Origin of the sequence: Streptomyces sp. NPDC102360, from assembly GCF_044766085.1 — a bacterium.
Classification (GTDB): Bacteria; Actinomycetota; Actinomycetes; order Streptomycetales; family Streptomycetaceae; genus Streptomyces.
On the sequence record NZ_JBIWLG010000002.1, the window covers coordinates 519,044 to 747,295 of the forward strand.

Below are 228,252 nucleotides of genomic sequence, written 5' to 3' on the forward strand. Positions count from 1 at the left end.
CGGAGGCCGCGAAGACCGGTACGGCGATCGCGAAGGCGAGAACGAGGACGATGCCGAGCCAGAACGTCGGCACCGAAAGCCCAAGAAGGGCAAGGGCGTTGGCGATCCACTCGGCGGTCTTGCCGCGCCGCACGGCCGCGACGACACCGGCGCCGACACCCAGCACGATCGCCAACAGCAGGGAAAGTGCGGCCAGTTCGAGGGTGACGGGCAGCGCCTGCGCGATGGCGTCGGAGACCGGGAGCCCGGTCCGGGAGGAGTTGCCCAGGTCGCCCTGGAGCGCGTGCCCGATGAACCGGCCGTACTGGACCACGATGTTGTCGTCGAGCCCGTACGCGGAGCGGATCGCGGCCAGCGCCTTCGGGCTGCGCTCCTCACCGGCGAGCGCGAGCGCCGGGTCGCCGGGCAGCGCACGGATGCCGGCGAACACGACGATCGACACGAGGAACATCGTGATGACGGACTGCCGGATGCGGGTGAGGACGTACCCCGCCATCGGATGCCCGGCGAGCAGCCCGGACTTCTTCAACGGAGCTTTTTTCACTGCTACTTGAGCGGTCGTCACTTGACGTACCCCGCATCCTTGACTCGGACGAGGCCGTCTCCGAAGACGCGCAGGCCCGCGACGTCCTTTCCGGTGACGACGTAGTTCTTCTGGCGGTAGAGGTAGATCAGGGTGTGCTCGGCGTTCACCTTGTGGATCAGTTCGGCGTAGATCTTGTCGCGTGCGGCGGGGTCGGACTCGGTGCGGCCGCGCTTGATCAGCTCGTCGATCTCGGGGTTGCCCAGGCCGTAGGCGTTCATCGCACCCTTGGTCTGGAGGAAGCTCGCGATGTTGCCGTCCGGGTCGAGCCGTCCCGACCAGCCGCTCTGGAAGGCCTGGTACTGGCCGTTGTCGGTCTCCTCGAGCATGGTGGCGTACTCGGTGGGGCGCAGCGTCAGGGCGAAGCCGGCGTCCTTGACCATGGCCTGGATGACCTGGCCGATGCGGCTCCACTCGGGCGTCGTGGGGATCTTCAGCTCCACGTGCACGGCGCCCTTGACGCCCGCCGCCTTCAACAGCCGCTTGGCCTTGGGGACATCGCGCTTCGGGCACTGGGAGGACTTCACGCCGGGCGCGATCGCGGACGCCGGGGACATCGGGCCGCAAGCGGGCTCGTACATGCCCTGGAACGCGACCTTGTTGATGAGGTCGCGGTCGATGGCCAGCTCGAAGGCCTCGCGGACGCGGACGTCCTTCGCCATCGCGGTGTCGACCTTGCCGGGCGCCTGGCCGAGGCCCTTGACGTTGCCGACGTTGATGCCGATGCCCTGGTAGCCCAGCGAGGGCGAGTTGAAGAGCCGCAGCTTGTTGTCGGTGAGCGCGCTCTTCACGTCGACGGGGACCATCTGGTCGCCGACCTGGACGTCACCGGAACGCAGGTTGGCGAGGCGGACGCTGCCGTCGGGGATCGGCTTGTAGATCACCTTGTCCAGGTGGACGTCCTTGGCGTCGTAGTAGTTCGGGTCCTTGGCGACCACGATGCGGTCACCGCCGACGCGCTCCACGAACCGGTAAGGGCCCACGCAGGACGGATGGTTGGTGAAGCTCTTGCCGTACTTCTTCAGTGCGGCCGGCGACATCACCATGCCGGAGCGGTCGGCGAGCACCGCGGTCAGCGGCACGTACGGCTGCTTCAGGGTGAGCTCGACGCCGTACGGGCCCGTGGCCTTCGCCGACTTGAGCGGGGTGAGCTCGGTGGCGCGGGCGGAACCGGCCAGGTCGCGGTGGCGCAGCAGGGAGGTGACGACGGCGTCCGCGTTCAGCTTGGTGCCGTCGCTGAACTTCGCGTCCTTGCGTACGTCGAAGGTGACCGTGCGGCCGTCCTTGGAGACCTTGGGCAGCTCGGTCGCGAGCTGCGGCACGACCTTGCCCTGCTCGTTGACGTCGTAGAGCTTCTCGCACATGCCCGCGAAGACGGTGCGGCCCACGAGGGTCTGGGCGAGGGTCGGGTCGAGCTTGTCGGGGTCGGCGTTGAGGGCGACGGTCAGCGTTCCGCCGTCACGGACGGGACGGCTGTCGGACATCCGCTGCCCGCCCACCTCCGTGGCCGAGGACTGCAGGGAGCCGCAGCCCGACAGGGTGGACATCGCCAGGACAACTGCCGTCAGGGCAACCGCTGTTCGGCGCACGAGGGCGTACCTCCGCCAGGGATGAGGGGTGGGCGATCGATGCACGATCAAGGAATACGGAAGAACGTATTTCGCATACAGTCCGCACACAAGAGGGTTGTCCGGGATCCGGACAACCCTTGATGAAGATTGGATAACCACGACCGGCAAATGGGACGCCCACCCACAGACTGCCCACAGATGTGCTGCTCAGCTCACGTCAGTCCAGCGGAGCGAACTCCTCCCCCTCCACCGCGCACAGCTTCCCGAACCGCTCCCGAAGCTCCACCCGGCGCGCCCGGTCCATGGCGAGATTGACCAACTCGCCCGGATCCTCCTGGAGGTCGTACAGCTCGTGGTCGTTGTCGTCGAAGTCGGCGTCCGGGCCGTAGAGCATCGTCGAGGGCTCCGGCTTCTCTCCCAGGTCGGCGGGGAGTCCACCGCCGACGCCGAAGTAGCGGGCGTACTTGAACCGGCCGTCGAACATGCCGCGCACCGCGTAGCGCGTCCGCTGAATCCGGCGGGTGTGCGTGGCCTCGTGCGCGAACAGCACGTAGTCGCGCACCGACGCCCGCGGATCCCGGAACACGGGCGTGAGGTCCACTCCGCGGAACGAGTCGGGCGCGGGCACTCCCGCGAGCGCGCAGATCGTCGAGGCGAGGTCGACGTGCGAGGCGAGGGAGTCGCTGACCGTGCCGGGACGGGTCGTCCCCGGCGCCTTCACGTAGCAGGGCACGCGCATGATCTCGTCGTAGACGAAGGGCCCCTTGGAGCGCAGGCCGTGGCCGCCGCACATGTCGCCGTGGTCGGACGTGAAGACGACGATCGTGTCGTCCCAGCCACCGGACTCCTCCAGGGCCCCGAGGACCTTCCCCAGGGACTCGTCGGCGAGGCGGTGCAGTTGGGCGTAGTAGTCGAGCTGGCGCAGCCACGCACCCTTGTCCGCCGGGTCGATGCGGCCGTAGAGACTGTGCTGCTGGTCGTGGCGCCACTGCCGCTGGGTGTCCGGCTTGGTGTACAGATCGTCGTCGAAGTTGCCGGGCAGTTCGCTGAACACCTCGTCGTACGGCCGCTCGTAGGGCGGGATCGCCTGGCCGCCGCCCCAGTCACCGTCGAGGAACTGGCGGATGAACTCCATCGTCCGGGGATGCGCGCGCTGGTATTCGGGCTGGTCGATCGGGTACCACATCACGTCGTGCGGGTTGACGAGCGCGACGGTGAGGAACCAGGGATCGGGTGCGTCCGCGTTCCGGCGCAGCCAGTGCGCCGCGTTGTTCGCGATGACCGGGTCGAAGTGCACGCCGGTGCCCGCGAGGCCCATGAAGTGGTGGTCGTTGCCGTCCCAGTCCCCGTAGCCGTACGCCTCCATGTCGGGCCGCGCCGAGCGGGACAGATGCCATTTGCCGATGTACGAGGACCGGTAGCCGGCCCCCCGCAGCGCGCCGCCGATGGTGGGGGTCGCTGGGTCGAGCTCCGGCTGCCAGGGGAAGATGACGTTCTCGGCGACCTGGTGCTGGGTGACGTACTGGCCCGTCATCATCGTGGCCCGCGAGGGTGAGCAGGGCGAGGAGTGCGTCCAGTAGTTGGTCAACTCCATGCCTTCGGCGAGCAGCCGCTCGCGCCACGGAAGTTCGACCGTGGCGGGGAGCCAGTCCCGCTGGCGCTCCTGGTCGGAGACGACGAGGAGGATGTTGGGGCGCTTGCCGTTCGCACCGTGCGTCATGTCAACCGTCCTTCTCCGTTGGGGAGTTGGGATCTCGGGAGCGCGGCGCCCGCCGGCCGCAGGACGTACGTGGCGGTGCCGCGGCCTTCAAGTCGGGACGTGGCGGTCACGCTGACGTCTTAACGCGCTTGCGTTAAACAAGCAAGACAACCGACACTCTCCGCCATGGGCACCACGAACGGAACACGACGCCGCCTCATCGACGTGGCGGAGCGCCTCTTCGCCGAACAGGGCATCCACGCCACGTCGCTTCGGGAGATCGCCGCGGCGGCCGGCCAGCGCAACACCTCCGCGGTCGCCTATCACTTCGGCACGAAACGGGGCCTGGTCGACGCGATCTACGAGGACCGGCTCACCGCCACCACGGCGCGCCGGCTGGAGCTACTGGAGGCGATCGACGCACAGGGCCGCGGCAAGGAACTCCGGGCACTCACGGGGGTGTTGGTTCGCCCCATGGTCGAGCGCCTCGAGGATCCCGAGCGGCCCAGCCGATTCCTGCGGTTCGTCGTCAACGCCATGTACGTGGAGGGCATCGCGCCGAACGATCTCAGGGCCCATCCGTGGACGCGTGGCCTGCTGCGGCTGCACTCCCGGATCACGCACTGCATGCCCGAACTCCCGGACCGCGTACGGGAGAACCGGTGGGACTTCTTCATCGGACTGCTGCTGCACACACTCGCGCAACGGGAGCGCCTGCTGGAGGCCGGTACCGACCCCGGCGATCAGCGCCTGCTCGCGGCCGACCTGATCGACGCGGGCGTGGCGGTGCTCACGGCCGAGGTGTCGGACACCCCGTGGTGAGCGGAGGCGCGGTCAGCTGTCCACCCACCCGTGCTTGCGCCCGCTCTGCACCAACTCCCGGCGGATCGCCAGGATCTGCTCACCCGTCAGGGAGGGCGCCGAGCGCAGCAGCAGCTCCGTGACCTCGTTCGTGAACTCGTCGACGCGCAGCACATCGCAGAGCACGTCGTCGCCCTCGGCCGCGTGCCGGCCGGGCGCGGGAGCCGAGGTCCCCTCCGCGAGCTGCACCGACGAGGCCTTGGGCCCGCGGTCGCCGTCCTCGATGTCGAAGGAGACCTTGAGGCCCGTGCGGATGTACGACTCGGGGATCAGGAGGTCGTTCACATGCAGGAAGACGTCCTCGCCGCCGTCGTCCGGCGCGATGAATCCATAACCACGCGCTCCGTCGAAGCGCACCACACGACCAGCTACCACGCCGACCCCCAACCACCTCGGCGAACCCAGTGTTCGCGGCCTCCAACAACGTGAGCGGATCCTACCGGTCCGCCCCGGCAAACCCACGGACCCTCCGCCGCGACGCCCCAGCGTGATGTCACAGTGACGGAAGTGGCGGTATCCGCACACAGCAACTCATGTGAGACTGGCCGTCCCCCGCCCGCCCTGACGTAAGGGACGTACGCCGTGGGTTCTCTCCCGCTCCCGGTCACCCTGACCGCACGCCTGCTGCCCGTCGCCGTGCTCGCCTGCGCGGGCTGGGCCTATTCGGGGCCCATGGCGGAGCAGTCCGCGAGCAAGGACTCCGAGTCGGCGCCGCAGTCCTCCTCGGCGCCCGACGAGCCCGGCAAGGCCGTGGCCTCGAAGACCTTCGCGAAGCCGCCGGCCCCGTGTGAGTCGCTGCCCAAATCGACCGTCACGTCCCTCGTGCCCGACGCCAAGACGGCGGGCAAGGAGCTGTCGGCCACCGACGAGTCGGTCCGTCGCGGCTGCTCGTGGAGCGCCCTGAAGGGGTACGACTACCGCTGGCTCGATGTCTCCTTCGAGGTGAAGGACTCCGACGACCTGGCGAAGAAGGTGTTCGCGAACGGCGACGGCGAGAAGCGGACCAGCCCGCTCAAGGGCCTCGGGGACGAGGCGCGCGTGACGAGCTCGCTCACGACGAAGGACAAGCAGGACACCCGCGAGTCCGTCGTGACGGTCCGCGCGGGGAACCTGCTGCTGACCGTCACCTACAACGGCAGCGACTTCGGGTCGAAGGGCGCGCCGTCGAACGACACCGTGATCAGAGGCGCCCGCAAGGCCGCCGGGGACGCGGCGGCCTCGCTCGGCTCCGTCAAGGACTCCTCCGGAAAGGCCTCCTGAGTCAGCTCTGGTTCAGCCGGCCCTGGCTCGGTCAGCCTTGGCTCGGCGGCCAGTTCTTGAACCGCTTCGGGCGCGGCGGCGCGTACGTGCGCACCTTCGACGTGCTCAGGCCCATCCGTACGAGCGATTCGGCCACGGTCACGGCGGCGGCGACACCGTCGACGACGGGGACGCCCGTGCGCGCCTTGACCTCGTCCACGAGGCCCGCCATGCCGCCGCAGCCCAGGCAGATCACCTCCGCCCGGTCGTCCTCCACGGCCCGCGCGGACTGCTCGACGATGGCCTTGACGGCGGCGTCCGGATCGCGTTCGAGGTCGAGCACGGCGAGGCCACTGGCGCGTACGGAGGCGAGGCGGTCGGTGAGCCCGGCCAGCTTGAGGCGGTCCTCGATGAGCGGCACGGCCCGGTCGAGCGTCGTGACCACGGAGTACTTGTGGCCGAGGTACATCGCCGTACTGGCCGCGGCCTCCGTGATGTCGACGACCGGGACGTCGAGGAGTTCCTGGAGGCCCTCGCGGCCGTGCTCGCCGTAGCCCGCCTGCACGACGGCGTCGAAGGGCTCCGGGTAGGCGCGGACCGTCTCCATGACGGCGATCGCGGCCAGGTAGCTCTCGTAGTTGCCCTCGCAGGAGTCGGGGCCGAACGCCGGGGTGAGCGGCACGATCTCGGTGCCCGGCGAGGCCACGGCCCTGGCCTGCGCACCGATGCTCTCGGTCATGTCCTCGGTGGTGTTGACGTTGCAGACGAGAATGCGCATGGCGGGGTCACAGCTTTCTTGAGTTCTTACAGGTGGTGCGGGGAGGGTCAGGCGGCGGGCACCGCGATCTCCTCGCCGTCCACGTCGTTCGCGGTGCGGCTGCGGTCCGCGAGGGCGACGTAGAGCAGCGCGGCGAGTCCGGCGCCGATGAACCAGGAGAACCCGGAGAGCGACTTGAACGCGGGTACGAGGGCGATCACGACCGCGACGGCGGCGGACGGGGCGAACGCGCCGACGGCCCGCAGGTGGAACCCGGACCGGTAGTGGTAGTCGCCGTCGGCGGCGTCGGTGTAGAGGTCGGGGACGTTGACCCGCGTCTTGCGGACGAGCCAGTAGTCGGCCATGACGACACCGAAGGCGGGGCCGAGCAGCGCGCCGAGTCCGCCGAGGAAGTAGTTCACGACGGTCGGGCTGTTGTAGAGGTTCCAGGGCAGGATGACGAGCCCGATGACGGCGCTGACGATGCCGGCCCTGCGGAAGTTCAGCTTGCGCGGGAACAGGTTGACCAGTGTGTAGACGGGCGCGACGAAGTTCGCGAGCAGATTGACCGCGATGGTCAGGACGATGAACGCCAAGGAGGCGAGGACCATCAGCGGCGTGCTCGGGATGGTCGCGACGATGTCCTCGGGGCCGGAGATGACCGCACCGTTGATCTTGAACTGGCCGCCGGAGAGCACGACGACGATGCCGGCGAAGAAGAGCATGTTGAGCGGGATGCCGACCAGGTTGCCCGCGACGATGGCGCGGCGGCTCTTCGCGGAGCGGGTGAAGTCGCAGAAGTTCAGGACGAACGTGCCGTAGATGACGACCCACAGCGCGGCGGACTCGAGGATCTGCCGCCAGGCGTCGAGCCCGGTGGGCGCGGAACCCGTGGAGACCGCGATGGACATGTCCGCCTTGACGAAGATCCAGGCGGCGAGCGCGCACATCGTGATGAGGATGGTGGGCGCCGCGAAGGCCATGTACTTGCGGATGAGTTCCATGCCGTAACTGACGATCACGACCTGGACGACCCAGAGGACCAGGAAGGTGATCCAGCCGAGGGTGGACAGACCCAGGATCGAGTTGTGGTCGAGCGAGGCGGCGCCGGGCGCCAGCTTCTTGACCACGGCGCCGAGCACGACGGCGGCGAGATACGTCTGGATGCCGAACCAGGCGATGGCGACGGCCCCGCGCACGGCGGCGGGGATCTGCGCCCCGCGAATGCCGAAGGCGATCCGGCTCATCACGGGGAACGGCACGCCGGTCTTCTGGCCCATGTAGCCGGAGAGCGTGAGGAGTCCGAAGAGCAGCACGGAGGCGACGGCGAAGGCGATCAGGATCTGCCAGACGCTGAGCCCGAGCGCGAACAGGCCGACGGCGAAGGCGTAGTTGCCCAGGCTGTGCACGTCGTTGCCCCACAGCGTGAAGACGTTGTACGCGCCCCAGCGGCGCCCCTCCTTCTTGGTGGGGGCCAGATCGGGACTGTAGAGACCTGGACTGGTGCGAGCGGGTCCGTCGACACCGGCGGTGGGGGTCTGTTCGTGCACGGCAGCCATGACGCGCTCCTGGAGGTCCACAATTTCCGCGATGAGGAATCTCGTTTCCTCTTGGCGGGAAGACGCTACGGGCCGGTTTTGCGGTAATCAAGAGGTGTACGCGAAGAAAACACCGATTCCTCACGGATGAACTGACCGCCCGATTCGGGCATTTGGCGAGCCGCGAACGCGTCGGACCCGCACCACCAGTTTGGTATACCAAACCTGATGAAGTGCGGGTCCGTCAATGAGCCAGGTCACAGAAGTTGAGTTGGATCAGTCCCGTCGCTGCCCCACCATCAACACCACGTACAGCACGAGCGACGCCGCGAGGCCCACGGCCCAGCCGTAGTCGGCCAGCGGTTTGAGGAAGGGGATGAGGCCGTCCACGGGGAACGGTCCCGCCTTCTCGCCCTTCGCGTTCAGCGTCGAGTACGAGCCGCCGACGGCCAGCACGCCGCCGACCGTGAAGGCGAGGACGGCGCGCCAGTTCCAGCCGCCGCGGTACCAGTAACGCCCGTCCCTCACATACAGATCCGCGAGGTGCAGCACCGTGCGCCGCACGATCCAGTAGTCGGCGATCAGGATGCCGGCGACCGTGCCGAGCAGCCCGCCGACCACGCCGAGCCACGTGAAGATGTACAACTCGGGCGTCGACGTCAGCTTCCACGGCATGACCAGCACGCCCACCACACCCGTGATGATCGCGCCCGTACGGAAGCTGATGAGCTTCGGCGCCAGGTTCGCCAGGTCGTACGCGGGCGAGACCACGTTGGCCGCGACGTTCACCGAGATCGTCGCCACGAACACCGTGATCAGCGCGAAGAGCAGCCCGAACACGCTGTCCGTCTTGGCGGCCAGCGCCACCGGGTCCCAGATGGGCACCCCGTACACCTTCTCCGAACCGGCCGTCACCAGGACCGACATCAGCGCGAAGAGCGTCATGGTCGTCGGCAGCCCGAGAGTCTGTCCCCAGACCTGCGCCCGCTGCCCCTTCCCGTAGCGCGTGAAGTCCGGGATGTTCAGCGACAGCGTGGACCAGAAGCCGATCATGCCCATCAGGCCGGGGAAGAAGACCTTCCAGAAGTCCGGGCCCCAGCCGACCTTCGACGGCTCGTCAAGCAGCGGGCCGAAGCCGCCCGCCTTGTTCGCGATCCACACCAGCAGCACCACCGCGCCGACGAGCACGAAGGGTGCCGCCCAGTTCTCGAAGCGGCGCAGCGTCTCCATACCCCGGTAGATGATGGCGAGTTCGAGGATCCAGAAGAGGAAGAAGCAGAGCCAGAGGGTCCACGGATAGCCGCCGACCTCGGCCGCTCCCGTCCATCCTCCGAAGATCTTCCCGAGGAGGACGAAGATGCCCTGGCCGCCGATCCACGTCTGGATGCCGAACCAGCAGCAGGCCACCGCCGCCCGCACCAGCGCGGGCAGGTTGGCACCGCGGACACCGAAGCCGGCCCGCGCGAGGACCGGGAAGGGGATGCCGTACTTGGGTCCCGCGTGCCCGGTCAGCAGCATGGGGAGCAGGACGATGACGTTCGCGAGGGCGATCGTGAGGACCGCCTGCTTCCAGTCCATGCCCAGGGCGACGAGCCCGGACGCGAGCGTCCACGACGGGATGCAGTGCGCCATCCCGATCCACAGGGCCACGAAGTTGTACGTGGTCCAGCGGCGGTCGGCGAGCGGGACAGGGCGCAGATCCTCGTTGGCGTAGCGGCTGCCGGCCGGATAGGCGTCGGCGGCGAGCTCCACCGCGGGCAGGGGCGCTCTCGGGGCGGTGTCGGTCATGGGCAGTCCGTTCTGCGGAGGGAGACTCTGCGGAGGGAGACGGGAACAGCGGCCGTGCGGGTGCGGTGCCGTCAACTGCCTTGTTTGGTACGGGTTTTGCGCCGAACCTCAGATGTTGATCGCGGGGATCACGTCCCTGCCGTACGCGTCGATCACCGCCTCCTTCGCGTCGTGCATGTCGTACACGGCGAACTGGTCGACGCCCAACTCCCGTAGCGCCCGCAGCTTTTCGACGTGCGCGGCGGGTGGGCCGAGCAGACAGAAACGGTCCACGATCTCGTCGGGCACGAACGCCGTGTCCGGATTTCCCGAGCGGCCGTGGTGCGCGTAGTCGTACCCCTCGCGGGCCTTGATGTACTCCGTCAACGCGTCGGGGACCATGCCGGAGTGCGCGCCGTACTTGGCCACCAGGTCGGCCACGTGGTTGCCGACCATGCCGCCGAACCAGCGGCACTGCTCGCGCGCGTGGGCGAGTGCCTCGGGCGAGTCGTCGGCCGTGACGTAGGCGGGCGCGGCGACGCAGATCTTCACCGCGGAGGGGTCGCGGCCCGCCGCCCGCGCCGCGTCCCGCACCGCCTTCACCATCCACTCGGTGAGGAACGGGTCGGCGAGCTGGAGGATGAACCCGTCGGCCTCCTCGCCGGCCATCTTGAGCGCCTTGGGCCCGTACGCCGCCATCCAGACGGGGAGTTCGGCGCCCTCGCGCACCCAGGGGAGGCGGACGAGGGAGCCGCCGCCGAGGTCGGCCTCCTCGCCCCGCCCCAGCGCGCGGATCACCTTCATCGCGTCACTGATCCGCGCGAGGGTGTTCGGCTTGCGCCCGGCGACCCGCATCGCGGAGTCGCCGCGCCCGATGCCGCACACGGTGCGGTTGCCGTACATGTCGTTGAGCGTCGCGAAGGTCGAGGCGGTCACCTCCCACGTGCGCGTACCCGGGTTGGTGACCATCGGACCGACCGTCAGCCGCTCGGTCTCCGCGAGGATCCGGCTGTAGATGACGAACGGCTCCTGCCACAGCACACACGAGTCGAACGTCCACCCGTACGTGAAGCCGGAGCGCTCCGCGCGTTTCATCAGGTCCACGACCGCGGACGCCGGCGGGTCGGTCTGGAGGACGAGTCCAAAGTCCATGGGGAGCCCCTCGTTTGGAAGGGACAATCGTGGACCTCTCGTGGGGGCTTGGCAAGAGGTGCTCTACGCGCGTCCAGCATCTGTCACCGGTGCGCCGCAGCGCCGGCGATCATCGACGTCCGGGGACTGTCAGCCGGCGGCCCGCTCCCCCTCCCGGCCGGGGAAGGTGCCGAGGTCGCCGACGCGGTAACCGTTCGGGTAGCTGCGGATGTTGGGGCTCTGCCGGCCGAGGAGCGGGGTGCGCCTGGCCGGCAGGAGGCGGACGAAGCGGCCGCGCAGCCTGAGGCCGCCGCGCACCACTCGTTCGACGGCCGCGTTCGGGTCCGGGTAGCCGAACGCGGCCCGCAGCGGCGCATCCATCAGACACACGGAAGCCCGGCGCACCGCGCCGCCGAGCGGCCCGGGATACCAGGAGGCCATCAGGTCGAGCGTCGCCTCCGACACGGCGTGGCCCCCCGCGTCGAACCCGAAGTTCCGCCGCTCGTAGTCGTCCATGAGGCGCTCGAAGTCCTCGTACGTCTCGGGGATGTCCTGGATGTTCATGCGCCGGCCGAGCGCCTTGTAGTAGTTCGTGGTCGCGCGGACCTCGTGCGGCGAGTACGGGCGCCACGCGTAGTCGTCCATCCAGCGCTTGGGGACGACGACGAAGGTCGACAGGACGTAGCGGAAGTCGTCGTCGGGAATGTCGTACGCGCGGTGCATCTGGTTCATCCGGCGGATGGCCTCGCGCCCCTCCCCCGTGTCCATGCCGTGCTCCCCGACGGCGTCGAGGATGAGCGCGGTGTCGTCGTACCGCTTCTGCGTGCGCCGGGTGAACTCGCCGGTGCGGCCGAGGAGTTCACCGATGCTCGGCACGGCGTACGTGCGGTACAGGGCGAACCCGAGGGCCTGCATGGTGTCCCAGGGGAACTCGTGGGTGGCGCTGATCCGGTAGATCTCCTGGAAGTCCTCGTCGGGATCGAGCCGCCGGATCTGTCGGGTCCAGTGGTCGCGCCGCATGCTGGTCCTCCCCCGGGCCTTGGCACACGACGGGGCCGTGTCCCCGACGTGCCCGCCGACCCACCTTCGTACGCCCGCCTTCAAGGATCAATACCGACGACACCCGGACACGGGGCACGGGGTGACGGAGGTCACGGAGGCGTGTGGAGCGAACACGGAATGCGCGGGTCCGTCCCGCTGCTGCACGGGTTGTCGGCCGATCTCCGTCCCAGGGACCGGCCTCCCCGTTCTTCGAAAGGCTTCCTGCACCATGCCGCTGGCCCTGCTGGCCCTGGCTGTTGTCGCGTTCGGCATCGGCACCACCGAGTTCGCCACGATGGGGCTGCTGCCCCAGATCGCCGACGGCATCGACGTGTCGGTGCCGCACGCCGGCAATCTCGTCTCCGCGTACGCGCTCGGTGTCGTCGTCGGCGCCCCCGTCCTGACGGGCATCGGAGCGCGTATCCCGCACAAGCGGCTGCTGCTGCTCCTGTCCGGCCTCTTCGTGATCGGCAACGTCGCGTCCGCGCTCGCCCCGAACTTCGGCCTGCTCTTCGCCGCACGCTTCCTCGCCGGTCTGCCGCACGGAGCGCTGTTCGGTGTCGGCGCCGTCGTCGCGTCCCGGCTCGTCACGCCCGACCGGGCGGCCCGCGCCGTCTCGAAGATGTTCCTCGGCCTCACCGTCGCGAACATCGTCGGCGTCCCGGCGAGCACCGCCCTCGGCCAGCACCTGGGGTGGCGCTCCGCCTACTGGGCGGTCGCCGTCATCGGCGGTGTCGCCCTCGCGGCGCTCGCCCTCTTCGTCCCGCACCAGCCGCGTGGCGGGCAGACCGGGATCCGGCACGAGCTGCGGGCGATGGGCAACCGGCAGGTGGTGATCGGCCTGGCCACGGCCGTGGTCGGGTTCGGCGGCTTCTTCGCCGTCTACAGCTACCTGGTGCCCATGCTGACGAACGTCACGGGCATCTCCGACTCCTCGACCACCCTGGTCCTCGCGCTCTACGGCGTCGGCATGACGCTGGGCACGCTGATCGCGGGCCCGCTCACCGACCGGGCTCTGCGGCCCACGCTGTACGCGGGCCTCGCGCTGCTCGCCGCGGCGCTCGTGGCGTTCTACTTCGCGGTCCACAGCACGGTGCCCGCGCTCATCGTCATCGCCCTCGTCGGAGCGCTGGGCTCCCTCATCACGACGCCCGTGCAGATGCTGCTGATGGCCAAGGCGGAGGCGGCGCCGACCATGGCGGCCGCCTCCAACCACTCGGCCTTCAACCTCGCCAACGCGGGCGGCGCCTGGCTCGGCGGCCTGGCCATCTCCGCGGGCTGGGGCTGGACCTCCCCCGCCCTGGTGGGCGCGGCACTCGCCGTGGCCGGTCTCGGCCTGGCCTTCGCGGGAGGCTTCATGGACCGCGGCGGCCGCCACTCCGACGTGGTCGCCTCATCCACGCCCGAGCCGTCGACGCAGCCCGATCAGGTCACGCTGACGAAGCCGTGACCGCGCCGCGTCTCGCCTTGCCACCCCATGGGGCGCCGCAGTCCGGGGACTCGGCGCCATGGGGCGGCCGGGGCGCTTCATTCAACACTGCATTGAGCACGGCATTCAGTACTGAATGCCGTGCCGCGTTCAGTACCGCATTCAGTACTGCTCTGTTTCGATGAACCCGGTGTCCGCCTCCTCGTCGGCGCCGAAGGCGTCGGCGGCCGCGGTCGGGTCGAATCCGGGCGGGCTGTCCTTCAGACCCAGACCCATGCCGGCCAGCTTGGCCTTGACCTCGTCGATCGACTTCGACCCGAAGTTGCGGATGTCGAGCAGATCGGCCTCGGAACGGCCGACGAGCTCACCCACGGAGTGGACTCCCTCGCGCTTCAGGCAGTTGTACGAGCGGACGGTGAGGTCGAGCTCCTCGATCGGCAGGATCAAGTCGGCGGCGAGCGCCTCGTCAACGGGTGACGCGCCCATCTCGATGCCCTCGGCGTCGACGTTCAGCTCGCGGGCGAGACCGAACAGCTCCACCAGCGTCTTACCGGCCGACGCCATGGCGTCACGCGGACGCATCGCCTGCTTGGTCTCGACGTCGACGATCAGCTTGTCGAAGTCGGTCCGCTGCTCGACACGCGTGGCCTCGACCTTGTACGTGACCTTGAGAACCGGCGAGTAGATCGAGTCGACCGGGATGCGCCCGATCTCCTGACCGACCTGCTTGTTCTGCACCGCGGAGACGTAACCGCGACCGCGCTCGACGGTCAGCTCCATCTCCAGCTTGCCCTTGCCGTTCAGCGTGGCGAGGACCAGGTCGGGGTTGTGCACCTCGACACCGGCCGGGGGCGCGATGTCGGCGGCGGTGACCAGACCCGGACCCTGCTTGCGCAGGTACATCACGACCGGCTCGTCCTGCTCCGAGGAGACGACCAGCTGCTTGATGTTCAGGATGAGGTCGGTGACGTCCTCCTTGACGCCCGGCACCGTCGTGAACTCGTGCAGGACACCGTCAATACGGATCGACGTGACCGCCGCACCCGGAATCGATGACAGAAGTGTGCGCCGCAGGGAGTTGCCAAGGGTGTAGCCGAAGCCCGGCTCCAGCGGCTCGATCACGAACCGGGAGCGGAATTCGTCGACGACCTCTTCGGTCAACGAGGGACGCTGAGCAATCAGCATGAAGTGTGTGCCTCCAGTGTTCGGAGTCCGCAATATGACGCCATAGACCCTGCGAAGGGTACGGGCCAAACGGCCGAGTACTTGCCTAGGCGGCCACCGGCACGTCCAGATGTCGCCCGCGGACCCGGAAAACCGGCAGTCGTTCCTCCCGGCTGGAGCCCTTCCGGGACAGGTACCGGCACGTGCCCCGCGGCATGTACACACCACGCCCCCAAGACCCGTGAACTCGCGATCCGTCACGACGAGTTCGGCGCGCGACAGCACCGTTCGGACCCGTCCCGTGATCCGCTTTCTTCGTATGCCGAGTAGTGACATTCATGTGATGCGTCTCGGCGGAAATGGCCTGCTCGGCCGACGGGTCGTAGATCACAATGTTCGCGTCGGCGCCCGGCGCGGGCGTGCCCTTCTTCGGGTACAGGTCTTCGGGTACAGGTCCTCGGGTACAGGTCCTCGGGTACAGGCCGAACATCCGTGCCGGAGAGGCGCAGGCGATCTCGATCCAGCGGCGGCACGAGATGTGTCGTGCGCGGACCCCGCCAGAGCGAGGGACCTGCGGACCTCACCGCGGTAGCGCGGGATCGGTCTCCCCGCGAGCCGGCCGGGCACGCACGTTTCTCGGCGCTTCCGCGCACGGGCCAAACGCCCTCTCAGCCGCCGAAGGGGACATCCCGGCTGGTGGCCATGCGGCGGGTGTTCGGGTGCGCCTCGACGTAGTCCTGGATGTACGAGAGGGGCTCCCGTACGCCGCTGTCATTCGTCCCGCAGCCCTTCGGCCCGCTGACGCCGTCGGGATAGCAGGACATCCGGTTGCCGTAGATCAGCGCGTCCACGGCGGCGCCGCCGGCAGAGTCGGCGAGCAGGGTTTCGGTGCGCTCCCGGTCGCCCGTGCCCACGGTCCAGCCGACCGTGCGGGCGAGCTCTCCGCGGTCCCGGGCCCGACCGCCGGCCTCCAGCTCCTCTCGGATGCCGCCGAACTTGAGCGCCATACTGAACAGGCCGTCGTCCATCACCCGCTGGTTCCGCGCGATGGCCGCCCCGTGCTCGGCGTAGCCGCCTCGGACGTCCGCGTAGGTGCCGCTGTAGGCGACGCCCTCCTTGCTGGTCAGGCTGCCCGTCACATCCTTCCAGCCGCTGCCGCCCTCGGTCCCGTAGAAGCCGTAGAGCACCCGGATGCCCTGACTCTCCAGTTTGGCGCGGGCCAGGTCCCGCAGGGCGGCCGCGGAGCACTGCTTCCTGTCCGGATCACTGCTCTCGCACCAGTCGGGGTTCTTCATGTCCAGCCAGACGAACGACACTTGACGCCCCGCCCGGTGCTCCTTCGCGACCTGGTCGAACATGGCGGCCATCGTGTCGCCGTAGCTGGTGAGGGTGCCGTCGTGGTCCGCCCGCCAGCCTTCCTTCCAGGCCGTGGCGTCGACCTCCAGCGCGTTGGCGCCGTCCCGGAGAGCCGCGGTCACCCCCTGAGTGGTAAGGACCCGGTGGGCGATGGCCCAAGTGGGGCGCTGCCGGCCGGACTCCTCGGCGGGTGCGCCGCCCCGGGAAGCGGCTGCGGCGCCCGCGGTTCCCAGGGCGGCGGTGACGAAGGCCAGGGCCAGCGGAAGCAGTGTCCTGCGGCGTCTGCGTACGGCGCTCATCCGGACGGGGTCCTCTCTGTCGTTTCGGCCGTTGCGGGGAACAGCCCGCTTGCTGTGCCGCGCCTGTGGTGCGGACGAGGCGGGGCAGCAGGCAAAACTCGGAGGAGCCTATGCGGACTTACCGTTCGGTAACCAGCGAGTGTGACGTAAGTAACCGGCCAGTAACCTGGTCCTCGCGGTGCCGCCGGGATTCACTGCACCTCCCCAGCCCGTCCGGACCCCGTTCGCCTTTCCGAGATCGCGTGGGCATCCGACGACGAGGAGACGGAGACACAGGATGCAGTCGCAGGCAATCAGCAGGCGCGCGATGCTCGCGGGGGTCGGCGGCGTCGGCACCGCCGTCGCCCTTGGGGCCTTCGGTCGGCAGGCGCTGGCGGCCGAGGACGGCGTGGCCAAGTTCCCGATACCGGACAAGGCCGAGCTGAACGTGCTGATCACGGGGGACGCCGGCACCGGCGCGCCCGACCAGTTCGCCGTCGCGGCCGCCGCGCGCAAGCTGTGCGAGAAGCGCGGTGTCGACCTCGCGATCGGGCTCGGCGACAACATCTACGAGAACGGCCCCGAGGACGTCCTGGACGACGAGTTCAGCACCAAGTTCGAGGAGCCCAACACGGGCATCGACGTCCCCTGGCTGATGGTGCTCGGCAACCACGACACCAGCGGCGTCATCCCCGGCAGCGGCGGCCGCCCGTCCCGCGGCGACCACGAGACCGCCTACCACCGGCACTCCGCTCGCTGGTACATGCCCGACCGCTACTACTCCGTGGCCGTCCCCCAACAGGCCCCCGTCGCCGAGTTCTTCGCCATCGACACGACGCCGCTCTCCTCGTACGTCCTGCAGACCGACCCCGAGTACCACTGGGACGGTCCCTTCGCCCACAAGCAGCGCGCCTGGCTGGCCGATGCGCTCGCCGCCTCCCGCGCCCGCTGGAAGTTCGTCTTTGCCCACCACCCGCTGCGCAACAACGGCACGCACGGCAATGCGGGCTCGTACGAGGGCATCACCTGCGGCGACTACATGAGCGGGAAGCACGTCAAGAAGCTGTACGAGGAAGTGGTCTGCGGCAAGGCCGAGTTCATCCTCTCCGGCCACGACCACACGCTCCAGATCCTGGACACCGGCGCCGACCACCACGGCACCCAGCAGATCGTCTGCGGCGCCGCCGCGAAGACCAAGGGGAAGGGCGACCAGGCCGAGAACAAGGAGTTCTGGGCGGCCTACGACACCCTCGGCTTCATGACGCTCTCGATCAACGCCGACCGCGTGGTCACTAACGCGTACACCGTGGACCCGGAGACGTCCGACTACCGGCACGCGTACCGCCACACACGAACGGAACGCATCGGAGACTGACCCGGAAAAGGGGTCACCAGGGCCCCATGACGACCCACCTCACACCACGACAGCACGCCACCCGCACCTCCGCCGCCGTCGGCGTCACATCGCAGCGACGAACATCCTGAGACCGGCGGCGCGTGTCAGGCCGGAGGTCTGCCGACCGTCAGGAACAGCCTCGCGGCCGCGTCCCGTACCGGTGCCATACGGCGCGGGGGCGGATGCGGTGAACACGCCCGTTCAGTGGCACCCGCTCACCTATATGGTTCCCGCGGAGATGCGGGCGGCCTTCAACAGGGGTGATCTGTCGGTCATGGCTTCTCACGACGACAGCACACCGGCAGCGGACACCACACGGCGTCGCGTCCTCGGCCTGTCCACGGCCCTGATCGGCGGTGCGCTCACCATGTGTCTGGCGCCCGACGCCACCGCCCACTCTCCTGTTCCGGCCGGCATCGGGTCCGCCGGAACAGGAGCGCAGTCCGCCGGCTCCGACCACCAGCTCATGGGGCCACCCCGGCCCGCTGCCATGCCCCTCCGGCGGCGCTACCGCGTCTCCGCGCGCTACGGAGTGCGCGGCAACTGGCAGGCGGGGCACCACACGGGGATCGACCTCGCGGTTCCTCAGGGAACGCCGGTCTTCGCCGTCCGCGCAGGCACCGTCGTACTCGCCAAGCGGTCAGGTGACTACGGCAAGGCGGTGACCATCAGGATGTCGGACGGCCACTATGCCGTCTACGGACACCTCAGCAACATCCGAACCCGCAAGGGCGCCCGGGTCACCCCTGGCATGCGCATCGCGGACAGCGGCAGCACCGGACGCGCCACGGGTCCACACCTTCACCTCGAAATCCGTGCACGCCGCGGGTACGGCTCGGACGTGAACCCGGTCGCCTATCTGGCAAGGCACGGCGTCCGCCTCACGTGACACCGCACCTATCAGGCCAGATACTGGCATGTCCCCCGCGGCATATACACACCGTGCCCCGCACGCCCCGTGAACTCCCGCTCTGTCACGACCAGTTCGCCCCGCGAGAGCACCGTCTCGACCCGCCCCGTGATCCGCTTCCCTTCGTACGCCGAGTAGTCGACGTTCATGTGATGCGTCTCGGCGGAGATCGTCTGCTCGGCGTGCGGGTCGTAGATCACGACGTCCGCGTCGGCGCCCGGCGCGATGGTCCCCTTCTTCGGATACAGGCCGAACATCCGGGCCGGAGAGGCGCACGCGATCTCGATCCACCGGCGCCGCGAGATGTGCCCGTCGACCACGGCCTGGTGCAGCAGGTCCATCCGGTTCTCCACGCCCGGCATCCCGTTCGGAATCTTCGAGAAGTCGCCGCGGCCCAGCTCCTTCTGCCCGCTGAAACAGAAGGGGCAGTGGTCGGTGGAGACGACCTGGAGGTCGTTCGTGCGCAGGCCCCGCCAGAGCGCCGCCTGGTGTTCCTTGGGGCGGAGCGGCGTTGAGCACACGTACTTGGCGCCCTCGAAGTCCGGCTCCGCGAGGTTGTCCGTTGACAGGAAAAGATACTGCGGACACGTCTCCCCGAACACCGGCAGCCCCTCGTGCCGCGCCCGCGCCAGCTCCTCCACCGCCTCCTGCGCCGACACGTGCACCACGTACAGCGGCGCGCCCGCCACCTGCGCCAGCTTGATCGCGCGGTGCGTCGCCTCCGATTCCAGGAGCGACCTGCGGACCTCACCGTGGTAGCGCGGATCGGTCTCCCCGCGAGCCAGCGCCTGCTCGACCAGGACGTCGATCGCGATGCCGTTCTCCGCGTGCATCATGATCAGGCCGCCGTTCTCACCGGCCCGCTGCATCGCCCGCAGGATCTGCCCGTCGTCGGAGTAGAAGACGCCCGGGTAGGCCATGAACTGCTTGAAGGACGTCACCCCCTCCCCCACCAGCAGATCCATCTCCTTCAGCGTGTCCTCGTGCACATCGGAGACGATCATGTGGAAGCCGTAGTCGATGGCGCACTGGCCGTCCGCCTTGGCGTACCAGGCGTCGAGGCCCTCGCGCAGCGAGCGGCCCTTCGACTGGATGGCGAAGTCCACGATCGTCGTGGTGCCGCCCCAGGCCGCGGCCCGTGTGCCGGTCTCGAAGGTGTCGGCGGCGTAGGTGCCGCCGAAGGGCATCTCCATGTGGGTGTGTCCGTCGACGCCGCCGGGGACGACGTACTTCTGCGAGGCGTCGATGGCGCGCGCGTCCGTCCAGGACGCGGCGGTGTCGCTGCCGGTGGCCGCGAGGGCCACGACGCGGCCGTCCTCGATGAGGACGTCGGCGTGCATCTCGTCGGCGGCGGTGACGACGAGTCCGCCGCGGATGACCGTACGGACGGCGCTCATGTGCTCCTCCAGAGGTGCGGGGGGGGTCAGGGGCGGGTCAGCGGCTCGTACGCCTGCGGGGCGCGGTCGCGGTAGAACTGCCAGCGGTCGCGGACCTCGCGCAGCTTCGCCATGTCGAGCTCGCGGACGACGAGTTCGGGCGCCTTGTCGTCGGCGACCTCGCCCACGAACCGGCCCTCGGGATCGACGAAGTACGACGTGCCGTAGAAGTCGTTGTCGCCGTACTCCTCCACTCCTACGCGGTTGATGGCGGCGACGAAGTACTCGTTCGCGACCGCTGCCGCCGGCTGCTCCAGCTGCCAGAGGTAGCGGGACAGGCCGCGGCTCGTCGCCGACGGGTTGAAGACGATCTGGGCGCCCTCCAGGCCGAGCGCGCGCCAGCCCTCCGGGAAGTGCCGGTCGTAGCAGATGTAGACGCCGATCTTGCCGACGGCGGTGTCGAAGACCGGCCAGCCGCTGTTGCCGCCGCGGAAGTAGAACTTCTCCCAGAAGCCCTTGACCTGCGGGATGTGCGTCTTGCGGTACTTGCCGAGATAGCTGCCGTCGGCGTCGATCACGGCAGCCGTGTTGTAGAGGACGCCCGGCTGCTCCTCCTCGTAGACGGGGAGGACGAGAACGATGCCGTGTTCGCGCGCGAGGGCCTGGAAGCGCTGGACGACCGGCCCTTCCGGGACGGCCTCCGCGTACTCGTAGAACTTCGCGTCCTGCACCTGGCAGAAGTACGGGCCGTAGAACAGCTCCTGGAAGCAGAGGACTTGGGCGCCCTGGGCGGCGGCGTCACGGACCGCCTGCTCATGCACCTTGATCATGGACTCTTTGTCGCCGGTCCATGCGGTCTGGAAGATGGCGGCGCGGATCACGGGGCTCATCGGGACCTCCAAGACAAGACTCTTCGACGGCTCGGACGGTGCTGGGTCGGGTGGTGGCTCAGACGGTAGAGGGCCGGGGGCCCGGTGGCCGAGTCGCAGCGTGTCACGCGTGGCGCCGCGGGCGTTGCACGGTGTCACGGGCCCGACTGCGCGTCGTGCGCGAGCAGGGCCAGATGGACGGACGCGGCCTGCTCGAAGTCGTCGAGGTCGACGCCGAGCAGCGTTTCTATGGACTGGAGGCGGCGGTAGAGGGCGGGGCGGCTCATGTGGGTGAGGTGAGCGGTGCGGGACTTGTTGCGGCCGGTGGTGAGGTAGCCGCGCAGGACCGGGAGGAGCTCCGCGGCCTCCTCGGAGGACAGGATGGCGTCCAACTCCCTTTCCGAGAAGGCCTGTACGCGAGGGTCGTCGCGCAATTGCCGTACGAGGCCGCGCAGTCGTACGTCGCCGATACGGACCACGGAGGGGAGGCCGGGCGGCGCGCCGGTGACGGCGTCGGCGACGTGCAGCGCCTCGCGCAACGCCTCCGGCACGTCCTCCCAGGCGGTACTGGCGGGGCCTGCCGCGACGACGGCCCGCGCGTCGCCGGTCTCCGCGCGCAGCCGGTCGGCGAAGTGCGCGGCGAGGACCTCGGGTGCCTGGTCGCGGGCGAGGCTGAGGAGGACGGCGGTGGAGTGTTCGGCGAGTTCCGCCACGAGGCCCGTGAGGCCCAACAGGCGCAGGAGTCGGTCGATTTGGGCCGGTGACGTGTCGCGCACGACGAGAGGGAGGAAGGTGCGGCGGTTCACCGGGAGGCCCGCCGCGCGGGCGCGGGGCAGCAGGCCGCGGGCCGGTGCGCCGCCCGCGAGCAGGTCGGCGAGCAGACAGCGGGCCGACTGCTCCTCCCAGCTCGGCCCGGAGCCCGACAGCAGGTGGTGCAGCACCAGGGCCTCCGCCGCCCGGTCCGCGAGCAGCCGCCCGGACGCGCCGTCGCCGCGGTGCCCGCACAGGACGACGGAGCCCCAGCGTTCGCCGCGGCCGCCGAGGTCCGCGCGGATCCAGCCCTCGCCGTCGACGCCGCCGGGCTGCCGGGCGATGCGGTCCCAGTCGCGCAACACGTCTTCGACGGCGGGGTGTTCACCGGCGGTGGCGAGGACGCGGTGGGCGAGGTTGGTGAGGACGACCGGGCAGTCGCTGTGCGCGGCGATCTCGTCGAGCAGCCCCTGCAACGGGGCGCCCGCCGTGATGAGGCCGGTGAGTGCGGTACGGATTCCTTCGGAGAGGCTGACGGCCGCGAACTTCCTTCGTACCAGGCGGGATTGCACCTCCTCCGTCAACTCGGCGAAGGGGAAGGGGCGGTGCAGCACCACCATCGGCAGTCCGTGCCGCTCGGCGGCGCGGCGCATTCCCTCCGGGGAGGAGGGGAAGGCGCGGCCGAGGCCCAGGACGATGGCGGATGCCTCCGCGCGGTGCAGGGAGTTGATGTACTCGGCCTGCAGCCGCTCGTCGTCCGCGAGCAGGACGCCGGTGGTGAGGATCATTTCACCGCCGCTCAGCATCACGCCCACGTCCGCGGCCTCGGCCACGTGCACCCAGCGGACGGGGCGGTCGAGGTGGTCGGCCGCGGCGACCACCTCCGGTTGGCCGGCGGCGATGCGGTCCAGGTCGAGTATCTGGCGGACGGAGAGGGTGTGCGTGGACATGTGCGGGGTCTCCTCGTGTGGAGCGGCTACCCGGCGAGCGGTCGCGGGGCTCCGCCCCGGACCCCGCACCTCAAACACCGCAGAGGCTTGATGCGGGAGCAGTCACGGGAACCTCCCCGGAACCCGCACCTCAAACACCGCAGAGGCTTGATGCGGGAGCAGTCGCAGGAACCTCCCCGGGCCCCGCGCCTCAATCGCCGCAGGGGCTTGATTGGGCAGGGCTGGATTTGAGCGCCCGCTCCAAGATGCCCGCTCCCTCCTCCGCCTCCGCCACCGTCAGGGACATCGGCGGAGCGATCCGCAGAACGCTCGAATCGTGGCCGCCGCCCTTGCCGATCAACAGCCCCTGCGCCCGGCAGGACTCGATGACCTGCGCCGCGTCGGGACCGGGGCCGGGCGCCTCCAGCTCGACGCCGATCATCAGGCCGCGCCCCCGCACCTCCCGCACGCCGGGCGCGCTCGCCGCGATGGCACGCAGCCGCTCGATGAGGAGTCCGCCGACCCGCCGGGCGTTGCCCTGGAGGTCGTGTTCCAGAAGGTAGGAGAGGTTCGCGAGGCCCGCCGCCATGGTGATCGGGGAGCCGCCGAAGGTCGAAATGGAGTTGGCGTCAAGGCAGTTCATGACTTCGTCGCGGGCGACGACGCCGCCGATCGACATTCCGTTGCCGATGCCCTTGGCGAAGGTGAGGATGTCCGGCGGGCCGGACTGCGCGTGCGCCTGCCAGCCCCAGAAGTGCTCGCCCGTGCGGCCCCAGCCGGTCTGCACCTCGTCCGAGATCCACAGGATGCCGTGCTCGCGCAGGACGTCGCGGAAGGCGGCGTACAGGCCGTCCGGCGGGGAGGTGAAGCCGCCGACGCCCTGGATGGGTTCGGCGATGAGCGCCGCCACGTTGCCACGGGTCTGGCCGAGCATGTCCCGCAGGTCCGCGACGCAGGCGTCGGTGAACTCGGCGTCGGACAGGTGGGCGTAGGGGCCGCGGGCGCGCACGCCCCCGTGCACGTACAGCGTCTGGAGCGGGGACAGGCTCGTCGGCGACCAGCCCTGGTTGCCGGTGATGCCGACCGCGGAGAACGAGCGGCCGTGGTAGCTGTTGCGCATCGCCAGGATCTGGTTCGAGCGGCGGTACGCGGTGGCGAGCAGCAGCGCCGTGTCGTTGGCCTCGGTGCCGGACGTGGTGAAGAAGACGCGGGCGTCCGGGATGCCCGACAACTGGGCGACGCGCTCGGCGAGTTCGACCATCGGCCGGTTCAGGTAGAGCGTCGACGAGTGGACGATCCGGGAGGCCTGCTCGCTCACCGCCTTCGTGACCTCGGGCAGTGCGTGCGCCGTCATCGTCGTGAGGATGCCGCCGAAGAAGTCCAGGTACTTCTTGCCCTCGGCGTCCCAGACGTACCGGCCCTCGCCGTGCGTGAGCTCGATCGGGTCGTCGTAGTACAGGGCCAGCCAGTCCGGCAGGACATCGCGGTGGCGATCGTGCAGGGAGGCTCGGGAGGGGGTGGTCATCGGCAGCACTCCTTCTTCCTTACGTCTCTGCGCAGGCAGGTCTCCGCCGTCTCTGCGCAGGTACGGTTCCGCCGTATCCCTCTACGCACGTAGAACGGTCGTAGAGGCACGAACGTAAGCCTCATCGGAGGGCTTGCCAAGGGCATCGTCGGCAACCCGCTGGATCGGGGCGGCCCCGACACCCGGGCGGGTGACGGTTCAGGGGCCCAGGCCCGCGACGCGCAGCGCGTGTACCAGGTCCCAGTACCGCTCCTCGGAGACCCGCCGGGCCGCGTCCAGGAGCAGCGGGACGAGTCGGTCGGGGGCGTCGCGCGCGCTGTGGGCGGCCTCTTCGGGTGTGCGGCCGCGGACGTACGCGTCCAGGAGGGTGCGGACCTCGCGGTGCCGGCCGTCCGTGTCGAGCCGGTGCACCGCGGCGCCGAACTCGGTGGGCGGGCTGCCCGTGCCCTGACGCAGCAGCTGCTGCCCGTCACCGGTGCGGCCGGCCGCGACCAGCGCGTCGGCGGCGGCGACCAGCCGGTCAAGCGGCAGCGACCCGGCCTCCCACAGCAGGGTGGCCCAGTCGGCACCGAGCCCGGACCGCGTCAACTCGTGGGCGAGCAGCGGGAAATGGGCGGCAGGCCCGGCGGCCGCGTCCACGAGGACCATGTGTGCCTCGCCGCTGCGACCCTCGGCGCGGCGGCGGGCGAGGAGGGCGACCGTGGCGGCGACGTCGGCGTACGCGGTGGCGTCGACCAGGGGCGGGGCGGGGGCCGCCGCCTCGTCCCGCCCTGGCGCGGCACCGGCGAAACGGGCGCCTGTAGGGGTGGCGGGAGCGGCGGCCCGCGTGGCCGCGACCTCCGTCTCCGGTTCCTCGACGGGCATCCCCGCGAAGCGGGCGCTGCCCCGGGGTCGGCGTTTGCGCGCCTTGGCGGGAGTGGGATTCGGAGTGGGGGCGGCGGCCGGCGCGGGCGCCGGACCCGAGTCCGAGAGCGCAGGGTCGGGGCCCAACTCCTCCAGTCTCGCACCGAGTTCGGCGAGCCGCGCGGTCGCCCGCTCGTGGTCGTCGTGCGCCCATGCCAGGTCGAGGCGGAGGGCGTCCGCCTCCTCCTGGCCGGTGACGGAGTCGAGGCGGGCGCCGAGTTCCTGGAGACGCCGCGCCGCGTACCGCCGCTCGCGCTCCATCACGTCCATCCGGTCGGCGAGCAGCGCGCGCCCGCCCGGCCCGGCGTCGTGGACGCGCGCGGACGCGCGGTACAGAGCGCGGGCACGGGCCGCCTCGCGCTCGGCGTGCTCGGTGCCCAGCGTCGCGGCGAGATCCTTCAGCAGCGCCTCCACCACGTCCCACGGGGGCACCTCACTGCCGTCGAGACAGGCCCGCATGCCCTCGGGGTCCCGCCGCCAGAAAACGCCGCACCAACCGGCGCGCTGGTCGAGCCGGGCGTTGAGGCCATGCAGATATGCCGCGAAGTCCCTCACCCGGTCAGGGAGTTGTCCCACTTCCGCCACGCGCCCCGCCGATCGTCGCACCCTGGTGCCTTCTTGGAGCCTTACGCTCCGGAAGCAAACACCTCGCGTGTTACGGGGGTGCTACGCGCGCTTTTCGGGGTGCGCACCGGCACGCGTCAGGCGGGGATCAGCGCGCAGTGCGTCACCAGTTCGTCCATGGAAAGGCCCAGCTCGCGGGCGAGCGCGGCGACCGTGAAGAAGGCCGGCGTGGGCGCCCGGCCCGTCTCGATCTTGCGCAGCGTCTCGACGGAGACGCCCGCGCCCGCGGCCACCTCCGTCATGCTGCGCCCGACCCGCGCCTCGCGCAGCAGTCGGCCGAGGCGCTCGCCGCGCTCGCGCTCTTCGGGGGTCAAGGGGGTTCGGACCATGCCCCCATGCTACCCGAGACCCCAATTTTTGTACCGGATTTAAATACCGGTATAGTTATTGGAATGGTGGAACTGAAGACGGACACACAGATCGACGCGATGCGGGAGGCGGGGCGGGTCGTGGGCGACGCGCTCACCGCGGTGCGGGAGCACGCGGCCGTGGGCGTCAGCCTGCTGGACCTCGACGAGGTGGCACGCGAGGTGCTGCGCAAGGCGGGGGCGACGTCCCCGTTCCTCGGCTACCGGCCGAGTTTCGCGCCGACGCCGTTCCCCGCGGTGATCTGCGCGTCCGTGAACGACGCGATCGTGCACGGGATCCCGACCGGGTACCGGCTGCGGGACGGGGACCTGGTGTCGATCGACTGCGGGGCGGAGCTGGGCGGCTGGGCCGGGGACTCCGCGATCAGCTTTACGGTCGGCAGGGCGCGGGCCGAGGACGTACGGCTCGTCGAGACGGCCGAGCGGGCGCTCGCCGCGGGGATCGGGGCGGCGGTCGTCGGCAACCGGATCGGGGACATCGCGCATGCGATCGGGGCGGTGTGCCGGAAGGCCGGGTACGGGATCCCGGAGGGGTTCGGCGGGCACGGGATCGGGCGGCGGATGCACGAGGACCCGGGCGTGCCGAACGAGGGGCGGGCGGGGCGGGGCATGCGGTTGCGGCACGGTATGGCCCTGGCCATCGAGCCCATGGTCATCGGTGGTGGCGGGGACGGCTACCACGAGGCGCCCGACGGCTGGACCCTCCGCACGAATGACGGCTCCCGCGCGTCCCACGCGGAACACTCCGTGGCGATCACGGAGGCCGGCCCCCGCGTCCTGACGGCCCGCTAGACCGGGGTTGCGCCCTCGGGGCTCTGCCCCGGACCCCGCTGCTCAATCGCCGCAGGGGCTTAAAAGATCGCCTCAATCGCCGGCGGGGCTTGATCTATCAAGCCCCGCCGGCGATTGAGGCGCGGGGTCCGGGGCAGAGCCCCGTGGCGTAAGGGCGGGCTACCTACCGGGGGAGACGACCATCGCCGAGCCTCCGCCCCGGCGAACCTTCTCCGCCGCCGCGAGCCACTTCCCGCCAGGAAGGCGTTGCACGCCCGTCGCCGCCCCGATCTCGGGGTTCTCCTTGAAGGAGTGGCCGATGGCCTCCAGCTCGGAGCGCAGAGCGCTGTCGTACAGCCCCGGCTCCAACTCCGTCTGCGCCGCATTGCGCTGACTCGCCCGCGGCGCCGCAATCGCGTCGACCAGCGGCAGATCCCGGTCGATGAACCCCGTCAGCGTCTGCAACACCGTGGTGATGATGGTGGCCCCACCCGGTGAACCGACCGCGACCACGGGCCTGCCCGCCTTGTCCAGCACGATCGTCGGCGAGATCGAGGAACGCGGCCGCTTCCCCGGACCCGGCAGATTCGGATCGTGCACCTCCGCGCTCGCCGGCGCGAACGAGAAGTCCGTCAACTCGTTGTTCAGCAGGAAGCCGCGCCCCGGCACCGTGATACCGCTGCCGCCGGTCGACTCGATGGTGAGCGTGTAGGAGACGACGTTGCCCCACTTGTCGGCCGCGGTGAGGTGCGTGGTGTTCTCACCCTCGTACGTCGTGGGCGCCGCCTTGTCCCCGGCCTTGCCGCACGTGCCGGGGTGCCGCGGGTCACCTGGCGCGAGCGGGCTCTTCAGCACCGCGTCGTCCTTGATGAGGCACTCGCGCGAGTCCGCGAACTTCTGCGAGAGCAGGCCCTTCGTCGGCACGTCCTCGAACGCCGGGTCGCCCACCCAGCGCCCCCGGTCGGCGAAGGCCACCCGGCTCGCCTCGATGAAACGGTGCAGGTACTGGACGTCGGACGCCTTGGAAAGGTCGGTGTTCTCAAGGATGTTGAGCGCCTCGCCGACACTCGTGCCACCGGACGAGGACGGCGCCATGGAGTAGACGCCGAGGCCGCGGTACGAGGTCCGGGTCGGCGCCTGGAACTTGGCGCCATACGCCGTGAGGTCCTTCGCCGACAGCTTTCCGGGGCGCGCGTTGTAGCCCGAGGCCGGGTCCACCGGTGGCTTGTTGACCGTCTTCACGACGTCCGCGCCGATACCCCCACGGTAGACCGCTCCCACCCCCTCCCGACCCAACTGCTCGTACGTGCGCGCCAGGTCGGGGTTCTTGAACGTCGAGCCGACCTCCGGGAGCTTCCCGCCCGGCAGGAACAGCTTCGCCGTGTCGGGGAAGTTGCGGAACCGGGCCTCGTTCGACGCGGTCTGCGAGCGGAACGTGTCGTCGACGGTGAACCCGTCGCCCGCCAGCTTCGTGGCCGGCTTCAGTACCGAGCCGAGGCCCCTGCTCCCCCACGCGTCCAGCGCCGACTGCCACGTGGCCGGCGTCCCCGGCGTCCCCACGCTCAGCCCGCTGGTGACCGCATCGTTGAAGGCGAGCGGTTTGCCGTTCTCCAGGAAGAGGTCGGAGCCGGCCGTCAGCGGCGCCGTCTCGCGGCCGTCGATGGTGTGCACCTTGCGGGACTTGGCGTCGTAGTAGACGAAGTAGCCGCCGCCACCGACCCCGGACGAGTACGGCTCGGTCACCCCGAGGGCGGCCGCGGTGGCGACGGCGGCGTCCACCGCGTTGCCCCCGTGCTTGAGGACTTCGATACCGGCCGCGGAGGCGTCCGCGTCGACGCTCGCCACGGCGCCGCCGGAGCCGACCGCCACCGGTTCCTTCACGGGCGTACGCGAAGCGGACGAAGGCGAACCGGACGAAGGCGGAGCCGCGGCACCGACCGCCACCATGCTGCCAAGTGCGGCGAAGACCGACAGATTCCGCACAACTGAACGTCTCATCAGTACCTCCGGTCAACAGGCGTCAGCGCAGCGTAACTTGATCGGTCCGCGCCGTCAGGACCCCCGCACCCTCCCCCTCGAAGCCCGGTCGAACATCCCGCTAGAGTGCGCCCCCATGACTGAAGACGTGCGCAACATCGTCCTCGGCCTGATCGCGGCGGGCATCAGCGCCTCGCTGGGCTGGCTCGCCCGTACCTACCTGTGGAAGCGCAAGCTCCGCAGGAAGCAGGCCTTCTTCGGGCTGCCCGACAACTCCGAGTCGCTGCTCGTCGTGAACCGCGACGCGGGCGGCCCCGAGCTGACGGTGAAGCGCCACGACGTCTTCGCCCTCCTCGAACTCTCCGCGCTCATCAAGGACTGCAACGCGCACGCCCAGGTCGTCGCCCACGACACCGCGCAGCAGGGCTTCGGTGAGCGGACCGAGTTCTGTGTCGGCGGCCCGGCCTCCAACAGACGCATGGCCGCGCACATGGTCAGCCTGCTGCCCGGCATCCGGGTCAACACCGACCCCGAGCCGGGCCCGGACCGCGGCGCCTTCCAGATCGGCTCCGAGCGCTACCGCCTGGAGCCGAGCAGAACCGAGTACGTCCTCCTGGCCCGTCTGACCGCCGGTCCCGCCACCCCCGAGGCGAGGCCGGTCTTTCTGTTCTGCGGGCAGCTGCCGATCACCAACCAGGCCGCCACCCGCTATCTCGCCCGTCACCACGAGCGGCTCGCCCGCAAGCACGGCAACAGCTCCTTCGTCCTGCTCCTGAAGGTCGTGAACTCCGGGGCGTACGGGCCCGACGTCGTCGAGGTGGTCGCCGATGTCACAAAGGCGGCAGAGACCCCGCTGCCCGCCGCGCCGGCCAATGGCGGCGGCCGCGCCGCGCACCGCGCCAAGTAGGCCGTGCCGAAGGGCGCCCAAAACCAAGGAGAGCGGTGCCCCCTTCGCGTACGAATGCGACAAGGGCCCGCTCATCCTCGGCAAGCAGGCACGTCCCGACCGGCACGCGGCAGCTGACCTTCTTCTCGTACACCTGTCAGGCGCGAGCAGTGATCTCCGGCTGCCGCTGGGCGGGAACGGACCGTACTTTCCCTGGCTTCGGCTACTGCGTACCCGGCAGCAGCGTCCCTGGCTCGGCCGGGGCGACATCAGCCGCCTCCGTCTTGGGGTTGCGCCGCTGGCGCTTGGCCACCCGCTGGGCGAACCAGGACAGCACCATGCACATCCCGATGTAGATCGGCGAGATCACCATCACCACAGGGATGAAGGGCAAATCGTAGTCGAGGTTGGAAGCGATCAGTTTTCCGGCGTGGAGGAACTCCTCGTAGGTGATGAGATACCCGAGCGACGTGTCCTTCAGGGCCACCACCAACTGGCTGATGATGGCGGGCAGCATGGCCCGCACCGCCTGAGGGACGAGCACATGCGTCATGACCTGCGTCTTGCGCATGCCCAGCGCGTACGCCGCCTCGCGCTGCCCGCGCTCCACCGAGTTGATGCCGGAGCGGAACACCTCGGCGAGCACGGAGCCGTTGTAGAGCGTCAGGCCGGCGACGAGCGCGGCCAGCGGCTCCATCTTCAGCGCCACGTAGATGAAGAAGATCATTACCAGGACCGGCATGGCGCGGAAGAACTCGACGAACAGCGTCGCGATCCAGCGCACCGGCTTGTGGTCCGAGAGCCGCCCGACGGCAAGCAGCGTGCCGAGCACGAGCGACAGGACGGCAGCCATGGCGAAGGCCTTGAGGGTATTGCCGAGCCCGCGAAGGAGCAGCTCCTGGATGCCCGTGTACTCGAAGGGCATCCACTTCGTGTACGTGAACTGGTCGGTGTCGAAGAGCAGGTACAGGATCCAGCCGACCAGGGCGAGCACGATGAGCGTCGAGACGGCGCCGTACATCTTGTGCCGGCGTTCGGTCTTCGGGCCCGGGATGTCGTAGAGGGCGGTGGCGTCGTGCCGCAGGGCCTTCATCGGGCGAACCCCCAGCGCTTCTCGAGGAAGTTGAACAGGGCGCTGATGGCGAGGGTGATGATCAGGTATCCGATCGCGATCCAGATGAAGGTCCAGATGATGTTGTAGCCGAGCTCGCTGAGCGTCTTGTAGGTGCCGAGCAGCTCGACGACGCTGAAGGCGCCCGCGATCGCGGAGTTCTTGGCGAGCGCGATGAGCGTGGAGCCGATCGGCGGGATCACGGACCGGAAGGCCTGCGGCAGGATCACATGCGTCAGGGTCTGGCCGAACGTCATGCCGAGGCTGCGGGCCGCCTCGCCCTGCCCCTTGGGCACCGTGTTGATGCCGGAGCGGACCGCCTCGCAGATGAACGCCGAGGTGTAGCAGCCGAGCGCGAGGATCGCGAAGACCGTGAACGGCAGGACGAGCCCGAACCGCGGCAGTCCGAGAAGCACCGCGAAGAACAGCAGCGTCAGCGGGGTGTTGCGCAGCACGGTGACCCACGCGGTGCCGAAGGCCCGGAAGGAGCCGACGGGCGCGACCCGGAACGAGGCCATGAGGAACCCGAGCACCAGCGCCAGGATCGAGGCGAAGACGGTGAGCTCGACGGTGCCGAGGAAGCCTTTCCAGTACAGCTCGATGTTGTCGGTCAGGACATTCATGGGACGCCTCCTCAGTTCGCCGGGTAGCGGTCGATGGCGGGCGGTTTCGGGGCGGGCTCTCCGGACAGGCCGAGCGTCGCCTCGTACGCCTTCTTCCAGTCGCCGTTCCTCTGGCGGGCCTCGAGCGCGTCGTTGATGGCGAACCGCAGCGCGTTGTCCTTCTTCGGGACCCCGATGCCGTACGGCTCCTCGGAGAACGGCTTGCCGACGAGTTTCATCTCCTCGGGCACCTTGGCCGCGTAGCCGAGCAGGATCGCGTCGTCGGTGGTGACCGCGTCGACCTGGTAGGTCAGCAGGTTGTCGACACAGATCGAGTACGTGTCGTACGCGACGAGCTCGGCCTTCGGGTAGTCGGCCTTGATGCGCTGGTACGGGGTGGAGCCGGCGGCCGAGCAGACGCGTTTGCCCGCGAGGTCGTCGGGACCCTTGATGTCCTTCTCGTCGGTGCGCACGAGCAGCGACTGTCCCGCCATGTAGTACGGGCCCGCGAAGCCGACGATCTTCTTGCGGAGGTCGTTGATGGTGTACGTGCCGACGTAGTAGTCGATCTGCCCGTTCTGCAGGGCCGTCTCGCGGTTCGCCGACGCGATGGTCTTGAAGCGGATCTTCTTCGGGTCGAGGCCGAGGGAGGCCGAGACCATCTTGGCGATCTCGATGTCGAAGCCGGTGTACGTGCCGTCCGCGGGGTTCTTCTCGCCGAGGTAGGGCTGGTCCTCCTTGGCACCGACGATGAAGTGACCGCGCCTCTCCGCCTTCTTCCACGTCGGGGAGTCGGGCAGCGAGAAGCCCCGGGCGATCTTGTACTGGGGGAGCTCGGCGGCCGATGGGCCCTTGACGGGTGGGCTGCCCTCCTTGCCACAGGCGGTGGCGGCCAGGGCCGTCACCGCCAGGGCGGCGAGCAGCCGTAGCGACTTGGCGATCATGTGCTGGTGCCCTCCCCCGGTCAGTGCTTCAGGATCTTGGAGAGGAAGTCACGGGCGCGCTCGCTCTCCGGGTGGGTGAAGAACTCCTCGGGGCTGCGGTCCTCCACGATCTTCCCGTCCGCCATGAAGACGACGCGGTCGGCGGCGGTGCGCGCGAAGCCCATCTCGTGGGTGACGACGACCATCGTCATGCCGTCGCTCGCGAGTTGCTGCATGACCTCGAGGACCTCGTTGATCATCTCCGGGTCGAGTGCCGAGGTCGGCTCGTCGAAGAGGAGTGCCTTGGGATCCATGGCGAGGGCGCGGGCGATGGCCACGCGCTGCTGCTGTCCACCGGAGAGCTGCGCGGGGAACTTCTCGGCTTGCGCGGCGAGTCCGACCCGCTCCAGGAGTTCCCTGGACCGCTTGTCGGCCTCGTCCTTCTTCCGCTTCCTGACCTTCAGCTGGGCCAGCGAGACATTCTGCAGCACCGTCTTGTGCGCGAAGAGGTTGAACGACTGGAAGACCATGCCGACTTCGGCTCTGAGCTGGGCGAGCGCCTTCCCCTCCTCGGGGAGCGGCTGTCCGTCGAGCCGGATCGCGCCGGACTCGATGGTCTCCAGACGGTTGATCGTCCGGCAGAGCGTCGACTTGCCCGACCCCGAAGGGCCGATGACCACCACCACCTCCCCCTTGCCGACGGTGAGGTCGATGTCCTGGAGGACATGCAGCTCCCCGTAGTACTTGTTCACGTCTCGCAGCTCGATCAACGGATCGACGGCCATCGGCAGTCCCTGCCCACTTTCAGCTGTGTCGGTCCGCGCAAACTATCCACGCTTACATGGGACTTAACAGACGACACGCACTTATGGGCATTAACCGTATTTGAGGCTCAACTATGCGGCGACGTGCACGGGACTACGACTCGGCCGCCTCCGCGTAGAACTGGGAGAGCTCCGGGGCCCCGCTCGCCGCCCACTCGTGCCCGGCCTCCACGACGTCGATCTCGCGGCCCGACGCGAGCCGCACCACGGGCTGCCCGTTGCCCCAGATCACCCAGGTGGCGCCCGACACGTGCCGCACCATGACCGAGCCGAGGTAGAGACCCGCGTCGTTGCCCAGCCAGTGCAGCGTGTCCTCGTCCTCCCGCCAGCGCGGCACGAGTTGGTCGAGGGCCTCCAACGACCGGACCGACTCGTCGAGTTCGACCCCCGCGTCATCGGCCTGGGAACGCAACAGCTCGCACTCGGAAAGGAGTTCGACGAGCCCGCTCTCGCTCTCGTCGCCCTCGTCACCGGTCGGGAACACGGCGACACCGCGTGCCGGACCCTGCTTCTTGCGCCAATTCGCCGCGAAAGGGATCTTCATATTGCCCAGATTGGCATCCGGGCACCTGCCCGCACCACAGGCGCGCGGAGGCGGCGCCGCGCGGAGTTCAGGAACCGGACACCGGCCTTTCTCCCCCGTTTACCTCGCGGCACATTGACGGGCCATCACCCCATCCTTAGCTTCATGGCGCAACCACCACGGCGGACACACAAGCGGAGGGAGTCGGTCTTGCGCCGACGCATTTGGGGAGCCGCGTTCATTCTGGCCGTCTGCGCGGGGGTCACCCCTGTCGCCGCGGCCCACGCCGCACCCGCCAGACCCGGGCCGCTCCCCTTGGAGCGGCTCTTCGACAACCGGGCCGTCAGCGACGACACGGCGCCCGGCGAAGCGGACTTCGACGGCGCGGGCAGCTCCCTGTCCGCGCAGGACCTCACCGCGGCCGGCTGGACCCCCGGCCGCACCATGGAGATCGACCGGGCCCGCCTCACCTGGCCGCGGACGGCGGGGTACGGGCCCGACAACGTACGGGCGAACGGGCAGTCCGTGCGGGTGAACGGGCGCGGGGACGCGCTCGCCTTCCTGGTCGCCGGGACCGGCGGGGACGCTGCCGGGACCGGCGTCGTCCGGTACGCGGACGGCTCCCGGTCGACGTACCGGCTCAGCGCGCCGGACTGGCGCACCGGGCCGCTCGCCACGAAGTCGGTGGCGCTGCCGCACCGGAACACGCCGTACGGCCAAGTTCCCGAGAAGACACGGCTGTACGCGGTGACCGTGCCGGTGCGCAAGGGCCACCAGATCTCCTCCGTCGACCTGCCGAGGGCGAGCGGCGGGGCGCTGCACGTCTTCGGCCTGTCCGTGCGCGCTGCGACGTCCGGGTGGACGGGCACCTGGTCGGCCTCGCCCGCCGGGTACACCGCGGTGGGACCGTGGGCGGACCGCACCATCCGGCTCGTCGTGCACACGAGCACCGGCGGGCCCAAGGTCCGCATCCGCCTGGAGAACACCTTCGCCGCGACCCCGGTACGGATCGGGAGCGCGTCGGTGGCGGTGCAGGGAGCGGGGGCCGCGGCGCTCGGGAAGCCGGTGCCGCTGACGTTCAGGGGCTCCCCCGGTGCCCAACTACCGGCCGGTGGCCAGGTGTTCAGCGACCCGGTGGACTTCGACGTGCCGGAGAGCGCCAACCTTCTCGTGAGCTTCCATCTGCCGGAGCCCGTCACCGCGGCGCCCGTGCACAGCCAGGCCATCCAGCGCAGCTACATGAGCACGGCGGGCGATCACGCCGCTGAGGCGGACGGCTCCTCGTACAGCTCGACGATCTCGTACTGGCCGCTGCTCACCGGGGTCGACGTGGGCGGTGGCCCCGGTTCCGTCGTGCTGCTCGGCGACTCCATCACGGACGGCGTGAAATCGACGCTGGACGCGAACCACCGCTGGCCGAACGTGCTCGCCACGCGGCTCCTCGCCCAGTCGAAGGTGCCGCACTACGGGGTGTTGAACGAGGGCATCTCCGCGAACCGGGTCGTCGCCGACCGCTACCCCGGCGACGGGCTCTCCACCGACACGGGCGGGGTGAGCGCGCTGCACCGGCTCGACCGCGACGTGTTCGCGCAGACGTCCGCGAAGACGGTCGTCGTCTTCCAGGGCGTGAACGACGTGCGCTGGGGCGCGAGCGCCGAGCAGGTCGAGGCGGGCCTGCGGGAGATCCAGGCGCGGGCGCACGCGCGGGGCCTCAAGGTGATCGGGGCGACCATCACGCCGTGCGAGGGCGAGGCCCTGTGCACGGCGGCCGCCAACGAGCAGCGGGAGGCCATCAACTCCTTTGTGCGCAGCGCCGGTTCGGGCTTCGACGGCTTCCTCGACTTCGACGCCGTCGTCCGCGACCCGACCCATCCGGCGCGGATGCTCCCTGTGTACGACAGCGGGGACCATCTGCACCCCGGTGACCCGGGTCTGAAGGCGCTGGCCGACTCGATCGACCTGAACGTGCTCAGGCCGTAGCGTCGTCCGGCTTCCGGGCGATCAGGATTCCCTGCCGGGCCTGGGTCGCCCGCTCGTAGTCCTCGGGCTCGCGGACCAGACTGGCCTCCACCGGGAGGCCGGCCTGCTCCACGAGCCCGGCGACGTGCTCCGGGTCCAGCCAGTAGACGTCCAGCGAGAGATCGTGCCCGTAGGCGTGGTCCAGGTGCCGCAGCAGATCGCCCACCTTGAAGCCGAGCAGAAGATGACCGCCGGGGGCAAGGACGCGGTGGAACTCCGCGAACACCGTCGGCAGCAGCTCCGGCGGTGTGTGCACCGTCGAGTACCAGGCGACGACCCCGCCGAGGGAGCCGTCCGCCAGGTCGAGGCCGGTCATCGTGCCCTCATCGAACCGCAGTCCGGGGTGGGCACGACGGGCCTCGGCGACCGTCTTCGGCGAGAGGTCGACGCCGAACGCGGAGAGCCCGAGGGAGTCCAGATGGGCCGTCACATGGCCGGGCCCACAGCCGAGGTCGGCCACGGGCCCGCCGCCCGCCCGCCGGACTCGCTCGGCGAAGACGCCGAACATCGCGTGCGCGTACAGGTCCTGCGGGAAGAGCGGGGGCACGATCTCCGCATACGCGCCGGCGGCGGTGTCGTAGGCCAGTTGGGTCGAGGTCAGGTACGTCGTCAGATCCGTCACGGGCGCAGACGTTAGCGCCCGCCACTGACAACGGGGCCTGACCTGGCCCCACTCAGACGTCGAGGTCCACCACGACCGGCGCGTGGTCCGACGCACCCTTGCCCTTGCGCTCCTCGCGGTCCACGTACGCGTCGGAGACGGCCTTGGCGAACGGCTCGTTCCCGTAGACCAGGTCGATGCGCATGCCCTTGTTCTTCGGGAAGCCGAGGGCGCGGTAGTCCCAGTACGTGAAGGGGTGGTCGTACTTGAGGGGGCGCGGCACGACGTCGCTCAGGCCCGTCTCCCGCAGCGCCGTGAGTGCCGCGCGCTCGGCCGGGGTCACATGCGTCGCCCCGTCGAAGAGGGAGATGTCCCAGACGTCGTCGTCCGTCGGCGCCACGTTGTAGTCGCCCAGCACCGCGAAGGGGCGCGAGCCCGCCGCGTCGCCGGCGACCGCCGCCTTCAGGGCCTCGAACCACTGGAGCTTGTACGCGTAGTGCGCGTGGTCCACCTCCCGGCCGTTCGGCACGTACACCGACCAGACGCGGACCGGGCCGCAGGTCGCGGAGACCGCGCGGGGCTCCTCGGCGCCGTCGTACCCGGGGTCGCCGGGCAGGCCCTTGACCACGTCCTCCAGGCCGACGCGGGAGAGCAGCGCCACCCCGTTCCACCTGCCGTTCGCGTTCACCGCCGACTCGTAGCCCAGCTCCCGCAGCTCGTCAGCGGGGAACTGCTCGGCCGAGCACTTGGTCTCCTGGATGCACAGCACGTCCGTGCCGCTGCTCTCCAGCCAGGCAAGGAGGCGCGGCAGCCGCGCGGTGATCGAGTTCACGTTCCAGGTAGCAATGCGCATGTCCCACAACCTACTAGGCGGGACTGACAACGCCCCCGCCGAGCCACGCCCGTATCGACAGGCTGCCTTGCAAGTTTTCCTGTTAGACAGTTAGCCTGCCGAACATGACGATCAACACCCCCCTCGACGAGCGTCCCGCCCTCGTCCTCATCGACCTCCAGAACGGCATCCTCGGCCTGCCGACCGTGCACCCCTCCGCCGACGTCCTCAAGAACGGTGTCAGGCTCGCCGAGGCCTTCCGCGCCAAGGGCCTGCCGGTCGTGCGCGTGAAGGTCGCCTGGTCGCAGGACGGCGGCGACCTCCCGACCGGCCGGGCCGCCGCGGGCGCCATGACGCAGGCGCCGCCGCCCGCGTTCTCCGAGTTCCCCGACGAGCTCGGCCCGCTCGGCGACGACATCGTCATCACCAAGCGGCACTGGGGCGCCTTCACCGGCACCGAGCTGGACCTCCAGTTGCGCCGCCGCGGCGTCACGCAGATCGTGCTGTGCGGCATCTCGACGTCCATCGGCGTCGAGTCGACCGCCCGCTCCGCGTGGGAGCAGAGCTACCACCTGGTGCTCGTCGACGACGCGACGACCGACACGGACGCCGACTCCCACGAGCACAGCTTCGGCAAGATCTTCCCGCGCATCGCGGAGATCGGCTCCACGGACGAGGTCGTCGAACTCCTCAAGAAGTAGCCGTCAGACCTGCGCCGAGCCCCCCGGGGCGAGGCGCAGGTGCTCCGTGCCGCCGAGCGCACCGATCTGGTTGTCGTAGATCGGCCGGGCGAGGTCCGTGAGCAGCGCGTCGTGGATGTCGTACGCGCGGCGCGGCTTGACCTCCCGTACGTAGTCGATCACTTCGGCGATCTTGTTCCAGGGCGCCATGACGGGCAGCATCAGCGTCTCGACCGGGTGGTCGGGGACGGTGAGGGCGTCGCCGGGGTGGAAGACCGTGCCGCCGTCGACGAGATAGCCGACGTTCGTGATGCGCGGGATGTCCGGGTGGATCACGGCGTGCAGCTCGCCGTGCGCCTGGATGTCGAATCCGGCGGCCGTGAACGTGTCGCCGTGGCCCACCGTGTGGACGCGGCCCGGGAAGGCCGCCGAGAGCTGCTCCGCGACCGACTTCAGGGTCCAGATGTGCGCGCCGGGGTTGGCCTCCATCCCTGCGCGCAGCCGGTCCTCGCTGAAGTGGTCGGGGTGCTCGTGCGTCACGAGGATCGCGTCGGCGCCGACGGCCGCGTCCTCCTCGGAGAATCCGCCCGGGTCGATGACGAGCGTCTGCCCGTCCTTCTGGAGCCGGACGCAGGCGTGGGTCTTCTTCGTCAGCTTCATACGTCCCATCCTGCGCCCGCCCGCGCTCCACTTCACTCCTGGGGCGTGGTCTCCTCGCGGATCACCTGCTGGGCCACCTTGAACGCCGCGTTCGCCGCCGGTACGCCGCAGTAGACGGCGGTCTGCAGCAGGATTTCCTTGATCTCCGCGGCCGTCAGGCCGTTGCGCAGGGCCGCGCGCGTGTGGAACACCAGCTCGTCGAGGTGGCCGCCCGCGACCAGGGTCGCCAGGGTCACCGAGGAGCGCGTGCGGCGGTCGAGGCCCGGACGGGACCAGATCTCGCCCCACGCGTAGCGGGTGAGGAGTTCCTGGAAGTCGCCGGAGAAGTCGTCGGCCGTGGCCAGGGCCCGGTCCACGTGGGCGTCGCCGAGGACCTCGCGGCGCGTCTTGAGGCCCGCGTCGTGCGGGTCGGGCCGGGTCGCGGCCTCCGGCTGCTGCGCGGCCGCTATCTCCGCGCGCGGCGGGGCCGACGGGGGCGGCGGCGCGATGACCGGCTTGACCGGGGCGGCCTGGATGGCGGTCTGCCCGGTCTTCTCGTGCGCGGCGGGCCAGGCCGAGGTGAAGTGCCGTACGAGGAGGTCGGTGACGGCGGCCGGCTGTTCGACCGGGGCCAGGTGGGAGGCGCCGGGCACCACGGCGAGCCGGGCGTCCGGTATGCCGGCGACCAGGGTGCGGGCCTCGGCGGGGCCCGTGACGTGGTCCTCCGAGCCGACGAGGACGAGCGTCGGCACGCCGATGTCGGCCAGCTCCTCGCGGACGTCGAAGGCGGCGAGCGCCTCGCACGAGGCGATGTAGCAGCCCGGGTCCGTCGTGCGGACCATCTGCACGGCCCAGTCCGTGATCGCGGGCTGCGCGGAGGCGAAGCCGTGCGTGAACCAGCGCTCGGGGGCCGTACGGGCGATGGGGTCCAGGCCGTTGCTGCGCACGATGACGCCGCGCTGGCGGAACTCGTCGGCGGTGCCGAACCGCGGCGAGGCCGCGATCAGGGCGAGCGACGCGACGCGCTCCGGGTGACGCAGCGCGAGCTCCGCTCCGATCGCGCCGCCCAGCGAGCAGCCCGCGTAGCCGAAGCGCTGGATGCCCAGCTCGTCCAGCGTGGCGAGCAGCCGCTCCGCGAGCGCCTCGACGGAACCGGCCGGATGGGCGGGGGAACCGCCGTGGCCGGGCAGGTCGAAGCGGAACACCCGCCAGTGCTGGGCCAGCTCGGGCACCTGGCGGTCCCACATGTGCCACGTCGTGCCGAGCGACGGGCCGAGGATGAGCACCGGGGCGGAGTCGTCGTCACGGCCGTCGAATCGGTACTGCAGGCGCGGGGTCTTCGTGTCACTCACACCCGCCACGCTAGCCACTGTGTCTGAGCGATCTGGTGGCGGGTCCCCACAATGGACGTGACGTGTTCACTCCGGGTTCCTGGTGTGGACCAGGGGTGGGGACGGCGTGAAGAGCGGACGCCCGCGCGCCGGTCAGGGGCCGGGGACGATCACGGGTGCGTCATCGACACCACGTAGACCATGGGGTGGTCCGGGTTGGAGCGGTTCACCACGATGGTCAGGGTCGGCGACGGGTCCTCCTGGTGGTGGGTGAGGCCGTACCAGGGGCCCGGGCCCGTGAAGTCCCAGCCCGCGATCTTCCGGTCGCGCTCGCTGATCGCGAAGTCGTCGGTCGCCAGGTCGCCGACCGTGTAGCCGGCGTCGACCTCCTCCAGGAACTGGTCGAGGCCCTTGTTGCTGGTGAGGAACTGCGCGTACAGGCGGCTCACCTTGTAGTTGTTCGTCTCGTAGTAGGCGACGTTGCGCGAGTGCGGCGGGACCGGGATCTGGTAGAGGCGGCGCTGCACCTTGGACGGCCAGCCGACCGTGAGGCCGGTCACCGAGTACTTCGCCTCCTTGTCCTTGCCGCTGTCCCGGCTCTGGCCCGCGGAGATCACCAGGTAGCCGGCGGGGATGCCGATGAGCAGCACGATGGTCAGGAGCGTGAGGACGCGGCGTCGGATCACATGGCCGCGGTCCTCGGCCGGTCGCGGCGCTTCGTCCGCGGACGGGGGCTGGCGGGGCACGGTCATGGCTGGTTTTCCTGTCACTTTCTGCGGCATCTGCGGCCCTAAGCCTGCTCGGCCCCGTCGGCGGGCGCGCCCGGCGTGGGGCGGGTGCGGGCGTAGCGCTCGTACCGCTCGTGGCGCTCCACGCGGCGGCGCTTGGCGCGGCGGAAGCGGCGGGCGACGAGGCGGGCCAGGTCCGCGGCGCCGACCATGCCGGCCTCGGGGCCGAGCTGGGCGCGGGCGATGCGGGCCTCGGGGCGGTAGCCGCGGCCGGTGAGCTGGCGCTTGAAGGCGTCGCGGGCGGGCGCGATCAGCAGGTCGTCGGCGGCCGACACGCCGCCGCCGATGACGAAGCACGACGGGTCGAGGGCCGCCGCGAGGTTCGCTATGCCGACGCCCAGCCACTGGCCGATGTCCTGCAGCAGCTCGATGCACATGGCGTCGCCCTCGCGGGCCAGCTGCGTGATGAGCGGGCCCGTGATGTCGGGGATGTGCCCCTGGACCCGCTCGATGATGTTGTACGCGACCGGGGAGTCGGCCGCGGCGAGCTCGCGGGCCTCGCGGACCAGGGCGTTGCCCGAGCTGTACTGCTCCCAGCAGCCGCGGTTGCCGCACGGGCAGCGGTGCCCGCCGGGGACGACCTGCATATGGCCGAACTCTCCCGCGACGCCGAACTTGCCGCGCTTGACCTGGCCGTCTTCGAGGATCGCGCCGCCGATGCCGGTCCCGAGCGTGATCATGACGAGGTGGTCCTCGCCGCGTCCGGCGCCGAAGCGCCACTCCGCCCAGGCGGCGGTGTTGGCGTCGTTGTCGACGAGTACGGGGACCGCGAGGCGGCCCGCGAGGCGGTCCCGCAGGGGTTCGTTGCGCCACGACAGGTGGGGGGCGAACAGGACGCGGTTGCGGTCCGCGTCGACCCAGCCTGCGGCGCCGATGCCGACCGCGTGCACGTCGTGCCGGTCGGAGAGGTCGAGCACCAGCTCCGTGATCGTGTCCTCGACGACCTTGGGGCTCTTGGACTTGTCCGGGGTCTCCGTGCGGAGCGTCTCCAGGATGATGCCGTCCGCGTCGACCACGCCGGCCATCACCTTCGTGCCACCGATGTCGATGCCGACGGTGGGTACGCGCGGGGCCGTCGTGTGCGAGCGGCGCTCGCGGGTGCCGACCGTCCGCAGGACGGTGGCCCGTGCGCTGCCACGGTGTGCGAGGTCGCGGTAGGTGCTCATTGCGGCGATTCTGCCTCACGGGGCGGCTCCGCCGCATACCGGGTTTTACGCCGTGCCGCGGCGCGGCGGCGCAACTGTCAGCGCAGCGTGCCGCTTGCCGCGGGCGGCCGCCGGTCGCGTCGTTGGTCGCCTTCGCGCAGTTCCCCGCGCCCCTTTCAGGGGCGCGGGGAACTGCGCGAACGGGACCGGAGCAGGACCGGCGGCCGCCCGCAAGCGGTGTTGCGCCCACGCGGGCGCGGCACCGGGGCCGCTACTTCTCGGCTCCGTCAGCCGTGTGCCCGCCCAGGTGCGTAGGCACTGGCGCCCGCTCCAGCTCGTGACGGAGGTCGTCCAGCTCCGTGCCGCCGGCCATCTGCCGGGTGAGCTCGTCCAGCGTGATCTCGGACCGGTTGTGGCTGCCGAACATCGCGCCGCGCTTGAGCAGCACGAACCGGTCGCCGACGAGGTACGCGTGGTGCGGGTTGTGCGTGATCAGCACCACGCCGAGGCCCGCGTCACGTGCCGCCGCCACGTACTTCAGGACGACGCCGGACTGCTTCACGCCGAGCGCCGCCGTCGGCTCGTCGAGGACGAGGACCTTCGCGCCGAAGTAGACGGCGCGGGCGATGGCGACGCACTGGCGTTCACCGCCGGACAGTGTGCCGATCGGCTGGTCGACATCGCGCAGGTCGATGCCCATGCGGGCCAGTTCCTCGTGCGTCGTCCGCCGCATGAGGTCGACGTCCAGGCGCTTGAAGGGGCCCGTTCCCTTCGTGGGTTCGGAGCCGAGGAAGAAGTTGCGCCACACCGGCATGAGCGGGACCACGGCGAGGTCCTGGTAGACCGTGGCGATACCCCGGTTCAGGGCGTCGCGCGGGTTGCTGAGGCGGGCCTCCTCGCCCTCGATCGCGAACCGGCCGCCGTCGTGCCGGTGAAGGCCCGCGATGATCTTGATGAGGGTCGACTTGCCGGCGCCGTTGTCCCCGAGGACGCAGGAGATCTCGCCCGCGTTGACGACGAGCGAGACGTCGTCGAGGGCGCGGATGTTGCCGTAGAACTTGCTGACGCCGTCGAGTTCGACGAGCGGTGCGGGCGCCGCGTCCTCGGTCGTCAGTTGCTCGTCAGTCGTCATTTGCTCGCCTCCGCGCGCTTGCGGACCCACGCGTTGAGCAGGGTCGCGAGGAGCAGCATCGCCCCGAGGAAGAACTTGAACCAGTCCGAGTTCCATTCGGCGAACACGATGCCCTTGCTGGTCATGCCGAAGATCAGCGCGCCGATGGCCGCGCCGACCGCCGAGCCGTAGCCGCCGGTGATCAGACAGCCGCCGATGACGGCCGCGACGATGTAGATCAGCTCGTTGCCGACGCCCTCGCCGGACTGCACGACGTCGTAGGAGAAGAGCAGGTGCTGGCCGGAGATCCAGGCGCCGAACGCGACGCCCATGTAGAGGCCGATCTTCGTCTTGTTGACCGGGACGCCCACCGCGCGGGCCGAGTCGAGGTCACCGCCGACCGCGAAGATCCAGTTGCCGATGCGGGTACGGAGCAGGATCCAGGTGGCCACCAGGACGAGGGCGAGCCACCAGATGATCGTGATCTTGAAGTCGACGCCGCCGATGCTGAACGTGGAGGCGAAGACGGACTTGGCCGAATCGAAGCCCTCCATGTCCGCGATCGACTTCGTCGAGACGGTGCCGCTGATCAGCTTCGTGAAGCCCAGGTTCATGCCCGTCAGCATCAGGAACGTGCCGAGCGTGATGATGAAGCTGGGGAGTTTGGTGCGGGTCAGCATGACGCCGTTGAAGACGCCGATGGCGAGCGTCACGAGGAGCGAGACGCCGACGCCCACCCAGGTGTTCGCCGTCATCTGGTAGCTGAACATCGACGAGATCAGCGCCGAGGACGTGACCATGACGCCCGCCGACAGGTCGAACTCGCCGCCGATCATCAGCAGCGCCACGGGCACGGCCATGATGCCGAGGGTCGAGGACGCGTACAGGACCGTCGCGAGGCTCGTCGGCCGCAGGAAGCTGTCCGCGAAGATCATGAAGAAGATGAAGACGGCGACGGCGCCGATGACCGAGCCCAGTTCGGGCCGGCCGAGCAGCTTCTTCCACGGCGAGGCCTTGACCAGCCGCTCGTCGACCTTCTCCGTGCTTGTTGGAGTCGTCGCACTCATCGCGTCCCCCGCTTCGCGTACTCCTGAAGCTTGGCTGCCTGGTCCTTCGTGACGATCTCGGGGCCGGTCAGGACCGGCAGGCCGCCGCCGAGCACATTGGCGTTGTACCGGTAGAGCCACAGCAGGTCCACGGCCTGGTAGCCCTGGAGGTAGGGCTGCTGGTCGACGGCGAAGCCGAGGTCGCCGTCCTTGAGGCCCTGGGCGACCTTGTCGTTCAGGTCGAAGGTGTCGATCTCGGCCTTGCTGCTCGCGTCCTCCTTGGCCTTCACCGCGGTGGCGGCGAACGGGGCGCCCAGCGTGACGACCGAGTCGATCGACGTGTCGGACTGCAGCTTGGCCTCGATGGAGGACTGCACGTCGGGCATGTTGGTGCCCTCGACGTACAGGTTCGTCATCTTGCCGTCGAAGGTCTTCTTGGCGCCCTCGCAGCGCTGCTCGTGACCGACGTTGCCCTGCTCGTGCAGGACGCACAGCGCCTTCTTCTTGCCGCGCTTGTTGAGCTCCTTGCCGACGGCCTCGCCGGCGATGGTCTCGTCCTGGCCGATGTGCGAGATCGCGCCGTACTTCTTGTAGATCTCGGAGCCCGAGTTCACCGTGATGACGGGGATGCCGGCCTTCTCGGCGCGGGCCAGGGTGGACTTCATCGCGTCCGGCTTGGCGAGCGTGACGATGATTCCGTCGACCTTCTTGTCGATGGCCGCGTCGACGAGCTGCGCCTGCTGGTTCGCCTCCTCGTTGTGCGAGTAGAGGAAGTTGATGTTGTCCTTGGTGGCCGCCTGCCTGGCACCGTTCTGGACGATGTCCCAGAAGGTGTCGCCATCGCCCGAATGGGTGATCATCGCGAAGGTCCAGCGGGGTGTGTCCACCGCTGCCCTGCCCTGCGCGGCCTGGGACTTCCTGGCGTCCTCCGCCCGCTTGCCGCCGGTGCTGCTGCACCCTGCGAGCGAGAGGCCGAGAGCCCCCGCAACCGCGATGCTCACCCAGGTCCGAAACCGTGCCACGAGGCCGTGCCCTTCTTGGTCTGCTGCGTCATCGACCGGGATCGGCGGGCCGACCCCGGCGGACCGTACACCGGTCCATAAGGACCGCATTCCGGTCCCAAACGCACAAGTATGGGTCACGGGGATCATGCATCCATTCACCGGGTACCGCGCGCGGTGTACTTCTCCAGGCGCGGCACGTCCTTCTCGGTGACGATCGCCGGGCCGGTGAAGACCGGCTTGCCGCCGCCGAGCACGTTCGCGTTCGTCCTGTAGAGCCACAGTTCGTCCACCGCCAGATAGCCCTGGAGGTAGGGCTGCTGGTCGACGGCGAACGTGACCTCCTTCGCCTTCAGCCGGCGGACGACCTCGGCGTTCAGGTCGAACGTGGAGATCTCCGCCTTGCTGCCCGCGTCGTCCTTGGCCTTCACGGCGAGCGCAGCGATGGGGGCACCGAGCGCGACGACCGCGTCGATGTCCTTGTCGGCCTGGAGCTTCGCCTCGATGGACGACTGGGCCGAGGGGGCATTCGTACCCTCTACGTTGAGGTTCTCGACGCTGCCCTTGAAGGTCTTGCCGACGCCGGCGCAGCGCTGCTCGAGGGAGACGTTGCCCTGCTCGTGGATGACGCACAGGGTCTTCTTGCGGCCCTCTTCATTGAGTTTCGTGCCGACCGCCTCGCCGGCCACGCCCTCCTCCTGGCCGATGTGGCTGATCGCGCCGAACTTCTGCGAGAACTCCGAGCCGGAGTTGATCGAGACGACCGGGATGCCCGCGGCCTTCGCCTTCGCGAGCACGGGCTCCATGGCCTGCGGCTTGGCGAGGGTGACGACGATTCCGTCGACCTTCTTGTCGATCGCGGCCTGCACCAGCTCGGCCTGCCCCTTGGCCTCCTTGTCGTTGGAGTAGAGGAACTGGACGTTGTCCTTGTCTGCGGCCTGCTGGGCGCCCTTGCGGACGATGTCCCAGAAGGTGTCGCCCTCGCCGGAGTGCGAGACCATCGCGATCTTCATGCGGGGCGTGGTGACGGCCTTGCCGCCGCCTCCATCGCCGTCGGCCTTGTCCTCCGAGTCCTTGCCGCCCGAGCCACTGCAACCGGCGGCGAGCGCGATCACGGCAATAAGAGCTACAGAGCCTGCGGCCGTACGGCCTGTGCGGATCGTGCGCATGGTGGAGCCACCTCTCCTCCGGCCGCCCGGTGCGGCTGGAGGTGTTTGTAGCGGGGTCCCACCTCGGCGTCAATGACTTTGTCAGAACATTCGGACCGCGTACGTACGGGCTTCAGCGGCGCACAACGCTCAGGAACGTACGAGGAGTTGGAACTCGAAGGAGTAGCGCGAAGCCCGGTACGCGTGCGAGCCGAACTCGACCGGGCGGCCCGTGTCGTCGTACGTCGTGCGCTCCATGGCGAGCAGCGGCGCGCCTTCCTTCTCGCCGAGCCGCTCGGCCTCCGCGGCGGTGGCGGCGCGGGCGCCGACGGACTGGCGGGCGCTGTGCAGGGTGATGCCGGCGGACCGCATCAGGCGGTACAGGCCGGTCGCCGAGAGCTCCTCGTCGTCGAGCGCGAGCAGCCCTGTGGGCAGGTGGTTGCAGAGGTACGCGACCGGTTCGCCGTGCGCGAGCCGCAGCCGCTCGACGCGGTGCACCTCCTCGCCCTCCCCGACGCCGAGCGCCGCGGCCGCCTCCGCGGGGGCGGGCACGAGGGTGTTGGCGATGACCCGGGTCTCGGGGCGCTGGCCCGCCGCCTCCAGGTCGTCGTAGAGGCTGGACAGCTCCAGCGGGCGCTTGACCTGGCTGTGCACGACCTGGGTGCCGACGCCGCGGCGGCGCACGAGCAGCCCCTTGTCGACGAGGGACTGGATGGCCTGGCGGACGGTGGGCCGGGACAGGCCGAGGCGGCCCGCCAGCTCGATCTCGTTGCCGAGCAGGCTGCCGGGGGTCAGGGCGCCGCGCTCGATCGCCGCCTCCAGCTGCTGCGACAGCTGGAAGTACAGCGGCACCGGGCTGCCGCGGTCGACACCGAGGCCGAGGTCGGCGGTCGGTTCGGCTTGGGGTTTGGCCACGGGGCGAGGTTATCGGTGGGAGTGCCCCTTGCACATCAAGCCCCGCACTGTGAACGAGAGCCAGCGGGGTACGGGGCAGAGCCCCGATCTTTCCGGGGCGAAGCCCCGCAGCGGAGCACGGCAAGGCAGCCGGGTGCTTGTCAGGACAAACGATTGACACCCACCCGGGAGCGCGCCACCGTTGGATGCCATGCGCATCGGACTCATCGGAACGGGCCGCATCGGCACCTTTCACGCGGGCGTACTGGAGCGGTACCGGGAGGTCGGTTCGCTGGTCGTCACCGACGCGGAGCCCGCGCGGGCGGTCGCACTCGCCGACCGGATCGGGGCGACGGCCGCGCCGAGCGTCGACGAGATCTTCACGTGGGGCGTGGACGCGCTGGTGATCACCGCGGCCACCGCGGCGCACGCCGAGCTGATCGGGCGGGCGGCGCGGGCCGGACTCCCGGTCTTCTGCGAGAAGCCGATCGCGCTCGACCTGCCGGGCACGCTGGCCGCGCTCGCGGAGGTCGAGGCGGCGGGCACGGTGCTCCAACTCGGCTTCCAGCGGCGCTTCGACGCCGGGTACACGGCGGCGCGGGCCGCCGTGCGGGAGGGGAGCCTCGGCCGGGTGCACACGGTACGGGCGATGACCTCCGACCCGGCGCCACCCCCTGCCGCGTACCTCCCGCTCTCCGGCGGGCTCTACCGGGACTGCCTGATCCACGACTTCGACATGCTGCGGTGGGTGACCGGGCGCGAGATCGTCGAGGTGTACGCGACCGGGTCCGACGCCGGGCCCGCCATGTTCCGCGAGGCGGGGGACGTGGACACCGCGGCGGCGCTCCTGACCCTCGACGACGGGACCCTGGCCACGGCCACCTCCACGCGGTGCAACGGCGCCGGGTACGACGTGCGCATGGAGCTCTCCGGGGACCGGGACACGGTCGTCGTCGGCCTCGACGACCGGACCCCGGTCGCCTCCACGGAACCGGAGGGCCCGCGCGCCGCCACGAAGCCGTGGCCCGGCTTCCTGGAACGCTTCGCCCCCGCGTACGAGGCCGAGTTGAAGGCCTTCGTGGACGTCGTCCGCGGCGAACGCGCCAATCCGTGCGACGGGTGGGAGGCCCTGCGGGCGCTGCGGGTCGCGGAGGCGTGCGAGCTGTCGCGGGCGGAGCGGCGGGTCGTACGGCTCGAAGAGGTGGCCGGGGGCTGACTTCGGGCTATGCCGTCATGCCGAGGAGCCGGTCCAGGACCGCCGGGTCCGCCTTGACGCCGTCGTGGAGGTGGGTGTCGGAGACCCAGGGGTCGAGTCCCCGGACCAACGACGCGGTGTGCAGGGCCTGTTCACGGTCCACGAACATGTCGTCGCGGTAGACGGCAGCGGCGACCGGGACCTCGTTCGCGGCGAGGCGGTCGAGGTCGTAGAGGGCCGGCCAGTCCGTGCGGTGGGCGAGGGTGTCCGCGGCCGTCTTGAGCGGGACGAGGGCCGGGTCCTCGTCGAACATCCACGGGTACATCATCTCGCCGGTGAGGTGCAGCGGTCCGCCCTTCTCCGCGTCGAACTCGGGGAACTCCTCCCGGATCCGGTGCGCGGACCAGGCTGTGGCGCGGCCGCCCTGCGCGTAGATCGATTCGTGCAGCACCCCGTAGAGCGGGCGCGGGGCCAGCGAGACCACGGCGTCGACGCCACGCAGGAAGGGGTCGGAGAGGGCCGGCCGCCCTCCCGCTCCGGTCACGAACGCGCACTCCAACAGATAGTGCAGCGAGTCGATGGCGGCGGAGGTGCCGAACGAGATGCCGAGGCTCTGGAAGCGCCGCACGCTCAGCCGCTCCCCCGACGGCATCCGTACGTCGTGCTCGGCGAGGTGGTCCGCGACCCGGGCGGCGAGCTCCCGGTCGCGCGGATAGCGGGCGAAATAACGGGAGTTGGCGTCGATGGTGCGACGGTAGGCCGCGCGGTAGACGTCGTCCGCGTGGCCGGTGAGGGTGGGGAGGCCGCCGGTGATCAGGGCCCGGTCCAGGCCCTCGGGCGCCAGGCTCAGATACGTAAGGGTGCAGAAGCCGCCGAAGCTCTGGCCGAGCACCGTCCAGGGGCGGTCGCCCTGGAGGTGGCGGCGCAGCAGTTCCGCGTCGCGCACGATGGAGTCGGCACGGAAGTGCGCGAGATACGCCGCCGGGTCCGGGTGTCCTGCGAGCGTGGTGCGGTCGGCGGGGGTGGAGCGGCCGGTGCCGCGCTGGTCGAGGAGGACCACGCGGTACTCCTTCAGGGCGCGGCGCAGCCAGGCGCCAGCCGCGTTGGGGCGTTCCGCCCGGCCGCCGGGTCCGCCCTGCAGCCAGAGCAGACGGGGCAGGTCCCGCCGCCCCTCCAGCCCCTCGGCGACGACTTCGCGGGCGAAGACGTCGATGCGGGGGCCGTCCGGCCGGGTGTGGTCGAGGGGGACGTCGAGGGTGTGGTCGGTGCAGACGAGTCCGTTGTGGCGGTAGGTGGTCATGGGTGGATCGACTCCTGAGGTGGGACGGGGTAAAGATTGCGCAGTTCCCCGCGCCCCTTCAGGGGCGCGGGGAACTGCGCGACCGCAACGCCGGCTGGGCGCTTCAGTATCCGGCCACGCCCAACTCGCGGCAGATCTCCACCAGTTCAGGGTGGACGTACACCCCGTCCTTCTCGATGCACTCGCCGTCCAGGTAGATGGACGGGCCGAGGATCGACCCGTCGGTGTGCGCGGCGGAGACCCACGGCTCGCCCCCGATCCACGCCCCCTTCGTACCGATGCCGAGCTCCACGCAGCCGAAGACACGCTCGTCCTCGACGATGCGGCCGGTGGGCGCGGGCACGCCGGGGTTGAAGCCGAGCGACCAGTGGGCGACGCGGAACATGTTCGGGTCGTCCCAGGACTCCATCCAGCGGCGGAAGATCTCGGCGTCCTGGCCCTCGCCGTCGATCTTCGTGACGACGCCCTTCTCGACGATGCAGCGCACCGGGTTGCGCAGCAGGCCGAGCTGGTCCGGCGGCCACAGGGCGCCGTCGAAGACGAGGACGCCGTCCTGGGTCCCTTCGAGGGGGTTCCAGGAGATCTGGCCGGAGAGCATGACGGTCTCGCCGGGCTTCTCGGCGGGCTTGCCGCGCAGGTTGATCGGGCGGTCGCCGTTGCGGCCGGTGATGTCGGTGCCGTTCGCGGAGGTGATGCGGACCTCGTCGGCCTGCTCCAGGAGGCGGACGAGCGCCTTGCCGAGCTTGATGACGCCCTGGAAGTCGGGGCGGCCGACCGTCGCGACGAGCATGTGCACGTCCATGGCGGTGAGGTTGGTGTAGCGGCAGCCGTTGGCCATGGCGCGGCGGAAGGCGTTGGAGTGCATCACGTACGAGACGGCGAACTCGATCCATACGTCGGCGTCCGCGATGGCGCCCGCGACGGGGCGCGGCGGCTCCATCGAGGAGCTGGGCATGGTCTCTGACCAGACGACGACGGGGTGGGCGCCGGCGGCGGCGACGGCCTGCGCGGTGGCATCGACGACGCGGCGGTCGCTGCTGGTGTCACCGGTGAGGACGACGTGCTCGCCGGGCTTGACAAGCATGACCTGCTCGACCAACTTGCGTGCGGCGAGGGCGAGTTCGTAGCTGAGGTACTCGGCGCGGGGTTCGAGCCGGCTGAACATCTCCATGGTGGATCCTTCTCCTTGCGGTGGTGCGTGTGCGAGAGGTGGCTTGTGGGGTGGGGCGACCGGGGTGGCGAGGAGGTCAGCCCGCCTTGACGATCTGGGCGGAATCGCCGAGCGAACTGCCCGCGATGAGTCCGGCGCCGATCAGGTTCAGTTCCTCGTCGGCGCGGGGGCCGCGCCACTTGCGGTAGCCGACGCGGATCGCGAGGGCGGCGAGGACCAGCCAGCAGGCGTGCGGGGTGAGGATCAGCAGGCCGGTCGCGAGCATCACGCCCATCTGCCGCTTCGTGCCGCCGAGCAGTTGAATCAGGGCGCCGGGGATCGCCCAGATCAGCAGCGTGCGCAGCACTCCGGGCTCGCCCAGGCCGTTCTTGACGGTGTCGGCGTAGACCTTGGCGACGGGCGGGATCAGGCCCTGCCTGAAGTACGACTGCCAGAGCACGGCCACGACGACCAGCGCGGCGGCGAAGCCGATGAGCGCGGCGCGGAACTGCTCGCGGCGGCCTTCCCGCTCGAACGGGTCCCAGGGCTGGTGGTCGCGGCGCAGCAGCCAGCCCGCCTTGAGGTCGTAGCCCATGTCGGCGAAGGCGGGTCCGGTGGCGGAGACGTAGCCGACGAGCAGGGCGAGCGGGACGGACGGGATGCCGATCAGCAGCCCGAGGATCAGGAAGATCAGGGTGACCGCGAAGGACGGGAACCAGCCGGACTGCATGGCGGCGAGGCCCACGATCAGTTCGTGCACGAGGGCGGCGAACGCGGCGAACAGCACCCAGCCGACGATGCCGAGCGGGCTCATGTCGCCGATGAGGCCGCCGATCACGGCCAGCAGCACGGCGCCCGCCACGAACAGGGCGTAGCCCCGTACGAGAGAGCGGCGCAGCGACTTCTCGTCGACGGTGTACGCGGTGGTGGGGTCGGCCGGAGCGTCCGTGGGGGTGTCGGCGGGCGCGGGCTTGGCGGCCGAGCGGCGGCGCACGAGCATCACGACGGCCTGGCCGAGGGCGACGACGCCCGCGCCGACCATCACGCCGTGCGGTACGTAGCCGACCCCGAGGTCGGTGTGGAACAGGTCGGGGCTGAACTCCCGCAGGCCGAGGCCGACTCCGAACATCCCCAGCGCCCATACGTTGCCGAGGAAGGCGACGCCCGCGGCGGACAGCGGCAGGCTCAGCAGGGTGCCGCCGATGCCGACGACGGTGCCCGCGCCGAGGATCAGGGCGCGTTTGCCGCCCTTGTCGCCCGCCTTGATGGTCTCGGCGGCGGCCTGTCCGGGCGGCCAGGCGGCGTCGGCGGGCAGCAGCCGCGAGCCGAAGGACCGGTAGAGCACCCAGGTGTCGATGAGCAGCCCCACGAAGGAGCCGATGAGCATCGGCCAGACCAGGTCCTTGCGCCCGAAGACGTAGGGCACGGCGATCGAGGTGAGCAGCGCGTTGGCGGAGGCGAAGGTGGCGGCGGAGATGGCGCTCTGGGCGAGGTTCTGCCGGTGCACGGAGCGCATCGAGCGCAGTCCCGCGAGCGGGATCCGGCCGATCAGCATCGCGATGAGGGCGCCGACCACGGAGGTGTTGGCGGAGATGCCGAGCTTGGCGACGAGGTCCGCGCCGATGACCGCGCCGACCACGGAGAGCACCACGAGGACGACCAGCGTGACGGGTTCACGTACGCGGGGGTGGCCGGCGCCGGCCGGCTTGGTGCTCGGCCCCGGTCCGCCCGGTGGGGGCGGAGCGGTGGCGGCGGGCGAGCTGTGGTGCGACACGAGGTCACCTCTTGGCGGGTGGGCCCGTCCCTGGAAGGCGCAGCCCGTTGGAAAGGGCTGTCCCTGGAAGGGGCGGGACGGTTGTGGGCAGGCGGCAGCGAGCCGCGTACGGCGGGTGCGGGACCGTCGTCGTACGAGTGCCGGCGGGGGGTCGGCGGGCGGGTCGCCGACGGGGTCAGGAGCCGAAGGCGGCCGTGGCCTCCTCGGCTCCTGACCTGACGAGTTCGGTGATGCGGTCGGCGGCGCGAGTGACGCGGTGCGCGGGGCCGATGACGGTGAGCGAGGCCGCGACGGTGCCGGCCTGGAAGACCGGGGCCGACACGGCGGCGACGGCCTCGTCGTACTCGCCGTGGCTGACGCTGTGGCCCCGTGCGCGGACGTCGGCGTACAGGGCGAGCAGGGCGTCGAGGTCGGTGACGGTGTGGTCGTTGAAGCGCTGGAGCGGGGTGGCGCCGAACAGCCGGCGCAGCTCCGCCTCGGGGTAGTGGGCGAAGATCGCGTGGCCGGAGGCGCCGGCGTGGCCGGGCATGACGGCGCCGATGATCGCGGTGTAGCGGACGGGTCCCGTGCCGTCGACGGCCGCGGCGCAGCGGTAGCCGGCACCCTGCGGCACGTTCAGGACGACGCTCTCACCGGTCTCGCGCAGCAGTCCGGCGAGGATCGGGCGGACCAGCGAGGGCAGCACCCCGCTGTGCTCTCCGGCCCGGGCCAGCCGGGAGACGGCGGGGCCGAGCCGGTAGCGACGGGTGGTGGTGTCGCAGGTGAGGAAGGAGCGGGAGGCGAGGGTGGTGAGGATCCGCTGGGCGACGGCCTTGTCCCAGCCGTGCCTGCGGGCCATCTCGCTCACGCCCCACTCGGGCCGGCGTTCGGTGAAGGACAGCAGGACGAGCAGGGCGCGGTCGGCACCCTGAAGGACCCCGGGCTGCGGTGGAGCGAGGAAGTCCGCGGGGTCGACGGACTCTCCCTCGTGTGCGGTGTCGACGGCGGTCGTACCGTTCGCCTCGGCCATCGCCTCGCTCCTCTCCGTACCCTCGCTCGGTGCGCTGAGCGCAACGCCGTTGCGCTCAGCGGCGAGAACTATGGGTTCGGTGGGGCGGGAGTGTCAAGGGTGTTCTTCGGCACGCCTGCGCCCAGCGCTCGGCACACATCAAGCCCTGCGCACGCATCAAGCGCCGCCGGGTCACATCAAGCCCCTGCGGCGATTGAGCAGCGGGGTCCGGGGCGGAGCCCCGAGGCGTTCACCACGTGACCCGCAGGCTCCTCGTGCCCCGGATGAGCATCCCCGGCAGCCACGCCTCCGGCTCCTCCGCGAGGGCCAGCTCCGGACAGCGTTCCAGAAGGGAGCGGACGGCGATACGCCCCTCCAGCCGGGCAAGCGGAGCGCCCAGGCAGAAGTGGATGCCGTGGCCGAACGCGACGTGGCCGCGGGCATCACGGCGGATGTCGAAGCGGTCGGGTTCCACGAACCGGTGCGGGTCGTGGCTCGCCGTGGCGATGCCGATGAGCACCGGCGCGCCCGCCGGAATCACCGTGCCGTCGATGTCCACCGGCTCCGCCGCGAAGCGGTGCGTGGCCGTCTCGACCGGGCCGTCGTAGCGGAGCATCTCCTCCACGGCGCCATCCAGAAGCGTCATGTCGGCGCGCAGGGCCGCGAGTTGGTCCGGGTGCCGGAGCAGGGCGCGGACGCCGTTGCCGATCAGGTTGACCGTGGTTTCGTGGCCGGCGACGAGCAAAAGGAAGGACATGCCACGCAATTCGCTGGGCGAGAGACGGTCGCCGTCCTCCGCGGTGGTGCGGATCAGCGCGCTCAGCAGGTCGTCGGCGGGGGCCGCGCTCCGCTTGGCGTCGATCAACTCGTCGAGGAAACCGACCAGTTCGACATGCGACGCGTACGCCTCCTCCTCGCTGGTCGGCGCCACGACCTGCGTCGACATGCGGCGGAACCGCTCGCGGTCGATGTCGGGGACGCCGAGCAGTTCGCAGATCACCGCGAAGGGCAGCGGGAAAGCGAGCGAGCCGATCAGGTCGGCGCTGCCGCGCGGCACCATGTCGTCGAGCAGCTCGTCCGTGAGTTTCTGGATGCGCGGGGCGAGCGCGGCGACGCGGCGCGGGGTGAATTCCCGTGTGACCAAGGAGCGCAGGCGGCCGTGGGCCGGCGGGTCCGCGAAGAGGAGGTGCAGGCCCATCATGTCGCCCTCGATGCCCCACGGTGGGGTCTTGACCAGGCGGGGGTCGGTGAACGCGGCGCGGGCGGCCTCGTGGCCCACGATCAGGTAGAGGTCTTCGGTGGGGCCGGGGCCCGGTGTGCGGACGTGGTGGACCGGGCCGTGGTTGCGGAGGCGTTCGTAGACCGGGTAGGGGTCGGCGTGGAATTGGGGTGCTCCCCCGGCCAGTTCACCCAGGTCGACGATCTCAGCGCTGCCCGTCATTGCGTGCCTCCCGTAACCCGGTTCCGGCTTGCGTCCATCGTGTTCAACTCGCGCCGCATCCCGTGCGTTCCCGTCCCGGGGGTGACCGGGTGCGTTGCCTGCGTCGCGGGGCTCCGCCCCGGACCCCGCGCCTCAAACGCCGGCGGGGCTCCAAAAGATCGGGGCTCTGCCCCGGACCCCGCTGCTCAATCGCCGCAGGGGCTTGAATTGGTCACCCGCCGCGGGGGCTTGAAGTGCCGCCCGATTCCAGGAAGCGGGCCAGGGGGAGGGTGGCCGCGCCGACCGTGACCGCGTCGGGGCCCAGGTGGCCCAGGTTCACCGTGGTTTGGGTGAAGGGGTGGTGAAGGGCGTAGGACGCGGCGGCGGTGCGTATCGGGGCGAGCAGGCGGGGGCCGAGCATGAGGCCCGCCCAGCCGCCCACGACGATCCGCTCCGGGTTGAACAGGTTGACCAGGTCGGCGATGCCCGCGCCGAGGTATTCGGCGGTCTCCTCCAACAGGGCCGCCGTGGCAGGGGTTTCGTCGGCGAGGAGTTCGGCGAGCGCGCCCTCCTCGTCGGGCGCGGTCCACCTGCCGCCCGCCTCCCGCCAGCGCGCGAGGAGCGCCTCCGCGCCGACGTACGCCTCCAGGCAGCCGCGCGCCCCGCACCGGCAGGCCCGGCCGCCGACCCGCAGCACGGTGTGACCCCACTCCCCCGCGCTGCTGGACGCGCCCTGGTAGGGCAGTCCGTCGGCGATGACGCAGGCGCCGACGCCGGAGCCGATGAGCGCGATCACGGCGTTGCGGGCGCCGCGGCCCGCGCCGAACCACATCTCGGCGCGGCCGAGGGTCTTGGCCCCGTTGTCGAGGAAGAGGGGGAGCTGCGAGGGGAGTTCGGGCGGGAGGCCGTCCGGCGCGCGGAGCATGGCTTCCAGGGGGACCCCGTCCCAGCCGATGGTCTGGCCGTGCACCACCGCGCCGCCCCCGCCCGATGCGTCGACGATGCCGGGCACTCCGATGCCGACGCCGAGGAGGGAGCCCGGAGCCACCTCCGCGTCGGCCAGCACCCGTGTCAGTCCCGCGGTGATGAGGCGTACGACGTCCTTGGCGTCGCAGCGGCCGTCGCGCGAGGCTTCCGGCAACGGCTCGTCCACGCGCGCGAGTTGGCCGAGCGCGAGGTCGAACAGCTCCACGCGCACGCGGGTCTCCCCGACGTCCACGCCCACGAGGTGGCCGCAGCACGGGGCGACGCGCAGCAGGGTGCGGGGGCGGCCGCCGTCGGATTCGACCGAGCCCGCCTCCTCCAGGAGGCCGTCGGCGACGAGTTCCGCCACCACGTTGCTGATGGAGCCCGAGCTGAGCGCCGTGAGGGGCCCCAACTCCTGTCTGCTGAGCGGCCCGTCGAAGTACAGCTTGCTCAGGACCACGGCGCGGTTGCCGCGCCGCAGGTCACGTACCGTCCGCCGGCGTGGTGCCGCCATCCCCACCCCTTCGACCGCTCACATCGTTGAACGGTGCGAATTTACCCTGCGGGACCGACACCGACCGGCCACCGACCGACGCCGACCGACGCCGACCGACGCTCCTCAAGCGTCGTCCAGCAGCCCCGCGTCGTGGGCGAGCAGCGCGATCTGTACGCGATTGTTGAGGCCGAGCCGGGCCATGATGCGCGAGACGTGGGTCTTGACCGTGGGGACGCTCATGTAGAGCGTCGCGGCGATCTCCGCGTTCGACCTGCCGCGGCCCACCTCGACGGCCACCTCCCGTTCGCGCTCGGCCAGTTCGGCCATGCGCGTACGCGCGCGTGCCCTCCGGTCCAGGGCTGGGTCGTCGCCCGAGACCTTGGAGATGAGCTGCCGGGTCACGGTCGGCGAGAGGACCGGGGTGCCGGCCGCCACGCGGCGTACCGCCTCGACGATCTCGCCCGGCGCGGTGTCCTTGAGGACGAATCCGGCGGCTCCCGCGCGCAGCGCCCGCAGCACCTGTTCGTCCGCGTGGAACGTGGTCAGGACGATCACCTCTGGCGCGCCTTCACGCGCGCGTAGTGCCTCGGTGGCGGACAGGCCGTCCAGGGTCGGCATGCGCAGGTCCATGAGGACGACGTCCGGGTGCAGCCGGGCCACCTGCGCGTCCACCTCGCTGCCGTCGGCGGCCTCCCCGACGATCTCGATGTCATCGGCGGCGCCGAACATGAAGGTGAGCCCGGCGCGCACAAGGGGGTCGTCGTCGACGATGAGCAGGCGGATTGCGGTCATGGGGCCACCGTAGCGAGGGACGATCACCGCTGTGCGCACACCGGCGGCTTCCCCCGCGGTCCTCACTCCGGCCACGGCAGCCAGGCCCGCACCGCGAAACCGCCGTCCGGTTCCGCCCCGTGGGCGAGCCGGCCGCCCGCGAGCGTGGCGCGTTCCGTGAGGCCGATCAGGCCCTGCCCCGAGCCGGGGACGTGCGACACCGCGCCGGGCGGCGGCGGGTTGCGCACCGTGACCGTGAGGCCGTCCCCCGCGCTGCCCTCGACCGTGACCGCGACCTCGGCGCCAGGGGCGTGCTTACGGGCGTTGGTCAGGCCTTCCTGGGCGATGCGGTAGGCGGTGCGTCCGGTGGAGGCGGGCACGGCCTGTGCTTCGGGGACCCGGTTGTCGAGGTCGACCTTCATGCCGGCCTCGCGGGACTCGGCGACCAGGGCGTCGAGCGCGGCGAGGGTGGGCTGCGGCCGCCCCGACTCGTCGCCGTGGTCCGCCGCGCGCAGCACGCCGATGATCTCGCGCAGGTCCTGCAGTGCCTCGTGCGCGCTCTCCCGGATCACGCCCGCGGCCCGGGCGATCTCGGCCTGGGGCGCGTCGGGGCGGAACTCCAGGGCGCCCGCGTGCACGCTCAGCAGGGTGAGGCGGTGGGCGAGCACGTCGTGCATCTCGCGTGCGATGTCCTCGCGGGCGAGCCGCTGGGCCCGCTCGGCGCGGAGCTCGGCCTCGGTCTCGGCGCGGCGCGCCCGGTCCCGCAGGGACATCAGGAGCTGGCGGCGGGAGCGGACGAACATGCCCCAGCCGACGACCGTGATCGTGATGATGACGGTGAACGAGACCGACAGCAGGTACGAGGACTCGGGGTCGGGCCGCAGCCAGAAGAACAGCGGGATGAACGCGATGGAGACGCCCGCCACCCAGCCGATGTAGCGGAACGGGCGGTGCACGGCGAGCGTGAACATCGCGATCATCGACGCGCCGCCCGCGGTGTTGGACAGGAAGCCCACCGGGAGCATCGCCAGGGCGAGGCCCAGCGGCCAGCGTCTGCGCAGCCAGATCCCGGCGCAGGCGAGGGCTCCGAGCACCTGGTCGATCACCGCGAGGGCAGGCGGCGTGTTCGGGTCGTCCCAGACCTGCTGGGCGAAGATCAGGCCGAGGAAGACCGCGATCCCGAAGCAGCTGAAGTCGACGATCCAGTCGCGGGCCGTGCGCCGCCTGCGGCCCGGCCGCCCCTCGGGGTCCAGGTCGAGCTCGTCGGCGACGGCCGAGGGCAGCAGCCGTCGGCGCCAGCGCTCGGCGGGCGTGTCCGCCGGCTGCGGGGTTCCGGTCTGCCGCACTGCTTCCATGGTCGACAAATCTACGCACCCGAGGCGCCCGGCACCGCCCCGAGCGCCGCTTCCGCGACCAAAGTCGCACCCCCGTCGACTTTGGTCGCGGCCGGCGCCCCGCGCTCCGGTGGGGCCTGGCCCAAAAGACGACAGGCCCTGCCGGAGTCGTACGGGGCTCGCCCCGCGGCCGATGTGGGTGGGGGGTCCGCGGGGCGAGAGTCCCTGTGCGCGAATCAGGAGCCGGAGGGCTCAGCAGGCGTGGTCGACCAGGTCGAAGGACGCGTAGTGGTCCGCCGTGTAGTAGTCCACCTTGTCGGAGTCTCCGGTGACGATGCGGCGGGCGCCGCGGTCGTCCGAGCCCGGCGTGATCACCGTGTACTCGTGGTAGTAGCCGGACGACTGGTCGGGGAGGATGCCCTCCCTGTTGGAGAAGACCGTGCCGTCCTGCTCGTACGGGTACGGCCCGCCCTGCTCGATGAGGTCCAGCGTGTCGTGCGCCTCGGCGGGCAGCGCGGAGGCGCAGATGTCGCCGACATCGGCGGCCGAGACGGTGTGGGAGGCGACGGCCGGGGCCGGGGCGGCCTGCGCGGCGAGTGCGGTCGGGCCGCCCACGAAGAGGGCGGCGGCTACGGAGACGGTTGCGATGAAGCGTGGGGGAATCTTCATGCCCCACAGTGTGACGCGCGTAGAGGTGGTCATGTCAACACCAACTCCCCCACGTTCTCCTTGAGTTCACATCCTGCGCGCGCCGCCCACGACATCGACGTCCATTTGCCGCCAGCCCTCACCTGCGTGGATCGCTGTACTTGAAGCCACAACATCCGCTCCCTACAGGAGGCGACATGAACGGCAAGGTGGCTCTGGTGACCGGCGGCTCCCGCGGAATCGGCGCGGCGACGGCGCTGCGGCTCGCCCTCGACGGCTTCGACGTGGCGCTCACCTACGTACAGGGCAAGGAGGCCGCGGAGGAGGTGGTGCGGCGGATCGAGGCGCTGGGGCGGCGGGGGCTCGCGGTGCGGGCCGACTCGGCGGACGCCGTCGAGGCGGCGGAGGCGGTCGAGCGGACCGTGGCGGGGCTCGGCCGGATCGACGTGCTCGTCAACAACGTCGGCGTGGGGGCGCTCGGCCCGCTGGACGGCTTCTCCCTCGCGGACGTCGACCGCGCGCTCGACGTGAACGTGCGCGGCGTCTTCGTCACCTCGCAGGCCGCGGCCGCCAGACTCCCCGAGGGCGGCCGGATCGTCACCGTCGGCTCCTGCATGGCCCAGCACGTGCCGGGCCCCGGCGGCACGCTCTACGCCACGAGCAAGGCGGCCCTGATCGGCCTGACGAAGGCGCTCGCCCGCGAGCTGGGCGGGCGTGGCATCACGGCGAACATCGTGCACCCGGGCCCGACGGACACCGATATGAACCCGGCCGACGGTCCGTACGCGGCGGCGCAGGCCTCGGCGACGGCGCTCGGCCGCTACGGCACCGCGGACGAGGTGGCGTCGGCGGTCGCGTACCTGGCGGGCGACGGGGCCTCGTACGTGACGGGCGCCGAGTTCGCGGTGGACGGCGGGCACGCCGCGTAACGCCGGAAAGGGAAATGCGGGGCACACCGGTGCTGTCAGGCCGGTGTGCCCCGCAAGCCGAGCAGAGTAGGGGCTACTCACCCAACTCCGCATGGCGGGCCATCAGTTGAGACTCCTCGCGTCCCTGCGTTACTTGGCCCTCTCGAGCAGCTGTCCCTGCGGGGCGGTGAACTCGCCGTCGGAGACGATGCGTTCACCGCGCAGCCAGGTCGACTTCACGACGCCGTGCAGCGTCTTGCCCGCGTACGCGGTGACGCGGTTGCGGTGCTGGAGGGCGGCCGGGTCGACGCTGAAGGTGTCCTCGGGGGCGAGGACGGCGAAGTCGGCGTCGCGGCCGACCGCGATGGCGCCCTTGCGGTCGTCGAGGCCGACCAGCTTCGACGTGCGCTCGGACATCCAACGAACCACGTCCTCAAGGGAGTAGCCGCGGGCACGGGCGGCCGTCCAGATCGCCGATAGGCTGAGCTGGAGGCCGGAGATGCCGCCCCACGCGGTCGCGAAGTCGTCGGTCTTCAGGTCGGCCGTGGACGGCGAGTGGTCGGTGACGACGCAGTCGATGGTGCCGTCGGCGAGCGCCTGCCACAGCAGGTCCTGGTTGGCGACCTCACGGATCGGCGGGCAGCACTTGAACTCGCTTGCCCCGTCCGGGACTTCCTCGGCGGTGAGCGTGAGGTAGTGCGGGCAGGTCTCGACGGTCAGCTCGACACCCTCGGCCTTCGCGGCGGCGATCAGCGGCAGCGCGTCGGAGGACGACAGGTGCAGGATGTGGATGCGGGCACCGATCCGCTTGGCGGTGTCGATCAGGCCCTTGATGGCGACGTCCTCGGAGACGCGCGGGCGGGTCGCCAGGTAGTCGTCGTACTTGGGACCGCTGTTGTGCGGCGCCACGTCCAGCTCGTGCGGGTCCTCGGCGTGCACGATGAGCAGGCCGCCGAAGCCGGCGATCTCCGCCATGGAGGTGCTGAGCTGGTCCCGGTTCAGGTGCGGGAACTCGTCGACGCCGGACGGCGACAGGAAGCACTTGAAGCCGAAGACCCCGGCGTCGTGCAGCGGGCGCAGGTCCTTGACGTTGTCGGGCAGCGCGCCGCCCCAGAAGCCGACGTCGATGTGCGCCTTGGAAGCGGCCACGTCCTTCTTCGTACGAAGGTTGTCGACGGTCGTGGTCGGCGGCAGCGAGTTGAGTGGCATGTCGACGAGGGTCGTGATGCCGCCGGCCGCCGCGGCGCGGGTGGCGGTCCAGAAGCCCTCCCACTCGGTGCGCCCCGGGTCGTTGACGTGCACGTGCGTGTCGACGATGCCGGGCAGCAGCGCGTCGTCGCCGAAGTCCTCGAGGCGGGCCCCGGCCGGGACCTGCGCGTCGTGCGCGAGCACCGCGACGATCTTCCCCTGGGCGACCGCGACCGAGGCGGGGCGCGTACCTTCGGGAGTGATGACGCGCGTCGAGCGCAGCACGAGTTCGATCTGGACGTCGGGGTCCGACACGTGGGCCTCCTCAAGCTTCAACGTTCTGTTGAAGGAGTCTTCACTCAGACTTCGGGAACCGTCAAGACCCGGATGCGGGAGGCGCGAGCCCTAGACGTTTCCACAAAGTGAAATTAAGATTCCGGTACGCAGAACGTAGCTACCGACGAACTTCCCGGTCAAGGGATCTCTGGACAGGAACCCGCCGGTAGGCTGCGTATCTGCCTGCCACCCGAAAGGAACGCGCTGTGCCGACGTCCGACGCCAGCACCACTGATGCCGCCAAGTCCGCACCCACCGGCGGCGTCCAGTCCCTTGAGCGCGCCTTCGATCTGCTCGAGCGGATGGCCGACGCCGGTGGTGAGGTCGGCCTCAGCGAGCTCTCCGCCAGCAGCGGGCTGCCGCTGCCGACGATCCACCGCCTGATGCGTACGCTCGTCGCCTGCGGCTACGTACGCCAGCAGCCCAACCGGCGCTACGCGCTCGGTCCGCGGCTCATCCGGCTCGGCGAGTCCGCGTCCCGGCTGCTCGGCACGTGGGCGCGTCCGTACCTGGCGCGCCTCGTCGAGGAGACCGGGGAGACCGCGAACATGGCGCTCCTCGACGGCGACGAGGTCGTGTACGTCGCCCAGGTGCCGTCCAAGCACTCCATGCGGATGTTCACCGAGGTCGGCCGCAGGGTGCTGCCGCACTCGACCGGAGTGGGCAAGGCGCTGCTCGCGTACACGCCGGCGGAGGAGGTGCGGGCGTTGCTCGGGCGTACGGGTATGCCTGCCGCCACCGAGAAGACGCTCACCACGCCCGAGGGGTTCCTCGACGCGCTGGAGGATGTGCGGCAGGCCGGGTATGCCGTCGATGACAACGAGCAGGAGATCGGGGTGCGGTGCCTCGCGGTGTCCGTGCCGGAGTCTCCGACGGCTGCGGCGATTTCTATTTCCGGGCCGGCGGGGCGGGTGACCGAGGCGGCCACCGAGAAGATCGTGCCGATTCTTCAGCAGGTGGCGCGGGAGTTGTCGGTGGCGTTGGCCAGTTCCGGCCACAGCGCTTGACGTCGCGGGGCGCTGCCCCGGACCCCGCTGCTCAATCGCCGCAGGGGCTTGAAATACCGCCGTCGTGCATCTCGTGGATCTTGTCGGCCACCGTCAGGTGGTCGCGGTCGTGCGTTACCAGGACCGTCGCCGTGCCTCGCTCCCTCGTCAGCTTGCGCAGCAAGTCCAGTACCGACGCGCCGCGTTCGTGGTCGAGCGCGCTGGTGGGTTCGTCCACCAGGAGGACACGAGGGGCGTTGATCAGGGCGCGTGCGATGTTCACGCGCTGGCGCTGGCCTCCCGAGAGTTGGTGCGGACGGCGGTGCGCCTGGTCCGCCAGGCCGACGGCATCCAGCAACTCCCGTGCGCGCTCCCGTACTTCGCGGGGCTTGCGGCCGTCCAGGTGGGCCATCACCTGGAGTTGTTCCAGCGCGGTCAGCGACGGCAGCAGGTTCGGCTGCTGGAAGACGATGCCGATCGCGCGGCGGCGCAGTTCCGCCGATTCGGTGCGGGTCAGGGCCGTGGCCTCGGTTCCGTCGACGATCACGCGGCCGCTGTCGGGGGTGACGAGCGTCGCCGCCACCGCCAGGAGGCTGGACTTGCCGGAGCCGGACGGGCCCACCACCGCCGTGAGGCCGCCGGCCGGGACCTGGAGGCCGACCCGGTCGAGGGCCGTGAGGCGGCCGTCCCCGTCGGCGTAGGTCAGCGTGATGTCGTCGAGCAGCAGGGTCATCGGGCGCTCCCGAGTGCGATGAGGGGGTCGACGGCGGTGATCCGCCGGATGGACAGGGCGGCGCCCGCGAGGCCGAGGACCGTCATGACGGCGGCCGGGCCGAGCGCGGTCAGCGGGTCGAGGACGAAGGGCACCGTGTCCGGGACGAAGGCGCCGATGAGGGTGGCGAGGCCGGTGCCGACCGCCGTACCCGCGACCAGCATCAGGACCGCCTGGCCGAGTGCGTCCCGCAGGAGGTAGCGGGTCGACGAGCCGAGGGCCTTCAGGACCGCGATGTCCGCGCTGCGCTGGATCGTCCACACGGTGAAGAACGCGCCGACGACGAGCGCCGAGATGGCGAAGAGGAAGCCGCGCATCAGCTGCAGCGAACCGTTCTCGGCCTGATAGGACCCTATGGCGGACAGGGCGCCTTCGATGGTGGTGGTGTCCGTGCCCGCGGTCTTGTCGGCCGCCCGCAGGTCGGCGCCCGCTGCCGTGCGCAGGGCGATCACCGTCGCGCGTTCGCCCTCGCCTCCCGTGGGCGTGATGTGCTGCCAGTCGTCGAGGTGCGTCCAGACGACCGGGGTGTGGCTGTACGAGGCGTCGCCGGAGATGCCCGTGACCGTGAGGCGCGTGCCGCCGAGGGTGAGCCTGTCGCCCGTGGCGGCGCCCAGTTCCTTCGCCGCCTTGGTGGACAGGACCGCCGTGCCGGGCTCCGTCTCGTCGGGTGCGAGGCCCGATCCCTGGCGGACACCGAACGCGGAGACCGCCGCGGTCTGCCGGCCCGCCTCGGCGTTCACCGTGCCGATGCCGATCGGCTCCGCGCTCTCGACGCCCGGCCGCGCCGCGAGGTCGCGCCACTGCTCGGGGCGGACCGTGGACGCCGTGAACGACACCGACTGGCCGTCGGCGGGCCGCGCGAACGCGAGGTGGTCGGCGGGCAGCCCGGTGAGCGCCGACGTGTTGTCCCGCGCGAGCCCCGCCGTCAGTCCCGACAGCAGTCCCACGAGCAGCGTGATCAGTACGATCACGGTTCCCATCAGGGCGAACCTGCCCCTGGCGAACCGTAGATCTCTCCATGCAACGAACATGCCGCCAAGACTGCTGCTCCGGGGGCCGCGCGGGCATCGCGCCACAGCACGCTTCACCCGAATCGAAGGAGGGACGCGCCTTTCAAACTTTCGGTTGACGGGTTCCGGCCACCGGCTTCGTACGCTGGTGAGGGTATGGATCCACGTTCGCTCACCCCCGCGCTGCGCGCGCTGCGCCTCTGTCTGCATCTGCTGACGGCGGGCCTGCTCGCGCTCGTCGTCGTACGGGCCCTGACCGGGCGGTCCGAGGAGCCGGTCGCGGCGGTGGTGACGGTGGCCGGGGCGATGGGCGTCGTCTACGGGGTGGGCGCGGCGCTGCCTGTCGTACGGTCCACGCGGGCGGGCGCCGCGTGGTGGCTGGCCGTCCTTGGCACGGTGTGGGCGGTGCTGCTCGTGCTCTCACCCGACGCGCTGTGGCTGGCGTTCCCGCTGTACTTCCTGCTGCTGCATCTGCTGCCCGCGCGCTGGGGCGTGCCGGCGGTGGCGCTCGCGGCGGGGGCGGCCATCTGCTCGTACGTCGGTCATGACGGGGCGGTGAATCCGGGGGCGTTCATAGGGCCGCTGCTGGGCGCGGCCGTCGCCGTGGCGACGGTGCTCGGGTATCAGGCGCTGTACCGGGAGAGCGAGCGCAGGCAGGGGCTGATCGAGGAGCTGGTCGCCACCCGCGCCGAACTCGCGGCGGCGGAGCGCGCGGGCGGCACTCTCGCCGAGCGCGAGCGGTTGGCCCGCGAGATCCACGACACGCTGGCGCAGGGCCTGTCCTCGATCCAGTTGCTGCTGGTCGCGGCCGGGCGCGAACTGCCCGCCGGCTCCCCCGCCGCCGGGCACGTCGAGCGGGCCAGGGCCACGGCGCAGGACAACCTCGCGGAGGCCCGCCGCTTCGTACGCGCGCTCGCACCGCCCGACCTGGACGTCGGCTCGCTGACCGGGGCGCTCGACCGGCTGTGCGCCACGGCGCCGGGCCTGACCGCCCGCTTCACAGTGAGCGGCACCCCGCTCGAACTCCCCACGCCGTACGAGGTGGCGCTGTTGCGCATCGCCCAGTCGGCGCTCGCCAACACGGTGCGGCACGCGCGGGCGGGCCGCGCGGAGATCACCCTCAGCTTCATGGAGACCTCGGTGGCCCTGGACGTGGTGGACGACGGCGCGGGCTTCGACCCCGCGGCGGCGCCGGACGGCGGCGACGGCGGATTCGGCCTCGTCGCGATGCGCTCGCGGGTGAGCGAACTCGGCGGCACGTTCACCGTCGAGTCGGAGCCGGGCCGCGGCACGGCGGTCGCGGTGACGCTGCCGGTGCCCTCCGGGGTGCCGACCGGGGGCGCCGCGTGATCCGGCTGCTGCTCGCCGACGACCACCCCGTCGTACGCGCCGGGCTGCGGGCCGTGCTCGACGCGGAGGCGGACTTCGTGATCGTCGCGGAGGCCGCGACGGCCGAGCGGGCCGTGGAGCTGGCGGGGGACGTGGACGTCGTCCTCATGGACCTGCAGTTCGGCACGGGGACGATGCACGGCGCCGAGGCCACCGCCCGGATCGCGGCACTCGACGACGGGCCGCGCGTCCTCGTGCTCACCACGTACGACACCGAGGCGGACATCCTCGCCGCCGTGGAGGCGGGAGCCTCCGGCTACCTGCTGAAGGACGCGCCGCCCGAGGAACTCGCGGCGGCCGTCCGCACCGCGGCGTCCGGGCGCTCCGCGCTCGCGCCCGCCGTCGCCGACCGGCTGATGGGCCGGATGCGGGCACCCGCGGAGGCGCTGAGCCGGCGCGAGCTGGAGGTGCTGCGGCACGTCCGGGACGGCCTGTCCAACGCGGAGATCGCCCGCGAGCTGTTCCTGAGCCAGGCCACGGTCAAGTCCCACCTGGTGCACATCTACGCGAAGTTGGGCGTCGACTCGCGTACGTCGGCGGTGGCGCGGGCGACGCGGGACGGGCTGCTGCGGCGCCGCTGACGCGTCACGCCGACGTCCGTCAGCGCGTCACCTCGAAGTCCGCCGCCCGCACCCGCCGCAGCGCCCGCAGTTCCGCCCGTTGCAGCGGTCGCACCGGCACCGTGAGCACCGGGCACACCGCGTGCCGCCGTACGTGGCGGTGGGCGGCGCGGCGCAGGCTCCGTGGACGTACGCCGATGACCAGCAGGTCGTCGGGGCGTGCCGCGGCCTCCACCAGGGCGGGTCCTGGGCGGTCGCGCACCACGCGTGGCGTCACGTCGAGGTCGGGCGGCAGGCCGCCGAGCGCCTCGTCGAACGCCGCCGTCAGCCGGGCGCGGGCCTCCCCGTACCAGTGCCGGGCCCACGCGGCGTCCGGCCACCTCCGGTACATGGCCTCGCCCTCCGGCGGCTCCCACGCGAGCACCGCCACCAGGGGTCGCCCCGACCGTCGGGCCTCGGCGACCGATGAGCGCAACGCGGCGAGGCTCGCCGGGGAACCGCTGACCCCGACCACCACGCGACCACCGACCCGCTCGCCGTCGTCCATGACACTCCTCCTCGCACGCACACCGTGGCCGCCGACAGGCCACTTCCCACAGGCCACTTCTCACCGATCGAGCCCACTCTGTACGCTGATTGGCCTGGACAGCAGGGCCAATCACGGAGTGGTGGCATGGGTGACAAGACAGTGGTCCGCAGCGTGGACGGCGGTGGGCACGGGCTCGGCGGCAGGCGGCTCGGCGCGCTCGTGACCGGTGTGGCCGGGGAGCGCCCCGGCTACCGCGCGCTCGCGCAGGGCGTGCGGACGCTGCTGCTCGACGGACGGATCGCGCTGCACACGCGGCTGCCCGCGGAGCGCGAGTTCGCGGCCTCGCTCGGGGTCAGCAGGGCCACCGTCACGGCCGCGTACGACCTGCTCCGCGAGAGCGGGTACGCGCGCAGCAGGCGCGGCGCCGGGACGTGGACCGAGCTGCCCGAGGGCGCGCGCCCGACGGTCGTGGCGACGCCCGCCGCGGGGGAGGACGTGATCGATCTGGCGGTCGCCGCGCCCGGTTTCCTGGAGGACGAACTGTCGGCCGCGTACACCGCCGCGGCCCCGGACGTCGCCCGGCACGCGGTGACCAACGGCTACCACCCGTACGGACTGCCGGAGCTGCGCGCCCAGATCGCCGACCGGTACACGCGGCGCGGGCTGCCCACGATGCCCGAGCAGATCCTGGTCACGACGGGCGCCCAGCAGGCCGTGTCGCTCACCCTCACGCTGCTCGGAAGGCCCGGCGACCGGATCCTGGTGGAGAACCCGTCGTACGCCAACGCCCTTTCGGTGATCCGGCAGTTGGGGATGCGCACGGCGCCTGTGCCGGTCACCGAGGACGGCTGGGACGTGGAGCTGATCGGCGCGACGCTGCGGCAGTCGGCACCCCGGCTCGCGTACCTCATTCCGGATTTCCAGAACCCGACGGGCCGGCTCATGCCGAGCGAACAGCGGCGGCAGATCATCGCCGCCGCGCGGGCGACCGGCACCTGGCTGGTCATCGACGAGACGATCGCGGACATCGCGCTCGACGGGGTGAGCGAGCCGCCGTTCGCCTCCCTCGCCCCGCCCGGCGGGGGCGAACAGATCGTCACCGTCGGCTCGTTGAGCAAGGGGCACTGGAGTGGGCTGCGGGTCGGCTGGGTGCGCGCGGGCACCCGTCTGATCACCGAGCTGACGGCGCTGCGGGTCACAGCGGACATGTCGGGTTCGGTCCTCGACCAGCTGGTGGCGGGGCGGCTCCTCGACCGTGAGGAGAGCATTCTGCGCGGGCGGATCCCGGTGCTGCGCGAGCGCCGCGACCGCCTCGCCGAGGCGCTCGGCCGCGAGTTCCCTGACTGGCGCTGGCAGGTGCCGCCCGGCGGGCTCTCCCTCTGGGTGGACCTGGGGCGGCCGATCGCCTCCGCGCTGGGGCGGGCCGCGCTGCGCCACGGGGTGCGGATCGAGGGCGGGTCACGGTTCGGCGCGGACCCCGGCACGTTCGAACACCGGCTGCGCGTCCCGTACGTCCAGCCGGTCGACGTCGCCGAGGAGGCGGTGCGGCGGATCGCGGCATCCATCGACGACGCGGTCGGTGGACTCGGCGGGGCGGGCGAGGAGCCGGGGCGGCCGCACTGGGTGGCGTAGGGGCCTTATGAACGTACGGGGGCCGCGCCTGAACGTACGGGGGCCGCGCCGTTCGGCGCGACCCCCTCCCCGTCCACGAGAACGTCAGCCCTTCGCAGGCGGCCCTCCGAACAGTTCCACGGCACCCCTGACCTGGGTCAGCGCCGCGGACAGCGCGCTGACCGAGCCGATCGCCCCCGCCACGAGCAACAGCGAACGGCGCAGCCTCGGCACCTCGGGCCGGCCCCCGCCGGCCATCGCGTCCAGCGCCGCGAGTTCGTCCTCCGCGATCCCCCGGTCGGGAAACTCGACCGGGTGCGCGGCGAGTTCCCGGCGCAGCCGGGACACGGCGGTGCGCAACTCGTCCACCCGCGGGTCCTGGTCGCTCCCGGTCACAAGCCTCTGCTCCACACTCCGCAACACAGTTTGCTCCCCCTCGCACGTCCTTGTGCGTGTGTTGTCCCGCTCAGGTACTTCTCGTACTTCTCGATTGCTACTACCGCGTAACCCGGCCGGAGCGTCGGTCGGGCGTCCAACTCGGTTTTGTGGCCGCCCAGTTAACGCCACGCGCAAGCCTTTCGCCAGTCCGTTGCGCAAGGCAACTGTGAAAAAGTGAACGACTTCGATCGCACCCGGTGTGCGATATGCAAGGGGCATGACGACGAAGAGCACAGACGCGGTGGTGGCGGGGCTGCTGCTCGCCGCGGGTGGCGGGCGACGGCTCGGCGGCCGGCCCAAGGCACTCCTCTCACACCGCGGGCGGCCACTCGTGGAACACGCGGTACACACCTTGCGCGCGGGGGGATGCGATCCCGTGCACGTGGTACTCGGGGCGGCGGCCGGCGACGTACGGGAGCGGGCCGTACTGGAGGGGTGTCAGGTGACGGAGAACCCGGACTGGGAGGAGGGCATGGGGTCCTCGCTGCGGGCGGGACTCGCCTCGCTCGCGGACACGGGAGCAGAGGCCGCGCTCGTACTCCTGGTGGACCAGCCCGGGATCGGCGCGGCAGCGGTGGCGCGGGTGCGCGCGGCGTACCGCTCCCCCGCCTCGCTCGCGGCGGCCGCGTACGGCGGGGAGCGCGGGCATCCGGTGCTGTTCGGCCGGGACCACTGGGCGGGGATCGCGGCGAGCGCGAGCGGCGACTGTGGGGCGCGCGCCTACCTCAAGGAGCGCACGGGGGTGCTGGACCTCGTGGAGTGCGGGGACATCGCCGAGGCGTACGACATCGACACGGAAGCGGATCTCGGCCACCTTGAGTAACGGGGCGTGGCACGCAGAGCCACGTTCTGTCGACTCTGAGAATCTCGACGTCAACAAACCATTGAACTTCCACAATGAGGAAACTAATATCCACTGTTGAGAAGGGCCGGTCCCCCGAAGCGGGGCCAGCAGCCATACCCAGGCGGCCCCGGCACTCAGTGCCGCAGGGGCCGTTCGCTCGCTGAAGGAAGTGACAGCCACATGTCCGCACCAGCGCCGTCCCCGCTGGCCATCGTCGACGCCGAGACCCTGCCCGGACAGGGCGAGGTGCTCACCGAAGCGGCCCTCGCCTTCGTGGCCGAGCTGCACCGCCTTTTCACGCCCCGGCGTGACGAGCTGCTCGCCCGTCGCGCCGAGCGCCGCGCCGAGATCGCCCGCACCTGCACGCTCGACTTCCTCCCGGAGACCGCCGCCGTCCGCGCGGACGACACCTGGAAGGTCGCCGAGGCCCCGGCCGCCCTGAACGACCGCCGCGTCGAGATCACGGGCCCGACCGACCGCAAGATGACGATCAACGCGCTCAACTCCGGCGCGAAGATCTGGCTCGCCGACTTCGAGGACGCCTCCGCCCCGACGTGGGAGAACGTCATCGGCGGCCAGCTCAACCTCACCAACGCCTACAACCGCGCCATCGACTTCACCGACGAGCGCTCCGGCAAGTCGTACGCCCTGAAGCCCGCCGAGGAGCTGGCCACGGTCGTCATGCGCCCGCGCGGCTGGCACCTGAACGAGCGTCACCTCGTGGACGAGGCCGGCAAGCCGGTCCCCGGCGCGCTCGTCGACTTCGGCCTCTACTTCTTCCACAACGCGAAGAAGCTGATCGAGCTCGGCAAGGGCCCGTACTTCTACCTCCCGAAGACGGAGTCGCACCTGGAGGCCCGCCTCTGGAACGAGATCTTCGTCTTCGCACAGGACTACGTCGGCATCCCGCAGGGCACCGTGCGCGCCACCGTCCTGATCGAGACGATCACGGCCGCGTACGAGATGGAGGAGATCCTCTACGAGCTGCGCGACCACGCCTCCGGTCTGAACGCGGGCCGTTGGGACTACCTCTTCTCCATCGTCAAGAACTTCCGTGACGGCGGCCAGAAGTTCGTCCTGCCGGACCGCAACGCGGTGACGATGACGGCCCCGTTCATGCGGGCGTACACCGAACTCCTCGTCCGCACCTGCCACAAGCGCGGTGCGCACGCCATCGGCGGCATGGCGGCCTTCATCCCGTCGCGGCGCGACGCCGAGGTCAACAAGGTGGCCTTCGCGAAGGTCCGCGACGACAAGGACCGCGAGGCCGGCGACGGCTTCGACGGCTCCTGGGTCGCGCACCCGGACCTCGTCCCGATCGCCATGGAGTCCTTCGACAAGGTCCTCGGCGAGAAGCCGAACCAGAAGGACCGCCTGCGCGAGGACGTGTCCGTCGCCGCCGGTGACCTGATCGCCATCGACTCCCTCGACGCGAAGCCCACCTACGACGGTCTGGTCAACGCCGTCCAGGTCGGCATCCGTTACATCGAGGCATGGCTGCGCGGCCTCGGCGCCGTCGCGATCTTCAACCTCATGGAGGACGCGGCCACGGCCGAGATCTCCCGCTCCCAGATCTGGCAGTGGATCAACGCGGGCGTCGTCCTCGACAACGGCGAGCCCGTCACCGCGGAACTGGCCCGCAAGGTCGCCGCGGAGGAGCTGGCCGCCATCCGCGGTGAGGTCGGCGACGAGGCCTTCGCCGCCGGCAAGTGGCAGCAGGCCCACGACCTGCTGCTGACGGTCTCGCTCGACGCGGACTACGCGGACTTCCTGACACTCCCGGCGTACGAGCAGCTCGGCTGACGTTTCGCGGTGTGTGGGGCCCGGCGCCGGGGTGGCGCCGGGCCCCTACGCAATTCAAGCCCCGCCGGCGATTGAGGCGCGGGGTCCGGGGCGGAGCCCCGGCCTTTCAGGCCCCGCGACGGGTGGGCAAATCAAGCCCCTGCGGCGATTGAGCAGCGGGGTCCGGGGCGGAGCCCCGATCTTTCCAGCCCCGCCGGCGTTTGAGGCGCGGGGTCCGGGGCGGAGCCCCGTGGGCGGAGGACGGCTCACCCCACGTGGCGGGACCAGTCCTGCTCCGCCGAAGGCTTTCCGTGGAGGTCCGGCACCCGTTTCAGCCAGGAGGGACGACCCCGCTCCGTCGCCGCCGCGCGCTTCGCATCCGCCGCCGCCAGTTCGTCGCGGGACGGGAAGTCCGTGGGCAGCCAGGTGGCGGAGGCGCGGGCGCGGGCCAGGAGGTGGGTGACGTAGGCGTCCCGGGCCTCGTCCGGTGTGGCGAAGTCCGTGAGCCACGCGTCGGGGACCAGGGAGAGGATCCCGCGCAGCAGCTCCTCGGTCACCTTGGGCGCGAGTTCCGCGTCGGCCGCGCGCGTGTCGGGACCGTATCCGCCCAGCGCGTGGTGCCGGAAGTCGTACGCCTTCGCCGGGTCCGCGCCGTCCCAGCGGTGGTGGAAGACGAGCGCCGCGCCGTGGTCGATGAGCCACAGCTTCGGCGGGGCGACGCCGAGCGTGGGCCAGACCATGAGGTTCGAACTGTGCACCGTACGGTCGACGTTGACGGTGAGCGCGTCGAGCCAGACGATGCGGCCGGCCTCCAGCGGGTCGACCGGGAAGGACTCCGCGATCTCCGGCGTGAAGTCCACCGCGCCCGGCAGGAAGTCCATCCCGAGGTTGAGACCCGCGCTCGCCTCCAGGAGCTCCTTGACCTCCTGGTGCGGCTCGTCCGCACCCAGCGCCGGGTCGAACTGCGCGAGCACCAACTCCGGGAACCGCAGCCCGAACGCGCGCGCGAGCTCGCCCACGACGATCTCCGCGACGAGCGCCTTCACACCCTGCGCGGACCCGGTGAACTTGAGCACGTACGTACCCAGATCGTCCGCCTCGACGACGCCGGGTACGGAGCCGCCGGTGCGCAGCGGGTTCACATAGCGGGTCGCGGTGATTTCTCTCAGCATTTCCTCACCTCACCCCTCGATTGGCCTCGCAATCCAAGGTTCGTCTCGGAGGGGTGCGACAGCGCAAATCGCCTGTCACCAACCCTGGGGAGAATCTGGGGAGTTTCGACTGGCGTGCAGATCTCCGTGCCTCCCCAGCAGTCCGTCAATGGCCGCTCGCCCCTTGCTTCCGGCCTCCGGCATGAAGTGAGCATAGTAACCGAGGGTGATCGCCGGCGAGGAGTACCCGAGCCACGGTCACCACGGACTCTCCCGCCTCCAGCATGAGCGAGGCGTAGGTGTGCCGCAGCACATGGAATCCGTCCCTCGGTGTTGTCTCCCACTGCCAGTCCTTCGGCCCCTTCGCACGCGGCGGGATGATGCCGGCCTTGGCCGGCGCAGGCTTCAGCCATCGGCTTCATCAGGGGCCGTTGACCTGCCAGGAGATGGCCGGCTTGTTCGGCCTGGACGCGGTGCAGGCGAAGGTGGAGGCACTGCGGTCGAAGGCGAAGCGTCCGGTGGCCCGGGGCCGGCCGGCCGAACGACAGCCGGGGTCGGTTCACCCTCGTCACGGGGGTTGGCGGGCCAGGCGACGGCTTCGCATCAGGTGGACGAAGATCCGCTCGACGATCCACCGTTTGGGCAACGCCGCGAAGCCCCGCAGGGCGTGAGGGCGTCGGACGATCGCGAGGACGAAGCCGAACGCGGCGCCAGGCAGTGCTCGATGGGGTTGCCGGTGTAGCCGCCGTCAGGAAGCCCGCCGGCATCGCCCGCCACTTGATGCCGTTGTCGACGAGAGAGCGGATCGCGTCAAGGAGTGCCCGATGGCAGTACGCCCCGGCCCCGTAGCCGGCCAGGCCCCGGCAGCAGCGGCCGGACCCGAACCCCTCGGCTCTCGGCTTGGGAATGGCGGACCGGGGTCTTCGCCCTGTACGAACGACTCGGCCCCACCGTCACCCGCTCATGGGACGAGCGGGACCAACTGGTTCGTAGGAGGCGTCGTCCGAGCAGCCAGGCGACCGCTCCGGCGATCTCCTCGGGCCGGCCGGCGCGGCCCATGGGGAGGATCTCGGCCACCTTGGCCGGCCGCTGCGAGTCGGCATGGCTTCCCCCCTCCTGTCGACCAAAGTCATAGAGGCCCCCCACGCCCCGCTTCCCCCCAGCACGTCGAGCGACGGCAAGGGCGGGGCGCTCGCCTTCGAGGGGCTCAGGACCGGTCGCGGCGTCCCCAACGGGCCATCCACGCACCCGCGGCGATCAGGCAACCCGCCGCCGTTCCCCAGAGCCCGGCCGACGCCGCGGGGCCGGTCTCGGCGAGCTGACCGGAGCCGGGCCGACCGCCGTCCGCTGGAGAAGTCGGAGTGGGAGTCGGGATGTTCGTCGGAGTGGGGTTACCCCCTCCCGTGTCGGTGGGCGAGGGAGTCGGGGAATCTGTGGGCGAGGGGGTGGGCGACGGCGAGGGGCTGGAGCAGCCGTCCCCGCCGGCGAGGTCGTACGTGAAGGTGGCCACCCCGTCCCCGGCCCGGGCGCCGGTGGTGATGCCGGCCGCGGCGGGTCCGACGCTGGAACCGCCGCCACCACCGGCGCCGAGGGCGTTGGCTCCGCCACCGCCGCCTCCCCCGCCTTGCTGACCGCCGCCGCCACCTCCGCCGCCCTCGGCGCCGAAGCCCGAGTTCGCGCGGCCGGCTCCGCCCTCGCCGCCTCGCAGCAGCGAGCCGGCCGTGCCCGCGCCTCCCGTCGTGGTGGCGCCGCCCACGGTGAACTCGCCGCCCTCGCCCCCGGTCCCGCCCGTTCCTGAACTGCTGCCCCCGCCACCGGCCTTCGCGTACCCATTGCCGGTTACCTGCCCGCCGGACTGCCCGTCACGACCTCCGGCACCACCCTGCAGACCGCGGGCCCCCGGTGATGCGCCACCGCCGCCACCGGCCACGATCCGCAGGCCGCCGGAGCCGCTGACCACGGTCGCCCCGCCCCCGCCGGCTCCCCCGCCCGTGGAGCTGTCCGCCGCGCCACCCGCGCCACCGCCGTTGAAGCCACCCGCACCTCCGGCCGCGGTGGCGGTTCCCCCCTGGCCGCCCACGACCACCCCCAACACCTGCCCGGGTGTGACGTCCAGCGTGGCGGCCACAGCCGCCCCGAGGCCACCCGGGGCGGAGGCGCCGGATCCGCCCCCCGCGCCATTGGCCGTGACGCGCAACTGGCACACCCCGTCCGGCACCACGTATCTGTCCGGCAGGCCGGTGTAACCGATGTTCACGGTGGTGTCGGCCGCAGCCACCGGGGAGGACACGGCCGCCGTCAGAGCCAGCGAACCGAGGGCGACCGTCGGGACAAGGAAACAGGCTTTCAACATGCTTTCCATCAGATAGACCCCGTCGCCTTTCGGGTAGCGACATCCTCCTGGCGCGGCCGCACACCCACCAGCCGGCCTACAAAGGACTCTGCCCTGACGGCTGCCCCTGCGCCCGACGGCTCAGGTCCGGCGACGCGGCCCGCGATGGGCACGGCCAACGACGCGGCCGCCACGCCCGGCCGGTCTGGTCGGAGAAGCTCCGTTCGACGCCATCGACCGTGCGGGAACGGCTCCCGGCATTCCACGATGCCGTTTTCCGCAACCCAGCGGTTGCGCCAGATTGGAGTCCCAGCGGGGGGCGCACAGCCAGACGATGTCGCCGCGTGGACCGATGAGGGCGCCACGCTCTCCGTCGGCGATCAGCGCGTACTGCTGCGGTGAAGCCGCGGTGCGGGGCCGGCCGGGGTAACGGCCGCCGCTGCACAGGCGAGATCACGAGATGGTGTGCGGCTCGGGCTCCTGCTGGTTGCCGTCACGCACAGCTCGATCGTTGCGTGCACCGCCCCAGGCTCGGATCGTTCGCGCGATCGGGTTGCGCGGCAGGACGGCCTCGCTGCCTTGGCGCAACGGTCCTCGCCCTGAGGCGGATGGCAAGAGCCTCGCGGTGAGGCCCGTCAGACGAGTGGTCAGGCCGGGTGCCACGCCGTGCGCGAGCTGCGCCGCCTTGGCCGGCGCCGTGAGCGCCAGCCGCGCGCGTCGCTGGATCACGGCGCCCACGATCCGGCGGGCCGCCCGGTCGGCGTCGAGGGACAGCAGCGGAGCGACGTCGCCGCTGCGGGCGCGCTCCTTGTTCACGGTGCGCGCGGCGAACTCCTCGACCCGCTTTCGTGGACTCGCCGCGCTTCTTCGCGCTCTCCTTGACGTGTTCGTACTGTCGCTCTCTCTTGCGGTTCGCTCCTGCGGACATGACCGTTCCCCTCTTCGGTCAGCAAAGGTCCGCTTCCAGAGGCTCACACTGCTCATGGTGCGGCATCTCGCCACGTACTGAACAGCAAACGATTGCCTTCCTCTCTCCCCAGCTATTGACTCCAAGATCCGGCGCGTACAAGGATGCGTAATGCAAAGGATTGCGGAACATGAAGGAGAACCTCATGCACCAGCGGCTCCAGCCCGAGGGCATCTTCGAACCGGTCACCGGGCTCTACAGTCAGGTGGTCGCCGTCGCCGACGGCCCGCGTTTCGAGATCGCCGGGACCCTGCCGTACCACCCCGACGGCGGCCTGGACGACGACCTGGCACTTCAGGCCCAGGTGATGATGGACAACCTCGGCAAGTCGCTGGACGGTGCCGGCCTGCTGCGCTCCGACGTCGTCCGCATCCGGGTCTTCACCACGCGGATGGACGCCTTCCTGCGGGACGCGATGGAGACCGTCTTCGGTTGGTTCGGTGACGAACGACCCACCTCCACCTTGGTGGAGGTGAACCGACTGGCCAACCCACACATCCAGTTGGAGATCGACGCCGAGGCCGTGAAGGCGAACAGGGGCGGCGACCGATGATCAGCACACTGATCCGCGGCGGGTACCTCTACGCCGACGAACCCGAGGGCAACATCTACGAGCCGATGGCGGAGACCGGCGACGTACTGGTCACCGACGGTGTCATCACCGCCGTCGGCGGCGACATCGAGGCACCGACGGGCGCCGAAGTGGTGGACGCCGGGGGCAAGTTGATCGCCCCGGGCTTCGTCGACACCCATCTGCACCTCTGGCAGACCGCGCTCCGCGGCATGACCGCGGACCTGTGGGCGCGTGAGTACTTCCACACCGTCCACCCGATGTCGCAGTACTTCACCCCCGAAGACATCTACTGGGCGACCTACGCCGGTGGGCTGGAGCTGCTGTCTCACGGTGTCACCCAGGTCTTCGACTACTGCCACAGCGCCAACTCGCCGGAGCACGTCGACGCCTCGATCCGCGGCCTGCGGGACGCGGGGATCCGGGCGACGTACGGTTTCGCCCTGTTCGAGCGCGAGAGCTCCACCTACCGGGACCGCGCACACCGGCTGGAGGACCTCGCCCGAATCGCCCAGGAGACGAAGGGCGACGCACTGGTCGACGTCGCGCTGGCGATCGACCACAAGCACGACGGCCACGCCGTACAGACGGCCCGCGACCTGGGTCTGCGGATCTCGGTCCACGGCAACCCGGTCGGACTGCTGAAGGAGTTCGCCGACGCCGGCGACCTCGGCCCGGACGTGCTGTGGGCCCACGGAAACTTCGCCGGCGAGGCCGAGTTGGACGCGCTTGCCGCATCGGGGGCGTATCTGAGCCTCACCCCGGACATCGAGATGGGCATGGGCAAGCCGACCGCGATCTTCGAACGCGCTGTGCGCCGGGGCATCCCGGTGACCCTCGGCGTCGACGTCGTCAGCTACACCGCCGGCGACATGTTCAACCAAATGCACCTCGCGTACGCCCTGCACCGCGTGCTCGACGGTGACAAGGAACGCGCCCGTGGACACGTTCCGCCGCATCGGGACGTGGACGTCCCGGCCGTGTCGGCGCGCGACATCGTCGGCTGGGCGACCGCCAACGGCGCCGCGGCCACCGGCGCGGGGGCGAAGCGCGTCGAGGCCGGCGCACCCGCCGACCTCACTCTGATCGAGACCGAGCCCTTCGGCCTGTCCATGGGCGACCCGGCCGGTCACCTCGTGCTCCAGTCCACCTCGCGGGACGTCGACACCGTGTTCGTCGGTGGCCAAATGCGGTACCGGCGCGGGGAGTTGACCGGCGTCGACACGGCAGAGGTTTCCGCACAGCTGAAGCGGTCCCGTACAAGACTCTTCGAGGCGCGCGACCGCGCTCTCGTCAAGAACTGACTCACCCCCGGGCAACTACCGGAAACCATTGGAGATCTGATCACCATGACCACCGCACACGACAAGACCGACCAGACCACTCTGGAGCAACTCGAGCGGCGACTCTCGCTGGTCGAGGCGAAGCAAGACATCATCACGGTGCTCTACCGCATGGCGCAGACCGTCGACTACGGCGAGCACCCGGCGTGGCTGGACTGCTTCACGGACGACATCGAGTTCCAGATGGTCGAGGTCAGCTCCACCGACCGCGTCGTCCGCGTCCGGCACGAAGGACACCAGGCGCTGCGCGATTTCATCCCTGGTCACACCCATGCTCCGGAACACTTCCACAAGCACCTCGTCGGCGACCCGATCGTCGAGGTCGAGGGCGACCTGGCGACCGCGTCATCGTACCTGACCCGTATCGACCACGGGGAAACCGGACCGTACTTCTGGTCGTTCGGCCGCTACCTCGACACGTTCCGCCGCTGCGACGACGGCAAGTGGCGGGTGACCACGCGCGTCATCGAAGTCGAGTCGCGCGCAGCTCCGGTGAAGAAGTCCGACATCGGCGCCAAGAAGTAGCCGCGTGGACCGGGAACACGAGGCGGGCGGGCCGGACGTCGCACGGGACGCCGAAGTGGCCATGCGTGACGGTGTCGTGCTCCGGGCGGACGTGTTCCGCCCGGAGCACGACCCCTCACAGGTACTGCCTGTCCTGCTGCTGCGGACGCCGTACGACAAGTCGGTCTACGGCGCGCTCGGCGAGATGTGGGCGGCGGCCGGCTACGTAGCCGTGCTCCAGGACACCCGCGGTCTGCACGCCTCCGAGGGTGTCTGGGAGCCGTACGTCAACGAGGCGAACGATTCCGAGGACACGATCGCATGGGCCGCCGCGCTGCCGGGGACGACCGGAGAGGTCGGGATGATCGGCACGTCGTATGTGGCCGGTTGCGCCCTCCAAGCCGCAGTCCGCAAGCCGCCGGCGCTGAAGGCGCTGGCCATCGGGATGACCCCCGTCGACACCTACGAGAAGTTCTTTCCGGGTGGCCAGCTCGCCAAGGCGTTCACCGTCACCTGGCTGTTGCGCAACGTGGCACGTTCGGCCGCCGCGCGGCTGCCCGACGGCGACCAGCTGGTCCGGCAGATGGACCGCGACTACCTCGACCTGCTCACCGACGGGTACTTCCATCGTCCGTTGCGCACCTTCCCGCCGCTGCACCCGGATCGCCGGGAAGTCGCAGGCTACTTCTACGACTGGTTGGACGAGCACGCCCGGCCGGACGAGTACTGGGAGCGCACCAGTCTGCGTGGAAAGCTCGCGAACATCGAGGTGCCGGTTCTGAACGTGGGTGGGTTCTACGACGCATTCGCCGGTGCCACCGTCGAGACATCGGCCGAACTCGCCACCGCGCGCGGGGCCGACGCCCCGGACCATCGGCTGATCCTCGGGCCGTGGGCCCACAACCTGTGGGGACGTGGCGTCGGCGAGCTGGACCTCGGACCGGACGCCGAATTCGCCGTCCAGCGTGAGGCGTTGGGCTGGATGGACCGATGGCTGAAGGGCGGGCCGATCGCCGAGACGCCGCCGGTGCGCTACTTCAGCATGGGCGACAACACCTGGCGGTCGGCCGCGGCCTGGCCGCCACCGCAGTGCCGCGCGATGGGCCTCCATCTCGCCGAGGGCGGTCGGCTCACCGGCCGGGCCGAGGCCGACGCGGGGTTCGACGAGTACGTCCATGACCCGTTCGATCCGGTGCCGAGCGTCGGAGGCCACAGCTGCTGCTACCCACCGCAGTCCCCGATGGGGCCGTACGACCAGCGACCGGTGGAGAGCCGCGCCGACGTGCTGGTCTACACGGGGCCGGAGCTGGCACGGCCCCTGGAGGTGGCCGGCCCGGTGACCGTCGAACTGGAGGTCACCTCGTCGGTCGCCGACACCGATTTCGTGGCGACGCTGGCCGATGTCCGGCCGGACGGGCGCTCGATCAACCTCGCCGAGGGGATCATCCGCACGCAGGGGGAACCAGGCGTGCCGCGCCGGGTCTTGATCACGCTACAGCCGACCGCGGTCGTCTTCGGAACCGGCCACCGGGTGCGGGTCGACGTCGCCAGCAGCAATCACCCGACCTACCAGGTGAACCCCGGGACGGGCGGCGGTCCGGGCGACGACAGCGCCCCCGTGGTGGCCCGCCAGCGGGTGCACCACGGCGGCGGGGCACGCAGCGTGCTGACCGTTCATGTCGTCGACTGACTGCCTGACGGTGGCACTCCCCGACCGTGGAGAGTGCCACCGCGCCCGGTGTCTCGGTCCTGCTCGCGCAGGGCGACCAGGGCGGCGGCTCCGTTCACCAGGAACACCCCGGCCAGCGCCGCGACGAGCGAGGTTCGCAGCAACAGCGCGCCTGCGGCCGCACCCGCCGCGAGCAGAGCGACGACCACGATGCGCCGCAGCATGGCCCCTGCCCCTTGCTGCCGATCGGCGGCAAGACCGGTGACGGTCATGGTGACGACGGTCGTGGTGGCGTCCGGGACCTTCAGGTGTCGGGCGACCGCGTTCTGCGTGCCCATGGCGGTACCGAGCAGGCCGGTGATCAGGGGGACGTACGACGGCTCGACGACCCCGACCAGCAGAGCGGCGCCGGTGAGCACCAACTGGGCCAGCACAGCGACCGGCACCAAACGGTGGTGCGCCACGCGGCCGAGCAGGAACCGTCCACAGGCGAACGCACCGAGCAGGAACCCGAGTACGGCGAACGCGACAGTGCCGATGGCGATGCTGCCCTCACCTGCCGCGGCGAGACCGATGAACACCACGTTGCCGGTCATGTTCGCCACGAAGACGTGGTCGAAGTGGACGAAGCTGATGGCGTCGACCAGGCCGGTGCCGAAGGTCCACATGTACAGGCCGATGACCAGCGGGCTGGGGGCTGTCGGAGTGCGGAGCATGGCAGAAGTATTCACTCCATGCGCGACGTAATGCAAACGTTCGCATTGCGCGCCCCCACGGCTCGCCTACCAGAATCCCCTTAAGCCTTGACAGTTTCCGAGCTGTTCCGATTGCATCGAACAGCAATCGTTTGCATAGAAGGGTCAACATGAGCCAGGACAACGTCACTGTCGGTTGGATCGGCGCCGGCCGTATGGGTGCGGCCATGGCCGGCCGCCTGTCCCGGAGCGGCTACGACGTGCAGGTATGGAACCGCACCCGTGCCAAGGCGGAGGCCCTGTCCTCCGAGGGGTGCAAGGTCGCGAACGAACTGGGTGACCTGCGCTCGCGCCAGGTGGTCTTCACCATGGTGTCGGCCCCGAAGGACCTGCTGCAGGTCCTGCTCGGCGAGAACGGCCTGCTGGCCGACGCCGACCACCTGCCCGAGGTCGTCGTCGACTGCTCCACCGTCGACACCGAGACCTCACAGCAGGTGCGCGACGCCGCCGACCGGCTCGGCGTGCGGTTCCTCTCCTCTCCGGTGAGCGGCAACGGCAAGGTCGCCGAGGCCGGCGGCCTGAGCCTCTGCGCTTCCGGCCCGCGCGAGGTGTACGACCGGGTGGAGCCGCTGCTGGCCGCCATTGGGCGCTCCGTGACGTATGTCGGCGAGGGCGAGATCGCCCGCCTGGTCAAGATCGCGCACAATCTCTTCCTCGGCATCGTCACCCAGTCCATGGCCGAGGTCACCGTGCTGGCGCAGAAGAGCGGTGTCTCCCGCGAAGCCTTCCTCGGCTTCCTGAACGACTCGGTCATGGGGTCGGTGTTCACCCGCTACAAGACACCGGCCTTCGTCAACCTGGACTTCACACCGACCTTCACTCCGCTCCTCCTGCGCAAGGACTTCGACCTGGGACTGGCCGCGGCGCGGTCGCTCGACGTGCCGATGCCGCTGTCGTCGGCCACCGCCCAGCTGGTGCAGTCGAGCATCGGCGCGGGCCGCGTCGAGGAGGACTTCGCGGTTCTGCTCGAGCTGCAGGCCGCCGCGTCCGGGCTCGCGTTGGAGTCCGAGAACGCCGATGTCAGCGACGGCCTGGCCGCCCCGGACGAGGGTTCGGCATGAATCCACTGAGCGCCCCCGGCCACATGGGGGTCGACTACGAACACCGCGTCGACTTCGACCGGTTGCGCACCTACCGCCTCGACCGCGCCAAGGACGCGCTGAAGGCCAGCGGCTGCGGAGCGTTCCTGCTCTTCGACTTCTACAACATCCGCTATGCCACCTCCACTTGGGTCGGTGGGGCGCTGGGCGACAAGATGATCCGCTACGCGCTGCTCATCGGCGACCAGGACCCGGTGCTGTGGGACTTCGGCTCCGCCGTACCGCACCACAAGCTCCACTCCAACTGGGTGCCGTCGGAGAACCACCGGCCGGGCTTCCTGGGCTTTCGCGGGGCGGTCGCTCCGACCGTCGGCCTGATGGCCAACGCGGTGACCGAGATCAGGGGAATGCTGGAAGACGCCGGCGTGGCCGATCTGCCGGTCGGCGTCGACATCGTCGAACCGCCCTTCCTGTTCGAGATGCAGAAGCAGGGCCTGAACGTCGCAGACGCCCAACAGAGCATGCTCGACGCACGCCTGATCAAGTCCCAGGACGAGATCATGCTGCTCAACCAGGCGTGCGCGATGGTCGACGGCGTCTACCAGGACATCACCGAGGCACTCAAGCCCGGCATCCGGGAGAACCAGATCGTCGCCCTGGCGAACAATCGGCTGTACGAGATGGGCTCGGATCAGGTAGAGGCAGTCAACGCGATCTCCGGCGAGCGCTGCAATCCGCACCCGCACAACTTCACCGACCGCCTGATCCGCCCCGGTGACCAGGCATTCTTCGACATCATCCACTCCTACAACGGCTACAGGACCTGCTACTACCGCACCTTCGCGGTCGGCAGTTCCACGCCCGCGCAGCGCGACGCCTACGCCAGGGCACGCGAGTGGATGGACCGTGGCATCGCCGGCATCTCGGCGGGCGCCGGCACCGACGAGGTCGCCGCTCTGCTGCCGAAGGCGACGGAGTTCGGATTCCCGGACGAGATGGCCGCGTTCGGCCTCCAGTTCGCTCATGGCCTCGGCCTCGGGCTGCACGAGCGGCCGATCATCTCCCGCCTCAACTCGATGAAGGAGCCGGTCGAGCTCCAGGTCGGCATGGTCTTCGCGCTGGAGACCTACTGTCCGGCCTCCGACGGCTACTCCGCCGCGCGGATCGAGGAGGAGATCGTCATCACCGAGGACGGCCCCAAGGTGATGACTCTCTTCCCCGCGCAGGAACTCTTCGTCACCAACCCGTGCTGAGCGGCGATTTCACGTGCCGCAAGGAGTGAGCATGTCCCAGTCCCTGACCAACCAGCTCATCATCAGAGGCCGCCATGTGGACGCCGAGGGCGGTGCGACCTTCGAAGTGCTCGACCCCTCGACGGGGAAAGTCATCACGCGGGTCGCCAACGGCACGACCAGCGACGCGCTGCGCGCTGTCGACGCCGCGGAGGCGGCCGCAGAGGAGTGGGCCGGCAAGCCTCCTCGCGAGCGCGCCGAGATCCTGCGCAGGGCGTACGAGCTGATGACCGAACGCTCCGAGGAGCTGGCGCTGCTCATCTCCCGGGAGAACGGCAAGGCGCTGCGGGACGCCCGCGGCGAGGTGGCGTACGCGGCGGAGTTCTTCCGTTGGTACAGCGAGGAAGCCGTACGTGTGCTCGGCACCGTACAGACCGCGCCCAGCGGCGCGAACAACATCATGGTGCTGCACCAGCCGGTCGGCGTCTGCCTGCTCATCACCCCCTGGAACTTCCCGGCGGCGATGGCCACCCGCAAGTTGGCTCCGGCGCTGGCGGCAGGCTGCACGATGGTGCTGAAGCCGGCGAGCGAGACACCGCTGACCGCGCTCGCGGTGGCCGACATCCTCGCCGACGCCGGCGTGCCGGACGGCGTGGTCGGCGTGGTCCCGAGCCGCGCGTCCGGCGAAGTGGCCCACGCACTGCTGCACGACCCGCGGGTACGCAAGGTGTCGTTCACCGGCTCCACAGAGGTGGGTTCGAACCTCCTGCACGAGGCGGCCGACAACGTCGTGAACGCCTCGATGGAACTCGGCGGCAACGCGCCCTTCATGGTGTTCGCCGACGCCGACCTGAACGCGGCGCTGGACGGAGCGATGATCGCCAAGATGCGCAACGGCGGCTCCGCCTGCACCGCGGCCAACCGTTTCTACGTCGAGGAGCCGGTGGCGCGGGAGTTCGGTGAACGGCTGGCGCAGCGGATGGCTGCGCTCAAGGTCGGCAACGGCACCCACGAGGACACCGAGGTCGGCCCGCTGGTCAATGCGCGGACCGCGCAGAAGGTGCTCGACCTGATCGCGGGCGCGAAGGCGGAGGGGGCCACGGTGCTGACCGGCGGCACGGCCGGCGAACGCGAGACGTACGTCGTCCCGACCGTCCTCTCCGACGTGCAGCCCGGGGCGGCCATCCTGGGAGAAGAGATCTTCGGTCCGGTCGCGCCGATCGTCACCTTCACCACCGAGGACGAAGCGGTCGAGCTGGCGAACGACACGCGGTACGGCCTGGTGTCGTACGTCTACACCCGCGACCTGGCACGCGGACTGCGGGTCAGTGAGCGCATCGACAGCGGGATGGTGGCGCTCAACCGTGGCCTGGTCAGCGACCCGGCCGCCCCGTTCGGCGGCACCAAGCAGAGCGGCGTGGGCCGAGAGGGCGGCCACGAGGGCGTCTTGGACTACACCGAGTCCAAGTACATCGCGGTGGACTGGAAGGCGCAGTCGTGAGCGGCCGGGAGGGACCGATCAGGGGCAGTCGCGGGATCGACCACATCGGATTCACGGTGCCCGACCTGCGCGCGGCCACCGAATTTCTGATCGAGGTCCTGGGCTGCGAGTACATGTACACGCTCGGGCCGTACGAGGACCGCTCCGGCACCTGGATGACCGACCACCTCGGCGTACACAAGGACGCCGTCATGCGCTCGCTGAACTTCCTTCGCTGCGGGCCGGTCACCCTCGAGGTGTTCCAGTACGAGTCGCCGGAGCAGAACCCGGTGCAGCCGCGCAACTCCGACATCGGCGGCCATCATCTCGCGCTGTACGTCGACGATCTCGACGCCGCCGTCGAGCAGCTCGGGCGGCACGGTGTGGACGTCTTCGAGGGGCCGACCGCCAGCAAGGGCCCGAGCGAGGGTCAGCGCTGGATCTACTTCACCAGCCCGTGGGGGATGCAGTTCGAACTCGTCTCGTATCCCGGCGGCAAGGCCTGGGACAAGCAGCGGGAGGAACAGGGATGACCACTCACCGCGAACTCACCCCCGGGGCCGGCTGGACCGAGGTGCGCAGCACACTCAAGGACTGGGATGCCGCGGCGCCGGAGTTCCTGGTCAACGCCTACAGCCAGTTGGTTCTGATCCGCGCCTTCGAGCAGTACGTGCTCGACCTGTCGGCCGCGGGCAACCTGCACGGGCCGGCCCATAGCAGCATCGGTCAGGAGGGCGCGGCCGTCGGGTCGGTGCTGGCGCTGCGATCCACCGACACCGTCAGTGGGTCGCACCGGGGCCACCACCAGTTCCTGGCAAAGGCGTTGGGCCACCTCGCCCCCGATCTGGATCTGGCCGACCCACTCGAACCGGCCGTCCGCGACATGCTCCTGCGGACGCTGAGCGAGATCACCGGCCTGAAGACCGGCTGGAGCAGCGGCCGGGGCGGGTCGATGCACCTGCGGTGGCTCGATGCGGGTGCGACCGGCACCAACGCGATCGTCGGCGGCGGTGTCCCGATCGCCGCCGGATACGCCTGGGCCCACAAAGCCGCGGACCGTGGCGACATCGCAGTCACCTACTTCGGTGACGGCGCCGTCAACATCGGTTCCACGCTGGAGTCGTTCAACCTCGCCGCGGCGTGGAAGCTGCCGCTCTGCTTCTTCATCGAGAACAACCTGTACGCGGTGTCGACGCATGTCAGCGAGGTCACCGGCGAACCGCGGCTGTCCGCTCGCGGCCCCGGGTTCGGCATCCGGTCCTGGAAGGTCGACGGCCAGGACGTACTCGCCGTGCACGCGGCGATGACGGAGGCCGCGGAACACATGCGCGCCGGTGGCGGTCCGACACTGATCGAGGCGGACACGTACCGCTACCTTCACCAGAACGGCGCCTTCCCCGGCAGCGCGTTCGGCTACCGCGACAAGGACGAGGAAGCACGGTGGCGCGAGCTTGATCCGATCGACCAGGTCGCCGCGCACCTGACGCGCCGCGGCATCCGCTCGGCGGACGAGGTGGAGGCGATGGCCCGCGATGCTGCCGATCTGATGGCCGCCATCGGTGAAGAGATCCTCGAGGCCGACCCGGAGGGCAAGGCCGGAAGGAAGCGCATCCGCCCCGAGCTGTGGCCCGACCCGGAGTTCGCGGACGTCGGCGTCCGCGGCGACCTGTCGGAGTTCGGCGACGCGGCCTTCTGTGAACTCGGCGACTACGACGGTGAGATCAAGGACGAGAAGTTCGTCAGAGCGGTCGCGGCCGTGATGGACCGCCGGATGGAGACCGACGATTCGATCGTGGTGCTCGGCGAGGATGTCCACCGGCTGAACGGTGGCACCAACGGCGCCACCCGCGGCCTGTCGGACAGGTTTCCCGGCCGTGTCCTCGGTACCCCGATCGCGGAGAACGCGTTCACCGGCCTCGCCTGTGGGATGGCGCTGGACGGCCGCTACAAGCCGGTCGTGGAGCTCATGTACGCCGACTTCATGTGGGTCGCCGCCGACCAGTTGTTCAACCAGATCGGCAAGGCGCGGCACATGTACGGCGGCACCCGGGGCGTACCGCTGGTGCTCCGCTCGAAGGTCGCGATCGGCGCCGGGTACGGATCACAGCACTCCATGGACCCGGCGGGCGTGATGGCCACGAACCCGGGGTGGCGCATCGTGGCACCCTCGACCCCCTTCGAGTACGTGGGGCTGATGAACGCCGCGCTGAAGTGCGAGGACCCGGTGTTGGTCCTGGAGCACGTCGACCTCTACAACTCCACCGGACCGTCGCCTGTCGGCGACCTGGATTACTGCTTGCCGCTCGGCAGGGCGGCGGTCAAACGTTCCGGTACGGGTGCGACCGTGCTGACCTACCTGGGGATGGTCGCCCCGGCGCTCGCCGCGGCCGAGGCCGTGCCGGACGCGGACGCCGAAGTGATCGACCTGCGCTGGCTCGACCGGGCCAGCGTCGACTGGGACACCATCGGCGAGAGCGTCCGCCGTACCAACCGAGTGATCACGGCCGAGCAGGGGCCGCCCGGCACCGCGTACGGATCGTGGCTGGCCGACGAGATCCATCGGCGTTTCTTCGACCATCTCGACGCCCCGGTCCAGCGGGTGACCGGCCGCGAGGCGTCGCCCAGCATCAGCAAGAAGCTGGAGCAGGCGGCGATCGCCGGGCAGAGCGAAATGGAAACGGCGTTGCGACAGATCGGAGAGGTGTGACATGGCGCGTTTGCTGACGATGCCTGAACTCGCCGCCGCCGCGGGCGAGGCCACGCTGGACGAGTGGGCGGTGGCCGAGGGCGGCGAGTTCGCCTCCGGCGACGTGGTCGCCACGGTCGAGACCGACAAGGCGATCGCCGAGGTGGCCGCCGACGCCGCCGGGGTGGTCGTGCGCCACCTGGTCCCGAGCCGGGCGCTGGTCGACGTCGGCGCACCGATCGCGGTGCTTGGCGACCGGGGCGAGACGGTCGACGTCGACGCGTTCCTCACCACGCAGGGCGTGACGGACGCGGTCGGCCCCGAACCGCGGTCGGCGCAGCCGCCGCCGACGGATTCCACGCCCGCTCCGGCTGTGCCGGACGGGCCGGCGGCGGCACCTCGCGGGGGCGGGCACCGCATCTTCATCAGCCCGCTCGCCCGCCGGCTGGCGGCCGAGGCGGGCCTCGGCGCCGAGCAGATCACGGGAACCGGCCCGCACGGCCGGATCACCAGGCGCGACGTACTGCTCGCGCTGGAGGAGCGCGAGAACTCCCGGCCGCAGCCTGCGTCCACGGTTTCGGCCGCGGTGACACCCAACGCGGCGGCCGCCGGCTTTCGGGAGATTCCACACGACCGGATGCGCCGCGCCATCGCAGGGCGGCTCACCGCGAGCAAGCAGCAAGCGCCGCACTTCTACGTCAAGGCGACGATCGAGGTCGGTGAGCTGCTCAAGCTGCGCGCCACGCTCAATGAACGGTCCGCCCAGCGCATTTCGGTCAATGATCTCGTGGTCAAGGCAGTGGGGGGCGCCCTCGTGCGGGTCCCGGAACTCAATGTCGCCTGGTACGACGATGCCGTGCGGCAGTTTGCCCATGCCGACGTCGGCATGGCCGTGGCGACCGAGCGCGGACTGCTCACGCCGGTGCTGCGCTCGGTCGATTCGCTCGGACTTGCCGCGCTGGCGCACAACTCCGCCGAGTTGCGGGAGCGTGCCGAGAACGGGAGGTTGCGCCAGGGCGATCTGGAGGGCGGATCGATCTGCGTGAGCAATCTGGGCATGTTCGGTATCGAGGAGTTCACCGCGATCATCAACCCGCCTCAGGCCGCGATCCTCGCGGTGGGCGCAGTGCGCGAATCGGTGGTGGTCAGCCGGTCCGTTCCCGTGGTCGCGAAGGTCATGACCGTGGTGCTGTCGGTGGACCACCGGCCGGTCGACGGTGTGACGGCGGCACACTGGATGCGGGAGTTCACCGCCTTGATCGAACAACCGCAGTGCATGCTGCTGTGAGCGGTTCGCGGTCGGCCCAGGGCTAAAGTGGCCAACTCCGACGGTGGGCCGGAGGCCCTGAATCAAGAGGAAAGTGATGGCGGCGACACTACGTGACGTGGCGAAAGCGGTCGGTGTGCACCCGGGCACGGTTTCGCGGGCACTGAACCCTGCCACGGAGCACCTGGTGAAGGCGGACACCGTGAAACGCGTGCGCCGTGCCGCGAAAAAGGCCGGCTACGTTCCCAACCCCTTCGCGCGGAGCCTCAAGACTCAGCGATCGGGCACCCTCGGCGCGCTGATCCCGGACGTCACCAATCCGTTGTTCCCGCCGATCATCCGGGGGCTGGAGCAGATGGTGAGCCAGGACGGGTTCAGCGTGCTGATCGCCAACACCGACAACATGGCCGACCGGGAAGCCGGACAGATTCAGGACCTGCGCTTCCGCCAGGTGGAGGGCATGCTGGTCGCCACAGCCCGGGTGGACGACCCGGCGATCTCGGGATTGATCGAGGACGGCGTCCCGGTCGTCATGGTCAACCGCGTGTCAGGTGCCTCCCATGCCTCGAGCGTGGTCAGCGACGACGTAGCCGGAATCCGGCAGGCGCTGGAACACCTGCGCAGCCTCGGTCACCGGCGCATCGCGCACATCGCCGGGCCGCAGGACACCTCAACCGGTCGGATCCGCTTGCGCGCCTTCCGCAGCGAGATGACGGACCTGGGGCTCGAATTCGTCGAAGAGCTGGTCCGTCCTGAGAACGCGTTCCAGGTGGAGGCCGGCCAGCGGGCGATGGGCGAGCTGCTCGACCGGGGTGAGTTCACTGCCGTGGTGGCTGCCAACGACCTGCTGGCGATCGGGGCCTACGACGCACTGCGTGCGTACGGACTGGACTGTCCAGGAGATGTCAGCGTCGTGGGCTTCAACGACCTGCCGTTCACCGATCGGATCGATCCGCCCCTGACGACCGTGCGGGTACCGCACTTCGACCTCGGCAGGGAAGCGGGCCGGTTCCTCTTGCAGATGTTGCAGGACAAGCACGCCGGCAGGCCGCTGACCGTGAAGTCGCTCCTGCTGCCGACGACGTTGGAGATTCGAAGGTCGACCGGCCCGGCCCGTGGCTGAGTACAAAGATGTCATCGTCCGCGAAGCCGGGCGCGGGGCGCCGTCGGGCGTTTCTCGACGGCGCCCTCTCATGCGACCTGTACGCCTACGAGGTCACCTGCTCTTTGATGTCGTCTTGTAGAGGGCGGTGGCGTTGCCGGCGAGGATGGCACTGACCTCGTCGGGCGCCAGAGGGGCCTTGCGGATGTAGTCGAATGCCCTGACGTATTTGTCCTCTTGGAAGTACGGGTGGTCGGAGCCGGCCATGATGCGATCGGCACCGAACGTCTCCACGGTGAGTCGAAGCGACGGCGTATGGAAGTTCGCGGCGTCGAACCACATGGTGCGCAGGGTGTCGAGGGGCGAGACGGGAAAGGCCTGCCAGTCGGTGTAGTTGTCCTCGATCCGCTGGGCGAGAAACGGGAGGTCGCCGCCGAGATGTGCGATGTGGAAGCGCACATCTGGGAAGCGGCGCGGGATGTCCGCTTTGAGGATGTGAAGCACGCTGGTGGCATCCTCGACGGGCGCACCGTTCACCCATTCCAGCTGGTGTTCGGTGATCATCGACGACAGGGCACCGGATCCGGTGGCGTGGATGTTCACGATCGCGGCACGCTCATTGAGCGCCTGCCACACCGGGTCGAATCTGCGGTCGGCGGGAGAGAGTCCCCCGGGCAGCACCGTTGTCAGTGACACCCCGACCACCCCGAGGTCGTCGAAGAGGCGCGGGATCTCGGCGAGTGACTCCTCCACGTGCGGAAGCGGAAGGGTCCCGTAGGCGAGGAAGCGGCCGGCATGGCGCTGCACCAGGCCCGCGTACTCGTCATTGATCTGTCGCGCGGCGGCCAGCGATGACGCGCCGTCGGGACCGGACGGGACCTGGGGTGTCACGGCGATGATCTGCGTCTCGACATTTGCGCGGTCCATCCAGCGCAAACGGGCGGAGAGGTCTTCGTCGGTCGAGTCCGCACCGATCCCGCGGGCGATCGCGGTGGTGGACGCCGGGACGCCGATCTGCTCCAGCAGGTCGAGGTACTTCGCAGGGTAGACGTGCGCGTGAGTGTCGATCGCGCGACCTCCCGCCGCGTCGGTCGTCGGGGTCAGTGGTGCCGCCTGGGCTGAAGGCGCCGTCGCAGGGACAAAAAACGCGCCGGTCGCGGCTCCCGCTCCGGCGGTCAGCAGGCTGCGCCTGGTGGTCTTGGTCATTGGGTCTCCCTGAAGGGGGATGGTGACAAAGCGGGCCTGACGTGGCTGCGACATCACGGACACTGCAAACGTTTGCAACAATTGACTGAGCGAAGCACCGGAAGAGACATCAAGAGTCGCAGCGCACATGTGCAACCTGGGATGGAGCACTCAGCTTTCCTGCTGACCCCATCCCAGCAGAGCCGCCTCCGATTCGGTTGAGCAATGCACGAATGAGGCTTAACGTGGACCCCGTTCTTCGAATTCACGCACACACACAGGAAGTTCAGTGCTGACGCGTGCACGAATCCGGCACCTTCTTCAGGAGCTTCTTTGACCGCCGCGACCGGCGCTCCGGGCCCTGCCCGTCTCGATCTGCTGGACCGCCGGCTCCTCACCGTGGTGGACCGCGACCCAGCGGGCAGCCTCACGAGCTTCGCCGACCAGCTCGAAGTGAGTGCCCGAACCGTTGCCCGGCGTCTACAGCGCCTGCAGTCAGTAGGGATCGTTCGCATCATGGGACGAACACTGCCCGGCTTCGGCGGCCGCCTGGCTCACCTCGTCCGCGCGGAGGGCACCCCTGACAGGGTTGCCGCGCTGGCAAGGTCGATGGCCGAACAGGAACGCACCCGGTGGGTACGACTCGCACGCGAGACGACCGAGCTGATGTGCGGCTTCGTCGCCTCGGCAGCACAGGTGGACGACGCCTTCCAGCGCCTGGTGCACGACCCCCAGCTGCGGCGCGTCCGCGTGTACGAGCTGCTTCAAGTCTGGGGCGAAACCTCGCGCGCCGTCGTCTCACCACCCCGCGACCTCGACGACACCGATCGGCGACTCCTGGAACTGCTCGAGCGCGATGGCCGGATGGAGACTCCCGAACTCGCACGACGCCTCAACGTCGACCCCAGCACCGCGTCCCGCCGGCGCCGTCGCCTCGTCGACGACGGCATCCTCTACTTCGAAGCCGACATTCATCCTGCGGCATGGGGCACTGCCGCCGACGCCATGCTCTGGATACGTATGAGCCCCGGCCGCATCGGGGAGCTCGGCGCGGCCCTACGGCAGCTTCCCGACATTCGATTCACGGCGGCCACCAGCGGAGAGAGCTCCGTCGTCGCGCACGTCGTGCTGCCGGACGGTGGCACCCTCGTCGCGTTTGTCGACGAACATCTCAGCGGTTACGGCGTCCGGGACGTGGAGATCGTGCCAATGAGCCATGTCCTCAAACGCACCCTGTAGTCCACCGACGCCGGTGGACTCAAGCGCTTCGCCGAGCACATGCCTTCCGGGCCGCCTTCGCCCGTACCGGCGATCCGGGGGCGCTCCCCTCTTCGATGACCGCGCTCGACCGTTGGGCTCAGGCAGGTCGCAGGCGTGACAGCGCCGGCTGCTTCCCGTACAGGGCAAGGGCGTTGCCGGTGAGGACGGCGTACGTGTCGGTGTCGGTCAGCCGGGAGGTGCGGATGTAGTCGAAGGCCCGCCGGTACTTCTCGCCCTGGAAGTAGGGGTGGTCCGAGCCCGCCAGGAGCCGGTCGGTTCCGAAGGTCTCGGCCGCCAGGGCCAGCGACGGTTCATGGAAGTTGGCCGCGTCGAACCACATGCGCGGCAAGGTCTCCATGGGCGGCTCGGGAAACGCGTGCCAGTCCTCGTAGTTATCCTGGAGGCGCTGGGCGAGGAAGGGCAGATCGCCGCCCAAGTGGGCCACGTGCAGCCGGACATGAGGGAAGCGCCGCGGGATGTCCGCCTTCAGGAGTTGGAGTACGGCGATGGCGTCCTCGACAGGTGCCCCGTTGACCCACTCAAGACGGTGGCCGTTGATCAGATCCGAGCATGCGCCCGAACCCGTGGCATGCACATTGACGATGGCCGACCGCTCGTCGAGCGCCGCCCACACGGGGTCGAACCGGGCGTCCGCGGGGCCGAGCCCGCCGGGCAGCACGGTCGGCAGCGAGACGCCGACGAACCCCAACTGATCGAAGATTCGCGGGAGTTCGGTCAGCGCGGCGTCGACATGCGGCAGGGGCAGCGCGCCGTAGGCGAGGAACCGGGTCGGGTGAGCCTCGACGAGCCGCGCGTACTCGTCATTGATCCACCTTGCCGCGTCGAGCGACGGCTTCGCCGCACGTCCGCCCGGACTCTGTGGTGTCACGGCGAGGACCTGGACGGCGACGCCCGCGGCATCCATGCCACGCAGGCGTTCGGCGATGTCGGCGTCGGTCGAGTCCGCGGCGAGGTTCCTGGCGATCATGGTGGTCGCCGGGTCGACTCCGATGCCCTCCAGCCGGTCCAGATACGCCGCCGGATAGACGTGTGCATGGGTGTCCACGGCGTAGGCGTCCACCGCGTAGGTGTCTGTCATCGTGCGACCTCCACTCGCCGGTATCGGCGGCTGACCAGCGACGAAAACACCAGGGTAAGCAGACTGAATCCCACTCCGCAGGCGGAGACAGTCAGCAGGGCGGTACTGGTCGGCACCTGCGCGCCGTGTGCCTCGGTGGCCATGACCGTGCTGATCCCGGCTACGCCGGCGCTGGCGATGGCCGTGCCGATCGCCCGGAGCAGGGCGTTGAGACCGTTGGCCGCGCCGATCTCGCGTGCAGGGGCGTGCGCCGTGATGAGCATCGGCAGTGCCGCGTACCCGATTCCGACGCCGATTCCCACGACCGTCGTCCACACGACCGCCATCCCCGCGCTGGGCGTGACGATGATCCGCAAAAGGTAGCCGAGTCCGGTGACCGACGCCCCGACGGTCAGGACCGCGCGTGCGCCCAGCCGTTCCGCCAGGCGGGCGGTGAAGGGGGCCACGGCGAACATCGCGACCGCATTGGGGAGCATCGCGAGGCCCGCATCCCGCGCCGACCATCCGAAGCCGTTCTCGCTCGTCGGTCCCTGCAACTGCGAGGTGGTCAGCAGCAGGTTCGCGAACATCAACGTGCCCAGGGCCAGGGAAGCGAGGTTGGTGAACAGGATGGGTCGCCGGGCCGAGGCCCGCAGGTCGACCAGCGGCGAGGAGTGACGCAGTTCGTACCGTCCCCACGCCAGGCCCGCCAGGACGGCGACAGCGAGGGCCGCCAAGGTCAGGGGCGAGGTCCAGCCCCACGCGCCGCCCTGGGAGAGCCCCAGCAAGAAGGCGACGAGTGCGATCGACAGCAGTGCGGCACCGCCCACATCAAAGCGTCCCGCCGGCGCGGGCTCGTGACGAGGCACGACTCGGACGATGAGTGCGATGGACACCAGGGACAGCACCGCCGACAGCCAGAACAGCCACTGCCAGCTCAGCGTAGTGAGGATCACTCCTCCCAACGGAATGCCGATGCCGCCCCCGATCCCCAACGTCGCGCTGAGCACGGCCAGGGAGGGCCCGACCCGGCGGGCCGGGAGACTGTCGCGCATCTGCGCCATCGCGACCGGGACCAAGGCCGTCCCGACTCCTTGTAGCGCCCTGCCCGCGACCAGCGTGCCAAGCCCCGCGACAGGCGCGAGGAGCGAGCCGACCAGAACGAACAGCATGGACAGAACGAGCATCCGGCGGCGTCCGAACATGTCGGACAGGCGCGCGACGATCGGCGTCGCTATCGCACCGGTGAGCAGCGTCGCGGTGACCAGCCAGGCGACGGCCTCGGGAGAGTGGCCCAGAATCTTGGGAAATCCGGGAACGGCCGGCACCACGAGCGTCTGCTGCAGCGCCACGACCAAGCACGAGAAACCCGCCACGGCCACCAGTCCGTGCCTCGGCGGGGGCGAGGAAACTTCCGTACTCTCCGCACTTGCTGTGGCTGAGTTGTTTCCCTGGTATGGCATGCGACCTGCCCTTTCTGAACGCGAGCGCCGCCCTGTGGACGACTCTCGCCATGACACCAGGGCAGAGCATCAATGCGTGCGACAGCGCAAGGAACAGCAGAATCGGCCGGCAATACCCGACCGGACATGACGTGATCCGTATCTGAGTGCAAGGATCGTGAAAAGACATCCGCAACGCCTACTGACAGGGAGGACCCGTGGTCCGTAGAGCGGGAGCTGTGCTGCCGGTGGAGCTCGACCCGCTGGACCGACTCATACTGACCGTTCTGGACCGAGATCCGACCATCAGCTATGCCGGCCTCAGCAATGAACTGAACGTCAGCCCGCGCACCGTCGCCGACCGCCTCCTTCGCCTGCGCTCCCACGACATCGTGCGTGTGGTCGGCCGCACCCTCCCGGACTTCGACGGACGCAGCGCATGGCTGGCCCGCGCGCATGTGGCGCCGAGCGCGATCGGCGAACTCGCCGCCGAACTCGCACGGAACGACCGCAGCAGGTGGGTACGGATCGCTCGGGACCGCACCGAGATGATCGCCGGCTTCGTGACCCACTCCGCCGACGACAGCATCCTCACCCAGCTGGAGTCGGACCGCCGGGTCCGCTCCGCTCACACCTACGAGCTGCTGAAGGTCTGGAGCGGGCAGGAAGGCACCGTCACCCATCCATCACGGCAGCTCGATGCCATCGACAGACATGTCATGCGGTTGCTCGCCGAGGACGGGCGAATGCCGAACCGCGAGCTCGCCACGCGCCTCGCTCTGGACCCGAGCACGACATCACGCCGTCGCCGCAGGCTCGTCGAGGAGGGCATCCTCTTCTTCGAGGCGGACATCCACCCCGCGGCCCTGGACGCGAGCGGCGATGCGATGCTCTGGATCCGCGTCTCGCCGGGCGGCATCCGTGACCTCGGGCAGTGGCTCCGGCAGCAGCCCGAATGCCGGTTCGCGGCGGCCTCGAGCGGCGCAGTATCCGTCATCGCGCACGTCATGCTCCCCGACGCCGCAAGTCTCGTCGACTTCGTCGACGAGGGACTGGCCGGACGGAACATCGTCTCGGTCGACATCGTGCGCATGGGCGAAGTCCTCAAACGCAACGCCGGGGCTGTCCAAAGAACGCCCGTGTCGCACTTTCGGGATGCTGTCGGCGATCGTCATTCGTTCCGGTGAACGTACCGGTGACGGAAGCGCGGACGGTGACGAAGCATGTGCCCCGCTCCGCGTTGAGACCGCGCCGCCGGCAACTGCCACCGGCCGGGGAGGAACGAGCTCCTTGGAGAGCGCCTGGGGAGAATCGGCCACACAAGTCCACACGAACGATCTCTCTGAGCCTGGACACCGGGTCAGGCTCATACGGTCGGGTGGTCACGCGTCCCGGCGCAGCACCTGCTCCAGGAGCGAGATCAGCGTCTCCTTGCCGGACTCCCTGTCACGCGCGTCGCACAGCAGCACCGTGGTGTCCGGGCCGAGGTCGAGCGCGCGGGAGACCGCTTCAGAGGAGTGCGAACGGACGCCGTCGAAGCAGTTCACCGCGACGATGAATGGGATGCCGCGGCTCTCGAAGTAGTCGACCGCGGGGAAGCAGTCGGCGAGCCTGCGGGTGTCCGCGAGGACGACCGCGCCCAGGCACCCCGTCGCCAGCTCGTCCCACAGGAACCAGAAGCGGTCCTGGCCCGGCGTGCCGAACAGATACAGCGCGAGGTTCTCGCGCAGCGTGATGCGGCCGAAGTCCATGGCCACGGTCGTCGTCGACTTGGTGGTGACGCCGTCGAGGTGGTCCACGCCGCGCGAGGCGACCGTGAGGTCCTCCTCGGTGCGCAGCGGACGGATCTCGCTGACGGACTCCACCATCGTGGTCTTGCCGGCCCCGAAGCCGCCCGCGATCAGCACCTTCAGGGCCGTGAAGTCGGCGCGGGCGGTCGGGTCAGAGTGCGCGTAGGCCATTGATCACTTCTCGGAGGAGGTGGGCGTCGGGACGGGCGTAGGACGCGGGTTCGCCCGTTGCGGGGTCGGCGGCCGGAGCCCGCGGCGGCACGACGGTGACGAGGGACTTCGCCGCCAGGTCGCCGAGCAGGACGCGTACGACGCCCAACGGGAGGCCGGAGTCGGAGGCGAGGTCGGCCAGCGGGCGCGGGCCGCGCAGGCACAGGGCGAGCAGCTCGCGCTGTTCGGGCGGCAGCGGTCCGTCCGGCCTGGTGTGGGTGGGGCGGACGATGGCCATGAGGTCCATGCGTTCCGCGCCGTTGCCGGTGCGGGCACGGCCCGAGGTCATGGCGTAGAGCCGGACCAGGGGCCCCGCGTCCTCGTCGTAGCGGTCGGACCAGGCGTCCATGGGGTCTGGGGGTGGTGGCGTCACGGAGTATCGCCGTCCGAGCGGTTCGGTACGCCGAGGTGTTCGCGCACGCGGTCCACGAGCAGGGCCATCTCGTACGCGACGAGGCCGATGTCGGCGTGTCCGTCGGTGAACACGGCGAGGCAGGAGCCCTCGCCCGCGGCGACCACGAACAGGAAGCCGCCTTCGAGTTCGACCATCGTCTGGACGACGCCGCCCGCGGCGAAGTGGCGGCCCGCGCCCTTGGCGAGCGAGTGGAATCCGGAGGCGATCGCGCAGAAGCGTTCGGATTCGTCGCGGCCGAGGCCGGTGGAGGCGCCGACGCAGAGGCCGTCGCCGGAGAGCATGACCACGTGGCGGACTTCGAGGACGCGGGCAGCGAGCTCGTCGAGGAGCCAGTCGATGCCCATGGCTCCGCCGGTTTCGGGGTGTTCGCCGGCGGCGCCGCCCAGGTTGGTGACGTTGTACGTGGGGGTCATCGGGGTCCTCCGTCGTTCTCCTCGCGGGCGGCGCGGGCGCGTCTGCGGCCCGAGCTCAGCGAGGTCATGGTGGCGCGGGCGGCCTCCGGCGACCGGGCGCCGGCCCCCGCGGCGTCGCCCTGCGCGGGCACGTTGTCCCGCAACTCCGGACTGATGTTCGCCTGCCGCACGCGCCGCGGGAGGTCCTCCGTACCGGGGCCGAAGCTTTCCGTGCCGGGGGCGGGGCTCTCCGCGACGGGGCCGGGGCCTTCCGTATCGGGCGCGCCGCGCCGGGGTGCCGCCTTGCCCACCCTGCCGCCCAAGGCGGCAGATTGCCCAAGGCGGGCGGCCTGCGACTGCCCTTCCGCCCCGACGGGGTCCTGCACTTCAAGCCCCGCCGGCGGTTGAGGAGCGGGGACTGGGGCGGAGCCCCGGGGCGGGGGACGGTCGGCCTTCACCGTCGGGGTGGCGGTCCGCTGCGGGAGGGGGGCCTCCGGGACCGGCCGCAGGCCCGGGTGCGGGGCCTCCAGAAGGTTCTGCGGGATGAAGACGACCGCGGTGATGCCGCCGTAGATGGAGCGGCGGAGGGTCACATCCAGTCGCTGCCGCTCCGAGAGCCGGTTGACCACGAAGAGCCCGAGCTTGCGGGAGTCGAGCAGGTCGATGTCGGCCGCGTTGATACGCGCGTTGGCGTCCGCCAGCGCCTCGTCGCTCATGCCGAGGCCCCTGTCCTCGATCTCCAGACAGGCCCCCGCCCCGACCGGCTCACCGCGCACCACCACAGGCGTGTGCGGCGGCGAGAACACCGAGGCGTTCTCGGCGAGTTCGGCCACGAGGTGAACCACGTCGGCGACGGCCGAACCCGCGAGGGACAGCTCGGGGATGTCCTGGAGCTGGACCCGGTCGAAGTCGGCCGTCTCGGCGAGCCCCGCACGGACCGCGTCGATCAGCGGCACCGGGTTGCGCCAGGCACGCCCCGGAGCCGACCCGGAGAGGATCAGCAGCGATTCCGCATGACGTCGCATGCGCGTCGTCAAGTGGTCGATACGGAACAGGTCCTCGAGGTCGGTGGGGTCCTCCGTGCGACGCTCCATCGCGTCGAGGAGGTCGAGCTGGCGGTGCAGCAGCACCTGGCTGCGGCGGGCGAGCGACACGTACACACCGGACACACCCGTGAGAACCGCGGCCCGGTCCGCGACCGCGCGAAGCGCCGCGCGCTGCACGGTGGTGAGGGCCGCGCCGACCTGCCCGACCTCGTCGCTGTGCGGCGTCTCGTCGAGCGGCGCCTCCTTGTCGAGGTCGACGTCCTCGCCGTTGTGGATGCGCCGCATGGAGGCGGGCAGCCGGGTCGCCGCCATGTCGAGCGCGGCGTCGCGCAGCCCCGTGAGGTCGGCGACGAGGCCGCGCCCGATGCGTACGGAGAGCAGCAGCGACACGATCACACCGAGCAGACCGAGGAGCACGGCGATGCCCGAACTGCCCAGGGCGGAAAGGGAGTACGGCTCGGCTCCCGCGGCCTCGTCGATCGCCCGGGCCCCGGCCTTGTCCAGGGCGGCCAGGGTGTCCCGCGCATCCGCCTGCCAGCGCCCGGCGGGCACCGCGTCGGCGGCCTGCGAAGCGCCCGCGACGAGGACCATGTCCTGCACGTGGCTCAGGTCCTTGGCGCCGGCGGTGCCGAGCGCGGCACGGAACGCGGTGGCGTCGTCGCCCTTCAGGTCGGGCAGCGCGGCCTCGGTGAGGCTGCGCTGCACCGCCACGTCGCCCACGAAGTCGCGGTACTGGCCGGGCGTCATCTCCGTGTCGGCCGCGTGCACGGCGCCGAGCAGCGCGTCCTGGCGGCTCAACGCGTCGTGGGCGCGGGCGAGTTGGAGCAGCGTACGGGCCGTGTCGCTGTCGGCCGCGGCGAGTCCGGCCCGTACGGACAGGGCCCGCTGGACCGCGGTGTCGTAGCCGCCGATGGCCTGCACGGCGCCCCGCGCCCCCGCCTTCTGGCGCGGTCCGGACAGACTGTCGGCGCTGAACTTCAGCTTCTGGATGCGGTCGGGCAGCGACGCGTCGAGGTCGGCGAGGTCGGTGCTGATGGAGCGCAATCCCGCGTTGAGGGCGTCAACCGCCTTGTCGGTGCGGGCCGTTGCCTCCGTGAAGTCCTGCCGCGTGGTGGCGTCGTGGGCCACGCGGTACTTCATGGCGGCGGCGCGCTCGCCCTGCACGGCGCCGGTGAACCGCGAAATCGGCGTGACGAGTGCCGAGTTCACCTCTTTCAGCTGCTCCTTGTCGGATATCTGAGACGCCGTGGTCACCGCGGCATGACCCCACAGCGCCATCACGGAGACGACGGGGACCGTGAGCAGGGTGACGACCTTGGCTCTGATCGATTTGGAGCGCAGCCGTTCGGGCAGCGGAAAGCGCGCGGGCATGGGGCAGCTCCTCGGCCGGGCTGAGTGGTGTGTGTGTGGGGGGGGTGGGGTGGCGTACACCCAAGGGGCGCCGCGCCTGCGCGGCGGACCTGCCTGCGCGAACGTCGCGAGAGACGTGTCGCCCTACGTGGCGGGCAGTTCGACCTCATGCAGCGGGCGGGCCGCGGCCTCGCTCCGCGCGCGCTCGTCGGCCGTCGGCGACAGCGCGACGAAGGCGCAGGTGAGGAAGAGGAACGAGCCGAGCACGACGGCCAGCGGCAGGATGAACGCGGTCGCGGTGGCGCCGGACAGCGGCGTGGTTCCCGGATGCACGCTCACCTTCACGGCGGCCATTCCGGTGTAGTGCATGCTGCTCACCGCGAGGCCCATCACGAGGGCGGCGACGGCGGCGATCACGGGTCCGCGCACGGACAGCGCGGCCCACAGCGCGGCGGACGCGGCGACGACGGCGATCACCACGGAGACCGCCACGAGCACGGGGTCGTAGGAGAGGGACCCGTTGAGCCGCACGGCCGACATGCCGATGTAGTGCATCGCGGCGACGCCGAGCCCGGTACCGAGTCCGCCGAGCACGACGGAGAGGGCGCGGGACTTTCCGTATCCGGCGACGAACATGCCCGCGCCGACCACCAGGATCGCCACGAGCAGGCTCAGGAGGGTGAGCGGGATGTCGTAGCGGATCGCGGTGCCGTCGACGGCGTAGCCGAGCATCGCGATGAAGTGCATCGTCCAGATCCCGGCGCCGATCGCGACGGACGCGGTCAGCAGCCAGTTCCGCTTGGATCGCTGCCCGGCGGCCTGGGCACGCGCGGTGCAGCGCAGGCCCAGAGCGGATCCCACGACAGCCATCACGTACGACAGGAGCGGAGTGATCCAGCCGCCTGTCATGTGGTGCATGTGCCCCATATTCGCTACGGGTCCCTCTCACTCTTCACATCGGCCCCCCGGTCGACCGGGACGCTAACACGCATGAGACGGCCTGTTCAGAGCGGTAATTGGCCTGCACCAGAGGGGTTACCGACTGGTAGAACCTTGGCAGAGCCCGAGTTCATGGGGTCTTCACAAATTGGCACGTCCCGTGACCGCGAATGATGTTGCGACTCTTGTCACGCCGCGCCTCGGGACGGTCCGGACATTGCCGCCGTTCCTCGCGGGACGCCTATGAGGAGAGGTTTCAGGAGGTGCCGCCGCGCAGCGCCTTCGCCAGCGAACCCGCTCCGGTCACGGTGACGCGTCCGCCGCGCACCGCCTCGACCAGACCGACCGCACCGCGGGCGACCTCGCCGCACACCTCGGCCTCCAGGCTCAGCCGCGCGTCCGGCTCCCCGTCCGGGTACACGCCGTCCCCATATACGGGATATGCGGGATGTGCGGGGTGTGCGGGGTGTACGGGATCTCCACCCACCCGTACATGGAAGACGCCCTCGTCGACCCGGACCTCCACCGCGCCGGGCTCCCCCAGCGCCTCAAGTTGCCGTGCCAGCGGCAGCGCCAGCCAGTGCGCCCGCACCGCGTCGGTGGGCCGCCGTTCGGCGAGGCCCGGCGCGCCCCACTCCCCCAGCGCTTGCAGCACGGGCAGCAATCCGCGCCCCCGCTCGGTGAGTTCGTACACGTACGCCGAGGTGGGCGCGGGGAGCCGGCGGCGCTCGGCGAGGCCGTCCCGCTCCATGTCCTTCAGTCGCGTGGCCAGCATGTCCGTGCTGACGCCCGGCAGGTCGGCGTGCAGATCGGTGTAGCGGCGCGGCCCGGCGAGGAGTTCGCGCGCGACGAGGAGCGTCCAGCGGTCCCCGACGACGTCGAGCGCGCGGGCGACGGCACAGTACTGGTCGTAGCTTCGGCGTGGCATGGCGCGCAGTCTATGCAACTTGTTGGACTTTCCAAGCGTCCACTTGGTAAAACCAAGCAACAACGGTTCGGCACAGTGACACCTGGTCCGCCTGGAGGGCAAGCGCATGGAGTTCCGGCAGTCGAGCAAGCTGAGCGAGGTCTGTTACGAGATCCGCGGCCCGGTGATCGAGCACGCCAACGCGCTGGAGGAGGCGGGCCACAGCGTGCTGCGCCTGAACACCGGCAACCCGGCCCTGTTCGGCTTCGAGGCGCCGGAGGAGATCGTCCAGGACATGATCCGGATGCTCCCGCAGGCGCACGGCTACACGGACTCGCGCGGCATCCTCTCCGCGCGCCGCGCCGTCGCCCAGCGCTACCAGGCGCTCGGCCTCGACGTCGGGGTCGACGACGTCTTCCTCGGCAACGGCGTGTCCGAACTGGTCTCGATGGCGATCCAGGCGCTTCTGGAGGACGGCGACGAAGTCCTCATCCCGGCGCCCGACTTCCCGCTCTGGACGGCGGTCACGACGCTCTCCGGCGGCAAGGCCGTCCACTATCTCTGCGACGAGCAGTCGGACTGGTACCCGGACCTCGCCGACATAGAGTCGAAGATCACCGACCGCACGAAGGCGGTCGTCATCATCAACCCGAACAACCCGACCGGCGCGGTCTACCCGAAGGAGATCATCGAGGGCATCCTCGATCTCGCCCGCCGGCACGGCCTGATGGTGTTCGCCGACGAGATCTACGACCAGATCCTCTACGACGACGCGGTGCACCACACCGCCGCCACCCTCGCCCCCGACCTCGTCGTCCTCACCTTCTCCGGCCTGTCGAAGACGTACCGGGTGGCCGGGTTCCGCTCCGGCTGGATGGTGGTCACGGGCCCGCGGCAGCACGCGAAGAGCTACTTGGAGGGCCTGACCATGCTGGCCTCCATGCGCCTGTGCCCGAACGCGCCCGCCCAGTACGCCATCCAGGCCGCGCTCGGCGGCCGCCAGTCGATCCGCGAACTCACCGCGCCCGGCGGGCGGTTGCTGGAGCAGCGCGACAAGGCGTGGGAGAAACTGAACGAGATCCCCGGCGTCAGCTGCGTGAAGCCCAAGGGCGCGCTGTACGCCTTCCCCCGCATCGACCCCAAGGTGCACAAGATCGTCGACGACGAGAAGTTCGTCCTCGACCTGCTGCTCCGCGAGAAGATCCAGGTCGTCCAGGGCACCGGCTTCAACTGGCCGACCCCGGACCACTTCCGCATCCTCACGCTCCCGTACGCCGATGATCTCGATGCCGCGATCAGCCGGATCGGGCGCTTCCTGAGCGGATACCGTCAGTGACGTGATCACTTCGACAACGTGCGGTGCCTGTGGGCACTCCAGCCACACGCAGTTCGCGTCCCCCGACCTGGTCGGGCCCATCGTGTCCGGGCGCTTCGACCGGGCGCGGGATCCCGCGTGGCGGCAGTCGGGCGCGGCGACGGTCGAGGACTACGCGCGCTGGTGCGGGCATCTGTGCGGGGCGACGTGCCTGCGCATGGCGCTCGGCCCCGGCGCTCCCTCGCTCTTCGAACTGCGCGACGGGGCGCTGAAGTTCGGCGCGTACCGGGTGGACGCCGAGGGCGAGATCCGCGGCATGATCTACGCCCCCGCGGTGGGGTACGTACGGGAGGTGCACGGCGTCGACGCGGCGGTGCACCGCACCCTGCGCGCGGACGAGATCGGCGAACTGCTCGACGCGGGCCGCCTGGTCATCGCCTCCGTGCACTACGCGATCCGGCGCCCGCACGAGCCGGCCCCCGGTCGCGGCGGCCACCTCGTCCTCGTCACGGCCCGCACCCCGGACGGCTCCGGCTACCACTTCCACAACCCGTCCGGCACGAACGCGGCAACCCGCACGGCGAACCTGCCGGTTGAGCACTTCGAGCAATTCTTCGCCGGGAGGGGCATATCCCTGACCAACCGGGTCCTGCATTCAAGCCCCTGCGGCGCTTGAGCAGCATCCTTTAAGCCCCTGCGGGGGTCGGCCACTCAAGCCCCTGCGGCGTTTGAGCAGCGGGGTCCGGGGCGGAGCCCCGGCAGTCAGCCGCCGCCGAGCAGCGAGTCGAGCGCCGACACCGGATCCCGCCCCGGCTCCCCGCGGGGCCACCAGTCCTCACGATCCGGCTCCGACTCATATCCGTACCACCAGCCATCGCGGCCCAGACGCAGCTGGACGGAACGGGTCGACAAATGGTTGCGGTGGGGCCGGAAGTCCGGATGCCCCACGGCGAGAAGCGCGGGACGGGCCCGGTCGAAGGGCCCGGCCGGCGGGTCCCACTCCTCCTCCAGGACGGAAAGCCCCTGGGGCCCACCCTGACGCCAGGCGGCGACCGCACGCGCCAGATCCGTGGGCGTACGCCCCGTGCCACGGGACAGCGAGGCGTACAGCGCGCGGGTCGCCGCCGTGAGACCCGAGCCGGGGTGGGCCGCGGCGAGGCGGACCGCGTCCTGCCACGGGGTGAGCGGCGCGATCGGGTCGGTACCGGTGGTGAGCAGCGCGTGGGCGCGGACCCCCGCCTCCGTGGCGAGGAGGTCGAGCGCGAGCGGGTCGGGGGCGTCCGGCGCCTGCGGGTAGGAGGGCGGGCGTTCGGAGTACTGCGGCGGCGGGAACTCCGGTGGCAGCTGCGACAGTTGCCCGGCACCCGCACCCGCGCTCGCGTACGCGTCCTTCGCCGGGAGCGAGTCGAGCTCCGGGGCCCGCGCCTTGGAGCGCTCCTCCGCCTCGTGCACCGAACTGCGCCGGGTCAGCGCCCGCAGCAGCTCCTGCTCGCCGCGTCCGCGCAACAGGAACAGGACGAACGGGTCCTCGTCGAGGAGCCGCGCCGTCTGGTAGCAGAGCGCCGCCGCGTGCTTGCAGGGATGGCCGCGGTCCGGGCAGGTGCACTCGGGGGTGAGCTCGTCGACCGTGGGCAGCAGGTCGGCGGACGCCGCCAGCGCGTGCGGCACGTCCTTGTCGAGCAGCGACGCCAGGTGTTCGGGGCGGGCCGCGGCCGTACTCAGGAAGCGGTCCCACGCGTCGTCCGGCAGGGTGCGCAGGCGCAGTTCGGCCCGGTAGGGGCGGGGGCGCGAGCCGTGCACGTAGGCGATGACGCGGCCGGGGGTGACCGTGATCGCGTCGACGTGGCCACGGTCCGCGTAGGCGCGGCCGCGTGCGAGGCGGCCCTGGTCGAGGGCCGTGTCTTCGAGGGCGTCCACCCAGGCGTTGCCCCACCAGGTGAGGGCGAAACTGCCGCCGGGCTCGGCGCGGGGCGGCAGCGGCGGGAAGGTGCGGCGCGCGTCCAGGTGCCGGGCGCGCGCCTGCTCGTCGGCGCCGGCGCGGCCCGGCACGTGCGGCCGGGGCGTCCTGTGCGACCCCTGGGGCCTTCGCGTCGGGCTCACTGGTGCGCCTCCCTGCGCAGCGTCACGAGGTCCGTGAGCTCCCGGTCGGTCAGCTCGGTGAGCGCCGCCTCGCCGGTGCCGAGCACCGCGTCCGCCAAGGCCCGCTTGGTGGCGAGGAGTTCGGCGATCCGGTCCTCCACCGTGCCCTCGGCGATGAACCGGTGGACCTGCACGGGCTGCGTCTGCCCGATGCGGTACGCGCGGTCGGTGGCCTGCTCCTCCACGGCCGGGTTCCACCAGCGGTCGAAGTGGATCACGTGCCCCGCGCGCGTGAGGTTGAGTCCGGTGCCGGCCGCCTTCAGGGAGAGCAGAAAGACGGGCACCTCTCCGGACTGGAAACGGTCGACCATGCGCTCGCGCTCGACGATCGTGCTGCCGCCGTGCAGCAGCTGGCTGGGAATGCCGCGGGTGGTCAGGTGCATGGCGAGCAGCTTGGCCATGGACACGTACTGGGTGAAGACGAGCACCGAGCGGTCCTCGGCCACGATCGTGTCCAACAGCTCGTCCAGGAGGGCGAGTTTGCCGGAGCGGCCCGCCAGGCGCGGGCGGGAACCGTCGCCCTGGCCCTCCTTGAGGTACTGCGCCGGGTGGTTGCAGATCTGCTTCAGCGACGTGAGCAGCTTCATGATCAGGCCGCGCCGGCCGATGCCCTCGGCCTCCTCGATCTGCGCCATCGACTCGCGCACCACGGCCTCGTAGAGCGACACCTGCTCGCGGGTGAGCGGCGCGGGATGGTCGGACTCGGTCTTCGGGGGCAGTTCGGGGACGATGCCGGGGTCGGACTTCTTGCGGCGCAGGATGAACGGGCGCACCAGGCGGGCAAGCCGCTCGATCGCCTCCGGGTTCGTCCCGCCCTGGCCCTGGAGGGGGACCTCGCCCTCGACCACGCGCGCGTGCCGGGCACGGAAGGCCTTGAGCGGTCCGAGCAGCCCGGGTGTCGTCCAGTCGAGCAGGGCCCACAGCTCGGACAGGTCGTTCTCCACCGGTGTGCCGGTGAGTGCCACGCGCGCGGGGGCCTCGATCGTGCGCAGCGCCTTCGCCGTCGCCGAGTTGGGGTTCTTCACGTGCTGCGCCTCGTCCGCCACGACCATGCCCCAGGTGTGTCCCGCGAGTTCGGTGGCGCGGGTGCGCAGGGTGCCGTACGTGGTGAGGACGAAGCCGCCCTCGACGCCGGTCAGGGCGCGGTCCACGCCGTGGAAGCGGCGCACCGGGACGCCGGGGGCGAACCGCTCGATCTCCCGCTGCCAGTTGCCGAGCAGGGAGGCCGGGCAGACGACAAGCGTGGGCGCGGGCCGAGCGCGGCGCAAGTGCAGCGCGATGAGCGTGACGGTCTTGCCGAGGCCCATGTCGTCGGCGAGGCAGCCGCCGAGGCCGAGCGAGGTCATGAGGTCGAGCCAGGCGAGGCCCCGCAGTTGGTAGTCGCGCAGCGTCGCGTGCAGGCCCTCGGGCGGCTCGACGGTGTCGATGCCGCGGGTGAGCCGGTCGCGCAGCTCGGCGAGGCGGCCCGTGGGCACGGCCGCGACCCGCTCCCCGTCGATCTCGGCCTCGCCGGTCAGCGCGACCGCCAGCGCGTCGACGGGCTCAAGGAGGCCCAACTCCCGCTTGCGGGCCTTGCGGACGAGATCGGGGTCGACGACCACCCACTGGTCGCGAAGGCGCACCACCGCGCGGTGCGACTCGGCGAGCAGGTCCATCTCGCGCTCGGTCAGCGGGTCCCCGTCGAGCGCCACCTGCCAGTTGAACTTCAGCAGCTCCTCGCTGTCGAAGAACGGCGTCCCGTCGGTGGCCGAGCCGGGCGCGGCCTGCGCGCGCACCACGGCGGTCGCGGTGAGGGAGCGGGCGATGTCGCGCGGCCAGTGCAGGGTGACTCCGGCCTTGGCGAGGCGCGCGGCGCCGGGCCCGAGCAGATCCGTCAGCTCGCTGTCGGACAGCGCCAGCACGTCCGGCACGTCCTGTTCCAGGAGGCGGCCGAGCGGCGGCCAGGCGAGCGCGGCCCGCCGCACCGCGAGCACCGCGTCGATCCGGGCGCGCGGCCCGAAGTGCTCACCGGCCTCCCCCGCCCACAGTCCTGCGGCGTCGACCACGCGCGTGGGGTCGGCGAGGCTGTGCACCTGGACGATGGCGGCACCCGCGCGACGCGCTCCCGCGCGCTCCCCGGACCCCGACTCCGATTCCGGCTCTGGCGCCGCCTCCGGATCCGCCTCCGGATCCGCCTCCGGATCCGTCACGTCGTCCCCGTCGAACAACGCGGCCTGCGACAGGTCGAGCCGCAATGACACCTTCACGCCCGCGTCGAGCCCGGCCGCCGCCTCGACGGCCCAGGGGCGGGCCCGCGGAATGTGCTGGGCGGCGGCGGCCGCGAACGGCGCGCCCGCCGCGTGCGCCGCTGCCGGGGTACGGGGCAGCGCGTCGGCCACCGCGTCGAGCAGCGCCCTCACCAGCGCCTCCGGCTGCGGCACCCGCAGTGGCCTGCTCCCCGGCACCGGCGTCGCGTATCCCTCGGGCGACAGGGCGGCGGCGATGGCCCGCACCTGCGCCACGTCGTCCTCGTCGAGCGGGCCCGCGCGCCACGCGTCGTGGTCGGAGGCGGTGAGGCCCGGCAGCAGACGCCCCCGCGCCACCAAGTGCAGGGCGTGCGCCGCGGCCGCTCCCCAGGCGGCCGCCGCCGGGTGGGCGCCCCGGGTGCGGCGGGCCCGCAGCAGCGGCGGCAGCGCGTCGAGAACGGGCAGCACGAGCGCGGGAACCTTGCGGCTGCGCACACTGGAGCCGTGCGACCGTACGACGGTCAGCTCGCCGTCGGCGCCAGGAAGGGCCGGCCCACCGGCCCCGCCCCACTCGTCCGGCGTGTCCGACGCATCCGCGTCCGGGGACCAGAAGGCGATCCGCCCCGCGCGGGGCAGCGGATCGGGCAGGAAGACGGCGGCGGCGCTCAGCGGGACACCCGACAGCTCAGGCACGCTCACGCCACCTCCCTTTCCTCTCTCCGCTCAGGCCTCGATGACCCCTATGACCTTACGGGGCGGGTCTGACAATCCTTGATCCCATGCCCTGGAGCCGGTGCCCTGCGGGCGGGACTGCCCGGTCCGCCCAGCCCGCCGGGCCCGCACGCCTCTGCCCGGAGACAATGGCCTTACCTCTGCCAACCTCTGATCGAACAGGCGCGAACCTTGGGTGATCTGCTTCTCGTCCGGCACGGCGAGACCGAATGGGCCCTGACCGGACAGCACACCGGCCTCACCGACATCCCGCTCACCGACAACGGGCGGGAAGAGGCGCGCCGCGTCGCGCCCCTCGTCGGCAGCTACCACATCGGGGCCGTCTTCGTGAGCCCCCTCCAGCGCACCCGCGAGACCGCCGAGCTCGCGGGCCTCAAGCGCTACACCGTCGATTCGGACCTGCACGAATGGGACTACGGCGCGTACGAGGGGGTGACCACCCGGGAGATCCAGCGCACCCGGCCGGACTGGTACCTCTTCGACGACGGAGTGCCGCCCGGGCCTCCCGAGCACCCCGGCGAGACGCCGGAGGAGGTGGGCGACCGGGCCGACCGGATGCTGTCCAAGGTCGACGCGGCGCTCGCCAACTACGAGGGCAGCGTCGTCCTCGTCTCGCACAGCCACTTCCTGCGCGTCCTGACCGCGCGGCGCCTGGGCCTGCCGCCGTCGGGCGGCTCGCACTTTCTGCTGTCGACGGGCACGGTCAGCCGCCTCACCTTCGAGCACGGCCGACCGGTGATCTCCGGCTGGAACCTGCGCCCCTGAGCCCGGCTGATCCGTCAGAAGGGCCCTCGCCCCGGCCCGTTGTCAGACCCTTCGTGCACCATCGTCACCAGACGGGAGGCACGCCATGACGAGACCGCCGACTGCCGCACAGCGCCGCATCATCGAGGCCGCCGACCCGGAGACGGGCCGGCTCTCCGGCACGCCCGCCCAGCTCGACCGGCTCATCGTTCTGAAGCTGGCGTTCCGGCACCCGCGTCCCCCGCACGAGCACTTCCTGACCCCGGCGGGTCACCGGGTGCGCGAGGCCGGGGACGGGCCACCGGCCGCCGAGCCGCCCGGTGAACCGGCCGCGACAGGCGGCCTGTTCGCCGCCCGGCTCGGCGGGGAGCCGGAGACCGACACGGGCCCCGCGCGGGCGCGCGAGGTGCGGACGGCGTGGCAGGGCCTGTTGGAGATACGCCGGATGACCAACCCGGACGGCGCGACGGACCGGCCGTGCGCCTGGGAGCGGGGCCGGCTCGGCCCGTCCGCGGCGCTCGCCCTGGAAGCGGCCGGCTGCGCGCCGGCAGGCGAGACCGCCCCCGGCTACCGCGTGCGCGACACCCCGCAGCCGGAGGCCGTCGCCGTCCACCACTCGGAGCCGGCCGGGCTCGCGGCGTGTGCGGCGGCTCTGCGGGAAGCGGGCTGGCAGGTCAGCGAGCACGCGCGGGCGGGCGCCGGATCTCGCTATCTCCTGGCGTCGCCCAGACGTGCGTAACGCACCTCACGGCGGCCGGAATCCCCTCCCCGCCCGACTGTTGGCATGATCGGCACAACGCCCCCATCGAGAGGAACGTCGTGGCAGAGCAGTTTTCCGTGCCGGTCGAGGTGCGCGGGTACGAGATCGACGTCAACGGACACCTCAACCAGGCCGTCTATCTGCAGTACGCGGAGCACGCGCGCTGGTCGTTCCTGCAACACGCGGGACTCGACGACAAGGCGCTGCTCGGCAGCGGCGTCGGCCCGGTCGTCCTGGAGACGAACATCCGTTATCTGCGGGAGTTGCGCGCGGGCGAGGTCGTCGACGTGAGCTGCGCCTTCGAGTTCGGCGACGGCAAGGTGTTCCGCGTCCACCAGACGATCCGCAAGGCGGACGGCACGGTGGCGGCCGAGGTGTCCGCGGTGAGCGGTGTCATGGACCTCTCCGAGCGCAAGCTGGTGAAGAACCCGGGGGAGGTCTTCAAGGAGCTGGCCTCCGCCCCGGCCGTCCTCGGCCTCTGACCGTCCGCGCCGCCGCTCCCCCGCCATGGACATCCGCAGCCGTTCCTACGGGCACCCCGACGCCGTCTCGCTCAGCGACCAGGTGCAGGCCGAGTACCGAAAGCGCTTCGGCTACGACGACTTCACCGATCTGCACCCCGCGCACTTCGACCCGCCGAAGGGCCTGTTCCTCGTCGCGTACGACGCCGGGGATCCGGTCGCCTGTGGAGGCTGGCGCGCACAGGAGCGGGACGACGCGGGCTACGCGGACGGTGACGCCGAGCTCAAGCGCATGTTCGTCGTGGAGCGGGCGCGCGGCCGGGGCCTCGCCCGCCGGATCCTGGCCGCGCTGGAGGAGAGCGCGCGGGACGCGGGCCGCACGCGGATGGTCCTGGAGACGGGCGTGCACCTGCCGGAGGCCATCCGCCTGTACGAGGCCGACGGCTACCGCCCGACCCGCCCGTTCGGCCCGTTCCGCGCCTACGAGGACAGCCGTTTCTACGCCAAGTCCCTTGAGCCGTCCGAGCCGTCCGGGCCGTCCGAGCCGTCCGGGCCCTCGCGGGCATCGGAGGAGCCGGGGTCCTGACGGATCGGCACCGGAACCTGATTGAAGCCGTAGTACAGCGCGATGACACCGTGCGCGGCGAGCGTCCAGGGCGCCGAGACGAAGGCGAGCCCGACGGTCGCCGGGTACGCGAGGGAGCCGAGCGCGAAGCGGGCGCGGGTGCGTCGGGCGGCGTCGGTGTCCACCCGCGGGTGGAAGAGGTGCCCGGTGCGGGTCAGGTGCCACCACAGGGCCTGGAAGGCGAAGGCGGAGGCGACCATGGTGAGGCTGTAGACGGCGGCCGCGACATGTGAGGCGTCCTCCTCTCGCAGGTACTCGGCGAGCATCGCCGTGGGCCACGGCATGGCCGCGACGATCATCAGGACCAGCAGGTTGAGAAACATCAACGCGCGGTCGACGCGCACCACTTGGCTGAACACCTGGTGGTGGTTGACCCAGATGATGCCGATGACCAGGAAGCTGACGACGTACGCCGCGTACGAGGGCCATTGGTCGCCGAGCGCACTCCACAGGCTCTCGCCGTGCGCGACGTGCGGCACCTTGATCTCCAGGATCAGGAGCGTGACGGCGATGGCGAACACGCCGTCACTGAATGCCTCCAGGCGCGCGGAGTCGGTGCTGTCCCGACCGTCGTCCATGTCCCCCCACCCCGATCCGGGCGCACTCCCCAACTCGCCGGAGTGTGACCGTACTTGAGGCGGGTGGAGTACGCCACCGGCCGCTCGGACACACTCCCTTGCCGAGCCACGCGAAGATCGCTACGGTCCCTTCAGCCCTACTTTCTACGCGCGTCACATCACGCCCAGTGCCATCGCTTCGAGAGGCCCTTCCATGCAGTTGCGCCGCACGTCCCTGCTCGCCGCCACGTTCGTGGCCCTGGCCCTCGCCTCCCCTGCGGCACCCGCGGCACCCGCGGCACCCGCGACCGGGACACCCCGGGCGGGCGGGACCGCGCCCGGCGGCTGGCAACAGGTCGGCGACGACGCCAAGTCCGGGGTCAGCGGCCTCGCGCTCACCGGCCGGGCCGTGGCGGGCGGCGGCGTGGAGGCCCTCGTCGTCCACGACAACAAGAAGCCCGGCGAGCGGCGGATCAGCCGCGTCACCTTCCACCCGTCCGCCCCGAAGGCCACGACGGTCACTCCGCTGGTGTGGGACGGTGCGGAGCCCAAGGACCTGGAGGCGATCGAGGCGGTGCCGGGCACGGACGGCGAGTTCATGGCGCTCGCCAGCAGGGGCCTCGTGTACCGGCTGCACGTCGACGGGGGCACCGCGCGGGTGCTCGACCTGGCGCCACTGCCCGCGATCCCCGAGGGCGCGGACTTCGAGAGCTTCGCGCTCGGCACGTCTGCGCACGGGAGGACGGTCGCGGTGTGGGCGGACCGGGGCGCGGGCGCGGACCGCCCGGCGACGGTCTTCGCGGCGCCGTTCTCCTTCAACGAGTACGGGGAGGCCGAGTTCGGGAGCGTACGCAAGGCGGAGTTCCGCGCGGCCTATCCGAAGGGGGACGTGCGGCATGTCTCCGACATCTCCCTCACCAAGTCCGGTCGGATCATGGTGAGTTCGGCCTCGGACGCCGGGGACGACGGGCCGTTCGCCTCGGCGGTGAGCGAGGCGGGACGCGTGTCGCTGAACGACTCGGGCACCCGGGCGACGCTGCGGTTGGCCGCGCGGCGGAGCGCGCCGGACAGGTTCGACGGCCGCAAGATCGAGGCGGTGGAGTGCGTGCCGGGCGCGAACGGCACGGCACTGCTCGGCACGGACGACGAGAATCTCGGCGGGTACCTGAAGTCGGCGCCCGTCTGCGGCGGGTGAGACACGGGCGCGCGCGAGACGCAGGAGGTGGAAACACGCGCGTGCGAGACGCGGGAGGTAGAGACGCGGGAGGGTGAAAGCGCGGTCCGGGGGTGGCGCCCGCCGACCGCGCCACCCCCGCCGCGCCGCTCAGTGCGCGCCTGCCGCCGTCGGCTCGGAGCGCTGTCCCGCGATGTCGCTGCCCGACTCCATCGGATGCGTGACGTCGTCGGCGTCACGCCCCTTGCCGATGTGGTTGAACAGCAGGTTGAGCACGACCGCCGCGACACAGCCCGTCGAGATGCCCGAGTCCAGGATGATCTTCGCGTTCTCCGGGAACGCGTGGTAGAACTCCGGCACCGCGATGGGGATCAGGCCCACGGCGAGCGAGACGGCGACGATGAGGACGTTGTTGTCCTTGTCCAGGTTGGCCTTGACCAGGGTCTGGATACCGCTGGCCGCGACCGAGCCGAACAGCACGACGCCGGCTCCGCCGAGCACCGGGCGCGGCACGACGGCGATCAGCGAGGCCGCCATCGGACACAGGCCCATCAGGACGAGGAAGCCACCGCCGGCCGCGACCACGTACCGGCTGCGGATCTTCGTCATCGCGACGAGGCCGATGTTCTGGGCGAACGCACTGCACATGAAGCCGTTGAACAGCGGGCTGATGGCAGTGCCGAGGGTGTCGGCGCGCAGACCCGCCGCGATGGTCTTCTCGTCGGCGGGGCGGTCGACGATCTCCCCCAGGGCGAGCATGTCCGCCGTGGACTCGGTCATCGAGACCACCATGACGACGATCATCGAGACGATGGCCGCGCCCGCGAACTGCGGGGCGCCGAAGTGGAACGGGGTCGGGAAGCCGATGACGTCCGCGTCGCCGACCGGCGAGAAGTCCGTGGCGCCGAACGGGATCGCGATGACGGTGCCGATGACCAGGCCGAGCAGGACCGCGATCTGCTTGACGAAGCCCGACGTGAAGCGGCGGATGATCAGCACGATCACGAGTGTGATCCCGGCGAGTGCCAGGTTCTCCATGGAGCCGTAGTCCGGCGCCTTCGCGTCGGGCCCCTGCGCCCAGCCGAACGCGACCGGCATCAGCGAGACACCGATGAGCGTGATGACCGTGCCGGTGACGACCGGCGGGAAGAACCGGACCAGCTTCGAGAAGAAGGGTGCGGCTATGAAGCCGAGCACACCCGCGACGATCACCGCGCCGAAGATGATCGGCAGCGCGTCGTCCTTGTCCTTCGTCGAGCCGACGACGGCGAGCATCGGAGCGACGCCCGCGAAGGTCACACCGTTCACGAACGGAAGGCGGGCGCCGATCTTCCAGATGCCGAGCGTCTGCAGGAAGGTCGCGAGGCCCGCCGTGAACAGGCAGGCGCCCGTAAGGAAGGTCAGGTCCTTCGGGCTGAGACCGATAGCCGCGCCGACGATGAGCGGGGGCGCGACCACGCCCGCGTACATCGCCGCCACGTGCTGCAGACCCGTCGTCGCCATCTTCAGCGGCGGCAGCTTCTCGTCTACCGGATGTTTGGTATGCCCCGCGGCCACTTCCTCGGGCTCGTCGGGGGTCGTGCCTTGCTTGGTGAACCTGGGCTTCGACGCCACTACGGCTCCTCCGGTTGTTTTCCAGCCCCGGCAGGCCGCCGGCGCTTTTCGCTTCTGGGAGGTGGTGCAAGGTGCAAGGTCGTACTGGTGGTGCTGTTCCGTTGTTCAGTTGTTGTGCGCCCAGGTATTACTGGCCGCCCCGGCAACGTGAAGCTTTGGGCCACGTCCCCGGGGCGGCACTCGAGCTGCCCGCTCGGCAGCTCGAGCCCCCGGTCAAGGGCCGTCCCCCCTGACCGGAGTCTCAAAAGGTCAGCTCTCGGCGGTGATTCGCGCGAGTCGCTGCGCCTCCGCCCGCGTGGAGCGGGCGATGGCGTCCTCGTCGACGTGCAGCAGGCGGCCGTCCTCGACCACCGGGCGCCCGTTCACGAGGGAGAGGGTGACCGGTGCGGCCGCGCCGAAGACGAGCGCGGTCACCGGGTCGGCGATCGATGCGTGGGCGAGGGTGTCCATCTTCCACAGCACCAGGTCGGCCAGCTTGCCGGCTTCGAGCGACCCGATCTGGGGTGCCCGGCCGAGGACTTGGGCCCCTCCGTACGTCCCGAGGCGCAGCGCCTGACGGGCGTTCAGGGCCGCCTCGCGGTGCGCGCCGAGGCGGTTGATGAGGAGGGCGTTACGGAGTTCGGTGTGCAGTTCGCCCGACTCGTTGGAGGCGGTGCCGTCGACGCCGAGACCGACCGGGACGCCGGCCGCGAGCATGTCGGGTACGCGGGCGATTCCCGCTGCCAGTCGGGCATTTGAGGACGGGCAGTGCGCCACGCCCGTCTTCGTGCGCCCGAACGCGGCGATGTCGGAGTCGTTCATGTGGACGCTGTGCGCCATCCACACGTCCTCGCCGAGCCAGCCCGTCGACTCGAAGTAGTCGGTCGGGCCCATGCCGAACAGCTCGTGGCAGAACTTCTCCTCCTCGACGGTCTCGCTGCCGTGGGTGTGCAGCCGTACGCCGAGCGAGCGCGCCAACTCGGCGCCCTGCTTGAGGAGTTCCGTGGACACGGAGAACGGGGAACAGGGGGCCACGGCCACCTGCGTCATCGCGTCGAAGGAGGCGTCGTGGTGCTTCTTGACGGTCTCCTCGGTCGCGGCGAGCGCGCCGTCGAGGGTCTCGACGGCGAAGTCGGGCGGCAGTCCGCCGTCCTTCTCGCTGCGGTCCATGGAGCCACGCGCCAGGGTGAAGCGCACGCCCATCTCGGAGGCGGCCCGGATGATCGATCCGGACAGGTCGCCGGTGCCCTTCGGGAACACGTAGTGGTGGTCCATGGCGGTGGTGACACCGCCGCGGGCCATCATCGCGAGGGAGCCCTGCGCCGCCGCGTATGTCATCTGCTCGTCGATGCGCGCCCACGTCGGGTACAGCGTCACCAGCCAGTTGAACAGGTTGTGGTCCGTCGCCAGGCCACGGGTGATCCACTGGTAGAAGTGGTGGTGCGTGTTGACGAGGCCGGGTGTGGCCAGGTGGCCGGTGCCGTCGATCCGGCGGACGACATTCTCGAGTCCCTCGGGCGCGCTGCCCGCGCCGATGGACTCGATCTTGTTGTCCGCCACGACGATGTGGCCCGAGGCGTACTCGGTGTCGTGCGCGTCGACCGTCGCGATGGCGACGTTCTCGATGACGATGCGGTCTGCCGTGGCAGGAGCCATGGTGCTGCTTCCTTCAGTCGGTGTGACGTGTGGGCACGGCAGGACCCTAGGAAGATTTGAGTGCCGCGGCAGGTGCGCCACGGGTGCCGAGATGGTGGAAGAACAGATTGAGCGAGACGGCGACGAGCGCGCCCGCGCTGATGCCGGAGCCGAGCACGGTCTGTGCCCAGGCCGGGAAATCGGCGTAGAAGCTCGGTGCGGCGAGCGGGATGATGCCCGCGCCGAGCGAGACGGCCACCAGGATGATGTTGGAGCTGTCGTCGAGCCCTGCTTCGGAGAGCGTACGGATGCCGCTGACGGCGATCGAGCCGAACAGCACGATGCCCGCGCCGCCAAGGACCGGCATGGGGACCATGGAGACGACCGCGCCGAGCATCGGGAAGACGCCGAGGATCAGGAGGGTGCCGCCGGCGACGGCGACGACGTAGCGGCTGCGCACCTTGGTCAGCGAGACGACGCCGACGTTCTGGGCGAACGCCGAGGTCGGCAGGCCGCCGAAGATCGGTCCGATGAAGGTGGCGATGCCGTCGGTGCGCAGCCCCCGGGTGATCGTCTTTCCGTCGCACTCGCGCTCGCAGATCTCGCCGATGGCGAGCATGCCGGCGCTGGACTCGGTCATCAGGACGAGCATGACGAGGCAGAGCGAGATGATCGCGGCGGGCTGGAACTCGGGGGCGCCGAAGGCGAACGGCGTCGGGAGCGCGGCGACCGGCGCCGACTTGAGGGAGCTGAAGTCCGCCATGCCGAACGGGATCGCGGCGAGCGTGCCGATCAACATGCCGAAGAGCAGGGCGACTTGCTTGACGAAGCCCTTGCCGAAGCGCTGGATCAGCAGGATGACGACGAGCGTGAAGGCGGCGAGTGCGAGGTAGCGCATGTCGCCGTAGTCGGAGGCGGTCTTGTCGCCGCCTTGTGCCCAGCCGACGGGTACGGGCATCAGCGTCACACCGATGAGGGTGATGACGACGCCCGTGACGAGCGGCGGGAAGAACCTCAGCAGCCGCCCGAAGAACGGGCCGATCGCGAGACAGAAGACGCCCGCGACCATGACCGCCCCGTAAATGGCGGGGAGTTGGTCGCCTTTGGCGTTCGTCTCGGCGATGGCGAGCATCGGCGCGATGCCCGCGGAGGACGCGGCGTTGACGAAGGGCAGCCGGTTGCCGACGAAGCCCTTGACGCCGAGCGTCTGGAGCAGGGTGGCCACGCCCGCGATGAGCAGCGACGCGGCGATCAGCCGGGTCTGGCCCGCGGTGTCGAGGCCGACGGCCTGGCCGATGATGAGCGGCGGGGTGACGACACCGGCGTACATGGCGGCGATGTGCTGGAGTGCGGCGGGCGCGAGCCGCGACGGGTGGAGCTTCTCGTCCACCGGGTGCACCCGCGAACCGGTGGACTCCGGTTCGGTGCTTCCCGATGGGGTGGAACACGGGCCCTCGGCTTCAGCCGGCCCTTTTGCTGGCACTGCCATTGCTATGTTCCCTCCGGTGCGGCGCACCCCCGCCGACTGCGGGGTGACGGGGGTGCGCTACCGCGTCCGTGAACGCCTGATGCGGCGTCAGAGGTTGGTCATGTCGACCGGGATGCGCTGGTCCGCGCCGTCCCTCAGGATGGTGGCCTCGATGAGGCCGTAGGGGCGGTCGGCGGCCCAGTACACGGCGCCGTCCTTCGCCTCGTTCTCCAGACCGAAGGCCGAAAGGTCCTGCCGGAAGTGGTGCTTGTTCGGCGCGGAGAAGCGGATCTCGTCGATCTCGCTGCGGTTGTTGATGACGCGCGAACCCATCTGGAAGAGGGTCTGCTGCAGCGACAGCGAGTACGTCTCCACGAAGGCCTGAAGAATGTGCTTCTTCGACTGCTCGTAGGACTTGTTCCAGTTGGGCGTGCGCTCGTCGTCGACGCCCGTCCAGTTGTGCCGCCACCAGGTGGACAGCGACGTCGCGAGGATGCGGTCGTAGTCCTCCTTGAGCGTCGTGTACTTGTCCTTGATGTAGCCCCAGAACTCGGAGTTCGTGGTGTTCATCACGGTCAAGTCCTTGAGTCCGCTGAGGACTTCGAACTTCTCGCCGTCATAGGTGACCTGGACGAGGCGCGTCTCCTGGCCCTTGCGGACGAAGGAGTGCTTGACCTCGTCGGAGCCGATGAACTTGGAGCCCGCGTCGGATCCCGCGATGCGCTCCCACGAGTACTCCTCGATGCGGATGCGCGCGCGGTGGATGGACGGCTGGCTGTCGACGAAGTGCCGGGCCAGCTCGATGCCGTAGCCCTCCGCCGACTCGATGCCGTGTTCCTTGGCGAAGGCGAAGCAGGTGTTCTTGGTGGTGTCCGTCGGCAGGCAGTTGGCGTTCGACCCGGTGAGGTGGACGTCGTCGAGGTCACCGCTGAGGGCGACCGAGACGTTCAGGTCCTTGATGTGGTGGGTGTCGCCGTCCCGCGTGATCTTTACGACCCGGTTCTCGGCCTTGCCGTACTGGTTGGATCCCAGAATCGTGGGCATGTCTGCTAGCTCCCTCGGTAAACGGAGTAGCCGAACGGGTTGAGCAGCAGCGGCACGTGGTAGTGCTCCCCCGGCTTGACGGCGAATGTGATCGCCACCTCCGGGAAGAACGCTCCGGTCGTGTCGCTGTCCCGATTCGCGGGGGCGTCCTGCTGCGCATCGGCTTGCTGGTTCTGCGTGTTGGCGGTCTTCTTCGCGAAGTACGCCTCGGTCTCGAAGTCGAGGCGTACGTGGGTGGTGCCCTCCGGCAGCGCCGGCAGGTCCTTGCAGCGCCCGTCCGCGTCGGTGGCACTGCCGCCGAGCGCCTGCCACTCGGCGCCCGAACCGGCGCGTGCCGCAAGGGAGATGGCGACGCCCTCGGCGGGGCGTCCGATGCTGGTGTCCAGAATGTGCGTGGACACCGAAGCCGTGGTCTCGGTGCTCATCAGGCGTTCATTTCCTGTTCTTACGGTGCTTCTACGATGCGGGTCAGGCGGATGCGGTTGATCTTTCCCAGTTCGGTGCGGACGATCTCCCGCTCCTCCTCGGCCGTGTGGCCGATCCGGGTCCTGAGCGCATCGAGCATCTGCTCCGCCGTGGCGCCGGTGGCGCAGATGAGGAAGACATGACCGAACCTGTCCTGGTACGCCAGGTTGAGCTCGAGCATCTCCTTCTTGAGCTCCTCGGAGGCCCCCGCCATGCCGCGCTGTTCGCGCGACGACGTCGGGTCGCCGGGCTTCGGGCGGCCGATCGGCGGATGCCCCGCCATCGCCTCGGCGAGGTCGTCCGCGGTCAGTTCCGCCATCGCGGCGTCACTGGCGGTGAAGAGAGTCTCTGCTGAAGCGAAGGGGCGCTGGGCGAGAAGCTTGCTCCCCCACGCCGATGAAGCACACACCTCGTGGAGCTCGGCCTGGGCCGTGCTCTCGTCCGAGGTGTTGAACCGGGTCAGACCCGGCGTTGAACCTGAAGTCACGGGGTGCCTCCGTGGCCTTGTGCTGGACGGGCTGCAGATAGCTAACGCCCCCGGAAACACCACGTCAACACTTTGTTGAAAACTCGGAGTTACAAAAAACCGCCGTCCGGATATCGGACAGCGGTGAGGAGAGGGGCGGTCGGCCCGGTATCGCACCAGGTCAGGGGGTCTTGTCCCGGTTGAGATAGTTGTAGACGGTGAAGCGGGAAACGCCGAGCGCGCCGGCCACGGTCTCCACACCGTGCCGTACGGAGAACGCTCCACGCGCCTCCAGAAGCCGTACGGCCTCCTGCTTCTCCCTGCGGTCGAGCGCGGACAGCGGCACACCCTTGGTGCGCTCCATGGCGGCCAGGATGTGGTCGAGCGAGTCCGCCAACTGGGGCAGGCGTACGGCCACGACATCGGCCCCCTGCCACGCAAGCACCACGTCGTCGGGGCCCGCGCCCTCCGGCGGCATCAGCTCCCCGCCCATGGCGTCGACCAGTGGCTTCACCGCCGTGATGAAGGCGTCCCCGGTGTCGTTCACGCGTCGTCACCCTTCCCCGTGGGCTCCCCCACCACGTTGACCTGCAGCGAGATCCGCGTCGCCCCGTTCGCGAGGCTGCTGCGCAGCAGGGCGTCGACCGCGGTCAGCACCTCGTCCGCGCCGCTCTCCGCCGTGTTGCCGAACGGCCCCACGTCGACCTCGTCGAGATCGGCCGCCTCGATGACCCGGCGCGCCGCGAGCGCGTGCTCGGGCGCCTCCTCCAGGTCGAACGGCTCCGTCGTGAACTCCACTCTCAATCGCACGCGTTCAACCTAACCCGCATGGAGCGGTTACCGGGAGCCACCGTGGGGATCAGGGTGGAGGTCAGGGTGCGGGGCACTTGCTGTGCGCGCTCTCGTAGGTCCGGTAGAGCGGCGATCCGTCCCGGTTTCCCTCCGGGAACGTCACGATGGGTACCGGTTTGCACACCGGCCACTGGCCGACCCCGGCCCCGGCATCGCTCTCGTCGGCGCCGCTCTCGTCGGCGTCGACGAACGTGAAGTCGCCGCTCGCGGCCTGCACGCACTGGGCGCAGTCGTCCTGCGGGCTGCCCTTGCGCAGCTGGTTCTGGACGTCGTCGTTGGACACCTCGCCGTGGCCGCTCGCACCGGCCTGCTTCACGGCGTTGCTCACCGCGGCGAGGGCGTCGTGGTACATCACGGCGTACCCGTCGTTGAGGGCACGCCGCCCCGCGCCCGTGAAGGAGTGTTCGTAGGCGCTCGCGAACCGCCCGAAGTGCCGGGGTGTCTCGCCTTCGCCACGCTCCCAGCGCGGCGCGTCCACGGCGGCCGCCGTCACGATCCGGATGTGCAGCCGATGGGCCTTCTCGCCGATGCCGGAGGTCTCGGTGACCGGGTCACGGGCCGTGCTGACGCGCAGGATGCGCAGCGGGTCGTCGGACCGGTACCGGCAGGAGCCCGTCTCGTCGATGGCTTTCACGAAGGGGTGCAGGTCGGCGTCGCGGCCGGCCAGGAACACCGTTCTCGTCCCGGCCCCGCACATCGCTTCCACCGACTTCTTGAAGTCCTGGGTGTCGCCCCGGGCCGGTCCCTTTCTGCCCTGGTACATCTCGACCGTCCGCCGCACCGGGTCGTCGGTGATGCCGTAGTCCTCGCCGAACTTCTCCTGGAAGACCTCGCGCAGGTCGGAGACGTAATTGTCGTCCCGGTCGTCCGCGATCATGAACGTCTTGTCGCGGTTGACGTCGTTCCGCTTCGCGTACGCCTTCAGGGCGTCGACGAGCTGGGCGTTGGAGGGCGACACCTTGAACAGGTACGGGTTCTCCATGTCGGTGGCGCTCAGCGCGGCGCTGACGGCCGGGATCCGGGCCTTCTCGAGGCTCTCCACGGAGGCCAGGGTCCTGCTGTCGCTGTTGGGGAAGCCGATGGTGGCGACGAGGGGAGCGCTCTTGTCGTCGGTCCGTGCGCTCAGCTCGCCGGTCACGTCCGACCAATAGTCGAGGTATTCGCCCACGTTGGCGAAGAGGAGCTGGACCGCGCTGCCCTTGGTCGTCGAACCGTGGTTGTGCTCGTACTGCGCGACGTACGCGCCCTGCAGCGAGTGCAGGATCAGCGCCTTGGACATGGCAGCACCCCGCGTCCTCGCGGTGTACGGCATGACGACACCCACGCTCACCACCTGCCGCTGCGGCGCGCTCGCCCGAGCACGCGCGTTCTCGCTCGCGATGCGGTCCAGGACGTCCTTCAGGTCCTTGTCGAAGGCATACGGCCGCGCGGTGACGCCGACGCATTCCTCCCCCGCGCGCCGCAGGTCATGGTCCGCCGAGCAGTAGTTCCGGTGGCCCAGATACGTGTCCACACCCCACCACGTCCCGCCCCCGACCAGCGCCCCGACGAGCACCCACAGCACGATCACGTCGATCAGGCCGAAGACGCGGAACCGGAGCCGCCGCGGCAGCCACCGCCAGTTCCTGCGGTCCGGCCGGCGGCCCCTCATGCCACCCCTCCCCAGCTGCGCTCCAGCGGCCAGTCCTCGCCGTCCCGCACGGCCCGCGGCCAGCGGACCGCCGCCTGGGCGAGGACCGCCCGACCGGTCAGGTGCTGGGCGGACAGGAACGACAGGTCCTGCCCGATCCGGTCGGCCAGCACCCGGTCGGCCTCGGCGAGCTCGTCGGCGGAGTACCACAGCGCGTGCAGCAGCCGGTAGATCGCCCGCTTCTCCAGGCCCGCCTCCGGGTCCGCCCGCACCTGGAGCCGGTCCCTGCGCCCCTTGCCGACCTCCTGGCACTGCTCGAACCAGAGGTCACCGGGCGGGCGCGGCGCGTGCGCCACCGTCCGCAGCGCGCGCAGCCACTCCAGGGCGTCACCGTCGGAGCGCCCGAACTCCGCGTGCAGCCGGTCGACGACCTCCTGGGTCTCGCCCCCGGCCAGCCGGTGCCACAGGAAGCGGGCCCACTCCTCGCGCCCGGACCGCCCCGCGCGGCCCTCGGCGCGGCGCCGGTGGTGCTGCGCGAGCAGCCAGTGCGCATCGCCCCAGCCCACGCCGCCCGCGCCGCGCCCACTGCGCATCTGGTGCACGAGCAGCGCCCGCAGAAAGCGGTCCGTGATGAACGGGCGGCTGCCGGGCCCGCGCGACCAGCGCTCCCGCTCCAGCTGGGCGGCGACGCCGTCGGCCGCGGCCAGGTCGTCGATCCGGCGCGGCACCCACCGCTCGGCCAGCTGCTCGGCCGCCTCCCGGTCCCAGGCCAGCGAGAGCAGGCACAGCTCGTCGTGGTTCTCACCGCCGACCAGGGTGTTGAGCAGCCGCCAGATGACCGACTCGCCGGCGCCGCCGGGCTGGTCCAGGTCGAGCAATTCCTCGGCCGCCACCCACTCCTCGCCGCGCGCCTTGTGCACGACGGCGTCGCACATTCTGCGGGCCCCCATGGGGTGGCCGCGGGTCAGATCGTGCAGCGCCGTCGCGATGTACGGGTCGAAGGTGACCCGCTCGTCGCTGCGCAGCATGCGTTCCAGGTGTTCCGTGTCGAGCGGCGGCAGCGGCAGGAGCAGCACCCCCTCGGACGGCTCCGCGCTGCGGCGGCTCCAGCGGGTGCGGGCCCCGACCTCCTGAAGCGGCTGGCGGGTGGCCCGCGTGTACGGGGCGGTCTCCTGCTCCTCTTCCGGCGTCTCGTCATCGTCGTCGGCGTCGCCGCGCAGCTCCGTGGCGAGGACGACGAGCGGGTCGCGGGCGCCGCGCTCCTGCAACGCCCGTTGTTCCAGGAGGAGTTCGAGGAAGTCGCGGCCGGGGTCGGTGTGCACGTTGTCGAGCAGGATCAGCGGCCGCGGGGCCCGGTTCCCGCGCCGCAGCCTCCCGTAGCGCACATCCCTGAGGAACGCGGCCATCAGCATGCGTTCGACGCCGCGCCGAAAGCCCCTGCCCTGGTGGAACTCCTGACAGAGCCGGGCCACGGCCCGCGCGCGCTGGGCGGCCGGTACCCGGGGCGGCTCGGTGGCCGCGTCGGGCGGCATTCCGCGCAGCCGGTTGTCGCTCTCGCTGCGGTGGCTCCCGTACCAGCTGACGAGGTCGCGGGGGCCGAGTCGGCGCGTGCGGCGGCGGTACTGCCTGCCGAGGTAGGTGCGCACGGCCGCCTCGGGGAACTCGGCCGGGTCGGGCGAGCCGCCATCGGCGGGCGTCGGCAGCGCGGGGCGGAACAGCGCGTCCCAGGTGGGCGGGGGTTCGCCGGCCGGCCAGGGGCCCATCAGGGCGGCGGCGTGCCGGTCGGCGACGTCGAGTTCGTCGTCGATGCCGGGGCGCCGGGCGGAGATCACGGCGAGCAGTCCCGCGGTCGTCCTCGGGAAGCGAAGGCGTCCGAACCCGGCGACGGGGAGCGAGAGTTGACGTACGAGCTCGACCAGCATCTCGACCACGTACGAGTTGTTGGCGATCTCGGGGCCCACCCTGGCCCGCTCCTCCAGGTCCGTGCAGTTGATCCGGGCGAAGGGGACGCGAGGGCCCGGCCAGGGGCCGGTGTCGGGGGCGTAGGCCCGCTGGAGGTCGTTCAGCATGGCGCTCTTGCCGGTGCCGTGCCGCCCGCTGAGCAGGACGACGGGCAGGTCGTCGGCGAACTCCCGGCGGCGACGCCTACGGTGGCGCTCGCGTTCCAGACCGATGAGGCGTGGCACCAGCTGACTCAGGAGCGGCTGGCGCGCGTACACCTCGGGTATCTGGCCGTCGGATTCGGTGGCGGGCACCCCGCCGGGTCCCCCGTGGTCCGTCACACCGTGGTCCGTCACGGCAGCCTCAGCGTCTGGCGGACGAAGTCGGCGAGGAAGCCGACCACCACCTCCTTGCCGACCGAGGCGCTCTCGCTCTGCAGCACGCCCGGGACGCGCTCCATGAAGCGCCGCACCAGACCCTCGTCGGGCCGGTCGCCGCGGTCGATGGCGTCGGTCAGCTCGTCGGCGAGTTCACGCACCTGCCGCAGTTCACTGTCGCTCTCGGCGGCTTCGGGCAGGGAGGACCGGACGAGCTGGGCCAGCTGCTCGTACGAGATCACCACGCCCTCGCCCTGTTCCGCCGGGCTGACGTGGACGGGCGCGGGCAGTTCCAGGTGGTTCCTGGCGTACTCCAGGTCCTCCACCGGGAGTTGACGACCGCAGTAGAAGGCCTCGCTGGCCCACAGGAAGTTCTCGGGGTGGGACTCCTCGCCGCCGCGGTGCTGCCCGGCCCGGTCCCAGTACGCGAACAGCGCCGCCTTCGCGTAGCGGCGCCTCGCCTCCCGGTCGGCGTACGCCTCGTCCCAGACGGCGACCTCACAGAGCCCGGCGGCGGTGGGGCTCACGAGGGGCGGGTCGGCGCCCGAGTCGTTGTGCTCGGTGAGCCAGCCGAGCGCGCCGAGGCGGCACACCGCGTCGGCGACCAGGTCCACGCTGCACCGCTCGTGCGGCGCGAAATCGGCGCTGGCCACGCGGCTCGCCCCACCCGTGCCGGTCTGCTCGACGAGCCAGCGCAAGAACCGCGCGGACGCGGCCCCCGTCTCGTCGTAGACCGGCGAGAGGCCGTTCGTCGGCACTGACCGGGATCCGCCCATCTCCCCCAACTCCCGTGACCGGCAACGGGCGTTCACCTTCCCAGAACTACAAGGCCAAACACGTGTCACGGGCCGGTTTCTCGAGGCCCGGACAGACCCATGGGCGCGGCGAAATTCGACGACCCCTCTTGACAGCCACAAGCCCTTGCAGGCAATCTTCCATCAAGTAGAAACGAACTTCCGCAATACGAAAGTTCAACGACTTCGAAGATGAAGGGAGCGCCGACCCTCATGGGATTCGCAGACCAGCGCTTCAACGTCAACCTGTCGATCCTCTTCACCGAGCTCCCGCTCCTGGAGCGCCCCGCGGCCGCCGCCGCGGCGGGCTTCACCGCGGTCGAGCTGTGGTGGCCCTGGGTCGACGCCCCCACCCCCGAGCAGTCCGAGCTCGACGCCCTGCGCGCAGCGATCAAGGACGCGGGCGTCCAGCTCACCGGCCTCAACTTCTACGCGGGTCAGCTGCCGGGCCCGGACCGGGGCGCCCTGTCGATCCCCGGCGAGGAGAGCGAGAAGTTCCGCGCGAACATCGACGTCGCGGCCGACTTCGCCCAGTCGCTCGGCTGCACGGCGCTCAACGCGCTGTACGGCAACCGCGTCGAGGGCGTCTCCGAGCAGGAGCAGGACGAGCTCGCCCTGGAGAACCTGGTGCTCGCGGCCCGCGCCGCCGACCGCGTCGGCGCCGTGCTGCTGATCGAGGCGCTCAACGCGCCGGAGTCGCCGAAGTGCCCGATCGTGAGCGCCCCGAAGGCGATCGAGATCGTGGACAAGGTGAACGCGGCGACCGGCCTCGGCAACGCCAAGTTCCTGATGGACCTGTACCACCTGTCCATGAACGGCGAGGACCTGACGGCGATCATCAGCGCCTACACCGACAAGACGGCGCACGTGCAGATCGCCGACAACCCGGGCCGCGGCGCGCCGGGCACCGGCACGCTCCCCATCGAGGAGCTGCTGGACCAGCTGAAGAAGGCCGGCTACGAGGGCTACGTGGGCCTGGAGTACAAGCCGGGCGACGCCCCGAGCGCCGAGTCCTTCGCCTGGCTGCCGCACGAGCACCGCGCCGCCTGAGCCGCCCGAGCCGCAGTAGGGCCGTCAACTCATCGCCGTAACAACGCTTTTGGAGTCACCCTCATGAGCAACAACCTCCCCAAGGTCGCGTGGATCGGTCTCGGCATCATGGGCTCCCCCATGTCGGAGAACCTGATCAAGGCCGGCTACGACGTCACGGGCTTCACCCTGGAGCAGGACAAGCTGGACCGCCTCACGACCGCCGGCGGCACCGCCGCGAAGTCGATCGCCGAGGCCGTGCGCGAGGCCGATGTCATCGTGACGATGGTTCCGGCCTCCCCGCAGGTCGAGGCCATCGCGTACGGCCCGGACGGCATCCTGGAGAACGCCAGGTCCGGCGCGCTGCTCGTCGACATGTCGTCGATCACCCCGCAGACGTCCGTGGACCTCGCAAAGGCCGCCAAGGACAAGGGAATTCGCGTCCTCGACGCCCCCGTCTCCGGTGGCGAGGCCGGCGCGATCGAGGCCGTCCTGTCCATCATGGTCGGCGGCGACCAGGCCGAGTTCGACGAGGCCAAGCCGCTGCTCGACGCGCTCGGCAAGACCATCGTGCTGTGCGGCCCGCACGGCTCGGGCCAGACCGTGAAGGCCGCCAACCAGCTGATCGTCGCCGTGAACATCCAGGCGTGCGCCGAGGCCGTGGTCTTCCTGGAGAAGTCCGGCGTCGACCTGAAGGCGGCCCTGGACGTCCTGAACGGCGGCCTGGCCGGCTCGACCGTGCTGACCCGCAAGAAGGACAACTTCCTCAACCGGGACTTCAAGCCGGGTTTCCGCATCGACCTGCACCACAAGGACATGGGCATCGTCACCGACGCCGCCCGCAATGTCGGTGCCTCGCTCCCCGTCGGCGCCACGGTCGCCCAACTGGTCGCCTCGCTGCGCGCCCAGGGCGACGGCGGCCTCGACCACTCGGCGCTGCTGCGCGCGGTCGAGCGCCTCTCGGGCGACCAGCCCAAGTAGGAACCGGCCCCACAGTCTTCCGGGCCGTGGTGTCGCTGACACCTGTCCTGTCGCGCCCAGGCGCCGCCACGGCCCGGAACCCATATTCGCGTACCCATAACTTCAACAAACTGTTGACGTAGCAGTTCAGAGGTACCTACGCTCCGAACACCTCGAACTTCTCAGCAGTCGCAGCAGTTACAGCACGGAAGGTCACGATGTCGAAGCGCGTGCTTACGACCGAGTCCGGCGCCCCCGTCGCCGACAACCAGAACTCCGCCACCGCCGGCGTCGGTGGCCCGATCCTGCTCCAGGACCAGCACCTCCTGGAGAAGCTCGCCCGCTTCAACCGCGAGCGCATCCCGGAGCGCGTGGTGCACGCCCGTGGCTCCGGCGCGTACGGCTACTTCGAGGTGACGGACGACGTCACCGACTACACGTACGCCGAGTTCCTGAGCTCGGTCGGCAAGCGCACCGAGGTCTTCCTGCGCTTCTCGACCGTCGCCGACAACCTCGGTGGGGCGGACGCCGTCCGTGACCCCCGCGGCTTCGCGCTGAAGTTCTACACCGAAGAGGGCAATTACGACCTCGTCGGCAACAACACCCCGGTCTTCTTCATCAAGGACCCGCTGAAGTTCCCCGACTTCATCCACTCCCAGAAGCGCGACCCGTTCACGGGCAAGCAGGAGCCGGAGAACGTCTGGGACTTCTGGGCGCACGCCCCCGAGGCCACGCACCAGATCACCTGGCTGATGGGCGACCGCGGCATCCCGGCCTCGTACCGTCACATGAACGGCTACGGTTCGCACACCTACCAGTGGACGAACGAGGCGGGCGAGGCCTTCTTCGTGAAGTACCACTTCAAGACGAACCAGGGTGTGCGCAGCCTGTCGTCGGAGCAGGCTGCGGAAATCGCGGGCAAGGACGCCAACTCGCACCAGACGGACCTGCTCCAGGCCATCGAGCGCGGTGTGAACCCGTCCTGGACCGTGTACGTCCAGCTGATGCCGGCGGCCGAGGCGGCGGACTACCGCTTCAACCCGTTCGACCTCACCAAGGTGTGGCCGCACAAGGACTACCCGCTGCAGCGCGTGGGCCGGCTGGTCCTGGACCGCAACCCGGACAACGTCTTCGCCGAGGTCGAGCAGGCCGCCTTCTCCCCGAACAACTTCGTTCCGGGCATCGGCCCTTCGCCCGACAAGATGCTGCAGGGCCGCCTCTTCGCCTACGCGGACGCGCACCGCTACCGCCTGGGCGTCAACCACACCCAGCTCGCGGTGAACGCGCCGAAGGGTGTCGAGGGCGGCGCGAACAACTACGGCCGCGACGGCGTCATGGCTGCGAACGCGTACGCCCGCGCCCGCAAGAACTACGAGCCGAACTCCTTCGACGGACCGGCCGAGACCGGCCGCCCGCTGGCCGCGCCGCTCGCGATCCACGGCCACACGGGTACGCACGAGGCCCCGGCCCACACGAAGGACGACGACTTCTTCCAGGCGGGCGAGCTGTACCGCCTGATGTCGGAGGACGAGAAGGGACGCCTGGTCGCGAACATCGCGGGCGGCCTCTCCCAGGTCTCGCGCGACGACATCGTCGAGAAGAACCTGGCCCACTTCCACGCCGCCGACGCCGACTACGGCAAGCGCGTGGAGGAAGCGGTCCGCGCCCTGCGCGAGGACTGAGCCCCCTGACTGCGTACGTGGGGCGGCGGGAGGTCCGCCCCCGTACGCACTGACCCGCACCGTCGGCCACGACCCGGATGAGGGGTGGTCTGGCCGACGGTTGCGGGAGGACGAGGACCGCGGCGGCTTGTGCAGCGTACGAGCCAGTGCGGTGGTGAAGGTTCCTCCGCTCTCCTCTCGACCTGAGGGAGGGGGACGGGGAACCGTCGTACGCCGGCCGCCGCGGTCCCAGCCAATTCCCCGACGGGGTCTGCCCGTTGGGGTTTCCTCGGTCTCCGTCCGGTGGCGCGCATGCATGTTCCGCCAGTCGCGCGCCGTCGGACGGCAACAACCTCTTGGCCAGAGCGCCGAGTTCGGACGGTCCCGGACTCGGCGCTCTTCTGCGTCCGCAGGTCCATCCGCTTCAGCCCCGCCCCACGTCGGGCTCCGCCCATGACGGTCGACGCTCCTACCTCCCCCGGAATCCGCCCATGACGGTCGACGTTCCCGCGCCTCGGGGCTCCGCCCCGGACCCCGCTGCTCAATCGCCGCAGGGGCTTGAGGTAGTCGTCTCTGCGCCACAGGTGATTGTGGTGCTCGCCTCTGCGCCACAGGGGCTTGAGGTAGCGCCTCGACGCCACAGGGACTTGCGGTAGTCGTCTCCGCGCCACAGGAGATTGTGGTGCTCGCCTCGGCACCGCAGGGGCGTGAGGTAGTCGTCTCCGCACCGCAGGGGCTTGAGGTGTCGCCTCGGCGCCACAGGAGATTGTGGTGCTCGCCTCGGCACCACGGGGGCGTGAGGTAGTCGTCTCCGCGCCACAGGAGATTGAGGTATCGCCTCCGCACCACAAGGGCTTGAGGTACTCGCCTCCGCACCACAGGAGCTTGAGGTATCGCCTCGACGCCACAGGAGCTTGAGGTACTCGTCTCCGCGCCACAGGAGATTGTGGTGCTCGCCTCGGCACCACAGGGGCTTGAGGTATCGCCTCGGCGCCGCAGGAGCTTGAGGTGCTCGCCTCGGCGTTGAGCGGCGCGCCCGTTCTCTGTCCCCCGGTCGTTTCCCACCCCCCGCCCCCTCCGGGGGCCTCGGCGCGACGGGGTGCCGCTTCCGGCCTGCTGCCGGCGGCGGCCCCGCCGAGGGTAGTTGCCGTCGGCCACCGCTCCCCGGCCCAGGGCGTTGGGCCGCCACCGTCTTGGGCGACGGGAGGGGCAAGACGGCGCCCGGCGCCGTACAGCGGCCGGGCGCCGGCGCGGCAGGCCGATCGCGGCGGCCACCCCCTGGGGCCGAAGCCCCCGGAGGGGGCGGGTGGGTGGGAGGTGAGCGGGCGCCGGTGCAGCCGGACCAGGGCCGATGCCGCGCAACGATCGCGTGAGGCGCCGGCACCGGCAAACCCCCGGCACCACGCACCGACGACGTGAAGCGCCGGCACCGGCAAAGCCCCGGCACCGCGCACCGACGACGTGGGGCCTCGGCACCGGCAAAGCCCCGGTACCGCGCAACCATCGCGTGAGGCGCCGGCACCGGCAAACCCCCGGCACCACGCACCGACGACGTGAAGCGCCGGCACCGGCAAAGCCCCGGCACCGCGCACCGACGACGTGGGGCCTCGGCACCGGCAATGCCCCGAGCCCCGTTGCCGCGCAACAACGACGACGGGCGCCGGCCCTCACGCAGCGAGACACCCCGACGCCGCCCAGCGCGCCGGGCAACACCAACCCCGGCCCCCGGCACGACGAAGGGCGGGCCCCCGGTTCCGTAGAACCAGGGGCCCGCCCCACCGCGGACGCGGCCCGCGTCACACCTTCAGCGGCCGGATGGCCGTAGGCGCATGGCCCGGCTCCGTCGCCAGCTCCTCGAACTCCTTGACCGCGCTGATGTCCGCCGTCGGGCTCATGGAGATGTTCGTGATGCGCTCCAGGATCGCCTCCACGACGACCGGCACCTGGAACTCCTGAGCCATCTTCTTCGCCTGCTCGAAGGCGGCGCCCAGCTCGTTCGGATCCGTCACGCGGATCGCCTTGCAGCCGAGCCCCTCGGCGACCTTGACGTGGTCGACACCGTAGACACCCAGCTCGGGGCTGTTCTGGTTCTCGAACTCCAGGTTGACCTGGAAGTTGATGTCGAGGCCGATCTGGGCCTGCCGGATCAGACCCAAGTAGGCGTTGTTCACCAGGACATGGACGTACGGGATGCGGTGCTGCGCCCCGACCGCCAGCTCCTCGATCATGAACTGGAAGTCGTAGTCACCGGAGAGGGCGACGACCTGCGTGTCGGGGTCCGCCTTGGAGACGCCGAGCGCCGCCGGGATCGTCCAGCCGAGCGGCCCCGCCTGGCCGCAGTTGATCCAGTGCCGCGGCTTGTAGACGTGCAGCATCTGCGCACCGGCGATCTGCGACAGACCGATCGTGGTGACGTACCGCGTGTCCTTGCCGAACGCCTTGTTCATCTCCTCGTAGACGCGCTGCGGCTTCATGGGGATGTCGTCGAAGTGCGTACGGCGCTGGAGGGTCTCCTTGCGCTCCAGGTGCGAGGCGACCCAGGCGGAACGGTCCGGCAGCTCACCGGCCGCCTTGAGCTCCTTCGCCACCTCGACGAACAGCTCAAGGGCCGACTTCGCGTCGGACGTGATCCCGTAGTCCGGCGCGAAGATCTTGCCGATCTGCGTCGGCTCGATGTCGACGTGCACGAACTTGCGCTCGCCCTGGTAGACGTCCAGCTTGTAACCCGTGTGCCGGTTGGCCCAGCGATTGCCGATGCCGAGGACGAAGTCCGACTCCAGGAACGTGGCGTTGCCGTACCGGTGGCCGGTCTGCTGACCCACCATGCCCGCGTTCAGCTCGTGGTCGTCGGGGATCGTGCCCCAGCCCATCAGCGTAGGAATGACAGGCGTGTTGGTGACCTCGGCGAACTCGACGAGCAGGTCGGACGCGTCCGCGTTGATGATGCCGCCGCCCGCGACGATCAGCGGCCGCTCCGACGCGACGAGGAGCTTGATCGCCTTCTCGATCTGGGCGCGGCTCGCGGCCGGCTTGTAGATCGGCAGCGGCTCGTACGTCTCCGGGTCGAACTCGATCTCCGTCTGCTGGACGTCGATCGGCAGGTCGACGAGGACGGGCCCCGGACGGCCCGAACGCATCAGGTGGAAGGCCTGCTGGAAGATGCCCGGGACCTGCGCGGCCTCCAGGACCGTCACCGCCATCTTCGCGACCGGCTTGGCGATCGAGGCGATGTCGACGGCCTGGAAGTCCTCCTTGTGCAGGAGGTGGCTCGGGGCCTGACCCGTGATGCACAGGATCGGGATCGAGTCGCCCGTGGCGGAGTACAGGCCGGTGATCATGTCGGTCCCTGCGGGACCCGAAGTGCCGATGCAGACACCGATGTTGCCCGGGTTGGCCCGGGTGTAGCCCTCGGCCATGTGCGAGGCGCCCTCGACGTGGCGGGCGAGCGTGTGGTCGATGCCACCGCTCTCCTTGAGCTCCTTGTAGAAGGGGTTGATGGCGGCACCGGGCACGCCGAACGCGTTCGTGACGCCCTCGCGCTTGAGGATCTCAACGGCCGCGCGGGCGGCGGTCATTCGAGCCATGAGTGCTCCCGACTCCTGCTGTGACTGCGTACGCCTCTACGGCTGTACGACTACGGCTACGGCTGTGGCTGTCGGATTCGCGCTCCCGTCGCGCCCCGCGGCGAGCTCTGAATTCCGTCCCCCAGCCCCCTGTTCGCTCCAGCGACCCTTCCGAGCAACTTTCACGATGTGGAAACTAGTTTCTGCTATATGGAAGCAATGTAGAGGGGCGCTTTGGAGGCCGTCAAGGTGGATGATGAGACTGACGTCGATCCGTTCCCGGGGCAGGACCGAGGGGGAGTTGCCATGGCCGAGCCCGCCCATCTGCGCTGCCCCACCTGCCGGCGCGAGCATCTGTACGCGCCCCAGGCCCTCCCCTGCGCCTGCGGAGCGCCCGTCGCGCCCCCGATGGTGCGCGGCGCCGCCCCCGTGCCCGTGTCCGAGCGGACCTGGGACGACGACTGGATGACGCTGCGCTGCCCCCTGTGCGGCCGGCACGACCGATGGCCCCGGCCCGAGCTGGGCTGCGCCTGCGGCTCGGTGCTGCGCGTCCCGGTCCACGACGACCAGGCCCCCGCGCCCGCCCACATCCCGCTGCCGCGCACGGCCGCGCCCCCACGCCCCGCGTTCCAGCCGGTCACCATCCGCACCGCGCGCGACGCCGTGACGGCCGTCGCGCTGTATCTGCGCTGGCTCGGCTACGACGACGTACGCAGGGCCGATCAGCGCCCGCCCTCCGGCATCGGGCTCGCGGCGAGCGGGGTCGTCGCCCAGGTCGAGCCGTCGGTGCGACCCGTGACGCTGCGCGACGTGGAGTGCCTGTGGCTGCAGTCGATGGCGGAGTCCGCGACCTGCGCCTACTTCTCCCTCGCGGGGTACGTGGACGAGGCCGGCACCCGCGCCGACGTCCTCGGCGTCCCGCTGTTCGTCCTCGACCTGGCCGGAGTACCGCAGCCGGTGAACAGCCCGGCGGACGAGCTGATCGCGGGCGGGACGTAAATACGCGTGAGCGGCCAGGGCGGCCCCGACATACTGACCGGGTGATCATTCGCAGCGCCGAGCCCGCCGACCTGCCCCGCCTCCAGGCCATCGAGACGGCCGCCGGCGAGATCTTCCGTACGGTCGGCATGGCCGCGATCGCCGACGACGCGCCACCCACGATCCCCGAGCTGGAGCGCTACCGGCAGGCGGGCCACGCCTGGGTCGCGACCGAGGACACCGGGATCGAGGACACCGGGACCGAGAACATCGGGACCGAGGAGACCGGAACCGAGGGCGCCGGGACCGTCATCGCCTACCTGGTCGCCGAGGTCGTCGACGGCGCCTTCCACATCGAGCAGGTCACCGTGCACCCCGACGCCGCCCGCCGGGGCGTGGGCCAGACCCTGATCGCGTGTGCCGCCGACTGCGCGCGCGGCCAGGGCCTGACCGGTCTCACCCTGACCACGTTCGCCGACGTCCCGTGGAACGCCCCGTACTACGAGCGCCTCGGCTTCCGCCGGCTCTCCGGGGCCGAGCTCACACCGGGGCTGCGCGCGATCCGCGCGGCCGAGGCCGAGCACGGCCTGGACCGGTGGCCCAGGGTGTGCATGCGAAGGGACCTGTGACGGTCCCCGCCTTTCGGTTACAGGTTCTCTCTACGGTTGCCGGTTCTACAACTCCCCGTACCCTTCTCGAAGTTCCACCTTCCGGACCTTACCGCTGACGGTCATCGGGAACCGTTCGAGGAGGCGCAGCCGGCTCGGGATCTTGTAGTGCGCGAGCCGGTCGCGACAGTAGGCGCGCACCTCGTCGAGGGTCAGCGTGTCCGCCGGGTCGCGCAGGATCACACAGGCGAGCACCTCCTCGCCGTACTTCTCGTGCGGCACGCCCACGACCTGGACGTCGGCGATCTTCGGGTGCCCGTAGAGGAACTCCTCGATCTCGCGCGGGGAGATGTTCTCGCCGCCCCGGATGATCATGTCCTTGATGCGCCCGACGATCTGCCCGTAGCCGTCCTCGCGGATGACCGCGAGGTCGCCCGTGTGCATCCACCGGCCGGCGTCGATGACCTCGGCGGTCTTCTCCGGCTCGTCCCAGTAGCCGAGCATCACGCCGTACCCGCGCGTGCACAGCTCGCCCGATTCGCCGCGCGGCAGCGTGACGCCGGTGACCGGGTCGATCACCTTGACCTCGATGTGCGGCAGGACGCGGCCGACGGTGCCGGTGCGGCGCTCCAGATCGTCGTCGCGGCGCGTCTGGAGGGAGACGGGGGACGTCTCGGTCATGCCGTAGCAGATGGACACCTCGGCCATGTGCATCTCGGCGACGACCCGCTTCATCACCTCGACCGGGCACGGGGAGCCCGCCATGATGCCCGTACGCAGACTGCTCAGGTCGTACGAGCCGAAGTCCGGCAGGTTCAACTCGGCGATGAACATGGTCGGTACGCCGTACAGCGAGGTGCACCGCTCCTGCTGCACGGCGCGCAGGGTGGCGGCCGGTTCGAAGGACGGGCCGGGGATGACGATGCAGGCGCCGTGTGAAGTGGCGCCAAGATTTCCCATCACCATCCCAAAACAGTGGTAGAAGGGCACCGGCAGGCAGACCCGGTCCTGCTCGGTGTAGCCGACCGTCTCCCCCACCCAGTAGCCGTTGTTGAGGATGTTGTGGTGGGAGAGCGTGGCACCCTTCGGGAAACCGGTGGTGCCGGAGGTGTACTGAAGGTTGACCGGGTCGTCGCAGGACAACTCGGCTTCACGGGCCGCCAGTTGGCCCTCCGTGACACCGTCCGCGGCCGCCACCAGAGCGCCCCAGCTGTCCGTGCCGATGAAGACCTGCTCGCGCAACTGCGGACATTCCGGCGCCACTTGCCGTACGAGCGCGCGATAGTCCGTGCCCTTGTGCTCGGTCGACGAGACGAGGAGCGAGACACCGGACTGTTTGAGCACGAACGCCAACTCATGCGCCCGGTACGCCGGGTTGATGTTGACCATGATCGCGCCGATCCGTGCGGTCGCGTACTGCACGAGCACCCACTCGGCACAGTTGACCGCCCAGATGCCGACGCGGTCGCCCTTGGCGATCCCACGGGCCAGCAGTCCGCGCGCCAACTCCCCGACATCCGCACCGAATTGACCGTACGTCCAGCGGCGCCCGTCGGCCATGTCGACCAGCGCCTCGCGCTCGGGCCAGGCCTCGACGGCCCGCCGCAGGTTGCGCCCCACGGTGTCGCCGAGGAGCGGCGCCTCGCTGGTGCCGTGCGTGTACGACAACTCCCCTTCGGCTGCGCTCACTTGAAGTCCTCCTCGCGGTACTCGGCGGCGGACCCCTTGGCGGTGGCCTCGCGCAGCTCGATGCGGCGGATCTTCCCGGAGACCGTCTTGGGCAGCTCGGCGAACTCGATGCGGCGCACGCGCTTGTACGGAGCGAGTACCGCGCGGGAGTGCTCGAAGAGCAGCTTCGCCGCATCCGGGCCCGGTTCGTAGCCCTCGGCGAGCACTACGTACGCCTTCGGGACGGCGAGCCGCAGCTCGTCGGGGGCGGGCACGACCGCGGCCTCCGCGACCGCCTCGTGTTCGAGCAGGGCGCTCTCCAGCTCGAAGGGGCTGATCTTGTAGTCGCTGGCCTTGAAGACGTCGTCGGCGCGGCCCACGTACGTCAGGTAGCCGTCCGCGTCGCGCGAGCCGATGTCGCCGGTGCGGTAGAAGCCGCCCGCCATCGACTCCGCCGTGCGCTCCGGGTCGCCGTGGTAGCCGACCATCAGGCCGACGGGGCGGGCGGAGAGGTCGAGGCTGATCTCGCCCTCGTCCGCGCCGGGCTCGCCGGTCACCGGGTCGAGCAGCTCGACCTTGAAGCCGGGGCTCGGGCGTCCCATGGAGCCGGACTTGAGGCGCTGGCCCGGGCTGTTGGAGACCTGGACGGAGGTCTCGGTCTGCCCGAAGCCGTCGCGGATGGTGATGCCCCAGGCGCGCTCGACCTGCTCGATGACCTCGGGGTTCAGCGGTTCGCCCGCGGCGACGACCTCCCTGGGCGGCGTACGCAGGGCCGTGAGGTCGGCCTGGATGAGCATGCGCCACACGGTGGGCGGCGCACAGAAGGACGTCACTCCCGCGCGGTCCATCGTGGCCATCAGGCGCCCCGCGTCGAAGCGCGTGTAGTTGTAGAGGAAGACGGTCGCCTCGGCGTTCCACGGCGCGAAGAAGTTCGACCAGGCGTGCTTGGCCCAGCCGGGCGAGGAGATGTTGAGGTGGACGTCGCCGGGGCGCAGGCCGATCCAGTACATCGTCGCCAGATGCCCGATGGGATACGAGACGTGGGTGTGCTCGACCAGTTTGGGGCGGGCGGTCGTGCCGGACGTGAAGTACAGGAGCAGCGGGTCCTCGGCGCCGGTCTCCCCGTCGGGCTCGAAGGTGTCGGCGGCGCCGGCGGCGTCCTCGTACGACAGCCAGCCCTCCTCGGGCCCGCCCGCACCGACCACGATCCGGGTGTACTCCCCCGGCACCTCGCCGAACTTGTCGACGTCCTCGGGGCGTACGACGACGTGGCGGGCGGCGCCGCGCTCGACGCGGTCGGTCAGATCGGCGGGGCCGAGCAGCGGTGTCGCGGGGATGACGACGGCCCGCAGCTTCATCGCGGCGAGCATCACCTCCCACAGCTCGACCTGGTTGCCGAGCATGAGCAGCACCCGGTCGCCCGCGCCGACGCCGTGCCCGCGCAGCCAGTTGGCGACCTGGTTGGAGCGGCGCCGCATGGTGTCGAAGGAGAAGCGCGCCTCCGAGTCGTCCTCCTCGACGATGTGCAGCGCGATCTTGTCGTTGCCTTCGGCGATGACGTCGAACCAGTCGAGGGCCCAGTTGAAGCGCTCGGGGCGGGGCCAGGAGAAGCCCTCGTACGCCGACTCGTAGTCCCGTGCGTGCCGCAACAGGAAGTCACGGGCTGTGCGGAACTGTTCCGTGGATCCGTTCGCCGCCGGTCCGTTCGCCGTCGGTCCGTTCGCCGTCGGTCCGTTCGCCGTCGTCATCTGCGCTCCGTATGTCCCTGGGTGGCCCGGGTTCCACCGCATGTCCCGCACCGTCGCGGGACGTGTCTGCCATCGTGTAGGGAGTGACGCAGGTCTCACCACCCCCATACGGGGGTGAACGGTGCGCGGCGAGGTGATGGACGGTGAACGCAGGAACGGCCGAGGCGGTCGAGATGCGGGCTGCGCTGGTGCGGCTGCGCCGGGGCACGGGGCTTCCGGTGGCCTTCGGCGGGCTGACCGCGGGCGCGGGCCGGGCGGCCGGGCAGGCGGCGGGCCAGGTACGGATCGCGGAGCTCAGCGGCGCGGCGACCCACGCGCTGCGCGGACTCGGCGTCGCGGCGGGCAGCGGCCTTGGCGGCAAGGCCCTCTCCCTCGCCAGGGCGTGCGCCGTCACCGACTACCAGGGCTCGCGGCACATCAGCCACGAGTACGACGCCGCGGTCGCGGCCGAGGGCCTGCACTCGGTGCTCGCGGTGCCCGTCGTCGTACGGCGCCGGGTGCGGGGTGTCCTGTACGGGGCGCTGCGCACGGCCCGGCCGCTCGGCGACCGGGCGCTCGACGCGGCGATGGCGGCGGCGCGGGACGTGGAGCAGGCCCTCGTGGTGCGCGACGAGGTGCAGTCGCTGCTGGCCGTGACCCGCGCCCCGGTCACCGAGGACGGCGGGGCGTGGGAGGCGGTCCGGGAGGCGCACGGGGCGCTGCGGGCGCTCGCGCCGAAACTGGTCGACCCGGAACTGCGGAGCGAACTGCTCGCGGTGTGCGGCACGTTGGCCGTGGCGTCGGATCCGGTGCGGGCCGCGGAGGCGCCGGTGACGCTCACGCCGCGCGAGGTGGACGTACTCGCGTGCGTGGCCTCCGGCGCGACGAACGCGGGGGCGGGTGAACGGCTCGGCCTGCGCCCGGAAACGGTGAAGGGCTACCTCCGCTCCGCCATGCGCAAGCTGGGCACGCACACACGAGGCGAGGCGGTGGTGGCAGCTCGGCGGGCGGGGATACTGCCGTAGCGCCACCTCTTGAGCCCCTGCGACGATTGAGCAGGCCTTTCAAGTCACGGCGGCAGGTGAGCCATTCAAGCCCCTGCGGCGATTGAGCAGCGGGGTCCGGGGCGGAGCCCCGTGGCGCAGGAACGGGAGGGAGGACGCGGATGCCTACGTGCGGACGGTGCCGAAGACCACGGTGACCGGCCCCGGAGCCTCCAGGACCGCGGCGGTGCGCTCCGCTTCGGCGACGAGTTCCTCCCGCTGGGCGCGCGTGAGCTTCCGGAAGGGTTCAAGGGTGAGCACACTGCCCGCGCCCCCGCTCCCCGTGCTCCCCTTACTCTCCTTCAGGGTCCACAGCCCTGCCAGGAATCCATCAACCAGGAACGTCAAATAGGCGGTGTTCACCTGCCAGTTGCGGCCCCGGTCGACCTCGTGGATCACGCGGGTGCGATCGGCGTGCGACAGCAGCAGATTGTCGAACTCGGCGAGCAGCCGGGGCGGAGCCGGGGTGTCCTCGTCCGGCCGTGGCGCGTCGGGCAGGTCGAACAGCTCGACGCCGTGCTCGTCGCGGAAGGTCACGAGCCGGGGCCGCAGCCGCTCGAAGGCCTCCTTGGTGCGGGTGATGCCGGCCCACTGCTGGAAGTCCTTCACCGAGGCGGGGCCGAAGGCGCCGAGGTAGCGCAGGATCGTGTCGTCGGGGGCGGGCGCCGGCTCGGTGGTCCTGCCGAACCAGTGCTCGGCCGTGGTCAGCCGCACCCCGCCGCTGCGCCGCCACAGACCGCGCGGTGTGACCTGGACGAGGGGGAGGCAGCCGCGGGCCGCGATGGTGAGGGCCTGCGGGTCGGCGTCCGGCCAGTGCCCCAGGAGCAGCTCACGGATCTCCTTCGGGGTGCGCGGCTCCTCCTCTACGTACCGCCGGGTCAGGTCGGTGAGCCGGTCCAGGTCAACGCCGACGAGGCCCTTGCGGAACATCCGCAACTCCCGGTCGCGGGCGGCCTGCACGAGGGGGCGCAGCGTCATGCAGTCGTCGGCGGTGTGCAGGTGGATGGTGGAGCGCATGGTGACGAGCCGGGCCACGCGGCGCCGCTCCAGGGCGGTGGAGAGCGCGGCGGGGGTGAAGTCGGCGAGGCGCGCGGCGAGCGCGAGATACGGCGGCCGGACCTCCTGCGCCTGCAGGCCGAGCAGCCGGTCGACGGCGGCCTCGGCGCTCAGCGTGCTCCGGTCGAGCAGGAGTTGGCGCTCCAGGGTGGCGCGCCCCAGGGCGCGGGCGGTCATCGGCTCCGTCGTCATACGAGGACGGTAGCCGTGAAGTAGGTCATGCGCTGTCCGCGATGCGTTGCACCGTGGTGTCACCTTCGCTGGTTACGCTGCCGGGGACCCGGCAGCGTAACCATGGAAGGGAGGCGGCGATGCCACGACGGCAGGGACGAGCCGACCGGAGCGAGCACAATGGGGCGCGCCGCTACTCCTGGCGCCGCGCGACCGCCCCGGCTTCCCCGTCCTCCGAACCGCCGACCGCGCCCGCGGCCGCCCCGGCGCCGCAGGACCAGGGCAGCGTGGTGAACGCGGCGCTGTACCGGGACGGCGTGCGGGTCGCGACCCCGGACACCCTCACGGACACCTACCGGCAGCTGCGCGAGAAGCCGCGCACGATGGCGTGGATCGGCCTGGCCCGCCCCTCCGACTCTGAACTCAAGTCGCTGGCGGCCGAGTTCGACCTGCACGAGCTCGCCGTCGAGGACGCGATGGAGGCACACCAGCGTCCGAAGCTGGAGCGCTACGGCGAGACCCTCTTCGTCGTCCTGCGCGCGGCCCGCTATCTGGACGCCCCGGAGGAGGTCGAGTTCGGCGAGCTGCACGTGTTCGTGGGCCCCGACTTCGTCATCACGGTCCGGCACGGCGCGGCCCCCGACCTCTCGGCGGTCCGCCACCGTATGGAGGCGACCCCCGATCTGCTGCGACTCGGCCCGGAGGCGGTCCTCTACGCCATCCTCGACGCGGTCGTCGACGGCTACGCGCCGGTGGTGTCCGGCGTCCAGAACGACATCGACGAGATCGAGACGGAGGTCTTCTCCGGCGCCCCCGCCGTCTCGCGCCGCATCTACGAACTCTCCCGGGAAATGGTCGAGTTCCAGCGCGCGACCCGCCCCCTGGTCGGCATGCTGCACGCCCTGATGGCGGGCTTCGCGAAGTACGGCACGGACGAGGAACTCCAGCGCTACCTCCGCGACGTCGCCGACCACGTCACGCACACCAGCGAACGCGTCGACTCCTTCCGCCAAGCCCTCGCCGACATCCTCACGGTGAACGCGACGCTGGTGACGCAGCAGCAGAACGCCGAGATGCGGGCGCTCGCGGAGGCCGGCTTCGAGCAGAACGAGGAGATCAAGAAGATCTCCTCGTGGGCCGCGATCCTCTTCGCCCCGACGCTGGTCGGCACCATCTACGGCATGAACTTCGACCACATGCCGGAGCTGCACTGGATGGGGGGTTATCCCTTCGCCCTCCTCCTGATGGCGGTCGTCTGCACCAGCCTGTACGTCATCTTCAAGCGGCGGGACTGGCTGTGATCCACTCTTGCCGAGCTCAGTACTTCTCACCCTCCTGAAGTCGCTGGGGAGAATCCGGAGAGATTCGGCGGGCGGCACGGGTGCCGCTGCACCTGGCATGGTCCGGGATGACCTCGTACGACCTGGGCCAACCGCGCCAGCGCATGGGCCTGTACCGCACGGTCCTGCACGAGGGCCTGCACGACGACCTGCCCCGCTACCTCAACCGGGATCTACTCCTCAAGCTGTGGCCCGTACTGCGCACCCTCGTCGGCCGCACCGTGCGCACCGTGTGGGAGGACACCTTCACCGAGCTCACCTCCCGCACCCGGGCAGCCGCGTGACGAACATGCCGGAGCTGCACACACGGCTCCTGGCGGACACGGGTGATCTTGGTCGAGAACCCGTCTACCAGGAGCTTCGTCGTTGCGCAGAAGAGTCCAACTCGCGGTCAGCAACGCGAGGTCGAAAAGGGCTCCATGTCCGGCAGGACGCCCGCGAGGACGTAGACGTCGATGCCCAGGGAGACCACGCCGAGTGCGCCTCCCTCCCTGCCTGTCATGGTCGTGGCGAGGCTGCGGCCAGGAGAATGTGCCCAGCCTCGGTGAGCTCGTACATGGCAGTGCGGCCGGCCCGGCTGCGCTCGACCAGTCCGGCGTCTCGCAGGATTGCCAGGTGTTCGCTGGCCGTAGGGGCGGTGACGTTCACCAGCCCGGCCACCACCGTCGTCTGCAGCGGAGTGGTGAGCGCGGCCAGGATCCTCGCTCGAGTCGCTCCCAGGAGACGGTCGAGCGATCCCGGAGTGGGGGGTGCCGCCCAGAGGTACCGTCCGGACGCCGGGTAGTAGATCGCCGGAGTCCAGTGGTCCGAAGTGGTGCACTGCACCCGGTCGGTGATGAACAGTGACGGAACGAGAATGAGTCCCTCCGGGCAGTCGACGTCGATGTCCACGCTCTTCTCGACGGTGACGGTGTCGTCTTCGCACGCCGCGGAGGGGTGCAGGCGAGGAAGGACTGCGCGCAGCCCCTCGCGGTTGACCTGGAGGGCCCGATCCAGCAACTCGGCACGCAGCGCCTGCCGCATGCACAGCCACTCCGGTTCCACAACTGCCTTCCAGAGGCGGCGCAGTGCATCGGCGGCCTCGGACCTGGCTCGTTCGGGGTCGTCGAGCAGCCGGCGGCCCATTGCTGTCCCGCGTCCCCTCGTGGCGTCGACCAGTTCGGCGTGCGTCTGGTCCGGCGGTGCGGCGAGGAGGGCATCCATGCCTTCCTCGAACGTCGGCTCACTGGTCATCGGCGACGGGTCGAGGAAATCGGGCCGGTACGCGCCGTCGGCCATGAAGACGGTGAGTGCCCGCAGGTCCGGATGCGAGAGATGAAGGTGGCGACGGCGGAGCCACGAGTGGTACATCGGGTGACGCTGCGGCTCGGTCAACAGCTGGGCAAGGCTGACCACTTCGTGAATGGGTGACATCGCCCACCGCACACTCGCGGCACCAGCGCCCAGTCGATAGCGGATCACCCCCGCATTGTTAGGCCACCGCCGAAGTGAGCGCGAGCGGAACGGCCGAACCCGGAGACTCGGGCCATGACCGACACGGAGTCGATCGCCCGGTATTCCAAGGAACCCGGGCGAGCCCAACAGACACGAACGATCCGGCTGGGCGCCGGCGGATCGACCATCGAAGTCCTCGCCGGCCCGGCGGAGACCGGCGGGATGGTGAGCATCTACCGGTGGCGCATGTCGCCCTCCAGCCGGGGACCTGCCCCGCACTTTCACACGACCTTCAGCGAGACCTTCATCGTGGAAGAAGGTGAAGTCGACTACTTCGACGGGCAGGCCTGGCGAACACTGCGTCCCGGCGACACGGTGCATGCCCTGGCGGGGGACGTCCACGCCCTCCGGAAGGAACGCGCCGAACCTGCCACCCTCCTGATGGCACTCTCGCCAGGCGTACCGCGGGAGGAGTACTTCGCACAGCTCGCCACCGCGAACGGGCGGGAGTTGAGCCGGCTGCACGAAGCCCACGACAACCACTTCGCCGACGAGTACGAGCGGTGATGGCGGTACGTCCTGTCCACTCCCGCCGGACAGGACGCCGCAGGAGCACCCTCGGCGGGATCGCGCTCACCGGCGCATGACCCACCCCTGTCCCAACTGACCTCCCAGCAAAGGACTCACTGTGCCCAGCATCGCCATCGTCGGAGCCGGCCCCGGTATGGGCCTGGCCATCGCCCGTACCTTCGGCTCCCACGGCTTCGACGTCGCTCTCATCGCCCGCAACCACGACAAGCTCAACGACCTGGTCGGCCGGCTTCACGCCGAAGGCATCACCGCCGCCGCGTTCCCCGCGGACGTACTCGACCATGATTCGCTCACCCGGGCCCTCAAGGACGCCGGCACCCGTTTCGGCGGCATCGACGTCCTGGAGTACTCCCCGGCCGGGAGCCTCGCATCCACGCCGCTCACCGCACCGTCCGGGACCAGCCCGTCCGATGTGCAGTGGGCGATGGACTTCCTGCTCTACGGGGCCATCGCCGCCACCCGGGCCGTGCTGCCCGCGATGCGCGAGGCGGGCGCGGGCACCCTCCTCTACACCAACGGCGCCGGCTCACTCGACCCCAACCCCATGCTCGGCAACCTCAACGCCGCCCAGGCCGCCCTGCGCAACTGGGTACTCGGCCTGCACAAGGAACTGGCCGGCACCGGCGTCCAGGCCGCGCACGCCGCCATCGGCGTATGGATCGGCCCGGACGGCCCGCCCGGAATGCCGGCGGCCCCGGCCGAGGATGTCGCCCCCCTCTACTGGGACCTGCACACGCAGCGCGACGAAGCCGAGCGCATCTTCACCGCCTGAGCGGCCCCGGCCCTCCCCGTCCCACCCGCGGCGACCCCTGACCTGCCAGGACGGTGGGGGCGCTGCGGAGGCCGGGAGCGGGTCATGTCACGGGTACGACACCAGCGTCGAGGGGACCGTGTCCGAGCCCGAGGTCGGGTTTCCGGTGTCGTTGATGACGCGCTCGTACTGGCCCTTGCCGCCCAGTGACACCACGAGCAGGTCGTGGAACTTCACGCCCGGCGTGTTCGGTGCGGCGAAGCCGTGGTGCTGCACGATGCCCGGGTCGACGTTGTAGAAGCAGTACGAGCCGAGGCCCCAACCCTCGTGGTCCGTCACCGAGTTGTCGACCTTGTAGGCGGCGAATCCCTTGGTGTCGCCGTTCTGGATCGCCGCCTGGTTCGGGGCGTCGTAGGCCTTCTCGTTCTGGAAGAAGATGGTGCGGCCCCGCTGTCCGAACCACTGCACGTCGTACTTGTTGAAGTGCTCGACGAACAGGCCGGTCATCAGCACGTCGTCGCCGTTGACCACGACGCCGTAGTCGGCGCGGTTGGTGTCCCAGCCCACGCCGTCGCCGTGGTCGGCCCGCCACACCCAGGTGTGGTCGACGATGGTGTGCCGGGCGTTGATCACCATGCTGGTGGTGGCCTTGCCCGCGCCCGCGCCGCCGATCCGTACGAACACGTCCTGCACGGTGATCGGGTCGGCGGCGTGGTCGGCCGACGCGCCCTTCGGGCCGACCTCGATCAGGGTGGTGGAGTTCTCGGAGCCGGCGTCGACGAGGAACCCGGCGAGGCGTACCCCGTCCACGTCGGCGACCTTCACGGCCGTCGCCCCGCCGTCCGGGATGAGCGTGGCGTAGCCGAGGCCGAGCACGACCGTGCCCGCCCGGTCCACCTGGAGCGGCGCGTCGAGGTGGTAAACGCCGGGCGTGAGAAGGAGGTTGAGGCCCTGGGCCAGGGCGGCGTTGAGGGTGGCGGCACTGGCGTCGGGCCGGGCGACGTAGAACTTGTCGAGGGCCAGCGAGGTGCCGCGCGGGGTGCCGGCGCCCCAGCTCGTGCCGCGTGCGTTCGTCCGCTTCTCCGGCAGGAACACCTTGTAGTCGGCGCCGTCGAGGTACAGGAACGGCTTCTCGCGGGAGACCGGGGTGGTGTCGAGGGTCGTGTACGGCGGGTCGGGGAAGCTCTGCGCGGGAGCGCCCTCGACGCCCGAGAACACCATGTTCCACACGCCGTTCTGCCACCCGCCCACGGCCGAGTCGCGGGTGTACCACTGCTGCTGCGAGTACGGTCCCACGGTGCCGTCGATCCGGCTGTCCGCGATGTAGCCGCCGCTTGCCCAGCCGTAGCCGTCGGGGGAGAGATTGAGCCCGCCGCGTACGTGCATCCGGCGGAACGGGGCGGCCTGCGCGACCGCCCACCGGTTCGTCCCGCTCACCGGCACGAGCGCCAGGTTCTCCGCGCTGCGCCAGAAGTTCTGGGTCGCGTTGCCGTCGAACCAGCCGGCGTCGACCGTCACGTCTCCGTTGATGGTGGTGTCGTCCGGGGTCAGACCGAGGCCCGCTATCGAGGTGTAGAAGCCGAGTTGGGCGTTGAGCCCGCTGTACGTGCCGGGCTTGAAGAGCAGTTGGTAGCGGCCGGCGCCGAACTGCGCGGACTCCTGCTGCTTGAAGATCTCGTCCAGCTTGGCCTGGATGCCGGGTGTGGCCGGGTCGAACACGATGACGTTGGGCCCGAGATCGCCGCCGGCGGCGAGGGTGTCGCCGGACTTCGTCGGCGTGCCGGACTTCACGGCCGGAGCGGCGGACGCCGCCATCGCACCGAGGGCGGGCAGTGCCACGCCGGCGGCCGCGGCCGCACCGAGAACTTTGCGGCGCGACATGGGCAGGGGGAAGCGAGTCACAGCGGCTCTCCTTGTTCATGAAGTGAACGGTGGGGGGTGTGGGAGCGCTCCACTGGCGACGCATGCTTCAGGTAGGTGAATTCGCCGTCAAGGGTTGCGGCAGAAGTTCCCGGGGAAATCGGCAACAAGAGTTCAACAAACAGAACAGAAAGGGCGGTTGGGGCTTCAGGAGGTGACGGAGGACGACGGAGGCTCTGGCGCCACAACGGCGGAGGCCCTGGCGTCGCTACGTCGAAGGCCGTGGCGCCACACAGGATCTGTGTGGCGCCACGGCCTTCTGCCGTGCGGTGGTTCAGAGCCTCAGTGGCTCAGCTCCACATCCGCGTCATTCCTGCCGGTGCCGTTGAGGGACACCGGAAGGGCCTGCGGGGCGTAGCCGCCGGCGACGACGGTGTACTGGCCGGCGTCGAGGTCCTCGAAGGCGTAGGCGCCGTCGATGCCCGTGACGGCCGTGCCGACCGTGTTGCCCGCCGTGTCGAGGAGCGTGACGCGGGCGTCGTTCAGCGGGGTGCCGGAGGTGTCGCGGACCGTGCCGCGGACGCGGGCGCCCGGGACGAGGCGGACCTCGCAGCGGCCCGGGGCGCCGGTGGCGACCTCGACCGGGAGGGCCGTGGGCCGGTGGCCCTCCGCGCTCACCGCAAGGGTGTAGCTGCCGGGGGCCAGGTCGCCGAAGGCGAAGGTGCCCGTGGCGTCGGCGGCTCCGGAGGCGATCACCTCACCGCGTACGTCGGTGGCGATCACCAGCGCGCCCGGTACCGGCAACTCGTCCGCCGCTGTGACGACGGTGCCGGTCAGGCCCGCCGCCCCGGCCAGCATCAGGTCGAAGTCGAGGAAGCCCTCGCCGACCGTCAGCGTCGTGGCCTGCGGCTGCCGGGAGCCCGCGGAACCGATCAGGACGTACGTGCCACCGGCGGGGGCCGCCAGTCGGTACGCGCCGTCGGGACCCGTCGTCGTACGGCCCAGTTGACCGCCCCTGAGGTCGATCAGCGTGACCACCGCGCCCGCCAGCGGCGAGGCGTCGCGTTCGCGGACGTGGCCCTTGATGCCGGACGTGGCCTCCGCCGCGTCCACCGGCGGGACCTGCGCGGGCACCTGGGCGGACGCGGGCTCCGGGGTGGCAGCCTCCTCGGAAGCGGTCTCCCCCGTCTCCCCCTTCTCCGCCGCCTCGCGCGCCTGCAGCCCCGACATCTTGCGCAGCGGGACCTCCTTGGTCCACAGGACCATCAGGAACGCGAGGACGATGACGCCCGCCGCGATCAGGAACACCACGTGCATGGCGTCCGCGAAGCCCTGCTTGAACGGCTCCGCGAGCCGCGGGTCGAGGTGCTGGATGAACGAGGAGTCGCTCAGCACACCGCTGCCGCCCCCGCCGTCCTTCAGCATGTCGAAGACAGGCTTGTTGGCCGGGTTGTGGACGACCGACGGATCGTGCAGCGCGGCCTGGAAGTCCGGGGTCTTCGCGGCCGACCTGAACGCGTCGCCGATCTTGTCGCCGACGTTCGAGAAGAGGACGGAGAGGAAGATCGCCGTACCGGCGGTGGCGCCCATCTGCCGGAAGAACGTGGACGAGGCGGTCGCCACGCCCATGTCCTGCGGCGGCACCGCGTTCTGCACCGCGAGCACCAGCGTCTGCATGCAGCAGCCCAGGCCGAGCCCGAACAGCCCCATGTAGAGCATGGTCTCCCACAGCGGGGTGTCCCACTCGACCTTGAAGTGGAAGAGCAGCAGCGCCGCCACCATGAAGAGCGTGCCGAGGGTCGGGAAGATCTTGTAACGGCCGGTCTTCCCGGTGATCTGGCCGGAGACGATGGACGCGATCATCATGCCGGCCATCAGCGGCAGCATCTCGAGACCGGACTTGGTGGGGCTCGCGCCCTTCACGATCTGGAGGTACTGCGGGATCATCAGCATGCCGCCGAACATGCCCGCGCCGATCAGCACGGACAGGAAGCTGGTCTTGCTGAAGATGGCGTTGCGGAACAGCCGCATCGGGATGAGCGCGTCGTCGCCGACCCGGCGCTCCACGAGGATCCACGAGACGATGCCGACGCCGCCGAGGACGTAGCAGACGATCGAGCCCGTCGAGCCCCAGCCCCACTCGCGGCCCTGTTCGGCGACGAGCAGCAGCGGGACGACGCCGAGCGCGATGGTGAACGCGCCCCACCAGTCGATCCGCCGGTTGCGGCGGACGTGCGGGATGTTGAGCACCTTCGCGACGACGAACAGCGCGACGATCGCGATCGGCACGTTCACCAGGAACACCCAGCGCCAGCCGGTGACGCCGAGGATGCTGTCCTGTCCTGCGAGGGCGCCGCCGATGAGCGGCCCCGCGACGCTGGACGTGGCGAACGTGGCGAGCATGTAGCCCTGATAGCGGGCCCGTTCGCGCGGCGGCACGATGTCGCCGATGATCGCGAGCGCGAGCGACATCAGACCGCCGGCGCCGATGCCCTGCACCGCGCGGAATGCGGCCAGTTCCGGCATCGACGTCGAGAAGGTGCACAGCGCGGAACCGACGATGAAGATCGTGATCGCCGCGAGGAAGTACGGCTTGCGGCCGTGCAGGTCGGACAGCTTGCCGTAGAGCGGCGTGGCGATCGTCGAGGTGATCAGGTAAGCCGTCGTCGCCCAGGCCTGCTGGCTGAGACCGTCGAGGTCGTCCGCGATGGTGCGGATCGAGGTGGAGACGATGGTCTGGTCGAGCGCGGCCAGGAACATGCCCAGCATCAGGCCGCTGAGGATGGTCAGGATCTGCCGGTGGCTCAGGCCACCGGACGAGGGGGTCTCTTTGGGGGTGGATATGGCTCGGGTAGCGGTGTCTCCGCGGGACGCGGACACGGCCTCAGTCATTCTTGCGTTGCTCCCTGCTCGCCACCGGGCCCGGGAATCCCGGGCTCGGGACGCGCGTATTCAAACTCTTCCAGATCGTCATTGAGGCGGGAGAGCAGCCGGATCAGCTGGTACCGGTCCTCCGCGGGCCAGGGCTCCAGAAGTCTCTGGAACCCCGCGTCGCGCTGGCGCCGGTACTCCTCGAACGCGGCCTCCCCGGCGGCGGTGGCGCTCAGCAGCGCACCCCGCCGGTCCTCCGGGTCCGGGCGCCGTTCGACGAGTCCCTTGTCGACCATGGCCCGCACCTGGCGGCTGACGGTCGACAGGTCGAGGAAGGTCGCGGCCGCCAGGTCGGTGGCGCGGCGTTCGCCGTCGCGCACCAGCTTGGCCAGCAGGACCCGCTCGCCGGACCGGCTCTCGAGCCTCGCCTTCTGCCGGTAGGCAGTCAACAGCCTTGAGAACCGCACCAGTTGTGTGCCGAGTCCCGCCGCGGCGTCCTCGGCACTCGCGCTTCCCGTCACCGGGTCGCCGTCCGCTGCCGCACGGTCATGGACCGTCCCCTTACCCATGACCGCCTCCCGATCCCACTTCAGTTGCTTGTATCGAGCAAGTGAGTGTAGCCCTCTTTCCTGAGTGCCTCAGCCAGGGGTACGCAGGTATTTGTGCAGGTCAAAGGGGGGTCAAGCCCGGGTCAAGAGTCTCGCGGCGGTGCGCGCCGACGGCGCTACAGATCCGCGCCCAGCTCGCCCCTGACCACATAGCTGCACTGCGTGTACGAGTATCCGGGCTCGACCCGGCCGCCCGCCGCGCGCCCGGCCGCCGTCGCATCGCGGCCGCCCGGCTTGTGCAGGAAGTGGTACGTGCCCGCGGGCAGCCGCAGCGTCTTCTTCGGATAGCTCTTGCCGCTCACCTTGCACGCCTTGCCGCGGCCCGCCGCCTCCGTCGGGTACGTCTTGCAGGATCCGCAGGCGGCGATGGTGATCCGGCCGGTGACCGGGCCCGTGTAGAGGACCTCGACCGGGTCGGGCCCGTCGTTGCTGATCACCATCTCCATCCGGGAGCCGCCGGGCGCGCCCTTCGGCGGCAGCCGGTGGCCCGCGGCGGGGCGCAGCCGCGCGATCTCGGCGGCGGTGGCGACCTGCTGGGCGCGGGCCCGCCGCTCGTCGCTCTTGTACGTGCCCGCGAAGCCGGTCAGGGACGTGTACGCCGCGCCGAACTTCTTGTCCTTGAACTGGTCGATGCCGCAGGCGTACGTCCCGTCCTGCACGGCCGTCGCGACGCCGCCGCGCAGGTGCGCGGGGGCGGGCGCGGGCAGCCGCTTCGCGGTGCCGCCGATGCGGCGCAGCGCCCGGGTGGCGGCGCACGGGTCGGCGCCCTTCAGCTCGCCCGCGCGCCGCTCGACGGCCGCGCGCACGGCGGGCTCCACCTGGTCCGCCTGTGTCGACTCGGGGAACGTACGCAGGAGTTGGCCCAGTTCGCCGCCCCTGCCGTCGGACTCGGATGCGCCGAGCTTTTCCGTGCCGCATTTCAGGAGCGAGGTGGCGAGCGGCTTGTCGGGCCAGTTCGCGAGGGAGCCGAGGACGGCGCGGTCGACGGTGCGCGGCACCGACCGCAGGTGTTCGAGGGGTGCGACGGCCGCGCAGTGCTCGCCGTCGGCGTACGGCGCGGACACCGCCTTGTAGTAGGCGTCGAGGCTGTCGTGCAACCGGTCGGCCGCCCTGGATTCCGGGTGGTCCTCGGCGAGGTCGCGGTACCGGCCGAGCGCGGTGCGGTAGTCGGCGCGCGCCTCCGCGAAGTCGCGGGCCGAGGCCTTCTCGACGAGGGCGTCGGCGCTGGCGAGCCGGTCGAGCAGCAGCTCCTCGACGGCGTCGTCGCGCATCCCGTCGTACGCGACGGCGCCCCCGGCGGGCACGGCGAGCAGCACGACTCCGAGCGCGATCGCCACAACCGGCTTGGCGCGCACGGCAGTTGACGATGCCCGCAGCCCGCGCCGCGCGCCGTCCGCCACCGCGGCGAGCAGCAGCGCCGCGTACCCGATCAGCGCCCATCCGGGCACTCCGTCCGGGTCGGCGGGCAGCGCGAGGGTGAGCAGGGCGGCCGTGGCGGCGACGCACAGCAGCGCGAGGAGGCGGCGGCGTACGAGGACGTATCCCAGGCCGAGACCGCTGAGGTTGAGCAGCCCGGCCGCGACGGCGCGCGCCGGATCGGCGGGCCCGGCGGGCGGCCCCGGTGGTGTCGGCGGCCCCATTGGCATCGGCGGCACCGGTGGCATCTGCGGCGGCGGGCCGAATCCACCGCTCCCGCCCTGTCCCGCGCCGTCGGACGACGCGCCCCCCTGCCACCTCATCGCGGTCCCCCAACCGTCAGGTGCCACACCCCGAAGCAAACGATCGGGGGCGGCGCCCCGGCTGTCAATCGGTCACAAGTGGCCAACCGTTCCTAAGTTGAGTGGCCAAGGTTGGCCGTATGAAGCATTCCGGGCAGTGTGAGTTGCTGTCCTGGGGTGCTGGGCCCCCGAACGGTATTGGGGCCGTGGTGCGGGTGCTTTCCGGGCGGGGCGGCTCTCGTCTGACGCGTCACCGGGAGGCGGGATGCGGTCCGGGGGGTGGTTTGGGGCGTTCGTGTCTTCGTGGTGATGGGAAAGAGTTTTCTTCTGTCGATCGCGTGTCCTGGTGGCGGGTGGCTCGTTGGACGATATGACCGCGCCGGTGAGGCCGGGATGAGCCGAAGGCGGGGGCGGGGATGCGGAAGTTCACGGCGCGGACCGCCTACAACTGGGCCGTCGCCCATGTCACGTCGGTGTGGTGGCAGCGCAGGGCCGAGCAGTCCTACGGCATCCCCGACAACCAGCTCACGCCGTGGCGGTCGTGGTCGCTGCCCGCACTGCGCAAGGCGTTCAACGCGGCCAAGCGCACCGACCCCCGCTTCGTCGGCTGGTGGCAGGCCAACTCCAAGGAGGCCTACAACACCGGCCTGGCCCATGCCGCCGCGGCATTCGACAACTATGCGAAGTCGAGAAGCGGCCGGCGCAAGGGCCCCCGGATGGGCATCCCGCGGTTCAAGTCGAAACGCCGGGCGCGCCTGTCCTGCCGGTTCACCACCGGCGCGATCCGTCTCGAGGCCGACGGGCGGCATGTCACGCTGCCGCGGATCGGCACCATCCGGCTGCACGAGGACGCCTCCCACCTGCGGGCCCTGGCCGATGCCGGTCAGCTGCGGATCCTGTCCGCGACCGTCCGGCTGGAGCGGGGGCGCTGGTTCGTGGCCCTCCAGGCCGAACAGCGGCACGAGCTGGTCAAGGTCGCGCGCCCGGACGCGGCGGTCGGCGTCGATCTCGGGATCAAGACCCTCGCGGTCCTCGCGGACAGCGACGGGAATCACGGTCAGGAGGCCAACCCCCGCCACCTGGACCGGGCGCAGAAGCAACTGCGGCGCGCCTGCCGGGTCGTCTCGCGCCGACGCGGCCCGGACCAGCGTACCGGGCAGCAGCCCTCCAGGCGGTGGGAGAAGGCGAACCGGGCCCGGAACAGGATTCATCACCGGGTGGCGAACCTGCGCGAGGACACGATCCACAAGATGACGACCCGTCTGGCCGCGGAGTACGGCACGATCGTGGTCGAAGACCTGAACGTGGCTGGGATGGGCCGCAACCGGCGCCTGTCGCGCCGGGTCGCGGACGCCGCGTTCGGTGAGATCCGGCGCCAGCTCGCCTACAAGACCCGCCGCCGCGGCACCCGCCTGCTCGTCGCGGGCCGCTGGTACCCCTCCTCGAAGACCTGCTCCGGCTGTGGTGCGGTGAAAGCCAAACTGCCCCTCAGTACACGGGTCTCCGTATGCGATACCTGTGGCCTGGTCCTGGACCGGGACGAGAATGCCGCACGCAACCTGGCCGCCCTCGCGGCCCGCACCACCACCAGCAGTACGAGCACCAGCAGGACAGGTACCGGAGTGGCCGGAGACCTGGATCCCACCGCGGTGGGATCGAAGCCCCGTGGAGCCGACCACAAGACCCGCACCACCCGCCCGCACCGGCATGGCCGGGACGGGACGGGGCGGGCAGGCGGCGCGATCCCCAGCCCCCGGGCGGGAAGGAAACGGGAGACCGTCAACAGGACACCGGAGCGCACACCACGCCCCGGCGAAACCGTTACGGACCATTCCGGCAGAAACGCCGGGATTGCTGAGACTCCTTGATGGTCAAAGCAACGGAACCTTGCGTCACACCGAGACCACGACCCGATCAGGCCCGCATCCACCCCGTCGACCGCTTCAAGGGCGAGGTGCCCTTCGCGACTGACGAAGCTGGCGGTCACCTACAAGGCGGCCTGACCGGGCGGGATCCGCACAACTGAGCGCGCTGGGATCCGAGTTGGGGCCCGTGCGACACGCCGCCCGGCCTCCGGCACGGACACCGCACCCGGACGTGTGCCTACCATCGCGACATGACCGCCCAAATCAGCATCGTCCGTGACACGTCGCTGCGCGCCGCCGAGGCGTGGCGGCGGCTCACCGACTGGGAGCGGCACGGGGACTCCGTGCCGCTCACCCGTGTCACCGTGACGACCCCGCCGCCGGACGCGGCGGGCACGGTGTTCGTGGCGCGCACCGGCATCGGCCGGTGCGGCTTCGACGACCCGATGGAGGTCGTCGCCTGGCAGCCGCCGCGCCGCTGCCGGATGGAGAAGCGCGGCCGCGTCGTCACCGGCTGGGCCGAGTTCGAGGTGCGGGCGCTCGGCGACGGGGGCTCGCGCGTCGAGTGGCGCGAGGAACTGCGGGTACGCGGGGTGCCCCGCGCCGCGGACCGGGTGGTCGCGGCGGCGGGGCGATGGGTCTTCGGGCGGGCGGTGGACGGGTTGCTGTACGACGCCGGGGGTGCCGTCACCGAGGACGGCACCCCCGGAGAAACGTCACCGCAAGCGCAGTGACCGGGTGAGCGTCACTTCGCGGGCGGCAGCGGCGGGTTGGCGTACCGCGCCAGTTCGAGCGCCTGCTGTGGGAACCAGTCCCCCGCCTTCGGGTCGACCGTGCCCCGCTCCGGGTCCTCGGGGCCCGCGGTGCCGCGCAGGCACAGGCCGTCCGACTCCCCGGGTGTCTTGATCCACAGGCGGGCGTCCTGCAAGGAGTCGCCGGTGCGCAGCGTCGGGCGGGCGCCGAGGCCGCGGTCCGGCGGGTTGCACCAGTCCTGGGCGTCGGTGTACTTGCCGGCGGGCGGGGTCCATGGGCCCCGGCCGTTGCGGCTGGAGTCCGTCACGAAGTGCGGCATCCGGGAGGCCGGTACGCGCACGTGCGCGTCGATCCAGGTCTGCGCGTCGGCGCGCGGGGTCCACTGGTTCGGGCAGTCGGCGGCGTCCCCGGCGGACTTCTCGACGTAGGCGATGCAGGACGAGATCAGCTTGCCGTACCAGGAGTTGGCGTCGTCGGTGAAGTAGTTCGACGCGTTGATGTAGAAGCCGGTCGCCTGCTCGACGCCGCCCTTGATCAGGCGCGGCACGATGGAGTTGACGCTGTGCCAGCCGGGGTGGCCGGTGTCGAGGTAGACGCGGGTACCGCGCAGCGGCTCCAACTGGTCGACGGCGTAGTTGACTTCGGCGTACCGGGCCGCGGTCTTCGTGCCCTCGGCGTCGTCCTGGCCGCAGTCGGCGGGGAGCAGGGCCAGGGCGTCGGGTTCGAGGACGACCATGGCGTCGCGGGAGCCGATGCCGCGGGCGACGGCGTCGATCCAGGCCTGGTACTCGGCGGTGGTGGCGGCGCCGCCCGCGGAGTAGTTGGAGCAGTCGCGGCCGGGGATGTTGTAGAGCGCGAACACCGGGAGGGCGTCGCGCCGGTCGGCGTCCCTGACGACGTCGCGGGTGAGCTTCTCAACCTCGGCCGGGCTCTGGTCGCCGAACCAGACGGCCTGCGGGGTGGCGATCATCGCGGTGATCCGGGCGGCGTCGCGGTACTGGCCGGCCTTGAAGAGTCCGGCGATCTGGCGAGTGGCGTCGGGGTTGGGGTCGGGGGTGTAGAGCCTGGGTGCTCCGCGACCGCTGTCGGCCGACTGGTCGGCACCGGCGGCTTGCGGTCCGCCGAGGAGGAGGGCGGTGAGGGCGAGGGCGGTGAGGGCGGTACGTCTGAGGGGTCTTCGCACGGTGACTCCTGGGTCCGGTAGACGTCGCGGGAGCGCTCCCACAGACTCGGGGGCGGTCTCGTCGACGTCAAGTACGCCGCGCGTACGACTTGTTGACGTCACCCGTCCCTACGCCTCGGGGCTCCGCCCCGCACCCCGCTGGCTCTCGTCACAAGAGCGGGGCTTGATGTATCAAGCCCCTGCGGCGATTGAGCAGGCCCGTCCGGCAGGACATTCGGGAAGGGGCGGGTGGGGGAGAAAGACCCCCGTGGCTCAGGCCACCGAGTCGATCCGTCGAGCGGCACCCGGCTCATGGTGGATCGGGGTGTGCGCCCCCGTCAGGGACACCCCCATGCCACCCCGCCGGGCCGCCACGATCTCGGAGGCGATGGAGACCGCCACCTCCTCCGGTGTGCGGGCACCCAGGTCGAGCCCGATCGGCGAGCGGAGGCGGGCCAGCTCCAGGTCGGTGACCCCGACCTCGCGCAGGCGCTCATTGCGGTCCAGGTGCGTGCGCCGCGACCCCATCGCCCCCACGTACGCCACCGGCAACCGCAGCGCGAGCTCGAGCAACGGCACGTCGAACTTGGCGTCATGGGTGAGCACGCACAGCACCGTACGGCCGTCGACCTCCGCCGCCACCCGCTCCAGGTACTTGTGCGGCCACTCGACCACGACCTCGTCGGCGTCGGGGAAGCGCGCCGCCGTCGCGAATACCGGGCGGGCGTCGCACACGGTCACGCGATACCCGAGGAACTTCCCCATCCGCACCAACGCCGACGCGAAGTCGATCGCGCCGAACACGATCATCCGAGGCGCCGGCACCGACGACTCGACGAGGACCGTGAGCGGAGACCCGCACCGCGAGCCCTGCTCGCCGATCTCCAGCGTGCCGGTCCGCCCCGCGTCGAGATACGCACCCGCCTCCCCCGCCACGGTGCGGTCGAGCTCCGGGTGGCCCCCGAACCCACCCTCGTACGAGCCGTCGGGACGGACGACCAGCGCCCGCCCGACCAACTCCCCCGGCCCCGCCACCACGCGCGCGAGCGCCGCCGCCTCCCCCGTGGCGGCGGCACCCAGCGCCCTCGCGAGCACGTCACGTACGGCCGTATCAGACGCCCGTACAGGCGTGACGAGGATGTCGATGACGCCACCGCAGGTGAGCCCCACGGCGAAGGCGTCGTCGTCGCTGTACCCGAACCGTTCGAGGACCGGTTCCCCGTCCTCCAGGGCCTGCGCGCACAGCTCGTACACCGCGCCCTCCACACACCCGCCCGAGACCGAGCCGATAGCCGTGCCCTCGCTGTCGACGGCGAGCGCCGCGCCCGGCTGCCGGGGCGCGCTGCCGCCGACGGCCACCACGGTGGCCACGGCGAAGTCGCGCCCCTGCCCGACCCACCGGTTCAGCTCATCGGCGATGTCCAGCATGTCTCGGTCTCCTCAACGGTTCGCGGAACGGTACGTCCGGCAGGGCTACTTGACGCCCATCCAACTCTCGATCGGGTGCAGGGCGAAGTACACGATGAACACGAGCGTCAGCACCCACATGAAGGCGCCGATCTCGCGGAACTTGCCCTGCGCCGCCTTGATGGCGGTGTAGGCGATGACACCCGCACCGACACCTGCGGTGATCGAGTACGTGAACGGCATCAGCGCCACGGTCAGGAACACCGGCACGGCCACGGCCCGGTCGGACCAGTCCACGTGCCGGGCGTTCTGCATCATCATCGCGCCGATGACGACGAGCGCCGCCGCGGCGACCTGGCCGGGCACGATCTGCGCGAGCGGCGTGAAGAACAGGCCGAGCGCGAAGAGGAAGCCGGTGACCACGGACGACAGGCCGGTGCGCGCGCCCTCGCCGACGCCGGTGGCGGACTCGATGAACACGGTCTGCCCGGAGGCTCCCGCGACGCCGCCGATCGCGCCGCCCGCGCCGTCGATGAACAGCGCCTTGGACAGGCCCGGCATCCGGCCCTTCTCGTCGGCCAGCTTGGCCTCGGTGCCGACGCCGATGATGGTGGCCATCGCGTCGAAGAAGCCGGCGAGCACGAGCGTGAACACGATCATGCCGACGGTCATGCCGCCGATGGAGTCCCAGCCGCCGAACTCGACGTGTCCGAAGAGCGAGAAGTCGGGCATGGAGACGGCACTGCCGGTCAGCTCGGGCGGGCTGCCGCCCCAGACCTTCGGGTCGAGGTCGAAGACCGCGTTGACGATGACGGCGAGGACCGTGCCGGCGACGATGCCGATGAGGATCGCGCCGGGGATGTTGCGGGCCTGGAGCATGAAGATGAGGAGGAGGGTCACGGCGAAGAGCAGTACGGGCCAGCCCTTGAGCTGTCCGCCGGTGCCCAGCGTGACCGGGTTGCCCTTGCCGACGAAGCCGGCGTTGACCAGGCCGATCAGGGCGATGAACATGCCGATGCCGATGGTGATGCCGTGCTTCAGGGCGAGCGGGATCGCGTTCATGATGATCTCGCGCAGGCCGGTGACGACAAGTAGCACGATCACCACGCCGTACATCACGCACATGCCCATGGCCTGCGGCCACGTCATGTTGGGCGCGACCTGGGTGGCGAGCACGCCGGAGACGGAGAGGCCCGCGGCGAGCGCCAGCGGGACCTTGCCGAGGAAGCCCATCAGCAGGGTGCACACGGCGGCCGCGAGCGCGGTCGCGGTGATCAGTCCGGCGTGGCTGAGCTTGTTCCCCGCGGCGTCGGGGCCGCCGAGCAGCAAGGGGTTGAGCAGGAGGATGTAACACATCGCCATGAAGGTGGTGATGCCGCCGCGCACCTCGCGCGCGAACGTCGATCCTCTGTCGGATATGTGGAAGTAGCGGTCGAGCCAAGACCTGCCGGCGGGCTGGCGCGAGCCCGCGCCCGCGTCGTCGGCGGCGGTCTTCGGCTCCACGGACTGCTGGGTCATGGTGCCTCGTTTCCCAAGGTTCATAGGGGCTCCCGTGAACTGCCGTACGGCACACGGGTTTTGGGATGGCTGCACGACCCGGGGGACGGCCCGAGACGCAGAGGTACTGCGGGGTGACGGCGTCGGCCGTCACCCCGCGGGGAGGCGGGTCTAGGCCTGGGCGGCCGTTCCCGTCAGGTGCTCCGGCCGGACCGGGGTCCGGTCGAGCTCCAGACCCGTCGCGTTCCGGATCGCCGCGAGGACGGCCGGGGTCGACGACAGGGTCGGGGCCTCACCGATGCCGCGCAGCCCGTACGGGGCGTGGTCGTCGGCGAGTTCGAGCACGTCGACCGGGATGGTCGGCGTGTCGAGAATGGTGGGGATCAGGTAGTCCGTGAAGGACGGGTTCCTGACCTTGGCGGTCTTCGGGTCGACGACGATCTCCTCCATCACCGCGACGCCGAGGCCCTGTGTGGTGCCGCCCTGGATCTGGCCGATCACGGACAGCGGGTTGAGCGCCTTGCCGACGTCCTGGGCGCAGGCCAGCTCGACGACCTTGACGAGGCCGAGTTCGGTGTCGACCTCGACGACGGCGCGGTGCGCGGCGAAGGAGTACTGGACGTGGCCGTTGCCCTGACCGGTCGTCAAGTCGAAGGCCTCGGTGGGCCGGTGGCGCCACTCCTCCTCGACCTCGACGGACTCACCTTCGAGGACCTCGGCGAGGTCGGCCAGGACCTCGCCGCCGTCGGTGACGACCTTGCCGCCCTCCAGGAGGAGTTCGGCGGTGGCCCACGCCGGGTGGTAGCTGCCCATCTTGCGGCGGCCGAGGTCAAGGACCTTCTCGCGGACGAGCTCGCAGGCGTTCTTGACGGCGCCGCCGGTGACGTACGTCTGGCGGGACGCGGATGTCGAACCGGCCGAGCCGACCTGGGTGTTGGCCGGGTGGATGGTCACCTGGGTGACGCCCAGCTCGGTGCGGGCGATCTGCGCGTGCACGGTGACGCCGCCCTGGCCGACCTCGGCCATCGCGGTGTGCACGGTGGCGACCGGCTCGCCGCGGACAACCTCCATACGTACACGGGCAGTCGAGTAGTCGTCGAAGCCCTCGGAGAAGCCGACGTTCTTGATGCCGACCGCGTAGCCGATGCCTCGTACGACACCCTCGCCGTGCGAGGTATTGGACAGGCCGCCGGGCAGCGCGCGCACGTCGGCGCCCTCGCTGGACTCCCACTGGCGCTCGGGCGGCAGCGGCATCGCCTTGACGCGGCGCAGGATCTCGGCGACGGGAGCGGGCGAGTCGACTGGCTGGCCCGTCGGCATGATGGTGCCCTGCTCCATGGCGTTGAGCTGCCGGAACTCGACCCGGTCCATGCCCAGCTTGTCGGCGAGCTTGTCCATCTGCGCCTCGTACGCGAAGCACGCCTGGACCGCTCCGAAGCCGCGCATGGCGCCGCAGGGCGGGTTGTTGGAGTAGAGCGCGATGGCCTCGATGTCGACGTCGTCGAGCACGTAGGGGCCGACGGCGAGGGACGAGGCGTTGCCGACGACGGCCGGGGACGCGGAGGCGTAGGCGCCGCCGTCGAGGACGATGCGGCACTTCATGTGCGTGAGCTTGCCGTCCTTCGTCGCCCCGTGCTCGTAGTAGAGCTTCGCGGGGTGGCGGTGGACGTGCCCGAAGAAGGACTCGAAACGGTTGTAGACGATCTTGACGGGCTTGCCGGTGCGCAGCGCGAGCAGGCACGCGTGGATCTGCATCGACAGGTCCTCGCGGCCGCCGAACGCGCCGCCGACGCCGGACAGCGTCATCCGCACCTTGTCCTCGGGCAGGCCGAGGACGGGGGCGATCTGACCGAGGTCCGAGTGCAGCCACTGCGTGGCGACGTAGAGGTCGACGCCGCCGTCCTCGGCCGGCACGGCGAGGCCGGACTCGGGGCCGAGGAAGGCCTGGTCCTGCATGCCGAAGGTGTACTCGCCGGAGACGACGAAGTCGGCCTTCTTGGCGGCCTCCTCGGCGTTGCCGCGGATGATCGGCTGGCGGTGCACGATGTTCGGGTGCGGGACGTGGCCGATGTGGTGGTCGTCGCGGTTCTCGTGGACCAGGATCGCGTCGGGCGCGGTCGCGGAGGCCTCGTCGGTGATGACGGGCAGCTCGCGGTACTCCACCTTGATCTTGGCGGCGGCGCGCCGCGCGGTCTCCGGGTGGTCGGCCGCGATGCAGGCGACCGGCTCGCCGTGGTGGCGGACCTTGCCGTGCGCGAGGACCGGGGTGTCCTTGATCTCCAGGCCGTAGTTCTTCATGGCGGTCGGGAGGTCGTCGTAGGTAAGTACCGCGTAGACACCGGGAGTTGCGAGGGCTTCGCCCGTGTCGATGGACACGATCTCGGCGTGCGCCGTGGTGGAGCGCAGAATGTGGCCCCACAGCATGTCCTCGTGCCACATGTCGGACGAGTACGCGAACTCGCCGGTGACCTTGAGGGTGCCGTCCGGGCGGAGCGTGGACTCGCCGATGCCGCCCTTGGTCTGCGACCCCTGGGTGACCTTGCCGGGGATTCCTGTCGTACCCATGCTGCTCAGACCCCTTCCGGCTGTGTCTGGCGCGCGGCGGCGAGCCGGACCGCGTCCATGATCTTCTCGTAGCCGGTGCAGCGGCAGAGGTTCCCGGAGAGCGCCTCGCGGATGTCCGCGTCGGACGGCGTCGGGTTCTGCTCCAGCATCTCGTCGGCCGCGACGAGCAGGCCCGGCGTGCAGAATCCGCACTGGACGGCGCCCGCGTCGATGAACGCCTGCTGGATCGGGGCGAGTTCGCCGCCCTCTCCGGTCTGCGAGTCGGTGCCCTTCGCGGACCAGCCCTGGGCGTCCTGAAGCGTCGTGCCGCCCTCATGGGACGCGCACGTACGGGACTTGGCGTGCTCGGCGAGCCCCTCGACGGTGACGACCTCGTGGCCCTCGACCTGTCCGGCGGCCACCAGACACGAACACACGGGGACGCCGTCGAGCCGGACGGTGCAGGATCCGCACTCGCCCTGCTCGCACGCGTTCTTCGAGCCCGGAAGTCCCATGCGCTCGCGCAGGACGTAGAGAAGGGACTCGCCCTCCCAGACGTCGTCGGCTTCCTGCTTACGGCCGTTGACCGTGAAATTGACGCGCATTACGCGGCTCCCTCCGTGGATGCGCCCGAGCCGCGGTACGACTCCCAGGCCCAGGTCAGCGTGCGGCGCGCCATGACGCCGACCGCGTGACGGCGGTACGAGGCGGTGCCCCGCACGTCGTCGATCGGGTTGCAGGCGCCGGAGCACAGCGTGGCGAACTGCTTGGCGACCGACGGGGTGATGATCTTGCCGGTCTCCCAGAACCCGCCTTCTTCCAAAGCGGAGTTGAGGAATTCCTCGGCCTCCTTGGCGCGGACCGGCGTGGGCGCCGCCGAGCCGATGCCGGTGCGTACGGTCCGGGTCCCGGGGTGCAGGGCGAGGCCGAAGGCGCACACCGCGATCACCATCGCGTTGCGCGTGCCGACCTTGGAGAACTGCTGCGGCCCTTCGGCCTTCTTGATGTGCACGGCGCGGATCAGCTCGTCCTCGGCGAGGGCGTTGCGCTTGACCCCCGTGTAGAACGCGTCGATCGGGATGCGCCGGGAGCCGCGGACAGACTCCACCTCGACCTCGGCGCCGGCGGCGAGCAGCGCCGGGTGGGCGTCGCCCGCGGGCGAGGCGGTGCCGAGGTTGCCGCCGACGCCGCCGCGGTTGCGGATCTGCGGGGACGCGACGGTGTGCGAGGCGAGGGCGAGACCCGGCAGCTCGGTGCGCAGGTGCTCCATGATCTTGGTGTACGGGACGGAGGCGCCGAGCCGGACGGTGTCGCCCTCGGGCCCCTCGCCCACCTCCCACTCGCTCAGCTCACCGATGCGGTTGAGGTCGAGCAGGTACTCGGGGCGGCGGTGGTCGAAGTTGATCTCGACCATGACATCGGTGCCGCCTGCGATCGGCACGGCTGTGGGGTGCTCGGCCTTCGCGGCGAGCGCCTCCTCCCAGCTGCCGGGGCGAAGGAAGTCCATAACGGCTCTCTTCTCCGTGAGGTTCGTGGATCGGGCAGGGATCGTGCGTGGTTCGTGCGTCGTGGGGGGGCGATGCGATCGAGCCACGGGACGTGCGGATCACAGGGGCTCGTTCAGTTCTGTTCCATGTGCTGTTCACGCGGAGTGAGGCCAGTACACCGCCTGCGCTCCGGCAGTGTCAGTCACGGAAGACATGAACGCGTTGGCTGGCCCACGGGGGTGTCTTGTAGATTCGTATGAACGGGTGGCATCAGTAACCTCACCGTTTTCCTCTGGAAACTACGAACACTGCTCCCCGGGACACCCTGGGCACGGGTCCGTGGGTTCCACTCCGGTACGACATCAAGACAGATCGGCGGCGACGAACACATGCGGCTGCGCGCATTGCTGGACACGGACGCGCTGGGCCTCAGCCTCCTCGGCGGCGAGGACGAGCTCGACCGCACCGTCCGCGGCGTGATGACGACGGACCTGCGGGACCCCAGCCGCTATCTGACCGGCGGCGAGCTGGTCCTCACGGGCCTGGCCTGGCACCGGGAGCCGGCCGATTCGGAGCCCTTCGCCCGGCTGATGGCCGCGGCGGGCGTCGCGGGCGTCGCCGCGGGCACGGCTGAGTTCGGCTACGTCCCCGAGGACTTCGTCGAGGCCTGTGCCCGGCACCGCGTGCCGCTGTTCTCGGTGGCCCAGTCGGTGGCGTTCGGAACGATCACCGAGCACGTCGTACGTCAGGTCTCGGGCGAGCGCGCCGGGGACCTCGCGGCGGTCGTGGACCGGCACCGGCGCCTGATGACCTCGGGCCCCGCGGGCGGCGGCCCGGACGTCGTCCTCGATCTGCTCGGCAGCGACCTCGACCTGCGGGCCTGGGTGCTCTCCCCGACGGGCCGCGCGATCGCGGGCTCGTCGGCGGCCGGGCCCGAGCTGCCCGCGAGGATCCGCACCCGGCTCGCGGCAGAGCACCTGGCGGCCCTGCGCACCGGGCGGCGCAGCCCGCACCGGGTCTCGGTGGAGGGCGTCACGTACTCGCTGTTCCCGATCGGCTCGGCCCCCAAGGACGGACCGGCCGCCACGCCCTCCCCCGACGCCCGTACGAGCGCCCTCGCCAACTGGCTGCTCGCCGTCGAGGCGGACGCGGGCGACTGGCCGGAGGAGCGGCTCGACCTACTGCAGGGCGTCACGCAGCTGATCTCGGTGGAGCGCGAGCGGCGGGACGCGGCGCGCACGGTGCGGCGCAGGCTCGCGCAGGAGGTCCTGGAGCTGGTGCAGGCGGGCGCGGCACCCGCGGAGATCGCGGCACGTCTGCGCGTCGCGGCTCCCGTGCTGCTGCCGGGGCTCGGCGCGGCCCCGCACTGGCAGGTCGTCGTGGCGCGTGTGGAGTGGACGGACCAGCAGGGCGAGAAGGCGGGGGGCGGGGCCGTGGCCCAGTCGCTCCTGGAGGAGATCCTCATCGCCCCGGAGGCCGGGGCGCGCCCCGACGGCGCCGAGCCGTCGGACCGGATCGCCGTGGCGCACAGCGGGGACGAGGCGATCGCCCTGGTGCCGCTGCCCGCCGTGGCGGCGGAGCACGACGGCTCGGAGCAGGGCCTGCTCGCGGACACGCTGCTGACCGCGGTGCGCGAGCCCCTCGCGGCCGGGCTCGCCGACGACGGGCGCCTGGCGATCGGCGTGAGCGCCGCGGTGCACTCGGCCGAGGGGCTGCGCGGCGCCCTGGAAGAGGCACGGCACGCCCGGCGCGTGGCGGCCGCCCGCTCGGGCGTGGTGTGCGCGGCGGGCCACCAGGAGCTGGCGTCCCACGTCCTGCTGCTGCCCTTCGTCCCGGACGACGTACGGCGGGCGTTCACGGCCCGCCTGCTCGACCCGCTTCGTGACTACGACCACAAGCACCGCGCCGAGCTGGTCGCGACGCTGGAGGCGTTCCTCGAGTGCGACGGCTCGTGGACCCGCTGCGCGTCCCGGCTGCACCTGCACGTGAACACGTTGCGGTACCGCGTCGGCCGCATCGAGCAGCTGACGGGTCGTGATCTGTCGCGCCTGGAAGACAAGTTGGACTTCTTCCTGGCGTTGCGGATGAGCTGAACGTCGGCTGACGTCCCATCATGCCCAGGAGTTACCCCTTAGCGATCTTGGGAGCTCTTGGGAACCCCATCCCTTTGTGAAATCTTTCACCCACCCCCTTGGCCGGGCACCTTGATCCGTGCTGAGATGCCCCACGGCAAACTCGGCTCGATGGCGTGCTCGGGAGGGCAATGTGGCGTATACCGCCATGTCTGGTACCGGAACGAACGCAACGGACGATCCACTCCAGACCGCGGTATGGCGGTTGCGTTCGCGCGGCTGCTGGGCCGATGCCGCGGCACTCCTCGACCATCGGGCGACGACGGACGCGGGGGCGGCCCTGCAACGGGCGGCGCTGCTGGTGGAGCGGTGCCTCTACACGGAGCAGGGGTGGGCGGACGCGGAGGACGCGCTGCGGGCGGCGGAGGCGCTGGCCCATACGGACGAGGAGCGGGGTGCGGCGGCGTGCGAGCGGGGTCAACTCGCGTACGAGGCCACGTTGTTGAAGACGCGGGACCGCTCCGACGAGGCGCGTTCGGCGTTCGGCAGGGCGGCGGCGCTGATCGCTCCGGGTGCGCCCGGCCGCGCGTTGCTCGACTTCCGACGCGGCCTGATGTCGGAGAACCTGGCGGACTCGCCGCAGGCGGCGCGTGCGGCGTACCGCAGGGCCCACGCGGGCGCGACGGCCCACGGTGACGCGCTCCTGCTCTCCTTCACCTGGCGCCATCTCGCCGGACTCGCCCTGCGGGAGGGGGAGTTGGCGGAGGCGCGGCACGGCTTCACGGAGTCCCTGCGTATCCGCGAGGAACTCGGCTACCTGGTGGGCACGGCGCCGGCGCTCGCCTCCCTGGCGGAGGCGGAACCCGAACCGGCCACAAAGGCGCGGCTGCGCGCGGAGGCGGGTCGGTTGTTCCGCCTCCTGGACGGCGTGCCGACGTGGTTGGCGGGGGTGCTGCCCTCGGCGGCGTGAAAGCCGTCTCCCCCACCCCGCCCCTTCCCGAAAGTCCTGCCGGACGGGCCTGCTCAATCGCCGCAGGGGCTATTTATAGCCCCGCCGGCGATTGAGGCGATCTTTTGAGCCCCTGCGGCGATTGAGCAGGCCTTTCAAGCCCCTGCGGCGGGTGGGCCTTTCAAGCCCCTGCGGCGATTGAGCAGCGGGGTCCGGGGCAGAGCCCCGCGGCCTGAGGACGGTCAACCGCCGATGTGACGCTCCACGAGCACACGCGCCGCCGCACCGTCCTGCGCCTCCAGCACATCCAGCAACGCGGCATGCTGCCTCGCATCGACCGCGAGGTCACACGTCGACCACCCCACCTGCCGGTGCAGGTCGTCCGCGACCCTGACCACCTGGTCGTTCCCCGCGAACGACAGAACGGCCCGGTGGAAGGCACGATCCGCCTCCGCGTACCCGGCCCGGTCCCCCACCGCGGCGGCCACCGCCGTCGCACGAGCCAGCGGCCGCAGCTCGGCCCACCGCGCGGGCGCCACCGTACGGGCGAGCCGCGCCACCACCGGCACCTCGACGAGCATCCGCACCTCCGCGAGCTCCGCCAGCTCGCGGTCCGAGCGCCGGGTCACCCGGAACCCCCGGTTGGGCACGACCTCGACCGCACCCTCGCGCGCCAGCTGCTGCATCGCCTCGCGCACCGGCGTCGCCGAGACCCCGAAGCGCTCCCCGAGGGCGGGACCCGAGTACACCTCGCCGGGCGCGAGGTCGCCGGAGACCAGCGCGGCCCGCAGCGCGTCGAGCACCTGACCGCGCACGGACGTCCGCTCGACCGCCACGCGCGCCGCGAGCCCCGGCGCGGGAGGCTCACTGTGGGTGTGCTCACCACGGCTCTGCTCGGGAACGGCGGCCGGCGCGGAGACGGGCTGCGGGGAGGACCGCGGCACCCACGCCGACGTCGACCGCTGCTCCGGCACTCCGATGGAGGAGTCGCGTGCCTCGCGTGGTCTCGTCCGCTCCACCCCGGTCATCCCCTTCGCCGCCGTTCCTTGCCGTTTGTCCGAAGCTCAACGACGAACGATAGAGGGCCGGGCCGACAGTTCAAACCCCACCCCGTTCGGGTAAGGTAAGGCTTACCTGTAAACGATCGTGAATCGGCGGTCCTCGCATGCCCCTCACCACGTCGGTGCTCGGCGCACCCCCCAGCGCGGTCTCGGCCGCGTACGCCCGCCTCACCGAGGTGTTCCCGGGTCTGGGCGTCACCGAGGTGCCCGCGGGCGAGGCACTGCCCGAGGGCGCGGGCTGGGTGCACACCGCGCGGCTCGCGGAGGGCGGCGCCGACCTCGACGCCTTCCTCGCGTGGGACAACGCACAGGTGCTCAGGGACTACGGCACCGGCGCCCGCCCCGACGTCATCGCGAGCTTCGGCCTGCACCGCTACGCCTGGCCCGCCTGCCTGCTCATCACGATCCCCTGGTTCCTGCACCGCCGCGTGCCCCGCTTCCCGGCCTCCGAGGTCGCCTTCCAGCGCACGCTCGGCCGGCTCGCGGTCCGCACCACCGAGTTCGCCTGCCTCCCCGACGACCCGGCGGCGAACCTGCCCGGCGCCCGCGTCGTCCCCGACGAGGAGGCCCTGCGCGCCGAGGTCCGCGCGGCCGTCGCCGAACACCTTCAACCCGTCCTCACCGGCTTCGGGCCGCGGATGCGGCGCGGCCCGCGCGCGCTGTGGGGCATGGCGACGGACGAGATCGTCGAGTCCCTCTGGTACGTGGGCCACCTCCTCGGCGAGGAGCGGCGCGCCATGTCCGACCTGGAGGCACTGCTGCCCGGCGCGACGAAGCCGTACGTCGGGAAGGCCGCTTTCCGTGAACTCACGGGCCCCGACGGGGAGTTGCTGCCGACACGCGACCGAGCGAGCTGCTGCATGTTCTACACACTGCGCCCGCAGGACACCTGTGTGACCTGCCCGCGCACCTGCGACGCGGACCGGGTCGACAGGCTTACCGCGACCGCGGCGGCCTGAACCACCCGTACGAGTGACGTAATTCGAACTCAACTTCCGTTTTACCGGCGGGAGTTCGAGCGTACGACCGTTTTACGCGCCCCCTTGCACACCAATGGCGTTGTCTTGCCCCGAAACCCCCTGCGCGCTCCGACGGCTGGGCCAATATGGCGGCCGAAACGCCCTATCGCGATGCAAGGGACCCCAGATGAGACTGACCGACATATCGCTGGACTGGCTGCTGCCGGGCGCCGTACTGCTCCTGGGCATGCTGGCGGCGGTCGCAGTGCTCGCGCGCGGCAAGCGCGCCGGGGGCAGCAAGAAGGACGCAGGAGCGTTCTCCGACGACTCGTGGGAGCGCAGCGAGGAGCGCCGCAGGCGCAAGGAGGCCGTCTACGGCACCGCCTCGTACGTGCTGCTGTTCTGCTGCGCCGCCGTCGCCGCCGCACTCTCCTTCCACGGCCTGGTCGGCTTCGGCCAGCAGAACCTGAATCTGACCGGAGGCTGGGAGTACCTCGTCCCGTTCGGGCTCGACGGCGCCGCGATGTTCTGCTCGGTGCTCGCGGTGCGCGAGGCCAGCCACGGCGATGCCGCGCTCGGCTCCCGGATACTCGTGTGGACGTTCGCGGGCGCCGCCGCCTGGTTCAACTGGGTCCACGCGCCACGGGGGTTGGACCACGCGGGCGCCCCGCACTTCTTCGCGGGGATGTCCCTCTCGGCCGCCGTCCTCTTCGACCGCGCCCTGAAGCAGACGCGCCGCGCGGCGCTGCGTGAACAGGGCCTGGTACCGCGGCCGTTGCCGCAGATCCGGATGGTGCGCTGGATGCGCGCACCCCTGGAGACGTACAGCGCCTGGTCGTTGATGCTCCTGGAGAACGTGCGCACCCTCGACGAGGCCGTGGACGAGGTGCGCGAGGACAAGCGGGAGAGGACGCAGAACCGGATGCGCCAGCGCGAGCACCAGAAGCTGGAGCGTGCCCAACTGAAGGCGCTGAGCCGGGGTTTCGGCACCCGTGACCCCCGGCAGGTGGAGGCGGGCACCTCCGGAGGGACCGGCCCGGAGTCCGCAATATCGGCGCAGGCCGCACCGTCGGAACTGCCGCAGGCGGCGCCCGCACCGGAACAGCTGCCGTTGCGCGCCCGCCCCTCTCTCCAGGCCGTCAAGGGCATGCGTAAATCCCGTGACCAGAAGGCGCCGGTCACCGTCGATCTCACGGCGGAGGACGACACGCAGGCGCTGCCCCGGCTCGACTCTCTGGAGCAGAAGCTCAAGGACCTTGAGCAGCAGCTCGGTTGAGCCCGTCCGTGGTACGGCGGCGTCGTGACATCACGCGGCGCCGCCGTCCAGTTCGAACCAGACCACCTTGCCCGTGGCATCCGGGCCCAGCGCCGCGACGCCCCAGGCGTCCGCGAGGGACTGCACCAGGACGAGGCCCCGCCCACTGGTGCCGTGCGTACCGTCGTCGGCGTGCGGTACGCGTGGCTTGGGCCTGCGCGAGACGAAGTCACGGACCTCGACCCTCAGGGACCGGGCCCCCACGGTCGCCGTGAGTTCCGCCTCGCAGTCCGTGTGCACCAGCGCGTTCGTCACGAGTTCGCTGGTGAGCAGCTCCGCCACCTCAGATCTTCCGGGCCTGCCCCAGTGCAGGAGGAGTTCGCGCAGCGCGCGCCTCACCTCCGGGACGGCCCGCAGGTCCGCCTTGCCCAGTTTTCGCTTGAGTTGCCGCGGCGGCTCGTCCTCCGGGTCCGCGCGCGCCGCCGCGACCCCCTTCTCGAATGTCATTGAGCCCGTGTCGCCCATTGAGGCGCCCCCTCGTAACTGCCTTTTCATGGCCCCCGCCCACACGCCGATCCCTCTTCGAACGCGTACACGGGGATGAATGCCCCGCTGCCTGATCGGCACGCTTGTTGATTGGTCCACCATTTGCGGGGATGTGCCCCGCCCCGCCGGGGAAGGAAGCGTGGGGACGCCGCCCGGGAACAGCGCAGCACAAGCATTGAAGGAGCCGCCGTGCACGACGACCGACACCTCGTGGAAGGCCGACTCGACCGGGCGATGCGCCAGTTCGTGCGGCCCGCGCAGTACGCGGCGCGGGTACCGCTGAGCATGAGCGTCTGGCACGCGCCGGGGGAACCGGTCCCGGTGGCCGAGGCTCTTGAAGGCACGTACGAGCCCTTCGAGACCGGCACCGCCTGGGGAAAGCCGTGGTCGACCAGTTGGTTCCGCCTGGAGGGGCGGGTGCCCGAGGAGTGGGAGGGGCGGCACGTCGAGGCGGTCGTCGACCCCGGTTTCTCCGGGCAGGGGCCCGGCTTCCAGGCGGAGGGGTTGCTGTACGACGCGTCGGGCGTACCCCTCAAGGGCATCCACCCGCGCAACCGGCATCTGACGATCGCGGCGCGCGCGAGCGGCGGGGAGCCGGTGAGCCTGCTGCTCGAAGCCGCGGCCAATCCGACGGTCCTGAGGGACTTCGAACCCACCCTCCTCGGCGACGTACTGACCGCAGGGGATCGCCCCAACTACCGATTCCGCTCTGCCGATCTGGCCGTACTCGATGAAGAGGTCTGGCACCTCGTACTGGACATCGAGGTGCTCTCGGAGCTGATGCACGAGCTGGACGCCGACCGGGCCAGGCGCCACGACATCCTGCGCGCCCTGGAGCGGATGCTGGACGCCCTCGATCTGCACGACGTCTCCGGCACGGCGTCTGCGGCCCGCGCCGAGCTGGCCGAGGTGCTGTCCCGGCCCGCGCACGCGAGCGCGCACCGGGTCTCGGCGGCCGGGCACGCGCACATCGACTCGGCGTGGCTGTGGCCGCTGCGCGAGACGGTCCGCAAGGCCTCCCGCACGTTCGCGAACGTGACGGCGCTGGCCCGCGACTATCCCGAGCTGGTCTTCGCCTGCTCGCAAGCACAGCAGTACGCGTGGGTGAAGGAGCACCAGCCGCACATCTGGGAGCGCATCAAGAAGGCGGTCGCGGACGGGAACTGGTCGCCGGTCGGCTCGATGTGGGTGGAGTCGGACGCCAACATGCCGGGCGGCGAGGCCCTCGCGCGCCAACTGGTGCACGGCAAGCGGTTCTTCCAGGACGAGCTGGGCGTGGAGACGGAGGAGATTTGGCTGCCGGACTCCTTCGGATACACCGCCGCCTTCCCGCAGTTGGCGAAGCTCGCGGGCGCCAAGTGGTTCCTGACGCAGAAGCTGAGCTGGAACCAGACGAACAAGATGCCGCACCACACGTTCTGGTGGGAGGGCATCGACGGCACGCGCGTGTTCACCCACTTCCCGCCCGTGGATACCTACAACGCGCAGTTCCACGCGAGCGAACTGGCGCGCGCGGAGCGGAACTTCGCGGAGAAGGGCGGCGCGTCCCGCTCCCTCGTCCCGTTCGGCTGGGGCGACGGCGGGGGCGGTCCGACCCGCGAAATGCTGGAGAAGGCGCGCCGGCTGCGCGACCTGGAGGGCTCGCCGCGCGTCGACATCGAGAGGCCCTCGGCGTTCTTCGAGGCGGCCCACGAGGAGTACGGGGCCAAGGCCCCGGTGTGGTCCGGCGAGCTGTACCTGGAGATGCACCGCGCCACGTACACCACGCAGGCGAAGACGAAGCAGGGCAACCGCCGCTCCGAACACGCCCTGCGCGAAGCCGAGTTGTGGTGCACGGCGGCCGCTCTGCACGACGCTTCGTACGCGTACCCCTATGACGACCTCGACCGGATCTGGAAGACGGTGCTGCTGCACCAGTTCCACGACATCCTGCCCGGCTCGTCGATCGCCTGGGTCCACCGGGAGGCACGGGAGACCTACGCCCAGGTGCTCACGGAGCTGGCCGGGATCACCGCCGATGCCGTACGCCACCTCGGCGGCACCGAGCCGTCCGCACTCAACGCCTCCCCGTACCCGCGCAGCGAAATCGTCGCCCACAACGGCGAGTTGATCCATGTGAACGTCGACGGGCTCGGCTCCCGCTCCCTCGCCGAAGCCGCCGGGCGGACGCGCGGTCCCGGCGCGCACGCGGCGGCGACGCGGGAGACCGGTTCGATCGTCCTCGCCAACGAACACCTCACCGTCACGATCGACAGCGACGGACTCCTCACCTCCGTACGGGACTTGGGCAGCGGCGGACGCGAGACGCTCACCCCCGGCAGTCGCGGAAACCTCCTCCAGCTGCACCCCGACCACCCCACCCAGTACGACGCCTGGGACCTGGACGCCCACTACCGGCACACCCGCACCGACCTCACGGAGGCCGAGCACGTGGAGCTGGTCGAGGAGGGGCCGCTGCGGGTCTCCGTGCGCGTCACCCGCTCCTTCGGGGCGTCCCGGATCACGCAGGAGTACCGGCTCGCGGCGGGCAGCCGGCGCCTCGACGTGGTCACGGACATCGACTGGCAGGAGTCGGAGAAGGTACTCAAGGCGGCGTTCCCGCTGGACGTGCACGCGGAGCGGTCCTCCGCCGAGATCCAGTTCGGCCACGTCAACCGGCCCACGCACGCCAACACCGGCTGGGACGCGGCCCGTTACGAGATCTGCGCGCACCGCTGGCTGCGCGTCGCGGAGGAGGGCTACGGGGTCGCGCTCGTCAACGACTCCACGTACGGCCACGACGTGACCCGCGCCGCGCACGACGAGGGTCTCGGCACCACGGTCCGCCTCACGCTCCTGCGCGCCCCGCACTCCCCCGACCCGGAGACGGACCTGGGCACGCACCGCTTCACGTACGCGCTGCTGCCGGGCGCCACGACCGGCGACGCGGTGGCGGAAGGACTCGCCCTCAACCTGCCGCTGCGGGTCGCGCCCGCCCCCGCCGTGACACCGCTGGTCACGGTCGACAACCCGGCGGTGACGGTGGAGTCCGTGAAGCTCGCGGAGGACCGGAGCGGGGATGTCGTGGTGCGGCTCTACGAGTCGCGGGGCGGGCGCGCGGACGCGACGCTCACGACGGCGTTCCCGGTGGCGGGCGCCGACGAGACGGACCTCCTGGAGCGGCCGCTGCGCGCGGCCGGCACCTCGGACGCCGGTCTCGCCCTGTCCCTGCGCCCGTTCCAGATCCTGACGCTGCGACTACGACCGGTGTGATCCGACCCGATCCGGGCGACAGGCTGCCCTACGGACGCGGCATGTTGCGCAGGTTGGAGCGGGCCATCTGCACCATCCGGCCCACTCCGCCGTCGAGCACGATCTTCGAGGCGGAGAGGGCGAAGCCCGTGACCATCTCGGCGCTGATCTTCGGCGGGATGGACAGGGCGTTGGGGTCGGTGACGACGTCGACGAGCGCGGGCCCCTTGTGACTGAAGGCGTCCTTGAGCGCGCCCGCGAGCTGCTTCGGCTTCTCGACGCGGACGCCGTAGGCACCGGCGGCGCGGGCGATCGCGGCGAAGTCGGGGTTCTTGTTGGTCGTCCCGTACGAGGGGAGCCCTGCGACCAGCATCTCCAACTCGACCATTCCCAGGGAGGAGTTGTTGAAGAGGACGACCTTCACCGGCAGGTCGTACTGGACAAGGGTGAGGAAGTCGCCCATCAGCATCGAGAAGCCGCCGTCGCCCGACATCGAGACGACCTGCCGGTTCCGGTCGGTGAACTGGGCGCCGATCGCCATCGGCAGCGCGTTCGCCATCGAACCGTGGGAGAACGAACCGATGACACGGCGCCGCCCGTTGGGTGAGATGTAGCGGGCCGCCCAGACGTTGCACATGCCGGTGTCGACCGTGAACACGGCGTCCTCGGCGGCGAGTTCGTCGACGACGGAGGCGACGTACTCGGGGTGGATCGGGGTGTGCTTCTCGACCTTGCGCGTGTACGCCTTCACGACACCTTCGAGCGCGTCGGCGTGCTTCTTCAGCATCCGGTCGAGGAACTTGCGGTTCGACTTCGGCTTCACGCGCGGCGTGAGGCAGCGCAGCGTCTCGCGTACGTCGCCCCAGACCGCGAGGTCCAGCTTCGAGCGCCTGCCCAGGTGCTCGGGCCGCACGTCGACCTGGACGATCTTGACGTCCTTCTGCGGCAGGAACGCGTTGTACGGAAAGTCGGTGCCGAGCAGGATCAGGAGGTCGCACTCGTGGGTGGCCTCGTAGGCGGCGCCGTATCCGAGCAGCCCGCTCATCCCCACGTCGTAGGGGTTGTCGTACTGAATCCACTCCTTGCCGCGCAGCGCGTGGCCGACCGGCGATTTGATCTTCTCGGCGAACTCCATGACCTCGGCGTGCGCGCCCGCGGTGCCGCTGCCGCAGAACAGCGTGACCTTGCCGGCCTCGTCGATCAGCTCCACGAGCTTCTCGATCTCGGCGTCGCCGGGGCGGATGCTGGGCCGGGAAGTGACGATCGCGGTCTCGATGGACGTCTCGGGGGCGGCTTCGTCGGCGACGTCGCCGGGGAGCGTCACGACGCTGACGCCGGACTGGCCGACCGCGTTCTGGATCGCGGTCTGCAGGACGCGCGGCATCTGCTTCGGGCTGGAGATCATCTCGCTGTAGTGCGAGCACTCGGAGAACAGCCGGTCGGGATGGGTCTCCTGGAAGAAGCCGAGGCCGATCTCGCTGGAGGGGATGTGCGAGGCGAGGGCGAGTACCGGGGCCATTGAGCGGTGGGCGTCGTAGAGCCCGTTGATGAGGTGCAGATTGCCGGGCCCGCAGGAACCGGCGCACGCGGTCAGCTTTCCGGTGATCTGCGCTTCCGCGCCGGCCGCGAAGGCGGCGGTCTCCTCGTGCCGCACGTGAACCCAGTCGATCGCGTCGTTGCGCCGGATCGCGTCGACGACCGGGTTGAGGCTGTCGCCCACGACTCCGTACATGCGCTCGACGCCCGCGCGGACGAGGATGTCGACGAACTGCTCGGCGACGTTCTGCTTGGCCATGACTCACGCGCCCTTTCGGAACCCGGTTTCCACTGCTTCCGGGTTCCATGAATTCATACGGGGCGCGCTCACGCCTCCCAAACGGCCGCGGCGGTTCTGTCGTCGGCGTATCCCTTCACCCGGACCTGGGTGTCCGCGAGGAACGCGGCGAGGCCCGGCGGATCGGCGTCCGCCCACCTGTTCGCCAGGTGGTGGGCGAGGTCCGGCTCGCCGCGGAGGGGTTCGGCGAGGCCCGGCGAGCACAGCAGCAGTGTGTCCCCCGGTCGGGCGACGGAGGCGCGGAACCGGAAGGCGTCGCGCGTGGGGGCTCCGCTGTCCGGGCTCGTTCGGGAACCCGGGGAGGACGGGGCCGCGGGCTCGTAGGGGCTCGGGGGCGTCGTGATGTCGAGGTCCATCGTGAGCCGGTCGCCGTCCGGGGTCTCGGCGGGCGGCGACGAACCGAAGCCGACAACGGCTGCGCCGGCCTGTTCGGGGACGCTCGGCTCTATGTCCCGCCACTCGCCGTCCCTGAGCCGGAAGAGTCCGCCTCCGCCGGCGCCGAAGAACACGCGGGTGCGGCATGCCGGGTCGGCGGGCAGCAGCAGGCAGCGCAGCGTGGCGGCGTACTCCTCCGGGTCGAGGCCCTGTTCGGTGGCGCCGGCCCGGAGTCTGCCGAGGCTGCGGTCGGTGAGCCGGTGCAGCCCGGACTTCAGGTCGCCGCGCCGGCCGGCCCTGACGTCCTCCGCGAGCCGCGCGTGGCTGAGCCCCACCGCCCGGCCGATCCACTCGCAGACCTCGGCGGCGGCCCGGTGCGCGCCGGGTGTGGCGCGGGCGCCGGTGGCCATGGCGACGAGAATCAGCGCGCTCGCCCCGCTCCCGAACCGCGCGGTGAGCAGACTGTCGCGCCGCGGCTCTCCCCGGTACCGCGCGGAGTCCCCCCGCACGGACACGGCCCGCAAGGTCGACACTCCACACCGCGCACCGTCGAGCACGGTATCCGCGACCAGCCCCTCAAGCTCCTCCGGATCCGCCAACGGCAACGCGGTGGGCTCCGCCTCATAGGTGGGCGGCCCATCCCCTACGTACCCGACCCTGGTCACGTCCGCCGGGGACGGGACGGTGCCGGACGGCGGGGAGGGTGCGTCCGCCGGGGACGGGACGGTGCCGGACGGCGGGGAGGGTGCGTCAGCCGGGGACGGAACGGTGCCGGGCGCCGCCGGGATCCCGCCCGGCGGGGAGGCTGCTTCGGGCGGCAACGAAGGCCCGCCCGGCGGAGGCGCGGCTTCGGGCGGCAACGGGGGCGCATCCGGCGGGTACTGGACAGCCTCAAGCGGCGGGGACGCGGCTTCGGGCCGCTGCGGTGACGGGACGGCCCCGGGCGGCAACGGGGGTGTGTCCGGTAGAGCCGGTGCGGCTTCTACGCGGGGCGCCCCCGGCGGGGCGGGAGGCGCTTCAGGCTGGGCCGGAACGGGCGCCCGCCGGGGTGCCTCCGGCGGTTCCGGGGGTGCCTCCCGCGGAAACCGGGAACCCTCCGGCGGGGGCGGGAAGCCCTCCGGCCACGGCGACGCGGCGTCCGCCGACGGGGCCGGCGGCAGAGGCGCGGGGGCCGGGGGCACAGGCAGATGCGGGGGCGCCTCCCGCGGGGTGCCGGATTCCTCCCGCGGAGGCGGGGGGTCCAGTGGGCGCCGGGGCGCTGGGGGCGACTGTGGCGGGCCCCCGGCATCCCAGACGCGCCCCGTCTCCGGGTACACGGTGTGGCCGGTCTCCGGCGGAGGCGGGGCCGGGGGATCGTCGACGCGCCGGGGCCCCGGCAGGGAGGCGTCCCCCGGCAAGGGCCGGGGGCCGAGCTCGGGGCCAGGGGCCGCGAGGCCGGGACCGGAACTGCCCGGCTCAGCGCCAGGGGCACCCGGGGCGGGGCCAGGACCACCGGACTCGGGGCTGCCCGGCTCAGCGCCAGGGGCACCCGGGGCGGTACCAGGGCTACCCGGGCCGGCGCTAAGTTCCCCCGAGTCCGGGCCGGAGCCGCCCGGCTCAGCGCCAGGGGCGCCGGGGTCGGCACCAAGGGCACCCAGGTCCGCACCAAGGCCCCCCGGGGCGGAGCCGACGGCGCCCGCGCCCGGGGCTGTCGGTGGGTGTGGAGGTGCGAGTGCTTTGGCTGACGTGAAGCGGTCGTCCAGGGTGTCCGGGGTCGGGGCGGGACCGGTGTCCCCGGCGGCGACCTCGTCGTCGTACAACTTCCCCCACCAGTCGTCCCCTTGGGCCGGGTGACCGGTGGGCCTCTCCCCCTGCTGGCTCATGCCCTCATTGTCCACGGCACGGGCCGTACGAAAACGGGGCATCGGGAAAAGCCCACCGAAATGGGCCCGCCGGACGGCCCCACCCCCCACGGGAGGACCGCCCGGCGGACCGGATCGGGTGAGCGTGCGAACGGAGTCGCTAACGCGCCTCGCGCACGTCGTACGCTCTGGTCACCGTTTGCGTGACCGAGTTGCCGTTCGAGTCGGTCAGTTGGGCCTTGAGGGTGACCTGTTCGCCGGAGGCCCCCGCGTGGTCGACCGTCGCGGTCCACCGCCCGTCCCGCTTCGAGGTCTTCGCCTCGGTCCAGGTCTCCCCGCCATCGTAGGAGTACGAGAGCGCGGCCTTCGTCAGGGTGCCCGGCTCGTAGCCCGCGTGCCCCGTCGCCGTCAGGGCGATCCGCTGACCGTCCCGCGCCGCGAGCGTCTTCATGCCGTCCTCGGGGAACGTCATCCGCGGGAAGAGCAGCGGGATGCCCTGCGAGTAGGTGTCCTCCTCCCGGTGCGAGCGGAACGACCACGTCGTCGTGGTCTCGGTCGAGCGGAGCCAGACCTTGCCCCCGTTCAGCTTCCGCGTGTGCAGGGTCAGGTCGTACGCCGCGTCCTCGGCCGGGACCGTGAAGACGCCGAACGGCCAGCCGCTGGAGCCGACGGTCTCACCGTTCCGCTTCAGCTCGACGCCGCCGATGTCGCCGAACGAGCCCTGGACACCCTGGTGTTCACCGTCGCCCCAGAATCCGGGCGCGACGCCGATCAGATCGCCCTGGCGTTCCGCGGCGAGCACCTGCTCGCCGGAGGCGTCGAGCGGCGTGGTGGGCGCCATCGCACCGCCGTACCACTCCTCGGCGCGCTGCTCGCCCTTCTCGTACGTCCGCACCGGGTCGATCATGAACTCGCCCCACGGGAAGCTGCTGGACACCTGGTGCCCGTACCCGGTGGCACCGGGCGAGTACAGCTCGGTGCGGGTGGACGGAGCGGCGACCAGCTCGATGTCACCGAAGGAGGTGGTCAGGCCGCTGGGCCTGGCCACCGACGGCAGGTCGATGTAGTCCGTGGCCGTGCCCATCGCCTTGTACGTGGCCTTGTTCGCGGCGAGTTCCCGGTCCGACACCCGGTAGGTATGGTCGTCGCGGATCTGCCCACTCTCGGGGAACGCGAGCGTGTAGACGTACGGGCTCCTGGCCGTCGCCTTCCAGCGAAGCGTCGTCGCGCCGGCCGCGATCCGCCCGGCGAGCGCCGTGCCCTCCGCCGTCTCAAGGGCGAGCATCGGGACGGATCCGCCGACGAAACCGGCGGTCGGGTACCAGCGGCCCGCGGCCTCCCGGTACAGGACGACCCCCTTGACGCCCGCCTCGACCGCAGCCTGCGCGACCGTGTTCGCGGATCCGCCCTCGGGCAGCTTCACCAACGCCAACTTGCCCTCGGCCGCCGCCAGTTCGCCCGCGGCCCCAGTCCCCGCCGACACGATCTCGGACGTGCCCGTGCCGTCGAGGTTCGAGGAGTTCGTGGAGCCGGTCACCGGGTGCAGCGCGGGCCCGTCGACCACGCCGAACTCGCCGATCTGCGGGGCGGCCGCGCGCCAGAAGCTGTCGAACTCGAAGTCTCCGTCGCGGACCTCGCCCCGGACATCGGCGTAGTACCCGCGCACGGTGCGTGAGCCCTGGATGCTCGCCGCGTGCAGCCAGTTGTCCTCGCCGAAGGTGCGCGCGAAGCCGAGGGTGGCGCCGCGCACCTCGCTCTCCCGGTCCGTCCGCACGCTCAACTTGTGCGCCTTACGGGCGTCGAGGACGACGGTGGTGTCCTTGGTGAGGTTCAGCTGCGGACGCCCCATGAACGTCGCGGAGTTGACGAGCGTGCCCTCGGTCTCCGGCGTCGCGACGAATGCCGACAGGGCGTACGCACCGGGTCTGACCCGGTACGTCTGGTCGGTGGCGCCGTCGTTGACGCGCCGCTCACCGGACGCGTCGTCGGTGCCGATGAGGTCGAGCGAGGAACCGGCGGTCGCCGGATTCCCTCGGCGGTCGACGACCTTGACGCGCAGGGTGACCGTCTCCGGCTGGACGTACAGCGAGAACGGGGTGCTGAGGTGCGCGCCGCCCGGCCCGGTGGCGAGGACGCGGCCGGTGACGTCGCCGTACTGGGCCTTCGTGAGGTGTGCGGTCGGGTCGACGGCCAGCGGGACCTGAGCGGTGCCGCCCGCCGGAACGGTGACCGTGCGTGCGCCGAGCCGGCCGACCGTGGACTTCACGGCGGAGCCGTCGTTGCCGGTGACACCGTCGACGGAGAGGCTCAACTTCACTGGTTTGTCAGTGGTGTTGGTGTAGGGCACCTGCACGGTGGTGCGGTCGCTGCTGTCCTGCGGCCAGTTGAAGGTACCGCTCTGCACGGCGCCCGCGCCGAGCACCTTCTGGTCGACGGCGGCCTTCGCGTCGAGCCGGCCGCCGCCGGTCTCCCGTACGTCGCCGGGGATGTCGGCGTCGGCGGAGGCGACGAGCGCCCGCTTGATCTGCTGCGCGCTCCAGTCGGGGTGGCGCTGCTTGACGAGGGCCGCGGCGCCCGCGACGTGCGGCGTCGCCATCGACGTACCGCTCATGGACTGGTACGCGTAGACGCCCCGGCCGCCCGCCGCGGCGGCCTTGATGGCGACACCGGGCGCGGCGATCTCCGGCTTGAGGGTGTGCGTGCGCCGCACGGGGCTGCGGCTGGAGAAGCTCGCGGTCCCGTCGTCGCTGTCGACGGCGCCGACGGTGAGCACCTCGGGCACGCAGCCCGGCGAGGAGACCGTGTTGAGGGTCGGCCCCGAGTTGCCCGCCGCGATGACGAAGAGCGTGTCCTTCGAGGACCGTGCGAGTTCCTGCGTGGCCTGCGACATGGGGTCGGAGCAGTCCAGTTCGTCGGGGTTGCCCAGCGACATGGACACCACGTCGGCCTTCTGGTCGACGGCCCACTGCATGCCGGCGATGATCCACGAAGTGGCCCCGGAACCACTGTCGTTGAGGACCTTTCCGTTCAGCAGGGCGGCGCCCGGAGCGACGCCCTTCTCCTTGCCGCCGCTCGCCGCGCCGGAGCCGCCGACCGTGGACGTGGTGTGCGTGCCGTGGCCCTGGTGGTCGTCCGCGTCGGCGGAGTCGGTGAAGTTCTCCGACTCGGCGACGCGGCCCTTGAGGTCGGGGTGTTCGGTGTCGACGCCGGTGTCGAGGACGGCGACCTTGGTGCCCTTGCCGTCGTAACCCGCGGCCCACGCCTCGTCGGCGTGCACCTGCTTCGTGGAGTCGGCGAGCAGCGACTTCACCTTGGCGTCGAGCCAGAGCTTCTTCAGGTCACCGGCCGTACGGGAGCGGGGACTTGAGACGTCGGACCAGAAGTCGGCGGCCTTCTTCTTGTCGGCCTTCAACGCGACGCCGTCGACCGGGTCGAGGACGAGGCCACGCTGCGCGCCGCGCGGTGCGGCGGGCGCGCCGCGGGCCACGTCGACGGACTTGTCGTAGGTCGCGATGAGCGGCAGCGTCGCGCTGTGCTGGTCGTCGTAGCCCTGCCGGATCAGGCCGGTGACGTTGAAGAGTTCCTCGTCGACGCGGCCCGCGGCGAGCGCCTTCGCGGCGCTGTCCGGGTAGACGTACAGGTCCTTGCCCGACTGCCTGGTCTGGAGCAGCGGGGTGTCGCCGTCGGCGGCGGGCAGGGCCGCCGCCGTGGCGCGTCCCTTGGCGTCGGTGGTGACGACGACGCGGTCGCCGGTGACCAGCGTGACCGTGGCCGCGGGGCTCTTGGCAGCGGCGGTGGAGCTGCCGACGAGCGGCCGGCCGCCGCCGTCCGGGGCCCTCCCCTCCAGGGCCCCGGACGGGACGGCCACCGTGATACCCAGGACGACGGCGGTCGCCGTGCCCAGGGCCGCACGCGATATCGGGCGCATCGCTCTCCCCAGTAGAAGCGCGGGTGAATACGGGCCAAAGGCCATATTCCCGGCGGGTGTTGGTGCTGCGGTGGCGCCACATTGGCAGAGTGACGGCCGGTGCAGGGATGATGGGAGCGGCGGGAATGTGCCGTGGCTGTTTCCCGCCACGGGGGGGGGGTGTTGGAACGGTTCACTGGGGAGGGGATCGCCGCATGCTGCACGCGATAGGTCTGGACGAGGGGCACGAGGCGGCCTACCGGGCGCTCGTCGCGGTGGGCGCGGCCGACGTCCCCGACCTGGCACGGCGCCTCACCCGCGCCGAGCACGAGACCGAGCACGCGCTGCGCCGCCTTGAGCAGCACGGCCTCGCCGCCCAGTCCTCGGCGCGCCCCGGGCGCTGGGTCGCGGCGCCGCCCGGGGTCGCGCTCGGCGCGCTGCTCACCCAGCGGCGGCACGAGCTGGACGAGGCGGAGCTGGCGGCGGCCCGGCTCGCCGCGGAGTTCCGGGCACAGGCCACCGAGCCCGCCGCGCACGATCTGGTCGAGGTGGTGACCGGGGCGGCGGCCGCGGCCCAGCGGTTTTTGCAGATCCAGCTCGGTGCGACCGAGGAGGTGTGCGCGCTCGTCACCGGCAGCCCGATCGCGGTGCCCGCCACGGAGAACGACGCGGAGGAGCAGGCCGTCAGCCGGGGCGTCGGCTACCGCGTCGTCCTCGAACGCGAGGTGCTCTCCATGCCGTCCGGCCTGACCGAGCTGTCGGCGGCGATCGGCCGGGACGAGCAGGTACGGGTCGTGGACCGGGTGCCGACGAAGCTGGTGATCGCCGACCGGACGCTCGCCATGGTGCCGCTGACCCGGCACGCCGCCGAGCCCGCCGCGCTCGTGGTGCACGCGAGTGGCCTGCTCGAAACGCTGAACGGACTCTTCGAGGCGGTGTGGCGGCAGGCGCTGCCGCTACGGCTCGGGGCGGCGGGCGAGGTGGAGGAGGCCCGCACGGAGGGCCCCGACGGCCTGGACCTGGAGATCCTCTCGCTGCTGCTCGCCGGTCTGACCGACGCGAGCGTCGCCAAACAGCTGGACCTGGGGCTGAGGACGGTGCAGCGTCGGGTGAAACGGCTGATGGAGCTGGCGGGCGTGACCACGCGGCTGCAGCTCGGGTGGCATGCGTACGACCGGGGCTGGGTGGCCCGCTGAGGCCTCCCGGAGCCGGCTGGCCCGATGAGCCCTCCCGGGACGGTTGGCTCGATGAGCCCTTCCGGGACCGGTTGGCTCGATGAGCCCTTCCGGGACCGGTTGGCTCGATAAGTTCTCATTGAGACTCTTTTGACCTGCGCTTTCGCCGCGCCTGGGGGACCCTGTGCACATGGGAGCGTGGGAACTCCTCCTGGTCGGCGCCGTGATGGTGCTGGGCCTGTGCGGGGTGCTGGTGCCGGGCGTACCCGGATCCTGGCTCGTGTGGGCCGCGGTCGCCGTCTGGGCGCTGCGGGACCCGAACGGGCTGGCCTGGGGTGTCCTCGTCGGGGCCAGCGTCGTCCTGCTGGCCTCCCAGGTACTGCGCTGGCAGCTGCCACCGCGCCGCCTCCGGCAGGCGGGCGCGACCCGCCGCCTGGAGTTCTGGGCGGGCGCGGGCGCGGTGATCGGATTCTGCGTGGTGCCGGTGGTCGGGGCGGTGCCGGGGTTCATGGGCGGGATCTACGTATCGGAACGACTGCGGCTCGGAACCCACGGAGACGCACTGGCGTCGACCCGCATCGCCATGCGAGCGGGCGGCTCGAACGTGCTGGTGGAGCTGTTCGCGTGCCTGCTGATCGTGGGGGCGTGGCTGGGCGTCGTGATCTGGGGCTGAGCACCCCTGGCCCCGCGGTAAACCACGGGGTCAGGGGTGTGGATCACCGCACTTTGCCAAACGGTTACTCTCGTAGTGGCCATGAGCTGCGGTTCCTGGCCTGGACAGGAGTCGAGGCAGCAGCCTCGGACGTACGGACCTCCGGTGCCGCGACGACGGTGCCGGGACGCCCCTGCCTGGAGACCTCGTATGCACCTCGTGACCTCGGCGGCCACCGCGGAGCCGACCACCGGCATCGCGGGCTGGGCGGCCCATCTCGTCGATGTGCTCGGCGGCCCCGGAGCAGGGCTCGCGATCGCCCTGGAGAACCTCTTCCCGCCGCTGCCCAGCGAGGTCATCCTGCCGCTGACCGGCTTCGCCGCGGGCCAGGGCGCGATATCCCTCTCCTCGGCCCTGTTCTGGACGACACTCGGCTCCGTCGTCGGGGCGGCGGTCCTCTACTGGATCGGCCGGGTCATCGGCCGTGAGCGGATGTACGCGCTGTGGGGCCGGATTCCGCTGGTGAAGGTGTCCGACCTGGAGAAGACGGAGGCGTGGTTCCAGAGGCACGGCACGAAGGCGGTGCTGCTGGGCCGGATGGTCCCGATCTTCCGCAGTCTGATCTCGATCCCGGCGGGCGTCGAACGCATGCCCCTGCCGGTGTTCCTGTCGCTGACGGCGGTCGGCTCGCTGGTCTGGAACTCGGTGCTGATCCTCGCCGGCTACTGGCTGGGCGATCAGTGGGACCTGGTGGAGACGTACGTCGGCGTGATCTCCAAGGTGGTGCTCGGTGCGGCGCTCGTCGCGCTGGTGGCGTACCTGGTCGTGCGGCTGCGCGGCCGGGGCCGCCACCGGGACCGGGAGCGTCGGCAGAAGGCCCCCCGGTAGGCTCGGCTCCCGTGGGGTGGACGCGGGCAGGTCGCAGGGGGGCGGGCGTACTCCTCGGGTGCGGCACCGCGATCACCGGCCTGCTGTACCTCGCCGTCGCCGGAGCCGCGCTCGGCCCCTTCCTTCTCCTGCCGCGAAGCCGCCCCCGGGCACAGGCCGCGCCGACGGCCGGCGCCCGCCGGATCACCGCCCTCGACCGGCGCCGCCGATCCGGCCGGTGCCGGTCTCAGCGGCCTGCGCGGACGCGTCGAAGCTCTCGACGGCCGACTGCGCGTCGACAGCCCTTCCGGGGGACCCACCATCGTGACCGCGGAGCCGCCGTGCGCCTGATCATCGCCGAGGACTCGCCCCTGTCGCGCGAGGGCCTGGTGCGGCTACTCGCGGAGGAGGGGCGCGAGGTCGTCGCCGCGCTCGGGGACGCCGCCGCGCTGCCCGACGCCGTGGTCCTGCGCCACCTGGAGGCCTGACGCGTGGACAACGTACGGGAGTTGCCCGCTTCCGGGTCGACCCGGTTGTGGCTCGTCACGACAGCCCCGGGGAGCGCTCCACCCGGGGACGGCGTCGGCGTCCTCGACGCCGAGGAGGCGCGGCGGGCCGCGGCCTTTCGGTTCGAGCGGCATCGGGTGCGCTACATCGCCGCGCATCTCGCGCTCCGCGGCATCCTGGGCGAGCGGCTCGGCCGTGCCCCCAGCGACGTACGGTTCACGCGTCTCGCCTGCCCCGGCTGCGGCGGCCCGCACGGCCGCCCCGCCCTCGCGGACACCCCCGGCCCGCACTTCTCCCTCTCGCACAGCGGGGATCTCGCCCTGGTGGCGCTGGCGCCCGCGCCGGTCGGCGCCGATGTGGAGGAGCTGCCTTCGGCCGAGGTCGCCGAGGAGCTCACGGCGGTGCTGCACCCGCGCGAGCGGGCCGAGCTGGCGGCGCTCGCGGGGCCGGAGGAGCGCCGGCTCGCGGTGGCCCGCGCCTGGGTCCGCAAGGAGGCCTACCTGAAGGGCCTCGGCACGGGTCTGTCCCGCGGCACCGACCGCGACTACGTCGGCGCCCTGGCCGACTCCCCCGGCGCACCGGACGGCTGGTCACTGCGGGACGTGCCGATGCCGGAGGGGTACACGGCGGCTGTCGCGCTGGGTCCGGGGACCTAGGCCGACTTCCCGATGTGCGCGGTGCACGGGAGTGTTTGGCTGTCCCCATGACGGAATTCAGCGATGCCGAACGCGCCTACCTGAAGTCCCAGCGCCTGGGCCGGATGGCCACGGTCGATCCACAGGGGCGGCCGCAAGCCAATCCCGTCGGTTTCTTCCCGCAGGACGACGGGACGATCCTGATCGGCGGCTACTCGATGGGCACGACCAAGAAGTGGCGCAACCTGGAGGCCAACCCGAACGTGTCGCTCGTGGTCGATGACATCGCGAGCGTCACACCGTGGCGGGTGCGCGGCGTGGACATCCGCGGCGAGGCCGAACTCCTCGTGGGACCCCATGAGTTGGGGCCCCACATGAGCGATGAGGTCATCCGGATCCACCCACGGAAGGTGCACAGCTGGGGGCTGGAGGAGGAGGCAGGCTGAGGCCCTCACGCGCCCGCGCCCGCCGTTCAGAGGCAGCCCTCCAGCGTCAGCAGCTCGACCTTGCGCTCCAGGCCGCCCGCGTAACCGGTCAGTGCGCCGCTCGCTCCGATCACCCGGTGGCAGGGGCGCACGATCAGCAGCGGGTTGGCGCCGATCGCGCCGCCGACGGCCCGGACGGCGGCGCGCGAGGCGCCGATGCGGGCGGCCACTTCTCCGTACGTGGTGGTGGCCCCGTACGGTACGTCGTCGAGCGCGTCCCAGACCCGCCGCCGGAACTCGGTGCCCTCCGGCTTCAACTCCAACTCGAATTGCTTGAGTTCACCCGCGAAGTACGCGGCGAGCTGCCGCTCGGCCTCGGTGAACCGCGCGGGATCGCGCACCCACCCCTCCCCGACGACCCGGCCACCCTTCTGCCCGGGGACGGAGAGCGAGGTGAGGGCGCCAGAGGAGTCCGCGGTGAGCAGCAGTTCACCGAGGGGGCTGGTTACGGTGGCGTAGTACACGGTGTCGCCACCGGAGATGTTCTCGGTCCTGTTCACAACTGTCCTTCTACGATGAGGTGTTGGCGCGCGTACGAGCGCCAGGGGCGCCACGCGTCATCGGTCATGGAGTCGTCGGGCACGCCCACGTCCGGGTCGCCCAGGGCCCGCAGGCGGATCAGGGCGGCGGTGCGTGGGGGCATGCCGGGCAGCGCGCGCAGCGCCGCTTCGGCGTCGTCCCGGTCGGCGCCCGGGCCGAGGCGGAGCGCTCCGGTGTGCAGGGCGCGGGCGAGCGCGCCAAGCGTGCCTGGCTCGTCGGCCAGCTCCCCCGGCGAGGGGAACAGCCGGTCGACGGTGCCACTGGGCGCGTCGAGCCGCTTGCCGTACCGCTCGACGAGCCGCACGGCCTCCGCGGGCCCCGCGACCAGGCGCAGCGCCAGTTCGTCGGGGTCGGCGGCGCCGGGCGAGCGCAGTCCCGGCCGGGCGGCGACCAGCGGTGCGAGCCGTGGGTCGAGGGCGAGCCGCTCGTCGATCGCGTACGGGTCGGCGTCGAGGTCGAAGAGGCGGCGCAGGCGGCCGACGGCGGTGGTCAGATCGCGCAGATCGGTCAGTTGGAGGCGCGCGTCCAGCCAGCCGCCCCGGTGCTCGGCCTGCGCGCCGGGCTGGTCGTGCGTGGTCTCGTCGACGCGTACGACACCGGTGCCGTACGGAAGCCGCAGCGCGCGCCGGAAGGTTCGCGCACCGGGCCGCCCGGTCAACTCCTCGACTCCGTCGAGGAGTTCGGAAGCGAGCAGGTCGAAGACGGGACCGGCCTGGTAGGAGCCGCGGTGGGCGAGGCGCAGCGGGATCCCGGCGGCGGGAGCGACGGCGCGGCGCTTGTCGGGCGCCTCGGCGCGCAGCTGCGTGGGGGTCCGGGCGTACACCTCGCGGATCGTGTCGTTGAACTGCCGGACACTCGCGAACCCCGCCGCGAACGCGATCTCGGTGACCGGCAGCGGGGTCGTCTGGAGCAGGACGCGCGCGGTGTGGGCGCGCTGGGCGCGGGCGAGGGCGACCGGGCCCGCGCCCAGCTCGGCGGTGAGCTGGCGCTGCACCTGGCGGGCGCTGTAGCCGAGCCGGGTGGCGAGCCCTCCGACGCCCTCGCGGTCGACGATGCCGTCGCCGATGAGCCGCATCGCGCGGCCCACGACGTCGGCGCGCACGTTCCAGTCGGCCGAGCCCGGCACCGCGTCGGGGCGGCAGCGGCGGCAGGCCCGGAAGCCCGAGCCCTGCGCCGCGGCGGCCGTGGCGTAGTAGCGGACGTTGTGCCGCTTCGGGGTGACCGCGGGGCAGCTCGGCCGGCAGTAGATCCCGGTGGTCTCGACGGCGAAGAAGAACTCCCCGTCGAACCGCGCGTCGCGGCTGCGGACGGCTTCGTAGCGCGTGTCTTCGTCGGTCATCACACCTTAAGTGTGCCGCGCCCGAGACCCCCCGGCTGGCGGGATTCGGACGCGGCACCCCGGGGCTCCGCCCCGGACCCCGCTGCTCAATCGCCGCAGGGGCTTGATTTGGCTACCGGACACGCCCCCGTTTCGCCTCCATCGCGGCGCGCCCCTCGGCCCCCCTCTGCTTCCACACCTTCCGCATATCGGCCCGCAGCCTCGCATCGGTCCGAGCGGCAAGCCGCTGATTCTCGCGCAAGAGCTTGCGGTAGCTGTCCAGACGCCGCTCGTGCAACGACCCGTCCTCCAGCGCCGCCAGCACCGCACACCCCGGCTCGACCGTGTGCGCGCAGTCGTGGAAGCGGCAGTCCTCCGCCAGCGCCGCGATCTCCGCGAAGACCTGCCCGACGCCTCCCTCGGCGTCGTACAGGCCGACCCCGCGCAGCCCCGGCGTATCGATGAGCACGCCGCCGCCCGGCAGGGCGAACAGGTTGCGGGTGGTCGTGGTGTGACGCCCCTTGCCGTCCATGTCACGGACGGTCTGTACGTCCATCACATCCGCGCCCATCAGCGCGTTGGCCAGCGTCGACTTCCCGGCGCCCGACTGGCCGAGCAGCACGGACGTGCCATCGGCGACGACCGCCCGCAGCACCTCCGTACCGTCCCCGTCGAGCGCGCTGACGGGCAGCACCTGCACGCCGGGCGCGGCCGTCTCGACGTCGGAGACGAGATACGACAGGCCGATCGGGTCCGGCACGAGGTCGGCCTTGGTGAGGACGACCAGGGGTTGTGCGCCCGATTCCCAGGCCAGGGCGAGGAACCGTTCGATCCGCCCGAGGTCGAGCTCGGCCGCGAGGGAGACCGCGATGATCGCGTGGTCCACGTTCGCGGCGAGGATCTGCCCTTCGGACCGCTTGGAGGACGTGGAGCGCACGAAGGCGGTCCGGCGTGGCAGATACGCCTGTACGTAGCGGGGGTCGGCGCCGGCCGGGTCGACGGCGGCCCAGTCGCCGGTGCAGATGACCTTCATGGGGTCGCGGGGCACGACGTACTCGGTGTCGGCGTGCACGACCCCTTCCGGTGTGACGAGGTCGCACCGCCCGCGGTCGACACGCAGCACCCGGCCGGGCACGAGGCCGCGGTCGGCGAAGGAGGCGAACGCGTCCGCCCAGTCGGCGTCCCAGCCGTACGCGTCGAGAGCGGAGGTGGTGGTGGCCCCGGAACCAGAACTGGAACCAGAAGAAGAGGAAGACAAGGGGTGACCCTTCAAAGGGTGGCCCCGGCACAGGAACCGCGGAGAAATGCGGAGAACAGAGTCAGGTCAGCCGGTGGCCACGGAGGTGGACTTGATGAACTTCCGGATGCGGGCAGCGCCCATCTCAACGACAGCCATCGGTCGACACCTCCTCGATCACGCACTCGGCGCACATTCCACGGTGGCAGCGGCCACCCCGACACCGACGACGATAACCACAGCCCCCATGCACCCGCCACCGGTTTTTCACGTGGTCGGCCCCGGTGTCGGTGGACGTCGCACATCACGAACACGCACCATGACACGGTGTCACTTCCCCACCAGCCCCAGCAGTCCGAAGATTCCGAGCAGACCCAACAGACGCCCCTGCCGCGACACATGGTCGTGTGCGGCGACGACGCGTTGGCCGAGCGGCTCGGCACCGAACTGCGTGAGCTGTACCGCACCCAGGTCACCATCGTCGTACCGTCGACGCGCACCGCGGGCGAACCCGCGCAGGGCGGCGGCCGGATCCGGGCCGCCGCGCTGCTGAGCCGGGTGCAGGCCGCGATGGGCCGGCTCTCGCCGTCGGACGACGACTCGCTCGCCGGCCAGGCGCCACGCGTCATCGAGGCCGCGGTGCTCAGCGAGGACACGTTGACGGAGGCGGGGGTGGCGCGGGCGGACGCGCTGGCCCTGGTGCACGACGACGACGAGACCAATATCCGCGCCGCGCTCGCTGCCCGCCGCCTCAATCCCCGCCTGCGGCTCGTCATCCGGCTCTTCGACCGCAAGCTCGGCCAGCACCTGGCCCAGCTCCTCGACCAGGCGGCCGTGCTCGCGCAGCCGGACCTCGCCGCGGAGTCCCTCGACACGTCCACCACCATCCTGTCCGACGCCGACACGGCCGCGCCCGCGCTCGCCGCGACCGCCGTGGCGGGCACCGGCAAGGTCGTGCAGGCCGACGGGCTGCTGCTGCGCGCGGTCGAGCGCGCGCCGCGCGGCCGGGGCCGGCCTCCCGCCACCCCCGGCCTGTGCACGCTCGCGATCCTCTCGTCGTCGAACAACGACCCTTCGGACACGGAGGGTTCGGACACCTCGGGCCAGGAGGAGCCGGTACTGCTGCCGGACGACCAGGAGGTCGCCGCCGCGGTCGGGCGCGGCAGCGTCGTCCTCGACACCGTCACCCCGTCGGAGCCCGCGCTGCCCCCGCGGCGCCTCGCCGCGCGGGCGCTGCCGCTCGGCTCACTGTTCTCGCGCCGGGTGCGCTGGTCCCTTGCCGTGCTCGTGGTCTGCGTGCTCGGTCTCGCGCTCGCCACCTGGGCGACGACCGAGTCGAATCCATGGCGGGCCGGCTATCTCACCATGCTCGACCTGTTCGCCATCGACGATCCGGCGATCGGAGAGCCGGCGGCCCGGCAGATCATCCAACTCCTCACCGGATTCGCCGGGTTGCTGCTGCTGCCCGTGCTCCTGGCCGCGGTCCTGGAGGCGATGGGCACCTTCCGCACCGCGTCCGCGCTGCGCCGGCCGCCGCGCGGCCTGTCCGGGCACGTCGTCCTGCTCGGCCTCGGCAAGATCGGCACCCGCGTCCTGGCCCGGCTGCACGAACTCGGCGTCCCCGTCGTGTGCGTGGAGGAGAACCCGGAGGCCCGCGGCATCCCGCTCGCCCGCAGGCTGCGCGTGCCGACGGTCATCGGCGACGTACGCGACGAGGGGGTCCTGGAGGCCGCCAAGGTGTCCAGGTCGGGTGCCTTCCTCGCCCTCACCAGCCTCGACACCACCAACCTCGAGGCCGCGCTCTACGCCCGCTCGGTCAAGCCGAACCTCCAGGTGAGCCTGCGCCTGTACGACGATGCCTTCGCCACCGCCGTCTACCGCACGCTGCGCGCCGCCCACCCGCGCGCCCTCACCCGCAGCCGCAGCGTCACGACCCTCGCGGCACCCGCCTTCGCCGGGGCGATGATGGGCCGGCAGGTGCTCGGCGCGATCCCGGTCGAGCGCCGCGTGCTGCTGTTCGCCGCGCTGGACGTGGCGGGCCATCCGCATCTGGAGGGGCGTACGGTCGCCGCGTCGTTCCGGGCCGGTGCCTGGCGCGTGGTCGCCGTCGACACGACCGCGCCGGACGAGCGGCGGCCCAGCCTCTCGGCCGATCCGGAGGAGGACCGCGAGGAACGGGAGCCGGGACTCGTCTGGAAGCTGGACCCCGACTACGTACTTCGGCCGACCGACCGGGTCGTTCTCGCCGCCACTCGCCGTGGTCTCGCCGAGCTTCTGGCCTCGCAGGCCTCGTACTCCGTAGTTGCGTCGCGGCAATAAACCGTCGTTCGGCCTCCTTGAGGGCCGAACGACCCGGTCCGCCGGGCTCGCTCTCGCAGTACGCTCGCCCTAGTATCCGTTTCAGACGTTTCGTACATCTATGTCCCATACGGAAATCCAGGGAAGGGGCTCGCCCCGTGACCAGTGGCCTCAACGCCGACACCGTCGGTCCGGTGGACGTCGCCGTGCTCGCCTTCGACGGCAACCACTTCAGCGGCGATGTCGCGCCCGCGCTGCGGAATCTGCAGAAGGAGGGGACCGTACGGATCCTCGACCTGTGCTTCATCCGTAAGGCGGCCGACGGGTCCGTCGATGTCGTCGAGCTCGGCGACCCCGAGGTCACCGAGCTGTTCCAGCAGGTGGCCGACGTACGGTTCGACCTGCTCAGCGACGAGGACCTGAAGACGGTCTCCGACAACCTTCCGGCGTCGTCCTCCGCGCTCGTCCTGGCCTGGGAGAACACCTGGGCGGCGCGGTTCGGCGCGGCCGTGCGGGACTCGCGGGGACAGATGCTGATGTTCGAGCGCATCCCGCGGGAGACCGTCGACGAGGCCATCGAAGCCCTCGCCACGGCCTGACGACACACTTACGCGAGAGAGGTCAGCATGCCGCAACGATTCGGACGGCCCGGACTCCTTGGCACCATCGCCCGTACGGCGGTCATCTCCGGTACCGCCTCGGCGGTCTCGGGGCGGGTGAACCGCAGGATGGCGGATCGTGACGTGCGTCGTGAGATGGACGCGCAACCGGTGCAGCAGGCGGCGCCGGTTGCCGGTGGCACGGATCGGGTTTCGCAGCTTCAGGCGCTTGCCGAGTTGCGGGCTCAGGGGCTCCTCACGGAGGCGGAGTTCGCGGCGGAGAAGGCGCGCGTCCTCAACGGTTGAGCATCGTTGCGGCCCCCCGCCCCTACGCCACGGGGCTCCGCCCCGGACCCCGCTGCTCAATCGCCGCAGGGGCTTAAAAGATGCGATTGAGGCGATCTTTCCAGCCCCGCCGGCGTTTGAGGCGCGGGGTCCGGGGCGGAGCCCCGGCTTTTGAGCCCCGGTGCGGCGCCGGGCCCCGGAATCAGCCCCGCAGCGCCGACGCGAAGATGGCCGGGAGCTTTGCCGGGGACGGGGACGTCGTGTAGGACGTGAGGCGCTGCATCGTCGTGAGGCCCGTGCGGTTCGTGACGTAGAACGGCGGGCGCGGGGAGAGGGACGGCGAGCCGGTGAAGAGGCCGCGCGGGGACGGGGCGAAGGGGGCGCGCACCACCGTCTTCTCGATGTCCTCCAGCATGAACGCGTTGTGCACGAAACCGATGCCGCTGCCGATGTCCCCCCGGGTGTTGCCCGGGAAGGCCCCCCACGGCGTGTAGCCGAGCAGGAAGCCGAAGGCCGACCAGACGTTGACGCCGAGCGTGCCGTAGCGCAGCGCGGCGATCGCGTCGGCGACCGCGCCGGCGTGGGCGCGCTCCGTCTTCGGGTGGACGAGCAGCGTGGCGCCGAGGGTGCCGGGGAGCTTGTCGTTGGCGAACTCCGTGGCGGCGGCGAGGAAGTGCGACACGTCGGCGCCGGGGAGGCGGACCACACCGAGGGCGCTGGCGAACACCTCGTCGGTGATCAGGACGTCGTCCATGCCGTCGATCTCGGGGACGAGGACGCGGCAGGAGTCGTCGATGCCGAGCTTCTCGGCCTGCGGGTGGGCGTCCGTGACCTTGGCGACGCGGTCGGCCGCGCCCGGGTAGTAGTCGGGCCGCGGCGAAAGCTCGGCAAGGACCTTGCGGACCTCGGCGAGCAGCTTCTCCGTGCCGTCCCACTCGCGGGGCACCACGAGGACCTGCGTGGCGATGCAGTTGTGGCCCGAGTTGTTGAGCTTGCTGGTGACGATGTGCTCGGCCTGGAAGCGGAAGTCGGCGTCGCTCCACGGGCCCGGCGTCACGATGCAGGGGCTGACGCCGCCGAGCTCGCTGGTGAACGGCTTGTCGTTGAGCGGGGTGTCCTCCGCGCGGCGCTGCTCGGCCTGCTCGTCGACGCCCCACACGATCGCGTCGTGGGTGCGCTCGCTGCCGGTGACGTGGATGGTGTCGATGTCCTCGTGCCCGGTGAGGTACGCGCCCTCGGCGGCGCCGCCGTCCACGAAGCGGACCCAGCCGCGGTCCACGTACTCGGCGAAGACCTTCTCGAAGTGCGGGCGCAGATACGCGTTGACGGGGTTCATCTTGGCGATGACGACCTCGCCCTCCGCGTACAGCTTCTGGAGGATGTCGAGCGGGGTGATCGACGCGACGTTGCCCGCGCCGAGCACCAGGGAGACGGTCGGCTCGGCCTGCCGGCCCCGGTACTCCCCCGCCGCACGGGCCAGGACCTGTTCGCGGGTCGTGCCGGGCAGCGTCCACACCTGCGCCGTGAAGCCGTTCAGCAGCAGCCGGTCGGAGGTGAGCGTGGGGAAGACGTCGACGACGGTGCGGCCCTCGTGGCTGCGCACGGACTTGGGGTCGACCGGCTCCTTGCCCGCGGCGAGGCGGCGCAGGACGTGCAGGTACGCGGTGATCGTCTGGGCGAGCGCCCACGGCGCGGTGATCCAGTCCTCGGCGGCCCACTCGGAGGTCTCCGCGTAGCCCTTGGCGGCGGACGCGTCGGCGACCATCGCGGCGGCGCCCTCGGAGATCCGCGGGAGCGTCCGCTCCAGGAGCGCGATGCGCTCGTCCAGCGGCGTCGCGGTCCAGGACGGTGCGTGCTCGCGCAGGTCGCGGACGGCCTGGTCCAGCGGTGAGGTGTCGAGTGCTGCTGCGGCGCTCACGGTCAACTCCTTGGAAACGCGGGGGGAATGGGGGGTCGTGCCATCGATCATGCCATCCGGGGGTAACCCCCGGTAAGGGCAGGCTGCGTGACGGGCGCTCAGCCGGTCAACCGGGCCCGGTCGCGCTCCGGGTCGATCAGGGCGAAGGCGAGCACGGCGCCGACCGCGACGAGCACCCCGGTCACGAGCACGGCGTGCTGGTACCCGGCGTCGCCCTGCGCGTCGACGAGGGCGCCGACGGCGGCGGGCGCGAGCAGCCCGGACACCGTGACGAGGGCGTTCATCAGGCCCAGGGCGCCGCCGCTGCGGGAGGCCGGGGCGAGTTCGGCGACGGTGGTCGCGGCCACGGTGGCGTACGAGCCGCTGAAGCCGAAGCCGAGGGCGACGAGCACGGTCTGCGCGGGCACCGAGTCGACGAACGGCGTCAGGAGGCAGCAGACGGCGCCGATCGCGAGCATGAACCCGCCGACCCAGCCGCGGGCCTTCCTGCTGACGACGCCGCGCCGCATGAGCCGGCCGGTGAGCGTGGCCTGCCCGAGCAGGACGACGGCGCCGACGGCCCAGGGCAGGACGACCAACTTGCCCGCGGTGGACGCCGAGTAGTCCAGCGCGTTGCGCAGGTAGGACGGCATCCACACCAGCATCAGCGCGACGGACCAGTAGCTCATGAAGTACGCGAGGGTGCTGCCGATCCACGTACGGCTGGCGAAGATCTTCCGGTACGGGACCTTGGACGCGAAGGCGTCGCCGTCGTCGGCCGCCTTCGTGGTCGCCGTGGCGCGGGCCCGCGGGCTGTCCGCGCCGAACAGCGACCACAGCACCGCCCACACCACGCCGATCGCGGCAAGCACCCACAGGGCCGAGCGCCAGCCGTGGTTCTGGATCACCCAGGACAGGCCGGGCGCGGAGATGATCACGCCGAGCGTGATGCCGATGGTGAGCAGCGCGCTCGGCAGGTTCCGCTTGTCATTCGGGAACCAGGAGAGCGTGGCCTGCTGGGCGACGGGGAAGGCCGGGCCCTCCGCGGCGCCCAGGAACACCCGCGAGCCGATGAGCACGGCCAGTCCCCCGCCGACGGCCGCGGGCACCTGCGCCACCGACCAGAGCACGGCCATCACCAGAAGCAGCAGCTTCGGGGACACCCGGTCCGCCGCCATCCCCACGACGATCGCGGCGACGGAGAACAGCAGGAAGAACGCGCTGTTGGCGAGCCCGAACTGGGTGGCACTCAGGTGCAGATCGGCGCGGATCTCGTCGGCGGCGAGGCCGAGCACGGACTTGTCCGCGAAGTTGACCATCATGAAGACCACGAGGAGCGCGGTCACCGTCCATGCGCGGCGGCTCCCGCGCGCGGCCGGGCCAGCTTCCGTGCCGCGCATGGCGGCGGATGCGGTGGTCACGAGAGCGGCACTCCGGCGATGGCGATGCGCTCCATGACGCGCTTGGCCGGGAAGTAGTCGTTGACCGCGTAGTGCTGGACGGCGATGTTGTCCCAGATCGCGATCGAGTCCGGCGCCCAGTTGAAGCGGATCTGGAACTCGGGGATGCGCGCCTGGAGCACGAGGATGTCGAGGAGTTCGCGGTTCTCCTCCTCGGACAGGCCCTTGATGTACCGGGTGAACGGCTCGTTCACGTACAGGGTCCTGCGGCCGCTGCGCGGGTGGCGCACGACGACGGGGTGCTCGACCTGCGGCCAGTTGGCGCGGAAGGCGGCCTTCTGCTCGTCGTTCATGAGCGCGCCCCAGCTGGCCTCCCAGTCGTGGACCGCGGTGAGGTTCTCGATCCGCTCCTTGAGGTCGTCGGGGAGGTTGTCGTACGCGGCGCCCATGTCGCACCACATGGTGTCGCCGCCCGCTGCGGGCACCTCGATGGCGCGCAGGACGGCGCCGAGTGAGGGGTTGACCATGAAGGAGTGGTCGCTGTGCCAGATGTTCTTGTTGCCCGCGGCCTTGGCGTCCTTGGCGAGCCGGGACAGGCCGACGGTCTCGGTCTTCGGGAAGAACGGGTTGGGCTCCGGCGGGCCCCAGACGGCCGAGAGGGCGAGGTGGTTCTCGGCGTTGAAGCCGGTCTGGCCGCGGAAGAAGATCACCTTCCATTCGAGGAGCGCCTGGCGCAGCTCCTCTGCGAGCTCCTCGGTGATCGGCTTCGTCAGGTCGATGCCGCCGAGCACGGCCCCGAAGTGCGGGGTGAGCGGGTTGACCTCGAAGTGCTTGTAGTCCGCCTGCTCCGCGCCGGGCGCGAGGCGGTCCAGGACGCGGCGCCCGTAGTGCATCAGGGGCTTGTCCAGGATCGGCTTGGGGTTCTCGACGGGGGCCGTCGCGACGTCGTGCATGGGGGGTCCTCCCAACAGCGAACGCTATTACGTAACCGGCAGTATCGATATTGAAATGCGCCGGGGCAAGGGGTCCGCAAGAGATTTGACCGAGGGTCAGTGAACGGTTACCCGTGCTTCACGGCCGGACGTCGACCGCGCGGCCGATCAGGTCCACCACGGATTCGACCAGCTCCTTCTCCGGCGCCCGCTGCTCGGCGACGAGCCGGAAGACGAGGGACGACGCGATGAGGGTCGTGACATCGGCGATCGGGACGTCGGGCCGCACGTCGCCGCGCGCGATGCCGCGCTCCAGCACATGCCGCGTCTCGCTGGTCACCCGCGTCACGTACGCCCGGAACGCCTCGCGCCCCGCACCGGCCTCCGCCGCCGCGCTGATCACACCGGCGAGCAGCCGGCCGACACCGGGCTGCCGGTAGGCACGCACACGTTCCATGAGGACCGCGCGCAGTTCGGCCCTGAAGTCCCCCATGTCGGGCACCGTCAGCGTCCCGACGCGGGACTCGGCGGCGGCGATGATCAGGTCCTGCTTGGTGGGCCAGCGCCGGTACATGGCCGGCTTGCTCACGCCCGCGCGGGTCGCGACGGCGTCCATGGTCAGCGCGCCCATGCCTTCCTCCGCCACCAGCTCGACGACGGCCTGGAGCACGGCCTTGGTGACGTGCTCCTGGCGCGGCCGGCCCGGCCCCCTGCGCGCTTGCTTTACCTGCTCATCGGCCATGCCGAGACCCTACAGCGGGGCCCATCAGGTCAGTTCGGCCCGCAGCACATGCTTGGTGATCTTGCCGGAGGGCGTACGCGGAAGGGTGTCGCGCAGGATCAGCTCGCGCGGCACCTTGTAGCGGGCGATCCGCTCCTCCAGCCACACCCGCATCCCGGCCAGATCGATCCCGGCGCCCTCGCTCGGGACGACGAAGGCCACGACGGTCTCTCCCCACTGCGGGTGCGGGCGGCCGACGACGGCGACGTCGAGCACGTCCGGGTGACCCCGCAGCGCGCCCTCGACCTCCTGCGACGCGACGTTCTCGCCGCCTGTGATGATCACGTCCTTCATCCGGTCGACGAGCGTGACATAGCCGTCCTCGTCGATCTGGCCCAGGTCACCGCTGCGGTACCAGTCACCGGCGAACACCTCGGCTGTGGCCGCCTCGTCGTCCAGGTAGCCGAGCATGCGGGTGTCGGTGCGCAGCCAGATCTCGCCGCTCTCGCCGGGCTCCGCGTCGCGACCGTCGGGGCGTACGACGCGCAGGTCCACGCCCGGCATGCCGCCGCGCCCGATCGCGCCCGCCTTGGCCGCGTGCTCGGCCGGCAGGAGCGAGGCGCCCGCGGGCCCGGTCTCGCTCATCCCGTACACCTGCTGGAAGTTCTCCGTGCCGTACGCCTTCATGAGGCGGCGCACGGTGTCCGCGTCGAGCGGGCCCGCGCCGTAGAGCCAGGCGCGGACGGACGACACGTCGTAGTCGGCGTGGTCCGGGACCGCCTGGAGCGGGGCGATGAGTGCGATGGGCGCGCCGAACAGCGCGGTGATCCGCTCGCGCTGGATGAGTTCGAGCATGCCGCGCGGCTCGTACTCGCGCTGCAGCACCACCGTGCCGCCCGCGAACAGGGTGCCGAGGGTCATGTTGTTGAGCGGCGCCGCGTGCCAGATCGGCATGCAGATCAGGAAGCGCTCGTCCTGCTGGATCGACATCGTCGCCGCGGAGTACGCGGCGGTCAGGGCGGCGGTGCGGTGCGAGTGGACGCATCCCTTGGGGGTGCCGGAGGTGCCGGACGTGTAGAGGATCTCCGCCACGTCGGCGTCGGGGCGGTCCTCCGCCTCGTACGGTTCGGCGGCCGCGACGAGCGCCTCGAAGGCGTCGGCCGGGAGCGCTTCGGCCGGGGTGTCCGGGTGGCTGGTCAGCCAGCGTACGTCCGGGTCCGCGGCGGTCGCCCGCGCGCCGATCTCCGCGTCGACGAGGGCGACGCGCGCCCCGCAGTGCTTCAGCTGGCGCGCCACCTCGTCCGTCTGCAGCTTGTGGTTGAACGGTACGAGGGTGGCCCCGAGGCTCCAGGCACCGAAGGCGGCGAAGAGGAACGCCGGGGTGTTGTACGTCATCACGGCGAGGCGGTCGCCGGGGCCGAGGCCCGCCTCGCGCAGCGCGGTCGCGGCGCGGCGGGCGGCGTCGGCGAACTCCCGGTAGTTCCACCGCTGTTCGCGGTAGACGACGGCGTCCTTCGTGCCGCCCGAGCGAACAGCGCTGTCCAGCAGGGCACTGAGGTGCATTCACGTTCTCCTGACGAGCCGGCGGCCCTGGAACCCTCGGGACCGACCATGGCGGGAAACTCTGAATGATGGTTCACTGCTTGCATGGCCTACCGCAAGACCCCAGCCGAAATCCGTCGACTCGAAACGGCGCGCGAGCACCTGGTCGCGTGCGCCACCTCGGTCGTCGCCGAGGTGGGCTGGGCGCAGGCGTCCGTGACGGCGGTCGCCGATGCCGCCGGGATCGCGGCGGGCTCGGTCTACCAGCACTTTCCGTCGAAGGCGGCGCTCGCGGTCGAGGTGTTCCGGCGGGCCGCGGCGCGGGAGGTGTCCGTGATCGGCGAGGTGCTCCAGGGGGACGGCGACCCGGTGCTGCGGCTGCAGCGCGGGGTAGAGGTGTTCGCCCGCCGCGCCCTGGAGAACCGCGGCCTCGCGCACGCCCTGCTCGTCGCCCCCGCCGACCCCAAGGTCGGCGCCGAGCGCATCGACTACCGGCGCCGCTACCACACCCTGTTCGCCGAGGTCGTGCACGAGGGCATGGCAGCAGGGCTGCTGCCGAAGCAGGACGGCGCGATCACCGCGGCCGCGCTCACCGGCGCGATCGGCGAGGTGCTCGCCGATCCGCTCGCCGCCCACGACGAGGCCTCCGGCAGCGAACTGATCACCGAACTCACCGCCATGGCGCTGCGCTGCGCGGGCGCACCCACCGCCTGACCCGTACTCGTTGGAGGAGCCCCCTGATGCACTCGAACCCTTCGGTGACCCACGAAGTGACCAACCAGGCCCCGCCGTTGACGGGCCACGACGCCGCCGACGACCCGGTCCTCCTGGAGGGGATTCGCCGCGAGGGCGCCGAGTGGCACATCGACGAGCTGCACCGCTTCGGCCGCTACGTCGGCAGCGAGGAGGCCCGCCTCTGGGCCGACCAGGCCAACCGGCACGAGCCGGAGCTGCGCACCCACGACCGCTACGGCAACCGCGTCGACGAGGTGGATTTCCACCCCTCGTACCACTCGCTGATGCGTGCGACGGTGGCCGCGGGCGCGGCGGGTTCCGCGTGGGCGGACGAGCGGCCGGGCGCACACGTGGCCCGTGCAGGCACCTTCATGCTCGCCACGATGCTGGAGCAGGGGCACATGTGCCCGGTCTCCATGACGTACGCGGTCGTGCCCGCGCTGCGCCGCGCGCCCGAACTCGCCAAGGTCTACGAGCCGTTGCTCACGAGCACCGTCTACGAGCCCGGGCTCCGCGCCCCCGCAGACAAGCGCGGCTTGCTCGCCGGGATGGGCATGACGGAGAAGCAGGGCGGCACGGATGTGCGCGCGAACACGACGGCCGCGGTCGAGCAGGCGGACGGCGCGTGGCGGCTGCGCGGGCACAAGTGGTTCACGTCGGCGCCGATGAACGACGTGTTCCTGGTGCTCGCGCAGGCGCCGGGCGGGTTGTCGTGCTTCCTGGTTCCGCGTGTGCTGCCGGACGGGTCGCGCAATACGTTCCGCATCCAGCGCCTCAAAGACAAGCTCGGCAACCGGTCGAACGCGTCCAGCGAGCCGGAGTTCGACGACACGGTGGCATGGCTCGTCGGGGACGAGGGCAAGGGCGTGCGCACCATCATCGACATGGTGACGATGACGCGGCTCGATTGCGTCCTCGGGTCGGCGGCACATGTGCGCGAGTCGCTGGCACAGGCGGCGCACCATTCACGTCACCGTTCCGTGTTCGGGGCGAAGTTGATCGACCAGCCGTTGATGCGCAACGTCCTCGCGGACCTGGCCCTGGAGTCGGAGGCGGCGACGACGCTCGGGCTGCGGCTTGCCGGCGCGGCGGACCGGGCGCAGCGCGGGGACGCGGGTGAGCGGGCGTTCCTTCGGCTGGCGACGGCGGTGGGCAAGTACTGGGTGTGCAAGCGGCAGCCGGTGGCGGTCGCGGAGGCCCTGGAGTGCCTCGGAGGCAACGGTTATGACGAGGCGTCAGGCATGCCGCGGCTGTACCGGGAGGCCCCGCTCAACGGGATCTGGGAGGGCTCCGGGAACGTCAACGCGCTCGACATGCTGCGGGCGTTGACCCGCGAGCCGGAGTCCCTGGAGGCGTTCCGGGCGGAGGTCGAGGCGGCGTCCGGGGCGGATGCCCGTCTGGACGGTGCGTGGCGGGAGCTTCAGGTGGAGTTGGGCTCGCCCGAGGATGCGCAGTTGCGTGCGCGGCGGGTGATCGAGCGGGCGGCGCTCGTACTTCAGGGCTCGCTCCTGGTGCGGCACGCGCCGGCCGCGGTGGCCGACGCCTTCTGCGCGAGTCGCCTGGCCGGCGATCGGGGGTTGGCTTTCGGTACGTTGCCGCCCGCGGTGGGCTTCGGGGCGATTCTGGAACGGCTGCCCGCGTAACTCGGCGGCCCCGGGGTTGACGCCACGGGGCTCCGCCCCGGACCCCGCGCCTCAAACGCCGGCGGGGCTGGAAATACCAATCGCCGGCGAGGCTTGATCTGTCAAGCCCCGCCGGCGATTAAGCAGGCCTTTCAAGCCCCGCGGCGATTGAGCAGGCCTCTCAGCCTCCGCGGCGATTGAGCAGGCCTCTCAGCCTCCGCGGCGATTGAGCAGGCCTTTCAAGCCCCTGCGGCGATTGAGCAGCGGGGTCCGGGGCGGAGCCCCGGGTGCGCAACGCCGGCGGGCCTTGAATGGCTCAACCGGGCTGCGTGCCCCTTACCTCGCAGGTCACGCCACCCGCCGCGCACCAGTGCGTACGCCCGCCCACCAGGTGGAGTTCCAGGTCCGCGGCGGACATGCCGTTGCGGTCGAGGGCGGTGCGGAGGGCCGTGGGGGCCGGCTGCGGTGGCAGGCCGAGGACGCCGATCACCACCACGCCTTGGCGGGCCTCCACGGACGCGATCTGCCACTTCCCCGTCGCCGCCCACTCCTCGGCGACCGGCCGCGCGTCCGCCGCGAGGATCCGGTCCCGCCACACCGACACCGTGCCCGTGGTGAGCGGCACCGCGATCAGTACCAGCAGCCCGACCACCGCCACCAACGTACGGCCGTGGAACTCCCCCACGTGCCACGTGGACTCCCGGGCCGCACCCCGGATCCCGTACACGAGGAAGACCACGGTGCCGGTCGCCACGATCGCGGCGACGTTCGTGGCGAACAGGAGCGCGGACTCGCTCGCGTCGTGGAATCGGCCCACCGTGATCAGCAGCCCCGTGACGGCCAGCGGCGGCACCAGCGAGATGGCGATCGCGACGCCCGGCAGCGTGTCGGAGATGTCCGCGCGGACCAGCGCGAACGCGCCCACCGTGCCCGTGGCGAGCGCGGCCAGCAGATCGATGAGGCGCGGGCTGATCCTCGACGACACCTGCGAGTTCGACGCGAAGTCGTCGGGCGGCGCCGCGATCCACCCCAGCAGCATCCCGATCGCCACCACCGCGAGCGCCCCGCAGAGGACGAGCAGCACGCACCGGACGACCTGGGAACGGTCCGCGAGGACCAGGGCGAGCGCGCTGCCGAGGATCGGTGTCATCAGCGGGGCGACGATCATCGCGCCGATGACCGTGGCCGTCGAGTCGCCCACCACACCTGCGGCCGCGATCACCGCCGCCAGCACGAGCAGCCCCCAGAACCGGGTCGAGCCGGGGCTCTTCCACGAGCGCTCGATGAACAGGGTGTCCGTCATGCGGCCGACTGTGGCCGCGTCGACCTTTCCCATCGCCCCCCTCACCGTCCCGGCACGGCGTCCCCGTCGCCGGCCCCGTTCCCCACCGCCGCCAGGAACTCCACCACCGCCAGCAGGAACAGCAGGCACAGCGCGATGCCGACGACCACCCACCCGGTCGGGTACGACCAGAGCAGGTAGACGAGGAGCGAGCCCGCGATCAGGATCCAGACGATCCAGGTGCGGTGGTCCCGCACGAACGGGCCCACCGGCCCCGTACGGAATCCGGCCCGGTCCGCGGTGACCCGCGTCGCGTCGATGCCGGAGATCCACAGCCCGCGCACCAGGCGGGCCCGCTTGCCGCGCCCGGTGAGCCACGCGCCGAGCGCCACGACGACGCCGAGCGCGACGACCATCCGGACCATGGTGAACAGGAAGTGCGTCATGGTGTCGTAGACCGCGGCCGCCGCGTCCTGCGAGACGCCTCCCGGCAGCCGGTCGAGGTAGATCACGCGGAAGACGCGGAGCCCGATGCCGAGCAGACCGCAGCTCACGGCGACCGCGAGCGCGGTGGCCACGAGCGACCTCCGGCGGCGTACGGAGAGCAGCACGCCCGCCGCGACGAGGACGAGGGCGAGGACCGGCAGCCAGTTGCCCATCACCTGCAACAGCCGCATGTACGTCTTGGCCTTGCCGATGTTGTCGTTCGTGACGAGCGTGAACTCGGTGTGCACCTCGGGGATCTTCGCGGCGACGGTGAGGCCGGAGTCGACGAGGCGCTGCTTGACCTGTTCGACGACCGGGCCGAGGTCGAGGGTGACGGTGTCGCCGCCCTTCAGCTCGACCGCCCCGCCGCCGCTGCCGGTCAGTGCCTTGTCGAGGGCGCTGTGGGCCTTGCGGTTGGTCTGCTTCCAGATGTTCTCGAAGGCGTCGGAGGCGACGACCCCCTGCGCCTTGTCCTGGACGAAGCTGCGGACCGCGCCTTCGAGGGAGTCACCCAGCTTGCCCAGGGACTTGTCCACGAGCGGCCGGTCATCGGTGGGCACCTCGGAGAGCAGGGACTGCAGGTCGATCCGCTGCATGATCGCGTTCGTGGCGCGGTTCGCGACGGCCTTCTGGATGTCGGGGTCCGAGGCGAGCGGGCCGACGGTGGCGACGTAGCGGTCGGTGTCGCCGACGGTGTCGGCCGCCCAGGACGCGACGATGCCGAGCGGCGCGAGGACGCAGCCGATCACGATGAGCACGACGGCGAGGAACGACCGCCCCCGGTGCCGCCGGCCTCCGCGCTCGGCCTCCAACTCGGCCACCCGGCCCCGCAGTCGCGCGAGTTCGGCCTGCTCGGCAGGGTCCATGGGCGCCGTGTCCTCCGCCACCGTTGCCTCCTTGTAGACGCGCGAGCGCACGCTGTTGTGAAAGCAAGGGGAACCGCTGCGCCGCCACCGGGCGAGCGGACGGAGCCAGGCGAGTGAACGGCGAGGCCACCGGGGCACCCCGGATGATTCGCCCGAAATGCGGGGGCGAATACGGCGGGTAATACTGCACCGGACATCCGCCGCACCCGGAACTCGACCGGAAAGCCTCATCGTGGATCCACAGAACTCGCCCTACGGGCACCAGTCCTACGGCCAGCCGTATGGCCAGTCGTACGGCCAGGCCGAACCCGGCTACGCACCCGAGCCACAGCCGCAGCCCCGCCTCGACGCCGGAAAGCTGTGGGCGGGCGGGCTGATGACCGCCGTGATCGCCGCCCTCACCGCGGTGGTCGCCCTCCTCCTCGTACGAGGCGTGCTCGACGTCCCGGTGTTCGCGCCGGAGGGCGACGGCCTGATGGGCAACGCGACCACCGGAGCGCTCGCGGGCGGCGCCGCGGTGGCGGCGCTCGTCGCGACCGCGCTCCTCAACCTGCTGATCGTGGCGACCCCGCGGCCCGAGCGCTTCTTCGCCTGGATCATCGGCCTCGCGACCGCGGTCATGGTGCTGCTGCCGTTCACGACCGGGCTCACGTGGCAGGCGAAGCTCGGCACCGCGGGCGTGTATCTCGTGATCGGCATCGCCATCGGCTCCCTGCTGTCCTCCGTGGCGAGGGGTGCGGTGCGGCGCTACTGACCGGGCCCCGGAAAACTCGTGGCCCGGACCCGGCGGCCGCGTTACCCTCGGACTCATGAACGTCATGGGCAGCACCACCACCGCGACCGCGCGAGCGACCAGCTCGCCGGTTGCCGCCGCCTGACGTACCAGTTTTCCCACCGGCGACCGGAAACGGCCGCCGGTTTTCTGTTGCCCCAACGCGCTCCGTCGGCCGCTTCCGGTGCCTTTCGCCCGCATCACGCGAAGGAGTCACCCCATGCGCACCGACGACGTCGTCCGCACGTTCACCGAGTTCTACGAGGACCGCGGCCACCGCCGCGTCACCGGCTCGACACTGCTGCCGCCGCCCGGCGACCCGGTCCTGTTCACCACCTCCGGGATGCATCCGCTCACCCCGTACCTGGAGGGCAGCCCCCATCCGCTGGGCCGGCGGCTCGTCAACATACAGCGGTGTCTGCGGACCACGGACCTGGAGGAGGTCGGCGACCCCACGCATCTGACGGTCTTCGAGATGCTCGGCACGTGGTCGCTCGGCGACTACGAGGGGCCGCAGAGCCTGGAGTGGGGGTACGAGCTGCTCACCGAGGGCTTCGGCATCGATCCGCGGATGCTGTACGTGACCGTGTTCGGCGGCGACGGGCAGACAGGGCCCGACACCGGTTCGCGGGAGGTGTGGGAGCGGCGCGGGTTGCCGATCGAGGAGACCGTCGAGGACAACTGGTGGGACAACGGGCCGACCGGTCCTTGCGGTCCGGACTCGGAGATCTTCCTGTGGACCGGGGACACCCCGCCGGAGTCGAGCCCGACCAAGGACGAGCGCTGGGTGGAGGTGTGGAACCACGTGACGATGCGTTACCGGCGCCTGGACGACGGCTCGTTGGTGCCGCTCCCCCAGCGCAACGTCGACACGGGCCTCGGCCTGGAGCGGCTGTCCTCCCTGCTGCAGGGGAAGCCGTCCGTCTTCGAGTGCGACGTCTTCGATCCGTGGCGGCTGCTGCTGCCGGGCCTCTGGCCGCTGGACGAGCCGTCGCTGCGGGTGGTCGTCGACCATCTGCGCTCGTCCGTCGTGATCGTCGGCGACGGGGTGCGGCCGTCGAACACCGGACGCGGGTACGTGCTGCGCCGGCTGATCCGGCGGGTGCTGACCGTGCTGCGCCGCGAGGATCCGACCCGCACGCTCGGGGACCTGCCGGTCGAGCTGATCCGGCACACCCTGGACCACTTCCGCCAGGACCTCGGCCCGTCCCGCGTACGCCAGGTGCTGCTCGACGAGGAGCTGCGCTTCGACCGGCTCCTGGAGCGCGGCAGAAAGGTGCTGTCGCGGCCGCGGTTCTCGGGCCCGCTGAACGAGGACGACCTGCACTATCTGCACGACACGCACGGGCTGCCGCGCGAGCTGGTGCTGGGCCTGCGGGAGCAGTAGACGCGGGTTGAAGGGGCTGCTCCTCCAGGACGCTAGACCGGCAGCCCCTTCGGCTCCTTGATGCGCTTCATGATGATCTGCGAGTTCACCTCTGTGACCCCGTCGAGCGCGGTGAGCTCCTCGATCCACAGGCGTTCGTACGCGGCGAGGTCGGCGACCGCGATGCGCAGCATGCAGCCGGGACTGCCGAAGAGCCGGTAGGCCTCGATGACGTCGGGGATATCCTGAAGCGCGTGCTCGAAGGCCTCCACGGAGGCGCGGTCGCGGCGCACCTCGATGGAGACGAGGACCTCGAAGCCGCGGCCGACGGCGTCCGGGTCGACGACCGCGCGATAGCCCTGGATGACGCCGTCCTTCTCCAGCTGCCGCACGCGGCGCATGCACGGGGACGGGCTGAGGCCGACGCGTGCGGCCAGGTCCTGATTGCTCAGGCGGCCGTCCTCCTGGAGCTCACGCAAGATATGCAGGTCGATCCGGTCCATGGCGCAATCATGCACCACGCTTTGCGCGATCATCGGCCAGGATTCGCAATCCGATTGCGCAGATCAGGATTTATCCTTGCTGTAGATCGAACATACGCTCCCCACGCGCGCGGGAGCACCGACTCTTGGCGAGGCAGGTCACATGGCACGCATCACCCTCATCAGCACCGGAGGCACCATCGCCAGCCGCTGGCAGGGCACCGGCTACGCCGCCGACGCCGGCGGGGACACGGTGCTGGCGTCGGCCGCGCTGCCGGAGGGGGTCGAGGTGACCGTCGTCGACCTGTTCAACGTGAACAGCTCGCGGATGACGACGGAGCTCCAGCTGACGCTGCTGCGCACGGTGCGCGAGGTGCTCGCCGACCCGGCCGTCGACGGCATCGTGGTCACGCACGGCACGGACACCCTGGAGGAGTCCGCGTTCCTGCTCGACCTGCACCACGACGACCCGCGCCCGGTCGTCTTCACCGGCGCCCAGAAGCCGCTCGGCCAGGCCGAGGGCGACGGACCGGGGAACATGTACGACGCGCTCCAACTCGCCGCGAACGTACGGGACCTGGGCGTGCTCATCGCCTTCGACGGGAAGGTGCACGCGGCGCGCGGCACCGTGAAGACGCAGACCCTCGCGGCCGACGCCTTCGCCGACCCGTCCGCAGGACCGCTCGGCCGGCTCGGCTTCGGCCGCGTCGACATACGCCACAAGCCGAGCCGCCCGGCCCCGCTGCCGGAGCCGCAGGCCGGTGAAGCGATACCGCGCGTCGACATCGTCATGCACCACAGCGACGCCGACGCCACCCTCTTCGAGGCGGCCGTCGCCGCGGGCGCGCGCGGCATCGTGCTGGTGGCCACGGGCGCGGGGAACGCGACGCCGGAGCTGGTCGACGCGGTGTCCTCAGCCGTACGCCGAGGAGTCCTCGTCGCCGTGTCTACGCGCGTATCCGCGGGCCCGCTCGCCGAGATCTACACCGGTGGCGGCGCCGTGGACCTGGTCGCCGCGGGCGCCGTGCTCAGCGGCACGCTGCGCGCGGGCCAGACCCGGATCGCCGTGCTGGCCGCGCTCCTCGCGGACGTCTCCCCCGCCGCCCGGCCGGACCTGCTCGGCCGTCTGATCGACGCGCCGGGCGCGCTGCCGGCCGGCGAGGAGCCGACCGGCGAGCAGACCGCCGCGTAGTCGCAGGACCTCGCGGCGGCCGGAGGGATCAGAACTCCACGGCCTCTTCGTTGGGCGCGAGGCTGTCCATGAACGAGCTGACCGAGAACACGGCCCGGCCCGCACCCGCCGGACCGTATCCGGGAGGCGAGGAAAGACCGTGCTCGTCCATGGCGTTGCGGTACGCGTCGAGCAGCCGGATGTGGTACTCCAGCGGCGCGCCGTTCGGGTTCTCCTTGCCGAGCGGCGTCGTCGGCTCGGGGCACCAGGTGGTGAAGCGCGGCGTGATGCCGTTCGACATGAAGAAGTTCAGGCCCTCCGTGGTGGAGGCGATGGCCTCGTCGACCGTCTTGAAGCCGAACGGCTCGGCCATCTCGACGCCCGCCACGAAGTTCGGGATGACGTTGCGCGCGCCGAAGACCTCGCGCGAGTCGAGGATCCGCTTGTGCCACTCGTCGCGGCCGACGTAGCGCTCCTTGCCCGGGCAGTACATCTTGAACAGGTACTCGTCCCACACCTCGAAGTTGGGGTGGTAGATCTGCACGCCGTAGTCCTTGAAGCGCTGCACGTCGTCCTTGGGCAGCGCCTGGGCCACGACCTTGCCGATCCAGCGGTCCGGGAAGTACTCCTCGATGGCCTTGGCGTACCGCCCGTAGAAGTCCGCCTCGTCCAGGCCCTGGACCTTCGACGTGATCGCGCCGCCGGTCAGCGTGTACGCGGTCGACGTCTTGCCGGTGTCGTACTTGTTGATGATCTCGAGGGCCTCGAGCACCTCGTCGACGTCCTTCACGCCCGTGTACGGACGGCCCGCCGCCTTGTGCTGGCGCCAGTTGTGGTTGATGTCGCAGTACTGGCACTCCTCCTTGGCGCCGAAGTACTGGCAGACCCGGAACGCGGTCAGGTAGATCAGGTAGCCCCACTGGATCGTGGGCGCCACCTCCATGACCGACTTCCCGTTGGAGAGCTTGTGCCGGTAGTACTCCGGCATCGGCGGCACGCCCACGTCGGAGATGCGCTTGCCGTCGAGGTACAGGCCGAGCATGCCGTCCTCGTTCGAGGCCACGCGGTACGGCGACTTCGGGTTCACGCGGACCGAGACGACCGTGCGGCGCAGGTCGTAGGGGCCGCCGGTGAGGACGATCTCCTCGGGCGGGCGGCGCAGCGCGGCCTCGCCCAGCTCGGGCAGCGTGCCGTGGTCGAAGGAGAAGATGAAGTACGACTTCGGCTTGACCTCGCCGTCCTCGTTGTCACTCAGCGCGGACGCGTCGAAGGCCACGCCGCCGCGCAGCAGGTCCTCCTTGAAGACCGCTTCCTTCGGAACGTGCGGGAAGCGCTCCATCAGGTCCTCTACCAGCGCCGTACGGCTCTGCATCCCGTTACTCCTCGACCCTCTGCTGTGCTGCGTCTTCTACGGTTTCTCGCCTCCTCACGGTACGCCCCGGTCGCCGGTCAGCCCTGACGGGTCCCCGCTCGGGCCACGATGTGGGCGGGCGCGGTGATGCCCACGGGCAGCAGCGGGTCGGCCGTGGGTGCGCCCCAGCGGCCGTTCAGCGGCAGGGTCCCGGCCCAGAGACCGAGCTCCGCGTCGGCCGACGCCCCGTCGTCGGGCGCGCCGGACCGGATCTGCACGGACGCCTCTTCGAGGGAGAGCGCAAGGAGCGTGGTGGCGGCGAGCTCCTTGCGGTTCGGCTGCCGCGCGTACGTCCACTGGCCGGGGGTCGCGTGCTCGGTGAGGCGGCGGAGCCCTTCGAGTTTCTCGTCCTCGTCGGTGAGTACGCGCGGCACGCCGTGCACCATGGCGCTGCGGTAGTTCACCCCGTGCTCGAAGACGGAGCGGGCGAGGACGAGGCCGTCGACGTGGGTCACCGTCACGCACACCGCCGCGCCCGGATCGGCCGCGAGGCTGCGGCCGGCCACGGTCCCGTGCACGTACAGCCACCGCGCGTCACGCCCATAGACGGTCGGTACGACGACGGGGGCGCCGTCGACCATGACACCGAGATGGCACAAGAAGCCCGCGTCGAGGATTGCTTCCAGGTCGGCGCGGTCGGTTCGCGGGAGGGTGCGGTGGTCGTCGGTGTGCGTCATGCGCAGGCACGGTACGCCAATCAAGCCCCTGCGGCGATTGAGCAGCGGGGTCCGGGGCGGAGCCCCGTGACGTCAACGAGAACCCAGGGGCTTGATGGGTCGTGGTCCAATCGCTGCATATTCGCACTTGCAGAAAGGGCGTCACGTGTCAGCGATTACCAATTGGGCTCGCAACATCACCTTTGCCGCAGAGCGGCTGCACCGGCCCGGCAGTGTTGATGAGTTGCGGGAGGTCGTCGGCAAGAGCGGGCACATACGGGTGCTCGGCAGCGGCCACTCGTTCAACCGGATCGCCGACGTGGACGCGGAGCGCGGCGGCACGCTCGTGTCGCTGGGCGCGCTGCCGAGCCGGATCGACGTCGACACCGCGGAGCGCACCGTCCGGGTCGGCGGCGGTGTGCGGTACGCCGAGCTGGCCGCCGCGCTGCACGCACACGGGCTCGCGCTGCCCAACATGGCCTCGCTGCCGCACATTTCCGTCGCCGGTTCGGTGGCCACCGGCACACACGGTTCGGGAAACGGAAACCGGTCGCTGGCCGAGGCCGTGCGGGCCGTGGAGATCCTGACCGGGGACGGGGAGCTGATCACGCTCGCGCGCGGGGACGCCGGTTTCGAGGGGGCGGTCGTCTCGCTCGGCGCGCTGGGTGTGGTGCTGTCATTGACGCTGGATGTGGAGCCGTCCTTCGATGTCGCGCAGCACGTCTTCCGTGAACTCCCCTTCCAGGGCCTGGACTTCGAGGCCGTGTCGGCCGCCGCGTACAGCGTCAGCCTGTTCACCGACTGGCGCGGGCCGCGCTTCGACCAGGTCTGGGTGAAGCGGCGGATGCCGGACGCGCTGGACTTCCCGTGGGCCGGGGCCGCCGTCGAGGCGCAGCACCCGGTGCCGGGGATGTCCGCCGTGCACTGCACCGAGCAGTTCGGGGTGCCGGGGCCCTGGCACGAGCGACTGCCGCACTTCCGGGCCGAGTTCACGCCCAGCAGCGGCGACGAGCTGCAGTCGGAGTACCTGCTGCCGCGCGAGCACGCCGTGGCCGCGCTCGCCGCCCTCGACGCGGTGCGCGAGCGGATCGCGGACGTGGTCCAGGTCTGCGAGGTGCGCACGGTCGCCGCGGACACGCAGTGGCTGAGCCCGGCGTACGGCCGGGACACGGTCGCGTTCCACTTCACGTGGGTGGCGGACACGGAGCGGGTGCTACCGGTCGTCTCGCTGGTGGAGGACCGGCTGCGGGAGTTCGGGCCGCGCCCGCACTGGGGGAAGGTCTTCACGGCGGATCCGGCGCGCGTCGCCGCCCGGTATCCGCGGGCGGCGGACTTCGTGGCGCTGGCCGAACGGCTCGACCCGGAGGGGAAGTTCAGCAACGCGTTCGTGCGGGGGCTGCTGCGTCGCGATGCGTGAGGGTGTGCGGGGCGACTTTTGAAAGCCCTTTCTCCAACCCCTTGTCGAAGTCCGTCCGGCGCTCCTAGCCTGACGGCATGAAGCGCACGTCCCGCGACATACGGACGGCGAACCGGTACGAGGTGCTGCGCCGCTGCCTCGACCGGCCCGCCGTCTCCCGGCAGGAGCTGGCCGCTGAGACGGGCCTCAGCTCGGCGACCGTCGCCACGCTCGTCGGGGAGCTGCTCGACCTGGGAATCCTGGTCACGGGCGGCTTCGTGGACTCGGCGGGCGGGCGGCCGCGCGGCCTCGTCTCGGTCGACGCGGGCCACGGTTCGCTCGTCGGCGTGGACGTCGCGGAGACGTATGTGCACGCCGAGCTGTTCGACCTGAACCTGCGGGTCGTCGCCCGCGCCGACCGTCAATTGCGGCCCGGTACACACGATCCCGGGCACGTGGTCGCCGTGATCGCGGACGCGGTCCGGGCGGTGCTCGACGCCAATACCGGCGGGCCCGTGCTCGGCGCCGGCGTCTGCATGCCGGGACTCGTCGACCGGCAGGGCGGCATCAGCGTGTACGCCCCGAACTGGGGCTGGCACGAAGCGGTGCCGCTGCGTGAACTCCTCGCCCAACACCTCGACGTACCGCTGTACCTGGACAATCCGCTGCGTGCGTCCACCGTCGCCGAGCTGTGGTTCGGGGCGGCGCGTGGGCGGGACGACGCGGTCGTCGTCAACCTCGGCACGGGTGTCGGTGCGGGGCTCGCGCTCGGCGGGGCGCTGCATCGGGGTGTCACCAACAGTGCGGGCGAGTGGGGGCACACCACGCTCGTGCTCGACGGGCGGCCGTGCCACTGCGGTGGCCGGGGGTGTGTGGAGGCGTACGTGGGGGCGCCCGGCATCATGCGCAACTTGCGGGAGCTGCACCCTGGTTCGCCGCTCCTCCATGCGGACGACCAGACCGCCACGGTCTCTGCCATCGGTCGCGCGGCGGCGGAGGGCTCCGCCGAGGCGCTGGATGTGGTGCGGGAGACCGCGCGGTATCTGGGCGCGGCAGTCGCCGATCTCGTCAATCTGCTCAATCCCGAGGTCGTGGTGCTCAGCAGTTGGGTCGCCGGGGCGTTGGGCGGGCCCCTGCTGGACGAGGTTCGCTCGGCCGTGGGCCGGCGTTCCCTCGCGGGGCCGTTCGCCGCCGCGGAGATCGTTCTTTCGCCCATTCCCACGGATCCGGTGAGCCTCGGTGCGGCGACGTTCGCGCTGGAGGGCGTGTTGGGCCGCACCGGGATCGACGCCTCGGGGCTCCGCCCCGGACCCCGCGCCTCAAACGCCGGCGGGGCTTGAATGTGCCGATCTCGACGTAAGGAACTCCATGCCCACGTCCATCGCCTACGTAACCGACACCTCTCCCGGCCACGGCGCTCTGCCGCCACGCGCCTGGTATGCCGAATCGTCCGCCACCTCGCTTTCCCTCAATGGCACTTGGGGCTTTCGTTTGTCGGCGACGGCCGACGCGCACGACGATTCCTTCGCCTCGCCGGGGTACGACGCCGGCAGTTGGAGCAGCGTCTCCGTGCCCGGGCACTGGGTGATGCAGGGGGACGGGGCGTTCGGGGGGCCGGCCTATACGAACGTCCTGTACCCGTTCCCCGTCGACCCGCCGCGCGTCCCCGACGAGAACCCGACCGGGGATCACCTGCGCGTCTTCGATCTGCCCGGCGACTGGCCCGGTGACGGCTCGGCCGTGGTCCGCTTCGACGGGGTCGAGTCCTGCGCGAAGGTGTGGCTGAACGGCACGGAGCTCGGCGAGTTCAAGGGGAGCCGGCTGCCGCACGAGTTCGAGGTCGGCCACCTGCTCGTCCCCACAGGCAACGTGCTCGCGGTCCGCGTGCACCAGTGGTCGTCCGGCTCCTACCTGGAGGACCAGGACCAGTGGTGGCTGCCCGGCATCTTCCGCGACGTGACACTTCTGCACCGCCCCGCGGGCGGCGTCCGGGACTTCTTCACGCACGCCTCGTACGACCACGCCACCGGCCGCGGCACCCTCCGCGTCGACAGCGACGTGGCGGGCCGGATCACCGTGCCGGAGCTGGGCGTCGACGTGGCCACCGGGGAGCCGGTGACCGTCGCCGTCGAGCCGTGGACGGCCGAGACGCCGCGCCTGTACGACGGCGAGCTCGCGACGTCCGGTGAGCGGGTGCCGCTGCGGATCGGCTTCCGTACCGTGGAGCTGTCCGACGGGCTGATCAAGGTCAACGGCACGCCGATCCTCTTCAAGGGCGTCAACCGGCATGAGTGGCACCCTGAGCACGGCCGCGCGCTCGACCTCGAAACCATGCGCCGCGACGTCGAGTTGATGAAGGCCCACAACATCAACGCCGTCCGCACCTCCCACTACCCGCCACACCCTGCCTTCCTCACCCTGTGCGACGAGTACGGGCTGTGGGTCATCGACGAGTGCGACCTGGAGACCCACGGGTTCGTCGAACAAGGCTGGCGGGACAACCCGGTTGACGACGAGCGCTGGACTCCGGCGCTGCTCGACCGGGCGGCCCGCATGGTCGAGCGCGACAAGAACCATCCGTCCATCGTCCTGTGGTCGCTCGGCAACGAGGCGGGCACCGGGCGCGGTCTCACCGCCATGGCCGAGTGGATCCGCGCACGCGACCCCGAGCGCCTCGTCCACTACGAAGGCGACATCAACTGCCGTGACACCGACGTCTATTCGCGCATGTACGCCGATCATGCCGAGGTCGAGCGGATCGGCCAGGGGCTCGACGGCGGGCCCGAGAGGCGCCGTGCGCTCCCCTTCATCCAGTGCGAGTACGCACACGCCATGGGCAACGGTCCCGGTGGACTCGCCGACTACCAGCGGCTGTTCGAGAAGTACGACCGGCTTCAGGGAGCGTTCGTCTGGGAGTGGATCGACCACGGGATCGCCGACGAGCGGTACGGATACGCGTACGGCGGCGACTTCGGCGAGGAGCTGCACGACGGGAACTTCGTCTGCGACGGGCTGCTGTTCCCCGACCGGACGCCGTCGCCGGGGCTCATCGAGTTCAAGAAGGTGATCGAGCCGGTACGGATCGAGGTCGACGAGGCGGCCAGGACCGTCCGCGTCACCAACCGCTACGACTTCCGCGACCTGTCCCACCTGGCCTTCGACTGGGCGTACGAGGTGGACGGCGAGGCCGTGGAGCGCGGCACGCTGACCGTGCCGCCCCTCACGCCCGGCGAGTCCGCGGATGTGAAGCTGCCGGCTCCGGCCGGGACCGACGGGTACTGGACGGTCCGCGCCCTGGACGGCGACGGCCGTGAGGTGGCGTGGGGACAGAACGATGTCGGAGTCGTACGCAACACCGCGACATCTTTCGGAGGACGTACCTCGGCGGCCGACGGGGTGATCACGCTCGGCCCCGCCACCTTCGACGCCCGCACCGGGGACCTCCGCACCATCGGCGACGTGACACTCGCCTCCGCTCCCCGGCTCGACGTGTGGCGTGCCCCCACGGACAACGACGACGGCGCGAGCTGGCAGAACGACGAGCGGCTCGGGCTGCTGTGGCGACAGTTCGGCCTGCACCGCATGCAACACCGGGTGGACGGCGTGGAGTTGGGCGATACCGCGCTGACGGTGCGCACCCGGGTCGGCCCGGCGAGCCGGGACATCGGCCTGCGGGCGACCTACCACTGGACGGCGGACGAGGAGCTCCTGCGGCTGACCGTGTCCGTCGCCCCGGAGGGCGACTGGCGGCTCCCCCTCCCCCGACTCGGCGTCCGACTCGGGCTCCCCGTAAGGGACTTGGGTGTGCGCTGGTTCGGCGGCGGGCCCGGTGAGGCCTACCCGGACACGCGCGAGGCGGCGCGGCTCGGCCGCTGGGAGTCGGACGTGGCCGCCCTGCACACCCCGTACGTACGACCGCAGGAGAACGGGGCTCGGATCGGTGTCCGCTGGGCGGAGCTCGGCGGCCTGCGCATCGAGGGCGAGCCCGCCTACGCCCTCACGGCCCGCCGCTGGACGACGCGGCAGCTCGACGCGGCCACGCACCGCACGGACCTGACACCCGGCGACACCCTGTGGGTCCACCTCGACCACGCACAACAGGGCATCGGCACACAGTCGTGCGGCCCCGGCGTCCTCCCGCAGTACCGACTCACACCGGAGCACGCCGAATTCTCTTTCGTCTTCGGGCAGTTGGCGTAGCCGTATGTGACGGCCGGGGCGGCGGTCCCATCGCCGCCCCGGCCGACCCGACGACCGCCGGGGCAGGGGCGTAGCGGCCGTCATGTACGCGAGTCGCCACCAGGGCGGGAACGTTGCCGCCGCCCATCCACGCGGGGCAACCGGTCCATGGATCCACAGTGACGCCAAGCCCTTCGAATCGACGCTTGGGCTACGCCCCCCGGCAGGTCACCGAGGGCCGAGCCGCTCGGGCAGCCGTTGCCAGTCTTCCATCGCTGCCGCGATGAGCGGCTCGACCTCCGCCGCGGTCAGCGCGACGGTCATGTCATGTAGACACGCGCAGTCCGCGGGGGCAATCCCTTGCAGCCCGCAGGTGACGATTCCGCAGATCTGTAACGCCCGTGCGGCAAGCACGAGTTGACTGTCGAACGGCAGCGTGACACGCCGGACGAGCTCACCGACGAAGGCCGCCATGGGTTCCGTCCCGCCAGATCGACGGACCGCGTCCGCCACTCCGTCGCGCAGATACGCGTGCGTGCTCGACTTGAGCAATTCGCGCGCTGCAACGGCGAGTTCATCACACCCGCGCGACCTTCGCTGTTCGCTGACGAGGGCACGCCAGGCCGCCTCCGACGTGTACTCGGCAGCGCGGGCCGCGATCGCGTCGACCGCTCCCTTGTCGAGAATGTCGGCCCACAGGGCTGCCCCCGCGTCGACGCCCCCGGCTCGGCGCCCGGCATCTGCGGGCGCGCGGCGCCTCGGCCGTCCGGTGAAGCGGCCCCCGCCCACGTGAAAATGGCACCACACCTTGTCCTGCCGCACGCGACGACGACAGGACGTGCGCTTCTTCGTCTCCGCACCGCACAGGTGGCCCATGCGTCGAGTGTCAAAATCCGACACGCGCCCCGCAACACTGAGCCTGCGGCACCATCGACAACCGGTCGCGACCTCCTGTCCGAAACAGGTCCCCCGCGAGACTTCACCGATCCCCACCGGCCGCCGACCGCCAATGCCGCCCCATCGAACGCTCCCTCACACTCGTCCGCCGGCCTCCCCTGTCCGCCCGTATTCGACGGAATCCGTTCTACCGTCCGCCCATTGATCGACGCGGCCCGTCAACAGTCGCTCACGCAGCGCCCGAACCGTGATCGTGGTGCCCGATCGCTGTGGCGGCTCAGGACCGGCGCCGGCCAGTGAATGCCGGGCCCCAGCGCGCACCGCCCTGCCCCGGTTGACATCATGGACGGGTGAACTTCCGGTCGATCTACAGTCACGGTTTCGCGCGGGTCGCCGCGTGCACCGGCCACGCCGCCATCGCCGACCCGCGCACCAACGCGGAGGCCGTCCTGCGCCAGGGCCGCCGCTGCGCCGAGGACGGAGTCGCCGTCGCCCTCTTCCCCGAGATGGGCCTGTGCGGCTACTCCATCGAGGACCTGGTGCTCCAGGACCCGGTGCTCGACGAGGTGGAGCAGGCGCTCGCCGACATCGTCACGGGCTCCGCGGATCTCCTCCCGGTCCTCGTGGTGGGCGCGCCCCTGCGGCACCGCAACCGCATCTACAACTGCGCGGTCGTCGTGCACCGAGGCCGGATCCTCGGCGTGGCGCCCAAGTCGTACCTCCCCACCTACCGGGAGTTCTACGAGAAGCGCCAGATCGCGGCGGGCGACGACGAGCGCGGCGGCACGATCCGGGTCGGAGGCACGGAGGTCCCCTTCGGCACGGACCTGCTCTTCGCTGCCGAGGACGTCCCCGGTCTGGTCCTGCACGCCGAGATCTGCGAGGACATGTGGGTCCCCGTGCCCCCCAGCGCGGAAGCCGCCCTCGCCGGCGCGACCGTTCTCCTCAACCTCTCCGGCAGCCCGATCACCGTCGGCCGCGCAGAGGACCGCAAACTCCTCTGCCGCTCCGCGTCGGCCCGCTGCCTGAGCGCCTATGTGTACGCGGCGGCCGGAGCGGGAGAGTCCACCACGGATCTGTCCTGGGACGGGCAGACCATGATCTTCGAGAACGGGGTGCTGCTCGCCGAGACGGACCGCTTCCCGCTCGGCGACCAGCACGCGGTGGCCGACGTCGACCTCGACCTGCTGCGCCAGGAGCGCCAGCGCATGGGCACGTTCGACGACAACCGCCGCACACACGCGGCGCGCACCGGCGACTTCCGCCGTGTGGACTTCCACCTGGACCCGCCCACCAGCACGGACCTGGGTCTCAAGCGCCGCGTCGAGCGCTTCCCGTTCGTCCCCGCCGACGCCGAGCGCCTGGCCCAGGACTGCTACGAGGCGTACAACATCCAGGTCTCCGGCCTGGTCCAGCGGCTGGGCGCGATCGGCGGCCCCAAGATCGTCATCGGCGTCTCCGGCGGCCTCGACTCGACGCACGCCCTGATCGTCGCGGCCCGCGCGATGGACCGGGCGGGCCGCCCGCGCACCGACATCCTCGCCTTCACGATGCCGGGCTTCGCGACGGGCGAGCACACCAAGTCCAACGCGCACGCGCTCATGAAGTCGCTCGGCGTCACGGCCGCCGAACTCGACATCACGGACACCGCGCGCCTGATGCTCCGCGAGATGAACCACCCCTTCGCGGACGGCGAGCCGGCGTACGACGTCACCTTCGAGAACGTCCAGGCGGGCCTGCGCACCGACTACCTGTTCCGGCTCGCCAACCAGCGCGGCGGCATCGTCCTCGGCACCGGCGACCTGTCCGAGCTGGCGCTCGGCTGGTGCACGTACGGCGTCGGCGACCAGATGAGCCACTACAACGTCAACGGCGGCGTGCCCAAGACGCTCATCCAGCACCTCATCCGCTGGGTCGTCAGCAGCGACCAGTTCGGCGACGAGGCCGGGAGGATCCTCACCGCGATCCTCGACACGGAGATCAGCCCCGAGCTGGTCCCCGGCGAGGAGCTGCAGTCCACCGAGTCGAAGATCGGCCCGTACGCGCTGCACGACTTCACGCTCTACTACGTGCTGCGGTACGGCTTCCGCCCGTCCAAGATCGCGTTCCTGGCGTGGCACGCCTGGCGCGACGTGGAGGCGGGCGCCTGGCCCCCGGGCTTTCCGGACGAGGACCGGGGCGCGTACACGCTGGCGGAGATCAAGCACTGGCTCGAGTACTTCTGCCGCCGCTTCTTCCAGTTCGCGCAGTTCAAGCGGTCCGCGATGCCGAACGGGCCGAAGGTCTCGGCGGGCGGTTCGCTCTCGCCGCGCGGCGACTGGCGCGCCCCGTCCGACGGCAACGCGCGGGTGTGGCTGAGGGATCTGGAGCGGTGGGAGTGGCCCGAGGGAGCGTAGTCACCGGGGACTGTGACGTCTGACGACGATATTTCCGCCGTCAGGCGTCACAGTCCCCCTCACGTCACACCCACCGGGCCCGCCCGGAACGTGCGGCGGTACGCCTGCGGGCTGACCCCGATGGTGGCGTGCAGGTGCTGCCGCAGCGACGTGCCGGTGGCGAAGCCGACCTCCGCCGCGATGCGGTCCACCGGGAGGTCCGTGGATTCCAGCAGGTGGCGGGCCCTGTGCACGCGCTGGCGGATCAGCCAGCGGCCGGGGCTCGTGCCCGTCTCCTCCTGGAAGCGGCGGGCGAAGGTGCGCGGGCTCATCCGGGCGTGCTCGGCCAGCTCCCGTAGCGCGAGCGGCTGGTCGAGGCGCTCCAGGGCCCAGGCACGGGCGGGGGCGGTGCCGCTGTCGCCCTCGTCGGGCACGGGCTGCTCGATGTACTGGGCCTGACCGCCCTCGCGCCACGGCGGGACGACGCAGCACTTGGCCACGTAGTTGGCGAGGGCGCTGCCGTGGTCGGAGCGCACCAGGTGCAGGCAGACGTCGAGGCCGGAGGCCGCGCCCGCGGACGTCAGTACGTCGCCGTCCTCGACGAACAGCACGTCCGGGTCCAGGGCGACGTGCGGGAACATCCGGCGGAAGCGGTCCGCGAGCGCCCAGTGGGTGGTGGCGCGCCGGCCGTCGAGCATCCCGGCCTCGGCGAGCGCGAACGCTCCCGTGCAGATGGAGACGGTGCGGGCGCCGGGCCTGATCCGGGCGAGCGCGGCCCGTTCGGCGGCGGGCAGCGGGTCGGCGATGCGCGCCATGTCGTACGGCGGAACGATCACGGTGTCCGCGGTCTCCAGCGCCTCCGGGCCGTGCGCGACGGTGATCGTGAAGTCGGCGTCCGTGCGTACGGTGCGGCTCTCTGTCGCGGCGCAGGTCAGCACCTCGTAGGCGGCGCCCGCCGAGCCGAAGACCCGCTTCGGGATGCCGAGCTCGAACGGGTAGACCCCGTCGAGCGCGAGCACGACCACGCGGTGCGGTGAACTTTCGGGCGTTTCCCTCATGGCACGATCCTATCGCTGGATGACCATCTTGCCATTGCCCGGTTCCGCTTCCGTGGCGCAGGCTGGCCTCATGAGCGACAAGAACACCACCACCATGAAGGCCATCAGCCAGGACACCCTCGGGGCGCCCGACGTGCTCCAGGAGGTCGAGGTTCCGCGGCCGAAGCCGGGCATCGGGCAGATCGTGGTCGCCGTGCACGCGGCGGGCCTGAACCCGACGGACTACAAGCACCGCACCTCCGGGCTCTTTCTCGGCAAGCCGCCGTTCACGCTCGGCTGGGACGTGTCCGGGGTCGTCGAGGCGGTCGGCCTCGGCGTCGCCCTGTTCAAGCCGGGCGACGAGGTGCTCGGCATGCTGCCGTATCCGTACGGGGCCGGTTCGCACGCCGAGTACGTGGCCGGGCCCGCCCGCGCCTTCGTGCCGAAGCCCGAGGGGCTGAGCCATGTCGAGGCGGGCGCGCTGCCGCTCGTCGGACTCACCGCTTGGCAGGCCCTCGTGGACGTCGCCCAACTGGAGGCGGGACAGCGGGTGTTGATCCAGGCCGCGGCCGGCGGCGTGGGGCACGTGGCGGTGCAGATCGCCAAGGCGCGCGGCGCGTACGTGATCGGGACCGCGTCGGCCGCCAAGCACGAGTTCGTACGGGGGTTGGGCGCGGACGAGGTCGTCGACTACCGCACCACGGACGTCGCGGCCGAGGTCCGTGACATCGACGTCGTGCTCGACACCCTGGGCGGTGAGGACCGGCTGCGCTCCCTGGATGTGCTGAAGCCGGGTGGCATTCTCGTCTCGCTGCTGCCGGGCCAGTTCGACGACGTCGCGGCGCGCGCCGCCGAGCTGGGGGTGCGGGCGACGGACATGCTCGTCGAGCACGACCAGGCGGGGATGCGGGCCGTCACCGGACTCGTCGAATCGGGCCGTCTCACGGTGCACGTGGCGGACACGTATCCGCTGGCCGAGGCCGCGAAGGCGCACGCGGAAGGCGACACGGGGCGGGTGACGGGGAAGCTCGTGCTCACGGTGCGGCCGTAGCCTCGGCCCGCTCCGGAGGCACGCTCAGCGTGGCCAGCGTCGCCCGGACCGTCGACAGGAGAGTGCGGCGGTCCTGGGCCCTGCTCAGGACCCGTAGGCCGTAGTACGCGCTCTGCACCTGGCGGGCCAGGGTGCGCGTGTCGATGTCCGTGCGGAACTCGCCCGCGCCCTGCCCCGCCGCGACGACCGCATGGATCGCGCCCTCGACCCGGTCGAAGGTGCGGCGCACCACCCGCTTGACGTCGGGGTCGTGCGCCGCCGCCTCGATCGCGGCGTTGATGGCGAAGCAGCCGTGCGGGTCCGCCGCCGCGGCCGCGAGGTCGGTGTCGACGGCGTGCACCATGAGAGCGCGCAGCCGGCGGCCCGCCGGACCGGGCCCGGCCAGGATCTCCATCTGCTCGGCGGTCGCGGTGTCGTGGTAGCGCTCCAGCGCGCGCAGGTACAACTGCCGCTTGCCGCCGAAGGTGTTGTAGAGGCTGGAGGGCCCGAGCCCGGTGCTGTCGCACAGGTCGCGCGTGGACGTCCCCTCGTACCCGTGCCGCCAGAACGTGTCCATCGCCGCGCCGATGACGCGCTCCTCGTCGAACTGCCGTGGCCTCGCCATACCGCCAGCCTACGAGTTTTGGATTACTGGTACAAAACTCCGGGCGCGCTCCAGCCGCGCCGCCCACAGCACGCCCGCCAGACCCACCACCGCGAGTGACGCCCCCACCCACGCCACGGACGCGTACCCGAGGCCCGCGTCGATCGAGAGCCCGCCGAGGAGCGGAGCGAGGGTGTTGCCCACGTTGAAGGCCGCCGTGTTGGTGGCGCCGACGAGGGTGGGCGCGGCGGGCGCGAGGGTGAACACGCGGGACTGGAGGGCTGGGTTGGTGACGTACCCGGCCACGCCGAGCGCGAAGACGAGGGCGACGACGACGATCGCCGTGTGCGCGGCCATCGCGAGCAGCGCCGAGATCACGGCGAGGGCCGCGAGCCCCCAGCCGAGCGTGGCCAGCGGGGCGGCGTGCGCGGTGCGGCCGCCGACGACGAGGCCGAGCAGCCCACCCGCACCGAAGAGGGCGAGCAGGACGGGCACCCAGGCGTCGCGGATACCGGTCACGTCGGTGAGCAGGGACGCCAAATAGCTGAAGGTCACGATGACCGCACCGAAGGTGAAAGCGGTGATGGCATAGGAGAGCCAGAGGGCGGGACGGGCCATGCCTCGCAACTCCGCCCGGACCGAGCGGGCCCCCCGCGCGCCCCGGTCCGCGGGTAGTGCGAGGAGGGTGCAGATCGCGCTGATCAGGGTCGCGGCGGCCACCGCCCAGAACGCGGCGCGCCAACTGGCGTACTGACTCAGGACGGTTCCCGCGGGGACGCCCACGATCGTGGCGAGGGTGAGGCCGCCCGCGACCACGGCGACCGCGCGGCTCTTGGCGCTCGCGGGCACCAGTGTGACGGCGGTGGCGATAGCGACGGCCCAGAACCCGGCGTACGCGAGGGCGCCGATCACCCGGGTCGCGAACAGCAGGCCATAGCCGGGGGCGAGCGCTCCGACGGCGTGCGCCGCCACGAACACCACCTGGAGCCCGACGAGCGCAGCGCGGCGCGGCAGGCGCAGCGTCGCCACGGCGAGCAGAGGCGCGCCGATGACCATGCCGAGCGCGAAGGCCGAGATGAGCAGCCCCGCGTCGGGAATGGAGACGCCCAGGTCGGCTGCTATGTCCGGGAGCAGCCCGGAGAGCATGAACTCGGACGTGCCTTGCGTGAAGATGCCGAGACCCAGGACATAGACGGCGAGTGGCACGGGTTCTCTTCCTTTCCCTGTCGTTCCCGAGCGCGCGCCCCGTCCACTTCTCACTCCGAGCGTTTTGGAGCGCACGCTTCATAACTAGCGCGGCGACGACCCGCCGCACCCTCACCGCAGGACGCTCACATGTTCTGGAGCGGTCGCTCCAAAATGAGGGCGGCCGTGCGGGAATACCCGTGGCGGACCCCGGGTTCGATCACCCCGTAACTGGCGGCGTACGTCCAGGGGCGGGCCGTCGTCGATCTGTGGGCCGGCGACGGCATCGACGGGTCGACCCTGCTGCCCGTCCACTCCAGCAGCAAGGGCGCCGCGCACCTGGTGGTGGCACTGCTCGTGCAGGAGGGCGTGCTCGATCTGGATCGCCAAGTGACCTTCTACTGGCCCGAGTTCGTGGGTGGAGGCAAGGAGCGGCTGACGCTGCGCGAGCTGATCGCGCACCGTTCGGGCCTGATCGGTGTCGACGGCGGGTTCACCCTGGAGGTGCTGGCGGACGACCGCGTCGCCGCCGCCCGCCTCGCCGGGCAGCGACCGTTCTGGGAGCCGGGGACGGCGTACGGCTATCACGCGCTGACCATCGGGGCCCTGACGGGTGAGGTGGTGCGCAGGGCGACGGGTCGCACGCTCCAGGAGGTCTACGAGGAGCGGATCCGGGCGCCGCACGGCCTCGACCTGTGGCTGGGGCTCCCGGAAGCCGAGGAGGCACGGTTCCGGCCCACCCGGCCGATGGCTCCGACGCCCGGGCAACAGGCACTCCTGGCCACGAACCGGCCCCCGGCCGAGGGCCTCCTGCCCATCGCGTTCAACCGGGCCACCGACCCGTCCTTCGACATCGTCGACTACGCCAACTCCCGTACGGTGCGCGCCCTCGGGCCCGCATCCGGTGGCGGCGTGGGCACCGCGCGCGGGCTCGCCCGGCTGTACGCGGCGGCGCTCAGCGGGGTCGACGGGGCGCCCGCGCTGCTGAAGCCGGAGACGGTCGCGGAGTTCACGGAGCGCCACTGGACGGGCACCGACGGGGTGACGGGCGAGCCGGACCACTTCACGCTCGGCTTCGAGACGGAAGGAGTGCGCTACCCGGTCCTGGACGCCACCGCGTTCGGCCACTCCGGGGCCGCGGGCTCCGAAGCGTTCACGGACCCGCGCACCGGCCTGGCCTACGGCTACACCCGCCGCCGCTTCGCCTTCCCGGGCGGCGCGGCACCGGAGAACCAGCGGCTCGTCGCGGCGGTGGCGCGGGCGACCGAGAAGGCCGCCCGCTGGCACCTCAGCGCATCAACTTCCCGCGGGCGAGACCCTGTTCGCGCAGTCGGTCCCGGACGGACCGCGCGAACTCCGTGGCGCCACACACCGAGATCGTCGTCAACGACACGTGGACGTCCGCGATCCCCACGCCGCCGACCCGCCGGCCCGGTCCGTCGGTTAGCGTCGGCGTCATGACCAGCAACTCCTTCACCCGCGCCCTCGCCGGAGACGTGCTCGTTCTCGACGGCGGCCTGTCCAACCAGCTGGAGGCCGCCGGGCACGATCTGAGCGACGAGCTGTGGTCGGCCCGGCTGCTCGCCGAGGAGCCGGAGGCGATCGTCGCGGCGCACCGCGCGTACTACGAGGCGGGCGCGAATGTCGCCATCACGGCCAGCTATCAGGCCACGTTCGAAGGGTTCGCGCGGCACGGCATCGGGCGGGAGAAGGCGGCCGAACTCATGGTGTCCAGCGTCGAGTTGGCGCGTGCGGCGGCTGCCGCCACCGATACCGACCGACCCCTGTGGACGGCCGCGTCCGCGGGGCCGTACGGGGCGATGCTCGCCGACGGGTCGGAGTACCGGGGGCGGTACGGGCTGAGCGAGGAGGAGCTGTACTCCTTCCATCGGCCCCGCCTTGAGGTGCTCGCGGGGGCCGCGCCGGATGTGTTCGCCCTGGAGACCGTGCCCGACGCGGACGAGGCGCGGGCCCTGCTGCGGGCGGTGCGCGGGCTCGGGGTGCCGGCCTGGCTGTCGTACAGCGTCGACGGCGCGCACACCCGCGCCGGGCAGCCGCTGGAGGAGGCGTTCGCGGTCGCCGCGGACTCGGAGGAGGTCGTCGCGGTCGGCGTCAACTGCTGCGCTCCGCGCGACGTCGAGCCCGCCGTGCGCCTCGCGTCCCGCGTCACCGGCAAGCCCGTCGTCGTCTACCCCAACAGCGGCGAGGAGTGGGACGCCGAGGCGCGCGCCTGGACGGGCAGCGCCACGTCCGCCCCGGAACAGGTGACCGCGTGGCGGGACGCCGGGGCCCGGTTGATCGGGGGCTGCTGCCGGGTCGGGCCCCGAGCCGTGGCGGGGATCGCGGCGGCGCTCGACCACTGAGCCACGGGCGCGCGGAAAACCCTAAGGCCTGCGTGCCGCCCAGCGGATCGCCCCCGCCAGATGCGCCCGGAAGGCCGGATCGTCGTACGCCGCGAGCCGCTCACGCCCGGTGGGTGTGAGCACGTCACCGCTGGTGGAGAGGAAGACGACGGAGTCGGGCCCGGCGTCGAGCCCCGCCTCGAAGTCGGCCGGGTCCTCGGTGTGCCGCACGGCGAAGCCGGGTGTGCGCAGGGCCCGGACGGCGTGCGGGATGGAGTCGTGGCGGTAGTCGGTGGTGCGGGTGTGCACGAGCGTGGCGGCGGGCATGCCCGGATGTCAGTGGGGCTCGCGCTCCCCCTGGTCGAGGCGGAACGGCGGATAGGTGTCCGTCATCAGCCCCGCGTACGCCGCCACCCGCGCCGCCCAGCGGTGCAGGCCGATGTTGAAGTCGTACATGCCGCGCGGGTAGACGCCGGTGAAGAGCAGGGAGACGGCGGCGAAGAACGTGAGCAGTCCCGCGACACCGCCCGCCGTGCTGGAGCCGCCCACGAGCAGCGACACCATCAGCAACTGGGGCAGCACGAGCAGCCACCACTTGACCAGGACCAGGCCGCGCGACAGGTGCTCGGGGTAGACGACATCGAGGCGGGCCGGATAGTCGGGGACGGGCCCGAGCGTGAACGGAGGGTAGCGGTCGGTGCCGAGGGTTCCGTACGTGTAGTAGCCGACGCGCCAGGTCCAGCGCATCACACCGACGTTGAAGTCGAAGAGGAGACGTGGGTAGCGGGTCGTGAACAGGATCGCGAACAGTGCGACGAGCGTGGTGAGGGAGGAGCCGATGAACAGGAGGACGAGGACGAGGTAGTGCGGCAGGGCGAGCAGCCACTTCACCAGCCACAGCCATCGGGACACGGCCGGATCGTAATCGGCTTCCAGGGTGACCGGGTGCGCGGGGATCGCGGTGGTGGCGAGGAACTCGTTTTCTGCCATATGCCTCGTGTACGGCGGTTTCGGCCCGCGCGCAAGGAGGGACGGAAGGTGTCCGTTTCGTACAAGACCCGGGCGTGCCCGCGGCGTTCCTGGCGGACCAGTTCGGGACGCTGCTCGACGGGCGGAACGCCTCGGTGAGCGGCGACGTGCGGCGGGTGCTCGGGCGCGGCGCGGGCACGTTCGGGGAGTTCGCGGAGCGGGAGGCTGCGGCCGGCGCCTGGAAGTAGCCGGGGCGGCCGGGGGCGACGGGCCCCGGTCAGTCCTCCTCGTCCGGCGTCCCGTCACCGTTCTTGCGGACGGTGCGCAGACGGGACGTGACGTCCTCCGGGGGCAGGAACTTCGACCAGCGCTCCGGGAACTCGGACGGCATACCGGGGTCGTCGCCGTCCTCCAGCTCCTCGTCGTCGTCCGGGAAGTCGAGGGCGGCCGCCCGTGCCACCTGCTCGGCGGCGGCCGCCGTGCGGACGCGCTCGTTCGCGGCGCGCGCCGCCCCCGTCGCGACCGAAGGCCACACCCGGTCGATGGCGGCGTTCACCGCGGCGCCGACGAGCACCGCGAACGCCGAGACCCCGATCCACAGCAGCACGGCGACCGGCGCGGCGAGGGAGCCGTAGATGGTCGGCCCCTCGATGGTGTTGGTGAGGTAGAGGCGCAGCAGGAAGCTGCCGGGGATCCACATCGCGAGCGACACGAGAGCACCCGGCACGTCCTCGATCCACGGCGAACGCACCGGCACGGACACGTGGTAGAGCGTCGTGAGGAACGCGATGGACAGCACGAGGACCACGGGCCAGTAGAAGATCTGGACGAGGGACTGGGACCAGGGCACGAGACCGATCACCGCGTCCGGGCCCGCGATCATCAGCGGCAGCGCTATCGCGCCGACGACGAGCCCCACCAGGAAGAGCAGGAAGGCGAGCAGCCGCGTCTTCACGATGCCGCGCACGCCGTCGAGGCCGTACATCACGGTCACCGTGTCCACGAACGTCGACACCGCGCGCGAGCCCGACCACAGCGAGAGCAGGAAGCCGATGGAGATGACGTCGGGCCTGCCGCCCTTGATGACGTCGTCCAGGATCGGTTCTGCGATCTCCTTCACGCCCTGGTCGGTGAGGACCGTGCGGGAGGCCTCCAGGATGTTGTCGCGGACGCCCGCGATGGTGTCCGCGCCGGTCCAGGTGTCGACGTACGCGAGCAGTCCCACCAGGGACAGCAGCAGCGGCGGCACCGACAGGAGGGTGAAGAACGCCGCCTCGGCCGCGAGGCCCAGGATGCGGTACTCCATGCACGAGTTGACGGTGTCCTTGAGGAGCAGCCACGCCGTCTTCCGTTTTGAGACGTTGTGATAGAGGACACGCGCCCGGTGAAGACGTCCGGACGGCGGTTCGGGGGATCCACTTGCTGGCTGCACGCCTCAACGGTATCCGTCGGGAGGGACGGCGTCCGACGTCAGGCCCGGCCTGTGGTGGGGTTTGCGGTGGCGCGGGTAGGTTCGACAGACATGGCAGGCAGCACGCATACCGTCACCAACCAGGCCCCTCCGCTCGTCGGATACGACGTCTTCCGGGCCGACCACGCCCTGACGCAGGGTCTGAAGCGGCATCTGGACCCGGCACTTCTGGACGAGACCCTCGCGGACCTCACACTTCTCGGTCGCACGGCCGGGTCGGCGCAGGCCCAGGAGTGGGGTCGGCTCGCGAACGAGAACCCCCCGCGCCTTCGCACCCACGACCGCTACGGCCACCGGATCGACGAGGTGGAGTTCCATCCGGCCTGGCACCGGCTCCTGGGCAAGGGTGTGTCGGCGGGGCTCACGTCGGCGTGGACGCGGCCGGGCGGTCATCTGCGGCGCGCCGCCGCGTTCCTGGTGTGGTCGCAGGTGGAGGCGGGGCACCTGTGCCCGCTGTCGATGACGCACGCGGCGGTGCCCGCGCTACGCGCGGAGCCGGAACTCGCCGCCGTGTGGGAGCCCCTCCTCACCTCCACGGTCTACGACTCCGGGATGCGCCCCGCGGGGCGGAAGGCCGGCGCCCTCTTCGGCATGGCGATGACGGAGAAGCAGGGCGGCAGCGACGTACGGGCCCATACGACGCGGGCCGTACCGCTGTCCGAGGCCGGGACGTACGCGCTCACCGGACACAAGTGGTTCTGCAGCGCGCCGATGTCGGACGGATTCCTGGTCCTGGCGCAGACCGGCGCCGGACCCACCTGTTTCCTCGTGCCGCGCGTCCTGGAGGACGGCACACGCAACGCGTTCGCTCTCCAGCGCCTCAAGGACAAACTGGGCAACCGGTCCAACGCGTCGGCCGAGGTCGAGTTCGACGGGACGTGGGCGCGCCGGGTCGGCGAGGAGGGGCGCGGGGTGCGCACCATCATCGAGATGGTGTCGGCGACCCGGCTCGACTGCGTGCTCGGCTCCGCGGCCCTGATGCGCCAGGCCGTGGCGCAGGCGACGCACCACTGCGCGCACCGCGAGGCGTTCGGCGCGAAGCTGGCCGACCAGCCGCTGATGAGCAACGTCCTGGCGGATCTGGCCCTGGAGTCGGAGGCCGCGACGACGCTCGCGCTGCGGCTCGCGGCGGCGTACGACGACGGGGGCGAGCAGGAGCGGGCCTTCCTGCGGATCGCGCTGCCGGCGGCCAAGTACTGGGTGACGAAGCGCTGTACGCCGCTGGTGACGGAGGCCCTCGAATGCCTCGGCGGCAACGGGTACGTGGAGGAGTCCGGCATGCCGAGGCTGCTGCGCGAGTCACCGCTGAACTCGATCTGGGAGGGCGCGGGGAACGTACAGGCCCTCGACGTCCTGCGGGCGTTGCAGCGGGAACCGCAGGCGCTCAACGCGTTCCTGATCGAGATCGGCAAGGCGCGCGGCGCCGATCACCGGCTCGACGCGGCGGTGAAGGGTCTGCTGACCGAACTCGGCGATCTTGACGGCATCGAGGCGCGGGCGCGGCGGATCGCGGAGCGGATCGCGCTGGTGCTGCAAGGTTCGCTGCTCGCGCGGTACGGGCCCGACGACGTGTCGGACGCGTTCTGCGCGGCGCGGTTCGGGGGCGACAGGGGCGCGGGGTTCGGAACGCTGCCGCACACGCTGGACCTGGCGGCGCTGGCGGAGCGGGCACGCCCGCGGCTGTGACGGTCGGATCCGGGCGTCCGGACACTGACGCGGGGATGGTGCTGCGCCGACACGGCACCATCCCCGCTCAGCAGGCCCCCTAGAGGAGCTCGAACGCCGCATCGCGGCGGCGTTGCTCCCATCTTCAAACTCCGCACGGATGTTCACCAGGGTTGCAGGGGGTTGCAACGTTCCTCGGGAAGGCCCACGCCCGCGCGGTTCCTCAGGGCAGGATGGACGCAACTCCCCACAACCGAGGTTCTCCCCATGAACAAGGACTCGACGATCGACCTCGCACGGTTGTCCGCCATGGACGTGGCGCACTCTTCCCGGCTGCTCAAGGGGGTGCGCGACGCCACGCTCTCGGGGCTGCGCCCACGGGTGCGCCCGCGACCGGTGATCGGGGACTCCTGGCGGCGGATGCTTCGGGACGGCGTCGACCCGGACCTCGACGTCCGGGCGGGGCTGCTCACCGCGGAGGAGCTGGAGGAGAAGCGGCAGACCTCGCCGCTCTTCCCCCTCCTGCCGATGCTGCGCGAGGCGCTGGTGGCGGTGGCCGACGCGGCGCAGCACATCATGGTGATCAGCGACGCCGACGGCCGGATCCTGTGGCGCGAGGGACATCCCGGGGTGCTGCGCATGGCCGACAGACTCGGCTTCCAACTGGGCGCGCACTGGGCGGAGGACGTCGTTGGCACGAACGGGATCGGTACGCCGCTGGTGGCCCGCCGTCCCGTGCAGGTCTTCTCCGCCGAGCACTTCGTGCAGTCGCAGCACCCGTGGATCTGCACGGGCGCCCCGATCACGGATCCGCGCGACGGGCGGGTCCTCGGGGTCGTGGACGTCAGCGGGCCGATGGACACGCTGCATCCGGCGACGCTGTCCTGGGTGCACTCGGTGGCCCAGCTCGCGGAGGCGCGGCTGCGCGAACAGTTGCAGGGGAGCCTGGAGCGGCTGCGTTCGGTCGCCGCGCCGGTCCTCGCCCGGATGAGCGGGCGGGCGCTCGCGGTCGACCCGTTCGGCTGGACGGCGGCGGTCACCGGGATGCCGCCGGTGGACCGGGTGGCGCTGCCCAAGTCCCTCGCGGAGGGCTGCTGCTGGATCCCCGCGCTCGGGGCCTGCAACGTGACTCCGCTGCCCGGGGGCTGGCTCCTCATGGTGGACGAGGAGCCCCGGCCGCTCGGCGCGACCCGCATAGCGCTCGACGTGAGCCGCCCGCGGCGCTGGTCCCTCGAGGTGTCGGGGGCCGCGGCCACCTGGGCCCACGAACTGAGCCCGCGGCACGCCGAGTTGCTGTTCGTCCTGGCGCTGCACCCGGCGGGACGCAGCGCTTCCGCGCTGGCCGACGACCTGTTCGGCGACGGGACCCGTACGGTGACGGTGCGCGCCGAGATGTCCCGCGTCCGCCGCTACCTCGGCGCCCTCCTCGCCCACCGCCCCTACCGCTTCGCGGACGACGCGAACGTGACCATCCACCTCCCCGACGACCCCCGCGACCTCCTCCCCCACTCCGTCGCACCGGCGGTGTCGGCGGCCCGAACCCGATCAAGCCCGGGTGGCGACCAATCAAGCCCCGCCGGCGATTGAGGCGCGGGGTCCGGGGCAGAGCCCCGATCTTTCAAGCCCCGCTCTTGTGACGAGAGCCCGCGGGGTCCGGGGCAGAGCCCCGCGGCCGCAACCCCGGTGCCGCCCTACCCCGCGGCCAGCGCGAGCAGCTTCAGATACGCCTCCACCTCCCACGCCGCCCGCCCCACAAACAACCCCCGCACCCCCGGCAACCCAAGCAACCACGGCGCGTTACCGAGGTCGACCGACCCCCCGTACAGCACGGCCCGCACCGGAAGTTCCGCAAGAGCCTCAAGCGCAGGCGCGATCTCCTCGGGGCGAGGCGGCCGCCCGCCGGCCCCGATCGCCCACACCGGCTCGTAGGCGAGCAACACCGCACCGGGGTCCGCCTGCCCTTCAAGCGCCGCCAAAGCCTGCGCCCGCACGACATCCGCACCCCGCCCCGCGTCCCGCGCCACCGCATCCTCACCGACGCACACCAACGGCGTGAGCCCATGCCGCAACGCCGCCGCCGTCTTGAGCCGCACCGTCTCATCGGTCTCCCCGAAGTGCGCCCGCCGCTCCGAGTGCCCGATCTCCACAAGCCGGGCACCGGCATCCGCGGCCTGCGGCACGGAGACCTCCCCGGTCCAGGCGCCCTCGTCCTCCCAGTGGGCGTTCTGCACGCCGGTCAGGACGGCCGAGCCGGGCCCGAGCGCGTCGGCGACGACGGACACAGCCGTCGCCGACGGAATCAGGAAGGGCCGCACGCCCTCGATGCCGTCCCCGACCGCCGCCCGGACGCGCGCCGCGTA

At 71.0% G+C, this 228,252-nt stretch carries 191 protein-coding genes and 7 pseudogenes (2 of these 198 only partly in view); 80 read left to right on the forward strand and 118 right to left on the reverse strand.

The features are described 5' to 3' along the window. From ACIRHA_RS11810 to ACIRHA_RS11820, 3 genes are all read right to left on the reverse strand, one after another. On the reverse strand, positions 1-496 hold the 5' portion of the coding sequence (locus tag ACIRHA_RS11810; RefSeq protein ID WP_403844453.1) for an ABC transporter permease. 458 nt of this gene lie to the left of the window's left edge; only the first 496 of its 954 coding nucleotides appear in the window; the start codon lies at positions 494-496; its stop codon lies beyond the left edge, outside the window. Between the two features lie 65 nt (positions 497-561). Continuing rightward, positions 562-2,172, reverse strand: coding sequence for an ABC transporter substrate-binding protein (locus ACIRHA_RS11815; RefSeq protein ID WP_403843290.1), 1,611 nt, complete (start codon positions 2,170-2,172; stop codon positions 562-564). A gap of 199 nt (positions 2,173-2,371) precedes the next feature. Further along, a complete protein-coding gene (locus ACIRHA_RS11820) occupies positions 2,372-3,874 on the reverse strand; it encodes a sulfatase-like hydrolase/transferase (protein WP_403843293.1) in 1,503 nt (500 codons plus the stop codon). 165 nt (positions 3,875-4,039) lie between these two features. Between ACIRHA_RS11820 and ACIRHA_RS11825 the strand changes: the two genes are divergently transcribed. Beyond that, complete coding sequence (locus ACIRHA_RS11825; protein ID WP_403843295.1) at positions 4,040-4,675, forward strand: TetR family transcriptional regulator; 636 nt, start codon at positions 4,040-4,042, stop codon at positions 4,673-4,675. Between the two features lie 12 nt (positions 4,676-4,687). Here ACIRHA_RS11825 and ACIRHA_RS11830 read toward each other — a convergent pair whose 3' ends face one another. Continuing rightward, entirely contained in the window at positions 4,688-5,089 is a 402-nt protein-coding gene (locus ACIRHA_RS11830) for a cold-shock protein (RefSeq protein ID WP_403843298.1), read from the reverse strand. Positions 5,090-5,296: 207 nt separating this feature from the next. Between ACIRHA_RS11830 and ACIRHA_RS11835 the strand changes: the two genes are divergently transcribed. Then, positions 5,297-5,974, forward strand: coding sequence for a hypothetical protein (locus tag ACIRHA_RS11835; protein WP_403843301.1), 678 nt, complete (start codon positions 5,297-5,299; stop codon positions 5,972-5,974). A 31-nt stretch (positions 5,975-6,005) separates the two neighbouring features. Here the strand turns inward: ACIRHA_RS11835 and ACIRHA_RS11840 are convergent, their stop codons facing one another. The 5 genes from ACIRHA_RS11840 to ACIRHA_RS11860 all read right to left on the reverse strand — a co-directional run bounded on the left by ACIRHA_RS11840 (position 6,006) and on the right by ACIRHA_RS11860 (position 12,166). Then, complete coding sequence (locus tag ACIRHA_RS11840; RefSeq protein ID WP_403843304.1) at positions 6,006-6,731, reverse strand: aspartate/glutamate racemase family protein; 726 nt, start codon at positions 6,729-6,731, stop codon at positions 6,006-6,008. A 47-nt stretch (positions 6,732-6,778) separates the two neighbouring features. Continuing rightward, on the reverse strand, positions 6,779-8,269 hold the full coding sequence (locus ACIRHA_RS11845; RefSeq protein ID WP_403843307.1) for an NCS1 family nucleobase:cation symporter-1: 1,491 nt from the start codon (positions 8,267-8,269) through the stop codon (positions 6,779-6,781). 255 nt (positions 8,270-8,524) lie between these two features. Next, complete coding sequence (locus tag ACIRHA_RS11850) at positions 8,525-10,036, reverse strand: NCS1 family nucleobase:cation symporter-1 (RefSeq protein ID WP_403843309.1); 1,512 nt, start codon at positions 10,034-10,036, stop codon at positions 8,525-8,527. 108 nt (positions 10,037-10,144) lie between these two features. Next, positions 10,145-11,167, reverse strand: coding sequence for a TIGR03842 family LLM class F420-dependent oxidoreductase (locus tag ACIRHA_RS11855; RefSeq protein ID WP_403843311.1), 1,023 nt, complete (start codon positions 11,165-11,167; stop codon positions 10,145-10,147). Positions 11,168-11,296: 129 nt separating this feature from the next. Then, complete coding sequence (locus ACIRHA_RS11860) at positions 11,297-12,166, reverse strand: oxygenase MpaB family protein (RefSeq protein WP_403843313.1); 870 nt, start codon at positions 12,164-12,166, stop codon at positions 11,297-11,299. A gap of 250 nt (positions 12,167-12,416) precedes the next feature. Between ACIRHA_RS11860 and ACIRHA_RS11865 the strand changes: the two genes are divergently transcribed. Continuing rightward, positions 12,417-13,637 carry an MFS transporter gene (locus tag ACIRHA_RS11865; RefSeq protein ID WP_403843316.1) on the forward strand — a complete coding sequence of 407 codons (1,221 nt, stop codon included), beginning with the start codon at positions 12,417-12,419 and terminating at the stop codon, positions 13,635-13,637. Positions 13,638-13,778: 141 nt separating this feature from the next. Here ACIRHA_RS11865 and ACIRHA_RS11870 read toward each other — a convergent pair whose 3' ends face one another. The 3 genes and pseudogenes from ACIRHA_RS11870 to ACIRHA_RS11880 all read right to left on the reverse strand — a co-directional run bounded on the left by ACIRHA_RS11870 (position 13,779) and on the right by ACIRHA_RS11880 (position 16,435). After that, positions 13,779-14,801: a DNA-directed RNA polymerase subunit alpha gene (locus tag ACIRHA_RS11870; protein WP_403843319.1), complete on the reverse strand. Its 1,023-nt coding sequence runs from the start codon at positions 14,799-14,801 to the stop codon at positions 13,779-13,781. A 169-nt stretch (positions 14,802-14,970) separates the two neighbouring features. After that, positions 14,971-15,321, reverse strand: a pseudogene (locus ACIRHA_RS11875) (hypothetical protein); the annotation flags it as partial. A gap of 127 nt (positions 15,322-15,448) precedes the next feature. Next, positions 15,449-16,435 carry a phospholipase gene (locus tag ACIRHA_RS11880; RefSeq protein WP_403843322.1) on the reverse strand — a complete coding sequence of 329 codons (987 nt, stop codon included), beginning with the start codon at positions 16,433-16,435 and terminating at the stop codon, positions 15,449-15,451. Between the two features lie 277 nt (positions 16,436-16,712). Here ACIRHA_RS11880 and ACIRHA_RS11885 point away from each other — a divergent pair, with 277 nt between their 5' ends. Further along, on the forward strand, positions 16,713-17,789 hold the full coding sequence (locus tag ACIRHA_RS11885) for a metallophosphoesterase (protein ID WP_403843324.1): 1,077 nt from the start codon (positions 16,713-16,715) through the stop codon (positions 17,787-17,789). Positions 17,790-18,084: 295 nt separating this feature from the next. Continuing rightward, the gene (locus ACIRHA_RS11890) at positions 18,085-18,699 is read left to right on the forward strand and encodes a M23 family metallopeptidase (RefSeq protein ID WP_403843326.1); all 615 of its coding nucleotides are present in this window, start codon (positions 18,085-18,087) and stop codon (positions 18,697-18,699) included. A gap of 11 nt (positions 18,700-18,710) precedes the next feature. On the opposite strand, the gene hydA is transcribed toward ACIRHA_RS11890, so the two are convergent. The 6 genes from hydA to ACIRHA_RS11920 all read right to left on the reverse strand — a co-directional run bounded on the left by hydA (position 18,711) and on the right by ACIRHA_RS11920 (position 26,025). Then, positions 18,711-20,117 (reverse strand): dihydropyrimidinase, encoded by a 1,407-nt coding sequence (gene hydA, locus ACIRHA_RS11895; protein ID WP_403843327.1) that lies wholly within the window; start codon positions 20,115-20,117, stop codon positions 18,711-18,713. A gap of 26 nt (positions 20,118-20,143) precedes the next feature. Further along, positions 20,144-20,986, reverse strand: coding sequence for a nitrilase-related carbon-nitrogen hydrolase (locus tag ACIRHA_RS11900; protein WP_403843330.1), 843 nt, complete (start codon positions 20,984-20,986; stop codon positions 20,144-20,146). A 134-nt stretch (positions 20,987-21,120) separates the two neighbouring features. After that, positions 21,121-22,665, reverse strand: a complete 1,545-nt coding sequence (locus ACIRHA_RS11905; RefSeq protein ID WP_403843332.1) for a PucR family transcriptional regulator — start codon at positions 22,663-22,665, stop codon at positions 21,121-21,123. Positions 22,666-22,855: 190 nt separating this feature from the next. Beyond that, complete coding sequence (locus ACIRHA_RS11910; protein ID WP_403843334.1) at positions 22,856-24,169, reverse strand: aspartate aminotransferase family protein; 1,314 nt, start codon at positions 24,167-24,169, stop codon at positions 22,856-22,858. Between the two features lie 198 nt (positions 24,170-24,367). Next, complete coding sequence (locus ACIRHA_RS11915) at positions 24,368-25,627, reverse strand: hypothetical protein (protein WP_403843337.1); 1,260 nt, start codon at positions 25,625-25,627, stop codon at positions 24,368-24,370. A 146-nt stretch (positions 25,628-25,773) separates the two neighbouring features. Continuing rightward, positions 25,774-26,025, reverse strand: a complete 252-nt coding sequence (locus ACIRHA_RS11920; protein ID WP_403843339.1) for a helix-turn-helix domain-containing protein — start codon at positions 26,023-26,025, stop codon at positions 25,774-25,776. Positions 26,026-26,088: 63 nt separating this feature from the next. Here ACIRHA_RS11920 and map point away from each other — a divergent pair, with 63 nt between their 5' ends. Next, a complete protein-coding gene (gene map, locus ACIRHA_RS11925) occupies positions 26,089-26,856 on the forward strand; it encodes a type I methionyl aminopeptidase (RefSeq protein ID WP_403843341.1) in 768 nt (255 codons plus the stop codon). Between the two features lie 159 nt (positions 26,857-27,015). On the opposite strand, the gene ggt is transcribed toward map, so the two are convergent. Continuing rightward, positions 27,016-28,833: a gamma-glutamyltransferase gene (gene ggt / locus ACIRHA_RS11930; protein WP_403843343.1), complete on the reverse strand. Its 1,818-nt coding sequence runs from the start codon at positions 28,831-28,833 to the stop codon at positions 27,016-27,018. A gap of 115 nt (positions 28,834-28,948) precedes the next feature. On the opposite strand from ggt, the gene ACIRHA_RS11935 reads away from it, so the two are divergent. Then, positions 28,949-29,719, forward strand: a complete 771-nt coding sequence (locus ACIRHA_RS11935; RefSeq protein ID WP_403843345.1) for a hypothetical protein — start codon at positions 28,949-28,951, stop codon at positions 29,717-29,719. A 202-nt stretch (positions 29,720-29,921) separates the two neighbouring features. On the opposite strand, the gene ACIRHA_RS11940 is transcribed toward ACIRHA_RS11935, so the two are convergent. The 5 genes from ACIRHA_RS11940 to ACIRHA_RS11960 form a co-directional block, all read right to left on the reverse strand. Beyond that, positions 29,922-30,791 (reverse strand): amino acid ABC transporter permease, encoded by an 870-nt coding sequence (locus ACIRHA_RS11940; RefSeq protein WP_403843348.1) that lies wholly within the window; start codon positions 30,789-30,791, stop codon positions 29,922-29,924. Continuing rightward, positions 30,788-31,432 (reverse strand): amino acid ABC transporter permease, encoded by a 645-nt coding sequence (locus ACIRHA_RS11945; RefSeq protein WP_403843350.1) that lies wholly within the window; start codon positions 31,430-31,432, stop codon positions 30,788-30,790. Before ACIRHA_RS11945 ends, ACIRHA_RS11940 begins: the two co-directional genes overlap by 4 nt. A gap of 11 nt (positions 31,433-31,443) precedes the next feature. Further along, positions 31,444-32,355: a glutamate ABC transporter substrate-binding protein gene (locus ACIRHA_RS11950; protein ID WP_403843354.1), complete on the reverse strand. Its 912-nt coding sequence runs from the start codon at positions 32,353-32,355 to the stop codon at positions 31,444-31,446. A gap of 20 nt (positions 32,356-32,375) precedes the next feature. Further along, positions 32,376-33,119, reverse strand: coding sequence for an amino acid ABC transporter ATP-binding protein (locus ACIRHA_RS11955; protein WP_403843357.1), 744 nt, complete (start codon positions 33,117-33,119; stop codon positions 32,376-32,378). Positions 33,120-33,252: 133 nt separating this feature from the next. After that, entirely contained in the window at positions 33,253-33,702 is a 450-nt protein-coding gene (locus ACIRHA_RS11960; RefSeq protein ID WP_403843359.1) for a DUF6278 family protein, read from the reverse strand. A gap of 144 nt (positions 33,703-33,846) precedes the next feature. Between ACIRHA_RS11960 and ACIRHA_RS11965 the strand changes: the two genes are divergently transcribed. After that, complete coding sequence (locus tag ACIRHA_RS11965) at positions 33,847-35,661, forward strand: SGNH/GDSL hydrolase family protein (protein WP_403843362.1); 1,815 nt, start codon at positions 33,847-33,849, stop codon at positions 35,659-35,661. Here the strand turns inward: ACIRHA_RS11965 and ACIRHA_RS11970 are convergent. Continuing rightward, positions 35,651-36,322: a class I SAM-dependent methyltransferase gene (locus ACIRHA_RS11970; protein WP_403843364.1), complete on the reverse strand. Its 672-nt coding sequence runs from the start codon at positions 36,320-36,322 to the stop codon at positions 35,651-35,653. The two genes, ACIRHA_RS11965 and ACIRHA_RS11970, sit on opposite strands and share 11 nt — an antisense overlap. Before the next feature lie 52 nt (positions 36,323-36,374). After that, positions 36,375-37,154: an exodeoxyribonuclease III gene (locus ACIRHA_RS11975; protein ID WP_403843366.1), complete on the reverse strand. Its 780-nt coding sequence runs from the start codon at positions 37,152-37,154 to the stop codon at positions 36,375-36,377. A 104-nt stretch (positions 37,155-37,258) separates the two neighbouring features. On the opposite strand from ACIRHA_RS11975, the gene ACIRHA_RS11980 reads away from it, so the two are divergent. Beyond that, positions 37,259-37,834, forward strand: a complete 576-nt coding sequence (locus ACIRHA_RS11980; protein WP_403843368.1) for an isochorismatase family protein — start codon at positions 37,259-37,261, stop codon at positions 37,832-37,834. Positions 37,835-37,837: 3 nt separating this feature from the next. Here the strand turns inward: ACIRHA_RS11980 and ACIRHA_RS11985 are convergent, their stop codons facing one another. From ACIRHA_RS11985 to ACIRHA_RS12025, 9 genes are all read right to left on the reverse strand, one after another. Further along, positions 37,838-38,473 carry an MBL fold metallo-hydrolase gene (locus tag ACIRHA_RS11985; RefSeq protein ID WP_403843371.1) on the reverse strand — a complete coding sequence of 212 codons (636 nt, stop codon included), beginning with the start codon at positions 38,471-38,473 and terminating at the stop codon, positions 37,838-37,840. Between the two features lie 32 nt (positions 38,474-38,505). Beyond that, positions 38,506-39,804 carry a 4-carboxymuconolactone decarboxylase gene (pcaC, locus tag ACIRHA_RS11990; protein WP_403843374.1) on the reverse strand — a complete coding sequence of 433 codons (1,299 nt, stop codon included), beginning with the start codon at positions 39,802-39,804 and terminating at the stop codon, positions 38,506-38,508. Positions 39,805-39,953: 149 nt separating this feature from the next. Beyond that, positions 39,954-40,535, reverse strand: a complete 582-nt coding sequence (locus ACIRHA_RS11995) for a sugar kinase (RefSeq protein WP_403843376.1) — start codon at positions 40,533-40,535, stop codon at positions 39,954-39,956. Between the two features lie 38 nt (positions 40,536-40,573). Beyond that, on the reverse strand, positions 40,574-41,737 hold the full coding sequence (locus ACIRHA_RS12000; RefSeq protein WP_403843379.1) for an ROK family glucokinase: 1,164 nt from the start codon (positions 41,735-41,737) through the stop codon (positions 40,574-40,576). 250 nt (positions 41,738-41,987) lie between these two features. Further along, positions 41,988-42,848: an ATP-binding cassette domain-containing protein gene (locus tag ACIRHA_RS12005; RefSeq protein WP_403843382.1), complete on the reverse strand. Its 861-nt coding sequence runs from the start codon at positions 42,846-42,848 to the stop codon at positions 41,988-41,990. Then, on the reverse strand, positions 42,845-43,894 hold the full coding sequence (locus ACIRHA_RS12010) for an ABC transporter permease (protein ID WP_403843384.1): 1,050 nt from the start codon (positions 43,892-43,894) through the stop codon (positions 42,845-42,847). Before ACIRHA_RS12010 ends, ACIRHA_RS12005 begins: the two co-directional genes overlap by 4 nt. Then, complete coding sequence (locus ACIRHA_RS12015) at positions 43,891-44,895, reverse strand: sugar ABC transporter substrate-binding protein (RefSeq protein ID WP_403843386.1); 1,005 nt, start codon at positions 44,893-44,895, stop codon at positions 43,891-43,893. The genes ACIRHA_RS12010 and ACIRHA_RS12015 overlap by 4 nt, the downstream gene beginning before the upstream one ends. Positions 44,896-45,032: 137 nt before the next feature. After that, complete coding sequence (locus tag ACIRHA_RS12020) at positions 45,033-46,043, reverse strand: sugar ABC transporter substrate-binding protein (RefSeq protein ID WP_403843389.1); 1,011 nt, start codon at positions 46,041-46,043, stop codon at positions 45,033-45,035. A gap of 129 nt (positions 46,044-46,172) precedes the next feature. Beyond that, the gene (locus tag ACIRHA_RS12025) at positions 46,173-46,937 is read right to left on the reverse strand and encodes a GntR family transcriptional regulator (RefSeq protein ID WP_403843391.1); all 765 of its coding nucleotides are present in this window, start codon (positions 46,935-46,937) and stop codon (positions 46,173-46,175) included. Positions 46,938-47,127: 190 nt separating this feature from the next. Between ACIRHA_RS12025 and ACIRHA_RS12030 the strand changes: the two genes are divergently transcribed. Beyond that, entirely contained in the window at positions 47,128-48,132 is a 1,005-nt protein-coding gene (locus tag ACIRHA_RS12030; RefSeq protein ID WP_403843394.1) for a Gfo/Idh/MocA family oxidoreductase, read from the forward strand. 7 nt (positions 48,133-48,139) lie between these two features. Here the strand turns inward: ACIRHA_RS12030 and ACIRHA_RS12035 are convergent, their stop codons facing one another. The 9 genes from ACIRHA_RS12035 to ACIRHA_RS12075 all read right to left on the reverse strand — a co-directional run bounded on the left by ACIRHA_RS12035 (position 48,140) and on the right by ACIRHA_RS12075 (position 58,979). Beyond that, on the reverse strand, positions 48,140-49,411 hold the full coding sequence (locus ACIRHA_RS12035; RefSeq protein ID WP_403843397.1) for an alpha/beta fold hydrolase: 1,272 nt from the start codon (positions 49,409-49,411) through the stop codon (positions 48,140-48,142). Between the two features lie 103 nt (positions 49,412-49,514). Beyond that, on the reverse strand, positions 49,515-50,582 hold the full coding sequence (locus ACIRHA_RS12040) for a hypothetical protein (RefSeq protein WP_403843399.1): 1,068 nt from the start codon (positions 50,580-50,582) through the stop codon (positions 49,515-49,517). A 76-nt stretch (positions 50,583-50,658) separates the two neighbouring features. After that, entirely contained in the window at positions 50,659-52,335 is a 1,677-nt protein-coding gene (locus tag ACIRHA_RS12045) for an OPT/YSL family transporter (RefSeq protein WP_403843401.1), read from the reverse strand. 175 nt (positions 52,336-52,510) lie between these two features. After that, positions 52,511-53,344 carry an IclR family transcriptional regulator gene (locus tag ACIRHA_RS12050; RefSeq protein ID WP_403843404.1) on the reverse strand — a complete coding sequence of 278 codons (834 nt, stop codon included), beginning with the start codon at positions 53,342-53,344 and terminating at the stop codon, positions 52,511-52,513. A gap of 229 nt (positions 53,345-53,573) precedes the next feature. Then, positions 53,574-54,764 (reverse strand): cytochrome P450, encoded by a 1,191-nt coding sequence (locus ACIRHA_RS12055; RefSeq protein WP_403843407.1) that lies wholly within the window; start codon positions 54,762-54,764, stop codon positions 53,574-53,576. A 211-nt stretch (positions 54,765-54,975) separates the two neighbouring features. Beyond that, the gene (locus tag ACIRHA_RS12060) at positions 54,976-56,223 is read right to left on the reverse strand and encodes an ROK family protein (protein WP_403843410.1); all 1,248 of its coding nucleotides are present in this window, start codon (positions 56,221-56,223) and stop codon (positions 54,976-54,978) included. A 105-nt stretch (positions 56,224-56,328) separates the two neighbouring features. Further along, positions 56,329-56,997, reverse strand: a complete 669-nt coding sequence (locus ACIRHA_RS12065) for a response regulator (RefSeq protein ID WP_403843413.1) — start codon at positions 56,995-56,997, stop codon at positions 56,329-56,331. 62 nt (positions 56,998-57,059) lie between these two features. Then, positions 57,060-58,331, reverse strand: coding sequence for a histidine kinase (locus ACIRHA_RS12070; protein WP_403843415.1), 1,272 nt, complete (start codon positions 58,329-58,331; stop codon positions 57,060-57,062). 231 nt (positions 58,332-58,562) lie between these two features. Continuing rightward, the gene (locus ACIRHA_RS12075; protein WP_403843417.1) at positions 58,563-58,979 is read right to left on the reverse strand and encodes a ribonuclease domain-containing protein; all 417 of its coding nucleotides are present in this window, start codon (positions 58,977-58,979) and stop codon (positions 58,563-58,565) included. Positions 58,980-59,155: 176 nt separating this feature from the next. Here ACIRHA_RS12075 and ACIRHA_RS12080 point away from each other — a divergent pair, with 176 nt between their 5' ends. Beyond that, complete coding sequence (locus ACIRHA_RS12080; protein ID WP_403843420.1) at positions 59,156-59,887, forward strand: SDR family oxidoreductase; 732 nt, start codon at positions 59,156-59,158, stop codon at positions 59,885-59,887. Positions 59,888-60,016: 129 nt separating this feature from the next. Here the strand turns inward: ACIRHA_RS12080 and allB are convergent, their stop codons facing one another. Beyond that, positions 60,017-61,369: an allantoinase AllB gene (gene allB / locus ACIRHA_RS12085; protein ID WP_403843422.1), complete on the reverse strand. Its 1,353-nt coding sequence runs from the start codon at positions 61,367-61,369 to the stop codon at positions 60,017-60,019. Between the two features lie 227 nt (positions 61,370-61,596). Between allB and ACIRHA_RS12090 the strand changes: the two genes are divergently transcribed. Then, positions 61,597-62,397, forward strand: a complete 801-nt coding sequence (locus ACIRHA_RS12090; RefSeq protein ID WP_403843425.1) for an IclR family transcriptional regulator — start codon at positions 61,597-61,599, stop codon at positions 62,395-62,397. Between the two features lie 31 nt (positions 62,398-62,428). Here ACIRHA_RS12090 and ACIRHA_RS12095 read toward each other — a convergent pair whose 3' ends face one another. Continuing rightward, positions 62,429-63,109: an ABC transporter ATP-binding protein gene (locus tag ACIRHA_RS12095; RefSeq protein WP_403843427.1), complete on the reverse strand. Its 681-nt coding sequence runs from the start codon at positions 63,107-63,109 to the stop codon at positions 62,429-62,431. Then, complete coding sequence (locus ACIRHA_RS12100) at positions 63,106-64,179, reverse strand: ABC transporter permease (RefSeq protein ID WP_403843429.1); 1,074 nt, start codon at positions 64,177-64,179, stop codon at positions 63,106-63,108. Before ACIRHA_RS12100 ends, ACIRHA_RS12095 begins: the two co-directional genes overlap by 4 nt. A gap of 135 nt (positions 64,180-64,314) precedes the next feature. Here ACIRHA_RS12100 and ACIRHA_RS12105 point away from each other — a divergent pair, with 135 nt between their 5' ends. Next, positions 64,315-65,508: a sensor histidine kinase gene (locus ACIRHA_RS12105; RefSeq protein ID WP_403843431.1), complete on the forward strand. Its 1,194-nt coding sequence runs from the start codon at positions 64,315-64,317 to the stop codon at positions 65,506-65,508. Next, positions 65,505-66,128 carry a response regulator gene (locus tag ACIRHA_RS12110; protein ID WP_403843434.1) on the forward strand — a complete coding sequence of 208 codons (624 nt, stop codon included), beginning with the start codon at positions 65,505-65,507 and terminating at the stop codon, positions 66,126-66,128. Before ACIRHA_RS12105 ends, ACIRHA_RS12110 begins: the two co-directional genes overlap by 4 nt. 19 nt (positions 66,129-66,147) lie before the next feature. Here ACIRHA_RS12110 and ACIRHA_RS12115 read toward each other — a convergent pair whose 3' ends face one another. Then, entirely contained in the window at positions 66,148-66,654 is a 507-nt protein-coding gene (locus ACIRHA_RS12115; protein ID WP_403843437.1) for a universal stress protein, read from the reverse strand. A gap of 126 nt (positions 66,655-66,780) precedes the next feature. Between ACIRHA_RS12115 and ACIRHA_RS12120 the strand changes: the two genes are divergently transcribed. Continuing rightward, complete coding sequence (locus tag ACIRHA_RS12120; protein WP_403843439.1) at positions 66,781-68,268, forward strand: PLP-dependent aminotransferase family protein; 1,488 nt, start codon at positions 66,781-66,783, stop codon at positions 68,266-68,268. 84 nt (positions 68,269-68,352) lie between these two features. Here the strand turns inward: ACIRHA_RS12120 and ACIRHA_RS12125 are convergent, their stop codons facing one another. Next, complete coding sequence (locus ACIRHA_RS12125; protein ID WP_403843442.1) at positions 68,353-68,670, reverse strand: DUF5955 family protein; 318 nt, start codon at positions 68,668-68,670, stop codon at positions 68,353-68,355. A 232-nt stretch (positions 68,671-68,902) separates the two neighbouring features. On the opposite strand from ACIRHA_RS12125, the gene ACIRHA_RS12130 reads away from it, so the two are divergent. After that, positions 68,903-69,508: an NTP transferase domain-containing protein gene (locus ACIRHA_RS12130; RefSeq protein ID WP_403843444.1), complete on the forward strand. Its 606-nt coding sequence runs from the start codon at positions 68,903-68,905 to the stop codon at positions 69,506-69,508. Between the two features lie 201 nt (positions 69,509-69,709). Beyond that, positions 69,710-71,332 (forward strand): malate synthase A, encoded by a 1,623-nt coding sequence (gene aceB, locus ACIRHA_RS12135; RefSeq protein ID WP_403843446.1) that lies wholly within the window; start codon positions 69,710-69,712, stop codon positions 71,330-71,332. Between the two features lie 245 nt (positions 71,333-71,577). Here the strand turns inward: aceB and ACIRHA_RS12140 are convergent, their stop codons facing one another. Together ACIRHA_RS12140 and ACIRHA_RS12145 are read right to left on the reverse strand one after the other, a co-directional pair. Continuing rightward, positions 71,578-72,483 carry a HipA family kinase gene (locus ACIRHA_RS12140; protein WP_403843449.1) on the reverse strand — a complete coding sequence of 302 codons (906 nt, stop codon included), beginning with the start codon at positions 72,481-72,483 and terminating at the stop codon, positions 71,578-71,580. Positions 72,484-72,558: 75 nt separating this feature from the next. Beyond that, positions 72,559-72,868, reverse strand: a pseudogene (locus ACIRHA_RS12145) (site-specific integrase); the annotation flags it as partial. Positions 72,869-72,875: 7 nt separating this feature from the next. On the opposite strand from ACIRHA_RS12145, the pseudogene ACIRHA_RS12150 reads away from it, so the two are divergent. Both ACIRHA_RS12150 and ACIRHA_RS12155 read left to right on the forward strand, forming a co-directional pair. Beyond that, positions 72,876-73,059 (forward strand): annotated as a pseudogene (locus ACIRHA_RS12150) (hypothetical protein); the annotation flags it as partial. Positions 73,060-73,345: 286 nt separating this feature from the next. Next, a pseudogene (locus ACIRHA_RS12155) lies at positions 73,346-73,462 on the forward strand (GNAT family N-acetyltransferase); the annotation flags it as partial. Positions 73,463-73,669: 207 nt separating this feature from the next. On the opposite strand, the gene ACIRHA_RS12160 reads toward ACIRHA_RS12155, so the two are convergent. Next, positions 73,670-74,815 carry a hypothetical protein gene (locus ACIRHA_RS12160; RefSeq protein ID WP_403843451.1) on the reverse strand — a complete coding sequence of 382 codons (1,146 nt, stop codon included), beginning with the start codon at positions 74,813-74,815 and terminating at the stop codon, positions 73,670-73,672. 765 nt (positions 74,816-75,580) lie between these two features. Further along, positions 75,581-75,722, reverse strand: a pseudogene (locus tag ACIRHA_RS12165) (plasmid stabilization protein); the annotation flags it as partial. Positions 75,723-75,891: 169 nt separating this feature from the next. Here ACIRHA_RS12165 and ACIRHA_RS12170 point away from each other — a divergent pair. Genes ACIRHA_RS12170 through ACIRHA_RS12185 form a run of 4 tightly spaced genes read left to right on the forward strand, consistent with a single transcriptional unit; the run spans position 75,892 to position 79,869 of the window. Further along, a complete protein-coding gene (locus ACIRHA_RS12170) occupies positions 75,892-76,314 on the forward strand; it encodes a RidA family protein (protein WP_403843454.1) in 423 nt (140 codons plus the stop codon). Continuing rightward, positions 76,311-77,636, forward strand: a complete 1,326-nt coding sequence (locus tag ACIRHA_RS12175; protein WP_403843456.1) for an amidohydrolase family protein — start codon at positions 76,311-76,313, stop codon at positions 77,634-77,636. The genes ACIRHA_RS12170 and ACIRHA_RS12175 overlap by 4 nt, the downstream gene beginning before the upstream one ends. A 45-nt stretch (positions 77,637-77,681) precedes the next feature. Then, positions 77,682-78,200, forward strand: coding sequence for a nuclear transport factor 2 family protein (locus tag ACIRHA_RS12180; RefSeq protein WP_403843460.1), 519 nt, complete (start codon positions 77,682-77,684; stop codon positions 78,198-78,200). Between the two features lie 4 nt (positions 78,201-78,204). Continuing rightward, positions 78,205-79,869: a CocE/NonD family hydrolase gene (locus ACIRHA_RS12185; protein ID WP_403843462.1), complete on the forward strand. Its 1,665-nt coding sequence runs from the start codon at positions 78,205-78,207 to the stop codon at positions 79,867-79,869. Here the strand turns inward: ACIRHA_RS12185 and ACIRHA_RS12190 are convergent. Further along, on the reverse strand, positions 79,854-80,564 hold the full coding sequence (locus ACIRHA_RS12190) for a YoaK family protein (protein WP_403843465.1): 711 nt from the start codon (positions 80,562-80,564) through the stop codon (positions 79,854-79,856). The two genes, ACIRHA_RS12185 and ACIRHA_RS12190, sit on opposite strands and share 16 nt — an antisense overlap. A gap of 149 nt (positions 80,565-80,713) precedes the next feature. Here ACIRHA_RS12190 and ACIRHA_RS12195 point away from each other — a divergent pair, with 149 nt between their 5' ends. The 7 genes from ACIRHA_RS12195 (at position 80,714) to ACIRHA_RS12225 (ending at position 89,431) form a co-directional block, all read left to right on the forward strand. After that, the gene (locus ACIRHA_RS12195; protein WP_403843467.1) at positions 80,714-81,664 is read left to right on the forward strand and encodes an NAD(P)-dependent oxidoreductase; all 951 of its coding nucleotides are present in this window, start codon (positions 80,714-80,716) and stop codon (positions 81,662-81,664) included. Then, positions 81,661-82,896, forward strand: coding sequence for a M24 family metallopeptidase (locus tag ACIRHA_RS12200; RefSeq protein ID WP_403843470.1), 1,236 nt, complete (start codon positions 81,661-81,663; stop codon positions 82,894-82,896). The genes ACIRHA_RS12195 and ACIRHA_RS12200 overlap by 4 nt, the downstream gene beginning before the upstream one ends. A gap of 31 nt (positions 82,897-82,927) precedes the next feature. Next, the gene (locus tag ACIRHA_RS12205) at positions 82,928-84,376 is read left to right on the forward strand and encodes an NAD-dependent succinate-semialdehyde dehydrogenase (protein WP_403843472.1); all 1,449 of its coding nucleotides are present in this window, start codon (positions 82,928-82,930) and stop codon (positions 84,374-84,376) included. Continuing rightward, complete coding sequence (locus ACIRHA_RS12210; RefSeq protein WP_403843474.1) at positions 84,373-84,888, forward strand: VOC family protein; 516 nt, start codon at positions 84,373-84,375, stop codon at positions 84,886-84,888. Before ACIRHA_RS12205 ends, ACIRHA_RS12210 begins: the two co-directional genes overlap by 4 nt. After that, positions 84,885-87,062, forward strand: a complete 2,178-nt coding sequence (locus ACIRHA_RS12215; protein WP_403843476.1) for a thiamine pyrophosphate-dependent enzyme — start codon at positions 84,885-84,887, stop codon at positions 87,060-87,062. The genes ACIRHA_RS12210 and ACIRHA_RS12215 overlap by 4 nt, the downstream gene beginning before the upstream one ends. 1 nt (position 87,063) lies before the next feature. Further along, the gene (locus ACIRHA_RS12220) at positions 87,064-88,329 is read left to right on the forward strand and encodes a 2-oxo acid dehydrogenase subunit E2 (RefSeq protein ID WP_403843478.1); all 1,266 of its coding nucleotides are present in this window, start codon (positions 87,064-87,066) and stop codon (positions 88,327-88,329) included. Between the two features lie 97 nt (positions 88,330-88,426). Then, entirely contained in the window at positions 88,427-89,431 is a 1,005-nt protein-coding gene (locus ACIRHA_RS12225; RefSeq protein ID WP_403843480.1) for a LacI family DNA-binding transcriptional regulator, read from the forward strand. A gap of 93 nt (positions 89,432-89,524) precedes the next feature. On the opposite strand, the gene ACIRHA_RS12230 is transcribed toward ACIRHA_RS12225, so the two are convergent. Then, on the reverse strand, positions 89,525-90,670 hold the full coding sequence (locus ACIRHA_RS12230; protein WP_403844456.1) for an amidohydrolase family protein: 1,146 nt from the start codon (positions 90,668-90,670) through the stop codon (positions 89,525-89,527). Positions 90,671-90,928: 258 nt separating this feature from the next. Between ACIRHA_RS12230 and ACIRHA_RS12235 the strand changes: the two genes are divergently transcribed. Beyond that, positions 90,929-91,834: an Lrp/AsnC family transcriptional regulator gene (locus ACIRHA_RS12235; RefSeq protein WP_403843483.1), complete on the forward strand. Its 906-nt coding sequence runs from the start codon at positions 90,929-90,931 to the stop codon at positions 91,832-91,834. 118 nt (positions 91,835-91,952) lie between these two features. Here ACIRHA_RS12235 and ACIRHA_RS12240 read toward each other — a convergent pair whose 3' ends face one another. Both ACIRHA_RS12240 and ACIRHA_RS12245 read right to left on the reverse strand, forming a co-directional pair. Beyond that, positions 91,953-92,954 carry an amidohydrolase family protein gene (locus ACIRHA_RS12240; RefSeq protein WP_403843485.1) on the reverse strand — a complete coding sequence of 334 codons (1,002 nt, stop codon included), beginning with the start codon at positions 92,952-92,954 and terminating at the stop codon, positions 91,953-91,955. Then, positions 92,951-94,396 carry an MFS transporter gene (locus ACIRHA_RS12245; RefSeq protein ID WP_403843487.1) on the reverse strand — a complete coding sequence of 482 codons (1,446 nt, stop codon included), beginning with the start codon at positions 94,394-94,396 and terminating at the stop codon, positions 92,951-92,953. The genes ACIRHA_RS12240 and ACIRHA_RS12245 overlap by 4 nt, the downstream gene beginning before the upstream one ends. 197 nt (positions 94,397-94,593) lie before the next feature. Between ACIRHA_RS12245 and ACIRHA_RS12250 the strand changes: the two genes are divergently transcribed. Continuing rightward, the gene (locus tag ACIRHA_RS12250; RefSeq protein WP_403843489.1) at positions 94,594-95,562 is read left to right on the forward strand and encodes a winged helix-turn-helix transcriptional regulator; all 969 of its coding nucleotides are present in this window, start codon (positions 94,594-94,596) and stop codon (positions 95,560-95,562) included. 195 nt (positions 95,563-95,757) lie between these two features. Here ACIRHA_RS12250 and ACIRHA_RS12255 read toward each other — a convergent pair whose 3' ends face one another. The 6 genes from ACIRHA_RS12255 to ACIRHA_RS12280 form a co-directional block, all read right to left on the reverse strand. Further along, positions 95,758-96,336, reverse strand: coding sequence for a GTP-binding protein (locus tag ACIRHA_RS12255; protein ID WP_403843491.1), 579 nt, complete (start codon positions 96,334-96,336; stop codon positions 95,758-95,760). Beyond that, positions 96,317-96,724: a DUF742 domain-containing protein gene (locus tag ACIRHA_RS12260; RefSeq protein ID WP_403843493.1), complete on the reverse strand. Its 408-nt coding sequence runs from the start codon at positions 96,722-96,724 to the stop codon at positions 96,317-96,319. The genes ACIRHA_RS12255 and ACIRHA_RS12260 overlap by 20 nt, the downstream gene beginning before the upstream one ends. 20 nt (positions 96,725-96,744) lie before the next feature. Next, positions 96,745-97,134, reverse strand: a complete 390-nt coding sequence (locus ACIRHA_RS12265) for a roadblock/LC7 domain-containing protein (RefSeq protein WP_403844458.1) — start codon at positions 97,132-97,134, stop codon at positions 96,745-96,747. Positions 97,135-97,199: 65 nt separating this feature from the next. Beyond that, a complete protein-coding gene (locus tag ACIRHA_RS12270) occupies positions 97,200-99,599 on the reverse strand; it encodes a nitrate- and nitrite sensing domain-containing protein (protein WP_403843496.1) in 2,400 nt (799 codons plus the stop codon). 123 nt (positions 99,600-99,722) lie between these two features. Further along, positions 99,723-100,505, reverse strand: a complete 783-nt coding sequence (locus ACIRHA_RS12275; protein WP_403843499.1) for an MHYT domain-containing protein — start codon at positions 100,503-100,505, stop codon at positions 99,723-99,725. 268 nt (positions 100,506-100,773) lie between these two features. Beyond that, the gene (locus tag ACIRHA_RS12280) at positions 100,774-101,445 is read right to left on the reverse strand and encodes a winged helix-turn-helix transcriptional regulator (RefSeq protein ID WP_403843502.1); all 672 of its coding nucleotides are present in this window, start codon (positions 101,443-101,445) and stop codon (positions 100,774-100,776) included. A gap of 106 nt (positions 101,446-101,551) precedes the next feature. Between ACIRHA_RS12280 and ACIRHA_RS12285 the strand changes: the two genes are divergently transcribed. Together ACIRHA_RS12285 and ACIRHA_RS12290 are read left to right on the forward strand one after the other, a co-directional pair. Further along, a complete protein-coding gene (locus ACIRHA_RS12285; protein WP_403843505.1) occupies positions 101,552-102,760 on the forward strand; it encodes a pyridoxal phosphate-dependent aminotransferase in 1,209 nt (402 codons plus the stop codon). Between the two features lies 1 nt (position 102,761). Continuing rightward, complete coding sequence (locus ACIRHA_RS12290) at positions 102,762-103,415, forward strand: peptidase (RefSeq protein ID WP_403843508.1); 654 nt, start codon at positions 102,762-102,764, stop codon at positions 103,413-103,415. A gap of 86 nt (positions 103,416-103,501) precedes the next feature. Here the strand turns inward: ACIRHA_RS12290 and ACIRHA_RS12295 are convergent, their stop codons facing one another. Both ACIRHA_RS12295 and ACIRHA_RS12300 read right to left on the reverse strand, forming a co-directional pair. Further along, positions 103,502-104,788, reverse strand: coding sequence for an SWIM zinc finger family protein (locus ACIRHA_RS12295; RefSeq protein WP_403843511.1), 1,287 nt, complete (start codon positions 104,786-104,788; stop codon positions 103,502-103,504). Between the two features lie 47 nt (positions 104,789-104,835). After that, positions 104,836-107,802 (reverse strand): DEAD/DEAH box helicase, encoded by a 2,967-nt coding sequence (locus tag ACIRHA_RS12300; protein WP_403843513.1) that lies wholly within the window; start codon positions 107,800-107,802, stop codon positions 104,836-104,838. A 204-nt stretch (positions 107,803-108,006) separates the two neighbouring features. Between ACIRHA_RS12300 and ACIRHA_RS12305 the strand changes: the two genes are divergently transcribed. The 4 genes from ACIRHA_RS12305 to ACIRHA_RS12320 all read left to right on the forward strand — a co-directional run bounded on the left by ACIRHA_RS12305 (position 108,007) and on the right by ACIRHA_RS12320 (position 110,386). Further along, on the forward strand, positions 108,007-108,600 hold the full coding sequence (locus ACIRHA_RS12305; protein WP_403843515.1) for a histidine phosphatase family protein: 594 nt from the start codon (positions 108,007-108,009) through the stop codon (positions 108,598-108,600). A gap of 85 nt (positions 108,601-108,685) precedes the next feature. Next, positions 108,686-109,318 (forward strand): hypothetical protein, encoded by a 633-nt coding sequence (locus ACIRHA_RS12310; protein WP_403843517.1) that lies wholly within the window; start codon positions 108,686-108,688, stop codon positions 109,316-109,318. 80 nt (positions 109,319-109,398) lie between these two features. After that, a complete protein-coding gene (locus ACIRHA_RS12315; RefSeq protein WP_403843520.1) occupies positions 109,399-109,821 on the forward strand; it encodes an acyl-CoA thioesterase in 423 nt (140 codons plus the stop codon). A 25-nt stretch (positions 109,822-109,846) separates the two neighbouring features. Further along, positions 109,847-110,386, forward strand: a complete 540-nt coding sequence (locus ACIRHA_RS12320) for a GNAT family N-acetyltransferase (protein WP_403843523.1) — start codon at positions 109,847-109,849, stop codon at positions 110,384-110,386. Here ACIRHA_RS12320 and ACIRHA_RS12325 read toward each other — a convergent pair. Continuing rightward, positions 110,299-111,003 (reverse strand): TMEM175 family protein, encoded by a 705-nt coding sequence (locus ACIRHA_RS12325; protein ID WP_403843525.1) that lies wholly within the window; start codon positions 111,001-111,003, stop codon positions 110,299-110,301. The two genes, ACIRHA_RS12320 and ACIRHA_RS12325, sit on opposite strands and share 88 nt — an antisense overlap. Before the next feature lie 193 nt (positions 111,004-111,196). Between ACIRHA_RS12325 and ACIRHA_RS12330 the strand changes: the two genes are divergently transcribed. Then, complete coding sequence (locus ACIRHA_RS12330) at positions 111,197-112,177, forward strand: hypothetical protein (RefSeq protein WP_403843528.1); 981 nt, start codon at positions 111,197-111,199, stop codon at positions 112,175-112,177. Positions 112,178-112,306: 129 nt separating this feature from the next. Here ACIRHA_RS12330 and ACIRHA_RS12335 read toward each other — a convergent pair whose 3' ends face one another. From ACIRHA_RS12335 to ACIRHA_RS12385, 11 genes are all read right to left on the reverse strand, one after another. Then, positions 112,307-113,659: a nucleobase:cation symporter-2 family protein gene (locus tag ACIRHA_RS12335; protein ID WP_403844460.1), complete on the reverse strand. Its 1,353-nt coding sequence runs from the start codon at positions 113,657-113,659 to the stop codon at positions 112,307-112,309. A 360-nt stretch (positions 113,660-114,019) separates the two neighbouring features. Beyond that, positions 114,020-115,405 (reverse strand): 8-oxoguanine deaminase, encoded by a 1,386-nt coding sequence (locus tag ACIRHA_RS12340; protein WP_403843530.1) that lies wholly within the window; start codon positions 115,403-115,405, stop codon positions 114,020-114,022. A gap of 46 nt (positions 115,406-115,451) precedes the next feature. Beyond that, positions 115,452-116,873 carry a nucleobase:cation symporter-2 family protein gene (locus tag ACIRHA_RS12345; protein ID WP_403843532.1) on the reverse strand — a complete coding sequence of 474 codons (1,422 nt, stop codon included), beginning with the start codon at positions 116,871-116,873 and terminating at the stop codon, positions 115,452-115,454. A gap of 87 nt (positions 116,874-116,960) precedes the next feature. Then, positions 116,961-117,896 carry a factor-independent urate hydroxylase gene (gene pucL, locus ACIRHA_RS12350; RefSeq protein WP_403843535.1) on the reverse strand — a complete coding sequence of 312 codons (936 nt, stop codon included), beginning with the start codon at positions 117,894-117,896 and terminating at the stop codon, positions 116,961-116,963. Between the two features lie 5 nt (positions 117,897-117,901). Continuing rightward, positions 117,902-118,321, reverse strand: a complete 420-nt coding sequence (uraH, locus tag ACIRHA_RS12355; protein WP_403843537.1) for a hydroxyisourate hydrolase — start codon at positions 118,319-118,321, stop codon at positions 117,902-117,904. Between the two features lie 20 nt (positions 118,322-118,341). Beyond that, positions 118,342-118,848, reverse strand: a complete 507-nt coding sequence (gene uraD, locus ACIRHA_RS12360) for a 2-oxo-4-hydroxy-4-carboxy-5-ureidoimidazoline decarboxylase (RefSeq protein ID WP_403843540.1) — start codon at positions 118,846-118,848, stop codon at positions 118,342-118,344. A gap of 160 nt (positions 118,849-119,008) precedes the next feature. Continuing rightward, complete coding sequence (locus ACIRHA_RS12365; protein ID WP_403844463.1) at positions 119,009-119,320, reverse strand: helix-turn-helix domain-containing protein; 312 nt, start codon at positions 119,318-119,320, stop codon at positions 119,009-119,011. A 50-nt stretch (positions 119,321-119,370) separates the two neighbouring features. Then, on the reverse strand, positions 119,371-119,637 hold the full coding sequence (locus ACIRHA_RS12370; protein WP_403843542.1) for a hypothetical protein: 267 nt from the start codon (positions 119,635-119,637) through the stop codon (positions 119,371-119,373). Between the two features lie 61 nt (positions 119,638-119,698). Next, complete coding sequence (locus ACIRHA_RS12375) at positions 119,699-121,330, reverse strand: ABC transporter substrate-binding protein (RefSeq protein ID WP_403843544.1); 1,632 nt, start codon at positions 121,328-121,330, stop codon at positions 119,699-119,701. Next, positions 121,327-123,606 (reverse strand): hypothetical protein, encoded by a 2,280-nt coding sequence (locus tag ACIRHA_RS12380; protein WP_403843546.1) that lies wholly within the window; start codon positions 123,604-123,606, stop codon positions 121,327-121,329. The genes ACIRHA_RS12375 and ACIRHA_RS12380 overlap by 4 nt, the downstream gene beginning before the upstream one ends. Further along, the gene (locus ACIRHA_RS12385) at positions 123,603-124,385 is read right to left on the reverse strand and encodes a hypothetical protein (protein ID WP_403843549.1); all 783 of its coding nucleotides are present in this window, start codon (positions 124,383-124,385) and stop codon (positions 123,603-123,605) included. The genes ACIRHA_RS12380 and ACIRHA_RS12385 overlap by 4 nt, the downstream gene beginning before the upstream one ends. 249 nt (positions 124,386-124,634) lie before the next feature. On the opposite strand from ACIRHA_RS12385, the gene ACIRHA_RS12390 reads away from it, so the two are divergent. From ACIRHA_RS12390 to ACIRHA_RS12400, 3 genes are all read left to right on the forward strand, one after another. Next, positions 124,635-125,471 (forward strand): TIM barrel protein, encoded by an 837-nt coding sequence (locus ACIRHA_RS12390; protein WP_403843551.1) that lies wholly within the window; start codon positions 124,635-124,637, stop codon positions 125,469-125,471. A gap of 63 nt (positions 125,472-125,534) precedes the next feature. Further along, positions 125,535-126,431 carry a 2-hydroxy-3-oxopropionate reductase gene (locus ACIRHA_RS12395; RefSeq protein ID WP_403843554.1) on the forward strand — a complete coding sequence of 299 codons (897 nt, stop codon included), beginning with the start codon at positions 125,535-125,537 and terminating at the stop codon, positions 126,429-126,431. Positions 126,432-126,628: 197 nt separating this feature from the next. Then, the gene (locus ACIRHA_RS12400) at positions 126,629-128,092 is read left to right on the forward strand and encodes a catalase (RefSeq protein WP_403843557.1); all 1,464 of its coding nucleotides are present in this window, start codon (positions 126,629-126,631) and stop codon (positions 128,090-128,092) included. Between the two features lie 1,775 nt (positions 128,093-129,867). On the opposite strand, the gene gcl is transcribed toward ACIRHA_RS12400, so the two are convergent. Next, positions 129,868-131,655 carry a glyoxylate carboligase gene (gene gcl, locus ACIRHA_RS12405; protein ID WP_403843559.1) on the reverse strand — a complete coding sequence of 596 codons (1,788 nt, stop codon included), beginning with the start codon at positions 131,653-131,655 and terminating at the stop codon, positions 129,868-129,870. Between the two features lie 285 nt (positions 131,656-131,940). Between gcl and ACIRHA_RS12410 the strand changes: the two genes are divergently transcribed. Next, complete coding sequence (locus ACIRHA_RS12410) at positions 131,941-132,633, forward strand: hypothetical protein (protein ID WP_403843561.1); 693 nt, start codon at positions 131,941-131,943, stop codon at positions 132,631-132,633. A 41-nt stretch (positions 132,634-132,674) separates the two neighbouring features. Next, a complete protein-coding gene (locus ACIRHA_RS12415; RefSeq protein ID WP_403843563.1) occupies positions 132,675-133,241 on the forward strand; it encodes a GNAT family N-acetyltransferase in 567 nt (188 codons plus the stop codon). Positions 133,242-133,286: 45 nt separating this feature from the next. Here the strand turns inward: ACIRHA_RS12415 and ACIRHA_RS12420 are convergent, their stop codons facing one another. After that, complete coding sequence (locus tag ACIRHA_RS12420; RefSeq protein WP_403843565.1) at positions 133,287-134,909, reverse strand: AMP-binding protein; 1,623 nt, start codon at positions 134,907-134,909, stop codon at positions 133,287-133,289. Further along, the gene (locus tag ACIRHA_RS12425; RefSeq protein WP_403843567.1) at positions 134,906-136,636 is read right to left on the reverse strand and encodes an AMP-binding protein; all 1,731 of its coding nucleotides are present in this window, start codon (positions 136,634-136,636) and stop codon (positions 134,906-134,908) included. Before ACIRHA_RS12425 ends, ACIRHA_RS12420 begins: the two co-directional genes overlap by 4 nt. Positions 136,637-136,809: 173 nt before the next feature. Between ACIRHA_RS12425 and ACIRHA_RS12430 the strand changes: the two genes are divergently transcribed. Next, positions 136,810-137,640 carry a response regulator transcription factor gene (locus ACIRHA_RS12430; RefSeq protein ID WP_403844466.1) on the forward strand — a complete coding sequence of 277 codons (831 nt, stop codon included), beginning with the start codon at positions 136,810-136,812 and terminating at the stop codon, positions 137,638-137,640. A gap of 144 nt (positions 137,641-137,784) precedes the next feature. Here the strand turns inward: ACIRHA_RS12430 and ACIRHA_RS12435 are convergent, their stop codons facing one another. Further along, positions 137,785-138,906: a winged helix DNA-binding domain-containing protein gene (locus ACIRHA_RS12435; RefSeq protein WP_403843570.1), complete on the reverse strand. Its 1,122-nt coding sequence runs from the start codon at positions 138,904-138,906 to the stop codon at positions 137,785-137,787. A gap of 119 nt (positions 138,907-139,025) precedes the next feature. Here ACIRHA_RS12435 and ACIRHA_RS12440 point away from each other — a divergent pair, with 119 nt between their 5' ends. Together ACIRHA_RS12440 and ACIRHA_RS12445 are read left to right on the forward strand one after the other, a co-directional pair. Beyond that, a complete protein-coding gene (locus ACIRHA_RS12440) occupies positions 139,026-140,186 on the forward strand; it encodes a magnesium and cobalt transport protein CorA (RefSeq protein ID WP_403843573.1) in 1,161 nt (386 codons plus the stop codon). Between the two features lie 107 nt (positions 140,187-140,293). After that, complete coding sequence (locus ACIRHA_RS12445) at positions 140,294-140,509, forward strand: transcriptional regulator (RefSeq protein WP_403843575.1); 216 nt, start codon at positions 140,294-140,296, stop codon at positions 140,507-140,509. Between the two features lie 214 nt (positions 140,510-140,723). Here ACIRHA_RS12445 and ACIRHA_RS12450 read toward each other — a convergent pair whose 3' ends face one another. After that, complete coding sequence (locus ACIRHA_RS12450) at positions 140,724-141,638, reverse strand: DUF5937 family protein (RefSeq protein WP_403843577.1); 915 nt, start codon at positions 141,636-141,638, stop codon at positions 140,724-140,726. 114 nt (positions 141,639-141,752) lie between these two features. Between ACIRHA_RS12450 and ACIRHA_RS12455 the strand changes: the two genes are divergently transcribed. Further along, entirely contained in the window at positions 141,753-142,226 is a 474-nt protein-coding gene (locus tag ACIRHA_RS12455; RefSeq protein ID WP_403843579.1) for a cupin domain-containing protein, read from the forward strand. 121 nt (positions 142,227-142,347) lie between these two features. Beyond that, the gene (locus tag ACIRHA_RS12460) at positions 142,348-143,022 is read left to right on the forward strand and encodes an SDR family NAD(P)-dependent oxidoreductase (RefSeq protein WP_403843582.1); all 675 of its coding nucleotides are present in this window, start codon (positions 142,348-142,350) and stop codon (positions 143,020-143,022) included. A gap of 87 nt (positions 143,023-143,109) precedes the next feature. Here the strand turns inward: ACIRHA_RS12460 and ACIRHA_RS12465 are convergent, their stop codons facing one another. The 4 genes from ACIRHA_RS12465 to ACIRHA_RS12480 form a co-directional block, all read right to left on the reverse strand. Continuing rightward, entirely contained in the window at positions 143,110-144,882 is a 1,773-nt protein-coding gene (locus ACIRHA_RS12465; RefSeq protein WP_403844469.1) for a coagulation factor 5/8 type domain-containing protein, read from the reverse strand. A 321-nt stretch (positions 144,883-145,203) separates the two neighbouring features. Continuing rightward, positions 145,204-147,753, reverse strand: coding sequence for an MFS transporter (locus ACIRHA_RS12470; protein ID WP_403843584.1), 2,550 nt, complete (start codon positions 147,751-147,753; stop codon positions 145,204-145,206). After that, positions 147,750-148,301, reverse strand: a complete 552-nt coding sequence (locus tag ACIRHA_RS12475) for a MarR family winged helix-turn-helix transcriptional regulator (RefSeq protein ID WP_403843586.1) — start codon at positions 148,299-148,301, stop codon at positions 147,750-147,752. Before ACIRHA_RS12475 ends, ACIRHA_RS12470 begins: the two co-directional genes overlap by 4 nt. A gap of 155 nt (positions 148,302-148,456) precedes the next feature. Beyond that, positions 148,457-149,986 (reverse strand): hypothetical protein, encoded by a 1,530-nt coding sequence (locus tag ACIRHA_RS12480; RefSeq protein ID WP_403844472.1) that lies wholly within the window; start codon positions 149,984-149,986, stop codon positions 148,457-148,459. 488 nt (positions 149,987-150,474) lie between these two features. On the opposite strand from ACIRHA_RS12480, the gene tnpB reads away from it, so the two are divergent. Both tnpB and ACIRHA_RS12490 read left to right on the forward strand, forming a co-directional pair. Then, positions 150,475-151,926, forward strand: coding sequence for an IS607 family element RNA-guided endonuclease TnpB (tnpB, locus tag ACIRHA_RS12485; protein ID WP_403843588.1), 1,452 nt, complete (start codon positions 150,475-150,477; stop codon positions 151,924-151,926). 248 nt (positions 151,927-152,174) lie between these two features. After that, positions 152,175-152,657, forward strand: a complete 483-nt coding sequence (locus ACIRHA_RS12490) for an SRPBCC family protein (protein WP_403843590.1) — start codon at positions 152,175-152,177, stop codon at positions 152,655-152,657. Positions 152,658-152,668: 11 nt separating this feature from the next. On the opposite strand, the gene ACIRHA_RS12495 is transcribed toward ACIRHA_RS12490, so the two are convergent. The 6 genes from ACIRHA_RS12495 to ACIRHA_RS12520 all read right to left on the reverse strand — a co-directional run bounded on the left by ACIRHA_RS12495 (position 152,669) and on the right by ACIRHA_RS12520 (position 160,793). Further along, complete coding sequence (locus ACIRHA_RS12495; protein ID WP_403843593.1) at positions 152,669-153,859, reverse strand: glycoside hydrolase family 6 protein; 1,191 nt, start codon at positions 153,857-153,859, stop codon at positions 152,669-152,671. Between the two features lie 252 nt (positions 153,860-154,111). Next, positions 154,112-155,266 (reverse strand): XdhC family protein, encoded by a 1,155-nt coding sequence (locus ACIRHA_RS12500; RefSeq protein WP_403843595.1) that lies wholly within the window; start codon positions 155,264-155,266, stop codon positions 154,112-154,114. A 45-nt stretch (positions 155,267-155,311) separates the two neighbouring features. Next, positions 155,312-156,763 carry an NCS2 family permease gene (locus ACIRHA_RS12505; protein ID WP_403843597.1) on the reverse strand — a complete coding sequence of 484 codons (1,452 nt, stop codon included), beginning with the start codon at positions 156,761-156,763 and terminating at the stop codon, positions 155,312-155,314. Positions 156,764-156,913: 150 nt separating this feature from the next. Next, positions 156,914-159,307, reverse strand: a complete 2,394-nt coding sequence (locus tag ACIRHA_RS12510; protein ID WP_403843599.1) for a xanthine dehydrogenase family protein molybdopterin-binding subunit — start codon at positions 159,305-159,307, stop codon at positions 156,914-156,916. A 5-nt stretch (positions 159,308-159,312) separates the two neighbouring features. Further along, a complete protein-coding gene (locus ACIRHA_RS12515; RefSeq protein ID WP_351343185.1) occupies positions 159,313-159,891 on the reverse strand; it encodes a (2Fe-2S)-binding protein in 579 nt (192 codons plus the stop codon). Continuing rightward, positions 159,891-160,793: an FAD binding domain-containing protein gene (locus tag ACIRHA_RS12520; protein WP_403843601.1), complete on the reverse strand. Its 903-nt coding sequence runs from the start codon at positions 160,791-160,793 to the stop codon at positions 159,891-159,893. The genes ACIRHA_RS12515 and ACIRHA_RS12520 overlap by 1 nt, the downstream gene beginning before the upstream one ends. Before the next feature lie 369 nt (positions 160,794-161,162). Here ACIRHA_RS12520 and ACIRHA_RS12525 point away from each other — a divergent pair, with 369 nt between their 5' ends. Continuing rightward, positions 161,163-162,866 carry a PucR family transcriptional regulator gene (locus ACIRHA_RS12525; RefSeq protein ID WP_403843604.1) on the forward strand — a complete coding sequence of 568 codons (1,704 nt, stop codon included), beginning with the start codon at positions 161,163-161,165 and terminating at the stop codon, positions 162,864-162,866. 187 nt (positions 162,867-163,053) lie between these two features. Continuing rightward, entirely contained in the window at positions 163,054-163,815 is a 762-nt protein-coding gene (locus ACIRHA_RS12530; protein ID WP_403843606.1) for a hypothetical protein, read from the forward strand. A gap of 221 nt (positions 163,816-164,036) precedes the next feature. Here ACIRHA_RS12530 and ACIRHA_RS12535 read toward each other — a convergent pair whose 3' ends face one another. After that, complete coding sequence (locus tag ACIRHA_RS12535; protein WP_403843609.1) at positions 164,037-164,822, reverse strand: GntR family transcriptional regulator; 786 nt, start codon at positions 164,820-164,822, stop codon at positions 164,037-164,039. A gap of 137 nt (positions 164,823-164,959) precedes the next feature. On the opposite strand from ACIRHA_RS12535, the gene ACIRHA_RS12540 reads away from it, so the two are divergent. Both ACIRHA_RS12540 and ACIRHA_RS12545 read left to right on the forward strand, forming a co-directional pair. After that, positions 164,960-165,814 (forward strand): (2Fe-2S)-binding protein, encoded by an 855-nt coding sequence (locus tag ACIRHA_RS12540; RefSeq protein WP_403843612.1) that lies wholly within the window; start codon positions 164,960-164,962, stop codon positions 165,812-165,814. A gap of 187 nt (positions 165,815-166,001) precedes the next feature. Next, a complete protein-coding gene (locus ACIRHA_RS12545; protein ID WP_403843614.1) occupies positions 166,002-167,090 on the forward strand; it encodes a DUF2637 domain-containing protein in 1,089 nt (362 codons plus the stop codon). A gap of 30 nt (positions 167,091-167,120) precedes the next feature. Here the strand turns inward: ACIRHA_RS12545 and ACIRHA_RS12550 are convergent, their stop codons facing one another. Then, the gene (locus tag ACIRHA_RS12550) at positions 167,121-167,576 is read right to left on the reverse strand and encodes an ATP-binding protein (protein ID WP_403843616.1); all 456 of its coding nucleotides are present in this window, start codon (positions 167,574-167,576) and stop codon (positions 167,121-167,123) included. 228 nt (positions 167,577-167,804) lie between these two features. Between ACIRHA_RS12550 and ACIRHA_RS12555 the strand changes: the two genes are divergently transcribed. Next, the gene (locus ACIRHA_RS12555; RefSeq protein WP_403843619.1) at positions 167,805-170,867 is read left to right on the forward strand and encodes an alpha-mannosidase; all 3,063 of its coding nucleotides are present in this window, start codon (positions 167,805-167,807) and stop codon (positions 170,865-170,867) included. Positions 170,868-170,895: 28 nt separating this feature from the next. Here ACIRHA_RS12555 and ACIRHA_RS12560 read toward each other — a convergent pair whose 3' ends face one another. From ACIRHA_RS12560 to ACIRHA_RS12570, 3 genes are all read right to left on the reverse strand, one after another. Next, complete coding sequence (locus ACIRHA_RS12560; RefSeq protein ID WP_403843621.1) at positions 170,896-172,641, reverse strand: pyruvate dehydrogenase; 1,746 nt, start codon at positions 172,639-172,641, stop codon at positions 170,896-170,898. 68 nt (positions 172,642-172,709) lie between these two features. Then, positions 172,710-174,917: a protein phosphatase 2C domain-containing protein gene (locus ACIRHA_RS12565; protein WP_403843624.1), complete on the reverse strand. Its 2,208-nt coding sequence runs from the start codon at positions 174,915-174,917 to the stop codon at positions 172,710-172,712. Between the two features lie 139 nt (positions 174,918-175,056). Next, on the reverse strand, positions 175,057-178,824 hold the full coding sequence (locus ACIRHA_RS12570; protein ID WP_403843626.1) for a S8 family peptidase: 3,768 nt from the start codon (positions 178,822-178,824) through the stop codon (positions 175,057-175,059). A 194-nt stretch (positions 178,825-179,018) separates the two neighbouring features. Here ACIRHA_RS12570 and ACIRHA_RS12575 point away from each other — a divergent pair, with 194 nt between their 5' ends. The 6 genes and pseudogenes from ACIRHA_RS12575 (at position 179,019) to ACIRHA_RS12600 (ending at position 183,085) form a co-directional block, all read left to right on the forward strand. Further along, a complete protein-coding gene (locus tag ACIRHA_RS12575) occupies positions 179,019-179,999 on the forward strand; it encodes a helix-turn-helix transcriptional regulator (RefSeq protein ID WP_403843629.1) in 981 nt (326 codons plus the stop codon). Positions 180,000-180,168: 169 nt separating this feature from the next. After that, positions 180,169-180,651 (forward strand): DUF456 domain-containing protein, encoded by a 483-nt coding sequence (locus ACIRHA_RS12580; protein ID WP_403843632.1) that lies wholly within the window; start codon positions 180,169-180,171, stop codon positions 180,649-180,651. Between the two features lie 189 nt (positions 180,652-180,840). After that, complete coding sequence (locus ACIRHA_RS12585) at positions 180,841-181,518, forward strand: DedA family protein (protein ID WP_403843634.1); 678 nt, start codon at positions 180,841-180,843, stop codon at positions 181,516-181,518. A 320-nt stretch (positions 181,519-181,838) separates the two neighbouring features. After that, positions 181,839-181,964: pseudogene (locus ACIRHA_RS12590) on the forward strand (DNA-binding response regulator); the annotation flags it as partial. A 24-nt stretch (positions 181,965-181,988) separates the two neighbouring features. Continuing rightward, complete coding sequence (locus ACIRHA_RS12595) at positions 181,989-182,660, forward strand: 4'-phosphopantetheinyl transferase family protein (protein WP_403843637.1); 672 nt, start codon at positions 181,989-181,991, stop codon at positions 182,658-182,660. Positions 182,661-182,707: 47 nt separating this feature from the next. Further along, complete coding sequence (locus ACIRHA_RS12600) at positions 182,708-183,085, forward strand: PPOX class F420-dependent oxidoreductase (protein WP_403843639.1); 378 nt, start codon at positions 182,708-182,710, stop codon at positions 183,083-183,085. Between the two features lie 26 nt (positions 183,086-183,111). Here ACIRHA_RS12600 and ACIRHA_RS12605 read toward each other — a convergent pair whose 3' ends face one another. The 3 genes from ACIRHA_RS12605 to rsgA all read right to left on the reverse strand — a co-directional run bounded on the left by ACIRHA_RS12605 (position 183,112) and on the right by rsgA (position 186,240). Continuing rightward, positions 183,112-183,624: a methylated-DNA--[protein]-cysteine S-methyltransferase gene (locus ACIRHA_RS12605; RefSeq protein WP_403843642.1), complete on the reverse strand. Its 513-nt coding sequence runs from the start codon at positions 183,622-183,624 to the stop codon at positions 183,112-183,114. After that, complete coding sequence (locus ACIRHA_RS12610) at positions 183,621-185,003, reverse strand: Ada metal-binding domain-containing protein (protein WP_403843644.1); 1,383 nt, start codon at positions 185,001-185,003, stop codon at positions 183,621-183,623. The genes ACIRHA_RS12605 and ACIRHA_RS12610 overlap by 4 nt, the downstream gene beginning before the upstream one ends. A gap of 112 nt (positions 185,004-185,115) precedes the next feature. Further along, the gene (gene rsgA / locus ACIRHA_RS12615; protein WP_403843646.1) at positions 185,116-186,240 is read right to left on the reverse strand and encodes a ribosome small subunit-dependent GTPase A; all 1,125 of its coding nucleotides are present in this window, start codon (positions 186,238-186,240) and stop codon (positions 185,116-185,118) included. A 378-nt stretch (positions 186,241-186,618) separates the two neighbouring features. Between rsgA and ACIRHA_RS12620 the strand changes: the two genes are divergently transcribed. The 3 genes from ACIRHA_RS12620 to ACIRHA_RS12630 all read left to right on the forward strand — a co-directional run bounded on the left by ACIRHA_RS12620 (position 186,619) and on the right by ACIRHA_RS12630 (position 189,422). Beyond that, positions 186,619-188,538 (forward strand): NAD-binding protein, encoded by a 1,920-nt coding sequence (locus tag ACIRHA_RS12620; protein WP_403844474.1) that lies wholly within the window; start codon positions 186,619-186,621, stop codon positions 188,536-188,538. A 137-nt stretch (positions 188,539-188,675) separates the two neighbouring features. Further along, entirely contained in the window at positions 188,676-189,116 is a 441-nt protein-coding gene (locus ACIRHA_RS12625) for a DUF6325 family protein (RefSeq protein ID WP_403843649.1), read from the forward strand. A gap of 27 nt (positions 189,117-189,143) precedes the next feature. Next, complete coding sequence (locus ACIRHA_RS12630) at positions 189,144-189,422, forward strand: SHOCT domain-containing protein (protein WP_403843651.1); 279 nt, start codon at positions 189,144-189,146, stop codon at positions 189,420-189,422. Positions 189,423-189,603: 181 nt separating this feature from the next. Here the strand turns inward: ACIRHA_RS12630 and ACIRHA_RS12635 are convergent, their stop codons facing one another. From ACIRHA_RS12635 to ACIRHA_RS12655, 5 genes are all read right to left on the reverse strand, one after another. Next, positions 189,604-191,319 (reverse strand): aldehyde dehydrogenase family protein, encoded by a 1,716-nt coding sequence (locus ACIRHA_RS12635; protein ID WP_403843653.1) that lies wholly within the window; start codon positions 191,317-191,319, stop codon positions 189,604-189,606. 98 nt (positions 191,320-191,417) lie between these two features. Next, positions 191,418-192,719 carry an MFS transporter gene (locus ACIRHA_RS12640; protein WP_403843656.1) on the reverse strand — a complete coding sequence of 434 codons (1,302 nt, stop codon included), beginning with the start codon at positions 192,717-192,719 and terminating at the stop codon, positions 191,418-191,420. Continuing rightward, the gene (locus ACIRHA_RS12645) at positions 192,716-193,651 is read right to left on the reverse strand and encodes a TauD/TfdA dioxygenase family protein (protein WP_403843658.1); all 936 of its coding nucleotides are present in this window, start codon (positions 193,649-193,651) and stop codon (positions 192,716-192,718) included. The genes ACIRHA_RS12640 and ACIRHA_RS12645 overlap by 4 nt, the downstream gene beginning before the upstream one ends. Positions 193,652-193,769: 118 nt before the next feature. Then, on the reverse strand, positions 193,770-194,372 hold the full coding sequence (locus ACIRHA_RS12650; protein ID WP_403843660.1) for a TetR/AcrR family transcriptional regulator: 603 nt from the start codon (positions 194,370-194,372) through the stop codon (positions 193,770-193,772). Between the two features lie 24 nt (positions 194,373-194,396). Beyond that, the gene (locus ACIRHA_RS12655) at positions 194,397-195,914 is read right to left on the reverse strand and encodes a class I adenylate-forming enzyme family protein (RefSeq protein WP_403843662.1); all 1,518 of its coding nucleotides are present in this window, start codon (positions 195,912-195,914) and stop codon (positions 194,397-194,399) included. 84 nt (positions 195,915-195,998) lie between these two features. On the opposite strand from ACIRHA_RS12655, the gene ACIRHA_RS12660 reads away from it, so the two are divergent. Both ACIRHA_RS12660 and ACIRHA_RS12665 read left to right on the forward strand, forming a co-directional pair. After that, positions 195,999-196,607 (forward strand): TetR/AcrR family transcriptional regulator, encoded by a 609-nt coding sequence (locus ACIRHA_RS12660; RefSeq protein WP_403843664.1) that lies wholly within the window; start codon positions 195,999-196,001, stop codon positions 196,605-196,607. Positions 196,608-196,633: 26 nt separating this feature from the next. Continuing rightward, positions 196,634-198,271 (forward strand): acyl-CoA dehydrogenase family protein, encoded by a 1,638-nt coding sequence (locus ACIRHA_RS12665; RefSeq protein WP_403843666.1) that lies wholly within the window; start codon positions 196,634-196,636, stop codon positions 198,269-198,271. A gap of 295 nt (positions 198,272-198,566) precedes the next feature. Here the strand turns inward: ACIRHA_RS12665 and ACIRHA_RS12670 are convergent, their stop codons facing one another. Both ACIRHA_RS12670 and ACIRHA_RS12675 read right to left on the reverse strand, forming a co-directional pair. Further along, entirely contained in the window at positions 198,567-199,553 is a 987-nt protein-coding gene (locus tag ACIRHA_RS12670) for a TIGR00341 family protein (protein ID WP_403843669.1), read from the reverse strand. A 41-nt stretch (positions 199,554-199,594) separates the two neighbouring features. Continuing rightward, the gene (locus ACIRHA_RS12675; RefSeq protein ID WP_403843671.1) at positions 199,595-200,905 is read right to left on the reverse strand and encodes a hypothetical protein; all 1,311 of its coding nucleotides are present in this window, start codon (positions 200,903-200,905) and stop codon (positions 199,595-199,597) included. A 211-nt stretch (positions 200,906-201,116) separates the two neighbouring features. Here ACIRHA_RS12675 and ACIRHA_RS12680 point away from each other — a divergent pair, with 211 nt between their 5' ends. Both ACIRHA_RS12680 and ACIRHA_RS12685 read left to right on the forward strand, forming a co-directional pair. Continuing rightward, positions 201,117-201,638 (forward strand): DUF6069 family protein, encoded by a 522-nt coding sequence (locus ACIRHA_RS12680; protein ID WP_403843674.1) that lies wholly within the window; start codon positions 201,117-201,119, stop codon positions 201,636-201,638. 238 nt (positions 201,639-201,876) lie between these two features. After that, positions 201,877-203,043, forward strand: a complete 1,167-nt coding sequence (locus tag ACIRHA_RS12685) for an alanine--tRNA ligase-related protein (protein ID WP_403843676.1) — start codon at positions 201,877-201,879, stop codon at positions 203,041-203,043. Between the two features lie 32 nt (positions 203,044-203,075). Here ACIRHA_RS12685 and ACIRHA_RS12690 read toward each other — a convergent pair whose 3' ends face one another. Next, positions 203,076-203,525 (reverse strand): Lrp/AsnC family transcriptional regulator, encoded by a 450-nt coding sequence (locus ACIRHA_RS12690; RefSeq protein WP_403843679.1) that lies wholly within the window; start codon positions 203,523-203,525, stop codon positions 203,076-203,078. 142 nt (positions 203,526-203,667) lie between these two features. Between ACIRHA_RS12690 and ACIRHA_RS12695 the strand changes: the two genes are divergently transcribed. Next, positions 203,668-204,696 carry an asparaginase gene (locus ACIRHA_RS12695; RefSeq protein WP_403843681.1) on the forward strand — a complete coding sequence of 343 codons (1,029 nt, stop codon included), beginning with the start codon at positions 203,668-203,670 and terminating at the stop codon, positions 204,694-204,696. A 28-nt stretch (positions 204,697-204,724) separates the two neighbouring features. Here the strand turns inward: ACIRHA_RS12695 and ACIRHA_RS12700 are convergent, their stop codons facing one another. Both ACIRHA_RS12700 and ACIRHA_RS12705 read right to left on the reverse strand, forming a co-directional pair. Continuing rightward, positions 204,725-206,047, reverse strand: a complete 1,323-nt coding sequence (locus ACIRHA_RS12700; RefSeq protein ID WP_403843684.1) for a radical SAM protein — start codon at positions 206,045-206,047, stop codon at positions 204,725-204,727. A gap of 77 nt (positions 206,048-206,124) precedes the next feature. Beyond that, entirely contained in the window at positions 206,125-206,763 is a 639-nt protein-coding gene (locus ACIRHA_RS12705; protein WP_403843686.1) for a pyridoxamine 5'-phosphate oxidase family protein, read from the reverse strand. Between the two features lie 94 nt (positions 206,764-206,857). Between ACIRHA_RS12705 and ACIRHA_RS12710 the strand changes: the two genes are divergently transcribed. From ACIRHA_RS12710 to ACIRHA_RS12720, 3 genes are all read left to right on the forward strand, one after another. Then, positions 206,858-208,159 (forward strand): FAD-binding protein, encoded by a 1,302-nt coding sequence (locus ACIRHA_RS12710; RefSeq protein WP_403843689.1) that lies wholly within the window; start codon positions 206,858-206,860, stop codon positions 208,157-208,159. Between the two features lie 77 nt (positions 208,160-208,236). Then, positions 208,237-209,478: an ROK family protein gene (locus ACIRHA_RS12715; RefSeq protein ID WP_403843692.1), complete on the forward strand. Its 1,242-nt coding sequence runs from the start codon at positions 208,237-208,239 to the stop codon at positions 209,476-209,478. A gap of 28 nt (positions 209,479-209,506) precedes the next feature. Continuing rightward, entirely contained in the window at positions 209,507-212,338 is a 2,832-nt protein-coding gene (locus ACIRHA_RS12720; protein ID WP_403843696.1) for a glycoside hydrolase family 2 TIM barrel-domain containing protein, read from the forward strand. A 207-nt stretch (positions 212,339-212,545) separates the two neighbouring features. On the opposite strand, the gene ACIRHA_RS12725 is transcribed toward ACIRHA_RS12720, so the two are convergent. Further along, positions 212,546-213,193, reverse strand: a complete 648-nt coding sequence (locus ACIRHA_RS12725; RefSeq protein WP_403843698.1) for a hypothetical protein — start codon at positions 213,191-213,193, stop codon at positions 212,546-212,548. A 371-nt stretch (positions 213,194-213,564) separates the two neighbouring features. Between ACIRHA_RS12725 and ACIRHA_RS12730 the strand changes: the two genes are divergently transcribed. Then, positions 213,565-215,610 (forward strand): NAD(+) synthase, encoded by a 2,046-nt coding sequence (locus tag ACIRHA_RS12730; protein WP_403843701.1) that lies wholly within the window; start codon positions 213,565-213,567, stop codon positions 215,608-215,610. Between the two features lie 59 nt (positions 215,611-215,669). Here ACIRHA_RS12730 and ACIRHA_RS12735 read toward each other — a convergent pair whose 3' ends face one another. Further along, entirely contained in the window at positions 215,670-216,647 is a 978-nt protein-coding gene (locus ACIRHA_RS12735; RefSeq protein ID WP_403843703.1) for a GlxA family transcriptional regulator, read from the reverse strand. A 70-nt stretch (positions 216,648-216,717) separates the two neighbouring features. On the opposite strand from ACIRHA_RS12735, the gene ACIRHA_RS12740 reads away from it, so the two are divergent. Then, positions 216,718-217,677 carry an NADP-dependent oxidoreductase gene (locus tag ACIRHA_RS12740; RefSeq protein WP_403843706.1) on the forward strand — a complete coding sequence of 320 codons (960 nt, stop codon included), beginning with the start codon at positions 216,718-216,720 and terminating at the stop codon, positions 217,675-217,677. On the opposite strand, the gene ACIRHA_RS12745 is transcribed toward ACIRHA_RS12740, so the two are convergent. Both ACIRHA_RS12745 and ACIRHA_RS12750 read right to left on the reverse strand, forming a co-directional pair. Then, positions 217,661-218,281: a TetR/AcrR family transcriptional regulator gene (locus tag ACIRHA_RS12745; protein ID WP_403843708.1), complete on the reverse strand. Its 621-nt coding sequence runs from the start codon at positions 218,279-218,281 to the stop codon at positions 217,661-217,663. The genes ACIRHA_RS12740 and ACIRHA_RS12745 overlap by 17 nt on opposite strands. Positions 218,282-218,290: 9 nt before the next feature. After that, a complete protein-coding gene (locus ACIRHA_RS12750) occupies positions 218,291-219,466 on the reverse strand; it encodes a Cmx/CmrA family chloramphenicol efflux MFS transporter (RefSeq protein ID WP_403843710.1) in 1,176 nt (391 codons plus the stop codon). A 210-nt stretch (positions 219,467-219,676) separates the two neighbouring features. On the opposite strand from ACIRHA_RS12750, the gene ACIRHA_RS12755 reads away from it, so the two are divergent. Both ACIRHA_RS12755 and mmuM read left to right on the forward strand, forming a co-directional pair. After that, entirely contained in the window at positions 219,677-220,906 is a 1,230-nt protein-coding gene (locus ACIRHA_RS12755) for a serine hydrolase domain-containing protein (RefSeq protein ID WP_403844477.1), read from the forward strand. Next, entirely contained in the window at positions 220,903-221,808 is a 906-nt protein-coding gene (gene mmuM, locus ACIRHA_RS12760) for a homocysteine S-methyltransferase (RefSeq protein WP_403843713.1), read from the forward strand. The genes ACIRHA_RS12755 and mmuM overlap by 4 nt, the downstream gene beginning before the upstream one ends. An 84-nt stretch (positions 221,809-221,892) precedes the next feature. Here the strand turns inward: mmuM and ACIRHA_RS12765 are convergent. Together ACIRHA_RS12765 and ACIRHA_RS12770 are read right to left on the reverse strand one after the other, a co-directional pair. After that, a pseudogene (locus tag ACIRHA_RS12765) lies at positions 221,893-222,114 on the reverse strand (ThuA domain-containing protein); the annotation flags it as partial. 9 nt (positions 222,115-222,123) lie between these two features. Then, positions 222,124-222,777 (reverse strand): DUF4389 domain-containing protein, encoded by a 654-nt coding sequence (locus ACIRHA_RS12770; RefSeq protein ID WP_403843715.1) that lies wholly within the window; start codon positions 222,775-222,777, stop codon positions 222,124-222,126. A gap of 74 nt (positions 222,778-222,851) precedes the next feature. On the opposite strand from ACIRHA_RS12770, the gene ACIRHA_RS12775 reads away from it, so the two are divergent. After that, positions 222,852-223,004, forward strand: a complete 153-nt coding sequence (locus ACIRHA_RS12775; protein WP_403843718.1) for a hypothetical protein — start codon at positions 222,852-222,854, stop codon at positions 223,002-223,004. A gap of 29 nt (positions 223,005-223,033) precedes the next feature. Here the strand turns inward: ACIRHA_RS12775 and ACIRHA_RS12780 are convergent, their stop codons facing one another. Beyond that, positions 223,034-224,188, reverse strand: a complete 1,155-nt coding sequence (locus ACIRHA_RS12780; RefSeq protein WP_403843720.1) for a YihY/virulence factor BrkB family protein — start codon at positions 224,186-224,188, stop codon at positions 223,034-223,036. A 90-nt stretch (positions 224,189-224,278) separates the two neighbouring features. Between ACIRHA_RS12780 and ACIRHA_RS12785 the strand changes: the two genes are divergently transcribed. Further along, the gene (locus ACIRHA_RS12785; protein ID WP_403843722.1) at positions 224,279-225,913 is read left to right on the forward strand and encodes an acyl-CoA dehydrogenase family protein; all 1,635 of its coding nucleotides are present in this window, start codon (positions 224,279-224,281) and stop codon (positions 225,911-225,913) included. Positions 225,914-226,159: 246 nt separating this feature from the next. Beyond that, positions 226,160-227,479 (forward strand): GAF domain-containing protein, encoded by a 1,320-nt coding sequence (locus tag ACIRHA_RS12790; RefSeq protein ID WP_403843724.1) that lies wholly within the window; start codon positions 226,160-226,162, stop codon positions 227,477-227,479. Positions 227,480-227,583: 104 nt separating this feature from the next. On the opposite strand, the gene ACIRHA_RS12795 is transcribed toward ACIRHA_RS12790, so the two are convergent. Continuing rightward, positions 227,584-228,252 carry the 3' portion of a triose-phosphate isomerase gene (locus ACIRHA_RS12795; protein ID WP_403843726.1) on the reverse strand. The gene runs 60 nt beyond the window's last position, so only the last 669 of its 729 coding nucleotides appear in the window; its start codon lies off the right edge, out of view; it ends in the stop codon at positions 227,584-227,586.

Bases quoted from the DNA above. Each gene is read 5' to 3' on its own strand.
- ACIRHA_RS11820 (WP_403843293.1), bottom strand. From the start codon at position 3,874: ATGACGCACGGTGCGAACGGCAAGCGCCCCAACATCCTCCTCGTCGTC.
- ACIRHA_RS11825 (WP_403843295.1), top strand. From the start codon at position 4,040: ATGGGCACCACGAACGGAACACGACGCCGCCTCATCGACGTGGCGGAG.
- ACIRHA_RS11840 (WP_403843304.1), bottom strand. From the start codon at position 6,731: ATGCGCATTCTCGTCTGCAACGTCAACACCACCGAGGACATGACCGAG.
- ACIRHA_RS11845 (WP_403843307.1), bottom strand. From the start codon at position 8,269: ATGGCTGCCGTGCACGAACAGACCCCCACCGCCGGTGTCGACGGACCC.
- ACIRHA_RS11850 (WP_403843309.1), bottom strand. From the start codon at position 10,036: ATGACCGACACCGCCCCGAGAGCGCCCCTGCCCGCGGTGGAGCTCGCC.
- ACIRHA_RS11855 (WP_403843311.1), bottom strand. From the start codon at position 11,167: ATGGACTTTGGACTCGTCCTCCAGACCGACCCGCCGGCGTCCGCGGTC.
- ACIRHA_RS11860 (WP_403843313.1), bottom strand. From the start codon at position 12,166: ATGCGGCGCGACCACTGGACCCGACAGATCCGGCGGCTCGATCCCGAC.
- ACIRHA_RS11865 (WP_403843316.1), top strand. From the start codon at position 12,417: ATGCCGCTGGCCCTGCTGGCCCTGGCTGTTGTCGCGTTCGGCATCGGC.
- ACIRHA_RS11870 (WP_403843319.1), bottom strand. From the start codon at position 14,801: ATGCTGATTGCTCAGCGTCCCTCGTTGACCGAAGAGGTCGTCGACGAA.
- ACIRHA_RS11880 (WP_403843322.1), bottom strand. From the start codon at position 16,435: ATGAGCGCCGTACGCAGACGCCGCAGGACACTGCTTCCGCTGGCCCTG.
- ACIRHA_RS11885 (WP_403843324.1), top strand. From the start codon at position 16,713: ATGCAGTCGCAGGCAATCAGCAGGCGCGCGATGCTCGCGGGGGTCGGC.
- ACIRHA_RS11890 (WP_403843326.1), top strand. From the start codon at position 18,085: ATGGCTTCTCACGACGACAGCACACCGGCAGCGGACACCACACGGCGT.
- hydA (WP_403843327.1), bottom strand. From the start codon at position 20,117: ATGAGCGCCGTCCGTACGGTCATCCGCGGCGGACTCGTCGTCACCGCC.
- ACIRHA_RS11900 (WP_403843330.1), bottom strand. From the start codon at position 20,986: ATGAGCCCCGTGATCCGCGCCGCCATCTTCCAGACCGCATGGACCGGC.
- ACIRHA_RS11905 (WP_403843332.1), bottom strand. From the start codon at position 22,665: ATGTCCACGCACACCCTCTCCGTCCGCCAGATACTCGACCTGGACCGC.
- ACIRHA_RS11910 (WP_403843334.1), bottom strand. From the start codon at position 24,169: ATGACCACCCCCTCCCGAGCCTCCCTGCACGATCGCCACCGCGATGTC.
- ACIRHA_RS11920 (WP_403843339.1), bottom strand. From the start codon at position 26,025: ATGGTCCGAACCCCCTTGACCCCCGAAGAGCGCGAGCGCGGCGAGCGC.
- map (WP_403843341.1), top strand. From the start codon at position 26,089: ATGGTGGAACTGAAGACGGACACACAGATCGACGCGATGCGGGAGGCG.
- ggt (WP_403843343.1), bottom strand. From the start codon at position 28,833: ATGAGACGTTCAGTTGTGCGGAATCTGTCGGTCTTCGCCGCACTTGGC.
- ACIRHA_RS11935 (WP_403843345.1), top strand. From the start codon at position 28,949: ATGACTGAAGACGTGCGCAACATCGTCCTCGGCCTGATCGCGGCGGGC.
- ACIRHA_RS11940 (WP_403843348.1), bottom strand. From the start codon at position 30,791: ATGAAGGCCCTGCGGCACGACGCCACCGCCCTCTACGACATCCCGGGC.
- ACIRHA_RS11945 (WP_403843350.1), bottom strand. From the start codon at position 31,432: ATGAATGTCCTGACCGACAACATCGAGCTGTACTGGAAAGGCTTCCTC.
- ACIRHA_RS11950 (WP_403843354.1), bottom strand. From the start codon at position 32,355: ATGATCGCCAAGTCGCTACGGCTGCTCGCCGCCCTGGCGGTGACGGCC.
- ACIRHA_RS11955 (WP_403843357.1), bottom strand. From the start codon at position 33,119: ATGGCCGTCGATCCGTTGATCGAGCTGCGAGACGTGAACAAGTACTAC.
- ACIRHA_RS11960 (WP_403843359.1), bottom strand. From the start codon at position 33,702: ATGAAGATCCCTTTCGCGGCGAATTGGCGCAAGAAGCAGGGTCCGGCA.
- ACIRHA_RS11965 (WP_403843362.1), top strand. From the start codon at position 33,847: ATGGCGCAACCACCACGGCGGACACACAAGCGGAGGGAGTCGGTCTTG.
- ACIRHA_RS11975 (WP_403843366.1), bottom strand. From the start codon at position 37,154: ATGCGCATTGCTACCTGGAACGTGAACTCGATCACCGCGCGGCTGCCG.
- ACIRHA_RS11980 (WP_403843368.1), top strand. From the start codon at position 37,259: ATGACGATCAACACCCCCCTCGACGAGCGTCCCGCCCTCGTCCTCATC.
- ACIRHA_RS11985 (WP_403843371.1), bottom strand. From the start codon at position 38,473: ATGAAGCTGACGAAGAAGACCCACGCCTGCGTCCGGCTCCAGAAGGAC.
- ACIRHA_RS11995 (WP_403843376.1), bottom strand. From the start codon at position 40,535: ATGACCGTGCCCCGCCAGCCCCCGTCCGCGGACGAAGCGCCGCGACCG.
- ACIRHA_RS12000 (WP_403843379.1), bottom strand. From the start codon at position 41,737: ATGAGCACCTACCGCGACCTCGCACACCGTGGCAGCGCACGGGCCACC.
- ACIRHA_RS12005 (WP_403843382.1), bottom strand. From the start codon at position 42,848: ATGACGACTGACGAGCAACTGACGACCGAGGACGCGGCGCCCGCACCG.
- ACIRHA_RS12010 (WP_403843384.1), bottom strand. From the start codon at position 43,894: ATGAGTGCGACGACTCCAACAAGCACGGAGAAGGTCGACGAGCGGCTG.
- ACIRHA_RS12020 (WP_403843389.1), bottom strand. From the start codon at position 46,043: ATGCGCACGATCCGCACAGGCCGTACGGCCGCAGGCTCTGTAGCTCTT.
- ACIRHA_RS12030 (WP_403843394.1), top strand. From the start codon at position 47,128: ATGCGCATCGGACTCATCGGAACGGGCCGCATCGGCACCTTTCACGCG.
- ACIRHA_RS12035 (WP_403843397.1), bottom strand. From the start codon at position 49,411: ATGACCACCTACCGCCACAACGGACTCGTCTGCACCGACCACACCCTC.
- ACIRHA_RS12040 (WP_403843399.1), bottom strand. From the start codon at position 50,582: ATGGAGATGTTCAGCCGGCTCGAACCCCGCGCCGAGTACCTCAGCTAC.
- ACIRHA_RS12050 (WP_403843404.1), bottom strand. From the start codon at position 53,344: ATGGCCGAGGCGAACGGTACGACCGCCGTCGACACCGCACACGAGGGA.
- ACIRHA_RS12055 (WP_403843407.1), bottom strand. From the start codon at position 54,764: ATGACGGGCAGCGCTGAGATCGTCGACCTGGGTGAACTGGCCGGGGGA.
- ACIRHA_RS12060 (WP_403843410.1), bottom strand. From the start codon at position 56,223: ATGGCGGCACCACGCCGGCGGACGGTACGTGACCTGCGGCGCGGCAAC.
- ACIRHA_RS12065 (WP_403843413.1), bottom strand. From the start codon at position 56,997: ATGACCGCAATCCGCCTGCTCATCGTCGACGACGACCCCCTTGTGCGC.
- ACIRHA_RS12070 (WP_403843415.1), bottom strand. From the start codon at position 58,331: ATGGAAGCAGTGCGGCAGACCGGAACCCCGCAGCCGGCGGACACGCCC.
- ACIRHA_RS12075 (WP_403843417.1), bottom strand. From the start codon at position 58,979: ATGAAGATTCCCCCACGCTTCATCGCAACCGTCTCCGTAGCCGCCGCC.
- ACIRHA_RS12080 (WP_403843420.1), top strand. From the start codon at position 59,156: ATGAACGGCAAGGTGGCTCTGGTGACCGGCGGCTCCCGCGGAATCGGC.
- ACIRHA_RS12095 (WP_403843427.1), bottom strand. From the start codon at position 63,109: ATGACCCTGCTGCTCGACGACATCACGCTGACCTACGCCGACGGGGAC.
- ACIRHA_RS12100 (WP_403843429.1), bottom strand. From the start codon at position 64,179: ATGTTCGTTGCATGGAGAGATCTACGGTTCGCCAGGGGCAGGTTCGCC.
- ACIRHA_RS12105 (WP_403843431.1), top strand. From the start codon at position 64,315: ATGGATCCACGTTCGCTCACCCCCGCGCTGCGCGCGCTGCGCCTCTGT.
- ACIRHA_RS12115 (WP_403843437.1), bottom strand. From the start codon at position 66,654: ATGGACGACGGCGAGCGGGTCGGTGGTCGCGTGGTGGTCGGGGTCAGC.
- ACIRHA_RS12120 (WP_403843439.1), top strand. From the start codon at position 66,781: ATGGGTGACAAGACAGTGGTCCGCAGCGTGGACGGCGGTGGGCACGGG.
- ACIRHA_RS12130 (WP_403843444.1), top strand. From the start codon at position 68,903: ATGACGACGAAGAGCACAGACGCGGTGGTGGCGGGGCTGCTGCTCGCC.
- aceB (WP_403843446.1), top strand. From the start codon at position 69,710: ATGTCCGCACCAGCGCCGTCCCCGCTGGCCATCGTCGACGCCGAGACC.
- ACIRHA_RS12140 (WP_403843449.1), bottom strand. From the start codon at position 72,483: ATGCTGAGAGAAATCACCGCGACCCGCTATGTGAACCCGCTGCGCACC.
- ACIRHA_RS12160 (WP_403843451.1), bottom strand. From the start codon at position 74,815: ATGTTGAAAGCCTGTTTCCTTGTCCCGACGGTCGCCCTCGGTTCGCTG.
- ACIRHA_RS12170 (WP_403843454.1), top strand. From the start codon at position 75,892: ATGAAGGAGAACCTCATGCACCAGCGGCTCCAGCCCGAGGGCATCTTC.
- ACIRHA_RS12175 (WP_403843456.1), top strand. From the start codon at position 76,311: ATGATCAGCACACTGATCCGCGGCGGGTACCTCTACGCCGACGAACCC.
- ACIRHA_RS12180 (WP_403843460.1), top strand. From the start codon at position 77,682: ATGACCACCGCACACGACAAGACCGACCAGACCACTCTGGAGCAACTC.
- ACIRHA_RS12190 (WP_403843465.1), bottom strand. From the start codon at position 80,564: ATGCTCCGCACTCCGACAGCCCCCAGCCCGCTGGTCATCGGCCTGTAC.
- ACIRHA_RS12195 (WP_403843467.1), top strand. From the start codon at position 80,714: ATGAGCCAGGACAACGTCACTGTCGGTTGGATCGGCGCCGGCCGTATG.
- ACIRHA_RS12200 (WP_403843470.1), top strand. From the start codon at position 81,661: ATGAATCCACTGAGCGCCCCCGGCCACATGGGGGTCGACTACGAACAC.
- ACIRHA_RS12205 (WP_403843472.1), top strand. From the start codon at position 82,928: ATGTCCCAGTCCCTGACCAACCAGCTCATCATCAGAGGCCGCCATGTG.
- ACIRHA_RS12215 (WP_403843476.1), top strand. From the start codon at position 84,885: ATGACCACTCACCGCGAACTCACCCCCGGGGCCGGCTGGACCGAGGTG.
- ACIRHA_RS12220 (WP_403843478.1), top strand. From the start codon at position 87,064: ATGGCGCGTTTGCTGACGATGCCTGAACTCGCCGCCGCCGCGGGCGAG.
- ACIRHA_RS12230 (WP_403844456.1), bottom strand. From the start codon at position 90,670: ATGTCGCAGCCACGTCAGGCCCGCTTTGTCACCATCCCCCTTCAGGGA.
- ACIRHA_RS12240 (WP_403843485.1), bottom strand. From the start codon at position 92,954: ATGACAGACACCTACGCGGTGGACGCCTACGCCGTGGACACCCATGCA.
- ACIRHA_RS12245 (WP_403843487.1), bottom strand. From the start codon at position 94,396: ATGCCATACCAGGGAAACAACTCAGCCACAGCAAGTGCGGAGAGTACG.
- ACIRHA_RS12255 (WP_403843491.1), bottom strand. From the start codon at position 96,336: ATGGCCTACGCGCACTCTGACCCGACCGCCCGCGCCGACTTCACGGCC.
- ACIRHA_RS12260 (WP_403843493.1), bottom strand. From the start codon at position 96,724: ATGGACGCCTGGTCCGACCGCTACGACGAGGACGCGGGGCCCCTGGTC.
- ACIRHA_RS12265 (WP_403844458.1), bottom strand. From the start codon at position 97,134: ATGGGCATCGACTGGCTCCTCGACGAGCTCGCTGCCCGCGTCCTCGAA.
- ACIRHA_RS12270 (WP_403843496.1), bottom strand. From the start codon at position 99,599: ATGCCCGCGCGCTTTCCGCTGCCCGAACGGCTGCGCTCCAAATCGATC.
- ACIRHA_RS12275 (WP_403843499.1), bottom strand. From the start codon at position 100,505: ATGGGGCACATGCACCACATGACAGGCGGCTGGATCACTCCGCTCCTG.
- ACIRHA_RS12280 (WP_403843502.1), bottom strand. From the start codon at position 101,445: ATGCCACGCCGAAGCTACGACCAGTACTGTGCCGTCGCCCGCGCGCTC.
- ACIRHA_RS12285 (WP_403843505.1), top strand. From the start codon at position 101,552: ATGGAGTTCCGGCAGTCGAGCAAGCTGAGCGAGGTCTGTTACGAGATC.
- ACIRHA_RS12310 (WP_403843517.1), top strand. From the start codon at position 108,686: ATGACGAGACCGCCGACTGCCGCACAGCGCCGCATCATCGAGGCCGCC.
- ACIRHA_RS12320 (WP_403843523.1), top strand. From the start codon at position 109,847: ATGGACATCCGCAGCCGTTCCTACGGGCACCCCGACGCCGTCTCGCTC.
- ACIRHA_RS12325 (WP_403843525.1), bottom strand. From the start codon at position 111,003: ATGGACGACGGTCGGGACAGCACCGACTCCGCGCGCCTGGAGGCATTC.
- ACIRHA_RS12330 (WP_403843528.1), top strand. From the start codon at position 111,197: ATGCAGTTGCGCCGCACGTCCCTGCTCGCCGCCACGTTCGTGGCCCTG.
- ACIRHA_RS12335 (WP_403844460.1), bottom strand. From the start codon at position 113,659: ATGGCGACGACGGGTCTGCAGCACGTGGCGGCGATGTACGCGGGCGTG.
- ACIRHA_RS12340 (WP_403843530.1), bottom strand. From the start codon at position 115,405: ATGGCTCCTGCCACGGCAGACCGCATCGTCATCGAGAACGTCGCCATC.
- ACIRHA_RS12345 (WP_403843532.1), bottom strand. From the start codon at position 116,873: ATGGCAGTGCCAGCAAAAGGGCCGGCTGAAGCCGAGGGCCCGTGTTCC.
- pucL (WP_403843535.1), bottom strand. From the start codon at position 117,896: ATGCCCACGATTCTGGGATCCAACCAGTACGGCAAGGCCGAGAACCGG.
- uraH (WP_403843537.1), bottom strand. From the start codon at position 118,321: ATGAGCACCGAGACCACGGCTTCGGTGTCCACGCACATTCTGGACACC.
- ACIRHA_RS12365 (WP_403844463.1), bottom strand. From the start codon at position 119,320: ATGGGCGGGGAGCTGATGCCGCCGGAGGGCGCGGGCCCCGACGACGTG.
- ACIRHA_RS12375 (WP_403843544.1), bottom strand. From the start codon at position 121,330: ATGAGGGGCCGCCGGCCGGACCGCAGGAACTGGCGGTGGCTGCCGCGG.
- ACIRHA_RS12390 (WP_403843551.1), top strand. From the start codon at position 124,635: ATGGGATTCGCAGACCAGCGCTTCAACGTCAACCTGTCGATCCTCTTC.
- ACIRHA_RS12395 (WP_403843554.1), top strand. From the start codon at position 125,535: ATGAGCAACAACCTCCCCAAGGTCGCGTGGATCGGTCTCGGCATCATG.
- ACIRHA_RS12400 (WP_403843557.1), top strand. From the start codon at position 126,629: ATGTCGAAGCGCGTGCTTACGACCGAGTCCGGCGCCCCCGTCGCCGAC.
- gcl (WP_403843559.1), bottom strand. From the start codon at position 131,655: ATGGCTCGAATGACCGCCGCCCGCGCGGCCGTTGAGATCCTCAAGCGC.
- ACIRHA_RS12410 (WP_403843561.1), top strand. From the start codon at position 131,941: ATGGCCGAGCCCGCCCATCTGCGCTGCCCCACCTGCCGGCGCGAGCAT.
- ACIRHA_RS12425 (WP_403843567.1), bottom strand. From the start codon at position 136,636: ATGACGACGGCGAACGGACCGACGGCGAACGGACCGACGGCGAACGGA.
- ACIRHA_RS12430 (WP_403844466.1), top strand. From the start codon at position 136,810: ATGCGGGCTGCGCTGGTGCGGCTGCGCCGGGGCACGGGGCTTCCGGTG.
- ACIRHA_RS12435 (WP_403843570.1), bottom strand. From the start codon at position 138,906: ATGACGACGGAGCCGATGACCGCCCGCGCCCTGGGGCGCGCCACCCTG.
- ACIRHA_RS12440 (WP_403843573.1), top strand. From the start codon at position 139,026: ATGCCACGACGGCAGGGACGAGCCGACCGGAGCGAGCACAATGGGGCG.
- ACIRHA_RS12445 (WP_403843575.1), top strand. From the start codon at position 140,294: ATGACCTCGTACGACCTGGGCCAACCGCGCCAGCGCATGGGCCTGTAC.
- ACIRHA_RS12450 (WP_403843577.1), bottom strand. From the start codon at position 141,638: ATGTCACCCATTCACGAAGTGGTCAGCCTTGCCCAGCTGTTGACCGAG.
- ACIRHA_RS12455 (WP_403843579.1), top strand. From the start codon at position 141,753: ATGACCGACACGGAGTCGATCGCCCGGTATTCCAAGGAACCCGGGCGA.
- ACIRHA_RS12465 (WP_403844469.1), bottom strand. From the start codon at position 144,882: ATGTCGCGCCGCAAAGTTCTCGGTGCGGCCGCGGCCGCCGGCGTGGCA.
- ACIRHA_RS12470 (WP_403843584.1), bottom strand. From the start codon at position 147,753: ATGACTGAGGCCGTGTCCGCGTCCCGCGGAGACACCGCTACCCGAGCC.
- ACIRHA_RS12475 (WP_403843586.1), bottom strand. From the start codon at position 148,301: ATGGGTAAGGGGACGGTCCATGACCGTGCGGCAGCGGACGGCGACCCG.
- ACIRHA_RS12480 (WP_403844472.1), bottom strand. From the start codon at position 149,986: ATGCCAATGGGGCCGCCGACACCACCGGGGCCGCCCGCCGGGCCCGCC.
- tnpB (WP_403843588.1), top strand. From the start codon at position 150,475: ATGCGGAAGTTCACGGCGCGGACCGCCTACAACTGGGCCGTCGCCCAT.
- ACIRHA_RS12490 (WP_403843590.1), top strand. From the start codon at position 152,175: ATGACCGCCCAAATCAGCATCGTCCGTGACACGTCGCTGCGCGCCGCC.
- ACIRHA_RS12500 (WP_403843595.1), bottom strand. From the start codon at position 155,266: ATGCTGGACATCGCCGATGAGCTGAACCGGTGGGTCGGGCAGGGGCGC.
- ACIRHA_RS12505 (WP_403843597.1), bottom strand. From the start codon at position 156,763: ATGACCCAGCAGTCCGTGGAGCCGAAGACCGCCGCCGACGACGCGGGC.
- ACIRHA_RS12510 (WP_403843599.1), bottom strand. From the start codon at position 159,307: ATGGGTACGACAGGAATCCCCGGCAAGGTCACCCAGGGGTCGCAGACC.
- ACIRHA_RS12515 (WP_351343185.1), bottom strand. From the start codon at position 159,891: ATGCGCGTCAATTTCACGGTCAACGGCCGTAAGCAGGAAGCCGACGAC.
- ACIRHA_RS12520 (WP_403843601.1), bottom strand. From the start codon at position 160,793: ATGGACTTCCTTCGCCCCGGCAGCTGGGAGGAGGCGCTCGCCGCGAAG.
- ACIRHA_RS12525 (WP_403843604.1), top strand. From the start codon at position 161,163: ATGCGGCTGCGCGCATTGCTGGACACGGACGCGCTGGGCCTCAGCCTC.
- ACIRHA_RS12530 (WP_403843606.1), top strand. From the start codon at position 163,054: ATGTCTGGTACCGGAACGAACGCAACGGACGATCCACTCCAGACCGCG.
- ACIRHA_RS12535 (WP_403843609.1), bottom strand. From the start codon at position 164,822: ATGACCGGGGTGGAGCGGACGAGACCACGCGAGGCACGCGACTCCTCC.
- ACIRHA_RS12540 (WP_403843612.1), top strand. From the start codon at position 164,960: ATGCCCCTCACCACGTCGGTGCTCGGCGCACCCCCCAGCGCGGTCTCG.
- ACIRHA_RS12545 (WP_403843614.1), top strand. From the start codon at position 166,002: ATGAGACTGACCGACATATCGCTGGACTGGCTGCTGCCGGGCGCCGTA.
- ACIRHA_RS12550 (WP_403843616.1), bottom strand. From the start codon at position 167,576: ATGACATTCGAGAAGGGGGTCGCGGCGGCGCGCGCGGACCCGGAGGAC.
- ACIRHA_RS12560 (WP_403843621.1), bottom strand. From the start codon at position 172,641: ATGGCCAAGCAGAACGTCGCCGAGCAGTTCGTCGACATCCTCGTCCGC.
- ACIRHA_RS12565 (WP_403843624.1), bottom strand. From the start codon at position 174,917: ATGAGCCAGCAGGGGGAGAGGCCCACCGGTCACCCGGCCCAAGGGGAC.
- ACIRHA_RS12570 (WP_403843626.1), bottom strand. From the start codon at position 178,824: ATGCGCCCGATATCGCGTGCGGCCCTGGGCACGGCGACCGCCGTCGTC.
- ACIRHA_RS12575 (WP_403843629.1), top strand. From the start codon at position 179,019: ATGCTGCACGCGATAGGTCTGGACGAGGGGCACGAGGCGGCCTACCGG.
- ACIRHA_RS12580 (WP_403843632.1), top strand. From the start codon at position 180,169: ATGGGAGCGTGGGAACTCCTCCTGGTCGGCGCCGTGATGGTGCTGGGC.
- ACIRHA_RS12585 (WP_403843634.1), top strand. From the start codon at position 180,841: ATGCACCTCGTGACCTCGGCGGCCACCGCGGAGCCGACCACCGGCATC.
- ACIRHA_RS12600 (WP_403843639.1), top strand. From the start codon at position 182,708: ATGACGGAATTCAGCGATGCCGAACGCGCCTACCTGAAGTCCCAGCGC.
- ACIRHA_RS12610 (WP_403843644.1), bottom strand. From the start codon at position 185,003: ATGACCGACGAAGACACGCGCTACGAAGCCGTCCGCAGCCGCGACGCG.
- ACIRHA_RS12620 (WP_403844474.1), top strand. From the start codon at position 186,619: ATGGTCGTGTGCGGCGACGACGCGTTGGCCGAGCGGCTCGGCACCGAA.
- ACIRHA_RS12630 (WP_403843651.1), top strand. From the start codon at position 189,144: ATGCCGCAACGATTCGGACGGCCCGGACTCCTTGGCACCATCGCCCGT.
- ACIRHA_RS12645 (WP_403843658.1), bottom strand. From the start codon at position 193,651: ATGCACGACGTCGCGACGGCCCCCGTCGAGAACCCCAAGCCGATCCTG.
- ACIRHA_RS12650 (WP_403843660.1), bottom strand. From the start codon at position 194,372: ATGGCCGATGAGCAGGTAAAGCAAGCGCGCAGGGGGCCGGGCCGGCCG.
- ACIRHA_RS12655 (WP_403843662.1), bottom strand. From the start codon at position 195,914: ATGCACCTCAGTGCCCTGCTGGACAGCGCTGTTCGCTCGGGCGGCACG.
- ACIRHA_RS12660 (WP_403843664.1), top strand. From the start codon at position 195,999: ATGGCCTACCGCAAGACCCCAGCCGAAATCCGTCGACTCGAAACGGCG.
- ACIRHA_RS12665 (WP_403843666.1), top strand. From the start codon at position 196,634: ATGCACTCGAACCCTTCGGTGACCCACGAAGTGACCAACCAGGCCCCG.
- ACIRHA_RS12670 (WP_403843669.1), bottom strand. From the start codon at position 199,553: ATGACGGACACCCTGTTCATCGAGCGCTCGTGGAAGAGCCCCGGCTCG.
- ACIRHA_RS12685 (WP_403843676.1), top strand. From the start codon at position 201,877: ATGCGCACCGACGACGTCGTCCGCACGTTCACCGAGTTCTACGAGGAC.
- ACIRHA_RS12690 (WP_403843679.1), bottom strand. From the start codon at position 203,525: ATGGACCGGATCGACCTGCATATCTTGCGTGAGCTCCAGGAGGACGGC.
- ACIRHA_RS12695 (WP_403843681.1), top strand. From the start codon at position 203,668: ATGGCACGCATCACCCTCATCAGCACCGGAGGCACCATCGCCAGCCGC.
- ACIRHA_RS12700 (WP_403843684.1), bottom strand. From the start codon at position 206,047: ATGCAGAGCCGTACGGCGCTGGTAGAGGACCTGATGGAGCGCTTCCCG.
- ACIRHA_RS12705 (WP_403843686.1), bottom strand. From the start codon at position 206,763: ATGACGCACACCGACGACCACCGCACCCTCCCGCGAACCGACCGCGCC.
- ACIRHA_RS12710 (WP_403843689.1), top strand. From the start codon at position 206,858: ATGGGTCGTGGTCCAATCGCTGCATATTCGCACTTGCAGAAAGGGCGT.
- ACIRHA_RS12715 (WP_403843692.1), top strand. From the start codon at position 208,237: ATGAAGCGCACGTCCCGCGACATACGGACGGCGAACCGGTACGAGGTG.
- ACIRHA_RS12720 (WP_403843696.1), top strand. From the start codon at position 209,507: ATGCCCACGTCCATCGCCTACGTAACCGACACCTCTCCCGGCCACGGC.
- ACIRHA_RS12725 (WP_403843698.1), bottom strand. From the start codon at position 213,193: ATGGGCCACCTGTGCGGTGCGGAGACGAAGAAGCGCACGTCCTGTCGT.
- ACIRHA_RS12735 (WP_403843703.1), bottom strand. From the start codon at position 216,647: ATGAGGGAAACGCCCGAAAGTTCACCGCACCGCGTGGTCGTGCTCGCG.
- ACIRHA_RS12740 (WP_403843706.1), top strand. From the start codon at position 216,718: ATGAGCGACAAGAACACCACCACCATGAAGGCCATCAGCCAGGACACC.
- ACIRHA_RS12745 (WP_403843708.1), bottom strand. From the start codon at position 218,281: ATGGCGAGGCCACGGCAGTTCGACGAGGAGCGCGTCATCGGCGCGGCG.
- mmuM (WP_403843713.1), top strand. From the start codon at position 220,903: ATGACCAGCAACTCCTTCACCCGCGCCCTCGCCGGAGACGTGCTCGTT.
- ACIRHA_RS12770 (WP_403843715.1), bottom strand. From the start codon at position 222,777: ATGGCAGAAAACGAGTTCCTCGCCACCACCGCGATCCCCGCGCACCCG.
- ACIRHA_RS12785 (WP_403843722.1), top strand. From the start codon at position 224,279: ATGGCAGGCAGCACGCATACCGTCACCAACCAGGCCCCTCCGCTCGTC.
- ACIRHA_RS12790 (WP_403843724.1), top strand. From the start codon at position 226,160: ATGAACAAGGACTCGACGATCGACCTCGCACGGTTGTCCGCCATGGAC.